General features: G+C 63.9%; 204 protein-coding genes, 1 tRNA gene and 2 riboswitches (2 of these 207 cut by a window edge). Of the genes, 105 read left to right on the top strand and 100 right to left on the bottom strand.

Translation table 11 applies throughout. The features are described from left to right. From ACSYDV_RS11885 to cobU, 17 genes are all read left to right on the top strand, one after another. A protein-coding gene (locus tag ACSYDV_RS11885) for a TonB-dependent receptor plug domain-containing protein (RefSeq protein ID WP_438324026.1) crosses the window boundary here: on the top strand, positions 1-2,629 show its 3' portion. Its footprint begins 122 nt before the window's first position; the window shows 2,629 of its 2,751 coding nt (coding positions 123-2,751); its start codon lies off the left edge, out of view; the stop codon is at positions 2,627-2,629. Positions 2,630-2,717: 88 nt separating this feature from the next. Continuing rightward, a riboswitch (cobalamin riboswitch) is annotated at positions 2,718-2,945 on the top strand. A gap of 181 nt (positions 2,946-3,126) precedes the next feature. Then, positions 3,127-5,061 (top strand): TonB-dependent receptor plug domain-containing protein, encoded by a 1,935-nt coding sequence (locus tag ACSYDV_RS11880; RefSeq protein WP_438324025.1) that lies wholly within the window; start codon positions 3,127-3,129, stop codon positions 5,059-5,061. 58 nt (positions 5,062-5,119) lie between these two features. Then, positions 5,120-5,728, top strand: a complete 609-nt coding sequence (gene cobO, locus ACSYDV_RS11875; RefSeq protein WP_438324024.1) for a cob(I)yrinic acid a,c-diamide adenosyltransferase — start codon at positions 5,120-5,122, stop codon at positions 5,726-5,728. A gap of 2 nt (positions 5,729-5,730) precedes the next feature. Further along, positions 5,731-6,582, top strand: a complete 852-nt coding sequence (locus ACSYDV_RS11870; protein ID WP_438324288.1) for an ABC transporter substrate-binding protein — start codon at positions 5,731-5,733, stop codon at positions 6,580-6,582. Continuing rightward, complete coding sequence (locus ACSYDV_RS11865) at positions 6,579-7,580, top strand: FecCD family ABC transporter permease (protein ID WP_438324023.1); 1,002 nt, start codon at positions 6,579-6,581, stop codon at positions 7,578-7,580. The genes ACSYDV_RS11870 and ACSYDV_RS11865 overlap by 4 nt, the downstream gene beginning before the upstream one ends. Continuing rightward, the gene (locus tag ACSYDV_RS11860; RefSeq protein ID WP_438324022.1) at positions 7,574-8,350 is read left to right on the top strand and encodes an ABC transporter ATP-binding protein; all 777 of its coding nucleotides are present in this window, start codon (positions 7,574-7,576) and stop codon (positions 8,348-8,350) included. The genes ACSYDV_RS11865 and ACSYDV_RS11860 overlap by 7 nt, the downstream gene beginning before the upstream one ends. Next, positions 8,347-9,039, top strand: coding sequence for a phytanoyl-CoA dioxygenase family protein (locus ACSYDV_RS11855; protein WP_438324021.1), 693 nt, complete (start codon positions 8,347-8,349; stop codon positions 9,037-9,039). The genes ACSYDV_RS11860 and ACSYDV_RS11855 overlap by 4 nt, the downstream gene beginning before the upstream one ends. Before the next feature lie 57 nt (positions 9,040-9,096). Further along, positions 9,097-9,286: riboswitch (cobalamin riboswitch) on the top strand. 144 nt (positions 9,287-9,430) lie between these two features. After that, on the top strand, positions 9,431-11,386 hold the full coding sequence (locus ACSYDV_RS11850) for a TonB-dependent receptor plug domain-containing protein (RefSeq protein WP_438324020.1): 1,956 nt from the start codon (positions 9,431-9,433) through the stop codon (positions 11,384-11,386). Further along, on the top strand, positions 11,386-11,934 hold the full coding sequence (locus tag ACSYDV_RS11845) for a hypothetical protein (protein ID WP_438324019.1): 549 nt from the start codon (positions 11,386-11,388) through the stop codon (positions 11,932-11,934). Before ACSYDV_RS11850 ends, ACSYDV_RS11845 begins: the two co-directional genes overlap by 1 nt. 1 nt (position 11,935) lies before the next feature. Continuing rightward, the gene (locus ACSYDV_RS11840) at positions 11,936-12,343 is read left to right on the top strand and encodes a DUF1636 domain-containing protein (RefSeq protein ID WP_438324018.1); all 408 of its coding nucleotides are present in this window, start codon (positions 11,936-11,938) and stop codon (positions 12,341-12,343) included. Next, complete coding sequence (gene cobT / locus ACSYDV_RS11835) at positions 12,340-13,356, top strand: nicotinate-nucleotide--dimethylbenzimidazole phosphoribosyltransferase (protein ID WP_438324017.1); 1,017 nt, start codon at positions 12,340-12,342, stop codon at positions 13,354-13,356. Before ACSYDV_RS11840 ends, cobT begins: the two co-directional genes overlap by 4 nt. Further along, entirely contained in the window at positions 13,353-13,922 is a 570-nt protein-coding gene (locus ACSYDV_RS11830) for a histidine phosphatase family protein (RefSeq protein ID WP_438324016.1), read from the top strand. Before cobT ends, ACSYDV_RS11830 begins: the two co-directional genes overlap by 4 nt. 10 nt (positions 13,923-13,932) lie before the next feature. After that, positions 13,933-14,652, top strand: a complete 720-nt coding sequence (locus ACSYDV_RS11825; protein WP_438324015.1) for an adenosylcobinamide-GDP ribazoletransferase — start codon at positions 13,933-13,935, stop codon at positions 14,650-14,652. Further along, positions 14,649-15,623 carry a threonine-phosphate decarboxylase gene (locus ACSYDV_RS11820; protein ID WP_438324014.1) on the top strand — a complete coding sequence of 325 codons (975 nt, stop codon included), beginning with the start codon at positions 14,649-14,651 and terminating at the stop codon, positions 15,621-15,623. The genes ACSYDV_RS11825 and ACSYDV_RS11820 overlap by 4 nt, the downstream gene beginning before the upstream one ends. Further along, the gene (gene cbiB, locus ACSYDV_RS11815) at positions 15,616-16,548 is read left to right on the top strand and encodes an adenosylcobinamide-phosphate synthase CbiB (RefSeq protein ID WP_438324013.1); all 933 of its coding nucleotides are present in this window, start codon (positions 15,616-15,618) and stop codon (positions 16,546-16,548) included. The genes ACSYDV_RS11820 and cbiB overlap by 8 nt, the downstream gene beginning before the upstream one ends. Further along, positions 16,536-17,993, top strand: coding sequence for a cobyric acid synthase (locus ACSYDV_RS11810; RefSeq protein ID WP_438324012.1), 1,458 nt, complete (start codon positions 16,536-16,538; stop codon positions 17,991-17,993). Before cbiB ends, ACSYDV_RS11810 begins: the two co-directional genes overlap by 13 nt. Beyond that, positions 17,990-18,496: a bifunctional adenosylcobinamide kinase/adenosylcobinamide-phosphate guanylyltransferase gene (cobU, locus tag ACSYDV_RS11805; protein ID WP_438324011.1), complete on the top strand. Its 507-nt coding sequence runs from the start codon at positions 17,990-17,992 to the stop codon at positions 18,494-18,496. Before ACSYDV_RS11810 ends, cobU begins: the two co-directional genes overlap by 4 nt. 4 nt (positions 18,497-18,500) lie before the next feature. Here the strand turns inward: cobU and ACSYDV_RS11800 are convergent, their stop codons facing one another. From ACSYDV_RS11800 to ACSYDV_RS11790, 3 genes are read right to left on the bottom strand one after another with little or no spacing between them, the layout of a single operon-like run. Beyond that, positions 18,501-19,916 (bottom strand): efflux transporter outer membrane subunit, encoded by a 1,416-nt coding sequence (locus ACSYDV_RS11800; protein WP_438324010.1) that lies wholly within the window; start codon positions 19,914-19,916, stop codon positions 18,501-18,503. After that, entirely contained in the window at positions 19,916-23,113 is a 3,198-nt protein-coding gene (locus ACSYDV_RS11795; RefSeq protein ID WP_438324009.1) for an efflux RND transporter permease subunit, read from the bottom strand. Before ACSYDV_RS11795 ends, ACSYDV_RS11800 begins: the two co-directional genes overlap by 1 nt. Further along, positions 23,110-24,282 (bottom strand): efflux RND transporter periplasmic adaptor subunit, encoded by a 1,173-nt coding sequence (locus ACSYDV_RS11790; protein ID WP_438324008.1) that lies wholly within the window; start codon positions 24,280-24,282, stop codon positions 23,110-23,112. Before ACSYDV_RS11790 ends, ACSYDV_RS11795 begins: the two co-directional genes overlap by 4 nt. Positions 24,283-24,432: 150 nt before the next feature. On the opposite strand from ACSYDV_RS11790, the gene ACSYDV_RS11785 reads away from it, so the two are divergent. The 12 genes from ACSYDV_RS11785 to ACSYDV_RS11730 all read left to right on the top strand — a co-directional run bounded on the left by ACSYDV_RS11785 (position 24,433) and on the right by ACSYDV_RS11730 (position 40,209). After that, positions 24,433-25,014 (top strand): TetR/AcrR family transcriptional regulator, encoded by a 582-nt coding sequence (locus tag ACSYDV_RS11785; RefSeq protein WP_438324007.1) that lies wholly within the window; start codon positions 24,433-24,435, stop codon positions 25,012-25,014. 203 nt (positions 25,015-25,217) lie between these two features. After that, the gene (locus tag ACSYDV_RS11780; RefSeq protein ID WP_438324006.1) at positions 25,218-27,440 is read left to right on the top strand and encodes a polysaccharide lyase 6 family protein; all 2,223 of its coding nucleotides are present in this window, start codon (positions 25,218-25,220) and stop codon (positions 27,438-27,440) included. Further along, complete coding sequence (locus tag ACSYDV_RS11775; RefSeq protein ID WP_438324005.1) at positions 27,437-29,602, top strand: heparinase II/III domain-containing protein; 2,166 nt, start codon at positions 27,437-27,439, stop codon at positions 29,600-29,602. Before ACSYDV_RS11780 ends, ACSYDV_RS11775 begins: the two co-directional genes overlap by 4 nt. Next, positions 29,599-30,882: an MFS transporter gene (locus ACSYDV_RS11770; protein ID WP_438324004.1), complete on the top strand. Its 1,284-nt coding sequence runs from the start codon at positions 29,599-29,601 to the stop codon at positions 30,880-30,882. The genes ACSYDV_RS11775 and ACSYDV_RS11770 overlap by 4 nt, the downstream gene beginning before the upstream one ends. 12 nt (positions 30,883-30,894) lie before the next feature. Further along, on the top strand, positions 30,895-31,647 hold the full coding sequence (locus tag ACSYDV_RS11765; RefSeq protein WP_438324003.1) for an SDR family NAD(P)-dependent oxidoreductase: 753 nt from the start codon (positions 30,895-30,897) through the stop codon (positions 31,645-31,647). 21 nt (positions 31,648-31,668) lie between these two features. Further along, positions 31,669-32,508: a rhamnogalacturonan acetylesterase gene (locus tag ACSYDV_RS11760; protein ID WP_438324002.1), complete on the top strand. Its 840-nt coding sequence runs from the start codon at positions 31,669-31,671 to the stop codon at positions 32,506-32,508. A 119-nt stretch (positions 32,509-32,627) separates the two neighbouring features. Continuing rightward, positions 32,628-35,486, top strand: a complete 2,859-nt coding sequence (locus ACSYDV_RS11755; protein ID WP_438324001.1) for a TonB-dependent receptor — start codon at positions 32,628-32,630, stop codon at positions 35,484-35,486. 7 nt (positions 35,487-35,493) lie between these two features. Continuing rightward, the gene (locus tag ACSYDV_RS11750; protein ID WP_438324000.1) at positions 35,494-36,402 is read left to right on the top strand and encodes an alpha/beta hydrolase fold domain-containing protein; all 909 of its coding nucleotides are present in this window, start codon (positions 35,494-35,496) and stop codon (positions 36,400-36,402) included. Positions 36,403-36,485: 83 nt separating this feature from the next. Then, on the top strand, positions 36,486-37,232 hold the full coding sequence (locus ACSYDV_RS11745; RefSeq protein WP_438323999.1) for a FadR/GntR family transcriptional regulator: 747 nt from the start codon (positions 36,486-36,488) through the stop codon (positions 37,230-37,232). Positions 37,233-37,251: 19 nt separating this feature from the next. Then, the gene (locus ACSYDV_RS11740; RefSeq protein WP_438323998.1) at positions 37,252-38,043 is read left to right on the top strand and encodes a 2-keto-4-pentenoate hydratase; all 792 of its coding nucleotides are present in this window, start codon (positions 37,252-37,254) and stop codon (positions 38,041-38,043) included. Continuing rightward, the gene (locus ACSYDV_RS11735; RefSeq protein ID WP_438323997.1) at positions 38,040-39,059 is read left to right on the top strand and encodes a sugar kinase; all 1,020 of its coding nucleotides are present in this window, start codon (positions 38,040-38,042) and stop codon (positions 39,057-39,059) included. The genes ACSYDV_RS11740 and ACSYDV_RS11735 overlap by 4 nt, the downstream gene beginning before the upstream one ends. Positions 39,060-39,225: 166 nt before the next feature. Beyond that, positions 39,226-40,209 carry a GGDEF domain-containing protein gene (locus ACSYDV_RS11730; protein WP_438323996.1) on the top strand — a complete coding sequence of 328 codons (984 nt, stop codon included), beginning with the start codon at positions 39,226-39,228 and terminating at the stop codon, positions 40,207-40,209. A gap of 87 nt (positions 40,210-40,296) precedes the next feature. On the opposite strand, the gene ACSYDV_RS11725 is transcribed toward ACSYDV_RS11730, so the two are convergent. Next, positions 40,297-41,715: a sugar MFS transporter gene (locus tag ACSYDV_RS11725; RefSeq protein ID WP_438323995.1), complete on the bottom strand. Its 1,419-nt coding sequence runs from the start codon at positions 41,713-41,715 to the stop codon at positions 40,297-40,299. A gap of 353 nt (positions 41,716-42,068) precedes the next feature. Between ACSYDV_RS11725 and ACSYDV_RS11720 the strand changes: the two genes are divergently transcribed. After that, positions 42,069-44,735 carry a TonB-dependent receptor gene (locus ACSYDV_RS11720; protein ID WP_438323994.1) on the top strand — a complete coding sequence of 889 codons (2,667 nt, stop codon included), beginning with the start codon at positions 42,069-42,071 and terminating at the stop codon, positions 44,733-44,735. A 64-nt stretch (positions 44,736-44,799) separates the two neighbouring features. On the opposite strand, the gene ACSYDV_RS11715 is transcribed toward ACSYDV_RS11720, so the two are convergent. The 10 genes from ACSYDV_RS11715 to coxB form a co-directional block, all read right to left on the bottom strand. Then, positions 44,800-45,690: a class I SAM-dependent methyltransferase gene (locus ACSYDV_RS11715; RefSeq protein WP_438323993.1), complete on the bottom strand. Its 891-nt coding sequence runs from the start codon at positions 45,688-45,690 to the stop codon at positions 44,800-44,802. Further along, positions 45,683-47,080, bottom strand: coding sequence for a threonine synthase (gene thrC, locus ACSYDV_RS11710; RefSeq protein WP_438323992.1), 1,398 nt, complete (start codon positions 47,078-47,080; stop codon positions 45,683-45,685). The genes ACSYDV_RS11715 and thrC overlap by 8 nt, the downstream gene beginning before the upstream one ends. Before the next feature lie 27 nt (positions 47,081-47,107). Next, positions 47,108-47,752, bottom strand: a complete 645-nt coding sequence (locus ACSYDV_RS11705) for an SURF1 family protein (RefSeq protein ID WP_438323991.1) — start codon at positions 47,750-47,752, stop codon at positions 47,108-47,110. Further along, the gene (locus tag ACSYDV_RS11700) at positions 47,745-48,140 is read right to left on the bottom strand and encodes a DUF983 domain-containing protein (protein ID WP_438323990.1); all 396 of its coding nucleotides are present in this window, start codon (positions 48,138-48,140) and stop codon (positions 47,745-47,747) included. Before ACSYDV_RS11700 ends, ACSYDV_RS11705 begins: the two co-directional genes overlap by 8 nt. 1 nt (position 48,141) lies before the next feature. Beyond that, positions 48,142-49,017 carry a cytochrome c oxidase subunit 3 gene (locus tag ACSYDV_RS11695; RefSeq protein WP_438323989.1) on the bottom strand — a complete coding sequence of 292 codons (876 nt, stop codon included), beginning with the start codon at positions 49,015-49,017 and terminating at the stop codon, positions 48,142-48,144. Positions 49,018-49,097: 80 nt separating this feature from the next. Further along, a complete protein-coding gene (locus ACSYDV_RS11690; RefSeq protein WP_438323988.1) occupies positions 49,098-49,658 on the bottom strand; it encodes a cytochrome c oxidase assembly protein in 561 nt (186 codons plus the stop codon). Further along, entirely contained in the window at positions 49,655-49,804 is a 150-nt protein-coding gene (locus ACSYDV_RS11685; RefSeq protein ID WP_438323987.1) for a cytochrome c oxidase system small membrane protein, read from the bottom strand. Before ACSYDV_RS11685 ends, ACSYDV_RS11690 begins: the two co-directional genes overlap by 4 nt. Then, positions 49,801-50,712, bottom strand: coding sequence for a heme o synthase (locus tag ACSYDV_RS11680; protein WP_438323986.1), 912 nt, complete (start codon positions 50,710-50,712; stop codon positions 49,801-49,803). The genes ACSYDV_RS11685 and ACSYDV_RS11680 overlap by 4 nt, the downstream gene beginning before the upstream one ends. A 60-nt stretch (positions 50,713-50,772) precedes the next feature. Next, positions 50,773-52,437 (bottom strand): cytochrome c oxidase subunit I, encoded by a 1,665-nt coding sequence (gene ctaD / locus ACSYDV_RS11675; protein WP_438323985.1) that lies wholly within the window; start codon positions 52,435-52,437, stop codon positions 50,773-50,775. A gap of 15 nt (positions 52,438-52,452) precedes the next feature. Further along, positions 52,453-53,544, bottom strand: a complete 1,092-nt coding sequence (gene coxB / locus ACSYDV_RS11670; RefSeq protein ID WP_438323984.1) for a cytochrome c oxidase subunit II — start codon at positions 53,542-53,544, stop codon at positions 52,453-52,455. Positions 53,545-53,776: 232 nt separating this feature from the next. Here coxB and pyrE point away from each other — a divergent pair, with 232 nt between their 5' ends. Genes pyrE through ACSYDV_RS11645 form a run of 5 tightly spaced genes read left to right on the top strand, consistent with a single transcriptional unit; the run spans position 53,777 to position 57,469 of the window. Continuing rightward, entirely contained in the window at positions 53,777-54,364 is a 588-nt protein-coding gene (gene pyrE, locus ACSYDV_RS11665; RefSeq protein WP_438323983.1) for an orotate phosphoribosyltransferase, read from the top strand. Next, the gene (locus ACSYDV_RS11660; protein WP_438323982.1) at positions 54,361-55,110 is read left to right on the top strand and encodes a pyridoxine 5'-phosphate synthase; all 750 of its coding nucleotides are present in this window, start codon (positions 54,361-54,363) and stop codon (positions 55,108-55,110) included. The genes pyrE and ACSYDV_RS11660 overlap by 4 nt, the downstream gene beginning before the upstream one ends. Further along, positions 55,107-55,508 (top strand): holo-ACP synthase, encoded by a 402-nt coding sequence (acpS, locus tag ACSYDV_RS11655; protein WP_438323981.1) that lies wholly within the window; start codon positions 55,107-55,109, stop codon positions 55,506-55,508. Before ACSYDV_RS11660 ends, acpS begins: the two co-directional genes overlap by 4 nt. Before the next feature lie 6 nt (positions 55,509-55,514). Then, complete coding sequence (lepB, locus tag ACSYDV_RS11650; protein WP_438323980.1) at positions 55,515-56,363, top strand: signal peptidase I; 849 nt, start codon at positions 55,515-55,517, stop codon at positions 56,361-56,363. Between the two features lie 11 nt (positions 56,364-56,374). Beyond that, positions 56,375-57,469: an AI-2E family transporter gene (locus tag ACSYDV_RS11645; RefSeq protein WP_438323979.1), complete on the top strand. Its 1,095-nt coding sequence runs from the start codon at positions 56,375-56,377 to the stop codon at positions 57,467-57,469. 41 nt (positions 57,470-57,510) lie between these two features. Here ACSYDV_RS11645 and ACSYDV_RS11640 read toward each other — a convergent pair whose 3' ends face one another. Continuing rightward, positions 57,511-58,035, bottom strand: coding sequence for an FKBP-type peptidyl-prolyl cis-trans isomerase (locus tag ACSYDV_RS11640; RefSeq protein ID WP_438323978.1), 525 nt, complete (start codon positions 58,033-58,035; stop codon positions 57,511-57,513). 181 nt (positions 58,036-58,216) lie between these two features. After that, positions 58,217-58,423 (bottom strand): 30S ribosomal protein S21, encoded by a 207-nt coding sequence (gene rpsU, locus ACSYDV_RS11635; protein ID WP_003047635.1) that lies wholly within the window; start codon positions 58,421-58,423, stop codon positions 58,217-58,219. Between the two features lie 295 nt (positions 58,424-58,718). Between rpsU and ACSYDV_RS11630 the strand changes: the two genes are divergently transcribed. The 4 genes from ACSYDV_RS11630 to ACSYDV_RS11615 all read left to right on the top strand — a co-directional run bounded on the left by ACSYDV_RS11630 (position 58,719) and on the right by ACSYDV_RS11615 (position 62,417). Then, the gene (locus tag ACSYDV_RS11630; protein ID WP_438323977.1) at positions 58,719-59,486 is read left to right on the top strand and encodes a class II aldolase/adducin family protein; all 768 of its coding nucleotides are present in this window, start codon (positions 58,719-58,721) and stop codon (positions 59,484-59,486) included. A 27-nt stretch (positions 59,487-59,513) separates the two neighbouring features. Continuing rightward, the gene (locus tag ACSYDV_RS11625) at positions 59,514-60,059 is read left to right on the top strand and encodes a (2Fe-2S)-binding protein (protein WP_438323976.1); all 546 of its coding nucleotides are present in this window, start codon (positions 59,514-59,516) and stop codon (positions 60,057-60,059) included. Positions 60,060-60,192: 133 nt separating this feature from the next. Further along, positions 60,193-61,236, top strand: coding sequence for an RcnB family protein (locus ACSYDV_RS11620; protein ID WP_438323975.1), 1,044 nt, complete (start codon positions 60,193-60,195; stop codon positions 61,234-61,236). Positions 61,237-61,385: 149 nt separating this feature from the next. Next, positions 61,386-62,417 carry a fatty acid desaturase family protein gene (locus tag ACSYDV_RS11615; protein WP_438323974.1) on the top strand — a complete coding sequence of 344 codons (1,032 nt, stop codon included), beginning with the start codon at positions 61,386-61,388 and terminating at the stop codon, positions 62,415-62,417. A gap of 3 nt (positions 62,418-62,420) precedes the next feature. Here ACSYDV_RS11615 and ACSYDV_RS11610 read toward each other — a convergent pair whose 3' ends face one another. The 4 genes from ACSYDV_RS11610 to ACSYDV_RS11595 form a co-directional block, all read right to left on the bottom strand. Continuing rightward, positions 62,421-62,900 (bottom strand): asparaginase domain-containing protein, encoded by a 480-nt coding sequence (locus ACSYDV_RS11610; protein WP_438324287.1) that lies wholly within the window; start codon positions 62,898-62,900, stop codon positions 62,421-62,423. A gap of 8 nt (positions 62,901-62,908) precedes the next feature. Continuing rightward, a complete protein-coding gene (locus ACSYDV_RS11605; RefSeq protein ID WP_438323973.1) occupies positions 62,909-63,394 on the bottom strand; it encodes a DUF3291 domain-containing protein in 486 nt (161 codons plus the stop codon). Between the two features lie 11 nt (positions 63,395-63,405). Continuing rightward, entirely contained in the window at positions 63,406-65,022 is a 1,617-nt protein-coding gene (locus ACSYDV_RS11600) for a lysine--tRNA ligase (RefSeq protein ID WP_438323972.1), read from the bottom strand. A 177-nt stretch (positions 65,023-65,199) separates the two neighbouring features. Further along, on the bottom strand, positions 65,200-66,315 hold the full coding sequence (locus tag ACSYDV_RS11595; RefSeq protein WP_438323971.1) for a hypothetical protein: 1,116 nt from the start codon (positions 66,313-66,315) through the stop codon (positions 65,200-65,202). A 155-nt stretch (positions 66,316-66,470) separates the two neighbouring features. Between ACSYDV_RS11595 and ACSYDV_RS11590 the strand changes: the two genes are divergently transcribed. The 3 genes from ACSYDV_RS11590 to ACSYDV_RS11580 all read left to right on the top strand — a co-directional run bounded on the left by ACSYDV_RS11590 (position 66,471) and on the right by ACSYDV_RS11580 (position 70,248). After that, a complete protein-coding gene (locus tag ACSYDV_RS11590; RefSeq protein ID WP_438323970.1) occupies positions 66,471-66,839 on the top strand; it encodes a PilZ domain-containing protein in 369 nt (122 codons plus the stop codon). Positions 66,840-66,915: 76 nt separating this feature from the next. Then, positions 66,916-69,645 carry an ATP-dependent DNA helicase gene (locus ACSYDV_RS11585; RefSeq protein WP_438324286.1) on the top strand — a complete coding sequence of 910 codons (2,730 nt, stop codon included), beginning with the start codon at positions 66,916-66,918 and terminating at the stop codon, positions 69,643-69,645. Positions 69,646-69,702: 57 nt separating this feature from the next. Next, a complete protein-coding gene (locus tag ACSYDV_RS11580; protein WP_438323969.1) occupies positions 69,703-70,248 on the top strand; it encodes a SixA phosphatase family protein in 546 nt (181 codons plus the stop codon). Between the two features lie 132 nt (positions 70,249-70,380). Here the strand turns inward: ACSYDV_RS11580 and ACSYDV_RS11575 are convergent, their stop codons facing one another. The 5 genes from ACSYDV_RS11575 to rpmF all read right to left on the bottom strand — a co-directional run bounded on the left by ACSYDV_RS11575 (position 70,381) and on the right by rpmF (position 73,498). Next, positions 70,381-70,809 carry a MerR family transcriptional regulator gene (locus tag ACSYDV_RS11575; RefSeq protein WP_438323968.1) on the bottom strand — a complete coding sequence of 143 codons (429 nt, stop codon included), beginning with the start codon at positions 70,807-70,809 and terminating at the stop codon, positions 70,381-70,383. Positions 70,810-70,823: 14 nt separating this feature from the next. Further along, a complete protein-coding gene (locus ACSYDV_RS11570) occupies positions 70,824-71,120 on the bottom strand; it encodes an integration host factor subunit alpha (protein ID WP_438323967.1) in 297 nt (98 codons plus the stop codon). Positions 71,121-71,299: 179 nt separating this feature from the next. Continuing rightward, entirely contained in the window at positions 71,300-72,265 is a 966-nt protein-coding gene (locus ACSYDV_RS11565) for a beta-ketoacyl-ACP synthase III (RefSeq protein ID WP_438323966.1), read from the bottom strand. After that, on the bottom strand, positions 72,262-73,296 hold the full coding sequence (gene plsX, locus ACSYDV_RS11560; RefSeq protein ID WP_438323965.1) for a phosphate acyltransferase PlsX: 1,035 nt from the start codon (positions 73,294-73,296) through the stop codon (positions 72,262-72,264). Before plsX ends, ACSYDV_RS11565 begins: the two co-directional genes overlap by 4 nt. Positions 73,297-73,318: 22 nt before the next feature. Continuing rightward, positions 73,319-73,498, bottom strand: coding sequence for a 50S ribosomal protein L32 (rpmF, locus tag ACSYDV_RS11555; protein ID WP_011541714.1), 180 nt, complete (start codon positions 73,496-73,498; stop codon positions 73,319-73,321). Positions 73,499-73,834: 336 nt separating this feature from the next. Here rpmF and ACSYDV_RS11550 point away from each other — a divergent pair, with 336 nt between their 5' ends. Beyond that, positions 73,835-74,275, top strand: coding sequence for an MAPEG family protein (locus ACSYDV_RS11550; protein WP_438323964.1), 441 nt, complete (start codon positions 73,835-73,837; stop codon positions 74,273-74,275). 32 nt (positions 74,276-74,307) lie between these two features. On the opposite strand, the gene ACSYDV_RS11545 is transcribed toward ACSYDV_RS11550, so the two are convergent. The 4 genes from ACSYDV_RS11545 to ygfZ form a co-directional block, all read right to left on the bottom strand. Beyond that, positions 74,308-74,979 (bottom strand): MBL fold metallo-hydrolase, encoded by a 672-nt coding sequence (locus ACSYDV_RS11545; protein WP_438323963.1) that lies wholly within the window; start codon positions 74,977-74,979, stop codon positions 74,308-74,310. Positions 74,980-75,026: 47 nt separating this feature from the next. Continuing rightward, positions 75,027-75,575, bottom strand: coding sequence for a retropepsin-like aspartic protease family protein (locus tag ACSYDV_RS11540; protein WP_438323962.1), 549 nt, complete (start codon positions 75,573-75,575; stop codon positions 75,027-75,029). 81 nt (positions 75,576-75,656) lie between these two features. Then, the gene (locus ACSYDV_RS11535) at positions 75,657-76,265 is read right to left on the bottom strand and encodes a hypothetical protein (RefSeq protein ID WP_438323961.1); all 609 of its coding nucleotides are present in this window, start codon (positions 76,263-76,265) and stop codon (positions 75,657-75,659) included. Between the two features lie 31 nt (positions 76,266-76,296). Next, positions 76,297-77,025: a CAF17-like 4Fe-4S cluster assembly/insertion protein YgfZ gene (gene ygfZ / locus ACSYDV_RS11530; RefSeq protein ID WP_438323960.1), complete on the bottom strand. Its 729-nt coding sequence runs from the start codon at positions 77,023-77,025 to the stop codon at positions 76,297-76,299. Positions 77,026-77,085: 60 nt separating this feature from the next. Here ygfZ and pyrC point away from each other — a divergent pair, with 60 nt between their 5' ends. Continuing rightward, a complete protein-coding gene (gene pyrC, locus ACSYDV_RS11525; RefSeq protein ID WP_438323959.1) occupies positions 77,086-78,114 on the top strand; it encodes a dihydroorotase in 1,029 nt (342 codons plus the stop codon). On the opposite strand, the gene rarD is transcribed toward pyrC, so the two are convergent. Beyond that, the gene (rarD, locus tag ACSYDV_RS11520) at positions 78,111-79,034 is read right to left on the bottom strand and encodes an EamA family transporter RarD (protein WP_438323958.1); all 924 of its coding nucleotides are present in this window, start codon (positions 79,032-79,034) and stop codon (positions 78,111-78,113) included. The genes pyrC and rarD overlap by 4 nt on opposite strands. A gap of 22 nt (positions 79,035-79,056) precedes the next feature. Further along, positions 79,057-79,278, bottom strand: a complete 222-nt coding sequence (locus ACSYDV_RS11515; RefSeq protein WP_438323957.1) for a hypothetical protein — start codon at positions 79,276-79,278, stop codon at positions 79,057-79,059. Between the two features lie 182 nt (positions 79,279-79,460). Here ACSYDV_RS11515 and ACSYDV_RS11510 point away from each other — a divergent pair, with 182 nt between their 5' ends. The 3 genes from ACSYDV_RS11510 to ACSYDV_RS11500 all read left to right on the top strand — a co-directional run bounded on the left by ACSYDV_RS11510 (position 79,461) and on the right by ACSYDV_RS11500 (position 81,493). Then, the gene (locus tag ACSYDV_RS11510) at positions 79,461-79,859 is read left to right on the top strand and encodes a glycine zipper 2TM domain-containing protein (protein ID WP_438323956.1); all 399 of its coding nucleotides are present in this window, start codon (positions 79,461-79,463) and stop codon (positions 79,857-79,859) included. A 185-nt stretch (positions 79,860-80,044) separates the two neighbouring features. After that, positions 80,045-80,596: a GNAT family N-acetyltransferase gene (locus ACSYDV_RS11505; protein ID WP_438323955.1), complete on the top strand. Its 552-nt coding sequence runs from the start codon at positions 80,045-80,047 to the stop codon at positions 80,594-80,596. Between the two features lie 147 nt (positions 80,597-80,743). Then, entirely contained in the window at positions 80,744-81,493 is a 750-nt protein-coding gene (locus ACSYDV_RS11500; RefSeq protein ID WP_438323954.1) for a hypothetical protein, read from the top strand. A gap of 72 nt (positions 81,494-81,565) precedes the next feature. Here the strand turns inward: ACSYDV_RS11500 and ACSYDV_RS11495 are convergent, their stop codons facing one another. Beyond that, entirely contained in the window at positions 81,566-81,748 is a 183-nt protein-coding gene (locus ACSYDV_RS11495; RefSeq protein WP_438323953.1) for a CsbD family protein, read from the bottom strand. 199 nt (positions 81,749-81,947) lie between these two features. Here ACSYDV_RS11495 and ACSYDV_RS11490 point away from each other — a divergent pair, with 199 nt between their 5' ends. Further along, complete coding sequence (locus ACSYDV_RS11490; protein WP_438323952.1) at positions 81,948-82,685, top strand: pentapeptide repeat-containing protein; 738 nt, start codon at positions 81,948-81,950, stop codon at positions 82,683-82,685. A 705-nt stretch (positions 82,686-83,390) separates the two neighbouring features. Here ACSYDV_RS11490 and ACSYDV_RS11485 read toward each other — a convergent pair. From ACSYDV_RS11485 to thiS, 3 genes are read right to left on the bottom strand one after another with little or no spacing between them, the layout of a single operon-like run. Continuing rightward, complete coding sequence (locus ACSYDV_RS11485; RefSeq protein WP_438323951.1) at positions 83,391-84,242, bottom strand: amidohydrolase family protein; 852 nt, start codon at positions 84,240-84,242, stop codon at positions 83,391-83,393. A 10-nt stretch (positions 84,243-84,252) separates the two neighbouring features. Then, positions 84,253-85,023 (bottom strand): thiazole synthase, encoded by a 771-nt coding sequence (locus ACSYDV_RS11480; protein ID WP_438323950.1) that lies wholly within the window; start codon positions 85,021-85,023, stop codon positions 84,253-84,255. Further along, positions 85,020-85,412, bottom strand: coding sequence for a sulfur carrier protein ThiS (gene thiS, locus ACSYDV_RS11475; RefSeq protein ID WP_438323949.1), 393 nt, complete (start codon positions 85,410-85,412; stop codon positions 85,020-85,022). Before thiS ends, ACSYDV_RS11480 begins: the two co-directional genes overlap by 4 nt. 156 nt (positions 85,413-85,568) lie before the next feature. On the opposite strand from thiS, the gene ACSYDV_RS11470 reads away from it, so the two are divergent. The 4 genes from ACSYDV_RS11470 to ACSYDV_RS11455 all read left to right on the top strand — a co-directional run bounded on the left by ACSYDV_RS11470 (position 85,569) and on the right by ACSYDV_RS11455 (position 89,375). Then, positions 85,569-86,009 carry a type II 3-dehydroquinate dehydratase gene (locus ACSYDV_RS11470; protein WP_438323948.1) on the top strand — a complete coding sequence of 147 codons (441 nt, stop codon included), beginning with the start codon at positions 85,569-85,571 and terminating at the stop codon, positions 86,007-86,009. Positions 86,010-86,078: 69 nt separating this feature from the next. Continuing rightward, complete coding sequence (gene accB / locus ACSYDV_RS11465) at positions 86,079-86,555, top strand: acetyl-CoA carboxylase biotin carboxyl carrier protein (RefSeq protein ID WP_438323947.1); 477 nt, start codon at positions 86,079-86,081, stop codon at positions 86,553-86,555. Between the two features lie 7 nt (positions 86,556-86,562). After that, positions 86,563-87,924 (top strand): acetyl-CoA carboxylase biotin carboxylase subunit, encoded by a 1,362-nt coding sequence (accC, locus tag ACSYDV_RS11460; RefSeq protein ID WP_438323946.1) that lies wholly within the window; start codon positions 86,563-86,565, stop codon positions 87,922-87,924. An 86-nt stretch (positions 87,925-88,010) separates the two neighbouring features. After that, complete coding sequence (locus tag ACSYDV_RS11455) at positions 88,011-89,375, top strand: L,D-transpeptidase family protein (protein WP_438323945.1); 1,365 nt, start codon at positions 88,011-88,013, stop codon at positions 89,373-89,375. A 93-nt stretch (positions 89,376-89,468) separates the two neighbouring features. On the opposite strand, the gene ACSYDV_RS11450 is transcribed toward ACSYDV_RS11455, so the two are convergent. Further along, positions 89,469-90,170, bottom strand: coding sequence for a murein L,D-transpeptidase catalytic domain family protein (locus tag ACSYDV_RS11450; RefSeq protein WP_438323944.1), 702 nt, complete (start codon positions 90,168-90,170; stop codon positions 89,469-89,471). 196 nt (positions 90,171-90,366) lie between these two features. On the opposite strand from ACSYDV_RS11450, the gene arsC reads away from it, so the two are divergent. Beyond that, positions 90,367-90,711: an arsenate reductase (glutaredoxin) gene (arsC, locus tag ACSYDV_RS11445; RefSeq protein WP_438323943.1), complete on the top strand. Its 345-nt coding sequence runs from the start codon at positions 90,367-90,369 to the stop codon at positions 90,709-90,711. A 69-nt stretch (positions 90,712-90,780) separates the two neighbouring features. Here the strand turns inward: arsC and ACSYDV_RS11440 are convergent, their stop codons facing one another. From ACSYDV_RS11440 to ACSYDV_RS11430, 3 genes are read right to left on the bottom strand one after another with little or no spacing between them, the layout of a single operon-like run. Continuing rightward, a complete protein-coding gene (locus ACSYDV_RS11440; protein WP_438323942.1) occupies positions 90,781-92,184 on the bottom strand; it encodes an SPOR domain-containing protein in 1,404 nt (467 codons plus the stop codon). A gap of 20 nt (positions 92,185-92,204) precedes the next feature. Continuing rightward, positions 92,205-92,879, bottom strand: coding sequence for a hypothetical protein (locus tag ACSYDV_RS11435; RefSeq protein WP_438323941.1), 675 nt, complete (start codon positions 92,877-92,879; stop codon positions 92,205-92,207). A 17-nt stretch (positions 92,880-92,896) separates the two neighbouring features. Then, complete coding sequence (locus tag ACSYDV_RS11430) at positions 92,897-93,619, bottom strand: AAA family ATPase (protein ID WP_438323940.1); 723 nt, start codon at positions 93,617-93,619, stop codon at positions 92,897-92,899. 254 nt (positions 93,620-93,873) lie between these two features. Between ACSYDV_RS11430 and ACSYDV_RS11425 the strand changes: the two genes are divergently transcribed. Then, positions 93,874-95,070 (top strand): SPOR domain-containing protein, encoded by a 1,197-nt coding sequence (locus ACSYDV_RS11425; protein WP_438323939.1) that lies wholly within the window; start codon positions 93,874-93,876, stop codon positions 95,068-95,070. Positions 95,071-95,073: 3 nt separating this feature from the next. On the opposite strand, the gene ACSYDV_RS11420 is transcribed toward ACSYDV_RS11425, so the two are convergent. The 3 genes from ACSYDV_RS11420 to recF all read right to left on the bottom strand — a co-directional run bounded on the left by ACSYDV_RS11420 (position 95,074) and on the right by recF (position 99,201). Further along, positions 95,074-97,350, bottom strand: a complete 2,277-nt coding sequence (locus tag ACSYDV_RS11420; protein WP_438323938.1) for a penicillin acylase family protein — start codon at positions 97,348-97,350, stop codon at positions 95,074-95,076. Between the two features lie 109 nt (positions 97,351-97,459). Next, positions 97,460-98,029, bottom strand: a complete 570-nt coding sequence (locus ACSYDV_RS11415; RefSeq protein ID WP_438323937.1) for a septal ring lytic transglycosylase RlpA family protein — start codon at positions 98,027-98,029, stop codon at positions 97,460-97,462. 62 nt (positions 98,030-98,091) lie between these two features. Continuing rightward, entirely contained in the window at positions 98,092-99,201 is a 1,110-nt protein-coding gene (gene recF / locus ACSYDV_RS11410; RefSeq protein ID WP_438323936.1) for a DNA replication/repair protein RecF, read from the bottom strand. A gap of 266 nt (positions 99,202-99,467) precedes the next feature. On the opposite strand from recF, the gene ACSYDV_RS11405 reads away from it, so the two are divergent. Next, complete coding sequence (locus ACSYDV_RS11405; RefSeq protein ID WP_438323935.1) at positions 99,468-99,596, top strand: hypothetical protein; 129 nt, start codon at positions 99,468-99,470, stop codon at positions 99,594-99,596. Positions 99,597-99,654: 58 nt separating this feature from the next. Then, on the top strand, positions 99,655-99,834 hold the full coding sequence (locus ACSYDV_RS11400; RefSeq protein WP_438323934.1) for a PspC domain-containing protein: 180 nt from the start codon (positions 99,655-99,657) through the stop codon (positions 99,832-99,834). Between the two features lie 136 nt (positions 99,835-99,970). Here the strand turns inward: ACSYDV_RS11400 and ACSYDV_RS11395 are convergent, their stop codons facing one another. The 6 genes from ACSYDV_RS11395 to ACSYDV_RS11370 all read right to left on the bottom strand — a co-directional run bounded on the left by ACSYDV_RS11395 (position 99,971) and on the right by ACSYDV_RS11370 (position 112,863). After that, the gene (locus ACSYDV_RS11395) at positions 99,971-100,600 is read right to left on the bottom strand and encodes a LysE family translocator (protein WP_438323933.1); all 630 of its coding nucleotides are present in this window, start codon (positions 100,598-100,600) and stop codon (positions 99,971-99,973) included. A gap of 158 nt (positions 100,601-100,758) precedes the next feature. After that, on the bottom strand, positions 100,759-105,042 hold the full coding sequence (gene rpoC / locus ACSYDV_RS11390) for a DNA-directed RNA polymerase subunit beta' (RefSeq protein ID WP_438323932.1): 4,284 nt from the start codon (positions 105,040-105,042) through the stop codon (positions 100,759-100,761). Between the two features lie 52 nt (positions 105,043-105,094). Then, positions 105,095-109,273, bottom strand: coding sequence for a DNA-directed RNA polymerase subunit beta (gene rpoB, locus ACSYDV_RS11385; protein ID WP_438323931.1), 4,179 nt, complete (start codon positions 109,271-109,273; stop codon positions 105,095-105,097). A gap of 289 nt (positions 109,274-109,562) precedes the next feature. After that, on the bottom strand, positions 109,563-110,231 hold the full coding sequence (locus ACSYDV_RS11380) for a DUF4197 domain-containing protein (RefSeq protein WP_438323930.1): 669 nt from the start codon (positions 110,229-110,231) through the stop codon (positions 109,563-109,565). 160 nt (positions 110,232-110,391) lie between these two features. After that, on the bottom strand, positions 110,392-112,176 hold the full coding sequence (locus ACSYDV_RS11375) for a sensor domain-containing diguanylate cyclase (protein ID WP_438323928.1): 1,785 nt from the start codon (positions 112,174-112,176) through the stop codon (positions 110,392-110,394). Positions 112,177-112,251: 75 nt separating this feature from the next. Continuing rightward, on the bottom strand, positions 112,252-112,863 hold the full coding sequence (locus ACSYDV_RS11370) for a TetR/AcrR family transcriptional regulator (RefSeq protein WP_438323927.1): 612 nt from the start codon (positions 112,861-112,863) through the stop codon (positions 112,252-112,254). A gap of 81 nt (positions 112,864-112,944) precedes the next feature. On the opposite strand from ACSYDV_RS11370, the gene ACSYDV_RS11365 reads away from it, so the two are divergent. Beyond that, positions 112,945-114,384, top strand: coding sequence for an 8'-apo-carotenoid 13,14-cleaving dioxygenase (locus tag ACSYDV_RS11365; protein WP_438323926.1), 1,440 nt, complete (start codon positions 112,945-112,947; stop codon positions 114,382-114,384). Between the two features lie 193 nt (positions 114,385-114,577). Beyond that, a complete protein-coding gene (locus ACSYDV_RS11360) occupies positions 114,578-115,600 on the top strand; it encodes a hypothetical protein (protein WP_438323925.1) in 1,023 nt (340 codons plus the stop codon). 106 nt (positions 115,601-115,706) lie between these two features. Here the strand turns inward: ACSYDV_RS11360 and rplL are convergent, their stop codons facing one another. After that, positions 115,707-116,078, bottom strand: coding sequence for a 50S ribosomal protein L7/L12 (gene rplL / locus ACSYDV_RS11355; RefSeq protein WP_438323924.1), 372 nt, complete (start codon positions 116,076-116,078; stop codon positions 115,707-115,709). Positions 116,079-116,137: 59 nt separating this feature from the next. Beyond that, the gene (rplJ, locus tag ACSYDV_RS11350) at positions 116,138-116,653 is read right to left on the bottom strand and encodes a 50S ribosomal protein L10 (RefSeq protein WP_438323923.1); all 516 of its coding nucleotides are present in this window, start codon (positions 116,651-116,653) and stop codon (positions 116,138-116,140) included. 347 nt (positions 116,654-117,000) lie between these two features. Here rplJ and ACSYDV_RS11345 point away from each other — a divergent pair, with 347 nt between their 5' ends. The 3 genes from ACSYDV_RS11345 (at position 117,001) to ACSYDV_RS11335 (ending at position 118,497) form a co-directional block, all read left to right on the top strand. Further along, the gene (locus ACSYDV_RS11345) at positions 117,001-117,444 is read left to right on the top strand and encodes an acetyltransferase (RefSeq protein WP_438323922.1); all 444 of its coding nucleotides are present in this window, start codon (positions 117,001-117,003) and stop codon (positions 117,442-117,444) included. A 112-nt stretch (positions 117,445-117,556) separates the two neighbouring features. After that, positions 117,557-118,159, top strand: coding sequence for a PadR family transcriptional regulator (locus tag ACSYDV_RS11340; protein WP_438323921.1), 603 nt, complete (start codon positions 117,557-117,559; stop codon positions 118,157-118,159). Between the two features lie 11 nt (positions 118,160-118,170). After that, positions 118,171-118,497, top strand: a complete 327-nt coding sequence (locus tag ACSYDV_RS11335) for a DUF2218 domain-containing protein (RefSeq protein ID WP_438323920.1) — start codon at positions 118,171-118,173, stop codon at positions 118,495-118,497. A gap of 46 nt (positions 118,498-118,543) precedes the next feature. On the opposite strand, the gene ACSYDV_RS11330 is transcribed toward ACSYDV_RS11335, so the two are convergent. Then, the gene (locus ACSYDV_RS11330; protein ID WP_438323919.1) at positions 118,544-119,941 is read right to left on the bottom strand and encodes an amino acid permease; all 1,398 of its coding nucleotides are present in this window, start codon (positions 119,939-119,941) and stop codon (positions 118,544-118,546) included. 247 nt (positions 119,942-120,188) lie between these two features. Between ACSYDV_RS11330 and ACSYDV_RS11325 the strand changes: the two genes are divergently transcribed. Beyond that, the gene (locus ACSYDV_RS11325) at positions 120,189-120,560 is read left to right on the top strand and encodes a hypothetical protein (RefSeq protein WP_438323918.1); all 372 of its coding nucleotides are present in this window, start codon (positions 120,189-120,191) and stop codon (positions 120,558-120,560) included. Between the two features lie 209 nt (positions 120,561-120,769). Here ACSYDV_RS11325 and ACSYDV_RS11320 read toward each other — a convergent pair whose 3' ends face one another. Next, positions 120,770-121,057, bottom strand: a complete 288-nt coding sequence (locus ACSYDV_RS11320) for a 4a-hydroxytetrahydrobiopterin dehydratase (protein ID WP_438323917.1) — start codon at positions 121,055-121,057, stop codon at positions 120,770-120,772. A gap of 52 nt (positions 121,058-121,109) precedes the next feature. Here ACSYDV_RS11320 and ACSYDV_RS11315 point away from each other — a divergent pair, with 52 nt between their 5' ends. From ACSYDV_RS11315 to ACSYDV_RS11300, 4 genes are read left to right on the top strand one after another with little or no spacing between them, the layout of a single operon-like run. Then, on the top strand, positions 121,110-121,550 hold the full coding sequence (locus tag ACSYDV_RS11315) for a metallopeptidase family protein (RefSeq protein ID WP_438323916.1): 441 nt from the start codon (positions 121,110-121,112) through the stop codon (positions 121,548-121,550). 23 nt (positions 121,551-121,573) lie between these two features. Then, positions 121,574-122,158: a heme ABC exporter ATP-binding protein CcmA gene (gene ccmA, locus ACSYDV_RS11310; protein WP_438324285.1), complete on the top strand. Its 585-nt coding sequence runs from the start codon at positions 121,574-121,576 to the stop codon at positions 122,156-122,158. Continuing rightward, positions 122,155-122,802, top strand: coding sequence for a heme exporter protein CcmB (locus ACSYDV_RS11305; protein WP_438323915.1), 648 nt, complete (start codon positions 122,155-122,157; stop codon positions 122,800-122,802). The genes ccmA and ACSYDV_RS11305 overlap by 4 nt, the downstream gene beginning before the upstream one ends. Then, on the top strand, positions 122,799-123,215 hold the full coding sequence (locus ACSYDV_RS11300) for a VOC family protein (protein ID WP_438323914.1): 417 nt from the start codon (positions 122,799-122,801) through the stop codon (positions 123,213-123,215). Before ACSYDV_RS11305 ends, ACSYDV_RS11300 begins: the two co-directional genes overlap by 4 nt. Before the next feature lie 89 nt (positions 123,216-123,304). Here the strand turns inward: ACSYDV_RS11300 and ACSYDV_RS11295 are convergent, their stop codons facing one another. From ACSYDV_RS11295 to carA, 6 genes are all read right to left on the bottom strand, one after another. Then, on the bottom strand, positions 123,305-123,940 hold the full coding sequence (locus ACSYDV_RS11295; RefSeq protein ID WP_438323913.1) for a rhomboid family intramembrane serine protease: 636 nt from the start codon (positions 123,938-123,940) through the stop codon (positions 123,305-123,307). 19 nt (positions 123,941-123,959) lie between these two features. Then, the gene (gene greA, locus ACSYDV_RS11290) at positions 123,960-124,436 is read right to left on the bottom strand and encodes a transcription elongation factor GreA (RefSeq protein WP_438323912.1); all 477 of its coding nucleotides are present in this window, start codon (positions 124,434-124,436) and stop codon (positions 123,960-123,962) included. Positions 124,437-124,533: 97 nt separating this feature from the next. Next, on the bottom strand, positions 124,534-127,869 hold the full coding sequence (gene carB / locus ACSYDV_RS11285; RefSeq protein WP_438323911.1) for a carbamoyl-phosphate synthase large subunit: 3,336 nt from the start codon (positions 127,867-127,869) through the stop codon (positions 124,534-124,536). Further along, on the bottom strand, positions 127,869-128,183 hold the full coding sequence (locus tag ACSYDV_RS11280) for a hypothetical protein (RefSeq protein ID WP_438323910.1): 315 nt from the start codon (positions 128,181-128,183) through the stop codon (positions 127,869-127,871). The genes carB and ACSYDV_RS11280 overlap by 1 nt, the downstream gene beginning before the upstream one ends. 39 nt (positions 128,184-128,222) lie before the next feature. Next, a complete protein-coding gene (locus ACSYDV_RS11275) occupies positions 128,223-128,675 on the bottom strand; it encodes a hypothetical protein (RefSeq protein WP_438323909.1) in 453 nt (150 codons plus the stop codon). 2 nt (positions 128,676-128,677) lie between these two features. Next, positions 128,678-129,847 (bottom strand): glutamine-hydrolyzing carbamoyl-phosphate synthase small subunit, encoded by a 1,170-nt coding sequence (gene carA, locus ACSYDV_RS11270; RefSeq protein WP_438323908.1) that lies wholly within the window; start codon positions 129,845-129,847, stop codon positions 128,678-128,680. 132 nt (positions 129,848-129,979) lie between these two features. Between carA and ACSYDV_RS11265 the strand changes: the two genes are divergently transcribed. The 7 genes from ACSYDV_RS11265 (at position 129,980) to ACSYDV_RS11235 (ending at position 137,429) form a co-directional block, all read left to right on the top strand. After that, complete coding sequence (locus ACSYDV_RS11265; protein WP_438323907.1) at positions 129,980-130,432, top strand: GatB/YqeY domain-containing protein; 453 nt, start codon at positions 129,980-129,982, stop codon at positions 130,430-130,432. A 65-nt stretch (positions 130,433-130,497) separates the two neighbouring features. After that, positions 130,498-130,890, top strand: coding sequence for an endonuclease domain-containing protein (locus tag ACSYDV_RS11260; RefSeq protein WP_438323906.1), 393 nt, complete (start codon positions 130,498-130,500; stop codon positions 130,888-130,890). 64 nt (positions 130,891-130,954) lie between these two features. Beyond that, on the top strand, positions 130,955-132,844 hold the full coding sequence (dnaG, locus tag ACSYDV_RS11255) for a DNA primase (RefSeq protein WP_438323905.1): 1,890 nt from the start codon (positions 130,955-130,957) through the stop codon (positions 132,842-132,844). Between the two features lie 33 nt (positions 132,845-132,877). Next, positions 132,878-134,902: an RNA polymerase sigma factor RpoD gene (gene rpoD / locus ACSYDV_RS11250; protein WP_438323904.1), complete on the top strand. Its 2,025-nt coding sequence runs from the start codon at positions 132,878-132,880 to the stop codon at positions 134,900-134,902. 375 nt (positions 134,903-135,277) lie between these two features. Next, positions 135,278-135,559, top strand: coding sequence for a PspC domain-containing protein (locus ACSYDV_RS11245; RefSeq protein WP_438323903.1), 282 nt, complete (start codon positions 135,278-135,280; stop codon positions 135,557-135,559). Positions 135,560-135,805: 246 nt separating this feature from the next. Then, positions 135,806-136,477 carry a DUF6975 family protein gene (locus ACSYDV_RS11240; RefSeq protein ID WP_438323902.1) on the top strand — a complete coding sequence of 224 codons (672 nt, stop codon included), beginning with the start codon at positions 135,806-135,808 and terminating at the stop codon, positions 136,475-136,477. Positions 136,478-136,583: 106 nt separating this feature from the next. Then, complete coding sequence (locus ACSYDV_RS11235) at positions 136,584-137,429, top strand: AAA family ATPase (RefSeq protein ID WP_438323901.1); 846 nt, start codon at positions 136,584-136,586, stop codon at positions 137,427-137,429. 89 nt (positions 137,430-137,518) lie between these two features. Here ACSYDV_RS11235 and ACSYDV_RS11230 read toward each other — a convergent pair whose 3' ends face one another. After that, on the bottom strand, positions 137,519-138,916 hold the full coding sequence (locus ACSYDV_RS11230; RefSeq protein ID WP_438323900.1) for a methyl-accepting chemotaxis protein: 1,398 nt from the start codon (positions 138,914-138,916) through the stop codon (positions 137,519-137,521). Positions 138,917-139,046: 130 nt separating this feature from the next. Here ACSYDV_RS11230 and ACSYDV_RS11225 point away from each other — a divergent pair, with 130 nt between their 5' ends. The 3 genes from ACSYDV_RS11225 (at position 139,047) to ACSYDV_RS11215 (ending at position 142,055) form a co-directional block, all read left to right on the top strand. Beyond that, the gene (locus ACSYDV_RS11225; protein WP_438323899.1) at positions 139,047-140,225 is read left to right on the top strand and encodes a vWA domain-containing protein; all 1,179 of its coding nucleotides are present in this window, start codon (positions 139,047-139,049) and stop codon (positions 140,223-140,225) included. A gap of 164 nt (positions 140,226-140,389) precedes the next feature. Beyond that, positions 140,390-141,196, top strand: a complete 807-nt coding sequence (locus ACSYDV_RS11220; RefSeq protein ID WP_438323898.1) for a lipid II flippase Amj family protein — start codon at positions 140,390-140,392, stop codon at positions 141,194-141,196. Further along, complete coding sequence (locus ACSYDV_RS11215) at positions 141,189-142,055, top strand: DUF817 domain-containing protein (protein WP_438323897.1); 867 nt, start codon at positions 141,189-141,191, stop codon at positions 142,053-142,055. Before ACSYDV_RS11220 ends, ACSYDV_RS11215 begins: the two co-directional genes overlap by 8 nt. A gap of 3 nt (positions 142,056-142,058) precedes the next feature. Here the strand turns inward: ACSYDV_RS11215 and ACSYDV_RS11210 are convergent, their stop codons facing one another. The 5 genes from ACSYDV_RS11210 to ACSYDV_RS11190 form a co-directional block, all read right to left on the bottom strand. Beyond that, complete coding sequence (locus ACSYDV_RS11210; RefSeq protein ID WP_438323896.1) at positions 142,059-142,391, bottom strand: hypothetical protein; 333 nt, start codon at positions 142,389-142,391, stop codon at positions 142,059-142,061. A gap of 69 nt (positions 142,392-142,460) precedes the next feature. Further along, the gene (locus ACSYDV_RS11205; RefSeq protein ID WP_438323895.1) at positions 142,461-143,039 is read right to left on the bottom strand and encodes a hypothetical protein; all 579 of its coding nucleotides are present in this window, start codon (positions 143,037-143,039) and stop codon (positions 142,461-142,463) included. Next, entirely contained in the window at positions 143,036-144,331 is a 1,296-nt protein-coding gene (locus ACSYDV_RS11200; protein ID WP_438323894.1) for a M24 family metallopeptidase, read from the bottom strand. The genes ACSYDV_RS11205 and ACSYDV_RS11200 overlap by 4 nt, the downstream gene beginning before the upstream one ends. Continuing rightward, positions 144,295-145,503: an exo-beta-N-acetylmuramidase NamZ family protein gene (locus ACSYDV_RS11195; protein ID WP_438323893.1), complete on the bottom strand. Its 1,209-nt coding sequence runs from the start codon at positions 145,501-145,503 to the stop codon at positions 144,295-144,297. The genes ACSYDV_RS11200 and ACSYDV_RS11195 overlap by 37 nt, the downstream gene beginning before the upstream one ends. Further along, complete coding sequence (locus ACSYDV_RS11190; protein ID WP_438324284.1) at positions 145,500-146,048, bottom strand: DOMON-like domain-containing protein; 549 nt, start codon at positions 146,046-146,048, stop codon at positions 145,500-145,502. The genes ACSYDV_RS11195 and ACSYDV_RS11190 overlap by 4 nt, the downstream gene beginning before the upstream one ends. Before the next feature lie 41 nt (positions 146,049-146,089). Between ACSYDV_RS11190 and tyrS the strand changes: the two genes are divergently transcribed. Together tyrS and ACSYDV_RS11180 are read left to right on the top strand one after the other, a co-directional pair. Next, complete coding sequence (gene tyrS / locus ACSYDV_RS11185) at positions 146,090-147,316, top strand: tyrosine--tRNA ligase (protein WP_438323892.1); 1,227 nt, start codon at positions 146,090-146,092, stop codon at positions 147,314-147,316. Positions 147,317-147,390: 74 nt separating this feature from the next. After that, the gene (locus ACSYDV_RS11180; RefSeq protein ID WP_438323891.1) at positions 147,391-147,732 is read left to right on the top strand and encodes a PilZ domain-containing protein; all 342 of its coding nucleotides are present in this window, start codon (positions 147,391-147,393) and stop codon (positions 147,730-147,732) included. 93 nt (positions 147,733-147,825) lie between these two features. Here the strand turns inward: ACSYDV_RS11180 and recG are convergent, their stop codons facing one another. Continuing rightward, positions 147,826-149,892, bottom strand: a complete 2,067-nt coding sequence (gene recG / locus ACSYDV_RS11175; RefSeq protein WP_438323890.1) for an ATP-dependent DNA helicase RecG — start codon at positions 149,890-149,892, stop codon at positions 147,826-147,828. A gap of 244 nt (positions 149,893-150,136) precedes the next feature. Between recG and ACSYDV_RS11170 the strand changes: the two genes are divergently transcribed. Beyond that, a complete protein-coding gene (locus tag ACSYDV_RS11170) occupies positions 150,137-150,397 on the top strand; it encodes a succinate dehydrogenase assembly factor 2 (protein WP_438323889.1) in 261 nt (86 codons plus the stop codon). Then, positions 150,394-153,888: a transcription-repair coupling factor gene (gene mfd, locus ACSYDV_RS11165; protein WP_438323888.1), complete on the top strand. Its 3,495-nt coding sequence runs from the start codon at positions 150,394-150,396 to the stop codon at positions 153,886-153,888. Before ACSYDV_RS11170 ends, mfd begins: the two co-directional genes overlap by 4 nt. Before the next feature lie 12 nt (positions 153,889-153,900). On the opposite strand, the gene ACSYDV_RS11160 is transcribed toward mfd, so the two are convergent. From ACSYDV_RS11160 to ACSYDV_RS11150, 3 genes are all read right to left on the bottom strand, one after another. Next, positions 153,901-155,058: a GNAT family N-acetyltransferase gene (locus ACSYDV_RS11160; protein ID WP_438323887.1), complete on the bottom strand. Its 1,158-nt coding sequence runs from the start codon at positions 155,056-155,058 to the stop codon at positions 153,901-153,903. After that, positions 155,058-155,891 (bottom strand): cupin-like domain-containing protein, encoded by an 834-nt coding sequence (locus ACSYDV_RS11155; protein ID WP_438323886.1) that lies wholly within the window; start codon positions 155,889-155,891, stop codon positions 155,058-155,060. The genes ACSYDV_RS11160 and ACSYDV_RS11155 overlap by 1 nt, the downstream gene beginning before the upstream one ends. A 131-nt stretch (positions 155,892-156,022) precedes the next feature. Then, positions 156,023-157,222 carry a GGDEF domain-containing phosphodiesterase gene (locus ACSYDV_RS11150; RefSeq protein WP_438323885.1) on the bottom strand — a complete coding sequence of 400 codons (1,200 nt, stop codon included), beginning with the start codon at positions 157,220-157,222 and terminating at the stop codon, positions 156,023-156,025. Between the two features lie 60 nt (positions 157,223-157,282). On the opposite strand from ACSYDV_RS11150, the gene moaA reads away from it, so the two are divergent. From moaA to ACSYDV_RS11130, 5 genes are all read left to right on the top strand, one after another. Further along, on the top strand, positions 157,283-158,305 hold the full coding sequence (gene moaA / locus ACSYDV_RS11145; protein ID WP_438323884.1) for a GTP 3',8-cyclase MoaA: 1,023 nt from the start codon (positions 157,283-157,285) through the stop codon (positions 158,303-158,305). A gap of 25 nt (positions 158,306-158,330) precedes the next feature. Then, the gene (locus ACSYDV_RS11140) at positions 158,331-159,101 is read left to right on the top strand and encodes an NAD kinase (protein WP_438323883.1); all 771 of its coding nucleotides are present in this window, start codon (positions 158,331-158,333) and stop codon (positions 159,099-159,101) included. A 61-nt stretch (positions 159,102-159,162) separates the two neighbouring features. Continuing rightward, positions 159,163-159,237 (top strand) — tRNA-Asn (locus tag ACSYDV_RS11135). 391 nt (positions 159,238-159,628) lie between these two features. Continuing rightward, the gene (locus ACSYDV_RS22390; RefSeq protein ID WP_497198771.1) at positions 159,629-160,147 is read left to right on the top strand and encodes a PraA/PraB family alkane oxidation protein activator; all 519 of its coding nucleotides are present in this window, start codon (positions 159,629-159,631) and stop codon (positions 160,145-160,147) included. 408 nt (positions 160,148-160,555) lie between these two features. Continuing rightward, complete coding sequence (locus tag ACSYDV_RS11130; protein ID WP_438323882.1) at positions 160,556-161,041, top strand: PraA/PraB family alkane oxidation protein activator; 486 nt, start codon at positions 160,556-160,558, stop codon at positions 161,039-161,041. A 218-nt stretch (positions 161,042-161,259) separates the two neighbouring features. On the opposite strand, the gene ACSYDV_RS11125 is transcribed toward ACSYDV_RS11130, so the two are convergent. The 15 genes from ACSYDV_RS11125 to ACSYDV_RS11055 all read right to left on the bottom strand — a co-directional run bounded on the left by ACSYDV_RS11125 (position 161,260) and on the right by ACSYDV_RS11055 (position 183,554). Then, a complete protein-coding gene (locus ACSYDV_RS11125; protein WP_438323881.1) occupies positions 161,260-162,039 on the bottom strand; it encodes an energy transducer TonB in 780 nt (259 codons plus the stop codon). Between the two features lie 17 nt (positions 162,040-162,056). Then, positions 162,057-162,479, bottom strand: coding sequence for a YbaN family protein (locus ACSYDV_RS11120; protein ID WP_438323880.1), 423 nt, complete (start codon positions 162,477-162,479; stop codon positions 162,057-162,059). Next, positions 162,463-163,068: a biliverdin-producing heme oxygenase gene (locus tag ACSYDV_RS11115; protein ID WP_438323879.1), complete on the bottom strand. Its 606-nt coding sequence runs from the start codon at positions 163,066-163,068 to the stop codon at positions 162,463-162,465. The genes ACSYDV_RS11120 and ACSYDV_RS11115 overlap by 17 nt, the downstream gene beginning before the upstream one ends. Positions 163,069-163,129: 61 nt before the next feature. Beyond that, the gene (locus tag ACSYDV_RS11110; RefSeq protein ID WP_438323878.1) at positions 163,130-166,423 is read right to left on the bottom strand and encodes a TonB-dependent receptor domain-containing protein; all 3,294 of its coding nucleotides are present in this window, start codon (positions 166,421-166,423) and stop codon (positions 163,130-163,132) included. Between the two features lie 113 nt (positions 166,424-166,536). After that, positions 166,537-167,457: a FecR family protein gene (locus ACSYDV_RS11105; RefSeq protein WP_438323877.1), complete on the bottom strand. Its 921-nt coding sequence runs from the start codon at positions 167,455-167,457 to the stop codon at positions 166,537-166,539. A 68-nt stretch (positions 167,458-167,525) separates the two neighbouring features. Further along, positions 167,526-168,050, bottom strand: a complete 525-nt coding sequence (locus tag ACSYDV_RS11100; RefSeq protein ID WP_438323876.1) for an RNA polymerase sigma factor — start codon at positions 168,048-168,050, stop codon at positions 167,526-167,528. 160 nt (positions 168,051-168,210) lie between these two features. After that, complete coding sequence (locus ACSYDV_RS11095) at positions 168,211-171,402, bottom strand: amidohydrolase family protein (protein ID WP_438323875.1); 3,192 nt, start codon at positions 171,400-171,402, stop codon at positions 168,211-168,213. 86 nt (positions 171,403-171,488) lie between these two features. Further along, positions 171,489-174,797 (bottom strand): TonB-dependent receptor domain-containing protein, encoded by a 3,309-nt coding sequence (locus tag ACSYDV_RS11090; RefSeq protein WP_438323874.1) that lies wholly within the window; start codon positions 174,795-174,797, stop codon positions 171,489-171,491. Positions 174,798-174,908: 111 nt separating this feature from the next. Beyond that, a complete protein-coding gene (locus ACSYDV_RS11085) occupies positions 174,909-175,901 on the bottom strand; it encodes a FecR family protein (RefSeq protein ID WP_438323873.1) in 993 nt (330 codons plus the stop codon). Next, on the bottom strand, positions 175,888-176,451 hold the full coding sequence (locus ACSYDV_RS11080) for an RNA polymerase sigma factor (RefSeq protein WP_438323872.1): 564 nt from the start codon (positions 176,449-176,451) through the stop codon (positions 175,888-175,890). Before ACSYDV_RS11080 ends, ACSYDV_RS11085 begins: the two co-directional genes overlap by 14 nt. Before the next feature lie 267 nt (positions 176,452-176,718). Continuing rightward, positions 176,719-177,633 carry an NAD(P)H-dependent flavin oxidoreductase gene (locus tag ACSYDV_RS11075; RefSeq protein WP_438323871.1) on the bottom strand — a complete coding sequence of 305 codons (915 nt, stop codon included), beginning with the start codon at positions 177,631-177,633 and terminating at the stop codon, positions 176,719-176,721. Then, a complete protein-coding gene (locus tag ACSYDV_RS11070; protein WP_438323870.1) occupies positions 177,630-178,784 on the bottom strand; it encodes a thiolase family protein in 1,155 nt (384 codons plus the stop codon). Before ACSYDV_RS11070 ends, ACSYDV_RS11075 begins: the two co-directional genes overlap by 4 nt. Further along, on the bottom strand, positions 178,781-179,839 hold the full coding sequence (locus ACSYDV_RS11065) for an NAD(P)H-dependent amine dehydrogenase family protein (RefSeq protein ID WP_438323869.1): 1,059 nt from the start codon (positions 179,837-179,839) through the stop codon (positions 178,781-178,783). Before ACSYDV_RS11065 ends, ACSYDV_RS11070 begins: the two co-directional genes overlap by 4 nt. Beyond that, on the bottom strand, positions 179,839-181,320 hold the full coding sequence (locus ACSYDV_RS11060) for a carotenoid oxygenase family protein (RefSeq protein ID WP_438323868.1): 1,482 nt from the start codon (positions 181,318-181,320) through the stop codon (positions 179,839-179,841). The genes ACSYDV_RS11065 and ACSYDV_RS11060 overlap by 1 nt, the downstream gene beginning before the upstream one ends. Before the next feature lie 35 nt (positions 181,321-181,355). Beyond that, positions 181,356-183,554 carry a TonB-dependent receptor gene (locus ACSYDV_RS11055; RefSeq protein WP_438323867.1) on the bottom strand — a complete coding sequence of 733 codons (2,199 nt, stop codon included), beginning with the start codon at positions 183,552-183,554 and terminating at the stop codon, positions 181,356-181,358. 215 nt (positions 183,555-183,769) lie between these two features. On the opposite strand from ACSYDV_RS11055, the gene ACSYDV_RS11050 reads away from it, so the two are divergent. The 10 genes from ACSYDV_RS11050 to ACSYDV_RS11005 are packed head-to-tail and all read left to right on the top strand — an operon-like array spanning position 183,770 to position 193,357. Further along, positions 183,770-184,180, top strand: a complete 411-nt coding sequence (locus ACSYDV_RS11050; protein WP_438323866.1) for a limonene-1,2-epoxide hydrolase family protein — start codon at positions 183,770-183,772, stop codon at positions 184,178-184,180. Between the two features lie 11 nt (positions 184,181-184,191). After that, positions 184,192-185,568 carry an MFS transporter gene (locus tag ACSYDV_RS11045; RefSeq protein WP_438323865.1) on the top strand — a complete coding sequence of 459 codons (1,377 nt, stop codon included), beginning with the start codon at positions 184,192-184,194 and terminating at the stop codon, positions 185,566-185,568. After that, on the top strand, positions 185,565-186,785 hold the full coding sequence (locus ACSYDV_RS11040) for an acetyl-CoA acetyltransferase (RefSeq protein ID WP_438323864.1): 1,221 nt from the start codon (positions 185,565-185,567) through the stop codon (positions 186,783-186,785). Before ACSYDV_RS11045 ends, ACSYDV_RS11040 begins: the two co-directional genes overlap by 4 nt. A gap of 35 nt (positions 186,786-186,820) precedes the next feature. Beyond that, complete coding sequence (locus ACSYDV_RS11035) at positions 186,821-187,297, top strand: nuclear transport factor 2 family protein (RefSeq protein WP_438323863.1); 477 nt, start codon at positions 186,821-186,823, stop codon at positions 187,295-187,297. A 2-nt stretch (positions 187,298-187,299) separates the two neighbouring features. After that, complete coding sequence (locus ACSYDV_RS11030) at positions 187,300-189,111, top strand: AMP-binding protein (RefSeq protein WP_438323862.1); 1,812 nt, start codon at positions 187,300-187,302, stop codon at positions 189,109-189,111. Next, positions 189,108-189,638, top strand: coding sequence for a nuclear transport factor 2 family protein (locus tag ACSYDV_RS11025; protein ID WP_438323861.1), 531 nt, complete (start codon positions 189,108-189,110; stop codon positions 189,636-189,638). The genes ACSYDV_RS11030 and ACSYDV_RS11025 overlap by 4 nt, the downstream gene beginning before the upstream one ends. After that, positions 189,638-190,402, top strand: coding sequence for an SDR family oxidoreductase (locus ACSYDV_RS11020; RefSeq protein WP_438323860.1), 765 nt, complete (start codon positions 189,638-189,640; stop codon positions 190,400-190,402). Before ACSYDV_RS11025 ends, ACSYDV_RS11020 begins: the two co-directional genes overlap by 1 nt. Before the next feature lie 24 nt (positions 190,403-190,426). After that, positions 190,427-191,227 (top strand): DUF1295 domain-containing protein, encoded by an 801-nt coding sequence (locus ACSYDV_RS11015; protein WP_438323859.1) that lies wholly within the window; start codon positions 190,427-190,429, stop codon positions 191,225-191,227. A 16-nt stretch (positions 191,228-191,243) separates the two neighbouring features. Next, positions 191,244-192,947 carry a class I adenylate-forming enzyme family protein gene (locus tag ACSYDV_RS11010; RefSeq protein WP_438323858.1) on the top strand — a complete coding sequence of 568 codons (1,704 nt, stop codon included), beginning with the start codon at positions 191,244-191,246 and terminating at the stop codon, positions 192,945-192,947. Next, complete coding sequence (locus ACSYDV_RS11005; RefSeq protein ID WP_438323857.1) at positions 192,944-193,357, top strand: nuclear transport factor 2 family protein; 414 nt, start codon at positions 192,944-192,946, stop codon at positions 193,355-193,357. Before ACSYDV_RS11010 ends, ACSYDV_RS11005 begins: the two co-directional genes overlap by 4 nt. Here ACSYDV_RS11005 and ACSYDV_RS11000 read toward each other — a convergent pair. Beyond that, entirely contained in the window at positions 193,333-194,283 is a 951-nt protein-coding gene (locus ACSYDV_RS11000; RefSeq protein WP_438323856.1) for a winged helix-turn-helix transcriptional regulator, read from the bottom strand. The two genes, ACSYDV_RS11005 and ACSYDV_RS11000, sit on opposite strands and share 25 nt — an antisense overlap. 132 nt (positions 194,284-194,415) lie before the next feature. After that, complete coding sequence (locus ACSYDV_RS10995; protein WP_438323855.1) at positions 194,416-195,549, bottom strand: helix-turn-helix transcriptional regulator; 1,134 nt, start codon at positions 195,547-195,549, stop codon at positions 194,416-194,418. Positions 195,550-195,687: 138 nt separating this feature from the next. On the opposite strand from ACSYDV_RS10995, the gene ACSYDV_RS10990 reads away from it, so the two are divergent. Both ACSYDV_RS10990 and ACSYDV_RS10985 read left to right on the top strand, forming a co-directional pair. Then, positions 195,688-197,436: a hypothetical protein gene (locus ACSYDV_RS10990; RefSeq protein WP_438323854.1), complete on the top strand. Its 1,749-nt coding sequence runs from the start codon at positions 195,688-195,690 to the stop codon at positions 197,434-197,436. A 186-nt stretch (positions 197,437-197,622) separates the two neighbouring features. Then, positions 197,623-200,940 carry a CHAT domain-containing tetratricopeptide repeat protein gene (locus ACSYDV_RS10985; RefSeq protein WP_438323853.1) on the top strand — a complete coding sequence of 1,106 codons (3,318 nt, stop codon included), beginning with the start codon at positions 197,623-197,625 and terminating at the stop codon, positions 200,938-200,940. A 24-nt stretch (positions 200,941-200,964) separates the two neighbouring features. On the opposite strand, the gene ACSYDV_RS10980 is transcribed toward ACSYDV_RS10985, so the two are convergent. Continuing rightward, positions 200,965-203,037, bottom strand: coding sequence for an amidohydrolase family protein (locus tag ACSYDV_RS10980; RefSeq protein ID WP_438323852.1), 2,073 nt, complete (start codon positions 203,035-203,037; stop codon positions 200,965-200,967). Between the two features lie 179 nt (positions 203,038-203,216). Here ACSYDV_RS10980 and ACSYDV_RS10975 point away from each other — a divergent pair, with 179 nt between their 5' ends. The 3 genes from ACSYDV_RS10975 to ACSYDV_RS10965 all read left to right on the top strand — a co-directional run bounded on the left by ACSYDV_RS10975 (position 203,217) and on the right by ACSYDV_RS10965 (position 205,884). Then, a complete protein-coding gene (locus tag ACSYDV_RS10975) occupies positions 203,217-203,645 on the top strand; it encodes a hypothetical protein (RefSeq protein WP_438323851.1) in 429 nt (142 codons plus the stop codon). Between the two features lie 80 nt (positions 203,646-203,725). Further along, entirely contained in the window at positions 203,726-205,339 is a 1,614-nt protein-coding gene (locus ACSYDV_RS10970) for an NAD(P)/FAD-dependent oxidoreductase (RefSeq protein WP_438323850.1), read from the top strand. Next, a complete protein-coding gene (locus ACSYDV_RS10965) occupies positions 205,336-205,884 on the top strand; it encodes a pseudouridine synthase (RefSeq protein WP_438323849.1) in 549 nt (182 codons plus the stop codon). The genes ACSYDV_RS10970 and ACSYDV_RS10965 overlap by 4 nt, the downstream gene beginning before the upstream one ends. Before the next feature lie 2 nt (positions 205,885-205,886). Here the strand turns inward: ACSYDV_RS10965 and ACSYDV_RS10960 are convergent, their stop codons facing one another. The 10 genes from ACSYDV_RS10960 to ACSYDV_RS10915 all read right to left on the bottom strand — a co-directional run bounded on the left by ACSYDV_RS10960 (position 205,887) and on the right by ACSYDV_RS10915 (position 218,288). Then, positions 205,887-206,867, bottom strand: a complete 981-nt coding sequence (locus tag ACSYDV_RS10960) for a flavin reductase (protein ID WP_438323848.1) — start codon at positions 206,865-206,867, stop codon at positions 205,887-205,889. 131 nt (positions 206,868-206,998) lie between these two features. Further along, positions 206,999-207,322 (bottom strand): hypothetical protein, encoded by a 324-nt coding sequence (locus ACSYDV_RS10955; protein ID WP_438323847.1) that lies wholly within the window; start codon positions 207,320-207,322, stop codon positions 206,999-207,001. Between the two features lie 119 nt (positions 207,323-207,441). Then, on the bottom strand, positions 207,442-208,128 hold the full coding sequence (locus ACSYDV_RS10950; RefSeq protein ID WP_438323846.1) for a response regulator transcription factor: 687 nt from the start codon (positions 208,126-208,128) through the stop codon (positions 207,442-207,444). Further along, positions 208,128-210,725 (bottom strand): DUF4118 domain-containing protein, encoded by a 2,598-nt coding sequence (locus tag ACSYDV_RS10945; RefSeq protein ID WP_438323845.1) that lies wholly within the window; start codon positions 210,723-210,725, stop codon positions 208,128-208,130. Before ACSYDV_RS10945 ends, ACSYDV_RS10950 begins: the two co-directional genes overlap by 1 nt. Before the next feature lie 71 nt (positions 210,726-210,796). After that, positions 210,797-211,390, bottom strand: a complete 594-nt coding sequence (kdpC, locus tag ACSYDV_RS10940) for a potassium-transporting ATPase subunit KdpC (RefSeq protein WP_438323844.1) — start codon at positions 211,388-211,390, stop codon at positions 210,797-210,799. 12 nt (positions 211,391-211,402) lie between these two features. After that, on the bottom strand, positions 211,403-213,442 hold the full coding sequence (gene kdpB / locus ACSYDV_RS10935; RefSeq protein ID WP_438323843.1) for a potassium-transporting ATPase subunit KdpB: 2,040 nt from the start codon (positions 213,440-213,442) through the stop codon (positions 211,403-211,405). A 13-nt stretch (positions 213,443-213,455) separates the two neighbouring features. After that, positions 213,456-215,159, bottom strand: coding sequence for a potassium-transporting ATPase subunit KdpA (kdpA, locus tag ACSYDV_RS10930; RefSeq protein ID WP_438323842.1), 1,704 nt, complete (start codon positions 215,157-215,159; stop codon positions 213,456-213,458). A 14-nt stretch (positions 215,160-215,173) separates the two neighbouring features. Continuing rightward, positions 215,174-215,263: a K(+)-transporting ATPase subunit F gene (gene kdpF / locus ACSYDV_RS10925; protein WP_438323841.1), complete on the bottom strand. Its 90-nt coding sequence runs from the start codon at positions 215,261-215,263 to the stop codon at positions 215,174-215,176. 105 nt (positions 215,264-215,368) lie between these two features. Continuing rightward, a complete protein-coding gene (locus ACSYDV_RS10920; protein ID WP_438323840.1) occupies positions 215,369-216,217 on the bottom strand; it encodes a TorF family putative porin in 849 nt (282 codons plus the stop codon). A gap of 424 nt (positions 216,218-216,641) precedes the next feature. Beyond that, positions 216,642-218,288, bottom strand: coding sequence for a sulfatase-like hydrolase/transferase (locus ACSYDV_RS10915; RefSeq protein ID WP_438323839.1), 1,647 nt, complete (start codon positions 218,286-218,288; stop codon positions 216,642-216,644). A gap of 122 nt (positions 218,289-218,410) precedes the next feature. Between ACSYDV_RS10915 and ACSYDV_RS10910 the strand changes: the two genes are divergently transcribed. Both ACSYDV_RS10910 and ACSYDV_RS10905 read left to right on the top strand, forming a co-directional pair. Further along, on the top strand, positions 218,411-219,037 hold the full coding sequence (locus ACSYDV_RS10910) for a TetR/AcrR family transcriptional regulator (protein ID WP_438323838.1): 627 nt from the start codon (positions 218,411-218,413) through the stop codon (positions 219,035-219,037). 80 nt (positions 219,038-219,117) lie between these two features. After that, positions 219,118-219,738, top strand: a complete 621-nt coding sequence (locus ACSYDV_RS10905) for a DUF3885 domain-containing protein (RefSeq protein WP_438323837.1) — start codon at positions 219,118-219,120, stop codon at positions 219,736-219,738. A gap of 51 nt (positions 219,739-219,789) precedes the next feature. Here the strand turns inward: ACSYDV_RS10905 and ACSYDV_RS10900 are convergent, their stop codons facing one another. The 3 genes from ACSYDV_RS10900 to ACSYDV_RS10890 all read right to left on the bottom strand — a co-directional run bounded on the left by ACSYDV_RS10900 (position 219,790) and on the right by ACSYDV_RS10890 (position 223,264). Then, positions 219,790-221,631, bottom strand: a complete 1,842-nt coding sequence (locus ACSYDV_RS10900; protein ID WP_438323836.1) for an arylsulfatase — start codon at positions 221,629-221,631, stop codon at positions 219,790-219,792. Between the two features lie 68 nt (positions 221,632-221,699). Then, entirely contained in the window at positions 221,700-222,491 is a 792-nt protein-coding gene (locus ACSYDV_RS10895) for an enoyl-CoA hydratase/isomerase family protein (protein WP_438323835.1), read from the bottom strand. After that, positions 222,488-223,264, bottom strand: coding sequence for an SDR family NAD(P)-dependent oxidoreductase (locus tag ACSYDV_RS10890; RefSeq protein ID WP_438323834.1), 777 nt, complete (start codon positions 223,262-223,264; stop codon positions 222,488-222,490). The genes ACSYDV_RS10895 and ACSYDV_RS10890 overlap by 4 nt, the downstream gene beginning before the upstream one ends. 331 nt (positions 223,265-223,595) lie before the next feature. Between ACSYDV_RS10890 and ACSYDV_RS10885 the strand changes: the two genes are divergently transcribed. From ACSYDV_RS10885 to ACSYDV_RS10875, 3 genes are all read left to right on the top strand, one after another. Next, positions 223,596-225,179: a Na+/H+ antiporter gene (locus ACSYDV_RS10885; RefSeq protein ID WP_438323833.1), complete on the top strand. Its 1,584-nt coding sequence runs from the start codon at positions 223,596-223,598 to the stop codon at positions 225,177-225,179. 411 nt (positions 225,180-225,590) lie between these two features. Further along, positions 225,591-228,290 (top strand): TonB-dependent receptor plug domain-containing protein, encoded by a 2,700-nt coding sequence (locus ACSYDV_RS10880; RefSeq protein ID WP_438323832.1) that lies wholly within the window; start codon positions 225,591-225,593, stop codon positions 228,288-228,290. 439 nt (positions 228,291-228,729) lie between these two features. Next, positions 228,730-229,698, top strand: a complete 969-nt coding sequence (locus ACSYDV_RS10875) for a hypothetical protein (RefSeq protein WP_438323831.1) — start codon at positions 228,730-228,732, stop codon at positions 229,696-229,698. A gap of 141 nt (positions 229,699-229,839) precedes the next feature. Here ACSYDV_RS10875 and ACSYDV_RS10870 read toward each other — a convergent pair whose 3' ends face one another. Beyond that, positions 229,840-230,686: the 3' portion of a peptide MFS transporter gene (locus tag ACSYDV_RS10870; RefSeq protein WP_438323830.1), read on the bottom strand. 440 nt of this gene lie beyond the right edge of the window; the window shows 847 of its 1,287 coding nt (coding positions 441-1,287); the start codon falls outside the window, past its right edge; its stop codon occupies positions 229,840-229,842.

The following is a 230,686-nucleotide window of genomic DNA, read 5'->3' as shown; positions in this document are numbered from 1 at the left end:
CATCGTCACAGGGTCGCGCATCCCCACGATTCGCGACCAGGGCCCTTCGCCCGTCACCACGATCGACGCCGACACGATCCGCGCCAATGGCTATACCAGCGTTCCCGAACTGCTGGCGGCGATGACCCAGAACAGCGGCGAAACGCAAAGCCCGCAATCGGGCAGCAGTTCCGACTTCACCCCCGGCGCCCAGCAAGTCGATCTGCGCGGCCTTGGCCCCAATCACACGCTGGTGCTGATCAACGGCCGCCGCATCGCCGATTTCCCGCTGCCCTATATCGGCCGCAGCAACTTCACCGACATTTCCAACATCCCGGTCAGCCTGATCGAGAAGGTTGAAATCCTGAGCGGCGCCGCATCGGCCATCTATGGTTCCGACGCGATCGCAGGCGTCGTCAATTTCAAGATGAAGGAAAAGCTCGACGGCATCACGCTCGACTATCGTCACGGCCGTACCGAGCATGGCGGCGGCATGTCGCACCGCGTCACCGCGACCGGCGGGTGGTCGTCGGGTCGCTTCAACATCATCGGCGGCGTCGAATATCTCGATCAGCGGCCACTGTGGGGCTTTCAGCGCAACATTCAGGACAGCACCGATGACAGCCCGGTAGCATCGAGCAGGGCCGCACGACGGACATTTTATCGCGCCGACTTTTATGATGACTATATCACCCCCGAAGACGGGACGTGCGAAGCGCTGTCGAACCTCAACAACGGGTCGGTCAGGCTGTTCAACCGGCCGGGCTATGGCGATTACTGCGGTAGCAAGGAATCGGTAGCTTACGGGACGATCATTTCGGGCCGCAAGGGCTTCAACAGCTTCGCCACCGCCTCGTTCGAGCTGTCGGACAATGCCAAGCTGTTCGTCGATGGCCAGTTGGGAATCAGCAAGGTTCGTCTGATGTACGACGTCACAAGCTGGGCCTTCGAACAATCGTCGAGCAGCGCCGACAATTATTTCTTCAACCGATTCACCGACCAGATCGAGGATTGGGGACGCCAGTTCACGCCGGAAGAAACCGGCGGGTTCGAGATGCAGCGCAGCAAGCAGACGACATACAGCATCACGCCCGGCATCCGCGGCAATTTCGGCAATGCCTGGAATTACGAAGCGTCGTTCAACTACAGCCGTTACCAGTCGGTCGTGCGCTGGCCGCAGATCATCAACAGCAAGGCGAAGGCCTTTTTCCTCGGCGAACAGGACGGCACCGGCGATCGGGGTTATCCGGCCTTCAACGCCAATCCGGAGAATCTCTATCGGCAGCTGACGCGCGCCGAATATGAAAGCATCTCGGCCGATACCGTTTATCGCCCTTATAGTTGGACCAGCAACGCACAGGCGACGCTGACCAACGGCGAATTGTTCACCCTGCCCGCCGGTCCGGTCGGGATCGCGCTGGTCGCCGAATATGGCAAGCAGGGCTATGATCTCCGCCCCGATCCGCTCGCGCTCACGGACTATTATTACAGCTGGAAAGACAGCGACGGCTCGGGCAAACGCAGCCACGGCGCGATTGGCGGCGAGGTGCGCGTTCCCGTTCTCGATTTCGTGACCGTGACCGGCGCCGGTCGTTACGACCGTTTCGGCTATGCCGGACGCAAAGTCGGGAAATTCACCTATAATGGAGGCCTCGAAGTACGGCCTGCCGACAGCCTCTTGTTCCGCGCTGCCTATGGCACCGCATTCCGCGCACCCGACCTCCACTACCTGTTCACGGGTCCGGGCAATGTCGAAAGCAGCGTCATCGATTATTATGCCTGTCGTCAGGACGACCCCGCCGCAGGCCTCAGCGACTGCGACGCCTATGACGTCGATATCGTCGCGCAGCGCAGCGGCAACCGCGACCTGAAGGCGGAAACCGGCAAGACGTTGACCGCAGGCTTTGTCTTTTCGCCGACCAACCGGATCAGCCTGTCGGTCGATTATTTCCGCGTGTCGCTCGACAATCAGGTCAACGACCTGCGCGCGGGCGACCTCGTCCGCGACGAGGCCGATTGCCGACCCGACCGCGATGGAAATATAACGCTCGACCCGACCTCCCCGACTTGTGTGGCGGCGCTCGCCCGCGTTAAGCGTTTCGCCAGCGGGGCGCTGGTGAATCAGATCGACTCGATCGCGATCAACCCGATCAACGTCGCGCGCGAAAAGACCAGCGGCATCGACGTCGCTTTCCGCGGCACGCTGCCCACCGGCATCGGCGATTTCACCCTGTCACTCGCGCACAGCCACGTACTCAAGCACAGCTATCTGCAATATACGGGCGATCCGGTCGAGAATAAGCTGGCGGCCGACAGCGGCTTCTATCTCCCGCGCGATAAGTCGAACGCCAGCATCAGCTGGGCGGCCGACGGCCTGCAACTGACCGTATCGGGCACCCGCCTTGGCAAGCTGCCCAATTATGACGAGGATGCCTTTATCAAGGCGAGCACCTTGTTCAACGCTTCGCTGCAATATGATTTCACCGATCATATGCGCGGGTCGCTCACGATCCGGAATCTGTTCGATACCAATCCGGTGAAGGATCCGACCTGGTCGGGCTATCCCTACTACAACACCAGCTGGTTCGACAGCATCGGCCGCAGCGTCTTCATGCAGCTGACGTACAAGCTGGGCGGTTCGGCGCTCTGATCGCCCCCGCCTCCCCCCGGCCCTATAACGGCCGGGGGCTTGCGCAAATGCGCCGCTGCGCTATGGGCGGCGGCGTGAGGGTTTCGGCCCCCACATGATCGCGCCGGTGCCCGGAAGGGCTTAATATGGGAACGCGGTGAGAAGGCTATCCAATGGAGAGCCCTCGATTCCGCGGCTGTCCCTGCAACTGTAAGCGGTGAGCGCGATGCACCGTCCCGGCCTTTACGGTCAGGGACAGCCACTGGGGCAACCTGGGAAGGCGTGCATCAAGCCCTGACCCGCGAGCCAGGAGACCTGCCGGCGTGGGTCGCTCAATGCCTGGGCCCAGGGAAAGGCCACGGCACGGAGTATTCCGTCGAGCGACGACCAAGCGGCTGGAGCCGCTTCGGTGCAGGGGACGTGGGCGCATTGCGCCCGCCCGCAGCCCGTGCACTGGTCGATCGCCCCCGGTGCATCGACAGGCTCCCGCCCTCGTTGCCGGCGTGTGGGGGACTCCCATGTTGAAATTGACGACCACCATTTCCTTGCTCGCACTGACTGCGGCGACACCCGCCTTTGCCCAGTCGGCCGACAGCACGAACGCGGCCAGGCCCGGCGACGAGATCATCGTCACCGCCTCGCGATCGGGCGAAGGCGTGCGCGCAAGCGAACTCGGCGCCTCGGCGACGGTGATCGACACCAACGCGCTGTTGCAACGCCAGACGCGTATCATTTCGGACGTCCTGCGCGACGTCCCCGGCGTCGCGATCACCCGCATCGGCGCGATCGGCGGCCAGACGCAGGTTCGCATACGCGGCAGCGAGAGCAACCATGTCCTCGTCCTGACCGACGGCATTGAAGCCGCCGATCCCTATCAGGGCGAATTTGATTTCGCGACGATGGCCGCCGACCCCGCCGCGCGCATCGAAGTGCTGCGCGGTCAGCAATCGTCGCTTTATGGTTCGGACGCGATCGGCGGGGTGATCAATTATATCACCCTGTCGGGCCGCGAGGCCCCCGGATATAGCGCGCGGATCGAAGGCGGATCCTTCGGCACGATCAGCGGCGCCGCACGCGCCGCCGGAGCGAGCGGGAATTTCGATTATGCCGTCACCGGTACCTATTATGGCACCGACGGCTATGCCACCGCACGCGGCGGCAGCCGCGATGTCGGATCCGACAGCATCGGCGCCAGCGCCAAGCTGAACTGGTCGCCGAGCGAGGCCTTCAAGCTCTCTGCCGTCCTGCGCTATAATCATATCAACGCCGACACGAACAACAGCGAATTTAATACCGCCAGCCCGCTGTTCGGCTACACCGTCGACAGCCCCGGGGTCTATTATACCAGCGAGGGTTTCTACGGCCTGCTCTCGGCGCAATTTAGCGCGCTCGACGGGCGCTGGATCAACACGCTGTCGGGACAATTCGCCGACACGACGCGCAAGGGCTACAGCCCTTTCGGCTTCGATTATGGCAATAAGGGACGGCGCTACAAGGGCAGCTTCACCTCGAGCTTCAGCTTCGGCACCGATGCGATCGCGCACCGACTGACCGGTGCGGTCGATGTTGAGCGCGAGACGTTCCGGACGCTGACCCCCGGTGCTTTTCAGGGTGAAAAGCAGGCCGACAATCTGGGCCTCGTCGGCCAATATGAGCTGACCGCGGGCGATCTGTCGTTCGGCGCGTCGATCCGCCACGACGACAATAACCGTTTCGACGATGCGACGACCTGGCGCGTTCAGGGCAGCTATCGCCTGCCGACCGGCACCCGCGTCCGTGCCGCCTATGGCACCGGGGTTAAGAACCCGGGCTTTTTCGAACTCTATGGCTATATGGACGGCAAATATATCGGCAATCCGAACCTGAACCCGGAACAGTCGAAGGGCTGGGAAGCCGGAATCGAGCAAAGCGTTGGCGCCAATGACTGGGCGACGATCGGCGCGACCTATTTCGATGCGAAGCTGACCGACGAGATTTTCACCGACTATCCGGCGCCCAATTATGTCGCGACCCCGGCGAACCGCACCACCGACAGCAAGCAGCACGGGATCGAGGCGTTCGCCAGCGCCCAGCCCATCCCCCAGCTCCGCTTCGACCTCGCCTATACCTGGCTCAAGTCCAAAGAAAATGGCGTCGCTGAAGTGCGTCGTCCCAAGCATATCGCCAGCCTCAACACGACGGTGTCGAGCGCCGACCAGCGCTTCGCGGGCACGCTGACCATCCGTTACAACGGCCGGACGACCGACACCGCCTATACCGATCCGACCTATGCGCCGGTGACGGTAGCGATGAGGGACTATGTCCTCGTCAACCTGGGTGCCGAATATAAGATCTCGGACAATTTCTCGCTCTTTGGCCGGGTCGAGAATCTGCTGGCCGAAGATTATGAGGAAGTCTTCAGCTTCGTCGCAGCCGGCCGCGCCGCTTATGGCGGCGTCCGCCTGAACTTCTGATGCATCGCGGCGTCCCGGCCTTTGCGCCGGGCCGCCCCGCACGGACGGGAGACATCGCATGAAGACGCGTACCGACGCCGAACATAATGCGAAGATGAAAAAAATTCAGGCCGCACAGGCCAAGAAGGTCGCGACCAAGACGATCGAAAAAGGTCTGATCATCGTCCACACGGGCCCCGGCAAGGGCAAGACCTCGGCCGCGCTCGGCATGGCGGTGCGCGGGATCGGTCACGGGATGAAGGTCGGCGTCGTGCAATTTGTGAAAGGCGCGATGGAGACCGGCGAAAAGGCCGTGTTCGACCGCTTCCCCGAGCTGATCGAGTTCAAGCCGATGGGCGAAGGCTTTACCTGGGACACGCAGGACCGCGCGCGCGATATTGCCGTCGCGCGTACCGCATGGGACGAGGTCAAGCGGATGATCGCCGATCCGTCATACCAGATGGTCATCGCCGACGAGCTGAACATCGTGCTGCGTTACGACTATCTGCCGACCGAAGAGGTGCTGGAAGCGCTCGCCGTCAAACCCGAAATGACGCATGTCATCATCACCGGCCGCAATGCACCGCAGTCGCTGATCGACGCCGCTGACCTCGTCACCGAAATGACGCAGGTCAAGCATCCGTTCCGCGAGCAAAATGTCAAAGCGCAGGCGGGGATAGAATTTTGACGATGCGCGCCGGCCTGCTGGCGGCGACGCTGCTGCTGGGCGGCGCGGGGGCATTATGGGCCGCCACCTCGCAACCGTCGGCCAAGGCACCGGCGGTTCCGGAACGCATCGTGTCGATCAACCTGTGCGCTGACCAGCTCGTGCTCGCCCTCGCCGATCGGCGGCAGATCTCCGGGCTGACGCACAATGCCGCCGACCCGCAGATGTCAGGCGAAGCGGCAGCGGCGCGCGGGCTGTTGTTGATGAGCGATTCCGCCGAACAGATATTGGCGATCGAGCCCGACCTCATCGTCGGCATGCCCGCGAGCCGTAGCGCCGCGCTCGCCGCCCTGCCGCGCAAAACTTATCCCTTGCTCGACCTCGAAACCGCCGACCGGCTCGACCAGATTTATGCCTCGATCCGCCGAACGGCGCACGCGGTCGGCCACCCCGCGCGCGGCGAAGCGCTCGTCGCGCGGATGGAGCGCGAACTTGCCGGACTTCCCGTCCCCGGGCGCGGCCGGATCGCAGCCTATTATCAGCGGCGCGGCTATATGACCGGAACGGGCACGCTAATCGACGAACTGATGACGCGGGCCGGCCTCGTCAATCTGGCGGGCAAACTCGGTAAACCGCCGCTGTCGCAGCTCAGCCTCGAGGAAATGGTCGCGGCGCGGCCCGATTTCCTGATTGTTGAAAGCGCGACCGACGACGTCACCGACCAGGGGAGCGAAATGCTGCACCATCCCGCACTCAAGGACATCCCGCGTATCAGCGTGCCGCAGGCGTGGACCGTTTGCGGCAGCCCCGCCTACACGCAGGCCGCGCGGAGCATCGCGGCCCAGATCGCCCGTATCGACAGGACTGCATCATGACGCGCTTTGCCCCACCCCGCTGGACGCTGATCGCGCTGCTCGCGGCGCTGACGCTGATCGCCGCGATCGCATCGCTGCTGTTCGGCGCCGTCGACCTGTCGGTCGCGCGGTTGATCGCCGCCGCGACGGGCAGCGGCGATGAGGTCGCGACGATCATCCTTTTCGACCTGCGCCTGCCGCGTACCCTGCTCGCGCTTGTCGTCGGCGCGATGCTCGGTCTTGCTGGCGCGGGCCTGCAGGGCTACCTCCGCAACCCGCTCGCCGAACCGTCGGTGCTCGGCACGTCGAACGCGGCGGCGCTCGGCGCTGTCGGCGCGATTTATTTCGGGGTCGCCGAATTGCATCCGGCGATGTTGCCGGTGCTTGCGATCGGCGGCGCGCTGTTGTCGCTCGCCTTGCTCTTCGCACTCTCGGGACGGTCCGAAAGCCCGCTAACCCTGATCCTCGCCGGGATCGCGGTCGGCACGCTCGCGGTCGCGGGAACCAGCCTCGCGCTCAACATGTCGCCCAACCCCTTTGCGGCGATGGAGATTATGACCTGGCTGCTCGGCAGCCTCGAAAACCGGTCCTTCCAGCATTTCTGGATCGCGCTGCCCTGCATCGCCTTCGGAAGTGCGCTGTTGCTGTGGAATGCCCGCGCGCTCGATGCGCTGACCTTGGGGGAAGATGCCGCGCAGGCGATGGGGGTCAACCTTCGCGCCACGCGTCTGCGCCTGCTGATCGGCACCGCGATCGGGGTCGGCGGCGCGGTCGCGGTGTCGGGGTCGATCGGCTTCATCGGGCTGATCGTCCCGCACCTCATCCGCCCGCTCACCGACCGCAGTCCCTCTGCGATCCTCCTGCCCTCGGCGATCGGCGGTGCAGCACTGCTCACAATCGCCGATCTGGGCGTGCGGATCATCCCGACGACGAACGAGCTGAAACTCGGCGTCGTCACCGCCTTCCTCGGGGTTCCCGTCTTCCTGATCCATCTGATGCGGGAGAAAAGGCTGTGGTAATGCTGACCCTCGAAAATGTCGGCGTCCAGCTCGGCCGTCGCAGCGTCGTGCAGGGCGTCGATGCCGCCTTCACGCCCGGCACGCTAACCGGCATCGTCGGCCCCAATGGCGCGGGCAAGTCGACACTGGCGCGCGCGATGCTCGCGCTCGTCCCCGCGACCGGTCGCATATCGATCGACGGCGACGCGGTCGCCGCGATGCCGCGCGCCGATCTTGCGCGGCGCATCGCCTATCTGCCGCAGGGGCAGACTTTGCACTGGCCGCTGACCGTAGAGCGCCTCGTCGGGCTCGGCCGCCTGCCGCATCTTGCGCCGATGTCGAAGATTTCGGACGCCGACGCTGCGGCGATCGAGCGCGCAATGATCCGCGCCGATGTCCAAGGGCTGCGCACGCGCATCGCGACCGAATTGTCAGGGGGCGAGCGCGCCCGTGTGCTGTTTGCGCGCGCGCTGGCGGTCGAAGCCCCCGGGCTGATCGCCGACGAACCGCTCGCCAGCCTCGACCCCGGCCACCAGATCGACGTGATGGACTTGATGCGCGCCGAGGCCGATGCGGGGGCGCTGGTGATCGCGGTGCTCCACGACCTGACGATGGCGGCGCGCTATTGCGACCGATTGCTGCTGATCGACGACGGACGGATCGTCGCCGACGGCACCCCGCACGAGGTGCTGACCCCCGAATTGCTCCGCACCGTTTATGGCATCGATGCACGCGTCGAAAGCGGCGGCGACTGGCCCACCGTCACCACTTTCGGGCGCGCACGGCCTTGAGCCCCGAAGCGCTTTACGCCGAACAGGGCTATGCCGCCCTGCCCCTGTTCGATCCCGAACTGATCTTGGCAGCGCAGGCCGATATTGCCGAGCATATCAACCGGCTGTCGTGCGCGATGTATCTGCCCTTCGAGCGCAGCTGCCCCGAGGCGCCGCTTGCGACCCGGCTCGACCGCATTTTCGAAACCGATCGCAGCCAGGCCAATCTGCTGCGCGTCGGCATCTGTACCGACGCGCATCGCGGCCCGCGCTTGCAGGACATCGCCAATGATCCGCGATTGATCGAGGCCGCCACCCGCCTCGGCGGCCGCAGCCTGTCGGGAACGGTGGTCCGCGTTCGCGCGAGCATCGCGAGCTTTCCCGAGCATCGCCACGCCTGGCACTCGGACGTCGCGCGCGACGACGGGACCGCATGCGGCAAAGTGTGGGTCACGGCGTGGATTCCGCTGAGCGACGCGGGACCCGAGCGCGGCGGGCTGGAAATCATCCCCGGGCGCCGCGCCATGCCGATGGCCGAACAAACCGACCATGGCTATGAAATCCCCGAAGAGCGGATCGCCGGTCTGCCGCGCATCCAGCCTGAATGCCCGGCGGGAAGCGCCTTGTTCCTCGATCGCTTTACCCCGCATCGCACCCTTGCGACGACCGACGCGCGCTTTGCCTTGGTCGTCTGGATGAAGGCCGCCTGATCGGACGCCAAAATCTTATTGCAATGCAGCAATTGACCGATGCCGATCATTCGATGTAACGCGCCGCCAGCGACAGGTTCCCCGAAAGGGGATTGAAAGGGAACGGGGACAAAACCCCGGCTGCCCCTGCAACTGTGAGCGGTGAGTCATCGGGCCATATGCCATTGGAACCAACAGGTTCTGAGAAGGCGGTCCGAACCGGCGTCGACCCGCAAGCCAGGAGACCTGCCCGTCGCCGTCGTCTTTCGCGCGGACAGGGTGTGCCGGGCGGACGGGGGTAAACCCGAGCGACGACAAGTCTGGCCGCGTGTTCACGCGGGCCGATGTCGTGCGCCCTTTCGGCACCCGCATCGCCCCCGCGCGTGCACAACGCCCTGTCGATGGGGTTGTTATGTTCAAGTCAATTTGCCTTCTTTCCGTCTCCTTTGCCGCCGTTGCGGCATCGTCCACGTCCTTCGCCCAGCAAGTGCCGACGGCCCATGCCGTCGCGGCTGACGGCGACAGCATCATCGTCACCGCCACCCGTGCGCCGCTGACGCTCGACGAAATTCCCGCGTCGATCACCGCGCTCGACAAGGCCGCGATCGACCGGTCGCAGGATATTGGCGTCACCGAATTGCTGCTGCGCACGCCGGGGATCAGCTTTGCCCGCAATGGCGGTTATGGCACCTCGACTTCGCTGCGAATCCGCGGCGCCGAGTCCGACCACACCGTTGTGGTGATCGACGGAGTGAAGCTCAACGATCCGTCGTCGACCAGCGGCGGTTTCAATTTCACCAACTTGCTCGTCGGCGACATTGACCGGATCGAAGTGCTGCGCGGACCGCAGTCGATCCTGTGGGGCAGCCAGGCGATCGGCGGCGTCGTCAATATCGTGACGGCGACGCCACAAAAGTCGATCGAAGGCAGTTTCGACATTGAAGCCGGATCGCGCGACACGGTCAGCGCGCGCGCCGCGGTCGGCGGCCGCACCGGTCCCTTGAGCTGGCGCCTCGGCGGCCAGACCTTCACCACCGACGGCATTTCGTCGCATGCGGCGTCGTTCGGCGGCAAGGAACGCGACGGCTATCGCAACCGCAACGTATCGGGCCGCGTCGAACTGGAACTCGCACAAAATATCAGCGCCGAGGTGCGCGGCTATTATGCGAGCGGACGGGTCGAATTTGACGGATTCAACGCCGACAGCGCCGATTATGGACTAAACAAGGAATTCGTCGGCTATGCGGGGCTCAATATCGCCCTCGCCGACGGACGTTTCCGCAATCGCTTCGCTTACGCCTATACCGACACCAACCGCGACAATTTCAACCCGACCCGCGCGCGGCCGCAAAGCTTTGACGCCGAAGGGCGCAACAAGCGCTGGGAATATCAGGGCAGCTTCGCGGTTAGCGACAGCATCTCGGCGACCTTCGGGGCCGAGAATGAACGATCGGACTTCAAGAGCCGCTCGCCTGCGGCCTCGCTCGCGACCCCCTTGCCGTCCTTCGCGGTCGGCAAGGCCGAAATCACTAGCGTCTATGGCCAGCTCAGCGTCGAGCCGATCGACGGGATGACGCTTAATGGCGGCGTGCGCTATGATGACCATGACCGTTTTGGCGGCCAGACTTTGTTCGCGGCGGGCGGGGTTTGGAAGCTGGCGACGGGAACGGTACTGCGCGCGAGCTATGGCGAGGGGTTCAAGGCTCCTTCGCTGTTTCAGCAGTTTAGCGAATATGGGAATGTCGCACTTGACCCCGAAGAGGCGCACGGCTGGGAAGCGGGCATCGAGCAGCATCTTTTCGATCGCAAACTGGTCGTCGGAGCAACCTGGTTCGATCGTAAGACGACGAACCAGATCATCTATAACAATTGCGCATCGGGCACGACCAATCCGATGTGCTTCGTCCCCGGCGACCCGACGACCCGTCGCGGCGGATATTATTCGAACGTCGCGCGCAGCGCTGCGCACGGGATCGAGGCCGCCGCCGCGCTCACCCTCGGCGGTTTCAAGCTCGACGGCAATTATAGCTGGGTCGTGTCCGAGGATCGCTCGCCCGGCGCCAACTTCGGCAAATGGCTGCCGCGCCGGCCGCGCGACACCGCCAATGCTTCGGCCAGCTATGATTTCGACTTCGGCCTCGGCCTCGGCGCAGCGGTGCGCTGGTCAGGGAAGAGCTTCGACAATGCGACCAATGCGATCCGGCTCGACGATTATACGCTGGTCGACCTCCGCGCCGAATATGCGCTGTCCGACAGCGTCAAATTCTTCGCCCGCGCCGAAAATATCTTCGACGAGGAATATATGACGACATATCGCTATGGCTCGCTCGGCCGCAGCATCTATGCCGGCATTCGGGGCCGCTTCTGATGGCCGCGCTGTCGAACCGGGGTGCGTCAGCGCTGTGGGTATCGCTGCTGACCGCGGCGAGCACCGTGACGACGCTGGCGCTCGCCTGCGCGACCCCCTTCCCCGCGCTTGCGGCGCTCGCGGCGGTGCATATGCGCCGCCGCGACGGCATCGCGCTGATTCTGCTCGCATGGGCGGCAAGTCAGGCGGTGGGGTTTCTCCTGCTCGGCTACCCGCGCGACGGCAGCACGCTTGGCTGGGGCGCGGGGCTTGGCACCGCAGCGGTCGGATCGGCGCTCGCGGGCTATGCAGTGCTTCGCGCGCTCGACTATAAGTCGGTGGCGGCGCGAATGGCGACCGCATATGCGGCGGGCTTCACCGCGTTCAAGGGGATCATCCTGCTGTGGGCGCTCGTCCTTGGCGGGCTCCATACCGCGATGGCACCCGATCTGCTGGTCGAGCAATTCCTGCGCAACGGTGCGATCCTGATCGGGCTTTACGCCCTCTATCGCGCGCTGGTCGCGGTCGGCGTTCCCACGCCGCCGCGCCCGGCGACGGCCGCCGCATGACATGCTGACCCCGGTCGATCCCGGTCCGGCGGTGGTGGCGTGCAACACCTGCCGCTATAGCAAAGAGGCACGCGATGATGCGAACGGCGTTCGCGGCGGCGCGCGCCTCGCCGCCGCCCTGCGGCGCGTCAAGGCGAGCGACCCGCGCTACGCCGGGGTCGCGGTGCAGGAAATGGCCTGCCTGTTCGCATGTCAGGATTTTTGCACCATCCATCTGCGCGCGCCCGACAAGGTCGGCTATGTTTTGGGGCGTTTCGACGGCAATGACGACGACGCGCGCGCCATTCTCGACTATGCGGTCCATTATGCGGCGAGCGAGCATGGCCGCGTGCCCTTTTCGCAATGGCCCGAAGCTGTCAAAGGCCATTTCATCACCCGCACACCACCTCCGGGATTTGTCGCCGAATGACGATTTTTGCTTCCGCCGCCGCATTTGAAGCCGCCCTCGCCGATTTGCGCGCGCGCGATCGTCAGGCCGAGGACGCCGCGCGTGAGCGGCAAGCGATGTTGACCAAGCCCGCCGGATCGCTGGGACGGCTGGAGGATATCGCGATCTTCTTTGCAGGCTGGCAGGGCAAGGCGCGGCCGCGCATCGCAAGCGCGCGCGCCGCCATTTTTGCGGGCAATCATGGCGTGACCATCCACGGCGTCAGCGCCTTTCCCGCCAGCGTTACCGCGCAGATGGTCGGCAATTTCGAAGCCGGCGGCGCGGCGATCAACGCGCTGGCGGGCGCCGCCGGCATGGAGCTGAAGATCGTCGCGCTCGACCTCGATCGCCCGACCGCCGATTTTACGGTCGCACCGGCGATGAGCGAAAGCGAATGCCTTGATGCGCTCAACGCCGGAGCCGACGCGGTCGTCGATAATCTTGACCTGCTGGCCGTGGGCGAAATGGGGATCGGCAATTCGACCGCCGCCGCCGCGCTCTGCGCGCGCAGCTTCGGCGGCGGCGCGGCGCCATGGGTTGGACCCGGCACCGGAGTCGACCGCGACGGGATTGCGCGCAAGACCGAGGTCGTCGCGCGCGCGATCGCCTTCCACGCCGATGCACCATATTCTGCATTCGAAACGCTCCGACGCGTCGGGGGGCGTGAGATTGCCGCGATCGCGGGTGCGGTGGTCCGCGCCCGGCAGCTGGGCGTGCCAGTGGTCCTCGACGGCTTCATCAGCTGCTCTGCCGTCGCGCCGCTCGCCGCCGACAATGTCGCGATCACCGATCATTGCATCGCGGGTCATTGCTCGGCCGAACCCGGCCACGCCGGACTGCTGGAAAAGCTGGGCCTGTCGCCGCTTCTCGCGCTGGGCATGCGGCTCGGCGAAGGCAGCGGCGCGGCGGTGGCGACCGGCGTCATCCGGGCCGCACTCGCCGCGCACGACCAGATGGCGACCTTTGCCGAAGCCCAGGTTTCGGCGTCGCTGTGAGCGGCTTTGCGCTCCACCTGCTGCGCCACGGGGCGCTCGAACAGCCAGGGTTGATGATGGGCCGCACCGATGGCGCACCGACCCCCGCCGGGATCGCGGCCTGCGTCGCGCAGACGAGCGACCTTCGCATCGAACGGCTCATCACCTCCGACCTCCAGCGCGCGCAGAGGGCAGGCGCGGCGATCGGCGATGCGCTTGGCCGGCCGCTGACCATCGATCCGCGCTGGCGCGAGCTTGATTTCGGCGAATGGGACGGCAAGGCCAGCGCCGAGATCGATCCTGATACGCTCGGCGCCTTTTGGGACGATCCCGACGCCAACCCCCCGCCCGGCGGCGAACGCTGGTCGGCGCTCGTCGGCCGCGTGTCGGCGGCGATCACCGAGCTGGCGCCGCAAACCACGCTGGTCGTCACCCACGGTGGCGCCATGCGCGCGGCGCTGCACGCGTTCTGCGGCTTCGACCAACGCCAGATATGGGCGTTCGACCTGCCCTATGCCGCGCGGCTGACGCTTCAGGTCTGGCCCAGTGAAAAGCCCAGCGCGCAAATTATCGGCCTCGCCGGATGAAAGGGCTGCAATGAAAGGCCTGGTCGTCGCGATCCAGTTCCTGACCCGGCTGCCGACGCCGCGCCTGGCCGTTTCGGGTGCCGAATTCGCGGCGTCGATGCGCTGGTTCCCCGCCGTCGGCCTGATCGTCGGCGCCATCGTCGCGGCGGGCGGCTGGGCGGGGGCGCATCTCGACGCGTGGACCGGCGCTCTCATGGCACTGCTGCTGTGGGTGGCGGTCACCGGCGCGCTGCACCTCGACGGATTGGGCGACATCGCCGATGCGAGCGGCGCGGCGCACAAGGATCGCGAACGCATGCTGGCGGCGATGTCCGACCCGCATGTCGGCAGCTTTGCGGTCGTCACGATCGCGCTGCAATTGATCGCCAAGCTGATACTCCTCCATGCACTCATTGCGGCGCAGGCCTTTGCCGCGATCGCGCTGATTCCCTTTGCCGCGCGGATCGGGCCGCTGCTCTGGTCGCGCTGGCTTCCCGACCTGCATTCGGGGCTGGGGTCGCGTTTTCGCGGGATCGTGCGTCCGATCGACTTTGGGATCTGGACCGCCGCGCTGATCGCCGCGGCCTTTGCATCGCCTTCGCTGCTCGCGGCCCCGCTCATTCTGGCCGGCTGGGGTGGGTGGCTGAAGCGCAAGATCGGCGGCATTTCGGGCGACGGCCATGGCGCGGGGATTGAAGTCAGCGAAAGCATGCTGCTGGCAGCCGCACTGATCGCGATCCATCTGGCATGACCGGATCATGGACCTGGCACGGCGGCGGGCTCGACGCCGCAAAGCGCCATTTCGGCGGCACCGACTGGATCGACCTGTCGACAGGGATCAACCCCGATCCCTGGCCTGTGACCGACGATACCGCGATCGACTGGCAGCGCCTGCCCGACACGGACGCGCTTCGCCATTTGGAAGAAATTGCAGCCCTGTTCTTTGGCGTCGCTCCGGAATATGTCTGCGCGGTTCCGGGCACCGAGATCGGCCTGCGCCTGACGGGTTCGCTGGTCGGCGGCGAGGCACGCTATATCGCCCCCAGCTATCGCACCCATGGCGAGATGATCGCCGATGCGGCCGCGATCGACCCGGTGGCCACCGAACATCATGACGGCACGCTGATCCTTGCCAATCCCAACAACCCCGACGGCCGCCTGATCGAGCCCGAGCTGCTGCACGACCTGCTCGACCGGCGCTCGTCCGAAAGCTGGCTGCTTGTCGACGAAGCCTTTGCCGACCCCGATCCGACGATCAGCCTCGCGGGACTGGTCAGCGACGCGCGCAATCTGGTCATTTTTCGCTCGTTCGGGAAATTCTTCGGCCTCGCCGGGGTTCGGCTCGGCTTCGTCCTTGGCCCGCCCTCGATCCTCGATCCGCTGCGCCACCTGCTCGGCGCCTGGCCGCTGTCGGCCGCCGCGGTGGCGATCGGGACCGCGGCTTATCAGGATGCGGCGTGGATCGCCGGGGCTCGCCGCCGCCTGCCCGAGCAAGCCGCTGCGCTCGACGCGATCCTGACGGGCGCGGGCCATCGCTCCATCGGCGAATGCCCTCTGTTTCGCCTGATCGAGGTCGACGACGCCGGGTCGCTGTTCGATCATCTGGCGAAGGCCGCGATCCTCACCCGCCCCTTTGCCGACCAGCCGCAATGGCTGCGTATCGGCCTGCCCTCGGACGAGGATGCAGCGGCGCGTCTCGCGACAGCACTCGCCCATGGCTGAACCCATCGCGCTGGCCGCGCTGGCCATCGACGCGGCGTTCGGCTGGCCGCAGTCGATCTATCGCCGAATCGGCCATCCGGTCGGGCTGTTCGCCCGCATCATCGATGGATGCGAAGCGCGATGGAACCGGCCCCAAGCCAGCTTTGCGGCCCGCCGCGCGCGGGGTATTTTGACGATAGCCCTGCTCATCCTGCTGGTCGCGGGCGGTGGCTGGGCGATCCAGTCGTGGCTCGTCACCCTTCCCTATGGCTGGCTGTTCGTCGCGATGCTCGCCTGGCCAGCCCTCGCCCAGCGCAGCCTCTATGACCATGTACGCGTCGTCGGTCAGGCACTCGATAGCGGCGACCTTGCCGCTGCGCGCACCGCCGTCGGCGCGATCGTCGGGCGCGATACCGCCGCATTGGACGAAGCCGGGGTCGCGCGTGCCGCGATCGAAAGCCTTGCCGAAAGCTTTTGCGACGGGATTGCCGCACCCTTGTTCTGGCTGCTCCTGCTCGGGCTTCCCGGCGTGTGGGCGTATAAGGCGATCAACACCGCCGACAGCCTGATCGGACACCGCGAGGAACGCTGGCGCGCCTTCGGCTGGGCAGCGGCACGGATCGACGATGCTGCGAACCTGCTTCCCGCGCGGCTGTCGGGCCTGCTGATCTGCCTCGCGGGGCGCGGCGGATGGCGGACGCTGTGGCGTGACGCGCGCAAACATGCATCGCCCAACGCCGGCTGGCCCGAAGCCGCGATGGCCGGCGCTTTGGGCGTTCGCCTCGCAGGCCCGATCGCCTATGACGGCGCGATGCACGACAAGCCATGGATCGGCGATGGCCGCGCGCAGGCCGATGCCGACGATATCGACCGCGCGCTGCGCATCTATCTGGGCGCCTGCCTGTTGCTGTGGCTGATCGCAGGAGGCGTGATATGGCTGCGCTGATGCTGCAGGGCACCGGGTCCGACGTCGGTAAGTCGGTGCTCGTCGCCGGGCTGTGCCGCGCGCTCGCCAATCGCGACCTGACCGTGCGCCCTTTCAAGCCGCAGAATATGTCGAACAACGCCGCAGTCACCAGCGACGGGGGCGAAATCGGGCGCGCGCAGGCGTTGCAAGCGATCGCGTGCCGCGTCGAGGCGCATAGCGACATGAACCCCGTGCTGCTGAAACCGCAGGCCGACCGCACATCGCAGCTGATCGTCCATGGCAAGGTGCGCGGCACGCTGGGTTCGGGCAATTTCCGCGAAGCGCGCGGTACGCTGATCGCCGAGGTGATGCAAAGCTATGACCGCCTGCGCGCAGCATGCGACATTGTCGTCGTCGAGGGCGCGGGGTCGCCCGCCGAAATCAACCTGCGCGCGGGCGATATCGCCAATATGGGCTTTGCGCGAGCCGCGAATGTCCCCGTCATCCTGATCGGCGATATCGACCGCGGCGGGGTGATCGCTTCGGTCGTCGGCACCCGCGCGGTGATCGACGCCGATGATGCGGCGATGATCCGCGGATTCCTGATCAACAAATTCCGCGGCGATCCGGCCCTGTTCGAGGATGGCTATCGCGAGATCGAACGGCGCGCTGGGTGGGAGGGTTTCGGCGTCATCCCGTGGCTGACCGCCGCGAAGCATCTGCCGAGCGAGGATGCGGTGATCCTCGAGCACCATGCCAAGGCCGAAGACGGGCGGGTAACCATTGCCTGCCCGATCCTGCCGCGCATTTCGAACTTTGACGACCTCGATCCGCTGAAGCTGGAGCCTGCGGTCCGGCTGGTGATGGTGCCGCCGGGTCAGCCGCTTCCGGCCGATGCCGCGCTGATTATCCTGCCCGGATCAAAGGCGACGATCGCCGATCTGGCGGCCCTGCGCCGCGAAGGATGGGACATCGATATCCGTGCGCATCATCGGCGCGGCGGGTTGGTCCTCGGGCTGTGCGGCGGATATCAGATGCTGGGGCGCAGCGTCGCCGACCCGGATGGAATCGAAGGAGCGACAACGATGGCCGACGGGCTCGGGCTGCTCGACGTGGCTACAAGCCTGTCGCCGGCGAAGACGCTGCGCCATGTACGGGGCACGGCGCTTGACGCGGCGGTGGAGGGGTATGAGATGCATATGGGCGAAACTTCGGGGCCCGACACCACGCGACCGTTCGCGGCGATTGGCGGGCGCGGCGAAGGCGCGATCAGCGGCGACGGGCGGGTGATGGGCAGCTATTTGCACGGGCTGTTCGCGAGCGCCGATATGCGGCGTGCGCTGCTCGAACGTTTCGGGCAGACGGCCAGCGGGGCGGATTATGGCGCGGCGGTCGATGCCGCGCTCGACGACATTGCGGACGAGCTGGAACGGCATGCGAATATCGACCGGATGCTCGATATTGCGCAGGGGGCGGGCCAGTGACGACGCATCTGATCCTTGGCGGCGCTCGTTCGGGCAAGAGCCGTCATGCGCAGTCGCTCGCCGAAGCCTTTGACGGCGATCTGATCTTTATCGCCACGGGCGAGGCGTATGACGAAGAGATGGCCGAGCGGATCGACCGCCACCGCGCCGATCGCGGGCCGCGCTGGGATACGATCGAGGCGCCGCTCGCGCTGGGCGATGCGATCCGCGCGCATGCGGCGCCGGACAGGCTGCTGCTGATCGACTGCCTGACTTTGTGGGTATCGAATTTGATGCACGCCGGGCGAGATATAGGGGGCGCGACCGACGATCTGATTGCCGCGATGCGCGATGCGCAGGGGCCGGTGATCCTCGTCAGCAACGAGGTCGGGCTGGGCATCGTCCCCGACAATGCCCTCGCCCGCCGCTTTCGCGACGAGGCGGGGCGCGTCAATCAGGCGGTGGCGGCCGCGGCGAGTGAAGTCAGCTTCGTCGCTGCGGGCCTGCCGCTACGTCTGAAATAACCGCTCAGCCCGCGGCGGGCGCTTCCTGCCAGCCGCCGCCAAGGGCGAGGAACAGCGACACCAGATAGGTTCCGCGCTGCTGCTCCGACTGGGCGATGCTTGCCTGGATGCCCGCGAGGGTGCGTTCGGCGTCGAGTACGACCTGGAAATTCTCGCGCCCCGCTTCATAGCGCAGGCGGGCGATGCGCGCCGCCTCGCCTGCTTCGTCCGCCGCGCGGCGCAGCGCCGCCAGCCGGTCGAGTTCGCCCGCATAGCGCGCGAGCGCGCTTTCGGTTTCCTCTAGCGCCCCCAGCCATGTGCCGTCGAAGGTCGCGAGTGCCGCGTCGGCGCCTGCCTCTGCCTGACCCAGCCGCGCGCGGGCGACCGCCATATTGGGGAAGTTCCACGAAATCAGCGGCCCGATCGAGAAACGGAAGCCGTCCGACTTGCCGAGCCCTGAGATCGAGTCGGCTGCCGATCCGATCGACCCGCCAAAGCTGATGCTGGGGTAGAGGTCGGCAGTCGCGACATTGACCCGCGCCGCAGCGGCAGCGAGCTGGCGTTCGGCGCGGCGAATATCGGGACGCCGCGCGAGCAACGATCCGCCGTCGCCGACGGGGACCGGACGGTCCAGTTCGGGCGCCGTCTGGCATTGCAGCACCACTTGCGGCGCTTCTGCCGGGGGTTTCCCGGTGAGCACCGCGAGGCGGTAGAGCGCCGCCGCGCGCTGGGCGGTGAGCGTCGGGATCGTCGCGCGTGTCTGTTCGAGCAGCGCCCCCGCCTGCCCCGTTTCGAGCCGGGTCGCACGGCCGCCCTCATAGAGACGGCGCGTCAGGTCGAAGGTGCGCTCCTGAATCCGCAGCGTCTCTTCGGCCACCGTAATCTGGCGGTTGAACGAACAGACATCGGCATAGGCGCGCGTCGTTTCGGCCGCGACGGTGATGCGCGTCAGGTCGAACGCCGCCTGCACCGCGTCGGCATCGGCACGGGCCGCGCGGATCGCGCTGCCGACCCGGCCGAACAGGTCGACCTGATAACCCACGTCGAGCCCGACATTGTAGCTTTCGCCCTCGACCGAACCCGTTCCGAGCGGGCTTGGCTGGCGCGCATAGGTGCCGCCGGCGGTGATGCCCGTCGACGGCAAGCGCCCGGCCCGCGATTCATTCAGCACCGCTCGCGCTTGCGCAAGATTCGCCGCCGCGACACGCAGGTCGGTATTGGCGACCAGCGCCTGTTCGACCAGCGCGTCGAGCGTCGGATCGGCGAACAGGCTCCACCATTCGCCCGGCGGCTGCTCGCCGGTGAAGGCGGGCGACTGGCCGGTTTCGAGGAACGGAGCCTGTGACGGCGCCGCAGGGGTCGGCGACACATAGGCCGGGCCGACCGTACAGCCGGTCAGCGCGAGCGCGCCAACGGCGGTGAGCAACAATGTGCGGGTCATTATGGAGCCTCCAGCGGCGTTTCGTCCGCATTCTTTGTTTTTTTCCCGCCCTTGCGCGCGATCCGGTCGCCCAGACCTCGGCACACGACATAGAAGACGGGCGTGAAGATCAGGCCGAAGACGGTCACGCCGAGCATCCCGAACGTCACCGATGTTCCCAGCGCCTGCCGCATTTCCTGTCCCGGCCCGCTCGCGATCGCGAGCGGGAGAACGCCGAAGATGAAGGCGAAGCTGGTCATCAGGATCGGACGAAGGCGCGACCGGGCGGCATGGACCGCCGCGTCGAGCACGTTCATCCCGTCCTGCTCCTCGGCCTGCTTGGCGAATTCGACGATCAGGATTGCATTCTTCGCCGCCAGCGCGATGAGCACCACCAGACCGACCTGCACCAGGATATTATTGTCCATCCCGCGCAAGTTGACCCCGATCATCGCCGCCAAAATACACATTGGCACGATCAGGATCACCGCGAGCGGCAGCGGCAGCGATTCATATTGCGCCGCGAGCACGAGGAAGACGAACACCACCGCGAGGAGGAAGATCAGCACCGCTCCGCTGCCCGCCGCCTTTTCCTGATACGCAAGACCGGTCCACTCATAGGTGAAGCCCGACGGCAGCGTATTGGCGGCCAGTTCTTCCATCGCGACCAGTGCCGCACCCGAGGAGACGCCCGACGCCGCGGCCCCCTGCAGTTCGACTGCGGGGAACATGTTGTAACGCACAACGCGCGTCGGTCCGCTATCGTCGCGGAAGGTTGCGACCGAACCCAAAGGCACCATCTCGCCCGAGGTCGAGCGGACCTGCAACCGTGCGACGTCCTCGATCTTGCTGCGCGCCGTCGGCTCCGCCTGCGCGGTCACACGGAAGGTGCGGCCGAGGAAGTTGAAGTCGTTGACATAGGTCGACGCCAGATAGGTGCCGAGTGCGGCATAGACCTGGCTGGGATCGACTCCCAGCATCAGCGCCTTGTCACGATCGACGTCGGCGAAAATGCGCGGGCTCCCGGTGTTGAACAACGAGAAGACCTGCGTCACGTCGGGTTCCTGCTGGGCAGCGCCCATCATCGCACCGGTGACCTGTTCCAGTTCGCGATAGCTGCCGCCACCCGTTGCCTGGAGCATCATCGTAAAGCCGTTACCCGTGCCAAGCCCCGGCACCGCAGGCGGTGCAATGACGAAGGCATTGGCTTCGGGCAGCGCGCCCGCCATGGCACCCGACAGTTGCTGCGACAGCGCCACGGCGCTCCGTTCCTTCCCGCGCTCACCCCAGTCGGTCAGACGGATGAACATCGTGCCGGCATTCGATGCGGTCGAGAAACTCGATCCATCAAGGCCCGCAAAGGTCGAAATGCTGTCGACGCCTTCGATGCCGGCCACCACCTGCTGCGCGCGTTTCAGCACTTCGCTGGTCCGGTCGAGCGAGGCGCCCGGCGGCAACTGGACGACCCCGATCAGCACGCCCTGATCCTGATCGGGAATAAAGCCCGTCGGCGTGTCGGTCAGACGCCAGCCGGTGAAGGCGAGCAGCACCGCATAGATGATCAGCATCATGCCCGTCTTGCGCACCAGCGTTGCCGTGGTGCGGCCATAACGGTCGGCCAGATTGTCGAAGCCGGTGTTGAACTTGTCCGCCGCACGGCGGCCAAAGCGCATAATCGGATTTTTCGGTTCCTCGCGATGGCCGGTTTCGTGCGGTTTCAGGAACAGCGCCGCCATGGCCGGGGACAAGGTCAACGACGTCAGCAACGAGAAGAGCGTCGCCGCCGCGATGGTCACCGCAAACTGCTGATAGAAGATGCCGGGGATACCGGGGACGAAAGCGGTCGGCACGAACACCGCGACGAGCACGAGGCTGATCGCGATCAACGCGCCCGACACTTCGCCCATCGTCCGGTGCGCGGCTTCGCGCGGGCTGAGCCCCTCGCGCATATGCTTTTCGACTGCCTCGACGACGACGATCGCGTCATCGACGACGATCCCGACCGCGAGCACCAGCGCGAACAGCGACAGCGAATTGATCGAATAACCGAGCGCAAGCTGCACGAAGAAGGTGCCGACAAGCGCGACGGGAATCGCCACGATCGGAATGATCGCCGCGCGCCATGTCTGAAGGAAGACGAGGACGACGAGAACGACGAGGAAGATGGCCTCGACCAGCGTTTCCTGCACCGCAGTGACCGACGCCTGAACATATTCGGTCGGGTTGAACGGGATCGAATATTCAAGCCCCGGAGGGAAGTCTTCCGATGCCTTCTCGATTTCCTGAAGCACCAGATTCGCGGCGTTCAGCGAGTTCGCGCCGGGCTGCTGGATCACAGCCATGCCGACGCCCTCTTTGCCGTCGAACACGCCGCGCACACCATAGTCCTGGCTGCCGAGCTCGACCCGCGCGACATCCTTCAAACGGGTGATCGCGCCATTTTGGGTGTCGGTCTTGATGACGACATTCGAAAATTGTTCGGGCGTGACGAGGCGGCCGGGAACTTCGACGGGAAGTTCAAAGGCCGGATTGCCCTTGCCATAAGGCGGCGCGCCCACCGAACCACCGGCGACCTGAACATTCTGGCTTTGCAACGCCGCGACGATTTCGGGCGCCGTCATGTTGCGCGCCGCGGCCTTGTCGGGGTCGATCCACACGCGCATCGAATAATTGCCGCCGCCGAAAATCTGCACGCCGCCCACGCCTTCGAGGCGCAGCAGCCGGTCACGCAGCGTCGAATTGGCGTAATTGCCGACATAGTCGGTATCGACCGCAGGGTCGCTCGACGTCAGCGCGACGATCATCAGGAAGCCGCTCTCCTGCTTGTTCACCTGCACGCCGATCTGGCGCACCTGTTCGGGCAAGCGGGGTTCGGCCAGCGCGACGCGATTCTGCACGAGAACCTGCGCGGCATCGAGGTCGGTTCCCGGCTGGAAAGTAACGGTTATCTGCGCCGCGCCCTGCGTCGACGACGACTGCAGATACAGCATATTCTCGACGCCGTTGATCTCCTGCTCCAGCGTCGAGGCGACCGTTTCGGCGATCGTTTCGGACGAGGCGCCGGGATAGGCGGCCGTGATGCTGATCGTCGGCGGCGCAATGTCCGGATATTGGGCGAGCGGAAGCTGCGGATAGGCAAAGGCGCCGATCAGCGTGATGAAGATCGCGATGACGGCCGCGAAAATCGGCCGATCGACAAAAAAGCGACTGAAATTCACTTCGCGTCACCCTTGGGCTTGGCAGCGGGGGCGGCACCCTTTGGCGTCAGCACCTTGCCGTCGGCGGCAATCGTGCCGGCCTCGACCTTTGCAGGCTTGCCGGGCATCGCGCGCTGGAGACCGTTCACGATGATGCGGTCCTGTGCGGTGATTCCCGAACGGATGACGCGAAGACCGCCGACAACGGGGCCGAGCTGAACCGGCCGAACCTGCACGACGTCCTTCTTGCCGATCACATAGACGACGCGGCGCGCGCCATCGGTGACGATCGCGGTGTCGGGCAACATCATCGCAGGACGCGCGGCCGATGCCGCAAGCTGGAGCTGGCCGAACAGGCCCGGGCGAAGTTTGCCGTCCGGATTCTGCACGACCGCGCGCACCGCGATCGTTCCCGACCCGCTGCTCAGCGCATTGTCGACGAAATCGATCCGGCCCGTGCGCGTATAGTCGGTTTCGCCCTGCAGGCGGATGCGGACCGGCGAACCCTCCAGCTCGTCGCCCTGACGTTCATAGTCGAGCAGACTCGATTCCGAGCCCTGGAAGGTGAAATGCAGCGGATTGGTCGAAACGATCGTCGTCAGCACCGTCTGGTCGGCGGTCACCGAGTTGCCCGGATCGACCAGCCGCTGCGATACACGGCCGGAAATCGGCGCGGTGACACGGGTAAAGCCGACATTGAGTTCGGATCCGCGGATTGCAGCGCGGGCGGCGGCGACATCGGCCTCCCCCGTGCGAACGGCGGCGCGGCGCGACTCAACCTCTTCCAGGCTTGCGGCCTGCGACTTGGCGAGCGTTTCGGAACGCGCAAGTTCGGTGCGCGCATTGGCGAGCGTCGCCTGCGAACGCGCGAGCTGGGCGCGAGCCTGATCGAGCGCGGCCTGCGACGGGCGCGCATCGATGGTGAACAGCAATTGTCCGGCGCGGACATATTGGCCGTCGGTGAAATGCGAGCGCTGAAGGTAACCTGACGCGCGCGGCCGCACCTCGACGCTGTCGACCGCTTCGAACCGGCCGACATAATCATCCCATTCGGTGACTTCGCGCACCAACGGCTTGGCAACCGTCACCGGCAGCGCCGGAGGGCCGCCTTGCGCGTCATCACCGCCGGAGCAACCGGCGAGTACGAGCGAAAGGAACAGGAGGGGCGCAAGAGCTTGGCGCTTCATCATGGTTTTGGATCTTTTCTTTCTGGGCGGTCCGACACCGGGCAGCTGGGAGGGGGGGGATGCTGCCCGATGCCGGGTTGCGGCGATTAGTCCCGGTTCCTTCGCAAGTCAACAGATGTTGATTTATTTCCACAGGCGTCTAAAGGCAAGACCATGGAGAGTAGCACAACTATAAAAAAACGCGACGCCGTCGCAACCCGCGCAGCCATTTTGACGGCGGCGCATCAACGCTTTCTACGCGAAAGTTATGACAGTGTCGGGTTACGGGACATTGCGGGCGATGCCCGAGTCGATGTCGCGCTGATCAGCCGTTACTTCGGGGGCAAGGAAGGCTTGTTCCGCGAGGTGGTCGCCGACGAAGGGCGGCCGAATCCGTTCCTTGAACCAAAGACGATATCCGCCCTCCCCGCCTTCCTCGCCCAGATGGTCGCCGAAGACGGAGGCGACGACCGTGATCGCCGCATGGAAATGTTCATTATCATGCTGCGATCGGCTTCCTCTCCAAAGGCCGGACAGATTATCCGCGATCTCGTCCATCTCGACGTACTCGGCCCGCTGACTGACCTGATCGGCGGCGAGCACGGCGCGCTCCGCGCCAATATGCTCCTCGCCATATTAATGGGTATCGGCGTTCTGCGATCGATCATGCTGATTGACGACATCAACGACGTTGCCAACCCTGACGAGTGCATGGCCCGGTTCCAGGGTCTGTTCGAAGCCGCGCTAAGCTGCTGATCTGACAGCCGAACGGGCACCCGCCGGTCGGCCCCAATCCATTTTTGGTCACGACATCCGCGCCGGGGGCTTGCCCGCGGTTTGCCCCGGCGCTTGACCTTCATCCGAATTGGTTCGGCTTATCGCCTGTCAAAGATGCTTGAAATCGTCATACCACTTGTATAGTCCAATACCGCATAAGATATTCCTCGGGAAGGGACGGCATGCTGCTGCGGACTGGTTTTACATTGGCGATCATGGCTTCGGCAGCCCACCCGGCGCTGGCCCGCGACATATTGGTTGCCGACCAGACCCAGTTCAAAGCAGCGGTCAAAGCCGCGAAGGCCGGCGACTCGATCCTTCTTGCCGATGGCGAATGGCGCGACTTCCAGATCGTCTTCACCGGCGAAGGCCGCGCCGACAAGCCGATCACCCTCACCGCGCAGACCAGGGGCAAAGTCGTCCTGACCGGCCAGTCGAACCTCCGCATTGGCGGACGCCATCTGGTCGTATCGGGCCTGGTTTTCCGCAACGGCTTCAGCCCGACGAGCGAAGTGATTTCCTTTCGCCGCGATTCCAAGATGCTCGCGCAGGATGTGCGCGTCACCGAAGTCGTGATCGACGGTTACAGCAAGACCGACCGCCGCGCCGAAGATATGTGGGTCGCGCTTTATGGCACCGGCAACCGCGTCGACCATTCGCATTTCGAGGGCAAGACCAACGCGGGCGTCACGCTGGCGGTGATCCGCCGTGCCGGCCAGCCGCTCGATAACCGCCACCGCATCGACCGTAATTATTTCGGCCCGCGCCCGCCGCTCGGATCGAACGGCGGCGAAACGATCCGTATCGGGACCAGCGAGGAGTCGCTCTCGGTATCGAACACGATCGTCGAGCGCAATATTTTCGACCGCACCAGCGGCGAGGTCGAGATTGTGTCGGTCAAATCGGGCGGCAATATCTTGCGCGAGAATCTGGTGCTGGCGTCGCAGGGCGCCTTCGTGCTCCGCCACGGCAACGGCAATCGCGTCGAGCGCAATATCTTCTTCGGAAACAATGTTCCCGACAGCGGCGGCGTCCGCATCATCAACCGCGACCAGATCGTCCGCGACAATTATTTCGAAGGCCTCGCAGGTAAGGATTTAAAAAGCGCAATCAGTGTGATGAACGGCGTTCCTGACTCAGTGATCAACCGCTATCATCAGGTCGCCAACGCGGTGATCGAGCGCAATTCGATCGTCGACAGCGCGCGCATCACCTTTGCCGCGGGCGCCGACGCCGAACGATCGGCGCCGCCGGTCGACAGCCGGTTCGAGCGCAATCTGATCGCAGGTGCGAACGGCAGCGACCCGTTTCGCGCCGACGGCGACATCGCCGGTATCGCGCTGGCGGGCAATATCGAGGCGAAAGTCGCGAGGCCGCTGCTAACCAGCGGCGTCGAACAGCGCGACATCACGCTCGCCCGCGCGCCCAACGGCCTGCTCTATCCGATCGACGCAGCCCTCGCGAATGTCGGTGCCCCGCGCGATCTGGTTCCGGTCAAGCGCGAGGAGGTCGGCGCATCCTGGTATCGCCCGGCCGCCGGTGAAGCCGCTTTTGGCGCCGGCCGTACCATCCCCCTCACCCCGGCCGCGTCGCTGGCGGAGGCGGTCGGGTCCTCACGGCCCGGCGATACGCTGTCGCTGGCGTCTGGCGCCTATGACGTCATGGCAGCGATTGCGGTCCGCCACCGCCTGACGATCACGGGGCAAAAGGGCGCCAATGCCGTTCTGCGCCTCGCCACCGGCGGGCTCGCGCGGGTCGAGGCGGGCGGAGGCTTGCGCCTCCAGCATGTCGAACTCGATGCCAGTGCGGCGCAAGCCGATGCGTTACTGGTGGCAGTCACCGCCGGCGTCGCGCCCAATTACAGCGTCGCGATGCAAGGCGTCACGGTACGCGGCCCCGGCGCGAAAGCACGGCTCGATGGCGTCGCGATGGCGCCCGGCACCTTTGCCAACGCGATCGACATAAGCGGCAGCAGCTTTACCGACATGGCGGGCACAGTCGTCCTCGGCACCGGCGAACAGGCGCCCAAGGGCTGGTATCCGGTCGAACGGCTGACGATTACCGACAGCCATTTCGCGCGCGTCGGGCTGGTCGCCGACCTGCTGCGCAAGGGCAGCGACGAAAGCACCTTTGGCCCATGGTTCGCGATGACGGGCTCGCAGGTCACCGACAGCGGCGCCAATGGCGCATCGCTGCGCCTCTCGGGCGTCCAGCATAGCGCGATCACCGGCAATGACTTCATCCGCTCGGCGCCGATCATGGTCATCCATTCGGTTGGCGCCCCCGACACACGCATCGCCAAAAATCGCTTCATCGCGACCCCCGAGCCGCGGATCGAGGAACTCGCCTATAAGGGGCCGATCCGCGCGAAACTGTCCGACAATATTGTGGAGGCCCGCCCGTGACCCGCACCCTCGCCCTTTTGCTCATGGCCGGCGCCGCGGCGCTGCCTTTGCCCGTCGCCGCGCAGACCGCCGCCGCCACGCCGCAGGCGGCCTATGCCCCACTGTTTACGGCCGAGATCGGACGAGCGAAGACGGGAGTCGAAGCCTCGATCCGCGCCGGGGTGCATGTTCCGGTTCCCAAGGATCCGGGCGGCGGCGTTACCCACGAACAACATAAGCGCAATTACCGCACGATCTTCGAAGGCGGTCAGCTTTATCGCCTGACCGGCGACGTGCGTTACCGCGACCATGTCCGCGATCTGCTGCTCGCCTATGCCGACCTTTACCCGAAGCTCGGGCCCCACCCTGCCGCCGCCAATCAGATACCCGGCCGCCTGTTCTGGCAAAGCCTGAACGACAGCGTATTTCTGGTGAATGCGGCGCAAGGCTATGGCGCGATCCGCGACGCCCTGTCGCCCGCCGACCGCGCACGCATCGACGATAATGTGATCCGCCCGATGGCGCGCTTCCTGTCCGATGGCTCGCCGGAGGTCATCAACCGCATCCACAATCACGCGACCTGGGCTGCGGCCGGGGTCGGCCTTTCAGGCTATCTCCTCGGCGACCGCGACCTTGTCGACAAAGCACTGCTCGGGCTCGACAAAAGCGGCAAGGCGGGTTTCCTGCGCCAGCTGGACCTGCTCTTTTCGCCCGACGGATATTATGCCGAAGGCCCCTATTATCAACGCTATGCGTTGCAACCTTTTGTCGTGTTCGCAGCCGCGATCGCCGCCAATGATCCCGATCGCAAGATCTTCGAATATCGCGACGGCATCGTCCTGAAGGCGATACGCACCGCGATCGACGTAACGCACGACGGCACTTTCCTGCCGCTCAACGATGCCATGCCCGACAAGAGCCTGCGCACCGAGGAACTCTATCACGCGGCCGCCATCGCCTATGGTGCGACCAAAGACCCCGCCTTTCTGTCGATCGCCGACTGGCAGGGCCGCACAGTACTCACACCCGCGGGAGAAGCGCTCGCGACCGATCTCGCGGCCGGCAAGCAAAAGCCCTGGGCCTTCGCATCGCGCCTGCTGGGCGACGGCCCCGACGGCAAGCAGGGTGCGCTCGTCCTGCTCCGCACCAAATCCGATCCCACCGGACCGCTGCTCGTCGCCAAGAACAGCGTTCAGGGCATGGGCCACGGCCATTTCGACCGGCTCGGGTGGCTCTATTATGACGAGACGGGTGCGGTCGTGACCGATTATGGCGCCGCACGCTTCCTGAATGTCGAGGCGAAGCGCGGCGGACGCTATCTGCCCGAGAATGACAGCTGGGCCAGCGCAACGATCGCGCACAATACGCTTGTCGTCGATGAACAAAGCCACTTCGCAGGCGATTGGAAAGCAGGCGAAAAAAATCCGACGCAGCAACTCGCTACCGCGCTTGACGGTCCGACGCGTTACTCGATCGCCGAAATCGGCAGCGCCTACAAGGATGTGCGTTTCCGCCGCGCGCTGCTGTTGCTCGACGTCCTCGGCCTCTCCAATCCTCTGACGCTCGATATCCTCCACGGAACTGGCAGCGGCAGGCATCGCTATGACCTGCCGCTGCATTTTTCCGGGCATATCATCGACAGCGACATCGCGTTCAACCGCAATCTTGCCGAACGGCCGGTGCTGGGAAAAGCCAATGGCTATCAGCATCTGTGGGTCGATGGCGAAGGAAGCAAAGCCGGCAAAGCGCGGCTGACGTGGATGCTGGGCAGCCGTTTCTATTCCTATCACATGCTGCCGCCTGCAGGCACGCGCTTCCTTCTCGTCGAAAGCGGCGCGAACGATCCCGAGTTCAACCTGCGCCGCGAACCGGCGCTGATCCAGCGCGTCGATGGCGCTTCGGATGCCACTTTCGTCAGCCTGCTCGAACCGCATGGCGAATATGACGCATCGGCCGAAACGACCGTCGCAAGCAGCGCGCGCGTCAGTGCGCTCGAGCATCGCCGCGAAGCCGGCGCCAGCCTGATCCTCGTCACATTGATCGACGGACGGCGCCTCGCGGTCGCAGTCGCCGACGATGTCGCGGCGGGCACAAAGCACAGCGTCACGGTCGACGGCCGCGCATTTGCATGGACCGGCCCCGTGGGCCGCTTCGACCTCGCCAAAATCGGAGCGAAGAAATGAGCAATATCAAAGGGCGCTTCCGCTGGTGCGTCATCGGGCTGATCGGCCTGGCGACCGTTATCAACTATATCGACCGCAACGCGCTCGCCGTGATGTGGCCCGAAGTGTCGAAGGACATCGGCGCCACGAAGGAAGATTATGCGCTGTTGGTGACGATCTTCATGATCTTCTACGCCTTCGGCCAGTCGCTTTTCGGGCGAATTTTCGACGCGATCGGCACACGAATGGGCTTTGCCCTTTCGATCATCTTCTGGTCGCTGTCGATCGCGGCGCACGCGCTTGTCCGCTCGCTCCCGCTGCTCGGCGTCCTGCGCGCCACGCTTGGCGTCAGCGAGGCGGGCAACTGGCCGGGTGCAGCCAAAGCCAACGCGCTGTGGTTCCCGTCGCGCGAGCGCGCACTGGCGCAGGGGATCTTCAACGCCGGCGCGTCGCTGGGCGGCATCGTATCGGCCCCGCTCGTCGCCTTGCTCTTCGTCTATTTCGGCTGGCGCGGGACGTTTCTGGTGATCGGCGTCCTTGGCTTTCTGTGGCTGCTGCCGTGGCTGTGGTTCTATAAGGCCGACCCCGAAAATCATCCCGGACTGAGCGAGGAAGAGCGCGAATATATTCTGACCGGCCGCACCGAAGCGGGGCAGGATGACGGCCGCCGCATCCCGCTGGGCGAGCTGCTGCGCTATCGCCAGAGCTGGGGCGTCATCCTCTCGCGCTTTTTCCTCGATCCCGTCTGGTGGCTGTTCGTGTCGTGGCTGCCGATCTATCTCGCCGAAACCTTTGGCTTCGACGTCAAGCAGATCGGCATGTTCGCCTGGGTTCCCTTTGTCGGCGCGATGCTGGGCAGCCTGTTCGGAGGCTGGTTGTCGGGGCGGATCATCACGGCGGGCGGCGGCGTCCACAAGGCACGCACACTGACCATCGCGATCGGCAGCGCGATCATGCTGCCGTCGCTGCTGTTCACCATCGGCGCCAGTGATCCACTGGCTGCGGTGCTGCTGATCGCGTGCATCCTGTTCGGTTTCCAGATGGCGATCGGCAATATTCAGACGCTGCCGAGCGACTATTTCGGCGGCGGCGCGGTCGGCAGTCTTGCGGGGATCAGCGGCACCGCCGCGGTCGCCGGGACGCTGATCACCACGTGGCTCGTCCCCGTCCTCACCAAGACGAGCTACGCCCCGATCTTTGCGCTGAGCGCGGCGATCGTACCCATCTCGTTCCTTTGTTTCTGGCTGGTCGGCGGTCGCGTCGAACCGGTCACCACCAAACCCTCCAACACCCAAGAATAAGGAAAAAACAGAATGACTCTCCAGGGCAAAACTGCACTCGTCACCGGCGGCGGACGCGATATCGGCCGTTCGGTCTCGATCGCCCTCGCCCGCGCCGGCGCGCGCGTCGCGATCAACTATAACAGCGGCCGCGAAGCCGCCGAAGAAACGCTGGCGACGATCAAGGCCGCCGGCGGTGACGCTTTTCTGATCCAGGCAGACGTCACCGACAGCGCCGCAGTCAAGACGATGCTGGAAGAAGTCGGCGTCGCGTTTAGCGGCCGGCTCGACATTCTGGTCAACCTTGCCGGCGGCATGGTCGCGCGCAAGACGCTCAGCGAAATGGACGAAGCATTCTTCGACCATGTCATGACGCTGAACCTGAAATCGGTCTTCCTCGTCCTTCAGGCTGCGCAGCCTTTCCTTGGCGAGGGATCGTCGGTGGTCAACGTGTCGTCGCAGGCCGGCCGTGACGGCGGCGGCCCCGGTGCGTCGGTCTATGCAACCGCCAAGGGCGCGCTGATGACCTATACCCGTTCGCTGGCGAAGGAACTCGGACCGCAGGGCATCCGCGTCAACGCTGTCTGCCCGGGCCTGATCGGCACCAGCTTCCACGACATCTTCTCGAAGCCCGAAGGCCGCGCCGCAACCGCGGGCAACACCCCGCTGCGCCGCGAAGGTCACCCCGACGAGGTAGCTGAGACCATCGCCTATCTTGCGTCGCCAGCCGCCAGCTTCCTCGCCGGGGTCTGCCTCGACGTGAATGGCGGACTGTATTTTTCCTGATCGCATATAAGGGAGAGGATTATGCGCAGGCTTCTTATCGGAGTCATGGCCGCTGCACTCGCAAGCGGCGCGCAGGCACAGGAGGGCGAGCGCAGCGATGCGCCGCCCCTTCTGCCCTACAAAGTCATTCTGGTCGGCGATTCGACGATGGCGCCGCACAGCGGCTGGGGCGGCGCCTTTTGCGCAAACCATGTCAAATCGTCGGTCGCGTGCCTGAACACAGGACGTGGCGGACGCAGTACCCGTAGCTATCGCCAGGAAGGCGGATGGGACATCGTCTTGGCGGAGGCAGCCGTCCCCGGCTACCGCGAAACCTATGTCCTGATCCAGTTCGGGCATAATGACCAGTCGACCAAGCCCGAACGCAGGACCGACGAGACAACCGAATTTCCCGCCAATTTGCGCCGCTTCGTCGAAGAAGTGCGTGCCAAGGGCGCGATCCCGGTCCTTCTCACCCCGCTGACGCGGCGCGAGTTCAAGGACGGCAAGCTCAAGAACAGTCTCGCCAGCTGGTCCGATCAGGTGCGAGGCGTTGCGAAGGCTCTCGACGTGCCGCTTGTTGACCTCAACGCACTCAGCGCGGCGCAAGTGCAGGAGATGGGCGCCGAAATGGCAACCAAGCTCGCGCAGGAAGCGCCGACCGCCGAGGAACTGGCCGCCGCGCGCGCCGGAACCACGCTGACCGCTCGCCCTGCACCGCCCTCTCCGCCGCCGATCGAGGGCGATGGCCCGCGCGGTCAGGTCACCCGCAAATTCGATTACACCCATGTCGGGGACATCGGCGCGGAAGTGACCGCACGACTGGTGACGCAGGGCCTTGCGCGCGTCGCCCCGGGACTCCGGAGCCAGTTGGTTCGCTAGTCGAGAAATTGGACTGCAAACTGGCTAGTCCAATTTGATAGACACAATTGTTGACAATTATGTTACGATGCTCAAGTGAATTGGTTAGAACGGATTCGTTTGACCAGGGAGAGACCGAAGTGAATTCTCAAAACCAGATCCGCGTCCGCGCACTGCGCGCCGCCTTCCTGACCGGCGCGGGATCGACCCTGCTGCTCGTCGCCATGCCCGCCATCGCGCAAGACAGCGCCGCCGCCGACGTGGCCGCCCCGAGTGATGAGGGTGACGAAATCGTCGTCAGCGGCATCCGCGCGACGATTCAGGACTCGATCAACGTCAAGCGTCAGGAAACGGCGATCGTCGATGCGCTGTCGGCCGACGATATCGGCGACCTTCCTGCCCTTTCGGTCGGTCAGGCGATCCAGACGATCGCCGGTGCGACGACCCACCGTGAAAAGGGCGACGCGTCCGAAATCGCACTGCGCGGCCTTGGGCCCTTCCTTTCGAACGCGACCTTCAACGGCCGCGATGCGTCGAACGGCAGCGGCGATCGCTCGGTCAATTTCAACCAGTTCCCGTCGGAGCTCGTGAACAACATCAAAATCTATAAGACGCAGCAGGCGAGCCTCGTCGAAGGCGGGGTCGCCGGCACGATCGAAATCGGCACACTGCGCCCGCTCGACTTCGGCAAGCGCCGTCTGCAGGGCGAGATCAAGGCGCAGTACAACCCCTATGGCGACCGTATCGTCGGCCGCGACGGCGGCGTGGGCTGGCGCGGGACGCTGAGCTATGTCGACCAGTTCGCGAACGACACGATCGGTATCGCGATCGGCGTCCAGCGCAACGATAGCAACAATCCCGAAGAAACCTATGCGGCGAGCAGCACGTGGACCGCGTGCCGCGCCGACAATGTTGCGGCGGGCAACTGCACCGAACTTAACCGCAATGACTACGGGCAGGACGATTTCTTCCTCGTCCCTAACGCCTATACCTTTCGCCAGATCAGCGAGAGCGACAAGCGCGACGCGGTCTTCGGGTCGATCCAGTGGCGCCCGTCGGACCAGTTCAACATCAACCTCGACGTCCAATATTCGGACCGCACATTCGTCGAGAGCCGCCGCGACCTTAACCTGTCGGAAGCGCGCAATGGCTTGACCAACGTCGAATTTGATGAAAATGGCATCGTCCAGCGTCTGAACGGCTTGAGCGCGCTCGAATCGAACGGCTCCGAACTGTCGCGCTCGGAAGAATATCTGGGCGGCGGCCTGTCGATCGAATGGAAGCCTAACGATCGCCTGACGCTGACGGCCGATGGCAGCTATTCACGCACGATCCGTAAGGAAATCGAGCGCAATGTTCGGTTGCGGACCGACCCGATGGACGTCAACGGCGTGCGAACCGTGTTCAACAACATGCGCATTCCCTACACCTATGAGATCCAGCCGGGCAGCTTCGTACCGACGATCACGATCGACCCGCGCTTCGATCTCAACAATCACGACCTCTTCTGGGACGACGCACGCTTGCGCCGCGACGAAGCGAAGCGACATAACGAAATCTTTGCGGGCCGGTTCGACGCCGCCTATGAACTGGATGGTTTCTTCAGCAAGATTTCGGCCGGCGGCCGCTGGTCGCAGCTGACCTACCGGGACTATGACATCCGCAACGGCGACTATAACTACAACCCGGCGATCGCCGAGGACCGGCGGATCAACAACCTGTGCCGTCAGGCTTTCCCGCAGACCAATTTCCTGTCGGCGGCGAAGGGCAACAGCATCAACAGCTGGGCGACCTTCGACGTCGACTGCCTGTTCCGCGAATATATGGGCAGCGAAGACCCCGGCAACCTCGCCGACACGCGCGCAACCGCCAACCGCGACGTCACAGAACGCACGCTGGCGGGCTATGTGATGGCCGATTATGACGCCGATCTAGGCAGCATGCCGGTACGAGGCAATTTCGGCGTCCGCGTCGTCAACACGCGCGTCATCTCCGACGGTCTGCGCAGCGATCTCCAGATCGTCGATAACGGCGACGGCACCTTCCAGATCAAGACCATCAATGGCGAGTTCGAAACCGTCACCTCCAAGAGCAGCAGCACGCGCATCCTGCCCAGCATCAACGCGATCTTTGAAGTCGCCCCCGACACGCAGCTGCGCCTTGCCGGCTATCGCGCCATGTCGCGTCCTAACCCGAGCGCGCTCGGGGCGGGCCGCACGATCACGATCGACGGCAATTTCTCCTCGGTCGCCGAGGCGGTCCGCAACATTCAGTCCAACGGCAGTCCGCGGCTGAAGCCGCTGATGTCGTGGAACGCCGACGCCGCAATCGAATGGTATCCGAACAAGGACAGCCTGCTATCGGCGACGGTTTATTACAAGCAGTTCACCGGCGGCTTCGAACCGGTCGTCTATGACGAGACCTTCACGATAAACGGGGAAAACATCACCGTACCCGTGACGCAGACGCGCAACAGTTCTGACAAGTCGCGTATCTATGGCCTCGAACTGACCGCGGCGACGCGCTTCAGCTTCCTGCCTAAGCCCCTTGATGGCCTCGGCGCGAAGGTCAGCTACAACTACGCGGACTCCAATTTCAAGACGGAGGACTCGCGCCTTGGAGACCAATATAATCCGGTGAACGACACGGTGTCGGAAGGGATCATCCCGCCCGCCAACATCTCCGGCTATTCAAAGCATGTTCTCTCGGCGCAGGCCTATTATGACATCGGCCCGGTCTCGCTGCAGGCGATCTACAATTACCGCTCGAAATATTTTCAGGACTTCGTCGGCGGTGGCGGCTTGCTGCGCTATGTCGGGCCCAGCGAAACCGTCGATTTCCGCGCTTCGCTCAACCTGATGAAAGGCGTGTCGCTCCGTTTCGAGGCGCTCAATATCTTCAACGAGCCCAAGTCGACCTACATGCCGGTCTACGGAAGCAGCCGCCAATATCATTATTATGGCGCAAAATATTTCATTGGCATCCGGGCCCGGATCTAGGCCCGCGATGCGAGGGTCCGTCCTTTGTCTGATCGCGGCGACGGCTTTGCTGGCAACAGCATCGCCAGCCGCTGCCTCGGACGAGGGGGCGCCGGCGCGGGTCGCCAAGGATATTCCCTATCTGACGACGGGCGGCAAAGCGCTGCACCTCGACGTCTATACCCATGCCGATGCCGCAAAAGCTCCCGCCCCCGTCCTGATCCATTTTCACGGCGGCGGCTGGGCGCGCGGCGCGCGGCCCGAAAGCTGGACGGGCTTTCGCCCCTATCTCGCCGCCGGAATGTCGGTGGTGACCGTCCAATACCGCCTGGCAGGTGAAGCCAGCGCCCCCGCAGCGGTTCAGGACGCACGCTGCGCGCTCCATTGGATCGGCGCCAATGCCGCAGAATATGGCTTCGATACCAGCCGCATCATCGTCTCGGGCACCTCGGCGGGCGGGCATCTGGCACTGATGGCCGGGCTTCTCCCTGCCGATAATGACATCGACCTCGACCCGTGCCGGGGCGCGGCCAAGGCGGCGGCGATCCTCGACTTTTTCGGCCCCACCGACCTGACCATGCGCGCCGGCGCCAACGACAAGCGCCACCCGACGATCGCCAACTGGATCGGTGCCGCATCCGACGCGAGAGCGATGGAGCGCAAAATGTCACCGGTCAGCTGGCTCACGCCCACCAGTCCGCCAATCTTCATCGCCCATGGCGACGCCGACCCGGTCGTGCCGGTTACGCAGTCGATCGATCTCAAGCAGCGGCTCGATACGCTGTCGGTACCGTCCGACCTGTTCATCGCGGCAGGCGGCGGCCACGGCAAATTTGCGCCCGAACAGCGGTTCGCAATGATGAAAAGAGCCATCGGCTTTCTGTGCGGCCGAAAACTGCTTTCCTCCAGCACATGCCCGGCGCCAGAGGGAATATGAATTTCCCCCTCGTCACGGGCTTCAAACTTGTCATACCTGATTGTATGGACTCCCAAGTACAGATGTGGGGAGACGATTAAACTATGGCCGAACGCCGCCTTTTTGAGGATGTCGCCGACACGATCCGGCGCCTGATTCTCGACGGAACCTATCCGCCGGGAACGCGGTTGCCCGGCGAGCGCGAGTTGTCGGAACGGTTCGAAGTCAGCCGCGTGACGATCCGCGAGGCCGAAATCGCGTTGCAAGCGACGGGCTGGATCCATATCCGCACCGGCGCGGGCGCCTATGTCCAGGCCCATCTTCCCGGCGACAACGCCCTCCTCCCCTCGGTCAGCGCATTCGAACTCACCGAGGCACGCTCGCTGTTCGAGGCCGAAGCCGCCGCGCTCGCCGCGCCGACCATCTCGGCCGAAACCCTCGAAAAGCTGGAAGCGCTGCTGGAAGCGATGGCGGACACCAATGCCAGCGAGGAAGAGATCAACGTCATCGACCGCGAGTTTCATATGACCATCGCCGCCGCGTCGAACAACAAGGCGATCATCCATGTGATCGAAAGCCTGTGGCGGATGCGGCTGGAATTGCCCGAGGTACAACACAGCCATGCCATGGTGTGCCAGAAGGATGGCAGCGTGCGCCAGGCCGAACATGCCGATGTCGTCGAAGCGCTGCGCAATCGTGACGCTTCGGGCGCACGGCTGGCGATGCGCAAACATTTCAACCGGTTGATCGAATCGATGCTCGACGAAACCGAAGAACGCGCGCTCGTCGACCTGCGCCGCCGCGCCGCCGAAAGCCGCGAACGCTATCTGCTCAGCGCCAAGCTCGCCTGATGCCCGGAGATTTTTTCGCATGAGCGCGTCACCCAGCGCGCAGGACATCGTCACTGCGCTCCTCGATGCACGACTGTCCGGCCGGGCGCTGGCGGCCTTCCCCGCCCCCGTCCCCGCCACCCTTGCCGACGCCTATGCCATCCAGCACGCGCTTAGCACCGCAATCGGCCTGTCGGTGCTGGGATGGAAGCTCGGCCGCGTCCCGCCGCCCCTCGTCGCCCCGCTCGGCGCCACGCGGCTCGCGGGCCCCGTGTTGCACTGCACCGACCTCGACGGCGAAACGCCGGGCGATGCGCACATCTTTGTCGGCGGTGCGAGCGCAATCGAGATCGAGGTGATGCTTCGCATGCGCAGCGTCCCCGATCACCGCATCGACAGCCACGACGAAGCGCGAACATATATTGACATGGTTCGCGCCGGGTTCGAAGTCGCCAGTTCGCCCGCTCCCGACGTCTTCGACCATAGCCCCTTTGGCATCATCGCCGACATCGGCATCAACAACGGCCTGCTCCTCGGCCCGCAGATCGACCTTGCGGACTTCGACGAGATCGAGGTCTCGACCGAGATCGACGGCATTCCTGTCGGAACCGGGCGCCCTTCCGGCGTGCTCGATGGCCCGCTGGGATCGCTGCGCTTCCTCGTCGACCTCCATCACGACGGCGTGATAACGCTCGAGCCGGGTCAGTGGATTTCGGCCGGCGCGATCACCGGGGTTCACCCGATCGCACCCGGACAAACGGCGACAGCACAGTTCGGCGCCGACGTCCGTATCGCCTGCACCGCCATTCCCGACCCTGGATATCCACGATGACCTCGCTCACCAAAACCATCGCCTGCTTCGGCGAAACTGTCTTGCGCCTGGCCGTTCCCGTCGGCGAATTTCCGCTGCAGTCGCCGCGCCTCGACGCCTATGTCGGGGGCGCCGAGACAAATGTCGCGGTCGCACTTTCGGCGCTCGGTCATCCGGTGCGGATGCTCGGCGCGGTTCCAGAGGGGCCGGTCGGCGACGCGGCGGCCAGCGAGTTGCGTCGTCATGGTGTCGATGCCGCGCATATGCTGCGCCCAGCCGGACGCATGGGCCTTTATTATCATCTGCCCGGCGGCGCGATGCGCCCGGCCGAAGTCGTTTACGATCGCGCCGATTCAGCCTTTGCTGCAGCGAAAACCGACGACTGGCGCTGGGACGAGCTGCTCGCCGGGGTCGATTGGCTGCATGTCTCGGGCGTGACCCCCGCGCTCGGGCAGCAAAGCGCCGAAGCGACGCTTGCAGCAGTGCGCGCCGCGCGCGCCGCGGGCATTCGCATTTCGTTCGACGGCAATTGGCGCGGCCGCCTGTGGAGCCGCTGGAACAGCGACCCGGCAACGACCCTCCGCCCGATCGTCGCCGAAGCCGATGTCCTGTTCGGAAATCACCGCGACGCGACGCTGCTGCTCGGCCGCGATTTTTCGGGCGACGGCCCGGATCGGCGGCGCGACGCCGCACTGGCGCTCCTTGACGCCTTTCCCACGCTCGAAACGGTCGCGTCAACCGCGCGGCACATCGTCGAACCGACAAAGCATCAGATTGTCGCGCGCATCGACCGCCGCGACGATCACGCCCAGACCGAAACCGCCGACATTACGCCCATCACCGACCGCATCGGCACCGGCGACGCCTTTGCCGCGGGCGTGATTGACGGTCTTTTGACTACCGAAACACTGGGTGCAGCGGCGCGGCGCGGGCTGGCGCTGGCGGCGCTCAAGCATGGACTGCAAGGCGATTTCGCGCCCTTCACACGCCATATAGTCGAAAGCGTTTCATTCACCGCGGCCGACGTCGCACGTTAGGACCGCTTAAACCTGCGTCCCGGCGTCCGTTAATGGGCGCATGACCACAAATGCAACATCTCGCGAGCCGGTAGGGCGGCTCCTGGATTGGCTGGGGCTTCGAAACCCACGAAGCGACGCCCCGACAGACGGACCGCCACCCGACCCGCGCCAGGCCAGGCACGCGTTGGCGCAGGCGATTGCGTCATTTCTGATCGAGCATGATCTGGAGGTATCTCCGTCCAATCTGTCGCTTGCGCACGCGGCCTTTTCGGGTACCAACCCCCAGCTCGCGCGGAAGATCGCAGCGCGCGCGCTATCGGGAGAGGCCATCACCCAGACCTGGCTGAACGACCTTGCCGCCAGTGACGGAAACATGCCCGATCAGGCCGATCTCGATCGGCTGATCGCACGCCTTGAAAGCAACCTCGAAACATTTTCCACCCAGACCAAGGCAGCCCGCACGGTTGCCCACGATTACGGATCCGAACTCGAACAGCATGTCGTCGACCTCGAACAGGTCGAAAAAACCGGCGAGCTTGTCACCAACCTCGCCGGCCTCGCCCGCGCGATGCTCGAACGCACGCGCAAGGCGGAAAATGACATGCGCAAGAGCGAGGACGAGGCAAGGGCGCTGCGCCGCAGCCTCGCCCGTGCCAAGCGCGACGCCGAGATCGACTATCTGACCGGCCTGCCCAATCGCCGTGCCTTCGAAGTGCTGCTAGAGCATCATTATGCAGAAGCGCGAGCGGAGTGCGAAGCACTGAGCGTCGCCTTTTGCGACATCGACGAGTTCAAGAAGATCAACGACCTCCACGGTCACGAAGCCGGCGACCGGGTGATCAAGCTGATCGCCGACACGCTGGCGAAAATATCCGATGATCATTGCCATGTCGCACGGCACGGCGGCGAGGAATTCGTCATGCTGTTCCGCGGCCTGCCACCGGCGGACGCTGCTAAACGGCTCGATGAGGCGCGCGACAGCCTCGCCGAGCGAAGGCTGATCAACCGCAAGACTGACGCGCCCTTTGGCCAGATAACCTTTTCCGGCGGAGTCGCCGACGTCTTTGGCTATGGCGAGGTGCGCGCCGCACTGAAGGCCGCCGACGATGCGCTCTATCGCGCAAAAGAAGGCGGACGGAACCGTATCGAGCTGGCGACCCCGGCCTAGATTATCATATTTCCCGTGAGGGGGCGGGCGGCCGCAGGCGATGGCTCGACATCAGAGCGATCGCCTGCGGCTATCCCCTTTGCGCGTTCAGACCGCCGGACGCCGCGCGTAAATGCCGAAACAGGCGATCACCGCATAGCAGAGCGCGGGCAGTAACAACGCCGTCCCGAGGCTTCCGGTGAAATCGGCGATCACTCCGGTCGCCAACGGCACCACCGCGCCGCCGAAGATGGCGACATTGATGATGCCCGATCCATCGGCCGCGCGGGTGCCGAGCTTTTCCGAAGCGAGGCTGAAGATCGTCGGAAACATGATCGAGTTCATCAATCCAATCGCCAGCAGGCTATAGCCCGCAATGGCACCTGCCGTATTGGTCGAGAGGAAAATCAGCGCAATCGCGCCGGCGGCGACGAAAGCGAGCAGCTTGCCTGGGCTGATCACGCGCATCAGGCCCGAACCGATGAAACGCCCGATCATGGCGCCGCCCCAATAGAAACCGATCAACTTGCCCGCCGCCTGTTCGGGAAGCGCCATCACGCCGGGCTGCATCAGATAGCTGACGACCAGCGAACCGATGGAGACCTCCGCGCCGACATAGAGGAAGATACAGAGCGCGCCGAAGCTGAAGCGCGGGCGGGTCAACAGGTCATTGTCATAAAGCCAGATCACTGGCGCAAGCAGGATGAGCAGCAGGCCGATGATCGCATGCCCCTGCGTCGCGACAATTGCACCCGCGATGATCAGCGCCAGCCCCACGGCATAGCGCGGAAGCCGAACCAGATCCTTTCCCGCCATGCTCGCCGGATCGTGCGGCAGCTTCTTGCGGAACTTCCAGACGATCGCCGCGACCACGGCCAGCGCGACGGCGATGCCGAGATAGCCGTGCATGATCGCCTGGCTTTCGGCGGTGCGATAGGCATCGAGTTCGGCGCCCGAAAGCTGGTCGGCGCTGAGCGTCGCAAGGCTGCCGAGGATCAGGACCGAGCCGACGATCGGGAAAATGGTGGTGCCGAGCGAGTTGAACGCCTGCGCAAAGGTCAGGCGGCTGTGCGCCGTCTCAGGCTTTCCGAGCAGCGAGATCAGCGGATTGGAAACCACCTGAACCACCACCACGCCGCTGGCCAATACAAACAGCGCGAACAGGAACAGGCCATAAACCGCATATTGCGAGGCCGGAATGAAGAGCAGGCAGCCGACCATCATGGTCAGCAATCCCGCAACCGCCCCGCGCATATAACCGATTTTCTTGACCAGCTTCGCGCCCGGAATGCCGATCACCAGATAGGCGGTGAAAAAGCAGAATTGCACCAGCATCGCTTGGGTATAGTTGAGCGTGAACAGCTCCTTCAGCTTGGGGATAATCACATCGTTGAGCGAAGTGATGCCACCGAAGATGAAGAACAGCCCCATGACGAACAGGCGCAGTTCGGGCGCGTCGACATGCCCTCCACCGCCCTCTCCAACGGTCGCATCGCCGCTCGGCGCAATCTCCGGCGCAAGTGCCATGTTTCCCTCCCCAACTATCGGCTTAATGCCATCCCTTCATGGGGTCTGGTCACTTTCCCGCAGACGGGCAAGACAGATTATCGCCGACGGCTTCGACATTCGTATGCAGCAAGGCGGGGGATCGCCAAGCTCCCGCATGATCGCATAGCGGGTCGCAAGGCAAAACCGGTCTTCGCCCCTTCTGAAAACAAAACCAATTAAATACCAATTTTCTACTTATCCGCTGCCCGAGGCCAAACATCCGGCGCCGATATGCCAAAACGCCTCATTTTTGACTTGCATCGCAATATTGTTATGACTTATGCATAACCAATAAAGACCAACACACATAAATCGATCTTTGGGAGGGTCATATGCTAAAATCAAAAGGACTTTTTGCGACCGCAAGCCTCGTCGCTTACGCGACCTGCCTGTCGCCCGCGATGGCGCAGGATAGCGCAGCCGCTGCCAGCGACGAAATCGTCGTCACCGGCTTTCGCGCTTCGGTAGCCCAGTCGATCGACGCCAAGCGCGACCTCGCCGTCATCGCCGATGTGGTGACCGCCGAAGATATCGGGAAATTCCCTGACAAGAACGTCGCCGAAGCGCTTCAGCGCGTCCCCGGCATCGTCGTCAACCGCGAGTTTGGCGAGGGCGAGCGAGTCTCGCTGCGCGGCACCGCGCCCAATCTGACCAAGACGCTGCTCAACGGCCATTCGGTCGCCACGGCTGACTGGTTCATCCTCGATCAGGTCGCCTCGACCCGCAGCTTCAACTATCTGACGCTGCCCGCCGAAATCGTCGGGCGGCTGGAAGTGTATAAGAGCCCGCAGGCCGATGTGGAGGAAGGCGGCGTCGGCGGGACGATCAACGTCATCACCCGCAACCCGCTCGACCTCGACCCGCTCACCGTGTCGGCATCGGTGCAGGCCGCCTATTCCGATCTGTCCGGTAAACTCGATCCCCAGATTTCGGGGCTGGTCAGCTGGAAAAATGCCGACGAGACATTCGGCGTCCTGATCGGGGGCATTTATCAAAAGCGCCGCACGCGCCGCGACGGCCTCGAAATCTTCGGCTATCGCTCCTTCGCCGTCGGTGGCGGCCAGAATGCGCTGGTCCCGACGCTGATCGGCTCGACGATGTTCGAACAGGACCGCGAGCGTTACGGCGCCAATATCGGAATCCAGTTCCGTCCGTCGGATGAGCTGGAGATCAACATCACCGGCCTTTACTCGCGCTTCAACGCCGATAACTTCAACCAGAATTATATCGCCTGGGGCGAACAGGCGCTGGGCGGCGGTGGCACGATCACCAATGCGGTGATCCAGGATGGCGTCGCGGTCGCGGGCGACATCGCTTCGGCAACTGGCGGCACGACGGGTTTCGGGGTCGTCTATGACGCGATCGATCGTCAGGCGGTTGCCAAGACCGTCTCGGCCGATTTCGACCTGACTTACCGCCCCACCGACAGCCTGTCGGTCCATTTCAAGGCAGGCTGGACCAAGGCGAACGGCGACACGAGCAACGAGAATTTCATGGAGTTCGCGGGCCCGGGCCGGTTCAGCTACGACCTGCGCAGCGGCCGTCCCGAAGTCAGCTTTGGCAACCCCGACCCGCTCAATCCCGCCGGGGGCATTCGCCCCGACTTCGCGCGCATCCAGTCGGTCACCAACGACGATGAAGAGAAATATTTCTATCTCGATGTCGAAAAGCAGGTCGAATGGGGCCCGCTGACCGCGCTGAAATTCGGTGTCAAATACACCGACCATGATCGGGTTGCCGAGCGCTTCGCGACCAACGGCGGCGTGTTTACCCCCAGCATCCGCTGCGGCGCCGTCGCCTGCACCGCCGCCGACTACGCAACGGGTGGCGGGATGCCCGGCGACTTCCTCGACAATATCGCAGCGCCCGGCACTCTGACCGACTATTGGCGTGTCGATCCTGCGAAACTGCGTGCGATCTTTGGCGCGCAGAGCGGGCCCGCGACCGACCGCTTCCTCGTCCCCGGCAACAGCTATTCGATCAACGAGAAAGCCTATGGTGGCTATGGCCTTGCCAAGTTCGGCGGCGATGGCTGGCGCGGCAATGTCGGCGTGCGTGTCATCCGCACCGACCAGACCTCCGAAGGCTTTATCATCGGCGGCGCCAACCCCGAATTCACCAATCCCTTTGGCGGCTTCACCCCGAGCACAGCGAAAAGGTCCTATACCGATATCCTCCCGAGCGCGAACCTGTCGGTCGATCTGTCGGACAAGATCGTGCTGCGCTTTGCCGCGGGCAAGACGATGACGCGTCCCGACTTTGTCGACATCACGCCGGGCGTCGATCTCAACGGCACCTTGCTGACCGGACGCGGCGGCGATCCAGGTCTCGATCCCTATCGCGCCAATCAATATGACCTGTCGCTGGAATGGTATCCCGATCGCGAGACGATCGTCGCGCTCGCGCTATTCTATAAGGATATCCAGTCGTATATCGTCAACACGACCTCGACCGAAATCCTGCCGGGCGTGTTCGTGCCGGGATCGCAGCCCACGGGCTGCGTCGCGGCGGGCGGCGGCAATCCGAACCTGTTCAACTGCCCCTATCAGATCAATCGCCGCAGCAATGGCGACGGCGGCCGCAACCAAGGCTTTGAATTCCAGGTTTCGCGCCCGATCTGGGGCGGCTTCGGCGCGGTGGTCAACTACACCTACTCGGATGCACAGGCGAACAACGGCGACCCAATCCCGGGCAATTCGAAGCACTCGCTCAACCTGACGGGCTATTATGAAAATGATCTGGTCAGCGCGCGGCTGTCATATAACTACCGGTCGAAATTCTTCATCGACATCGACCGGTCGGCACCGCTCAATCAGGCGTCGCTCGCATCGCTCGATGCCTCGATCAGCGTCAATGTGACCGACAATATCGCGCTCACCGCCGATGCGGTGAACCTGACCAATGAATCGATCGAACAATATTCGGGAACGACGGCGCGCCCGCGCGCCATCTATGACAACGGCCGCCAATTCTACTTCGGCGTTCGCGCAAAATTTTAACTCTGGGCGCAGAGCCCGTATCAGTCCCTTCGGGGGCTGATACGGTGCCTCCTCGAATCGCCGTTCAGCGGCTCCAGCGCGCAAAGATCGCGGTTGGCAGCAACAGCCCCCTCGCCTCTTCGCGCACCGCCAGTTCGCCGCATTCGATCGTGCCCGGCAGGTCGGCGAACAACTGGTTCAACAGCTCCCCGATCGCCAGCGCCGACATGCGTACCGCATAGACGGTCAGGAACAGGGCGCGGCTGTCGGCATCGAGCAATTTGCGGCAATCGGCGAGCAAGGGCGCAAGCCCCTCCTCCAACTGCCAGCGCTCACCATCGGGACCGCGACCGAATTTGGGCGGGTCGAGCAGGATGGCATCATAGCGTTTTTCGCGCCGCAACTCGCGCGCGGTGAACTTGCCGGCATCATCGACGATCCAGCGGACCGGCTTCTCGGCCATCCCCGCCAGCGCAGCATTCTCGCGCGCCTGCGAAACCGACTTTTTCGACGCATCGACATGGGTCACCGACGCCCCGGCTGCGGCGAGCGCCTGACTGCCGACGCCGGTATAGCCGAACAGGTTCAGGAACGCTGGATCGGGCTTGTCGGCGATGCGTTCGCGCAGCCAGTCCCACACCGGCGCCATATCGGGAAAAAAGCCCAGATGGCGAAAGGGCGTGCAACTTGCAGTGAAGCGCGTCTCACGCCAGCCGAGCGGCCAGCCCTCGCTCGGCACCGGCTTGTTATAATACCAGCGGCCGCCGCCATCATCGTCGGAGGCGGGAATGAATTCGGCGTCGGCGGCCTCCCAATCGGCGGCGGCCAGCGCGGGCGCCCACATCGCCTGCGGCTCGGGGCGAATGAAACGAAAACGGCCGTAGCGTTCCAGCTTGCGCCCGCCGCCGCTGTCGATCAGCCCGTAATCGTCCCACGCTTCACCGATCAGCGTCTGGATGGGCTGAAGCTCAGCCACGGGCGACGGTCGCCAATATATGCGCCTTTACCGCGTCATAGTCGCCCGGCAGTCGCTCGTAGCGCTCTTCGCGCTCGAACAAATTGCCAAGCCGCGCAGGAAGCGGTGGGCGCACGCCGGTCGCGCGTTCGACCGCTTCGCGGAACTTCGCCGGATGCGCGGTCGCCAGCGTGACGATCGGCACATCGGCATCGATGTCGAGGGCGCGCGCTGCAGCCAAGCCGACCGCGCTGTGCGGGTCGATGATCTGGCCGCCATGTTCCTGCGCCCAGCGGAGCGCGAGCGCCATCGCGTCGCCGTCGATGCTCGCGCTGGAAAACAGCCCGCGCGAACCTGCGAGCATGTCGCCGGGGATCGTCATCGCGCGATTCGCGTCGAAATCGCCCATCATCGCGGTGATCGCCGCGCCGTCACGGCCGGCGAGATCGAACAACAGCCGTTCGAAATTGCTGCTGACCTGAATATCCATGCTCGGCGTCGCGGTCGCGGTGACCGTACCTGCGCTGTAATCGCCGCTGGTCAGCGCGCGGTGGAGGATGTCGTTGACGTTGGTCGCGACGACCAGCCGCGCGATCGGCAGCCCCATTTGCGCCGCGACATAGCCCGCGAACACATCGCCGAAATTGCCCGTGGGAACGCTAAAGGCTACCTTGCGGTCGGGTCCGCCGAGCCGCACCGCGGCGTAGAAATAATAGACGACCTGCGCCATCAGTCGCGCCCAGTTTATGCTGTTTACGGCAGATAGGGTGAGCTGGTCGCGCGCTTCCTGGTCGCCGAACAGGCGCTTCACCATCGCCTGTGCATCGTCGAAGCTGCCGTCGATCGCGATATTATAGACATTGGGGGCGAGCACAGTCGTCATCTGACGGCGCTGGACGTCGCTGACCCGGCCTTCGGGATGAAGCATGAAGATGCGGATATGCTCGCGGCCTGCAACCGCCTCGATCGCCGCCGATCCGGTGTCGCCCGAGGTTGCGCCGACGATCGTGATGTCAGTCTCACCACCGCTCAGGAATTTCTCGAACAACTGGCCGAGCAATTGCAGCGCGACATCCTTGAACGCCAGCGTCGGGCCGTGGAACAGTTCGAGCAGCCAGTGGCGATGGTCGAGCTGGACCAGCGGGGTCACCGCGTCGTGGCCGAAGCGCCCATAGGCCGCCTTGCAGAGATCGCGCAGTTCGTCTTCGTTCAGCACGCCCGCGACGAAGGGCGCCATCACGCGTACCGCGGTTTCGACATAGTCGAGTCCCGCCAGTGCGCGGATATCGTCCTGCGTCATTTGCGGCCAGCGCGCCGGCACATAGAGGCCGCCGTCGTTCGCCAATCCGGCAAGCGTTGCGGCACGAAAGTCGAGGGTCGGCGCGGAGCCGCGGGTGCTGATATAATCCATGACGCAAAAGCGCCTAGCGGCGACAGGTCATCGCTGCAAGCGGCGGCGGACAGCGAGCGTGTAGATAACCAGCGCCGCAATCGCGAACAGGAACCATTGTCCGGCATAAGCGAGGTGGTTGTTCGGCGTGTCGGCTGCCGACGGGACCGCGCTGGCGCGCAGTCCGGGAAGCGGATTTTCGGCGATCAGCATCGCGCGGGCTGGCGAGGCCTTCCCCATCATCCGTTCGATCAGCGTGGGCTGTTCGGGGCCCGGAGCGATCGTCCCCGCCACCATTCCGCCGCCCCATTTGGGCGGCGTGAAATCATCGGTGATACCGACATCGACCAGTACGCCCGGCCCTTCGGCGCCGGTCCGGCAATCGGCGATCATGCGAAAGCCCGCCCGCCCCTTGCTGTCACTGCCGCTGCGCGGATCCCAGCGCACCGGCTCGAGGCAGACGACGCTGCTCTTGCGATAGAGCAGCGCATCGGGAACCGGCGGCAGGTCTGGATAGGCAACGGTCGCCGACATCGCCATATTGCGCTGATAGAGCGCGATCAGCCCCTCTTTCTCGGCCTTGCGCTGCAATTGCCAGACGCCCAGCGCGATCATGATCGCGACCGCTGCAAGCACGAGAATCGTCGGGACCAATGGCCAGCGGCGCAAGACGGTGGTGGCGGTTTCAGTCATGCTCATCCTCCACGCGGCGCCCTTCGGCGGCCTGTCGTTGATGTTCGCTGGCGAGCAGCGCAGCCTTGGCGATCCGCAGCCCATAGATCACCGCGGCGGCGGTCAACGGCACCCACAACAGGATATGCACCCACAGGGGCGGCGCCAAGATCGAATCGAGCGTCAGCGCAAGCGCGATAAGCAGCGCACCGATGATCAGCGTCAGAAAGGCCGCGGGGCCGTCCCCGACATTGTAACGACCATAATCGAGCCCGCACGCTTCGCAGCGGTCGCGAAATTGCACGGGTCCCGAAAACAGCGGTCCATCCCCGCATTCGGGACACAGACCAAAAAGGGCGGCACGCCAGACCGGCGGCCGCCCCTTTGGAGTCGGATCGACTTGCGCCAACTTAGTGCGCGGCGACAGGTGCGCCCCAGCCGCCCCAGATGTAGATAATGATGAAGAGGAACAGCCACACCACGTCGACAAAGTGCCAGTACCAGGCAGCCGCTTCGAAACCGAAATGCTGCTTGGGCGTGAAGTGACCCTTATAGGTACGCACGAGGCAGACGATCAGGAAGACCGTCCCGACGAGCACGTGGAAACCATGGAAACCCGTCGCCATGTAGAAGGCCGAGCTATAATTGCTCTGACCGAACGGGAACGGCGCGTGCATATATTCATATGCCTGGATCATCGAGAAGACGACGCCGAGGATGATCGTCAGCCACAGGCCCTTCTTCAGGCCTTCGCGATCACCGTGGATCAGCGAATGATGCGCCCAGGTGATCGTGGTGCCCGAGCAGAGCAAGATCAGCGTGTTGAGCAGCGGCAGGGTGAAGCCGTCGATGACTTCGATGCCCTTCGGCGGCCATTGCGTGATCGCGGCGGCGCCATCCTGACCGAACAGCGACGTTACTGCGCCGTCAACGACTTCGATCGGCACCGGGAACAGCGAGAAATCGAACCAGGCCCAGAACCAGCCTACGAAGAACATGACTTCAGAGGCAATGAACAGGATCATGCCGTAACGCATGTGCAACTGAACGACCGGGGTATGGTCGCCCGCATGCGCTTCGTTGATGACGTCCGACCACCAGCTGAAGAAGGTCCCGATCACGGCCATGAAGCCGAGGCCGAGCACCCATTTGCCGGCGCTGCCGAAATAATCCGCGTGCATCGTCATCACGAGCCCGAAGAACATCACCAGCGCAGCGACCGATCCGAACAACGGCCAGACGCTGGGATTTACCAGGTGATAATCATGATGTTTGGCACCAGCCATGTCACTATTCCCGTTTTGCAGCCCCAGCATCGCGATTCCCCATCGCCCGCCGGTCCTTGATTAGACTCTTGATCGCGGCCTTAGCTCGCCTTTTTACCCTCGTCTACAGGGTGGAAGGTGTAGCTGAGGGTGATTTCCTGAACGTCGCGCGCATCGGGGTCGTCCATGATCTTGGGATCGACGAAGAACAGCACCGGCATACGCATTTGCTGCCCCGGCTCCAACCGCTGTTCGGTGAAGCAGAAGCATTGGATCTTGGTAAAATATTTGCCCGCCTGAGTCGGCGTGACATTGAAGCTGGCGGTCCCGACCACCGGATGCGCCGAATTATTTTCGGCGATGAAGATCGCCATGTCGCGCGCGCCGATGCTGACCGTGTCGCGCGGATGCTCGGGATAGAATTTCCACGGCAGCTTCGGCGAGACATTTGCGTCGAACCGCACCGACATCGTCTGATTCAAAATCTCGGGCTCTGCAGCAGCCGCGACGGGGTCATAACGCTGCGTCGTGCCGCCGAAGCCCGTCACACGGCAGAAGAGATCGTAAAGCGGCACCGCAGCAAAGCCGACCCCGACCATCGCCAGCGCCATCGCCGAAGCGAGGCTCGCCGTCTTTGCATTAGGGGAGAGTTCAAGCTTCATTGGAAAATCTGCATCTTTGCGATGGTGATCAGAAAGAAAAGGATCGCGAGCGCGCCGAGCATCCACGCCATCATATTGGCTCGACTGCGCTGGCGACGGCGATATTCCGCCTCATCAAACGGTTCTTGATTCGATTCCTGGGTCATAGCGGCCACCAATGGTCGGCGACGACAGCGCCGAACAAAATGAAAAGATAAGCGATTGAATAAGCGAAAAGCCGTTTTTCAGGGCGCATCAGATCGCCCTCACCCGTTGTTCGCGTACCGACCTGGATCGAGAGCAGGACGAACAGCGCCGACAATATGATCGCAGTCCAGCCATAGAGCGCCCCGGTGTAACCGAGCGGCCAGGGCGCGATCGCCGACGCGGCCATGATCACCGCGTAAAAAAGAATCTGGCGGCGGGTCGACTTCTCTCCCGCGACAACCGGCATCATCGGGATGCCCGCGGCGGCATAGTCCGACTTCACGAACAGCGCGAGCGCCCAGAAATGCGGCGGCGTCCACAGAAAGATCAGAAGGAACAGCAGCACCGGCAGCGGCGCGAGGCTGCCCGTCGCGGCGACCCAGCCGATCAGCGGCGGGAATGCGCCGGCGGCGCCGCCGATGACAATATTCTGCGGCGTCCGCGGCTTTAGCCACATCGTATAGATGAAGACATAGAAAAGGATCGAAGCGGCCAGGAGCAGCGCGGCCTGCCAGTTCGATGCAAAGAGCATCAGGAAGACCGAAAAAGCGGCCAGCCCGACGCCGAATTGCAGCGCCGTCTGCGGATCGAGTCGCCCGGCGGGCAGCGGCCGGCCCGCCGTCCGCTTCATCTTGGAATCGATCCCGGCCTCATACCATTGATTGAGCGCGCCGGATGCCCCTGCCCCCAACGCGATCGCGAGGATCGACGAGAAAGCGAGAATCGGATGGACGTCGCCCGGCGCCGCAAGCAGGCCGCACAAGGCGGTAAATACCACCAGCGACATCACGCGCGGCTTGGTCAGCGCGAACAGGTCGCGCCAGTCGGCGGGAAGCGCCGGTTCGGCATGGGTCAGGCTCTGCGCCATGATAACTCCAGCCCGGTAGGAAACGCCCCCTGCCCAGGATTGGGCAGGGGGCGAAACCAGTCAGGCGATACGCGGCAGTTCGTTGAACTGGTGGAACGGCGGCGGGCTCGACAGCGTCCATTCGAGCGTCGTCGCGCCTTCGCCCCAGGGATTGTCGGCTGCCTTCTTACCCGCGACGAGCGAGTAGAGAATGTTCACGAAGAAGATCAGCACGCCAACCGCCATGATCACATAGCCGTAGGACGAGATCAGGTGCCAGAAGGCATAGGCTTCCGGATAATCGGGGTAACGGCGCGGCATGCCCTGCTGACCCAGGAAGTGCTGGGGGAAGAACAGGATGTTCACGCCGATGAAGAAGATCCAGAAGTGCAGCTGTCCCAGGAACTCGCTGTACATCCGGCCCGACATCTTGGGGAACCAGTAATAGAAGCCGGCGAAGAGCGAGAAAACCGCGCCCAGCGACAGCACATAGTGGAAGTGCGCGACGACATAATAGGTGTCGTGCAGCGCGGTATCGACGCCGCCATTGGCGAGCACCACGCCGGTCACGCCGCCGACGGTGAACATGAAGATGAAGCCGAGCGACCAGACCATCGGGGTCTTGAAGCTCATCGAACCGCCCCACATGGTGGCGATCCAGCTGAAGATCTTGATGCCCGTCGGGACCGCGATGACCATCGTCGCAGCGGTGAAGTACATCTTGAGGTTCACGCTCATGCCGACCGTGAACATGTGGTGTGCCCACACGATGAAGCCAACGGCGCCGATCGCGACCATGGCGTAGGCCATGCCGAGATAGCCGAACACCGGCTTGCGGCTGAAGGTCGAGATGATCTGGCTGACGATGCCAAATCCGGGCAGAATCATGATGTACACTTCGGGGTGACCGAAGAACCAGAAGAGATGCTGGTAAAGCACCGGATCGCCGCCGCCCGTGGCATCATAGAAGGTGGTGCCGAAGTTACGGTCGGTCAGCAGCATGGTGATGGCTGCGGCAAGAACCGGCAGCGCGAGCAGCAGAAGGAAGGCGGTGACCAGCACCGACCACACGAACAGCGGCATTTTATGCAGGGTCATGCCCGGCGCGCGCATGTTGAAGATGGTGGTGATGAAGTTGATCGCACCGAGGATCGACGCCGCGCCCGCAAGGTGAAGCGCAAAGATCGCCATATCGACGGCCGGCCCGACCGAGCCGCTGGTCGACAACGGAGCATAGACCGTCCAGCCGGTGCCGGCGCCAAGACCGCTGCCGCCCGGAACGAACATCGATCCGACGAGCATCACGAACGCAACCGCGGTGAGCCAGAAAGACACGTTGTTCATGCGCGGGAAGGCCATGTCGGGCGCGCCGATCATCAGCGGCACGAACCAGTTGCCGAAGCCACCGATCATCGCGGGCATGACCATGAAGAAGACCATGATCAGGCCGTGGGCTGTGATCATGACGTTCCAGAAATGCTTGCCCTGGACTTCGCCCGCGCCCGCATCAAAGAACTGGGCCCAGCCGGTCAGATACTGAACGCCGGGATGCGCCAGTTCGAGGCGCATCATCCCCGAAATCACACCGCCGACGATACCGGCGATGATCGCGAAGATCAGATAGAGGGTGCCGATGTCCTTATGGTTCGTGGACATGAACCAACGGACGAAAAAGCTCGGCGTATCATGGTCGTCATGCGCATGGTCGTGACCATGTGCGGGTGCAGTCGCTGCAATATCGGTCATCTGTCGGACCCCTTATTAATTCTTGGCGGCCGGGGCGGCGGCGGGAGCCGCAGCCGGGGCTGCTTCGGTCGTGGCGGCAGCGGGCGTCGCAGCCGGCGCCGCAACGGCGGGCGCCGGAGCGGCAGCGGCGGGTGCCGGAGCGGTTTCACCCGAAGGGTTGCCGCCCTTCGAACGGACCCAGGCTTCCCACTTGTCGACAGGCAGCACTTCGACCGCGATCGGCATATAGCCATGATCGACGCCGCACAGTTCCGAACACTGGCCATAATAGACGCCGACCTTGGTCGCGGTGAACGTCGTTTCGTTGGCACGGCCGGGAACGGCGTCCATCTTGGTCCAGAATGCGGGAACCGCAAAGCTGTGGATTACGTCGGCACCGGTGATGATCAGTTTCACCTGGCGCCCGACGGGAACGACCATGCGATTGTCGACGGCCAGATGATAAGGCTCGCCAGCGGCCTTGGCCTTATCCTCGGGCAGGATCTTCGAGACGAATTCGCCGATACCCTGGTCGGGATAGGCATAACCCCAATACCACTGATAACCCGTAACCTTGATCGTCAGCGCGTCCTTCGACGGCGGCTCATATTGCGCGGCGAGCAAGCGGATCGAGGGAACCGCAACCACCGCGAGGATCAGAACCGGAATGGCGGTCCAGATGATCTCGATAAAGGTGTTGTGGGTCGTCTTCGACGGCACCGGATTCGCCTTGGCGCGGAAACGGAACACCACCCAGAGCAGAAGCCCGAGAACGAGCAGCGTGATGAAGGTGATCACGGGAAGCAGGATCACATGGTTGAACCAGTAAGCCTGCTCACCGATCGGGCTGACCTGCGGCTGGAAATCAATTCCCGCGTCGATCGGCTGACCGACGCCCGGAGTGGGCTTCATCGGGACGTAAGTTGCGTCGCCGACGGGCGCCGTCGCATCGGCCTGAGCCGGAGTCGCAGCGGTCGCGACCGCTGCGGGCGCGACTGGCGCCGGATTCGCGGTTGCCGTTGCGGCAGGTGCTTCGGCCGGAGCCGTAGCCGGTGCCTGTGCATGGCCCGCCCCGGCGACGCCAAGCGACAAAGCTGCCGCAATTACAAGGGTTTTCAAGCTCTTCATAAGGATAGTGCCGCCCGTTGCCTGTTGTTCTTTCGTTGGCTCAGCCCGTCCGCGCCGACCACCGACACAGGTCGGGGCAGCCGGCAGAGGGGCTGAAACTCGCGGGCGCTATAGACCCGCTTGCCGCTTGCCTCAAGCATCTCTAACACTATTTTGCGGTCAGCAAATCTGCGCCGCCAAAACCCCGTCGCCCAACAAGAGCGACGCTCTATATATAAAGAACGCACTCCCGATGACCGACGATGAAATCCTGGCCGAATTCCGCGCCGCCGACGCCCTGCTGCAGGGCCACTTTCTGCTCTCCTCCGGACGCCACAGCGAATATTATCTGCAATGCGCGCGTGTCCTGATGGACACGGAGCGTGCGGGACGCCTTGCCGTCGCGCTCGCCGCCAAACTTCCGCGCGATCTGAAGCAGGCGATCGACGTGGTTGTCTCACCCGCAATGGGCGGCGTCATCATCGGCCATGAAATGGGCCGCGCGCTCGGCAAGCCCGCGATTTTCGTCGAACGCCCAACCGGCACCTTCGAACTGCGCCGCGGCTTTGCGATCACCCCTGGCACGAAGGTCCTGATGGTCGAGGACGTCGTCACCACCGGCCTGTCGTCGCGCGAAGCAATGGAAGCCGTGCGCGCAGCAGGCGGCGAAGTGCTTGCCGAAGCGTCGCTGGTCGATCGTTCGGCGGGCGGCGTCGATCTGGGCGTTCCCTTCTACCCGCTCGTCGCGATTAATTTCCCGACCTATGCCGAGGATGAGTTGCCCGAGGCACTCGCCGCGACCCCGGCGATCAAACCCGGCAGCCGGAGCCCCGCCGCGTGAACCCGCCCCGCCCCTCCCGCCTGCGGCTTGGCGTCAACATCGACCATGTGGCGACGATCCGCAACGCGCGCGGCGGCGAGCATCCCGATCCGGTGCGTGCGGCCGAAATCGTCGCGGCGGTCGGCGGCGACGGTATTACCGCGCATCTGCGTGAAGACCGGCGCCATATCCGCGATGACGATCTTGCGCGCATCCAGGCCGCGACCGACCTGCCGCTCAACCTCGAAATGGCGGCGACCGACGAGATGGTCGAGATCGCACTGCGCCACAATCCGCACGCGGCGTGCATCGTCCCGGAAAAGCGCGAAGAGCGCACGACCGAGGGCGGACTCGACGCTGCAGGACAACATAATCACCTCGCCCCCATCGTCGCGCGCCTGAATGACGCCGGCATCCGCGTCAGCCTGTTCATCGAACCCGATGCACGGCAGATCGAAGCCGCGATGCGGCTGCGCGCGCCCGTCGTCGAATTCCACACCGGCCGTTATGCGCATGTCGACGGCGAAGAGCGCGCGGTGGAACTGCGCCGCCTGGCCGATGCCGCCGCGCTCGCGTGGAAAAACGGTATCGAACCGCACGCGGGACACGGCCTGACCTATGAGAATGTCGTCCCGGTAGCCGCGATCCCGCAGCTCGCCGAACTCAACATCGGCCATTATCTGATCGGCGAGGCCATCTTTACCGGGCTGGATCCTGCGGTGCGGCGGATGCGCGCGCTGATGGATGAGGCACGGGGCGCGCTGTGATCATCGGGCTCGGCTCCGACCTTTGTAATATAGAGCGCATTCAGGCATCGCTCGACCGCTTCGGCGAGCGGTTTGAAAATCGCGTGTTCACCGATGTCGAGCGCGCAAAGGCGGCCCGCCGCCCCTTCACCCGCGCCGGAACCTACGCCAAGCGCTTTGCCGCGAAGGAAGCATTCTCGAAAGCCGTCGGCACCGGGTTCAAGCGCGGCGTATTCATGAAAGACATCGGCGTCGTCAATGCGCCCTCAGGTGCGCCGACGCTGGCGCTGACGGGCGGAGCCGCTGCCCGGCTCGAAGCCATGATCCCGCCCGGCCACACCGCCCATATCCATCTGACACTGACCGACGACCATCCCTGGGCGCAGGCTTTCGTCATCATCGAAGCAATCAAGGACTGAATGAGCATGGCGAAAAAGGCGGCGAAAGATAAGACCGGGGACGAAAGCTGGGGCAAGACGATCCGCGATATCGCAGTCATCCTCCTGCTGGTGCTGGGCATCCACAGCTTCATTGCCAAGCCCTTCTATATCCCGTCCGATTCGATGATGCCTGTACTGCTGTCGGGCGACCGGCTGATCGTCAGCAAATATCCCTATGGCTGGTCCTATGCCTCGGTCAGCTTTCACCTCGCTCCCAAAATGGAAGGTCGGCTGTTCGGAACGCTACCCGAACGCGGCGATATCGTCGTGCTGGAGCATCCGGTCACCCGCGAGGACTATATCAAGCGCGTCATCGGCCTGCCCGGCGATATGATTGAAGTGAAAGCCGGGGCTTTGTCGATCAACGGCAAGCCGGTGAAACGCGAAGTGCAGCCGATGCTGTCGATCCCGGTCGATGCCAACACACCGTCGAGTGGCGGCAGCCTCTCCAGCAACATCGCACCCGGCCCCGGCGGCCGACCGGTGCTGGAAGTGCCGATTGTCCGCGAAACCCTCCCCGGCGGCGCAACCTTCGACACCATCGATCTCGGCGCGAGCGCACTCGACGATTATGGGCCGTATAAAGTTCCGGCAAATCATCTCTTCCTGATGGGGGACAATCGCGACGGCAGCGCCGACAGCCGCGCCCCTACCGAAATGAAGGGCCTTGGCGGCGCCGTCCCTTTCGACGCGATCGCGGGCCGGGCCGAGATCATCACCTTTTCGACCGACGGCACCGCCCAATGGTACAATCCGCTGAGCTGGTTTCAGGCGCTCCGTTCGGGTCGCGCGGGAACCGACCTGCGTCCCGAACGTGACAGTGCTGAAAAATAGGGAAGAACAGCATGGCGCAGCCGAGCAAGAAGACAGCCGATATCCGCGCCGAAGGCCCCGGCCCCACTGAAATCCAGAGTCATCTGGTCCGTACAGAACTTCTCAAGGCCGGCGTCTGGCTGGGCCTTGCGCTGCTGATCGGCATCTGCATCATCCTCGTCCAGCCAATCCTGCTGATCTTTGCAGGCATCGTCATGGCGTCGATGCTCGACGGCGGAACCCGTCTGCTCGGCCGCATCCTTCCCATCGGGCGCGGCTGGCGGCTGGCGATCGTCTGTTTGTCGCTTGTCGCCTTCTTGGTCTGGACGGTCATGTTCGCGGGGTCGCAAATCGCCGATCAGGCCGCGACGCTGCAGCAGGTCATCATGGCCCAGGTCGAACGTATCGCCGCCTGGGCCAGCGAGCATGGCATGGGCAATTTCCAGTTCGATACGAAGACCATCACCGAAAATCTCGCCGGGACGGTCGGGCGGGTAACCGCAGCGGTCGGATCGGTCCTAGGCGGGCTGACCAGCCTCGTCATGGTCGTCGTGCTGGGCATGTTCATCGCGATCGAACCGCGGCTCTATGAACGCGGCTTCGCGTGGATGCTGCCGATGAAGAGCCGCGAAAATTTCTACATCACCACCGCGCGGATGGGTTTCACGCTGCGCCGGCTGATGGCGGGGCGTCTTCTCGGCATGCTCGTCGAAGGCATCGGGACATGGCTCGCCTGCCTCGCCGTCGGGATTCCGATGGCGGCCCTGATGGGGCTGTTGACCGGCCTGCTCGCCTTCATTCCCAATATCGGCGCGATCGTGTCGGGCGTTCTGCTCGTCCTCGTCGGCTTTTCAGCAGGGATGGATACAGGCCTGTACGCCATCGCCATCTATTTTATCGTCCAGACGGTCGACGGTTATCTGATCGTTCCGATGGTTGCCAAGCAGACCGTCGATCTGGCGCCCGCACTGGTTCTGGCCGCGCAGATATTATTCGGTTCGCTGTTGGGACTCATGGGGCTGTTCCTGGCCGACCCGATCGTTGCGATGATCAAGGTCGCGCTGGAGCGCGAGGCCGAGCGCAACGCGGAAACCCGGCCCGGACAAAAGAAAACGGCGGCGGGCTGATCCGCCCGCCGCCGTTTTTGGCATATTGCTGATCGCGCCGATTACGGCTGCGGCGCGCCCGGCGGCGGCCCTGCGGGAGCGCCCGGTGCGCCGCCCTGCATCATCTGCTGCTGCTGCATCATCTGCTGCATCTGACGAACTTCGGCTTCCGAACGGAAATCGAGCAATTCGACGTCGAAATGCAGTGTGCTGCCCGCAGGGATCGGGCCCGCTTCGCGGTTGCCATAACCAAGCTGCGGCGGAATGCTGATCTTGTACTTGCCGCCCTTTTGCATCCGGGTCAGCGCCTCGGAAAAGCCGGGGACGACCTGCGCGACCTGCATCGGCGCCTGTTCATTGGCGTCGAAAACGGTGCCGTCATCGAGCTTGCCTTCATATTTGACCAGCACCACGTCGGCGATCGTCGGGCTGGGGCCGGTGCCGGCCTTCACAACCTCGAACCCGATGCGCGGGGTGCTGTACCAGGCAAAGGCCGCGCCCGCAGCGAGCAGCGCCACAAGGCCGATCCACAGCAGCCACAAACCGCCCTTGCCCACCGGGCGCAATGGAACCGTCGTCACACTCATCGTCGCTGATCCTTCCCCTGCCCCCCAAAAATTTTCTGGCGGGGCGAAAACACGGCAAGCCTATAGGCGGAGCGGCGCAGAACGGTCCAGAGGCAATTGTCGGCGCGCGCACAACGAAAAAGGGCGCCGCGTTGCCGCAGCGCCCTTTTCACGAACTGGATCCCGAACGGATCGACGGGTTCTACTTGATCCCGTCGCGTTCCATCCGCTTGCGCTCCATCTTGCGGGCGCGGCGGACAGCAGCGGCACGCTCGCGCGCGCGCTTTTCGCTGGGCTTCTCGTAATGACGGCGCAGCTTCATTTCGCGATACACACCCTCACGCTGCAGCTTCTTCTTGAGCGCGCGAAGGGCCTGGTCGACATTATTGTCGCGAACGATGATCTGCATACGCCGTGTCGTCTCCTGTTCGTCGGACGCTCCATGGTTCCGGGAAAACCGGTGCATCATGAATCGCCTATATTCGGGCAATAAAAAGAGCGCCGCGATCCAGCGACGTTCCGATGGAGCGCCAACTAGAGAGATTCGCGCTCAAATGCAAGCCCCCGCGCGGTAAGCCGCGCCCGGGCCGCCGCAAAGCCCGGTTCTCCGCTATGGGCCCGCTTCCCCGCTACGGGATTGTGCCGCCCCCGTCCTCTATGGCATAGGTAGCAGGACAAAACCGAAATATGGGAAGAGGACTGCCATGGCGACTCAATTGCAGCGCAACAGCAAATATAGCGAAGCCGAATGGACCGCGCGGCAGGAGCTTGCCGCCTGTTATCGCATTTTTGCGATGATGGGCTGGGACGAGATGATCTTCAACCATATCACGGTGAAGCTGGAGGATCAGGAAGGCGCCTTTCTGATCAATCCCTATGGCATGCATTTCAGCGAAGTTACCGCCTCCAGCCTGATCAAGATCGACATCGACGGCAACAAGCTGGACGAGGACAATCCCTGGCACGTCAACAAGGCGGGCTTCGTCCAGCACAGCCTGTTTCACCGCGTCCTGCCCGATGCGCATGCGATCATCCACACCCATACCACCGCGACGATGGCGGTGTGCGGGCTTGAGGGCGGATTGCAGCCGACGAACTTCTACGCCTGCAACTTCATGGGTCAGCTCGCCTATCATGACTTCGAGGGCATTACGGTGCGCGAGGAAGAAGGCGTGCGGCTGGTCGAGCATCTGGGCGACAAGCGCATCCTGATGCTGCGCAATCATGGCCCCGTGGTGATGGGCAAGTCGCTGTCCGACGCCTTCATCAAATATTGGGCGCTGCAGCGCGCGTGCGAAATCCAGCTCGCGACGATGAGCATGGGCAAGCCGATCCTGATCGGCGACGATGTCGTCAAGGTTCACCAGCGCGACCTTTACATGGCGCAAATCCCCGGGCGCCAGTCGGGCAAGGCCGAATTCGACGCGATGGTGCGCAAGGTCGACAAGATCGACACAAGCTGGCGTGACTAATCCGGTCAGACGGCTAAACCGGCCCGCATGACGCGATTCTCTGTCAACGACCGCCCGGTCGAATATCGCATGGAACCCGAAACGCCCCTGCTGTGGGCGCTGCGCGATGCGTCGAACCTGACCGGAACCAAATATGGCTGCGGCACGGGGGAATGCGGCGCCTGCACCGTCGACATCGACGGTGAGGCGATCCGCAGCTGCATGGTGACGATCGCCGAGTGCGAGGGGCGTTTCGTCACGACGATCGAGGGACTGGCGCGCGACCGCAGCCATCCGGTGCAGCAGGCATGGGTCGCCGAACAGGTCCCGCAATGCGGCTTTTGCCAGTCCGGGATGATCATGGCTGCGGCGGCATTGCTGCGAACGAACAGCAATCCGACCGACGCGGAAGTCGATGCCGCGATGACCAACATCTGCCGCTGCGGAACCTATCCGCGCATTCGCACCGCAATCCAGCTCGCCGGGCGCGTGATGCGCGGCGAGGAGCGGATCGCCGCCGCGCCGCCGCCGGGCATCCGGCCGGCCGACGCCGCACGCGCAGTGCCCGCGCTACGCCCTGCGCCCGAAAACTGACCATCGCCGTTCATCTAGCTGAACCGCAGGCAACGGCACGGTCAGCCATCAATCATCTTGCGAGGCGTAAGAATCACTTCATCATCCCGGCTGGTGCCTTCAGCAATCGGGACATGGGTTGGAGAATGGCAAGATGAAGAAGATGTTCGGAGGGTTGCTGATCGCTGCAACGATCCTGACCCCCATTGCCCCGGCGGCCGCACAGGCATCGGGCGAACGGGTCCAGATTGCGCAGCGCGGCGACCGCGGAGATCGCAGCGACCGTGGACCGCGCGGTCCCGAAGTGCGTAGCGGCGGCAATTGGGGCGGTCAGGCCCGGCCCGATCGCCCGCAAGTCCAGCAGCCGCAAGGCGAACGCCGGCAACGCAGCGAAGTGCGCCAGCAGCAACGGCAACAGCGCGGCAATGACCAGCAACGGCAGGTCCAGCGACAGCAATGGCAACAGCAGCGCGGTAACGATCAGCAACGGCAGGCCCAGCGCCAGCAGTGGCAACAGCAGCGGGGTAACGATCAGCAACGGCAGGCCCAGCGCCAGCAGTGGCAACAGCAGCGGGGTAACGATCAGCAACGGCAGGCCCAGCGCCAGCAGTGGCAGCAACGTCAGGCGGAACAGCGCCAGCGCGGCACCTATGATCGCAACCGCGACGGCCGGACGGATCGCCAATGGGACCGCAACCGCGACGGTCGGGTCGATCGCCAGTGGGACCGGAATCGCAATGGTCAGGTCGATCGCCGGTACGACCGCAACCGGAACGGCGACCTCGACCGCCGCTGGGACCGCAACAACGACAACCGTGTAGACCGGCGCTATGACCGCAATCGCGACCGCTATGTCGATCGGCGCTATCGCGACAACGACCGGGGAAGCCGCTGGAACCGTTCGTGGCGCGACGATCGCCGCTATGACTGGCGCAGCTATCGCGACCGGAACCGCAGCTATTACCGCATGCCGCGCTATTATAACCCGTATCGCGGCTATAATTACACGCGGTTTAGCATCGGCTTCACGCTCGGCTCGCTCTTTTACAGCCAGCGCTATTGGATCAACGATCCGGGCTATTACCGCCTGCCGCCCGCTTATGGGGGCTATCGCTGGGTCCGCTATTATGACGACGCGCTTTTGGTCGATACCTATTCGGGCGAGGTGGTCGACGTCATCCACGACTTCTTCTGGTAATATCCTTTCGGTTACCCGAAGACAAACTGAGGGGTCGGTTCGCCGGCCCCTCTTTTTATTTGCCGGAACGATGAGCGACAATTGAAATGCGGCTGTAGGGACAAAACGGATATCATTCCGTTTCGCCTGGCAACTTGTTATGATGCCCCATGCCTGCCGTCCGCCTTTTGCCGCCAACCCGGTTTTTCGACCGCGCCCAATGGTCCGCGATCACCACCGCATCGCGCTGGCGCGGCATCTGGCTGGTCGCGCATGCGTGGATCGTCAGCATCGCGCTGGTCGGCCTTGCCGCCTGGTCGCAGAACCCCGTCGCGTGGCTGCTCGCGGTGATTTTCGTCGGCGGGCGCCAGCTTGGCCTCGCCATATTGATGCATGACGCGGCGCATGGCGCGCTGCATCCGAACCGGAAAATCAACAATTTCCTGGGTCAATGGCTGACGGGCGCGGCGGTGGGATCCGACCTCATCGCCTATCGCACCTATCATCTGCAGCATCACAAATTCACCCAGCAGCCCGAAGACCCCGATCTGTCGCTGTCAAAGCCTTTCCCCACCTCGCGCGCCAGCCTGTGGCGCAAGCTGCTTCGCGACATGACGGGTCAAACCTTCTTCAAACAGCGCGCGGCGCAGTTCGGATATGCGCTGGTCGGCCTGAAAGCGATGCTGCGCGGCGAACAGCCGGAAAAAGGCGGCGCGAGTACCAAGGCGGGTACGCCGTTCAACAAGCGGTCCGACGACACCACGGCCGCCCCGACGGTCGATGTGGCGGGCGCTATGGCGGGCGCCCGCGCGGTCGGCCGTTTCCTTGTCGTTCAGGCGATCTTGCTCGCGGCCTCGCTCGCGCTTTATGGCTGGACGCCTTGGTTGCTATGGATGGCCGGGTTGGCGACGAGCTTTCAGCTTTACCTGCGCGTCCGCAATATCGCCGAACATGCGTGCACGACGACGGGGAGCGACGATCCCTTCACCCATGCGCGCACCACCCGCGCAGGCTGGCTGGCGCGGGCGACGGTCGCGCCCTATTGGGTCAATTATCACTCCGAACACCATCTGTTCATGGGCGTCCCCTGCTATCGACTGCCAGAAGTCCATGCCGCGCTCGGCCGCGCAGGGCGGCACGAGGCGATGACGATCGCACCAAACTATGCTGCGGTGCTGCGGCAGGTGACCGCCAAGGGGTGAGCCCTATTGCTGAACGAAGCGCTGTCCGGCACGGTCCTTGACCGTCTTTACAGGGTCAAAGATCAACCCGTTCATCGCGATATAGACCCCGGGCGGCAGCGTCTGCACCGCCGCGAGCGCGAAACCGACGTTGAATTCAGCATCGCTCGCGCGGACCGATGCGGGCTGCATTGCCCCCGTCATCACGATAGTTTTGCCCGAAATGTCCGCCAGCACGCGGCCGGTGACCGGCATCGTGTCGGTGCCGTGCGTCACGAGGATGCGCGTCGCTTCGCTCGCGGCGACGGCGCTGCGGATCGCCTCACGGTCGGCGTCGTCGAGCTCAAGGCTGTCCTTGCGCATCAACTGGGTGACGCGGTGCGGCACATGGACATTATTTTCGCGCAGCATGTCCGGGATCGCCGCAGGACCGATCTGGAATTCGGAAAGCGCGTCGAAATAGACTTTGTCGATCGTCCCGCCGGTGGTGAAGATTTCGATCATATCGGTCATCAGGCGCACTCGTCCTGGATCGGCAGCGCCGGCGTGCCGTCGGGCGCGTCGAAGGGCCGTTTGAAAGTGAAAGCATCGGCCGTCGGGCCGTTCGCCGCGAGCAGCGCAATCCGTGCCATGCCCTCGGCGACCGTCGGGCGATGGCCCGCGGGCACCCACCACAGCGCCTGATACACGGCCATATGGTCGAACCACTCCTTGCGCCGCTTCATGATCGTCAGATGATCGGGCGTGCGATAAACATAGGCAGCGAGCGCATCGATATCGCGCCAGACCGACATATTGGCGATCATGTGCGGATCGTCGGTCACCGGCACATCGGTCGCATTATTGCCGTCGCCCGTGAGCCGCCAGATGAACCCGTCGGCGGCTTCGGCGGCGGCGTTCACATGGTCGAGCGCATCCATGAAATCGCGGTTGGCGACATGATCCGGCGGCAGGCGAAAGCGTCCGATGTTGATTTGCACCAGTTCATATGTCGCCATATCTCGTTCCCTCAGGCCAAAGCCTCGGCAATCAGCCGCCGCGTGTTGTCGATCCCGAACAAGGCGATGAAGCTGCCCATACGCGGCCCCGCGCTCGATCCGAGCAGGGTTTCGTACAGCGCCTTGAACCAGTCGCGCAGATTTTCGAACCCATAGGCCTCGTTCTTGCCAATCTCGTACACGATGTTCTGGATATCGTCGGCACCCGCATCGGCGGGAAGCGCCGCGAGCTTGTTGTCGAGTTCCTTGAGCGCGGCGCCCTCGCCGCCCTGCGGCTTGCGGCGTTGCAAGGTCGGCGCGACATAGTCGCGGTTATACGCCATCGCATTGTCGATCAGGCCATCGAGTTCGGGATAGGTCGCCGCATCGGCGCCCTCAACATATTGGCCGAGGTAGCGCCAGATCTGATCCTTCGACGCATCGGCGCCCATCACCCCGACGAGGTTCAGCAGCAGGCCGAAGGTCACCGGCAGTTCCTTCGTCGGAACCGGCTCTCCACGCGCGACATGGACATGATGCACCGGGTTGCCGAGCTTTTTGTCGCCGTCCTGCGCGGCATAATTACCGCGCATCTGAAGATATTCGTCGACCGCCTTCGGGATCACGCCGATGTGAAGCTGCTTCGCCGCTTTGGGCTCACGATAGGCGAAGAAGGCGAGACTTTCCTCGCTGCCATAGTCGAGCCACTGTTCGAGGCTGAGGCCATTGCCCTTTGACTTCGAAATCTTCTCGCCCTTTTCGTCGAGGAACATTTCGTAGATCAGCCCCTCGGGCTTACGGCCGCCGAGCGCCTTGGCGATCTTGCCCGACTGGACGCCGCTGTCGGTCAAATCCTTGCCATACATTTCATAGTCGACGCCCAATGCGACCCAGCGCATCGCCCAGTCGACTTTCCACTGCAGCTTCGCACCGCCGCCGAGGATCGAATGGGTGATCGTTTCGCCCTCATCCTCGAACGACACGAGGCCCGCGTCGGCGTCGACGACGGTGATCGGCACCTGCAGCACGATCCCCGACGTGGGGCTGACTGGCAGGATCGGCGAATAGGTCGCGGCGCGCTCGGCGCGCAGCGTGGGCAGCATGATGTCGAGGATATCCTGATTGTGGCGCAGGACGTTCCTCAGCGCATCGTCGAACGCGCCCGACCTGTAGCGTTCGGTCGAGCTGACAAATTCATAGTCGAAGCCAAAACGGTCGAGAAACTCGCGCAGCATCGCATTGTTATGGTGCGCGAAACTTTCAAACTTGCCGAACGGATCGGGAATGGCGGTCAGCGGCTTGCCGAGATGTTCGCGCAGCATGTCGCCGTTCGGGACATTGTCGGGAACCTTGCGCAGCCCGTCCATATCGTCGCTGAACGCGACGAGGCGCGTCGGCGCAGCCACTCCAGATTCATTGGCCGTGATCGCCTCATAGGCGCGGCGGACCATCGTCGTGCGCAGCACTTCGTTGAAAGTACCGATATGTGGCAGCCCCGACGGGCCATAACCGGTTTCGAAAATCACGGCCTCGCCGCCGGCCTTGCCGTCGGGATAGCGTTTCAGCACCTTGCGCGCTTCCTCGAACGGCCAGGCCTTGGAGGTTTGCGCGGCAGCGCGCAGGGCGGGATCAAGATGCATATCAGTCATGAAAGCGCCCATAGCGGCAAGAAAGCAGGATGGAAAGAAGGGCGGAAATCTGCGCAACTTCATTCGCAATTCGCCTCGCGACGCCGAAAGGCATCGGTCGGCAACGGGAGCAGAATGAAACATAAAGCGGCAATGTAGGAAAGGCCGCATTCTTCCAGCAATTGGGGCCCGAGGCGCTTAGGGTTTCAGTGCATTGCCTTTCAGGAGGCGGCCGGGAATGGCGGGGCGATCCGGCGCCGCCAATGTCACCGTGTCGCCGTCGATCGACAGGCTGGCACAATCCTGATCGCGAAATTCCAGCCGCTGCTCGGCAACGCAAAGCTTGCCGTCGGTCTGCACCACCCATTTGATCGCCGTCGGCGCCCCGTCGCGCCATTTGGCCGAGCCGGAACCATCGTTCAGAAAATAGACGACGCTGTCGGTTTCGGCATCCCGGTCGGCGGCCTTCAGCAACAGGCTGTTGCCGATCAATTCATCGGCCGTCTTTCGGGTCGCAGCCTCCGCCGTGGGCGAGAGGTGGCGTGCATCCCCTTTCAGGAACCGGGCATGGAGGGGGCCGATCCTGTCGTCGCGCAAGGTCACAAGATCGCCGGCGATCGAAATGGCGGCGCAGAAACTTCCCTTCCACTGACCTTCGCTCAGGCACAGTTGATCATCCTTTCCACGGATCGACCATTTTTCATCGGCCTGAAGCACCCAATGATCGAAATCGGGCTGTTCATTATGCGCCCGCCGGGCTTTTCCGGCGGGCATGAAATAATGCGCCCGATATTCCCGGCCGCCGCCCTCTGGAATGAAGACGATCGTATTCCCCACCAGCGCGTCGATTGCCGCTCTCCCGGAAAGCCTTTCCCCCGAAAGCCCCGCCGGGGCGAGCGTCCACGCATCGCCTTCCAGTACCCTGCCGGTCCAGACCGGCCCGCTCGCTGGGGCCAGCGTCGCGCGGGCGCCGTCGACCGAGAGAATTCCGCAATCTCCATCCGATAACGGGCGCCCGGCATCCGTAATACAGAATGTCCCGTCCGAAACATTGGCCCATCGAACAGGGCGCGGCTCACTCGCACCATCCGGCCCGCGCGTCGCCATCAGGCCGGTGCCGTCGAGCCGGAGAAAGGCGGCCGCCTCTTCGCCGGGCCGGGAGGGTTTGGCGTAGACGAGCGTATTGCCAACCAGCGCGCGCGCCGCCTGATGGGGGACATTCGGACGCGGTGCCTCTTCGGCATGCGCAGCCACACTTCCGGTGTGCGCAAGGCCCAGCATCGTCGCCGCGATCGCCCATGTCCTGATTTGCATAGTCTCTATCCACTGATTTAAATACGGGATTTCCCCATATAATGACTTCATCCGTCGGAAATATAGTCCGAATCCGTCCAGGCATCGATCGACGTGACGACGAGAAGAGCATCATGGTTACCCGAAATTTACCATGCTGTGCCTAAGATCACCGCATGATGACCAACCGCACCCCGCAGCCCCGTGGCCACAAGCGCACCGCCGTCTCGATCGACATCACCGTCAACGGCGTGCTCAACCATGTCGATGGCCGGATCACCGACCTGTCGGAGGGCGGCGCGCGGGTCGACGGCGTCAGCCTGCCCGCACGATCGCGCTGCGAAATCCATTATGGCGGCGCGGTCGTTTACGCCGTCGTCATGTGGTCCGAGTTCGACCGCATGGGGGTGCGTTTTCCCTATGAACTGACGCACGGCCCGCTGTTCAATGCCCTCGAACGCGCGCGCGGCGCGGCGATGATCGACCCGGCGCGGATTTTCCTGAGCAATCGGCCGGCGAGCTTTGGACGTCGCGGGTTGAACTGACCCCCACCGACGAATTATGGGACGAGCGCGGGTTGCCGCGTTCGCGCTTTGTCCCTAGTTTGGCGCGGTGCCCCCCATCGCTCTCCCTCCCCTGCCCGCGATCCATGCGAGTCACGTCGGCATCTGGATCGCCAGCGCCGATGGCCGTGTGCAGCGCGTCGGGCGCGGCGAGGCGATCGCCGCGGTCGCGGCGACCCCGCATCTGCTGCTCGGCGCGACGCTGGCCGGCGACCGGCTGGGCTATCCCGAATTGTCGGGACTCGACCTGCTCGAGTTGTTCGCTTTCCTTTACCCGGCGCGCTTCGCCGTGCCGACCCCGGCGGGAATCGCCGCAGCAATCGGCCTGGAGCCACCCAAAGCCGAGGAGGATATCGCCGCCTTTCTGCCGCAGGCCGCCGCTGCGATGCTCGCGAGCCTGGCCGACCCCGACTGGCCCGAGCGCGAGGGCGCCTGGCACGGGCTTCAAGCGCTCGGTCGCCAGCGCTGGCCATGGGCATCACTGGTCCAGCCGCGCCTCGCCCCGCCCGATCAGGCCGACCGCTGGTTGTTCGCGCGCCTGCCCGAATGGGAGGAAGGCGCGCCGCGCCTGCCGCCTCGTCAAGTGACGGTCAACGTCGACGACGTCACCGCGCGGCTCGACCGGCTGACCGGCGAAGGCGCCGAACGGCGGCCGGGACAGCAGGATTATGCCCGCGTCGTCACCGCCATCTTCGAACCGCGCGAGCGCAAGGACGCGCCGCAGATGCTGGTCGCCGAGGCGGGAACCGGGATCGGCAAGACCTTGGGCTATCTCGCCCCCGCGAAACAATGGATCGACCAGTCGGCGGGCAGCATCTGCATTTCGACCTTCACCAAGGCGCTGCAACGCCAGCTGTCGCGCGAAACCGAGAAGCTCTATCCCGACGCTGCGACCCACCGCGAGAAGGTGGTGGTGCGCAAGGGCCGCGAAAATTACCTCTGCCTGCTCAACCTCGAGGATGCATTGCAGGGCGGCTTTTCGGGCCGCGCCGCGATCCTTGCGCAACTGGTCGCGCGCTGGGCAACCTATAGCCGCGACGGCGACATGATCGGCGGCGACCTGCCCGGCTGGCTCCCCGCGCTCTTCCGCCGCAACGGCACCACCGCGCTGACCGACCGGCGCGGCGAGTGCATCTATGCCGGCTGCCCGCATTTTCGGAAATGCTTCATCGAACGCTCGGCGCGTGCCGCGACGCAGGCCGAGATCGTCATCGCCAACCATGCGCTGACCATGGTGCAAGCGGCGCGCCCGCGCGACGGTGGCGCCCCCGCGACGCGGCTGATCTTCGACGAAGGCCATCATCTGTGGGACGCCGCCGATTCGATGTTCGCCGCCGCGCTGACGGGGCAGGAAGCGGTCGAAATCCGCCGCTGGGTGTTGGGCCCCGAGGGCAAGTCGCGCGGGCGACGGCGCGGGCTCGCGGCACGCCTCGCCGACCTCGCAAGCTATGATGAGGCGGGCGACCGCGCGATTCAGGCGGCCATCGCTGCCGCCGCCGAACTGCCCGGCGACGGCTGGCTCGGCCGGCTGACCGAAAATGATCCGTGGGGTGCGGTCGAGCGACTGCTCGCCGCCGTGCGCGCGATGACCTTCGCCCGCGCGGTCGAAACGAAAACCGCCGACAGCGGCTATGGCCTTGAAACCGAACTCGCAGACCCTGATGCCGGACTGGTGGATGCCGCTGCGAAGGCAAGCGACGCGCTCGACGCGCTGCTTCGCCCGCTGCTGGCGCTTGGCAAGCGGCTCGAGGCGCTGATCGACGATCCGCCCGACTGGCTCGACGGACAGGCCCGCGCGCGCATCGACGGCGCACGCCACAGCCTGAATACCCGTATCGACACGCTGGGCGGCTGGCTGTCGCTGCTCGGGCGTGTCGGCGGCCCCGCCAACCCCGATTTCGTCGACTGGCTAGCGGTCGATCGATACGACGGGCGCGAGTTCGACTGTGGGCTCCACCGCCACTGGCTCGACCCCGCGCGCCCGATCGCCGAGGCGGTCTATCGCCCCGCGCAAGGCGTGCTTGTTACCTCCGCAACGCTTCGCAACGGTGGCCACGGCCATGGCGGCTGGGCCGACGCCGATATCCGCACCGGGGCGCGCCACCTCGACGGCAGCGTCCGGCATTTCGCGGTCCCGAGCCCATTCGACTATGCCCGCCAGTCGGAGGTGCTGATCGTCACCGATATTGCGCGCGGCGACCTGCCAGCGCTCGCGGGCGCGTACAGCCGGTTGATCGAGGCGTCGGGCGGCGGCGCGCTGGGATTGTTCAGCGCGATCCGGCGGCTGCGCATCGTCCACGCGCGCGTCGCCGACCGGCTCGCGCGCGCCGGGCTGCCGCTTTATGCCCAGCATGTCGATCCGCTCGACACCGGGACGCTCGTCGATATTTTCCGTGCCGATCCGCATGCCTCGCTACTCGGCACCGATGCGCTGCGCGACGGGGTCGATGTGCCGGGCGAATCGCTACGGCTGGTGGTGATGGAGGGCGTGCCCTGGCCGCGCCCGACGATCCTCCACGCGGCGCGACGCGCGGCACAGGGCGGCAGCGCCTATGACGATATGGTCATTCGCGGCCGCATCGGTCAGGCGTTCGGCCGCCTGATCCGCCGCGCCGACGATTTCGGGCAGTTCGTGATGCTGTCATCCTCTTTCCCGTCGCGATTGCTCAGCGCCTTTCCCGAAGGCACACCGATCCGGCGCCTGCCACTCGACGAAGTCGTGAACCATGTCGCGGCGGCCAATGTCGAGCGGAGAAAAAGCGCCTTTGCTGCCTTTTCACCGTCATGAGTTTGCGGCACAAGGCAGCCCAACCAAGGGAATGGCGCCGCGGCGCGGGGAGAGATTTTGAAGAGTTTGACGATATTGCGCCACGCCAAATCGGGCTGGGACGCCGCCGTAGAGCGCGATTTCGACCGCCCGATCAATGCACGCGGCCAACGCGGCGCCGAACTGATCGGCCAATGGCTGAAACGACAGAAATTGCCGGTCGATCAGATTCTTGCCTCACCTGCGGTGCGCGTGACCCAGACGCTCGACATCTTCCAGCCCGCCGCCGGCCTCGACCATCTCGAACCGCATTGGGACCGGCGCATCTATCTCGCGTCGGCGGCGACATTGATCGACGTCATTCGCGAAGGCGGCCGCGATGCGACCCACCTGCTGATCTCGGGGCATAATCCGGGGCTTGAGGATCTGATCCTGATGCTCGTCCCCGAATCGCCAGACGACGAACTGCGCGCCAAGGTGGATCAGAAGCTGCCGACATCGGCGCTGGCACGGCTCGAGTTCGATATCGACGACTGGCATGCACTCGACGCCGGAATGGCGCGCTTCACCCAGTTCATCCGGCCGCGCGACCTCGACCCGGCCCTGTCGCCGGCAATCGACTGAACGTGATCGCATTGCTTTAAATCGTCATTGCGAGCGAAGCGAAGCAATCTCCAACCATCAGCCTTGTGCAAAATCGACAGCGGGAGATTGCCGCCTCGCTACCCTGCTCGCAATGACGATGAGAATAGCTGACTAAGCGCTCAGCGCGGCCGCGAGGCGACGGCGGAGCGCGATCAGCGCCTCGACCGGAACCCCCGAAACACTTTGCACCGGGGCGGCGCTCTCCGCCGGCGGCGAGCGCGTGGCGGCAGCGTCAGGCGCCGCAGCGGGCTCGACGGCGCCCGTATCCGACAACGCCTTGCGCGCGCCTTCGACGGTGAAACCCTGTACATGAAGCAAATGATAGATGCGTTCGGCGAGCGCGACATCTTCCGCACGGTAATAGCGGCGGCGCCCCGAGCGCTGGAGGGGCTTCAACTGCGGAAAACGGGTTTCCCAATAGCGGAGCACATGCGTCGGCACGCCGATGCGCGTCGCAAGTTCGCCGATCGCCAACATCGCGCCGACGGCCTTGCCGCTGTCACTGGGGCCGCCATTGCCCGAATCGTCGACGTCAGACATGGCGGCATCCCATATTAATTACCCGCGACGCGGGCGCGCATCGTCTGGCTGGCGCGAAAGGTCATGACCCGTCGCGGCAGGATCGGCACTTCGATGCCCGTCTTGGGATTGCGGCCGACGCGCTCCGCCTTGTCGCGCAGGACGAAGGTGCCAAAGCCCGAAATCTTCACATTCTGCCCGTCGGCAAGCGCGTCGGACATATGGTTCAAAATCGATTCGACGATATGCGCCGACTCGTTGCGCGACAGACCAATTTGCTGGTTGATGCGCGCCGCGATATCGGCCCGGGTGAGTGTCCCTGCTGCCATCATCTTCCCTTCCCCCTACTGAAGCGAATGCATATTCGGGATCAGGAAGGCCCCCACCTTCGCGAGTCCCGAAGCACCTTGTAACAAAAGCGAATAAATCCGCCAAACTGAAATGGATGGACGGAAGAGTTGATGCGACAAGATCATCCAGCGGCGCAAAGCCGCTGGCGCCGGCTGCTGGCCTAGACCCGCAGAACCGCAGCGCCCCAGGTAAAGCCGCCGCCCATTGCCTCCAGCACCACCAGATCGCCGCGCTTGATGCGCCCGTCGCGCACCGCAAGGTCGAGCGCCAGCGGCACCGACGCCGCGGACGTATTGGCATGCTGATCGACGGTCATCACGACGCGCGCGGGGTCGAGCCCCAGCTTTTTTGCGGTCGCGTCGATGATTCGGCGGTTCGCCTGATGCGGCACGACCCAGTCGACATCGCTCGGCGAAAGGTCGGTGTCTTCGAGCACTTCGCCCAGCACCGAGGCAAGATTGGTGACGGCGTGACGGAAGACTTCGCGCCCGTGCATGCGGACATGGCCGACGGTGCCGGTGGTCGACGGTCCGCCATCGACATAGAGCATGCCCGAATGCCGGCCATCGGCGTGCAGCCGCGTCGCAAGAATGCCCTGATCGTCGTCGACATCCTTGGCCGACAGCACTACGGCGCCCGCGCCGTCGCCAAAGAGAACGCAGGTCGTGCGATCTTCCCAATCGAGGATGCGGCTGAAGGTTTCCGAACCGATCACCAGCGCATGGTTCGCGGCGCCCGTGCGCAGCATCGAATCGGCGACCGACACGGCATAGAGAAAGCCCGAACAGACCGCCGCGACGTCGAACGCGATGCAATCGGGCGCGCCGATCAGCGCCTGCACCTTGGTCGCGCTGGCGGGAAATGTGTTGTCGGGGGTCGCGGTCGCGACGATGATCAGGCCGATATCCGACGGTTGAAGGCCGGCAGCGGCCAGCGCCTGCTGCGCGGCTGCGGCGCCGAGCGTCGCGGTCGTCTCATCGGGTTCGGCAATATAGCGGAAACGGATGCCGGTGCGTTCGACGATCCATTCGTCGCTGGTGTCGACGCGTGTCGCTAGTTCGGCGTTCGATACGCGGGTGCGGGGCAATGCCGACCCGGTCCCGGCCAATATGGCGCGGCGGGTCATGCTGCGTCGCCGCTGCGGAAATTAGCCAGATCCTGCGTCACCTGCCGCGTAATGTCCTTTTCGATCAGCTCGGCGCACAGGTGGACGCAATTGGCGACCCCCTTGGCATCCGCGCTGCCATGGCTTTTCAATACGACGCCGTTCAGTCCGAGGAAGACGGCGCCATTGTGATTGTTGGGATCGAGATGGTGGCGCAGCAACTCGGTCGCCGGGCGCGAGATCAGGAAACCGATCTTCGAACGGGTCGAGCTGGTGAAAGCGCGGCGCAACAGGTCGGTCACGAAGCGCGCGGTTCCCTCGATCGTCTTCAGCGCGATATTGCCCGAGAAACCGTCGTGAACGATCACGTCGACATCGCCGCGCGACAATTTGTCGCCCTCGATAAAGCCGGTGAACTCCATCGGCAGACCCTTTGCAGCGCGCAGCATCGCCGCGGCGTCGCGAATCTCGTCGGTGCCCTTAAGCTCCTCCGTACCGATGTTGAGCAGCGCCACGCGCGGGCGCTCGAGGCCCATGGCGGTGCGCGCATAAGCCGCGCCCATGACCGCGAATTGCGTGAGGTTGTTGGCGTCGCAGTCGGTGTTGGCGCCAAGATCGAGCATCACGACGTCATTGTCGCCCAGCGAGGGCAGCAGCGCCGCGAGCGCCGGGCGGTCGATCCCCGGCATGGTACGCAGCGCGAGCTTGGCCATCGCCATCAACGCGCCGGTATTTCCCGCAGACACAGCTCCGCCGGCATCGCCGCGTTTTACCGCGTCGATCGCCAGCCCCATCGAGGTGCTCTTCGCCTTGCGAAGCGCCTGACTGGGCTTGTCTTCGCCGGTGACGACACCATCGGTGTGGATGATGTCGGTCGCCGCGCGGAGATTCGGGTGATTTTCGAGAGCCGCCTTGATCCGCACCTCGTCGCCGACGAGGAGGAAGCGGAGGCCGTCATGCTTGTGGCGTGCCATCGCCGCGCCTGCGCACATCACGCGCACGCCGACGTCACCGCCCATCGCATCGATTGCGATTCGCGGTGTCAGGCTCATGATGACGCCCTCCGGCTAATGGTTACGCGCCGACCGACACCACTTCGCGGCCATTATAATGGCCACAGGCATTGCACAGATTGTGCGGGCGCTTCAGCTCACCGCAATTCGGGCATTCCTGAAAGGCTTCAACCTTCAGGCTGTCGTGGCTACGACGCATGCCACGCTTCGAGGGCGAGGTTTTTCGCTTGGGGACGGCCATGATATTTCCTGCATTCTTAAATGTTTACACGAATCGGCAAACCCGGATTTGTCATTCTCGTTACCGGGAATAACTGGCCCGCCCGCCGTGCCGAAGCCCGTTCCTGTCTGGATATGACAAGAAAAATCTTCCGCCGGAGGGTGCCTCAACGCCTGATGGTGTCGGGTGCCGGATCGGGCGGGGCTATAGCGTTTTTGCCCGCAAAGGCAAGCCCCGGATCGCGTTTGGAGCGATGATGTTGCGGACGGACGCGCTTGCCCTTCCCTTATGGGAATGCCACATCTCTCGCCTCGCCGGACTGCAGGGGCGCACCGGCCGATCCATTGGGGGATAACTATGATCTTGTTGCCTGTCAGCCTGACGATCGCCGCCGGAGCGGCGCTGCTCAACCTTTGGCTCTCGGTCCGCGTCGGACGGGTGCGGACGAAGGAAAAGATTTTCGTCGGCGACGGCGGCAATGAACTGGTGACGCGGCGCATGCGCGCGCACAGCAATTATGTCGAAAACACCGCTTTCGTGCTGATCCTGCTCGCACTTGTCGAGTTGGGTCTGGGGTCCTCGACCTGGCTGTGGGGCGCCGGCGCGCTCTATCTGATCGGCCGCATCCTGCATGCGATGGGCATGGACGGCATGATGTGGGCCCGGCTGGTCGGCACGATCATCACCATGCTGACCCAGATCGGCCTTGCCGCCACGGCGCTGATTACAGTGTATCAAAGCCCGGCGAGCATCACCGGCGCCAGCGTCACCGAGACGGTCGTTCTGGAACAGAAGTAAACGCATCCCCCCTCCCGGCGGCGGGAGGGGAATTAACCCGCCGTCCCCAGCACCATATCGCCGACAAAGGGATTGCTGCGCCGTTCGTGCGCGAAACTGCTGTGCGCGCCATGCCCGGGCAGAAAGGTCGTGTCGCCGCCGAGCGGCCATAATTTCTGCGTGATCGAATCGAGCAATTGCTGATGATTGCCGCGCGGAAAGTCGGTGCGGCCGATCGATCCCTGAAAAATGACATCGCCGACGATCGCGAGCTTCGACGGCGCGTGATGGAACACGACGTGCCCCGGCGTATGCCCCGGGCAATGGATGACGTCGATGGTGAGATTGCCGACGGTCACCGTGTCGCCATCGACCAGCCAGCGGTCGGGCTCGAACGATTCGCCCACCATCCCGAAGCGGTCGCCATCCTCGGCAAATTGCTCGATCCAGAAACGGTCGTCCTCGTGCGGCCCTTCGATCGGCACGCCGAGCTCTTTCGCGAGCATCCCTGCCTGTCCGCAATGATCCATATGGCCATGAGTGACGAGGATTTTCTCGACCTCCACCCCGGTCTGCCTGACCGCCTCCTTCAGCTTGTCGAGGTCGCCGCCGGGATCGACGAAAGCTGCCTTGTTGGTTTCGGTACACCACAGGAGGGTGCAATTCTGTTGAAAGGCGGTGACGGGCACGATCGCGGCGCGCAGCGGAGGATTGGGAGCGTTCATGCCGGATGATGTGGGCAAAGCCACGGGATTTGGCAAGCCCGGGCGCCTCAGCGCAGCGTCATCATGTCACCGGCAACATTCACCGCGTCGAGTTTCGAGAGAAAGCTCTGCCCCAGCAGCGAGACGCCCATGTCGGCGTCGATCACCGCCGCCTGCACCCCGCGCACCTCGAGCCCGTCGATCGCGACGCTGTCCAGCATGACGACCCGCATCGGCACTTCACCGCCCGCGGTGCGCGCGGTTCCGGCGACCGGCAGAGCGTCGACGTCGATCCCGATTGCCTCCGCATCGCGGCGGGTCAGCGCGACGATCGACGCCCCGGTATCGACCATCATCTTGACGCTCGCGCCATCGACGCGCGTATCGACATAGAAATGCGAATCGCCCGAGCGGCCCAGACGCACTTCGCCTGCCCCGGTTTTTCGGGCCGACGTGGATGACCAGCCGTTTCCGCCGCGCTGGCTCCAGCCGCCGTCGTCGACGGATTTCACGGCCGATTGTGCGATGTCGCCACTGGTCGTCCGGCTGGCACAGCGCGCCATGCCGACCGATACCGCCGCGATCATCGCGGCCATAACAAGGATACGCCCCAACATGGGACTTGTTATCCCGGATTATCGTTGGAGATTGGTAAAGATATCCGGCCGTCCACCCACCACCGCAAGGTCGCCCTCGCCTTAGTCGATGAACGCCCGCCAGGTCGGCGTGTCGCCGCGAATGCTATAGGCAATCCGGGCGCAGGCATAGGGACGCCCCGGCCGATTGTCGGCCTCCCGCGCGGTCGTCGGCCATAATGAGTCGCCCTTTCCGCCCGCCGACCAGCACACCAGAGACTCGGCCTCTTTCCCGTCCTCGATCGCCGCGCGTTCATCGGCGCTCAGCGATGCCGGTGCATGCCAACCCAAAACGGCACGATGCGTAAAACCTTTTGAAAACAAAGCGGGAAGAAAAGGACTGGCCCGGTCGCGCAACAAGGCGCCAACCCGCTCACGCCCGGCAGCGGTCAGCCACTGCCCGCCGAGCAACGGCGCCCACTGCGCCTCGTCGCGCGAACGGAGGGCGTCCGCCAGCTCGTCGGCCGCGGCTTCGAAACGCGGCACCCATGCGGAATCAGCGGCAAGCGGCGCAAGGATGGACGGCGGCGATGCGGCTTCAGGCTCGACCGGCAACAGCGACGCCGGTGTCCCGGCCTCTGCCCCGGCCGTCGGCTCGACAGGTTCGAGGGCCGCAGCTGGCGGTATCACGAGGGCGGCGGCTAGCGCCGACGATATCAGGAAAGCGCGCATGACGGTTTATTATCAGCAATGGCTGCACCTGTCATGAACCGGTGGCAGCAAGCCCTTCGCGCATCCATCCCGGCGCGCGCGCCGCATCGATATTTTCGACCCGGCGATGCTCGACCGACCAGCCGAGTTCGGGATAGGCAACGACCTGTCGCTTTTCGTCGGCTTCGGCGAGCGGCACGACGACCAGCCGCCGGTTGACCTTTTGCCGCCAGTTCATCCGCGCGGTATTTTCCTGACCGACATAACAGCCCTTGGAAAAGCTGACGCCGTTCAATTCCACCGCATTGCATTCGAGCCACAAGGTTGTCCCGTCGCCAAGTTCCGCGCGGCCTTCGGTGACGCCGAGCGCGAGCCGGTGCGCGCGCCATGCGGCATCGGCGCCCTCGCCTTCATCGGCCGGTGCCAGCCAGCGCTGGCCGAGGCCGGGCAGGCGCGGATCGACGACGCCGAGATCGCCCCCCGGCGCCCAATGGACGGCCAGATCGGGCTCGCGTTCGATGGAGATAGCGCGGCGCAGGCGATAGAGTTTCAGCCGCTTGGCGAGGTCGTCCGCCGCGTCCTTCTCACAGTCGATCAAGATATCGTCGCCGTCGCCCCAGATCAGGAAATCGAACAGCGCCTTGCCCTGCGCGCTGAGCAATGCCGCCCAGACGGGCAGATTGCCCGATACGTCATTGGTCACCAGCCCCTGCAGGAAACCGCGGGCATCCTCGCCCGACAGACGAATGAGCGCGCGATCGTTGAGGGTGGTATTGGTCATGGCGATAATCTAGGGACGCGGCAGCCAAAACCAAGCGCCCATTTTACCCGCGAGAGCCATATGACCGACCGCATCACCATCCGCCGCCCCGACGACTGGCACGTCCACCTGCGCGACGGGGCGATGCTCGATCATGTCGTGCCCTATACCGCGCACCAGTTCGCGCGGGCGATCGTGATGCCGAACCTGTCGCCGCCGGTGACGACGGCCGCCGAGGGGATCGCCTATCGCGACCGCATTCGCGCCGCGGTTCCGGCCGGGGTCGACTTCACCCCGCTGATCGTCGCCTATCTGACCGACAACAGCGATCCCGGCACGATGGCACGCGGCCATGCCGAAGGGGTGTTCACCGCCGCCAAGCTTTATCCCGCCAACGCCACCACGGGCAGCGCGCATGGCGTGACCGATATCGCGAAGATCATGCCCGTGCTCGAACGCATGGCCGAAATCGGAATGCCTTTGCTGATCCACGGCGAAGTCACCGACCATGACGTCGATATCTTTGACCGCGAAGCCGTATTCATCGACCGCACGCTGGCGCCGCTGGTGAAGCAGCTTCCCACGCTGAAGATCGTCTTCGAACATATCACGACGGCCGAAGCGGCGCAGTTCGTCGCCGATGCCCCCGCCAATGTCGCCGCGACGATCACCCCGCAGCATCTGCACATCAACCGCAACGCGATGCTCGTCGGCGGCATCCGCCCGCACGCCTATTGCCTGCCCGTCGCCAAGCGCGAAGCGCATCGCGTCGCGGTCCGCGCCGCAGCGACTTCGGGCTCACCCAAATTCTTCCTCGGCACCGACAGCGCGCCGCACGCGGTGCACACCAAGGAAGCCGCATGCGGTTGCGCGGGCATTTTCAACGCGCCTTTCGCGCTGGAATCCTACATCACCGCCTTCGACCAGGACGGCGCTCTCGACAAGTTCGAGGGTTTCGCCAGCGAGCATGGCCCGAATTTCTATGGCCTGCCGCTGAACAGCGGCACGATCACGCTGGAACGCGGCGAGACGGTCGTTCCGGATCGCTGCGGCGAGGTCGTGCCTTTCCATGCGGGCGAAACGCTGGGCTGGCGGCTGGTTGCTGCCTAAGCCACCGCCACCATCTTCTCGGCGCGCATCTTGCGCCACATGTCGAAACTGAAGATCGCGATGCTGACCCAGATCAGCAGGAAACAGAGAAGCTGCACCGGCTTCAGCGGCTCATCAAAAACGAACAGGCCGAGCAGGAAGACGATACTCGGCGCGAGATATTGCACAAAGCCGAGCGCGGCAAAGCTCATCCGCCGCGCCGCCGTCGCGAACAGGAGCAGCGGCACCGCGGTGACAACGCCCCCGGCCGCGAGCAACAGGCTGATCCCCGTACCCGTTCCAAAGCCGCGACCATCGCCGATCCAGAGATAATATCCCGCCGCAGCGATCGCCACCGGCATCAGCAATGTCGTCTCGATCGCGAGGCCGGGCAGCGCGCCGACGGGTATGACCTTCCGGATCAGGCCATAGAAAGCAAAGGTGAAGGCCAGCGTCAGGCTGATCCACAGCGTATCGAGCGCCCCTCCGAGCAGGATGGCGACGCCGACCGCCGCGAACGCCACCGCAAGCGCCTGCAGACGGCTGAGCCTTTCTCCCAGAAAGATCATCCCCAACATCACATTGACCAGCGGATTGAGATAATAGCCAAGGCTGGCAGCCAGCACATGGTCGGTAAAAATGGCGTTGATATAGACCAGCCAGTTCAATGCGATCAGCGCCGAGCTGGCGATCAGCATCCGCAGCACGCGCCAATCCCTGAACGCCGCCAGATAATCGCCGATCTGTCGGCGGCATATCATGATCAGGAAGCACAAGGGCAGCGACCAGATGATCCGCTGCGCCAGCACTTCGATCGGCGGCACGCTGGTCAGCAATTTGAAGAACAGCGGAACAATGCCCCAGATCGCATAGGCGGCGAGGGCATAGGGCAAACCGCCCTGATGGCTTCCCGGGGGGACGGGCGCCGATGGCTGGGTCATGATGCGGCTCGTTTCCGGCGGATCAGATAAGACCGCCGCCCAGCATCAGGCGGACAACGCCAATGACGACCACGACGATGTTCAAATTGCGCCCGCTCGTCTTGTCCGACATCGCGCCGAGCGCAAGCCCGACCACGGCAAAGGGGATGATCACCCAATTTGCCGCGCCGAGAAAGGGGATGAAAGCGAACACCGCGAGAATAAGCGCGATAACGCCAATGGCGAGCGAGGCGATATTAAGCATGTGCAGACGTGTCGCATGCCCGCCGCGACGCGGCAAGGCCCTTTCGGTTCGTCGTCCATACTACTCGGTTCGTCTTGTTGCCTAGGGTTAATGCAACGTCGGACAGATTCCACTCGTTCTCCCCCCGAAGCACCCGCTCCCCCTTTGCGGGATCGAGGCGCAAGACCAGGAAAGGATTTGAAATGCTTAACTTCACCAAAGGCCTGATGGGCGCTTTTGTTGCCGTCGGCGTCATCGCAACGGCCCCCGCCTATGCCGGCATCGTCGCCCCCGCCAAGGCGACGGGCTATCATAATCTTGAACAGGCGAGCGACTTTCACAAGCGCAAGCATCGCGATCGCCGATATGCGCGCGACGAGCGCTTGGGTGCGAACAGCCGCGTCTGGCGCGGCAATGACGGCCGTTATCATTGCAAAAAGGATAATGGCACGACCGGCCTGCTTATCGGCGGCGCTGTCGGCGGTCTTGCCGGCAATGAAATCGCCGGCCGCGGCGACAAGCTGCTCGGCACCGTGATCGGTGCGGGCGCTGGCGCTCTGCTCGGCCGCGAGATCGACCGCGACAAATATCGCTGCCGCTAAGCCAAGCGACAGAGTTCCCATTGCAGGCGCGGGTCCGAGACCCCTCCGCCCGCACCCGTGATGGAGAGGGCGCCAACTTGGTTGGCGCCCTCTACGCGTTTGAAAATGGCCCTTTCGCCTTGCCCCGCCGGGGTTCTTGCCGCAGAAGCCGTGCTTTATTGCGCCCCTTCGAAAAAGGACCGACGATGTTGAACGGCCCCCTGCTCGTCACCGAACGGCTGATTCTGCGACCGCCCGCAACCGAGGATTTCGACGGCTTCGCCGACATGTGCGCCGAAGAAGATACGATGCGCTTCATCGGCGGCGCCTGCCCCCGGTCGCAGGCCTGGCGCATGTGGTGCACGCTCGCGGGAGCCTGGCATATCCGCGGCTTTTCGATGTTCTCGGTGATCGAACGCGAAACCGGTGAATGGGTCGGACGGCTCGGTCCATGGGAACCCGAAGGCTGGCCAGCACCCGAAATCGGCTATGGCGTTCGCGCCAAATTCGCGGGCAAGGGCTATGCATTGGAAGGCAGTGTCGCGGCCTGCGATTTCGCGGTCGAATTTCTGAAATGGCCCGAGCTGATGCACAGCATCGACCCCGCCAATATACGCTCTCAGGCCCTCGCCAAACGGCTGGGCGCAACGAACAGCGGCCCGACCCGCCTGCCCCCGCCTTTCGAAGACGCGCCCGTCGATGCATGGACGCAAAGTGCCGACGCATGGCGTGTGAAGCGCAAGGAATTCCTTCCCTGAGCCGCTAGCGTCATTGCCCTGCTGGCACAAAGCGTCTCACCACGGCACAGTTTTTGACTGACAAACCCCTGCCCTTTCGCGGGATTTGCTCATATTTGCCTCATCTTATACTGGCGATCGGAGCCTGGGATTGAGGGAGTTCTAGCTATGATGTCGCGCGGAAAATGGCTGGTCACCGGCTTGCTGATCCTCGCCGCGCCGCTCGCGGGCTGCCGGGACAATCCCGACGCGAAGGCGGAACTCCAGCCGATCGACGACGGGCTGACCGATGCCGACCCCGCAATCAAGGGCGCACTGGAAGACCGGATCATGGTCGATCCCAAGCTGACGGGTCAGGCGAACCGGAACGCCGCAGGACCGGGCAACCGCCCCATCGACGGCGGGGTCCCCGGTATCGCGGGCGGCAAGGCCGCAACCGCTGCCGAAGCCGCCGCCGCGCTGAAGGTCGGCAAATTGCTTCCCACTCCCAAGGCCCTGCCATTCGAGGCGGGCTGCGATGGCTGTGAGGCAAAGGAACGCCCCGTCACCATCGGTGCTCTCGCTCGCGAACAGTCTAAGGGCGGTTGTGACGCCAAGCTGACCTATGGAAACGCCTGGGCCGAACGCCTGCCCGCCGCGTTCAAAGTCTATCCGCGTGCGACACTGCGCGAGGCCGCCGGGATCGACGGCGGCCAGTGCAATATCCGCGTCGTCAATTTCCAGACCGCCGCACCGATGCAAATCGTGCTCGATTATTACCACACCCTCGCCGTTCACAATGGCTACACGAGCGACCACCGGGTCAATGGCAACGAACATATGCTCGGCGGGACCAAGGGCGATCTTGCCTATGTCCTGTTCATGCGCCGCGACGGCGGGATGACCGACGTCGATCTGGTCGCCTCCGGCGGGAAATAGCCTGCCCCGCAGGCAGAAAAAAAGGCCCCGAGGGGAACGGGGCCTTTTCTTGCGCGACGGTCGTAAAGATCGTCAGATTTTGTCGCCCAGCGCGCCCTGAACCTTGCCCTTCAGATTCTGGGCCTCGCCCTTGCGTTCCTGCGCTTCGCCTTCGGCGCGCAGGCGTTCATTGTCGGTCGCCTTGCCAATCGCCTGCTTGGTGTTGCCGGCAGCTTCGTTGGCGATGCCTTTCGCCTTTTCGGTGAATTCACCCATGGGGGTTCTCCTTGGCTCATTCCGAGGCAGCATAGCCTCTTGCCTGATCAACGGGGCGCCGGGGCGGATGTTCCGGCGCGCGGGACAAAGCGTTGCTGGCGAAGGATGATCGACCATATTGCTCATATTCTTCATTGTTCTTGATACGTTCCACCCCCGCGCTTATCGGTAACGAAATTCCGAGAAGATGGAGACGATGGTGAAGCTCGAACCCAATTGCATCGCCAAGGACGCGGATTTGTCCGACCATGATTTCGTCGATGCCGACCTCGCCGGTGCGGTACTGACCGACTGCGTAATGCGCGACGTACAGTTTACGGGAACATGCCTGCAGGATGCGCGGTTGACGCGATGCCGCCTCATTCGCTGCCGCTTTGCCAACGCCGACCTGCGCGATGCGACCTTCGACAATTGCTCCTTCATCGACGACGAAGGCCATGTCGGGGTGCAATTCGCTTTCTCCCGCATCGAACAGACGCGGTTTAACCGCTGCGATCTGTCATTTGCGAAATTCGATCGTTCGACGCTGTTCGGGGTAGAGATCGAAGCGTGTAACTTGCGCGGCGCCGCGTTCGACAAGGCCGATTTCAGCCGCACCTTCGGGCGCACGCTCGTCAAGACGGCGGCGACGTTGCGTAGCTGCAACCTCGAGTTTGCCGACCTCAACGGATTGCGGGTGCCCGATTGCGACCTCTCCGGCTCCAGCTTTCGCGAAGCTGTGCTTTTCGACGCCAATCTGGAAGGCGCAGACCTGCGCGGCTCCGATCTCGTCCTTGCGCTGACCGCCGGCGCCAGGCTTGCGCGCGCAGACGTTCGCGGCGCGGAACTGGCGGGCTTGAACCTCAGGGAACTGGCAAGCCTCGAAGGAATGATCGTATCGGCCGATCAGCAGCCGCATTTGCTGGCCGCGATGGGGCTGGATGTCTCGATGGGGTGAGATGTCTAGAGGGCGTCAGTTTTGGGGTGGGAAGCGGACGTGGGAGTTATACTCGTGGCGAGCGCAACCTTCGGGCGAGTATGAGAACGTAGCGTTTCGTGAGGTAAAGATACCAGATCACGCCGGGCAGTAAAAAGGGCACAACCCAAAATGTATTATGGACAGCGAGCCCGGTTGCATATTCAAATGCAAACATGAGGCCTCCGCCCAAAAAAATCAGCCAAAGACATTCCAGTTTGCCGTAGCCGCTCCAAGGCGGGTCGCGCTCCATCTCAGTTATGAGACGATCGTGGTATCGTATAAGCCAATGCAATCTTGGAAACCCCAAAGTTTTGTTCTCCAAAACTTATGGCAATTGAAACGTGTCTGCAAACGGTCGCTAGCGGACGCTCGCTAATGTTTGTGGCTTGTTTGGCGCCCATTTGTAGAGCGCAACGATTATCCGCCAACCGGCCAAAGCTAAGATGACAAAGCCCACTGGAAGCAGCAAATTCAACAACACGTTCGGCGAGAACGAGGTGAGGACTACCTCAATAAGGACCACCCATGCAAAGGCTCCGAGCAGTATGGCGATTATGAACGAAACGGCGAAACGGCGAATCCATATCCTCATTCGCGAATTATGAGCTTTAGTCGGCATGTCTGCAATCGGTCGCTTCCTGCCATTCGTCATCGCTCTTGATCACGGCGTAGAAAACAGGCGCTCTAGCGTTTCAGCCCGAACAACACGCGCGCATTCGCGGACCGGATCTTCGCCTTTTCGGCCGCAGTGAGATCGAGCTTTTCGAACGCCGCGAGCGTCTGCTCCAGCGAGAATTGCGGATAGTCGGACCCGATCAGGACATGATCGACCCCGACGTTGCGGATCGTCCAGATAAACTCTTCCTCGATCGGTGCATCGGCGGCGAGCGTGACCATCGCCGAAATGTCGAAATAGATATTGTCGCCGAACAATCCCTCGGCGGTGCGCGCCATTTTGAGGATATTCCAGAAGCGGAAGTTCAGCCCGCCCATATGCGCGAAGATGAATTTCGTCTTCGGCGCCGCGAGCGCAAGGTTGAATAATTTCTCACTATCGCCGCCCGGAACGATATTGGCATTGTCCATCACGACGGTGACGCCCAGTTCGCCCGCCCGCCGGACCAGCGCCAGGACCCGCGCGTCGGCGGGATCGAATTTTTGCGTATGCGGATGGATTTTGAGCAGCTTCACGCCCAGCCCGGCGACGCGTTGCAATTCGGCCAGCGCGGCCGCCCCGTCATAGGGATGGACCGTCGCGATCGGCGCCATCGCCGGATGCTTCGCCGCCAGCGCGAGCAGCGCATCATTGCGCGCGCGAATATCGTCGGGATTGCCCGCAAGCGCCTGGTTCGGGCCGCCGAACCACATCCCGCCGAAACCGGCGAGATCGAGTCCCGCGCCCTTCACCTGCGCCTCATATTCGCCGATCGACTTTTCGCCGTCCCACAGATGGACGTGGCTGTCGAAGGACGGTTGCGCGCCCGCGACTTCGGGCACGAACAGGAATGCGGCGGCGAGGAGCGGCAGGACTTTCATGACGTCGGCGTCAGATCAATCCTGCCAGCGGGCTCGACGGATCGGCATAGCGCCGCACGCCCATCCGTCCCGCAAGCCAGGAATCGCGCCCAGCCTCGACCGCGAGCTTCATCGCCCGCGCCATGCGGATGGGGTCTTTCGCCTCGGCGATCGCGGTGTTCATCAGCACGCCGTCGCAGCCAAGCTCCATCGCCACTGCGGCGTCGCTTGCCGTGCCCACGCCTGCATCGACCAGCACCGGCACCGAAGCGCCCTCGACGATCAGGCGGATCGTGACGCGGTTCTGAATGCCCAGCCCCGACCCGATCGGCGCACCGAGAGGCATCACCGCGACCGCGCCCGCATCCTCAAGCTGCTTCGCGGCGATCGGATCGTCGACGCAATAGACCATCGGCAGGAAGCCCTCTTTCGCGAGGACTTCGGTCGCCTCAAGCGTCTCGCGCATATTGGGATACAGCGTCTTCGCCTCGCCCAGCACCTCAAGCTTCACCAGATCCCAGCCGCCCGCCTCGCGCGCCAGCCGCAAGGTGCGGATTGCGTCGTCGGCGTTGAAGCAGCCCGCGGTGTTCGGCAGGTAAGTGATCTTCTTGGGGTCAATATAGTCGGTGAGCATCGGCGCGGTGGGATCGGACACATTGACGCGGCGCACCGCGACGGTGACGATTTCTGCCCCCGACGCCGCGACCGCGGCCGCATTCTGCTCAAAATCCTTATATTTGCCGGTGCCGACAATCAGCCGCGACGTGAATGTCCGTCCGGCCACACTCCATTGATCGGTCAACAACCGCCTCCCACAAAATGCACGATTTCCAGTTCGTCGCCCTCGGCGAGCGCGACGTCGGCCAGGGTCGAGCGCGGTACGATTTCGCGGTTGCGTTCGACCGCGACCTTTTTGACATCAAGCCCCAGCGATGCGACGAGATCGGCAATGCTGCCCTCGCGCGCCTGCCTTTGCTCGCCATTGAGCATGATCGAAATCACCGCAACCCTACCTTCTTTGCCTTTTACGATGCAGCCCATATAGGGGGAGCATCCATCGCCGCAACCGAAAGCCCTTGCAGGGGTCAGAACCCTCCAATTGCGTGATCGAGGTTTGAAGCGATTTTGTTCAGGGCAAGGAAGCGGAACGCAGGCATATAAAAATATTCCAAGGCGCGCTGACGCAGCCATGGACAAAATCGATCAAATCCCCAAGGGACACCGAAATGGCTTCGATCTCGCCTCCGCGCGGCCTTGCTGATGGAACCACCATCCGCGGCGGCCGAGCGAAGCCGATATCTTCGCCATTTCGGTGCCTCGAACACGCAATTGGAGGGTTCTGACCCCATGACCGATACGCCAACCGTCTATGTGCTGAGTGGCCCCAATCTCAACCTGCTCGGTACGCGCGAGCCCGAAATCTATGGCCATGACACGCTGAACGACATTCACGCGCGGCTCGAGGCGCAAGCCGCCGAACTGGGGCTGCGCGTCGAATGCCGCCAGACGAACCATGAAGGCGTGCTGATCGACTGGCTCCACGAAGCCTATGTCGCGGGCGCGAAAGCGGTGTTGCTCAACGCCGGGGGCTATACGCATACCTCCGTCGCGCTTCACGACGCGATCAAATCGATCAAGGTGCCGGTGATCGAGGTTCATTTGTCGGACCCGATGAAACGCGAATCCTTTCGCCATATCAGCTACATCGGTATGGCAGCGGTCGCGCATTTCGCCGGACATGGCGCGCAAAGCTATACGCTGGCGCTGGACGCCGCCGCCCGTCTCTGACAAGAGGGCGCCATCATAATCGGGGTCGAGCGTCGCACCAACGACGCCGCAACAACAGGAATTATTCTCATGGGTGACCATAAAGACAATGGCATCAACATCGATCCGGCATATGTCCGCGCCCTCGCGGAACTGCTTGACGACACGCAGCTTTCGGAAATCGAGGTCGAGGACGGCGATCGCAAGGTCCGCGTCGCGCGCGCGCTGACCGCGGCGCCCGTCGCCTATGCACCCGCCCCCTTGGCGGCGCCCGCCGCCGCTCCGGCCGCTGCCGCAGCACCGGCCGCAGCAGCGCCCGCTGCCGACAATTTCGCCGACGCCGTGAAATCGCCGATGGTCGGCACGGTCTATCTCGCGGCCGAACCCGGCGCGCCCAATTTCGCGGCCGTCGGCTCGGCGGTGAAGGCCGGCGATACCGTCCTGATCATCGAGGCGATGAAGGTCATGAACCCGATCGTCGCGCCGGCGTCGGGAACGCTGAAGGCGGTGCATGTCGAGAACAGCCAGCCGGTCGAATTCGACCAGCCGCTGTTCACCATCGGCTGAGCTTCGCATGGCTATTGAAAAGCTTCTGATCGCCAACCGCGGCGAGATCGCGCTGCGCATCCACCGCGCATGCCACGAAATGGGCATCAAGACGGTCGCGGTCCATTCGACCGCCGATACCGATGCGATGCACGTTCGCCTCGCCGACGAAGCCGTGTGCATTGGCCCGCCGGCGGCGAAGGACAGCTATCTCAACATTCCGGCGATCATCTCGGCAGCCGAAATCACCGGCGCCGACGCGATCCATCCCGGCTATGGTTTTCTGTCGGAGAACGAGCGCTTCGCCGAGATCATCGAAGCGCATGACATGGTCTTCGTCGGGCCGAAACCCGAACATATCCGCACCATGGGCGACAAGGTCGAGGCGAAGCGCACCGCTGTCGCACTCGGCCTGCCGGTCGTTCCGGGCTCACCCGGCGCGGTCACTTATGGCGACGAGGCGCGCAAGATCGCCGAAGGTATCGGCTATCCGGTGCTGATCAAGGCCGCATCGGGCGGCGGTGGACGCGGGATGAAGGTCGTCCCCGACGCCGACAGCCTCGAAAGCCTGATGGGTCAGGCCTCATCGGAAGCGGCGGCCGCCTTCGGCGATCCGACCGTTTACATGGAAAAATATCTGGGCAACCCGCGCCACATCGAATTTCAGGTGTTCGGTGACGGCAAGGGCAATGCCATCCATCTCGGCGAACGCGACTGCTCGCTCCAGCGCCGCCACCAGAAGGTGCTCGAAGAAGCGCCCTCGCCGATCATCTCGGCCGAAGAGCGCGCGCGCATGGGCAAGGTGTGCGCCGACGCGATGGCGGCCATGCATTATCGCGGCGCCGGCACGATCGAGTTCCTGTGGGAAAATGGCGAATTCTTCTTCATCGAGATGAACACGCGCATTCAGGTCGAACATCCGGTGACCGAAATGATCACCGGTTTCGACCTCGTCCGCGAACAGATCCGCGTCGCGGGCGGCGCGGGCCTGTCGGTGAAGCAGGACGATCTGGAGTTCCGCGGCCATGCCATGGAATGCCGCATCAACGCCGAAGATCCGCGAACCTTCATGCCCTCGCCGGGCAAGGTCACCAGCTATCACGCCGCAGGCGGGATGCATGTGCGCGTCGATAGCGGGCTTTACGCCGGCTATTCGATCCCGCCCTATTATGACAGCATGATCGGCAAGCTGATCGTTTACGGTCGCACCCGCGAAAGCTGCATGATGCGGATGCGCCGCGCGCTCGAAGAAATGGTGATCGGCGGGGTCAAGACGAACATTCCGCTCCATCAGGCGTTGCTGGCCGACCCCGATGTCATCCACGGCGACTATACCATCAAATGGCTGGAAGAATGGCTGGCCCGCGAGGCCGACGCCGGCGCCGCCTGAACTTCATCGTCATCCCGGCGCAAACCGGGATGACGATGTGCGGTCCCTCACTTTAACTGTCGGATTTTTTTGGCTATGGCATCGCCATGGTCAAAACCTCCCCCCCCTTCGCGCGCCCGGCCGTGGCATTTCTCCTCCCGCTGACCCTGCTCGCGTCCCCCGCGCTCGCGCAGACCGAGGTCAAGGAGGATTCCGTTATCCTCCAGCCCGACAAGGTCGCCGATGACGCCCCTGTCGTGGCCGCCGAGGCCGAACTGCTGGGCTGGTCCAGGGCCAATGCCCAGGCGCTGCTGACTTTCATCAAAAATGTCGGCGAAGAGGGCCTGTTCGCCAAGGATTATAACCCCGACGGACTGCAGGCGGCGATCGACAGCGGCAATAATATCCAGCTCGACAAAGTCGCAACCGACAGTTTTCTGCTGCTCGCGACGCACCTGCGCGACGGCCGCACGCCCAATGCCGCACGCAAGCAATGGTTCATGGTCGACAGCGATGCCGAGAATGAGCCGCTGCTGCCGCTGCTGACCACCGCGCTGCTCGGAAACTCCGTCCCCGAAAGCCTCGCCGGGCTCGACCCCGTGCATCCCGATTTTATCGCGCTCAAGGCGTCGCTCAAATCGACGAAGGCCGCCGCCGACGCCAATGCCATCCGCGTCAACATGGAACGCTGGCGCTGGATGCCGCGCGACCTTGGCGAACGCTATGTCGTCAGCAACGTCCCCGAATATGTGACCCGCGTGGTCCATGGCGGTACGATCATCGCGACCCACAAGGCCGTGGTCGGCAAGGCGTCGACCCCGACCCCGCAGCTCAATCCGATGGCGACGGGCGTCATCGTCAACCCGACCTGGACGCTGCCGCGCAGCATCATCAACGAGGGGATTGGCGCAACGATCGCCAACAACCCCGCCCGCGCCCGCGCGCAGGGCTACACCTGGACCGGCAGCGGCAAAAATCTGTCGGTCGTGCAAAAGGCCGGCCCCGGCAATGCGCTCGGCGTGATGAAGCTCGAAATGCTCAACGAGCATGCGATCTATCTGCACGATACCCCGTCGAAGGGCGCGTTCGCCGCCGCCGCGCGTGCGTTCAGCCACGGCTGCATCCGTACCGAACGCGCGCTGCACTTCTCCGGCCTGATGGCGGTGATGTTCGCGGGCCGCAGTCCCGAGGAATTCGGCGAAGTGGTCGCGAGCGGCAAGACGACGCGCTTCGGCTTCGATGATCCCTTCCCCGTCTATGTCGCCTATTGGACCGTCGTTCCCAACGGCAAAAGCGGCGTGAAGAAGCTGGCGGACCTTTACGGCCGCGATGCTCCTGTGATCGCCAGCTTCGCCAAGCCCGGCCGCCCGACTGCGACGATCGTCGCGCCCAAGGCGCCGGCGGTCGTGCCGACGGTCCCCGTTGCGACGACCGCACGCGCGACGACGCCGGGAACTTCGGGAATTTATTGAGAAAAATGAACGTCGCCCCCGCGAAGGCGGGGGCCGCTATCCGCTTGGCGTAAGGCTGCCAGCGGCCCCCGCCTTCGCGGGGGCGACGGCTAATTAATCCGCGGTGGTCGGGAACGTCCCGCTGACCGAACCCGCTTGCCGGATATTATCGACGACGGGCGGCAGTTCGAACGGCTTGGGCGCCGGCGGCGCGATGCTCAGCTTGTCGGCGAACAGCAGCCGCCCGGGGCCAAGTTTATAGAGGATCAGCGGCAGCAGTTCCTCGCCAAAGACGAAACAACCCTCGCTGCGGCCCAGCTTGCCCTGCGTCGCAATCAGCGACGGTTCGGCATACCAGGCGCCGTGCACGACGATCGCGCGCACATCGGCATTGTTGTTATCGGGCTCCAGCCCCGCGAGACGCATCGACGACCCGTTGCCGCCCATATAATAATCGCTGGTGCGGTAAGCGCCGCGCGAGGTCGCAAGACTGCCGACACGGTTCGAAAAGCTCTTGAGCCAGCCGTCGTGCTGAGGGTCCGACCCGCGGCCGTGCGTGACCGGATACATGTCGATCTTTCCCGCCACCATATCGACCAGCGCGAAGCGCGGCCGTGACGATGGCAGGCCGAAATCGACGATCCCGACGCGGTCGGTCTGCATGATGTTGCGCCCCTGGCGCGCCAGCTGCGTCCGCGCGACGGCCAGATAATCGACCGGCGGTGCGGCCGGGGCCGGCTGCTGAATCCAGCCCGGCATTTGCGCGCGCGCGGAGGTCGCGACCAGCGCGCCTGCGCTCGCCAGCCCGGTCAACATCGCCCTGCGATCCATTAATTCATTCACGTGCAACCCATACCCCGCAATGGCCGCCTTTACGGTCCCTCGATTTTTCACAAATCATGGGTCCGGCCTTCAAAGGCAAGCAGGTGATGCCTCTTCATGCGGGCAGATGTGCCATATATGCCATGAACAGCGGGTTTACGCTGCGGTAAGCCCACGTTAGGACGTGCCCATGAAAGCAACCATCTGGCACAACCCCGCCTGCGGCACCTCGCGCAAGACCCTTGCGATTCTTCAGGAGATGCCCGGCGTCGACGTCACCATCGTCGAATATCTGAAAAATCCCTATACGGCGGACAAGCTGCGGCAGCTCTTCGCCGACGCCGGCCTAGCCGCGCGCGATGCCCTGCGCCTGCGCGGCACCGATGCCGACGAACGCGGCCTCAAGGATGCCGATGAAGAGAGCATCATCGCGGCAATGGCTGCCAATCCCGCCTATGTCGAACGTCCGATCGTCGAAACCGACAAGGGCGTGCGGCTGTGCCGTCCGCAGGATGTGGTGCGCGAAATTCTCTGACAAAAGCGAAGGGGCGCAGCCTCGCGGCCACGCCCCTTCCCGTTTCACTCCCCCCGGAGTGTCGAAAACTTACCGCGAAGCCATCCGCAGCGGACTGGCTTTCGCCGCCCACTGGATGCTTTCGCCGCCGCCCATCTGGCGGATGAAGCAGGTCTGGCCCTGTGCCTTCAACTCGTTGCAAAGGCTGGTCGCATCGGCGCGGGTTGCAAGGCCGTTGACCGTCAGGCGATAGAAGGTGCGACCCTTCACCGTCGCGGAGTGGCTCGATGCCGGGAAATTCGCCAGCATGGCGCTCCGCCTTTTCAGGCCGCTCCATTTTTCCTTGGCGATACCCAGGCTGTCATAGGCGCCGAGTTGCACGGCCCAGCCCGACGGCTTTTTCGAATCAAAGCCCATCGCCGCGGGGACAACGCGCGTCACCAGTTCCAGCGCCTGTTCCTGATAGGGACGCAGGCGTTCGCCCGTTTCACCGGCAATGCGCGGCGCGGTGCGATAGAGTGCGGCGTCGGCCAGAATCACTTCGCCCGCCGGCGTCGGCTGCGGCAATTCGGTCACCGGCACCACGCCATCGGCGGTACGCTGCGGCATCGGCAGCTCGACCGTGCGGATCGCGCTCGATGCATCGGCCATCACCGGCGGCGGCGGTGCAAAAGTGGCGACCGGCGCCGGGTCGATGCTGGCCAGTTCGACCGCAGCGGGTGCCGCGGCCATTTGGGTATCGGCAAAATTGCTCAGCGCCAGGCGTACCGGCATGCCGACATCGCCCTGCTGCACCTTGGCGCCAATCAGGCTTGCGACCCGGACCTGCGCGTTCGGCTGTTCGGCCAGCTTCGACCATTCGGCCATTCGGCCCTCGAGCTTTGCAGGCGACAGGTCCTGCGACGCGAGGATGCGGGCCTGCGCCCAGCGCCCCGACATAGCGAAGGCCAGCGCCAGATTCTGCCGCGTGCGGGCATTTGCCCCGGGAGCCCGGGCCGCTTCGCTCAGCATATAGATCGCCGATTCACTGTCGCCAGCAAGCGCCAGCGCCAGACCGGTGTCCGATGCCGGCACCTTGTCCTGATGCGCACCCAGCAACGCGGCCGCATCGACCGCCTTGCCCTGTGCAATCTGCGCCAGCGCCAGCGCGATGATCGTATTGGCGTCGTCCGCACCCAGCTCCATCGCCTCGGTCAAGGCGGCGGTGGCGGAGACGAACCGGCCATCGTTGAGATAGGCTTGGCCCAGCAGCGCACGATAGCTGGCGTCGCGCGGGCTCGCGGCGACTGCGGCTTCAGCGAAGCCGACGGCCTTGTCGGCCTTGTCCTGCTCGATCGCCACGCGCGCCTTGTCCGCCGATTTGGCGGCGGCGTCGGGCTTGATCGCGGCGCCCGCCGGGGCAGACGCCATCTGTCCCATGCCGCTGCAACCCGAGGTCGTAACGCCCAGAACAAGGCCCGATATGGCCAGCTTCATCAGCATGTTGCGGTTCATGATAAGTCCCCCTTGCCGGCCTAACCCTGCGCCGTCCGGCGCGGCGGTCGCGCCGCCGGAAGGCGGCTCGCCATCGCGTCGATTTCGGGCAGCGAGGCCAGATATTCGTCGAGCAAATCGGTCAGGATCAGCTGCGAAGAGCGGTTCGTCACCGCGCTCGCCAGCCGCAACCGAAGATGACGTTCGGCGTCGAGCCGCAGCGTGAAGGCCGCCTTTTCGCGGGCAAGCGGCGCGCGCGGCGCTTTGGCTTTCGGCGCTTTCGGTGCGGGCCGCGCCTCGACCTTGCGCGCCACGGCAGCGACGCGGTCGATCAACGATTCCTGCTGACGAACAATTTCCGGAACTTCGGGTGCTTCGGCGGAATAATCCGCATCGACGCCCATGATTCCCGTTGGCTCGGTCAGTTGGGTCAGCTCGCCGCCGACGCCTTCCTCGACCGCCTGCTCGGCCTCGAGATTGTGCGCCAACACCGATCCGGTCAGCAGCGGCTTCAGATCAAACATCTGCTCAGGTTCGCCCGACTGGTCGGGGTCGACGTCATAGCCCATGTCGTTCCAGCCCAGGTCGTCATAACCGGTGCTGCTCATCGGCGCGGGGCCGCTGCCCAGCGGCTGGCGGCGCATGGCCGGCCGTGCCCCGCCCTTGCGAGCAAGCAATCCGGCGCTCAGCGATGCGAGGGGTTTGGGTTCGCCCATGATATCCACTCCCTCTCTCACTGGCCCGCGATGCGGCGGCCGAAGCCACCACCCATCGGGCGGACTGCGCCATATCCAGCCTGCGCCGGGATCGGCGAGCTGAACACGGTGCGGCGGAAATTCTTTTCGAGGCGGTCGTTCATATAGGTCCAGAGCTGGCGGACCTCCTCGGCCGAGCGGCTGTTCGGATCGACCTCCATAACCGTGCGGCCGTCGATCATCGAGGCGGCATAGTCGGTGCGATGATGCAGGGTGATCGGGGCGACGGTGCCGTGCTGCGACAGTGCGACGGCGGCCTCACTCGTAATCTTGGCTTTCGGGGTTGCGCCATTGACGACGAACACCAGCGGCTTGCCGGCGCGTTCGCACAGATCGACGGTAGCCCCGACGGCGCGCAGATCATGCGGGCTCGGCCGGGTCGGCACGACGATCAGTTCGGCGACCGAAATCACGCTCTGGATCGCCATGGTGATCGCGGGCGGCGTGTCGATGACCGCCAGCTTGAAGCCTTGCTGGCGCAGGATTTCGAGGTCGGATGCCAGCCGCGCTACGGTGGTCTGAGCAAAGGCCGGAAGGTCGGTCTCGCGCTCGTTCCACCAGTCGGCGAGCGAGCCCTGCGGATCGATGTCGATCAGGACGACCGGCCCCGCGCCCGCGATCTGCGCCTGTACCGCGAGATGCCCCGACAGAGTGGTTTTACCCGACCCGCCCTTTTGTGAAGCCAATGCCAAAACGCGCACAGCCGTCCCCCTGATAAATCCACGAATTGGCGGTGGAATGCCATGAGGGGAGCTAAAATTGGGTTAACGATGATAAAATGATGGTGAACGATCCGTTGGCGGTGATGGTAAACAGAGGCGAAACGCCGCACTGTCCCATAACGGAGCAAAATTGGCGCTTTTAGGTTTCGCTAACATGATGTTAGCCATTTCCTTCTAAACGGCATGTCGGGACTGCCGCCGCCGCCGGGCGGCGCATGCCATTGGAGACTATAATGCGCATTTTCCGCACCGGCGTTTCGCTGGCCCTTTCCTTAGCTGCAGTCGCTGGATTTGCCGCGCCCGCACATGCCGACGTCAAGGCCGGTGTCGATGCGTGGCAGAGCGGTGATTACGAGGCGGCCGTCTCAGAATGGCGTCCGCTCGCGATCGCAGGCGACGCCGACGCGCAATTCAACCTGGGGCAAGCCTATAAGCTTGGCCGCGGCGTCCCGGCCGACCTGGTTCAGGCCGAAGGCTGGTATCGCCGCGCGGCCAAGCAGGGGCATTTGCAGGCCGAGGATAATCTGGGCCTCATCCTCTTCACCGCCAATCGCCGCGACGAGGCGATGCCTTTCATTCTGCGCTCGGCCGAGCGCGGCGAACCCCGCGCGCAATATGTTCTGGGCACCGCACATTTCAACGGCGACCTCGCCAGGGAAGATTGGCCACGCGCCTATGCACTGACCAAGCGCGCGAGCGATGCCGGCCTGACCCTCGCCTCGGCACGCCTCGTCCAGCTCGACCAGCTCATCCCACTCGAGCAACGCCAGCGCGGTCTCGCAATGCTGCCCGAGATCGAAAAGGCCGAACAGCGCGCACGTCTGGCCGCAGTCGGCGCAGCCGCACCGCCGCCAACCAAGGCTGCCGCCCCCTCGCCGATCAAGGTTGCGAGCGTCCCCCCCTCGGTCCCCGGCACCAGCTACACCCCGCCGCCGGTTGTCGCCGCGACGGCGCCCAAACCCGCGCCCACCCCGGCCGCCATCCGCGCTACCGAAGCGGCGACCGAAGCAACCGCGGCCGCAACGGCCGCCAAGACCGTGGAACCGCCATCAACTGCGCCCGGCACCAGCTATGCTGCGCCCCCCGAAAGCGGCACGACGCCGCCCGCGCAGGCGAAACCCGCGCCCGCGAAACCCGTGGTGCCGCCACAGCCCAAAGCGGTCATCGCAAAACCCGCTCCAGCACCGAACGCGGCCGCCAGTCCTTGGCGCGCGCAGCTCGGAGCCTTCGGGGTCGAGGGGAACGCCCGGAACCTGTGGGCGTCGCTCGAAAAGAAGAATCCGGCCTTCGCCGGGCGTCAGCCCTATCTGGTCAAAAGCGGCAAGATCACGCGACTGCAGGCCGGTGGTTTCGCGAACAAGGGCGAAGCCGAGAGTTTCTGCGTCACGGTCCGCAAAGGTGGTCAGGATTGCCTGGTCGTCGACAGATAGGCCTCACTCCCTGATACGAACCGGCTTGCTGCCGCCATCTGCCGCAATCTCTTTGGCGCTGAACGGCAGACGATGCCACTTTTTCGCCGAATAGAGGCGGGTCTGGTCGGCATAATGCGGCGATGCCGGATCGGTCGACTGCGAATAGGACAGCACCGCATCGGCCACCGGTCCCGCCGCGTCGAATCCGACGATCTGGATATAGCTCGACCCGTGGAACGGAATGACCCCGCCGGGCGCGGCCGCAGCGTTCTGAAGGTTCAGAACACCTGCAATTCCCTCGCCGCCATGCACCGGAATCCGTTCATTGCCGCGCGGCGCATATTGGACGTCGCCCCAGCGCGCGTCGAGTGCGATCCCTTCCTTGTCGAGTTGCGCCGTTGCCGCCGCGAGCGCCGCGAGCAGCTTCGTTCCGACCTCTCCCGTCGTCACCATGTCGCGCGGGGTGTGAACGGGGTCGGCGACGTCGAACTTCACCGCCCACAGGCCGGGCATCTTGTGGACGCTCTTCCAGAAGACCGTGAACAAATACGCCCCCCGGCTGTCGAGGTTGAAACGGCGATCCCAACCCTCCAGCGCCGCGCACCCACGCGCAACCTCGGCCTTGCCGCGGCACAGTTCGAGCAGCCGGTCGACCGTCAGGTCGGCGGCGAGGCTCTTGTTCGCCTGCGTCAGTTCCCTGGCGGCCGCATGGTCGATCTTGACCCCCGGCTTGCCGCCCTCGCCATTCAGCAAATGACCAACCTCGATGAAATTCGAGCGGCTACGCAGTGACAAGGTGCTCTCAGCCGCGCCCAATATCGGCGACAGCGGCTTGTGCGGCGCGCTGGCATTGCTCATCCAATAGCTGTCGTTGCTGTTGGTCACATAGTCGCGCCGCGCATAGACCGCCTGCGAAGCCGCGGGCAGCAGCCCCGGAATCGGCGTGCCCGCAGCGACGTCCCAATCGCATTCGGCACGCGATCCGTCGAGCAGGGTCGCGAGACTGGCGGCGAGCGCCGAAAAGGGCGTCGCGCAGACCTCGATCTTGTCGCCGGACAAATTGGGAACGGCCGTCACGTCGGCGTGCAGCACATCGCCGTTGCGATCGGCAACGATCGTGTTGACCCATGGGATACCCAATGTTTCTTCGACCGCGGCGCGCACTTCGCCGACGCTCTTCGCCCGTGCGATACGAACCCACGTCCCCAGTGCACGCTGGTTGCCGCTATTGACGTCGCGCATCGCAAAGGCGGTCGTTCCGTTCCACGTCAGCCCGGAGGACGGCAGTGCGACGAGCGCCCCGAAACGCGTCGTATAGAGCGTGCGGACGACCGGCGCAGCGCCCTCGCCCACCGGCACGCTGATCGTTCGCGTGCCCATTTTTTCGGGCTTGCCGTCGACCAGATAGGCGGTGGGATCGGCGGGATCGAGCTTCAGCTGAAACAGCGTGAAATGGCGCGCCGCGGTCACGGTATGCGTCCATGCAATGTCGCGATTGAAACCGAGTATCGGCAGCGGCGTCCCCGCCAGACCGACCCCCATCGTATCGACCTGCCCCGGGATCGTCACATGCATCTGCCAGAAACGGTTGGGGCCGTTCCAAGGGAAATGGGGATTGCCGATCAGCAATCCGCGGCCGTCCGCCGTCGTATCGGCACCGAACGCCCAGCCGTTGCTGCCGAAGCGCGCATCATCGGGGCCAGGCAACCTGTCCGGCAGGCTCGCAACCGCCTTGCCCGGCGGTGCGGCGTTGGCAATTCCGTTCGCCAGCGCCAGCGACCCTGCCAGCAGCATCGTCTTTTCATTGAGCCGCAGCAGATCGTCGCTGCTGATCGGTCGCACCCACGCCTTGCCGCGGCACCCTTCGGGAACGCCGTTGGGGCCAATCTCGCGCAGCCAGCGATTATATCCGGCGACATAGCCGTCGACCATCGACGCCATCTCGGGCCCCTGCGCCACCGCGCCCGCGCGCAGGCGCGGCAGGTCGATCGTCGCGCGGAAAAACACGTCGGACGACAGATTGTCGATTTCACTGAACCCCAGCACCGCCTTGTTCGCTGCACCGAAATACAGCGACCGCTCGCCCGCCACCGTCGCAAATTCCTCTGCAATCATGCACAGATTATCCTGCGCATAGGCATAGCCGACGCCATAGCCCAGTCCGCGCCAATCCCTGGCTTTGATATGCGGAATGCCATAGGTTGTCCGCACGATCGTTGCGTCGAAGCCATCCTTCGCCGCTGCCGGGGCGATCGTCGCTGCACCGGCCAGAGCCGTCGCTACTACCCATTTCATCATACGGAAATTCCTCGATAATTGACGTCGTCCGCAAGCGGACCAGTTAGTTTGCAAGTGGCATGCGGTGCGCGGAAACGTCAAGCTCCCTTATTGACATTCATGTCCATATCTACCGCTCGCCAGTCGAAGCCTGCCCTCGCAGCCGCTCGAGCTCGCGGCTCTCAACAGGCGCCAGCGCAGCGGCGGACTTGCCCTCGCGCAGCCGCTTGCGATCCTTTTCCGACGGTTCGACGCGGCGCACGCGGACCATCGCATGGCCCTGCGCCTTGATGCCCAATTCTTCCGCCGCGCCGCGCGACAGATCGATGATCCGCCCCGCCGCGAACGGTCCGCGATCATTGACCCGCACGATGATCCGCCGCCCGGTATCGAGCGCTGTCACCTCCACATAGGTCGGCAAGGGCAAGGTCGTGTGCGCGGCGGTGATCCAGGCGGGACGGAATTTCTCGCCATTGGCGGTGCGGTTGCCCGACTCATTCCCGTACCAGCTCGCATAGCCCGTCCGGTCATAGGCCGGCGCCGCTGCAGGTACAAAAGTTGCACCGCGAACCGTATAAGCCGGCCCGATCCGAACCGGCGTATCGCTCACCGCTCTAAAACCGCCACTCCCTGCGCAGGCCGAGAGCATCAGGGAGAGCCCTGCGGCGCACACCAATCGGATCGTTGAATATATGGGCATTCGTAACGCCCTAGAGATAGCCGGCGTCGGGATAAAGTCCTTTGGCGGCTTCCAGTCGCGCCCTATCCGGCTGCGATCCGTCCGCCGGTAATGCGAAACCGCGTCACCGGCCCCGGCATGTTGGCGAAAAGCGCCGCCTCGGTTCCGGTGAGCCACGCCTGCCCACCCTGCCCCGCCAGTCGCTCGTAAAGAGCGCCCCGCCGCAGCGGGTCGAGATGCGCCGCAACTTCGTCGAGCAGCAACAGCGGGCGCCTGTCCCGCGCCCGCGCGACGCAATCGCTGTGCGCGAGGATGAGCGATAACAGCATCGCCTTTTGCTCGCCCGTTGAGCAGCGGGCGGCGCCGCGGCCCGTCGACGCGTGGACGGCAGACAAGTCGTCGCGGTGCGGCCCAGCAGTTGCGCGTCCCGCCGCCGCATCGATCCGCCGTCGGCTGGCGAATAATGCCTTCAATGCCTCAATCTCATGCGGCGCTTCCCGCGCGGCGCCTTCGCTGTCCATCAGCGTCAACAGCGGGCGCGCGAAGGGCGCGTCGGGCTGCCCCGCCAGTTCAGCCGACAGCGCGCCCAGCATCGACTGCCGCGCCGCATCCATCGCCGCGCCATGTTCGGCGAGTTGCGCCTCGAGGCTGGCCAGCCATTGCGAGTCGGCGGACGACGCATCGGCGAGTAATTTTCCGCGCGCGCGCAAGGCTGCTTCATAACGATTGCTGTGCTGCGCATGTTTGGGATCGAGTGCGAGCACCAGCCGGTCGAGAAAGCGTCGCCGGTTCCCCGCAGTCTCGACGAACAGACGGTCCATGGCGGGCGTCAGCCACAGCACCGCGACCCACTCCCCGAGCGACGCGGCAGCGGCCGACGCACCATTGATCCGCACGATCCGGCGTCCGGGATGCGCGGGCTCGATTCCCGTCCCAAGCGCGACCGGCGACAGGTCGGCGCCCGCCTGCACTTCGGCAAAGATCGCAAAGCCGCCGCTCGCGCCGTCGCGCACCATGTCCGACAACGCAGCACGGCGCAGTCCGCGCCCCTGCGTCAGCAGCGAGATCGCCTCCAATATATTGGTCTTGCCCGCGCCATTGTCTCCGTGAAGCGCAACCAGCCCGGCATCCGCCGCCAGGTCCGCGCCGGCATGATTGCGAAAATCGGTCAGCGAAAGGCGGATGAGCGTCATGTCGCCGTCGTCCTAGGGGATTTCGCGGCTTGAAGGAAAGAACAGTTTCCCCCTCCCGCTTGGGGTTGGCGCGCCGCTCACGATCATCTGATAAATTTCCCGTAATTGGGAAATTACACCATGATGAAGTAATTTTCACGCAGAACAGAAATGCCTGTGGCAGAAAAATCGCGCTTAACCGCCAATGAATGAAACTGGCACGCCTCCTGCATTACCTTTGGCATCCCCGGATGCTCCGGCGGAAAGGATACAGGAAGGATAATATCATGCCATATTTCAACATCGACTCGCTCCGCAGCTACGCCGTCGCCGCCATTGCTTCGGTCTATTGCTCGGTCATGCTTCTTGCCGTTGCCGGTCAGAATGGCGCGCAGGTTGGTTCGCTGGTCATCTGACCAGCAACCTTCCCACCCCCAAAAAACGCCGGCACCCGCCGGGACAGAAAGGAAAGAAATGAAACAGGGTTTTCGCAAGAATCGTCGCGATGGCGTAATCTTCGGCGTATGCGCCGGGATGGCAGACCAGTTCGGCTTCGACGTCTTGTGGACGCGCGTCGCCTTCGTGGCTTTGACGCTCCTGGGCTTCGGCCTGCCGCTGCTGCTGTACCTCGCCGTCGCGATCCTCGCCCCCTAGGACAGCCCGGGCCGGACGCAAGCCAGCGGTCGCACCGGCCCGCATATCCCCAGAAACAAGGGCTCACCGGCCACCCCGGTGGGCCCTTTTCCATTTGCCCCGCTTCTCAGGCTTCGGGGCTCCCTGAGAATTCCGCTCAGCGAGCCGAGGACGTCGCCAGCTTCAGGCCGAATGCGACAAAAACGCCGCCGGTCATTCGATCCAGCGCCTTGATCGCCTTCGGCTTTCGCAGAAACCTCCCAAGCGGCACCGTCGCAGCGATCAGAACCGCGAACCAGATGAGGGTCAGCAATATGTGCACCCCCGCAAGGAAGAAGGAATATCCGGCCACGTCCGCCCCTGCCGGTACGAACTGAGGCAGGAAGGTTATGTAGAACACGCCGATTTTCGGGTTCAGCATGTTCGTCAGGAAACCCTTTCCGAAAGCATCGCGACGACTGTTGGCGCCGGGCACTTCCGCTACCGAGTTCAATGCCTCCCGCGGGGAAAGCAGAAGTTTCGCGCCCAGCCAGACAAGATAGGCAGCTCCCGCGAATATGAGAACCGCGTAGGCCAGCTCCGATGCGCGCAGCACGACGCCAAGACCCAGAGACACGGCAGCGCCCCAGATAAGGCAACCGAGAACAATGCCGGCGGAGGCGGCAGCACCCGCGCGGCGGCCATCGACAGTCGCGGCCCGGAGCACCATCGCCGTGTCGACACCGGGCGTCACCGTCAGGATGGTGGCAGCAGCCAGAAAGGCGAGGAACAGCGGGAGGTCGATCATGCGCCCACATTACCATTACCGTCACCCGTCATCCAACCGAAACCGACGGAAACGAGCGCGCCGCTCCCTGGGCCGAAGCAACCGCAGCATCATAAAGAAAAAGCCCCGCCGGATCGCTCCGGCGGGGCTTATTTCTGTCAGCCATCAGGCCGAGGAGCTTATTCCTCGCCGTCGGCTTCCGGACGATCTTCCACCATCACATCGTCGGTGGTGAAGTCTTCGCCCTGGACCTTGCCCAGCGGATCGTCGCCAATCGCGGCTTCGGGGCCCTGCGCCAGTTCGGCGGCATGCTCTTCGGCAGCGGTCTTCGGTGCGATCAGATGCTCCTGGTTCGCGGCGCGCATGGCGGCACGAAGAGCAGCATCCTTCGACGAGGCGGTAACGCGAACGCGGTTCATCGCAGCGCCGGTACCCGCCGGAATGAGGCGGCCGACGATGACGTTTTCCTTGAGGCCCTGCAGCGAGTCGATCTTGCCCTGCACCGAAGCCTCGGTGAGCACACGGGTCGTCTCCTGGAAGGACGCCGCCGAAACGAAGCTGCGCGTCTGCAGGCTCGCCTTGGTGATGCCGAGAAGGACCGGACGCCCGACAGCGGGACGGCCATTCTTCGGCAGCTTGGCGTTATATTCCATCATCTCCAGATAATCGAGCTGTTCGGCCGGCAGCAACGTGGTGTCGCCGCCGTCGGTGATCTCGACCTTCTGCAGCATCTGGCGAACGATCACCTCGATGTGCTTGTCGTTGATCTTCACGCCCTGCAGTCGGTAAACTTCCTGGATTTCCGCGACCAGATACTCGGCCAGTGCTTCCACGCCCATGACGTCGAGGATGTCGTGCGGGTTCGGCGAACCGCTGATCAGCGCGTCGCCACGCTTGACCTGATCGCCTTCCTGCACTTCGAGGACCTTCGACTTGGGAATGAGATACTCGATCGAATCGCCTTCTTCGGGAACGATCGCGATCTTGCGCTTCGCCTTGTAATCCTTGACGAATTCGATGCGGCCGCTGATCTTAGCGATCACCGCATTGTCCTTCGGGATGCGCGCTTCGAACAGCTCGGCAACACGCGGCAGACCGCCGGTGATGTCGCGCGTCTTCGACGCTTCGCGGCTGACACGCGCCAGAACGTCGCCTGCCTGCACTTCCTGACCGTCCTCGACCGACAACATCGTGCCGACTGCGAGCAGATAGCGTGCCGCTTCACCCGACTGATCGTCGAGCAGGGTGAGGCGCGGCTGAAGATCTTCCTTCTTGCTGCGCCCCGCGGAGCGATATTCGATCACGACGCGCTGGGCGATACCCGTTGCTTCATCGACCTGTTCGATCAGGGTCTTGGTATCTTCCAGATCCTGATACTTCACAACGCCCTGCTTTTCGGTGATCAGCGGCATGGTGAACGGATCCCATTCGGCAATCCGGTCACCCTTCTTCACCTTGTCGCCATCCTTGTGGATGATGTGCGCACCATAGGGCAGCTTGTGCGACGCGCGTTCGCGGCCTTCGCTGTCGATGATCGCAATTTCACCCGAACGCGCCAGCGCCAGACGGCGACCACGCTGATCGACGATCGTCGGCATGTCACGATATTCGATCGTGCCGTCCGAAATGGCTTCGGCGTTCGACTGTTCGTTGACCTGCGCCGCACCACCGATGTGGAAGGTACGCATCGTCAGCTGCGTGCCGGGTTCACCGATCGACTGTGCAGCGATAACGCCGACAGCTTCACCGATGTTGACCGGCGTACCGCGCGCAAGGTCACGGCCATAGCATTTGCCGCAGACACCCAGCACCGCTTCGCAAACCAGCGGCGAACGGATCTTGACCGCCTGAACCTCGGCGTCTTCGATCAGTTGCGTCGTCGGTTCGTCGAGCAGCGTGCCGACGGGGGCGATGACATTGCCGTCCTTGTCGACGACGTCCTCGAGCGTCGTGCGGCCCAGGATACGCTCACCCAGCGAAGCGATCGTCGAACCGCCCTGGATGATCGCGCGCATTTCCATGCCGCGGGTCGTGCCGCAATCTTCCTCGATCACGACGCAATCCTGCGACACGTCGACCAGACGGCGGGTCAGGTAACCCGAGTTTGCCGTCTTGAGCGCCGTATCGGCAAGACCCTTACGCGCACCGTGGGTCGAGTTGAAATACTCGAGAACGGTGAGGCCTTCCTTGAAGTTCGAGATGATCGGCGTTTCGATGATCTCGCCCGACGGCTTGGCCATCAGGCCGCGCATACCCGCGAGCTGCTTCATCTGCGCCTGCGAACCACGAGCACCCGAGTGCGCCATCATATAGATGGAGTTGATCGGGGCCATGCGGCCATCGGGCAGCTTCGGCGTTGCACGAATTTCGTCCATCATCGCGTTCGCAACCTTGTCGCCGCACTGCGACCAGGCGTCGATGGCCTTGTTGTACTTTTCCTGCTGCGTGATCAGGCCGTCCTGATACTGCTGCTCGAAATCCTTCACCAGCGCGCGGGTTTCGTCGACCATCCCTTCCTTCGACGCCGGAATGATCATGTCATCCTTGCCGAACGAGATGCCCGCCTTGAACGCGTGACGGAAGCCCAACGCCATGATGGCGTCGGCGAACAGCACGGTCTCTTTCTGGCCGGTGTGACGATAGACCTGATCGATCACGTCGCCGATTTCCTTCTTCGTCAACACGCGGTTGACGACGTCGAAGGGTACGGTGTGCGATTTGGGCAGGCATTCGGCGATCAGCATGCGTCCCGGGGTCGTTTCGAAGCGCTTGAAATATTCATTGCCCTTCTCGTCGGTCTGCGGAACGCGGCTGATCACCTTGGTGTGCAGCGTGACCGCGCCGATGTGGAGCGCCTGATGCACTTCGGCCATGTCGGCGAGCAACATGCCCTCGCCCGGTTCGCCGTCGCGCTCCAGCGAGAGATAATAGAGACCAAGCACCATGTCCTGCGACGGAACGATGATCGGCTTGCCGTTCGCGGGGCTGAGGATGTTGTTGGTCGACATCATAAGAACGCGGCATTCCAGCTGCGCCTCGAGGCTCAGCGGAACGTGAACGGCCATCTGGTCACCGTCGAAGTCGGCGTTGAAGGCCGAGCAGACCAGCGGGTGAAGCTGGATCGCCTTGCCCTCGATCAGCACCGGCTCGAACGCCTGGATGCCCAGACGGTGGAGCGTCGGCGCGCGGTTCAGCATGACCGGGTGCTCGCGAATGACTTCGTCGAGGATGTCCCAGACTTCCTTGCGTTCCTTTTCGACCCACTTCTTCGCCTGCTTCAGGGTCATCGACAGACCCTTGGCATCGAGACGGGCGTAGATGAACGGCTTGAACAGTTCGAGCGCCATCTTCTTCGGCAGGCCGCACTGGTGCAGCTTGAGTTCGGGACCGGTCACGATGACCGAACGGCCCGAATAGTCGACGCGCTTGCCGAGCAGGTTCTGACGGAAGCGGCCCTGCTTGCCCTTGAGCATGTCGGACAGCGACTTCAGCGGACGCTTGTTTGCGCCCGTGATCGTGCGGCCGCGGCGGCCGTTGTCGAACAAGGCGTCAACGGCTTCCTGCAGCATGCGCTTTTCGTTGCGGACGATGATGTCCGGCGCGCGCAGTTCCATCAATCGCTTGAGGCGGTTGTTGCGGTTGATCACGCGGCGGTAAAGATCGTTAAGATCGCTTGTAGCGAAGCGACCACCGTCGAGCGGCACCAGCGGGCGCAGTTCGGGCGGGATCACGGGGACGACTTCGAGGATCATCCATTCGGGACGGTTGCCCGATTCGATGAAGCTCTCGACGACCTTCAGGCGCTTGATGATCTTCTTCGGCTTCAGTTCCGACTTGGTCGTCGCCAGATCTTCGAGAAGATCGACGCGTTCCTGTTCGAGATCGAGATTTTCGAGCAGCACGCGGATCGCTTCTGCACCGATGCCGGCGCTGAAGGCGTCTTCGCCATGCTCATCCTGCGCGTCGAGCAGCTCGTCTTCGGTCAGCAGCTGGAACTTCTCGAGCGGCGTCAGGCCGGGTTCGAGAACGATATAGGCTTCGAAATAGAGGACGCGCTCGAGCTGCTTCAGCTGCATGTCGAGCAGCAGGCCGATGCGCGAAGGCAGCGACTTCAGGAACCAGATGTGCGCGACGGGCGCGGCGAGCTCGATATGGCCCATGCGCTCGCGGCGGACCTTGGTCACCGTGACTTCGACACCGCACTTCTCGCAGACGATGCCCTTGTATTTCATACGCTTGTACTTGCCGCACAGGCATTCATAATCCTTGATCGGGCCAAAGATGCGCGCGCAGAACAAGCCATCACGCTCGGGCTTGAACGTGCGGTAGTTGATGGTTTCGGGCTTCTTGATCTCGCCGAACGACCACGAACGGATACGCTCGGGGCTCGCGATGCCGATCTTGATCATGTCGAAGGTTTCGGGCTTCGCGACCGGGTTCATGAAGTTGGTAAGCTGGTTCATAATCTAGCTCCACTGCCCCTCCCGCGCGGCGGGAGGGGTGAGGCAATATCTTTTACTCGGCGGCTTCGGGAAGAGCATCCGGGGCTTCGTCGGGATCCTGCTCCGCATAGGAGGAGAGTTCGACGTTGAGGCCCAGCGAGCGCATTTCCTTGACGAGCACGTTGAAGCTTTCGGGAATGCCGGCCTCGAAGGTGTCGTCGCCCTTGACGATCGCTTCGTAAACCTTGGTGCGGCCGATCACGTCATCGGACTTCACCGTCAGCATTTCCTGGAGCGTGTACGCCGCGCCATAGGCCTGGAGCGCCCAGACCTCCATTTCCCCGAAGCGCTGGCCACCGAACTGCGCCTTACCGCCCAGCGGCTGCTGGGTAACAAGCGAGTAGGGCCCGATCGAACGCGCGTGGATCTTGTCGTCGACAAGGTGATGGAGCTTCAACATATAGATGTAGCCCACGGTCACCTTGCGGTCGAACCGATCGCCGGTGCGGCCGTCGTAAAGGTCCGACTGACCCGATTCATGCAGCCCCGCAAGGGTCAGCATGTTGGTCACATCGGCTTCCTTGGCGCCGTCGAACACCGGGGTTGCGAACGGCACACCGACCTTCAGATTCTCCGCAAATTCGACGATGCTTTCGGCGCTGCGTGCCTGGATGTCGTCGACATATTCGGTGCCATAGACATGTTCCAGTGCTTCACGCACGGGCTCGGGCATCTGGCCGCCGGTCGCGTCGGGGTTGGCGTTGCGCCATTCCTCGAGTGCCACCGTCACCTTTTGACCCAGACCGCGCGAAGCCCAGCCAAGGTGGGTTTCAAGGATTTGCCCGACGTTCATGCGCGAAGGCACGCCCAGCGGGTTCAGCACGATATCGACATGCGTACCGTCTTCGAGGAACGGCATGTCCTCGACCGGCAGCATGCGCGAAATGACGCCCTTGTTGCCGTGACGGCCGGCCATCTTGTCGCCCGGCTGCAGCTTGCGCTTCACCGCGACGAAGACCTTGACCATCTTGAGCACGCCCGGCGCGAGTTCATCGCCGCGCTGCAGCTTTTCGACGCGATCTTCGTACTTCGCGTTGATGCGCTTGATCGCGTCGTCATACTGCGCCTTGATCGCTTCAAGCGCGGTCTGGCTATTGTCTTCGACGACAGCGAGCTTCCACCAGTCGGCGCGGTCGAGTTCGACCAGCATCTCTTCGGTGACAACATCGCCCTTCTTCAGGCCCTTCGGCACCGCGCTGGTCGTCTGACCGATCAGCAGGTCCTTGAGGCTGGAGAAGGTTGCACGGTTGAGGATTGCGCGCTCATCGTCGGCGTCCTGCTTCAGACGCTCGATTTCTTCGCGTTCGATCGCAATCGCGCGTTCGTCCTTGTCGATACCGTGACGGTTGAAGACGCGGACTTCGACGACCGTACCCGACACGCCCGGCGGCAGACGGAGCGAGGTGTCGCGCACATCGCTGGCCTTTTCGCCGAAGATCGCGCGCAGCAGCTTTTCTTCCGGCGTCATCGGCGATTCACCCTTGGGGGTGATCTTGCCGGCCAGAATGTCGCCCGGACCAACCTCGGCGCCGATGTAGACGATGCCCGCTTCGTCGAGGTTGCGCAGCGCTTCCTCGCCGACGTTCGGAATGTCGCGCGTGATGTCTTCCGGCCCGAGGCGCGTGTCGCGTGCAGTGACTTCGAATTCCTCGATGTGGATCGAGGTGAAGACGTCGTCCTTCACAATGCGTTCGCTGATGAGGATACTATCCTCATAGTTATAGCCGTTCCACGGCATGAACGCGACGAGGACGTTCTTACCCAGTGCCAGTTCGCCCAGTTCGGTCGACGGGCCGTCGGCGATGATGTCGCCGGTGCGGACGACTTCGCCCACCTTCACCAGCGGACGCTGGTTGATGCAGGTGTTCTGGTTGGAACGCTGGAACTTTTGCAGACGGTAGATGTCGACGCCCGACTTGCCGGGTTCGATCATGTCGGTTGCACGGATAACGATACGCGTCGCATCGACCTGATCGATGATGCCGCCGCGGCGCGCCGCGATGGCTGCGCCCGAGTCACGCGCAACGGTTTCTTCCATGCCGGTGCCGACCACGGGCGCTTCCGCACGCAGCAAAGGCACGGCCTGACGCTGCATGTTCGATCCCATGAGTGCGCGGTTGGCGTCATCGTTTTCGAGGAACGGAATGAGCGATGCCGCGACCGAAACCAGCTGCTTCGGCGACACGTCCATCAGGGTGATCTGGTCGCGCGGCGCCATCAGGAATTCGCCCGCTTCGCGTGCCGAGATCAGCTCGTCGATGAAGCTGCCGTCGTCGTTGAGATCGGCGTTCGCCTGCGCAACGGTGTGCTTCTGCTCTTCCATCGCCGACAGATAGACGACGTCGTTGGTCACCTTGCCGTCGATGATCTTGCGATACGGGGTTTCGATGAAGCCGTACTTGTTCACGCGCGCAAAGGTTGCGAGCGAGTTGATCAGACCGATGTTCGGGCCTTCCGGCGTTTCAATCGGGCAGATACGGCCATAGTGCGTCGGGTGAACGTCGCGGACTTCGAAGCCCGCACGCTCGCGCGTCAGACCGCCCGGCCCAAGCGCCGACACGCGGCGCTTGTGGGTGACTTCCGACAGCGGGTTGGTCTGATCCATGAACTGGCTGAGCTGCGACGAACCAAAGAATTCGCGCACCGCAGCAACCGCCGGCTTGGCGTTGATCAGGTCGTTCGGCATGACGGTCGACACGTCGACCGAGCTCATGCGCTCCTTCACGGCGCGCTCCATGCGGAGCAGACCGACGCGATACTGGTTTTCCAGAAGTTCGCCGACCGAACGGACACGACGGTTACCGAGGTTGTCGATATCGTCGATTTCGCCCTTGCCGTCCTTGAGGTTCACCAGTTCCTTGACCACGGCGAGAATATCCTCGCTGCGCAGGGTGGTGACCGTGTCCTCGGCGTCGAGGCCAAGGCGCATGTTGAGCTTGACGCGGCCGACAGCCGACAGGTCGTAACGCTCTGCGTCAAAGAACAGACCGCCGAACAAGGCTTCTGCGGTTTCGCGCGTCGGCGGCTCGCCGGGGCGCATGACGCGGTAGATGTCCGAAAGCGCCTGATCGCGATCCTCGGCCTTGTCGGCCTTCAGCGTGTTGCGGATCCACGGACCCGTGTTGTTGTGATCGATGTCGAGCAGCTCGAGCTTTTCGATGCCGGCGGCGTCGATCTTCTCGAGGTTTTCGGCCGACACTTCGTCACCGGCTTCGATGTAGATCTCGCCGGTCGACTCGTTGATCAGGTCATAGGCGCTGTAGCGGCCGAAGATTTCTTCGGTCGGGATCAGCAGCGTATCGAGACCATCCTTCGCGGCCTTGTTGGCAAGGCGCGGGCTGATCTTGTGGCCGGCAGCGAAGACGACTTCGCCGGTCTTGGCGTCGACGACGTCGAACGCGGGCTTCGCGCCGCGCCAGTTCTCGACCATGAACGGCACGCGCCAGCCGTTTTCGGCGCGCTCGAAGACCAGACGGTCATAGAAATGGTTGAGGATTTCCTCGCCCGACATGCCCAGCGCGTACAGCAGGCTGGTGACCGGCAGCTTGCGCTTGCGGTCGATACGGACGTTGACGATATCCTTGGCGTCGAATTCGAAATCAAGCCACGAACCGCGATACGGGATCACGCGCGCGGCGAACAGGAATTTGCCCGACGAGTGGGTCTTGCCGCGGTCATGGTCGAAGAGCACACCAGGCGAACGGTGCATCTGCGACACGATAACGCGCTCGGTACCATTGACAAAGAAGGTGCCGTTGCCGGTCATGAGCGGCATGTCGCCCATGTAAACGTCCTGCTCCTTGATATCGAGGACCGAGCGGGTGTCGGTTTCGCTGTCGACTTCAAAGACGATCAGACGCAGCGTGACCTTCATCGGTGCCGCATAGGTGATGCCGCGCTGGCGGCACTCGTCGACGTCATATTTCGGCGCTTCGAGTTCGTAGTGGACGAAGTCGAGCTCGGCGGTGCCGGCGAAATCGCGGATCGGAAAAACGCTGCGCAGCGTCTTTTCAAGGCCCGAGACATAGCCGATCGACGGATCGGACCGCAGGAACTGCTCATAGGATTCGCGCTGAACCTCGATGAGGTTGGGCATTTCCACGGCTTCGTGGATATTGCCGAACAGCTTGCGGATTCGCTTGGTCGCGGTTGCTTCGAGGGCCTTGCCCACCGACTTCGCCTTGGTCGCCATAAGTGATTGTCTCGCCTGTCAAAAATCAAAATCGCGAGCGCTCCGACGCGAAAAAAGCCGCAGGCAACCGTCGCCGGTTTACCGCAGCTTTCTAACGCCTGTCGAAATCCCAGCGACCTATCCGTACAGCCCGCTGCGCAAAGTCAGGCTCTATCTCGGACGATGGGGTGTGACGGCGATATAGGATTTGGGGCGCGCGCTGTCAACGGGAGCGCGGTGAAGTGATCGTGTAAGCGACAGCTTTGGGGTGGGAAGCGGACGTCGACCAAGGCGTCGCCCCCGGCAAACCCTAAAACACACCCTTCAGCAACGCCGCCGGGTTCCGGCGAAGCGCTGCCTCTTCGCCCGCCATATAATGGAAGATGCCCTTCAGCGCCTGTTCCGTCACAGATCGGGTCAACCCGTCGCGGGTCAGCCCCGCCGAGGCCATCAGCTGATTGCCCCTCGATAGCTGGTCGAGCTGGCGCCAGGCGCCGACATTTTCCAATGCCGAACCGATCAGCGGCGACACCTTGCCGAACAGCACGCTGCCCGCACTCGATTGAAGATAGCGCGTCGCCCCATCGTTCTTCGACACCAGCGCGGGCGCGTCAGTCCAGCGCAGATTGTCGATCGCGGCGCGAAACGCCGGCTTGGCTTCGCCCGCGGCGTGGCCGCCCGCATCGTTCAGGCTCCGGGTCAAATTGGTCGTGAGGCCCAGCCTGTCGCCCATGCCGAAAAGCTTCGAGGCCAGCTTACCGCCTGCACCCGGCAACAGGATGCGCACCGCAGTATCGCGATAAAAAGCGCCGGGCTCAGCCAATCTGTCGAGCGCGCTATCGGAAGCGCCCGCAATCAGACCCTTTACCCCGCTCTTCGGCAGCTTCGCCACGGCCCATGGCGCATGAGCGAGAGCCAGCATGCCGGCCGCGCCCGCGAATATCGCTCGCCGCCCGACCATTTCCTCGTCCCATTTCATAGCACGTCTTCCGCTGCCCTGCGTTCGAAGATCAGGCTAGCAGCAAAATTGCGGTCACCAAAGCCCGATACATGCATCGACATCGCCAAGCGCGCCGAAAACGGGCAACGCGCAGGCAGTTTCCTTACCCGTCTTGGCCCGCCAGATCGGGGCCGTCGGATCACGCCGCCATGCGGAGCCGGTTGCGGCCGGCCCGCTTGGCGTCATAGAGAGCCTTGTCGGCGCGCTGCAGCAGGTCTTCTACCGTCGCCTCACCCGCATAAATGGCGGCGCCGATGCTGACCGTCACCCTCGGCAACCCGCTGGTAGCGCCATCCTCCGTCTCGATCGTCTTGCGCACCCGCTCGGCAACCATTCCCGACGAGAGAGCGCTGTCGCCGCGCAGGATGCAGACAAATTCTTCGCCCCCGAAACGGCCGACCATATCCTCATCGCGAAGCGGCGCCTTGGCACGCTGCGCCACGCGGCGGATTACATTGTCGCCCACAGCATGGCCGTGGCTGTCGTTGATCCGCTTGAAATGATCGATATCGAAGATGGCGACCGCCAGCGGCGCGCCATTTTCGCGGGCGGCAGCGAGCGCCTCTTCGAGAAAGGCGAGCGTCTGGCGTCGATTGGGCAGACCGGTCAGCATGTCGGTGTTCGCAACCCGCTCGGCCGCGCTGCGCGCCGCTTCCAATATCCGGGCATTTTCGACCGTCTCGGTCACGTCCTGGATCGTTCCGAAAATACCGACAGCCACATCATTACGCCCCATTTCGATCGATCCGTGCGACTTGGCGTAGCGGACCTCGCCATCGGCGCGCATGATCCTTCCCTGAAATTCGAACGGCGCTCCGGTCGCGATAGACCGCTTCAGCACCGCACGCACGCGCACCCGGTCTTCTTCGATATAGCAGGCAAGGCTGCCCTCGACCGTCATTCCCGCGCCGGGCTCGAGCCCGTGGATGCGATAGGCCTGATCCGACCACTGGATCGTCCGGCGCAACAGATCGACGCGCCAGTGGCCAACCAACGCGACCGCTTCGGCCTGAAGCAGCCAGCGGTTGCTTTGCTCAAGCCGCTCGGCGAGCCGCTTGCGCACGACGATCAGCGCCGCGAGCGGCAGCGCGACGAACAGCATCGTCACCAGATAGAATTGCAGGAAGAAGATCCGGATCTTTGGCGCCGCGTCGATCGCGGCGATCGGACCGAGCCCCTGCCCGGTCAGGAACGAAGCGATGATCGCAACGATCAGCATCCCCGCCGCTGCGCCAAAGGGACCCAGCCGATAGGAGGCGAGGATCACCGCGACGCAGGGCAGAAAGGTCGCCGGAAAATTGGACTGCGAAAAGGACATCGCAGTGACCAGCGCCGCGCCGGTCAACATGGCTGCCGCTTCGCCCTGCATCGCAAGGGATAAGTTGTGCAGCGCGCCCGACGCGATCATTCGCGACAACATGACGATCGGCGGCGTGACGATCAGCAACCCCAGCGCGACCGTGGTCATCCACGAAAAGAAAAAGTCGCTGCCCCCGCCGGTCAGCAGCGTGACGATCGCTGCGCTGGCGAGACTCGCCACCAAAGCCGCAAAACAGAAATTCCCGACCGTGCGCGGCACCATGAAGGAAATCGCCCCCGGCTCGCGGCGGCGCAGCAGCCACAGCGCAATCATGGCTTCGGAACCATTGGCCAGCGTGAAAGCCGTCGCGGTCGGCAGCGACGCCCCGCTCAGCATATTGGCCGCGAGGCTGGCGGCAACCATTCCCGCAAAGGACGCGATGCGCATCCCCGTCGGCATCAGCAACAGCAACGCCAAAAAGAATCCGCTGGGCGGCCACATCGCAGCGATATTGTCGGCGCCCTTGGTCGCATAGAGCGACAGGCTGGCCAGCAAGAAATAGCCGAGCATCGTCAGCAAAAGCCAGAACACTGGTTCGACTCTGGGGGTGAGCGATCGTGCCATGCCGCCACGCTACGAAAAGCTGGTAAAGATACAATGCACATAACGCGCAGGCGCTTTTCGGCCCGCCGGCTATGATCAGTCGATACCGCCGAAGGTCAGGCCGACGACCTCTTCGACCATGGCTTCGTCCCACGCGATCCGCTTGTCGAGGATCAGCATCGCGAGACCGTGGACGAGCGCCCAGGCGTGGAGCGCCGCGGTGTCGGGGTTTGCGACCCCCGGCAGCGCCTCGCTCACGCCTGCGCGCAAAAGATTATACGCGACTTCGCCGCCATCACCTTCACCCTCGGTATAGCGTTGGGGCCTCTGCCGCGTGAAACTCAACCGGAACACCGCAGGCTCGTCATGCGCAAAGCGGACGTAGGTAACGCCGGTCGCCCGGAAACCATGGCGCCCGCCGCCCGCCTTCAGCCACGCCTGCGCCTGCAATGCGCCCAACCGCCGCAGCCCCTCGTCGGCGAGGGCGTCGAGCAGCGCCTCCTTGTCGGGGAAATGACGATAAAGAGCGGTCGCACTGACGCCGACATCGCGCGCGAGGGCGCGTAGCCCCAGTTCGCCGTCATCGCCGTCGTGCAACCGCTTCATTCCCGCGGCAATCACCGCCGCGCGCAGGTCGCCATGATGATAGGCACGCGCTATTTTCCCGTCAGCTTCAATTATGTTGACACTGTTATCTTCGTTCGTCATGTTGTCACCGTAAACATTTCGAGTCGCCAGCACAACCCGCGAAGCGGCCCGCCTGCAACCTTCCGCATAAGGAGCGTCCCCATGGCTAGCAATGTCGAAAACCTGATTCGCGGTGCGGTGACCAAAGGCATCGTCAAGGTCGCCGAGTTCAACCGCAAGCGGCTTCCCAGCCCGACCGACGCCCACCCCTTCCTCACCGGCATCCACGCGCCGATGATCGCAGAGTTAACACTGGAAACATTGCAGGTCGATGGCGAGATTCCGGCGGCGTTGACCGGGCGCTATTTGCGCAATGGCCCCAATCCTGCAGTCGCCCCCGACCCCGCCAGCTATCACTGGTTTACCGGCGCCGGCATGGTCCATGGCATCCGCATCGAGAATGGCAAGGCCGACTGGTATCGCAACCGCTGGGTGCGCGGCGCCGAAGCCTGTGCCGCGCTGGGCGAAGAATTGCCCCCTGGCCCCCGCGAAACCAGCGACGCGCCGAACACCAATGTCGTCGGCCTCGCAGGGCGCACCTTTGCCATCGTCGAAGCCGGCGGCAAGCCGGTCGAGCTTGGCTACCAGCTCGATACGATCGCGCATAATCCCTTCGACGGTACGCTCGCCGGTTCCTACACCGCGCACCCGCACCATGACCCCGTCACGGGCGAAACCCACGCCATCACCTATAAGGGCGATACGCCGAACAAGGTGTGGCACGTCGTCCTCGACAAACATGCCCATGTGATCCGCGAGGAAGCGGTGGCGGTCAGCGACGGCCCATCGATCCACGACTGCGCGATTACAGAGAATTACGCGCTGATATTCGACCTGCCCGTCACCTTCTCGATGAAGATGCTGATCAGCGGCTTTCGCTTCCCCTATGCGTGGAATGCGGCGCACGCCGCGCGCGTCGGCTTGCTTCCCCGGAACGGCAGCGGCAACAGCGTCATCTGGGTGCCGGTCGAACCCTGCTATGTCTTTCACCCCGCCAACGCCTATGAGACCGCCGACGGCAAGGTGATCGTCGATGTCGTCGCGCACGACACCATGTTCGCGCAATCGACGCGCGGGCCCGACAGCGAAAAATCGCGGATGGAGCGATGGACGATCGACCCGGTGGCGGGCACCACGCTCCGCACGATCATTCATGACCATGCACAGGAATTCCCACGCTACGACGAACGTCTGACCACGCGCCCCTATCGCTATATATATAGTGTCGCGATGCCCGACGGCGAAAGCATCGAGTGGGCCATGGCCGACACACGGCTGTTCCGCCACGACCTCGACGCGGGTACAACCGACATCCGTGATTTCGGCCCCGGCCGCCATCCCGGCGAATTCGTCTTCGTGCCGCGTAGCGCCGATGGCGCCGAAAATGACGGCTGGCTGATCGGGCTGGTCGTCGACATGAACGACCAGACGACCGATCTGGTCATTCTGAATGCCGACGATTTCACGGGCTCTCCTCAGGCAGTCATCCATCTGCCGCACCGGGTGCCGCCGGGCTTCCACGGCAATTGGATCGCCGACTGATCGCGGTCCCGGGATCGGCGCGGGGAGATATTCTCTCCCGCCGATCCCGGCACCTCGCCCGGGCGCAAAAGCGGTCGTTGTGCGCGACCAACCGGGACCGAATCTTCGCCCAGTCGCCGCACAGCCACGGCTCACCTTGAAAACAGACGCTTTTTGGCATCGCTTTGCAAGCGCGGCTCGTTTCCGTCTTACTATGACGAAAGCAATCCCCCTCTCCCGCCCCGCCACGAGCGCGATTGCCGCGTTCCTGGCCCTTTCCGCACCGCAGGCATTTGCACAGGCCACGCCCGCCGACGTTCCGACGATGGTATCGCCTGTTGCAGTGCCCGAGCCGAGTGCGCCCGCACCTGTTGCCGCGCCCCAAGCCGCACCTCAAGTCGCCGAGCCCCCGGCGCCCAAACCCGTCATTCGTGTCCCGATCGACCTGCCGGCCGAACCCGCCGAACCTGTAGCGAAGGCCGCCGAACGCCCGGCCGCGACCGCCAAGGCAGCACCGCCGCGCGCGGAACGTAGCGCAGCCAGCACGCGAAGCGCCGAGCCTGCTGCCGCTGCCGAACAGACAGTGGTTCCGGCCGCAGCCGCCTTGGCGAGCAACGGCGCGCTGCCCCTCGCCCCGACCGAAACGGCAGCACCGGTCGAACCCGCATCGACCACCGCCCCGCCTCCCGTTAGCGAGGCGCCCGCACAGGCAGCCGCACCGCGTGATGCCTTCCCTTGGGAACTTGCAGGCGGCGCGGCAGCCTTGTTATTGGTCGGCGGCGCAGGCCTCGCCTTCGCCCGCCGCCGCCGCGCAAACCATGACGCCGACGACGCCGCGATGAGCTTCGAAGAAATGGCAGCGGCCGAGGCGGTTCCCTATGATCGTCCGCGCACGGAAATCGCTCCGCAGCCCGCGATGCGCAGCACCCCGAGCTTTGCCGCCGCGCCGCACGGAAGCATGGGACGACATGAGGCGATGGCGCTTGCCGGGCCCACCCCCGAAAATCCGTTCGAAACGCTCAAGAAGCGACTGCAACGCGCGCGCTTCCTCGATCGCCAGGAACGTGTGCAATATGAAGCCACTCTTGGCGCGCAGAAGGATTTGCAGCGCAAGCCTGTCAGCGCGTGGGAAGTCGCCCAGCGCGAAATTTCGCCCCCGGCACAGCAGGAGGTGCGCCGTCCCGAACGCGGCAATGCGCGCCCCGGCACGCTGCGCCCGGGTCTCATCCGCCACTAAATCACCGCCCGTTCGCGGCACAAAAAAGGGCGGTGCCTCGCGGCACCGCCCTTTCTTTTTCGCTGGAACCCGGCCGGTTCGATCCGGCCGGAACCCGCAAACCGAATTACTTCAGTTCGACGGTCGCGCCGGCAGCGATCAGCTTTGCCTTCAGCTCTTCAGCTTCAGCCTTGCTGGCGCCTTCCTTGACGGCCTTCGGTGCGCCTTCGACCAGCGCCTTGGCTTCGCCCAGGCCCAGACCGGTGATCGCACGGACTTCCTTGATCACGTTGATCTTGTTGCCGCCGTCACCCGTCAGGATGACGTCAAATTCGGTCTGCTCTTCAGCAGCCGGGCCAGCAGCGGCAGCAGCCGGAGCAGCAGCAACAGCAGCAGCAGCCGAAACGCCCCACTTTTCTTCGAGCATCTTCGACAGGTCAGCTGCTTCGAGGACGGTCAGGGTCGACAGTTCTTCAACGATCTTTGCGAGATCAGCCATGATATTTCTCCATTAAAACCGGGACATGCCCGGTACCAGTTCAAGTTCGGTTCGAAAGTTTATGCAGCTTCTTTGGCGGCATATGCGCCAAAAACCCGCGCCAACTGACCAGCCGGGGCTGCGGCGATTTGCGCAACCTTGGTGGCCGGAGCCTGCACCAGACCAATGATCTTGGCGCGCAGCTCGTCGAGCGAGGGAAGCGAAGCCAGCGCCTTCACGCCATCCGCGTCGAGGACCACATCCCCCATGCCGCCACCAACGATTTCCAGTTTCGGGTTGGTCTTGGCAAATTCCACAGCGATCTTCGCAGCAGCCACCGGGTCGGCGGACGATGCAAGTGCGGTGGGACCGGTCAGCAGATCGCCGATACCGGTGTAGGACGTGCCGTCGAGCGCGATTTTGGCAAGACGGTTCTTCGTGACGCGAAAGTCGGCTCCTGCATCGCGCATCTGCTGACGCAGCACCGTCGACTGAGCGACGGTCATGCCAAGGTTGCGGACGACCACAACCGAAGCAGCTGACGACAGGGTAGCGTTCAGCGAGGATACGGCTTCGGCCTTTTCCGTACGATCCATGCCTATACTCCACTCTTCTGCCCGGAACCGCACACGCCGAAACGCACGCGCCGCCGGGCGGCTAAAAAACGCCGATACAGGCGCGAGCCAAGGCTCACCTGCATTTGCGTTGGCGATGTCCGAAGGGGTCGGTCAAGACGCGTCGCCTGATCAAACAGGCGGGCGACCGAAAAAGACTGTTCCCCGTCTCGGCTGGAAATTAAGAAGGGCATATTCCCTTCACCAACTGTCTCGGACGGAATTGCCACCGCCGGAGCGATGGCAACACGGCTGCGGCTAATAGCGGCGGCCGCAGCAGAGTCAAGTTGCGATGGCGCAGCGCAGCAACGTCGGTTAGCGTCGCGGCGATGATAGCAATCCGAACCTCCACCCCCGCCGACGGCGAGCGCGCGCTCCAGATCTGGCGTGACGCCGTCGACGCGACGCATGACTTTCTGACGCCCGAAGACCGGGTCGCGATCGAGCGCGAGGTCTCGGGCTTCCTCCCCGCCGCCCCGCTCTGGCTCGCGGTCGATGCGGACGACCGGCCGATCGGCTTCATGCTGCTCGATGGCGCGAGCATGGAGGCGCTGTTCATCGACCCGGCGCATCGTGGCGGAGGCGTCGGGCGCGCACTCGTCGCCCATGCGCTGGCGCTCCACCCTGCCCTCACGACCGAGGTCAACGAGCAGAACGCACAAGCAGTCGGCTTTTATGAGCGCATGGGCTTTGTCCCCACCGGGCGCTCGGAACGCGATGGTCAGGGACGCGCTTACCCGCTGATTCACTTGCGCTTCGACGCCCGGAACTGATCACACCCGAGGTCGCCCACATGGCAGGGATGCGAAATTTCGCATGAGACCCCTTGCACGTCCGCCATTAAGATATATCTTAGAGCTATCGAGAATCACTCTAAGGAACGATATGATGCATTTTTACGGAAAAATGAGCGGCCATGGCTGCAACAAGCGGCACGCGATGCACCGCGGCGGGCGCGGTCATGGCTTCGGCCACGGGCGCGGCTTTGGCGGGCGCCACCGCGATGACGACGAAGGACGCGGCCCGCGCCGCCGTATGTTCGACAGCGGCGAACTGCGGCTCGTGCTCCTGAAGCTGATCGCCGACGAACCGCGCCACGGCTATGATCTGATCCGCCAGATCGAGGAACTGACCGGCGGCGCCTATGCGCCGAGCCCCGGCGTCATCTATCCCACCCTCACCCTGCTGGATGACATGGGACAGATTGAGGCGCAGCAGAGCGATGGTGCGAAAAAGCTGTTCGCGATCACCGCCGATGGCCAGACCGAACTCGACGCCAGCAAGGGCATTGTCGACGCACTGATCGCCCGGCTCGCCGCGGTCGGTGCGGAACGGCAGCGGACCGATAGCGCATCGGTGCGCCGTGCGATGGGCAATTTGAAGCAGGTATTGCTTAACCGGCTCGGCCAGCGCGACCTCGACGACGCCACATTGCACGCCGTCGTCGCACTGATCGACGAGGCGGCGCAGAAGATCGAGCGACTGTAAGGAGGAACGGCATGACGATTTCAGCAACCGCAAGCGTGCCCACCGCGCACGCCAGCAAATATCTGCAGCAGCTGTGCAAACATTGGGAGCATAATCTGTCGGTGGAATTCACCGCGGCGCACGGCACCGTGACCTTCCCCAAGGACGCACGCGGCGCCGACTGGCCGGGCGACGCCCTCGTGACATTCGACGCCGGGGCCGATGCACTGGCTGTCCGCATCGACGCCAGCATCGAAGGGCAACTCGAAGCCTTGCAGGGCGCGGTGGCGCGTCACCTCGACCGCTTTGCTTTTCGCGAAGCGCCACTGCCATTCGGCTGGCGCGCGGTGGAGAAGTAGAAAAATAGCGGGGCGGCGCATGGCCGCCCCGCTATTCTGCGGTCAATCAGCCGACGATCGCCTTCTTCCTTGCATAAAGGAAATAGACCGCCAGCCCGCCGATATTCCACAGCAGGAACCAGAATTGCGTCTGCGCGGGCAGGCTGAAGAAGAGATAGATGCAGCCAAGCACCGCAATGGTGCCGATCACCCACGGCATTGGCGCGCGGAAGGTGCGCGGCGCGTCGGGCGCGCGGCGGCGCATGATCAACATGCAGATCGACACAGCGGTAAAGGCCGCGAGCGTCCCCGCATTGGCGAGCGCCGCCAACTCACCCAAGGGAATGAAACCCGCAAGCACGGCGACGACTAGCGCCGTAAAGATAGTGATGCGCACCGGTGTCCCGCGTGAAGACAGCTTGGCAAGGCTCGCGGGAAGCAACCCGTCACGCGCCATGGTGAAAAAGATGCGGCTCTGGCCATAGAAGAAAGCGAGGATGACCGTCGGCAGCGCGATGATCGCCGAAACGGCCAGATATTGCGCCGCGAGCGGGCTGCCCAACTCGCGCAGGATCAGCGCCAGCGGCTCGGGACTGTTGGCGAAACGGGTGTAGGCGATGGCGCCCACTGCGGCGACCGCGACGGCGATATAGATGAGCACGCAGGCTAGCATCGAACCGACGATCCCGATCTTCAAATCGCGGTCGGGATTTTTGGTTTCCTCGGCAGCAGTGGCAATCGCATCGAAACCATAGAAGGCGAAAAAGATGATCGCTGCCGCCGCCATAACGCCGCGCTCCACCCCGTCGGGTCCGACATGCTTGGAAAAGCCATAGGGGCTGAACGGTTCGAAATGGGCGGCGTCGAACGCCGGAAGCGCGACCGCGACGAACACGATGAGCGCGACAATTTTCACCAGCACGAGAACGGCATTGACCGTCGCGCTTTCGCGCGTGCCGACGAGCAACATACCCGCGACCACCGCAATAATGCCGATCGCAGGCAGATTGACGATACCGCCAAGCTCCGGCCCCTGCATCAGTGCCATCGGCACGCCCGCCCATGCCTGCAGCAAGGGCGCGGCATAGCCCGACCAGCCGACCGCAACCGCACTCACCACCAGCGAATATTCGAGGATCAGGCTCCACCCGACGACCCAGGCGATGATTTCCCCAATGACGACATAGCTGTACGTATAGGCGCTGCCCGAAGCCGGGATCATCGTCGCCATTTCGGCATAAGCCAGCGCCGCGCAGGCACAGATGAGACCCGCAATGCCGAAGGAGAGGATGACAGCAGGGCCCGCCTTGTCGGCGCCAACGCCGATCAGCGTCAGAATTCCGGTGCCGACGATTGCGCCGACTCCCAATGCGATAAGGTGCGGCCAACCCAGCGTCCGCGCCAGTCCGTGCCCGTCCTGCTGCTCCGGAACAATCGCTTTGCGGCGAAACAGGCTGGCATTCATATGGTAGGCTCCCCTTGTGCTTTGCGCCGCTTGTAAGGGGGTGGCCGCACAGCGCAAGCTGCGCGGCCGGATAAATGGAGCGGCAGCTTGGGGGTGGGGAAGCCGACAGTCTGTCCTCATGCTATGCAGACATGCCTGCAGACCAATAAAATCGAGCAGCTTCTTTGCTCCATTGCTTGCGCGCAGAACTTCTCGTTTACTATCCAATGCTATCTTTACTGAAAGCACAAACTTGAAGGGAAGTGATGTGGCGAACGAGCAGGAGTTTAGCGAGCGAGCCAAAGCTAGAATATTTGCAGACGATCCAAGCCGCCAGCCTGCTTTGGACGACGCGGCGGAATTCGCGAGGAATCTGAAGCAGCGCGGCGAAGCAGCAAGAGGTTTGAATAGAGACCTCCTGACTGACGTCCCATTGCTCTATGGATCGCCCGGTCCTTTGGAAGCCAATGGGGATCCCGGTATCGTTCTCGCACAAATCCACCGCGAAGAAATGGTTCGGAAAAACGGGGGTGGAATTTCAAGTTTCAGACCCGAAGTGCCTACCGCCCGGCTTCCCTTTGAACGCGCGACGACAGCGCTGGCGATGCTACTCGCGACAATCTATTTTTTGGCGCGTTAGACTAGGCATCGTCGTATTAGAGCTTTTGAATAATGCGCCGCTAGCAAGTGGCTGACCAATTACAATCCATGTCCGCAATTGGGTCGGTTTGCTGCCCTTGCCGTTCCCCGGCGAAAGCCACGGCCCAGTGAGCTTCAGCGCAGACGTCGGCTTCATGCCCGGCTTTCGCCGGGAAACGGCCAGCATCGGTCGCTAGCTGCCACTGACGGTCAGAGCAGCGCCTCGATCGCTTCGGCCAGCCTGGCATCGCGTTCCGACAATCCGTCCGCATCGTGGGTCGTCAACAGGATGTCGACGCGGTTGTAAACATTCGACCATTCGGGGTGATGGTCCATTTTTTCAGCGATAATCGCCACGCTCGCCATGAAGCCGAACGCCTGTGCGAAATCGGCGAATCTGAACTGCCGCGTGATCGCGTCGCGCACGGGTTCATGCGTCCAGTCGGGGAATCGGGCCAACAGCGCGGCGCGCGCCACATCGTCGAGTTTCTGGATCATATTCTCTTCTCCCGCTGGCCAATCCGGCCCGCCCGCCATAAGGGTGAGCGCGATGAGCGACAAGCCCACCCTGCCCCCGCTGACCCCCGACCTGCCCGGCGCCTGGACCGGCGGCCCGCCCGACGCCGACGCGCTGTTCGCGATGGCGGAGGCGGCGCTGGAAACTATGCCTGCGGAGTTTCTCCCGCATATTCAGGGCGTGGTGATCGCGGTCGAAGAATTCGCCGACGCCGAAACCCTCGCCTCGCTCGACATCGAACATCCTTACGATCTCACCGGCCTGTACGAAGGCCGCCCGCTGACCGAGCGCAGCATCGACCAGAGCGGCGGCATGCCCGACCGCGTCACCCTCTATCGCGTCCCCATCCTCGTCGAATGGATCGAGACCGGCGAGCCGCTCGGCGGGCTGGTGCGCCATGTCCTGATCCACGAGATCGGCCATCATTTCGGCTTTTCCGACGACGACATGCACGCGTTGGAAGATATGGCGTGAGCGCGCATCCGCGCGCAGGGGGCGTGACGACCCTGTTGCGGCTCGACCGGGTGGCCTGCATTCGCGGCGACCGGCTGCTGTTCGAAAATCTGTCGCTGACGCTGAGGCGCGGCGACGCACTGTGGCTGCGCGGCCCGAACGGCACCGGCAAGTCCAGCCTGATCCGCGTCGTCGCAGGGCTGCTTCGCGCGGCCGCCGGGACGGTCGAGCGCCACGAGCGCTGCGCGCTGATCGACGAAAATGCCGCGCTCGACACCGAATTGCCATTGCGCCGCGCACTCGATTTCTGGGCGCGGATCGACACTGTCGACGGTCATAGCGTCGATCGCGCCATCGCCGAAATGGCGCTGGCTCCACTCGCCGAGGTTCCCGTCGGGATGCTGTCAACCGGCCAGCGCAAGCGCGCCGCGATGGTACGCGTCATCGCATCGGCGGCGCCGATCTGGCTGCTCGACGAGCCGGCGAACGGCATGGACGATGCCGCGCAGGCGCGGCTGGTCGCCGCGATCGCAAAGCATCGCGCCAATGGCGGCGCGGTTTTGCTCGCATCGCATTTTCCGCTGGGGCTGGATGATCTGGACGAACTGGATCTGGGGGCGTTGGCATGACCGCACTGCTCGCCCTTTTCTGGCGCGACCTGCGCCGCGCATGGGGCAGCGGCGCGCTATGGCTGCCGGTGCTCTTTTTCCTGCTCGTCGCCACTGCCTTTCCCTTTGCTGTCGGCCCCGATGCGCCGTTGCTGGCACGAACCGGCGGCGGAATGATCTGGGTTGCAGCATTGCTCGCGGCGTTACTGCCCATCGACCGGCTGATACGACCCGACCGCGACACAGGGGTTCTCGACCAGCTCGCGGTACGCGGCATGCCCGACGAGGTGATCGCCGCAGTCAAAATCGCCGCGCACGCAATCGGCTTTGGTGTACCGCTACTGATCGCGCTACTTCCTGCGGCGGCATTGCTTGCGCAGGATATGGCTCGGGTGGAAACCCTCGCGGCCGGCCTCGCCATCTCTATCCCTGCCCTCGCCTCGCTCGCAATATTGAGTGCGGCACTGACCGCCAATCTCAAGGGCGGCAGCGCAATCGGCGGCCTGCTGATCCTGCCACTCGCGGTGCCAATGCTGATCTTCGGCGCCGGGATGCTCGACCCGTCGGGACGCGGGGCGATGAAACTGCTCGCCGCGACGAGCCTGTTGCTGACGGTGATCGGGCCATTTGCCGCGGGAGCGGCATTGCGGGGTTTGCGCGAGTGAGCGGCCCACGCCAGTCGCTCGCCCACATCGCGCTGGTCGTCCGCGATTATGACGAGGCGATCGACTTCTATGTCGGCACGCTCGGCTTCACCCTCGTCGCCGACGAATATCAGCCCGAACAGGAAAAACGCTGGGTGCTGGTCGCCTCGCCGGGCAACCCGACAGGTGGCGCCACCATCCTGCTCGCCCGCGCGAGCAGTGCCGAACAATCGAAGTTTATCGGCGATCAGGCGGGCGGCCGCGTCTTCCTCTTCCTGCAAACCGACGATTTCCAGCGCGACTATCAACGCCTGCTCGACAAGGGCGTGCGGATCGAGCGCGAACCGGTCGATGCCGATTATGGCACCGTCGCGGTGTTCCTTGATCTCTATGGCAACAAGTGGGATTTGATCGAGTTTCGCAAGTCAGGATGACGGTTAGCGGTCCTAAAAGCCCTTTCCCGACGGGAGAGAGGAATGACAGCTTCCCACCCCATGTCCGACATTGTCGCCGGATCCGGTAACTAGCGCGCTCCAAACCGCCAACGCAGCAACGGGCGCGCGAGCAACAGGCCAGCGACAAACCCGCCGACATGCGCCCAGATTGCGATCGCGCCGAAGCCACCGCCGCCGGCGAAACCGATCAACAGCTGGAGCCCGATCCACGCCGCCGCAAGCCACAGTGCACGGACCCAATGGCTTGGGATCGGCCCGATCGCGGGCGCCTGCGAACGGCTGAAGATCAAGGCGAACACCGCGATCAGCGCCGAAATCGCCCCGCTCGCGCCGACCATAACGATCGGCGATGCGGGATCGGCTGCCCATTGTGCAAATGCACCGGCATAGGCGCCGCCCACGAGCAACGCAGCCGTGGCGTTAGCGCCCAGCGGCGCTTCGAGCTGGCGCCCAATATAGAGCAGCACGACGAGGTTGAAGACGAGGTGCAGCACGCCGCCGTGCAAAAAGGCCGATGTCAGCGGGGTCAGGATGAACGGCACCATCGTTCCCGGCGGAGCGATCAGTTCGGCACCGAAGCGCGCGGGGATAAAGCCCGCGCGCACAAATGCCTCGCCTTGCAAGCCGGTGATCCACAGCAGCACGAAGACGACGACGCAGACCAGCGCGAAGCCCGTAACAATCGGTGCAGCGTTCCGGTTCATCGCGAGGCCCCCGCGATGCTCAGAGGAATTCGATTTTCGTCACCAGATAATATTTGTCGCCCGAGGGCACGGTGACTTCGATCTCGTCGTCGACGCGGCGGCCGATCAGCGCGCGGCCGAGCGGCGAATTATAGCTGATCTTGCCGTCCTTGGCATCGGCTTCGGCCTGACCGACGATCTGATAACGGATCGGCTTCTCGTCTTCGTCGGCGAGCGTGACCGTCGCGCCGAATACGATGCGGTCGCCCGACAGCGTCGTCGGGTCGATCACCTGGGCACGCGACAGCTTGTCTTCAATGTCGCCGATCGTCGCTTCGACCTGGCCCTGACGTTCTTTCGCCGCGTGATATTCGGCATTTTCCGAAAGGTCGCCATGCGCGCGCGCTTCCTCGATCGCATCGACGATCAGAGGGCGTTCGGCCTTGAGCGCGGAGAGCTGTGCACTCAGCTTCTCATAGCCTTCCGCCAGCATCGGCACCTTTTCAACGCTTGCCATTATCCTGTTGTCCTTCGTCAATAATTCGCCGCCAGCGAAGTTTCGCCGGGCGGCTATGCCGCTGTGTCCGTCAATGTCGGGGGGTGGAGCGGTATATTCAATAATAGTCCTGAAGCGGCTTCACTTCAAGAGAGCGTGCGCGCAACGCCCCGATCGCGTGGGTCGCGGCGTCGCTGCCCGCTGCGGTGGTATAATAGGCAATATCCGCCGCCAGCGCCGAAGCGCGGATCGATTGCGAGTCCTGCAGGCTCTGCCAACCCTCGGTGGTGTTGAAGATCAGCTGGACATCGCCATCCTTGATCCGGTCGACGATATGCGGCCGCCCTTCGGCTACCTTGTTCACCCGCTCGATCGCGATGCCCTGTTCGGTCAGATAGTCGGCGGTGCCTCCGGTCGCGACGACCTGCCACCCCCAGCCGGTCAGCTTGCGCACGGCATCGACGATGCGCGGCTTGTCGCTGTCCTTGACCGATACGAATACGCGGCCGTCGGTCGGCAGGCGATCGCCCGCGCCGAGCTGTGCCTTGGCAAAGGCCAGATTGAAATCGCTATCGATTCCCATGACTTCGCCGGTGGATTTCATTTCGGGGCTGAGGACCGGATCGGTTCCGGGGAAGCGCGCGAAGGGGAAGACCGCTTCCTTCACCGCGACATGCTGGATGTCGCGGTTGATCTTCGGCAGGTCGGCCAGCTTCTCGCCCGCCATCACTCGCGCTGCGATCTTGGCGATCGGCGAACCGACCGCTTTCGCGACGAAGGGCACGGTACGGCTGGCGCGCGGATTGACCTCGATCAGATAGACTTCGTCGCCCTTGACCGCGAACTGGATGTTCATCAGCCCCAGCACACCCAGCGCGCGAGCGAGGGCTTCGGTCTGACGCTCGATTTCGGCGATGATGTCGGCCGACAGGCTGTACGGCGGGATCGAGCAGGCGCTGTCGCCCGAATGGACCCCCGCTTCCTCGATATGCTGGAGGACGCCCGCGACGACCACATCGGTCCCGTCGCACAAAGCGTCGACATCGACCTCGATCGCATCGCGCAAATAGCGGTCGATCAGCACCGGCGAGTCTCCCGACACCTGCACTGCGGTCTCGATATAATTTTCGAGCTGCGCCTGATCGTCGACGATCTCCATCGCACGGCCGCCCAGTACATAGGAGGGACGCGTCAGCACCGGATAACCGATGCGTGTCGCAACCGCGATCGCTTCCTCGCGGCTACGCGCGATACCGTTTTCGGGCTGCTTGAGGCCAAGCTTGTTGACCAGCGCAGCGAAACGCTCCCGATCTTCGGCGAGGTCGATCGCGTCAGGCGAGGTGCCGAGGATCGGGATGCCCGCCTCTTCAAGAGCCTGCGCCAGCTTGAGCGGGGTCTGCCCGCCAAACTGGACGATCACACCGGCCAGCGTGCCCTTCGACTGCTCGACGTGCAGGATTTCCAGCACATCCTCGGCGGTCAGCGGCTCGAAATAGAGCCGGTCCGACGTATCATAGTCAGTCGACACCGTTTCGGGGTTGCAGTTGATCATGATCGTCTCGAACCCGGCTTCCTCGAGCGCGAAGCACGCGTGGCAGCAGCAATAGTCGAACTCGATCCCCTGCCCGATCCGGTTCGGACCGCCGCCCAGAATGACAACCTTCTTGCACTCCGACGGGTTCGCCTCGCACTCGGGTTCGCCGAAGGTCGGGGCTTCATAGGTCGAATAGAGATAGGGCGTCTTCGCCGCAAATTCAGCGGCGCAGGTGTCGATCGTCTTGAACACGGGACGCACGCCCAGCTTGTGGCGCAGCGCGCGCACCTCGGCCTCGGTCACGCCGCCGGTCATCGCCTTCACCGCTTCGTGGATCAGCCCGCTGCCGCGCGCGGCCGCCGACTTCGCCCCGGGGCGCAAATTCGCCGACTGCAGCGCCAGATAGGCAAGCCTTTTGTCCGAAAAGCCCATCGACTTGAGCTTGCGCAACCCTGCCGCATCGCGCGGCAAGCCATTTTCCATGACCTCGTTCTCGGCCGCGACAATCTCTGCGATCCGCTCGAGGAACCACATGTCGTAACCCGCAATGCGGTTGATCTCCGCCAGCGACACGCCTTCGCGGATCGCCTGCGCGGCGTTGAGCAACCGGTCAGGGGTGCGCTGCGCCAGTTCGCTCTTGATCTGATCATGGCTCGCGCCGACGAGGCGATCGACGAAGTTGAAGCCCGACAGCCCCGTCTCCAGCCCGCGCAGCGCCTTTTGCATCGATTCATGGATCGTGCGGCCGATCGCCATCACTTCGCCGACCGACTTCATCGCGGTCGACAGCGTCGCCTCGGCGCCCTTGAATTTTTCAAAGGCAAAGCGCGGGATTTTGGTGACGACGTAGTCAATCGTCGGTTCGAAGGACGCCGGGGTCACCCCGGTGATGTCGTTCATGATCTCGTCGAGCGTGTAACCCACCGCCAGCTTCGCCGCGACCTTGGCGATCGGGAAGCCCGTCGCCTTCGACGCAAGCGCCGACGAGCGCGACACGCGCGGGTTCATTTCGATCACGATCAGGCGGCCGTCGGCGGGATTGACCGCGAACTGGACGTTCGATCCGCCGGTTTCGACCCCGATCTCGCGCAGCACCGCGATGCTCGCGTTGCGCATGATCTGATATTCCTTGTCGGTCAGCGTCAGCGCGGGGGCGACGGTGATGCTGTCGCCGGTATGCACGCCCATCGGATCGACATTTTCGATCGAACAGATGATGATGCAATTGTCCTTGCGGTCGCGCACGACCTCCATCTCATATTCTTTCCAGCCGAGGAGCGATTCCTCGATCAGGACTTCGGTGGTCGGCGAGGCGATCAGGCCGCCGCGGACGATATGCTCGAACTCCTCGCGGTTATACGCGATGCCGCCGCCGGTGCCGCCCATGGTGAAGCTGGGACGGATGATCGAGGGAAGCCCGGTGCGTTCGAGCACCGCAAACGCCTCATCGAGCGTGTGCGCGATGCCGCTGCGCGCGCTTTCGAGGCCGATCTTGTCCATCGCGTCGCGGAACTTGATCCGGTCCTCGGCCTTGTCGATCGCTTCCGCATCGGCGCCGATCATCTCTACGCCATATCTGGTCAGCGTGCCGTCTTCCCACAGCGCGAGCGCGGTGTTGAGCGCGGTCTGCCCGCCCATCGTCGGCAGCACGGCCCAGCCGCCCGGGTGCGCGGCGGTTTCCTTCGCGATGATCTTCGCCACAATCTCGGGCGTGATCGGCTCGACATAGGTCGCGTCGGCCAGCTCGGGATCGGTCATGATCGTCGCGGGGTTGGAGTTGACAAGGACGATGCGATAGCCCTCCTCCTTCAACGCCTTGATCGCCTGCGTTCCCGAATAGTCGAACTCGCACGCCTGACCGATAACGATCGGGCCGGCGCCGATGACGAGGATGGATTTGATGTCAGTTCTTTTGGGCATTATTTCTGATCTTCTCTTGGGTGCATCTCGTTTACGACGAAGCCGAGTTTGATGTGATCCGCGAATTCAGGCATCTTCAGCTCTCGAAACACGCAGTCTAACGTTTCGTATTTTGCATCCGGTTCGGGAACCACGGCGACCAGATTATCGCCGTCGATTTTCAAAGTACCCAGCTTTGCTCCGCACTGTGTTTCCACACGCACTAGCCCCGCCTTCAGCTTTTCCGCTTCGGAATCTATCGGGCTTGCTACGCACCCCGCGAGCATCAGCGCAGGCAGGATTGCCGGACCGGCGCGGGCGATCACCTCAACCATGGCCAACTCATTACGTCAGACCGGCCGTTGCAGGACGGTCTAGCATTTGCCGCCCAGCTCGACGAAATCTTCCGGAGGAGAATCGTCCATCGCGTCAATCTGCTCATCAATCGTGGAGTATCGATTTTCCAGCGGGATATATCCGATCCGCATGCCGTTCGTATTCTTGAGTTGCTTGATGAACCGCAATAATCCCGACATGTCGCGTATATCGACCGCACGGAGATAAAAGGCATTGGTTTCACCATCGCCCTTCATCAACGCTCCCGGATAACCATAGGCCTCCGCGGCCGGCTTGGCCACTTGCAGCACATCGGGGTCGCTGTAGTTTCGGAACCAGACATTGGTCAGATAGACCTGCTTGCAGTTAAACGATGTCGTCAGGGCCGTGGCGTTATCGGGCACGAAGCTCTTGAGCCGTTCCTGCGCGGCCGCCGGCGAAGCAAAGGCGATCGCCGACGCCAATAAGCCGAATGCAATCTTCCTTTTCATAATCATTCCCTCCCCGAAATGCCCCCAACGAATTTTTCGAACAGGTAAAAACTATCCTGCGGCCCCGGGCTCGCCTCCGGGTGATATTGCACGCTGAACGCGTTCTTGCCGGTGATCGCGATGCCGCAGTTCGATCCGTCGAACAGGCTCTTGTGCGTTTCGACCACGCCAACGGGCAACGTCGAGGCGTCGACCGCGAAGCCGTGGTTCATACTGGTGATCTCGACGACGCCATCTTCGGCGCGCTGCACCGGATGGTTCGCGCCGCGGTGGCCCTGATGCATCTTCACCGTCTTGGCGCCCGCCGCGATGCCGAGCATCTGATGGCCAAGGCAGATGCCGAAGATCGGCACGTCGCGTTCCAGCAGCCCCTGGATCACCGGCACAGCATAAGCGCCCGTCGCCGCAGGATCGCCGGGGCCGTTCGACAGGAATACGCCCGCGGGCTGATGGCTCAGCACCTCATCGAGGGTCACGGTCGCCGGAACCACCGTCACGCGCGCGCCGGCTGCGACGAGGTTGCGGAAGATATTGTCCTTCGCGCCATAATCGATCGCGACGACATGCGGCCGCTCACCGTCCTCTTCGGTCGCATAGCCGTGCCCCAGCGTCCACGCGCCGCCGGTCCAGTCGCCGGTGTCGGTGCGGCTGACCGCTTTCGCAAGGTCCATACCCTCAAGGCCCGCCCAGCCACGCGCCATCGCGAGCAGTTCGTCCACGTCGAACTTGCCGTCGGGGCTGTGCGCGATGACGCCATTGGGCGCGCCCGCATCGCGGATACGGCGGGTCAGCGCGCGGGTGTCGATGCCGGCAAGCCCGATCACCCCCTGCTCGGCCATCCATTCGGGCAAGGTCTGGGTGCTGCGAAAATTGCTGGGCTGCGTCGGCAGCTCGCGCGTGATGGCACCCAGTGCGCCATGCACACCGCGCTCCATATCCTCGGGATTCGCACCGACATTGCCGATGTGCGGAAAGGTGAAGGTGACGATCTGCCCGGCATAGCTCGGGTCGGTCAGGATTTCCTGATAGCCGGTCATAGACGTGTTGAAACAAATCTCGCCGACGCGGGCGCCAGCGGCGCCATAGCCCTGCCCCCACAGGACAGTGCCGTCGGCAAGGACGAGGACGCCGGTCGCTCCAGCGGGCGCGGCAGAGGGGTTGGCTGGTGCCATTCAAAAATGCTCCGGTCGGGGGGCTAAACGGCCGACCAAGTAGGCGTCAAAAAAATGATTCACAAGCTATCGGATTGGGAAACTTGTCGCTAGAGAGGGCCTTTCCGAAATTTGCAGCATATGGGAACACGCATGATTCGTGACGACATCAAGGCTGCGCAGGTTGCCGCCATGAAAGCGGGCGACAAGGCGCGGCTCGGCACCATCCGGCTGATGCTGGCCAAGATCAAGGACAAGGACATCGAACTGCGCACCGGCACCGCGCCGGCCGACGACGATGTGCTGGTCACCGACGTGCTTCAGAAAATGGTGAAGCAGCGCCGCGAATCGATCGCCATGTACGAACAGGGCGGCCGCCAGGAACTCGCCGATATCGAGGCGGGCGAAGTCGCAGTGATCGAAGATTTCCTGCCCGCTCAGCTTAGCGACGACGAAGCGCAGACGGCGATCAAGGCGATCGCGACCGAACTCGGCGCGACGAGCCTCAAGGATATGGGCAAGGTCATGGCCGCCGTGAAGGACCGCCACGGGTCCGAGCTGGACATGAGCAAGGCGAGCGGCTGGGTGAAGGCGGCTTTGAGCTGAAACACGCCCTCCCCTAGCCCCTCCCGCTTGCGGGAGGGGTTGGGGGTGGGCATATCGGACACGCCATGCCCGGACAGTTTCAACCTCGTCACACGCAGCGCGCAAAAGAGTTGCGAAACGAGGCGACGCCGGCCGAACGCAATCTCTGGAAATATCTTAGCGGACGCAAGCTGGCCGGATGGAAATTCAGCCGCCAGATGCCGGTCGGCCGCTATTTCGCCGACTTCCTTTGCCGTGAAGCGCATCTGGTCGTCGAACTTGATGGATATTCGCACGATATGCGTCAGGCCCATGACAATCAACGCGATCATTGGCTTGCCCAAAACGGCTATCGCCACCTGCGCTTTACCAACAGCGATGCCATGGAGAATATCGAAGGCGTTGTGAGCGAGATCGCCAAGGCGCTTGCCCATCTGCCCACCCCTAGCCCCTCCCGCAAGCGGGAGGGGGACAAGTGACACCGCACGGATTTCTTCTCCCCTCCCGCTTGCGGGAGGGGGCGGGGGTGGGCATGGCACAAGCATGACCCTCACCCCGCAATGGCTGGACGAACTGCGCTCGCGCGTCACCCTATCGACCCTAATCGGCCGCACGGTGAAGGTCACCCGCGCCGGCCGCGAGTATAAGGCCTGCTGCCCCTTCCATAACGAAAAGACGCCCAGCTTCACGATCAACGACGAGAAGGGCTTCTACCACTGCTTCGGCTGCTCGGCGCATGGCGATGCGATCCGCTGGATGACCGACCAGCGCGGGCTGTCGTTCATGGATGCGGTGAAGGAGCTCGCCGGGGAAGCCGGGATGGAAGTTCCCGCCGCCGATCCGCGCGCCGCAAAAAAGGCCGAGGAGGCGGCGAGCCTCCGCGATGTCGTTCAGGGTGCGGCCGACTGGTTCACCCAGCAACTCGGCAGCAGCAACGGCGCCCCCGCACGCGAATATCTCACGAAGCGCGGAATTTCCGATACGACACGCAAGGCTTTCGGCTTCGGCCTCGCCCCCGACAGCCGCAGCGCGCTGAAGGAAGCGCTCAAGAAATTCCCGACCGCCATGCTCGTCGAGTCCGGCATGCTGATCGCGGTCGAGAACAAGGAACCCTACGACCGCTTTCGCGGCCGCCTGATGATCCCGATCCGCGACGCGCGCGGGCGCGTTATCGCGTTCGGGGGACGCATCCTCGGCGACGGTGAGCCCAAATATCTGAACTCGCCGGACACGCCTTTGTTCGACAAAGGCCGCGTTCTCTATAATCTCGACAAGGCTTCGCCCGCATCGCGGCAGACGAACCGGATCATCGTCGTCGAGGGCTATATGGACGTCATCGCGCTCGCCGAGGCGGGGATCGCCGACGCGGTCGCGCCGCTCGGCACCGCGCTGACCGAGGCGCAGCTCGGGCTGATCTGGCGGATGGTGCCGGTGCCCGTCCTCTGCTTCGACGGCGACGCGGCGGGACAGAAGGCGGCGATGCGCGCCGCGATGCGTGCACTGCCCCTGCTCCGCCCCGGTTTCAGCCTCGCCTTTGCCACCCTGCCCCCGGGACAGGACCCCGACGATATCGTCCGCACGCACGGCGCCGATGGCTTCACCATGCTGCTCGAAGAGTCGCAGCCGCTCGTCGAACGCCTGTGGGCGCATGAGGTCGCGGCAGGACCGCTTGCCACGCCCGAGGAACGCGCCGCACTCAAGACCCGGCTGCTCGGTCACGCCGACGCGATCGAGGATGCCGATGTGCGCCACCATTATCGCGAGGCATTTCGCGAACGAATCGACGCCTTGTTTGCGCGCAAACAGCCCGAGCGCACCCAGCGCCAGCCGTGGACACCGAACCCGCCGCGCGGGGGCGGCGGCAATCGCCGCTTTGGCCCCGACCCGCGCCTGCAACCTCCCGCCGACGAAACGCGTACCATCGGGCAAGAAGGAATTGCGGCGCCCTATGCGGCGGCCCTGCTCGGCGGATTGTTGCGCTTTCCCGAGGCGTTACGCCGCAATGAAGAGGTACTGACGCGATTGCCGGTGCCCGATTCCAGCGACGCCGAACTGCTGGGCATAATGCTTGACATCGCAATGCGTCAGGAAGGGCTTGATTGCGAGGGGTTGCTTGCCATATTGGAGCCAATGAAAGTGTATAATAGGGCGATGACATTGCTCAGAGCCGACGGAATGCACTTCTCGTTCAATCGCAGGCTGGAAAGCAGTGACGAGGTCGTGGCGGCGCGGGAAACGGCGCTTCGCGATCTGGATGAATATATCGGCGTGCTGGTCACCCAGCCCGAAATCCGCGCCCGGCTGGCCGAAGCCACCGCGGACTTTCAGCGCACGATGGATGACGAAGGCCTGGCGCGACAGCAAAAACTGCGCGCGATGGACGAGGATTTGACCCGCCGCCTGGCCGCGCTGTCCGACAGCAGCCAGAGCTGACCCACTCTACGCCCCGAGGCAGGAATTTTACGAATGGCAAGCAAGCAAGAAGCCGATACCGACGTCGATGTCGATGCCGACGCACCGCTGATCGACCTCAACGAAGCCGACGTCAAAAAGCTGATCGCGCGCGGCAAGAAGCGCGGCTACCTGACCTATGACGAGCTGAACGAAGCGCTGCCGCAGGACCAGATGTCGTCCGAGCAGATCGAAGACATCATGTCGGCGATCTCCGACATGGGCATCAACATCGTCGAAAGCGACGAGGATGTGCAGGAAGAGGCCGACGCCGAAACCGACGACGAAGTCGATGTCAGCGCCGGCACGGGTTCGGTGTCGAACCCCGCGATCGAAAAGAAAAAGGAAGTCGTCGACCGCACCGACGACCCCGTGCGCATGTACCTGCGCGAAATGGGCGCGGTCGAACTGCTCAGCCGCGAAGGCGAAATCGCGATCGCAAAGCGCATCGAGGCCGGCCGCGACACGATGATCCTTGGTCTGTGCGAAAGCCCCCTGACCTTCAACGCGATCATCGATTGGTCGAACGCGCTGAACAATGGCGAGATGCAGCTGCGCGAGATCGTCGATCTCGAAGCGATGCTCGTCAAGGATCCGGCGCCCGAAAGCCTCGAGGCCGCCGAAGAAGATAATGGCGAGATCAGCGAAAAGACCGCCGGCGTCTCGTTCAAGGACGAGGATGAAGTCGAGGACGAACCCGAAGCCGATAGCGACGACGAAGACGGCGAAGGCGCAAAGAAGCGCGAGAATTTCGAAGAGGAAGAAGAAGACAACACCCTGAGCCTCGCGGCGATGGAAGAGTTGCTCAAGCCCGACGCGCTCGAGAAATTCGCCGCCATCACCAAGAGCTTCAAGGCGTTTTCGAAACTTCAGGACACGCGCCTCGAAGCGCTGTCGTCGGGCGAGGAATTCCCCGCCGCGTCGGAAAAGAAGTATCACAAGCTGCGCGAGGAACTCACCGCGCAGGTCGAGAGCGTGCAGTTCCACGGCACCAAGATCGAATATCTGGTCGATCAGCTCTACAGCTACAACCGCCGCCTGACCGCGCTCGGCGGCCAGATGCTGCGCCTGGCTGAGCGCCACAAGGTGCCGCGCAAGTCGTTCCTCGACAATTATGTCGGGCGCGAGCTTGAAGAAAACTGGATCGACAGCGTCAAGACGATCGACAAGAAATGGGCCGCCTTCGCCGAGAATGAAGCCGCCGCCGTCGACCGCATCCGCGTCGAGATTTCGGAAATCGCGCAAGCTGCGGGCATGAGCCTGACCGAATTCCGCCGGGTCGTGAACATGGTCCAGAAGGGCGAGCGCGAAGCACGTATCGCCAAGAAGGAAATGGTCGAGGCGAACCTGCGTCTCGTGATCTCGATCGCCAAGAAATACACCAACCGCGGCCTGCAGTTCCTCGACCTCATTCAGGAAGGCAATATCGGCCTGATGAAGGCGGTCGATAAGTTCGAATATCGCCGTGGCTATAAATTCTCGACCTATGCGACCTGGTGGATCCGTCAGGCGATCACCCGCTCGATCGCCGATCAGGCGCGCACCATCCGTATTCCGGTGCACATGATCGAGACGATCAACAAGCTGGTCCGCTGCAGCCGGCAGTTCCTCCACGAAAGCGGCCGCGAGCCGACGCCGGAGGAAATGGCCGAGCGTCTGTCGATGCCGCTCGAAAAGGTCCGCAAGGTGATGAAGATCGCCAAGGAGCCGATCAGCCTCGAGACGCCGATCGGCGACGAGGAAGACAGCCACCTCGGCGATTTCATCGAGGACAAGAATGCGGTTATCCCGGTCGATGCCGCCGTGCAGTCGAACCTCAAGGAAACGGTCACCCGCGTCCTCGCGTCGCTGACCCCGCGCGAAGAGCGCGTGCTGCGCATGCGCTTCGGCATCGGGATGAACACCGACCACACCCTTGAAGAGGTGGGCCAGCAGTTCAGCGTGACCCGCGAACGTATTCGCCAGATCGAGGCGAAGGCGCTCCGCAAGCTGAAGCACCCGTCGCGCAGCCGCAAGATGCGCAGCTTCCTCGACCAGTAAGCTTTCGGACCTTTCCGGATATCAAACACCCTGCCCTCACCGGCGGGGTGTTTTGTTTTGCGCGCAACCGCAAACTGTTGCCGAAATGCTGCACTGCACAATATTTTGCACGGCCATCTTTAAATCTTCATATATTCTCACCAGATAGCGGCTCGTCAGACGAAGGCGGCGCTTCATCACCGGTTCAGGCGCCACCCATCAAATGGCAATCAATCCCACATGATGGGAAACGATCCACAGCCCGGGGCAGGCGGTGGCGATCGACTGACCCAAAAAAGCCCGGGAAATTGGGGACTGCAGAAATTGGCACGGCCTTTGCGATGCATGCCGCATCAGCACGGGCACATGTCCGCAGCCAAAGGGAAAGACGAGACAATGGATAATGACACCACCAACCTCTTCCGCCGCCGCGATACCTTCTTTGGCATTTGCGAGGCCGTGGGCCAGGATTTCGGTTTCAACCCGCTGTGGCTCCGCCTCGCGCTGATTGCACCGCTCTTCTTCTTTCCGGCGCAGACCTTCGCCGCCTATTTCGGCCTCGGCGCCATCGTGCTGGCATCGCGCCTGCTCTTCCCCGCCCCGGTGGCCGTCCCCTCCGTCCCGGCGGCGGCCGAACCTGCCGCGCAACCGGCCGAGGAGTTCGCACTCGCGGCTTGAACGGGAAAGGAGTGAGCCGGGCTCTCCCCCGGCCCACCCCTCTCCCCATAATGTCCGCTGATGCCATCAAACGGCCGGCAAGCTCACGGGCTTGCCGGCCGTTTTGCGTTATCGTCCCGCGCTGAAACAACGGTTCGTCGATTCCTCCGCCCCGTATAAACCCGTCGTTTACGACGTTGCTCTATGACCGATCGCTGAATTCACCGGCGCGGGCACATCTCCCGCACCGCAGGCGAGGATGAAGAATTGAGCCAGTCGATCCAGCCCCGACCGCAGACGCGCGCCGCAGCGGAAATGCTCGATGCGCTGGTCGCCAGCAACGGCACCGGCGCGCATCCCCACGTCCGTTCAGGCGCCCTGTCGAATGGCGCGGACGCGATGCGCAATCTCGCCGACGCCGTCCATTTCCTCTGCCTGCTCCACGGCCGCCATCCGGGTGTGATCGACAGTGCCGCGCGCAAGGCGGTCGATCCCGCCTCGCGACCGTGGCTCGAAGAAGCCGCAGAAGCTTTTGCCGAGGAACGCGCTTTTCTGTCCAAAATAGCCTCAGCAGTCGGCCCGGTGCCGAGCACCCAGGGTCAGGCGCAATGCGAGGCCGCCGTTGTGGCGCAGCGGCGCGCGCTTGACATGCTCGCCGAATCGGATCGCCACGGCTGCGCCATCGGCGCCGCAATCGCCCTGACGCTCGACTGGCGCACGATCCGCGTCCTTCTCGACATCAGCGCCCAGCGGCTCGACATGGCGGTGCCGACCTGCAAGCTCCCCGATCTACGCGATACTGCGCGCCTCGCGGGCACCATTGCCGACAGCGCGGCGGTCGAACGCGCGATGACATTCGGCGCGCAACAGCTGATCGCCCAGCATAGCGGCCTGTGGGACCTCATGGCCGCACGCGCCGCAAGCCGGGCGATTTCGTAAAATCCCCCTCCCCCGGGTAAGAGGGGGAGACTCGCTTGCACCCTCCTCCCGCCCTCGCTATGCAAATCCCAGTTGACGTTCACGTTAAGGGAAAGGCCGAGCCGCCATGCGTTTCGAGGGAACCAGCGCCTATATCGCAACCGACGATCTGAAGGTCGCGGTCAACGCCGCGACGATGCTGCGCCGCCCGCTGCTCGTGAAGGGTGAACCCGGCACCGGCAAGACCGTGCTGGCCGAGGAAATTTCCAAGGCGTTCGACGCGCCACTCATCACCTGGAACATCAAATCGACCACCAAGGCGCAGCAGGGTCTCTATGAATATGACGCGGTCGCGCGTCTGCGCGATGGCCAGCTCGGCGAAGAGCGCGTCCACGACATCCGCAACTATATCCGCAAGGGCAAGCTGTGGGAGGCGTTCACCGCGCCCAAGCTCCCCGTCCTGCTGATCGACGAGATCGACAAGGCCGACATCGAATTCCCGAACGATCTGCTTCAGGAACTCGATCGCATGGCCTTCCATGTTTACGAAACCGACGAAACGGTGAGCGCAAAGGAGCGCCCGATCGTCGTCATCACCTCGAACAACGAAAAGGAACTGCCCGACGCCTTCCTGCGCCGCTGCTTCTTCCATTACATCAAATTCCCCGACCGCGACACGATGGCCGACATCGTCGAGGTCCACTTCCCCGGCATCCAGAAGACGCTGGTCAGCCGCGCAATGGATATTTTCTATGAAGTTCGCGACGTCCCCGGGCTCAAGAAAAAGCCGTCAACCAGCGAACTGATCGATTGGCTCAAACTGCTGCTCAACGAGGACATGCCGCTCGAAGTTCTCCAGAACCGCGACGTCGGCAAGGCAATCCCGCCGCTCCACGGCGCGCTGCTCAAAAATGAGCAGGACGTGATGCTGTTCGAAAAGCTCGCTTTCATGGCGCGGCGTCAGGGCAGCTGAGCGCCCAGACTCAATCCGGAAATCCATTCACGCTGAGCTTGTCGAAGGGCGCTTCGACAAGCTCAGCGTGAATGCGGCTTTACGTTGCCCTATAGCTGATACGCGACCTCGACGTCGCCCCACCGCCGGCCATTGATCACCGCCGGCGTGTAGACGTTGCGCACCGTCACATAATGGATGCCATCGCCTTCCTGACGATAGACCGTCATGAAAAAAGGCGCCGTGCTGCGCTTCGCCGCTGCATCGGTCTCGTCATAGAGAATGCGGCCATTGCGGCAGTGCGCAGTGTCATGCTCGATCTCGCCGGTCGGGACACGCGAACATTCCGAGATATGCGTCGGCAGGAACCCGTTCATATCGCCCGCCGAGGACATTTTAATTTCAGGATGTTCGGCGACGATGCGATCGAACAACGGCCGCCAGTTCGCATCTGCCCAGTCGCAGAGCGTAGTACGGAAACGTTCGGGGTTCGATCCCGGAACGCGGACATAATCGGTATCGAACAGCTGCTCCATCGTCAGCTGCCCCCTGTCGAGCGCGCGCTCGGCCAGCGCGACAAACTCGTCGCGCACGCGCGCCGCCAGATCGACGATCGCCGAATCCTGCGGACTGACTCCCGCCGAGATCACCGCATTGAACATGCGGTTCGACACATGCTCCATCGAGAGGATCGAATCGCGCGTACCCTCCAGCGTCGCGCCATTGTCGCGCACCGAATCAACCACCCGGTCGAGAGCTTCGCGCACCTTCGCGCCATTGGCATGCACCATCGCGCTCGACTGCGCGATGCGGTCGCTCTGATCGTCAAGCAGTGCGACGAGATGCGTCGCATCGTGCAACGCGTCGGTGATCGTTTCGAACTGCGCCTCCGCGCGGCTCGACTGTTCGACCCCCGACTGGATTTCGGTGACCAGCCCGCTCGCTTCGGCGGCGAGGCTGCCGATGCTGCGGCGGATCTCGTCGGTTGCGCCGCGGGTATTCTGCGCAAGCTTCTTCACCTCGGCCGCAACGACCGCAAAGGTGCGGCCGGCATCACCGGCGCGCTCGGCCTCGATCGCGGCATTTAGTGCGAGCATGTTCGTGGTCTTGGCGATCTGTTCGATCGACTGGCTGACCTGCTGAACCTGCTCCATCACCGACGCGAAGTTGGTGACATGCTTACCCAGCCGCGCGACGAGATCGATGACGGAACGGAATTCAGCGACCGCAGCATTGACGCGATCGGCGCCGGCATCGAGCTGTTCGCATGCCCGCGCCGACAGCAATTTTGCTTCGTCGGTCGAATCGGCGATCTGGCGCTGATCGGCCTCAAGGCCCATCACATAGTCCTCGAGCCGGCCAAGCTCGCCGAGCTGGCGACCCATCTGGTCGGTCGCAAGCTTGATCCGCCCAGCCGCGTCGCTGCAGCCCACCGCCAGTTCGCCGCAATCGCTTGCAACCGACTGATCGAGGATCGGCGCCACCGGATTGATCGGATCATATTTCATTGCGCCACCCACGTCTGAATTGATCGCGATGCTATGCCTGACATTGGTTAACGTGGCGTCAATCCGGGGCCATGCTTTCCGTTTACGTAAAGCAGTTGCGCCCGTGGCCGCGAAAGGATAATCCTGATCCATGCTTCTTGGTTTTCTCGACGAACTGCGCGCCGCGGGGATTCCCGCCAGCCTGAAAGAGCATCTGATGCTCCTCGAAGCGCTCGACCGCGAGGTGATCGATCGCAGCCCCGAGCAATTCTACTATCTCAGCCGCGCGATTTACGTGAAGGACGAAGGCCTGCTCGACCGCTTCGATCAGGTGTTCAACAAGGTCTTCAAGGGCCTGCTCACAGATTATGGCCAGAACCCCGTCGACATTCCCGAAGAATGGCTGAAGGCCGTCGCCGAAAAATATCTGTCGGCCGAGGAGATGGAGGCGATCAAGTCGCTCGGCGACTGGGACAAGATTATGGAGACGCTGAAAGAGCGGCTCGAAGAACAGCAGAAACGCCATCAGGGCGGTAACAAGTGGATCGGCACCGGCGGCACCAGCCCCTTCGGCAATTCGGGCTATAATCCCGAAGGCGTGCGGATCGGCGGCGAGAGCAAGCACAAGCGCGCACTCAAGGTATGGGAAAAGCGCGAGTTCCAGAACCTCGACAACACCAAGGAACTCGGCACCCGCAACATCAAGATCGCGCTCCGCCGTCTGCGCAAATTCGCGCGTGAGGGCGCGGCGGACGAACTCGACATTCCGGGCACGATCGACGGCACCGCGCGGCAGGGCTGGCTCGATATCAAGATGCGCCCCGAACGGCGCAATGCGGTCAAGCTGCTCTTGTTCCTGGACGTTGGCGGATCGATGGACCCGTTCATCAAGCTCTGCGAAGAATTGTTCAGCGCGGCGACGACCGAATTCAAGAATCTCGAATTCTTCTACTTCCACAACTGCCCCTATGAAGGCGTGTGGAAGGACAACAAGCGCCGCTGGTCCGAGCGACATCAGATGTGGGACATCCTCCACAAATATGGCCATGATTATAAGGTGATCTTAGTCGGCGACGCATCGATGTCGGCCTATGAAATCACCCATCCTGGCGGCAGCGTCGAACATTTCAACGAGGAATCGGGTGCGGTCTGGCTCGGGCGGATCACCCATGTCTACCCCGCCGCGGTGTGGCTCAATCCGGTGCCCGAGGCGCATTGGGGCTACACCCAGTCGGTGAAGCTGATCAAACAGCTGATGAACGACCGCATGTACCCGCTCAGCCTTGCCGGACTGGACGACGCGATGCGCGAGCTGACGCGAAAGCATTGACGCGGCGCGCACGCGCATTAAGCCATGACGACCTCAAGCTGATCCAGATATTCCGTTCGCATCGAGCGAAGTCGAGATGCCTATCTTGAGCGCCCTCGTTCAGGGTGTCTCGACTTCGCTCGACACGAACGGATCATTCAGGATTCCGTCGCGTTAGGCGTCCTATGATCGACCTCCCCCTTATCATCATCCTGCTGCTCACGGGCTTCATCAACCTCATCGGCGCGCTTGCCTATGCCGCGCGGATCGCCGGAGTGCGGACGCGGCGGATCGCGATGTCGTTCGCGCTGTTCAACATTCTCGTACTCTTTTCGCGCACCTCGAACAGCTTTCTGGGCCCCTTTCTCGCCAAACGGATCGAAACGCGCATCCATGACGGCAGCGGCGCCTCGCTGTTTATCGACATGCAGTTCGTACTCGCCGCGGCGAGCGTCGCGACGCTGATCGGCATCCTGCTCGTCCCCACGGGACAGCGCATGTTCGCCGCGGCGATCGGCTGGTATCAAACCAACCGTTCGACAACGAAACTCGCGCTCAAGGCGGCGAGCCCCAGCGGACTGCGGACGCTCCGCCAGTCGCTCCGCTTTCCCAGCTTCGCCCATCTGCGCGGCTGGCGCATGCCGAAAGGGATCGGGTGGGGCGTCCTCATCGCCAATTGCCTCGCGCAATCGCTGCTCGCCGTCGGGGTGGTCGCGTCGCTCTACGCCGGCTATCTCGCCCCCGAGTTTCGCGTCACCGCGTCGCAGCTTTCGGCGCTGATCAACGGCTTCGCCACCATCCTGCTCTTCGCCTTCATCGACCCGCAGCTGTCGGTGATGACCGACGACGCGGTCGAGGGCAAAGTCGATGAGGCCGACTTCCGCCGCGCGATCACGCTCATCTCGCTGAGCCGCCTTGCGGGCACTATCCTCGCGCAACTCCTGCTGCTGCCAGCCGCACTGCTGATCGCCTATGTCGCCGTCTATGTCTGATCCGACGCGCGGCCACAGCCGCTTCCATGCCGTCCGATCGCGACTGGAGACGATGGCCGTCACGCCGGGGCCGCGTGGCTGGTTCCTCGAATTTCTCGTCTTCGGCTTCAAGCAAGGCTGGGCGTGCCTGTTCGGTGGGCTGATGCTCGCTCTATTGCTCGGCACGCATCTTTTCTGGCCCGACGATGCGCCGATCCACCGCTATGACGCGATCACCATCGGGGCGGTCCTGATACAGCTCGGCATGCTTGCCTTCCGGCTCGAGACGCCGAAGGAAGCGCTCGTCATCCTGATTTTCCACATCGTCGGCACGGTGATGGAATTGTTCAAGACGGCCGCGGGATCGTGGCAATATCCCGAAGCCAGCCTGCTCCACATCGGCGCCGTCCCGCTCTTCTCGGGCTTCATGTATGCCGCGGTCGGCAGCTATATCGCCCGCGTCTGGCGCATCTTCGACTTCCGTTACACCGCATATCCGCCAGCATGGGCAAGCTACGGCCTCGCCGCAGCCATCTATGTCAATTTCTTCGCGCACCACTGGCTTCCCGATATCCGCTGGATTTTGTTCGCCGTGACGGCCCTGCTCTTCTGGCGCTGTCAGGTGTGGTTCCGCCCCTTGCACGTCCACCGCCGCATGCCTTTGCTTGTGGGTTGGGGCCTCGTCGCGCTGTTCATCTGGTTCGCCGAAAATATCGGCACCTTTGCCCGCGCCTGGACTTACCCCAGCCAGAACGACGGCTGGCACATGGTCGGGCTCGAAAAACTAGGTAGCTGGTATCTGCTGATGATCATTTCGTTCGTGCTCGTCAGCCTCGTTCAACGACCGCGAGGCCCGTCGCCCGACTCCGCCGCGCAGTGACGATCACCGCGCGGCGAGCGCCAGCAGCTCTTCGGCAAGCGCCGGCTTGGGTGCGAACGCCCGCGCGCGCCAGTCGGGAACCAGCCGGTCGACGACCAGCATCAGCCCCAGCCCCTGATCCTGCGACCACTGCGTCTTGCGCCTCCGCACCGCGCGTTCCGCCACGTCGGGGGCATAGGTGCGGCGCGGCCCGTCGACATACCATTTATAGATGAGCCACTGGCCAAGCCCTTCCATCTGAAGGAAGACATCATCCAGCGGCGCCCATTTGGCATTCGCGCCGGTGAACCATCGCGCATGCCGCGCACGCATCGCCGCCAGCGCCTCGCGCGCCAAGCGCCGCGCCTCGGCATCGTCGGGGGCAGCGGCGGCGGCATAGAGCAGTTCGGTCTCGGCGCGAAAAGCCTAGACATAATCGGCATCGCCCTCGAACGCGCGCTGCAATGAGTCATCGTTGATATCGTCGGGCAGGCCATATTTGCGGCTCAGCGCGGCAAGGTGGGGATTGAGCGAGGCAAATTGCCGCGTGTGCATCATCTCGTGAAGCAGAACCCCGTCCATAAGCGTTTCGAGCCCGAGCTCACTCGCCACCCCGGCCTCGCGCCATATCGAGGGCATGCTCATCACGAAAAAGCCGTCGCGCGGCCCCCTGCCATCGGGACCGGCAAAAGCGACCACGCCCACCGGTGCTTTCCCACCATCGGGGAGCTGCATTTCCCCGGCGTGGAGCCGACCATTCCAGACGATCGGCTGGCCGGAAACGGGCAGCGCATTGACCTGACAATGCGCATCGACCGCAACAATCTGCGGCAACTCTGCAGGCGGCAAGCGCAGCAACGTCGCAGTCGCATAGTCCCAATTCGCCAGCGCCCCGTCGATCCACGCCTGATCATCGGCGCCAAGCCGACATGTCTCGGGTGCCGCCGAAACCGTCGTGGCGGACAGGCAAGCCGCGAGCAGGAAAGCAAGGCGGAACACCTTCATCCGAACGGCCGGTCGATCGAAGGCGGCGGCTCGCTGAACCACCGTGCCCCGCTGTCGGTCATATGGAAACAATCCTCGAGCCTGATGCCGAACTCGCCGGGGATATAGATGCCCGGCTCGTTCGAGAAGCACATGCCCGCCGCAAGCTTCGTCGCCTCGCCGCGCACCAGATTGACCGGCTCATGCCCGTCGAGCCCGATGCCGTGGCCGGTGCGGTGCGAGGTGCCGGGAAGTTTATAGCCCGGCCCCCACCCCAGACTTTCATAAAAGCCGCGCAGTGCATCATCGACCTTGCCCGCCGGCGTACCCAGCTTCGCGGCCGCAAAGGCGACATCCTGCCCCTTGCGCATCTGATCCCACACCTGCCGCTGGCGCGCCGAGGCTTTACCGTAAACGAAGGTCCGCGAGATGTCGGATTGATAGCCGTGCACCGTCGCGCCGCAGTCCATCAGCACGACCTCGCCGCTGTTCACCACCTGCGGTTTGCCCGACCCGTGCGGATAAGCGCTCGCCTCGCCGAGCAGGATCAGCTCGAACTCGCTCTTGCCGCCGAGCGCCGTCGTCGCGGCCTTCATGATCGCGCCGATATCCGCCGGGCTCATCCCGGCCTCGATCCGCGGCCCAGTGTGGCGATAGGCGGCGAGCGTGATATCGGCGGCGATCTGCATGAGCGCGATTTCGGCGGGCGACTTGTGCATCCGGCACCCGCGCACGACCGGGGCGCCGTTGATGACCGTCGCGTCCGGCATCGCCTTTTCGAGGCCATCGACCGCGAAATAGCGGACGGTTTCCTCAACCCCGATACGGCCATTCGCCAGCCCCCGCTTGCCGAGCCATGCCGCAACCGCCGCCAGCGGATTTTCATCCTCGTTCCACGTCAGCACCTCGGCCGGAACACCCAGGCTCTCGCGTACCGACGGTTCCTCAAAAAAGGGTGTGACGATCGCCACCTCGCCCTCGCGGGTCAGCACCGCGGCGGTCAAACGCTCGCTACGCCACCATTCGACCCCGGTGAAATAAATGAGGCTCGATCCGGGCTCAATCAGCAGCGCGCCGATGTCGTTCGCGCGCATCAGCTCTTTCGCCTTGGCGATCCGCGCCATGCGCTCCGCCTTGCCGATCGGGACCGCCTTGGCGGCGAGATTGGGAAGGTCCGCGGTATCGGCCGCGAATAAAGGGGAGGACCTAGTCGCGGCGAAGCCGGCCAAGGCGGCCGTCCCGATAAATTGCCTCCGCTGCACCACTGTCCCCTTCGTCAATAAATGAGCAAGTCCGCAATCTCGTCCTGCCATGCTGCCTCGTCGGGCAGCGCTAGCGCATCGAGGTCGCCCGGCGTCGCGCCCGCATCGTCGACCCATTCGCGCAGGATCGGCCCGCCGTTGATCACGTCGATCGCCAGCACATCATCGGTATATTCATATTTGAAGTCGGTGCCGCGCCAGATCGGATAGTCGGAATAAAGCGAGCGGATCGCCTTGAACCCCAGCGCCTGCACGCGCCACGGCCGGAATGCCGCATCGTCGTACCACGGCCCGTCGGCATGGATATGGACGCCGCTGTTGAGCTTGCCGGCATGCTTGTGGAAGGTCGGCTCGAACCAGATGTCGCGCAGCTTGCACCCCGCCAGCCATTCGGGCGCCAGCCGTTGCATTTCGGCGATCACGGCCCGCGCGTCGATGTCAGGGGCGCCGAACAGTTCAAGCGGTCGGGTCGTGCCACGCCCTTCGCTCAGGGTCGCACCCTCGACCATCACCGTCCCGGCGTAGGCGCGCGCCATATTGACGTTGGCGGCGTTCGGGCTGGGGTTCACCCATGCACGGTCGGTTGGCCAGCCGTAACCGGGCGCGGCACCGGGGTTCCATCCCGCCATCCCGATCACGCGATAATCGACGTTCAGGTTGAAATGGCGAATGAACCACGCGCCCATCTCGCCCATCGTCAGCCCGTGGCGCATGACCATCGGACCCGCGCCGACGAAGCTTTCCCAGCCTGCGCGCAGCAATGTGCCTTCTACCGGGCGCCCCGCCGGGTTTGGTCGGTCAAGAACCCACACCGCCTTGCCATGCTGCGCCGCCGCCTCGAGCATATAGAGCAAGGTCGTGACATAGGTGTAGATGCGGCAACCCAGATCCTGAAGGTCGATCAGGATCACATCGAACGTGTGCATCGACTGGCCGGTCGGGCGACGCACTTCGCCATAGAGGCTGAACACCGGCATGTCATAGGTCGGGTCGGTGAAGTCGGGCGACTCCATCATATTGTCCTGAAGATCGCCGCGCACGCCGTGCTGCGGCCCGAAAACCGCGGTGACATTCACCCCCGCCGCAACCAGCGCATCGAGACTGTGGGTCAGGTCGGCGGTGACCGAGGCCGGATGCGCGAGCAGCGCGACGCGCTGCCCCTCCAGCGGCTTCAGAAGCGCGGGGTCAGCGAGCAGGCGGTCGATGCCGAATTGGACAGTCATGCGGCGTCGGGTGCCCCAAGCGAGAGTGTAAAGCAATCGGGATGATGGAAGTCGGGTTTTCCCGGCGGGTGACAGAGCGCCCAATAGCTTTTGGTGCCATCAAGCTCCTCGATCACCACCGACAGCGCCATTCGGGTGCCGGTATCGGGAAAGATGCCGGGTTCGACCTGCAGGATGAATTGCGACGGACTGCGATCGACCGTCATGCTCCATGGCATCAGATCGTCGGACCGCAACAACGAGCGATAATCATCGAACTGGTAACAGGCCCAGCGGCCGTCGGGGGCATAGTTGAATTCGGTATAATCGGGCTCCTCCCCATCGGTCAGGAAGGCCTCGAAACAACTGCTCTGCCACAGTCCCTCGGTCGGACTGTCGGCGATGACCAGCTGCCCGTCGCCGGGCGGCAGCACCAGCTGATCGATCGCGCCATCGACGATGAAGCGCAGGATGAAACCATCGTCGAACGACCATTCGACCTCCGCCCACAGCGCCGCGACCGCCCGTGCCGGAGTGTCGGGGTGGCAGATCAGCTGTTCCCGCATGCTATTCAAATCGCAAACCCCATGCTAAGCGCCCGCCCGTTATGACCAGTTACAAATCCGACCTGCTGCGCACCCTCGACACCCGGGGCTATATCCACCAGATGACCGACGCGGAAGGGCTCGATGCCCTTGCCGCGACGCAGGTCATCCCGGCCTATATCGGTTTCGACGCAACCGCGCCCAGCCTGCACGTCGGCAGCCTCGTCCAGATCATGATGTTGCGCCGCCTGCAACAGGCGGGGCACAAGCCGGTCGTGCTGATGGGCGGCGGGACGACGCGGATCGGCGATCCGACGGGGCGCGACGAAAGCCGCAAGATGCTGACCGACGAAGTGATCGGGCAGAATATCGAGTCCATCTTCAGCATCTTCAAACAGTTCCTGACCTTTGGCGACGGCCCGACCGACGCGATCATGGTCAACAATGCCGACTGGCTCGGCGAGCTCGGCTATATCCAGTTGCTTCAGGAAGTCGGCACCCATTTCACGATCAACCGCATGATGACCTTTGATTCGGTCAAGCTGCGGCTTGAGCGCGAACAGCCGATGACCTTCCTCGAATTCAACTACATGATCCTGCAAGGCTATGATTTCCGCCATATGGCACAGACGATGGGCGTCCGCCTGCAAATGGGCGGATCGGACCAGTGGGGCAATATCGTCAACGGGATGGAACTTGGCCGCCGCATGGACGGGACCGCCCTGTTCGGCCTGACGACTCCGCTGCTCACTACCGCTGCGGGCACGAAAATGGGCAAGACCGCCGCGGGTGCTGTCTGGCTTAATCCCGAACAACTGTCCCATTTTGATTATTGGCAGTTCTGGCGCAATTGCGACGACCGCGACGTCGGCCGTTTCCTGAAATTGTTCACCGACCTGCCGCTGGACGAGATCGCGCGGCTGGAAGCGCTTGAGGGCGCCGAGATCAATACGGCCAAGAAGATCCTCGCCGACGCGGCGACCGCCATGTGCCGCGGCGAAGAGGCGGCGCGGACCGCTTCGGAGACCGCCGCACAAACCTTTGAAAAGGGCCAGATCGGCGGCGACCTGCCGCAAGTCGCGGCCCCGGCAGAGGGCATCGGCATCCTGAACGCGCTGCGCGAGCTTGGCTTTGCGGCGTCGAACAAGGAAGCGCGGCGCAAGCTGGACGAGGGCGCGGTGAAGGTCGATGGCGAGGTGATCCGTGATCCGCATCACCTGATCCTGCCCGCCGAAACGGCGGTTCCGGTCAGCCTGGGCGCGAAGAAACATGGGCTGGTGACTCGCTAAATCGCCCGAAGGCGTTTACCGATTCTTCAGCAATGAAACCGATCCTTTCGCCAAATCATCAAAGGTCCGGACCTATGCGTAAAATCGACACCAGCAAGGCCCATTATGTCGGGCTAGACCAGCGGATTGCTCCGCGCAGCGATGTCTATGCGCGCCTGCCCTTTGCCTTGCCCGACGGGCGCCAGGAAATGTGCACCTGCGTCAACATCAGCGCCGACGGCCTGTTGATGCGCTTCGAGCCCGGGCTTGAGGTCGGCGACCTTGTCGTCTTTCGCATGCCGATCATCGGCCGTACCGCAGCGAAGGTCGTCTGGTCGCTCGCCGGCAAGACCGGTGTGCAGTTCGAAACGTCGATCTCCGCCGAAGATTATCTGCCGATGATCCGTGCCATGGGCGGACGCGGGGATGTGAACTAACAATTCCAATATCGTCGCCCCCGCGAAGGCGGGGGCCGCTGGCAACCTTGTGCAAGGCCGATTGCGGCCCCCGCCTTCGCGGGGGCGACGTGTTTACCCACTCCGCAACAACGGCACCGCCGCATCGCGTTCGAACAGATAAAGACATAATCGCACCGGCTCGGCCCGCGCGCCGTCCATCCCGTTGTCGCGCTCGACGAACAGCCGGGCGTCGTCATGTGCGACCGGCAGCAGGCGAACGAGCTGCTCCGGGGTCGCCAGCCGGTAATCGGCGTCGCCCGACTGCTTGAGTCCCAACAGTTCGCCGCCGCCGCGCAATTCCAGATCCTTCTCGGCAATCACGAAGCCGTCATTGGTGTCGCGCATCAGCGCCAGCCGCTGGCGCGCGGTTTCGGACAGATTTTGCGACCGCAGCAGCAGACACACCGATTTCGCCGTCCCGCGCCCGACGCGCCCGCGCAGCTGGTGGAGCTGGGCCAGCCCGAAATTCTCGGCATGTTCGATGATCATCAGGCTGGCGGCGGGAACATCGACCCCGACCTCGATCACCGTCGTCGCGACAAGGACGCCGATCTCGCCCGCCTGAAAGCGCGCCATGACCGCGTCCTTGTCGGGCCCCTTCATGCGGCCATGGACCAGCCCGACGCGATCGGGGCCCAATCGCTCGCTGAGCAGCGCCGCGCGTTCTTCGGCCGCCGCCAGTTCGCTCGCCTCGCTTTCGGCGACGAGCGGGCAAACCCAATAGGCCTGCGCCCCGCCGTCCAGATGGCGCTCCAGCCCGCCGACCACCTCGTCGAGCCGGTCGATCGACACGACGCGCGTATCGACGGGGGTGCGCCCCGGCGGCATTTCGTCGAGCCGCGACACGTCCATCTCGCCATGATTGGCGAGCAGCAGCGTGCGCGGGATCGGGGTCGCGGTCATCACCAGCAGATGCGGCGGCCGCGCTGCCTTTTGGGTCAGCATCAACCGCTGCGCGACGCCGAAGCGATGCTGTTCGTCGACCACGACCAGCGACAGGTCGCGGTAGGTCACCGCATCCTGAAAAATCGCGTGGGTGCCGACGAGAATGTCGATGCTACCGTCGGCGAGCCCCATCAATGTCGATTCGCGCGCCTTGCCTTTATCGCGGCCGGTCAGGATCGCGATATTGACCGGCAATCCGCCCAGCATTTTTTGCAGCGTCGCGAAATGCTGACGCGCCAGTATCTCGGTCGGCGCGAGCATCGCCGTCTGCGTTCCCGCCTCGACCGCCGCGAGCATCGCGCGCAGCGCCACCAGCGTCTTGCCCGACCCGACATCGCCCTGGAGCATACGCAGCATCGGCGTCTCGCCGCCCATATCGGCGGCAATTTCACGCCCCACCCGTTCCTGCGCGCCGGTCAGTCCGAACGGCAGGCGCAGCGCATCGATCAACCGCCCGTCGCCGACCACCGCGCGCCCCTTGCGGTTGCGCAGGCCTTGCCGGATCAGCATCAGCGCGACCTGGCTCGCGAAAATCTCGTCATAGGCCAGCCGGTCGCGCGCGGGGGCGTCGTGCGGGCTCGCATGCGCGCGCTCGATCGCCTCGCGCCACGCAGGCCAGTTCCGGGTCGCCAGCAAGGGCGCGTCGACCCATTCGGCCAGTTCAGGCCGCCGCTCGATCGCCACCGCCGCGAGCTGCGACAGCCGCGCATTGGTCAGCCCTTCGGTCAGCGGATAGACGGGTTCGTGGATCGCGATCCCCGCCTCGTCGCCCGGCTCGGCGACATGGTCCGGGTGCACGATCTGGCGCATATCGCCGTACATATCGAGCCGCCCCGACACGCGCCGCGTCTCGCCGAGTGGAAACAGTTTGCGCGCCAGTCCCGACGCCCGCCCGAAATAAACGAGCCGCACATGATCGCCCGCGCTGTCGAACGCCTCGACGCCAAACGGCGCGCGCGGGCTGCGGCCCGAACGATAATCCTGCGCGGTCACATCGACGATGATCGCCTGCCCCACCTGTGCCTGATCGAGCCGGTCGACCGGAAAGCGCGAGATCAGCCCGGTCGGCAGATGAAACAGCACATCGATGACGCGCTCCAGCCCCAGCCGCGTCAGCGGCTTGGCAAGCTGCGGCCCCACCCCCTTGAGGTCGGTCAGCGCGGCGAAGAGCGGATTGAGAATTTCGGGTCGCATGGCGTTCGATCAGAGCCCCCGCGACCCGCGCAATTTTATTCCAAAGTATAGGAAGTACAGTCTACGTCCCCCCTCTGTCTGCTCATCTTGGCGGGCCGTGGACGGAGTGGGGCGGCACGCGACTGGCAAGCAGAGAATCCGGATCATCGGATGACGCTAGAGCGGCGCGCGCATGTAGGACAGCGAAAAAATCAGTGATGCCGTCCCCGTTGCCAGATCGGTTGAGACGGTTAAAAGGCCCGCCATGAACGACCGCCTGAAACGCCTGAAATTTCGCGCCTGGCACCGCGGCACGCGCGAGGCCGACTATATGATCGGCGGCTTTTTCGATCGCTATGCAGCGACATGGAGCGAGGAAGAGATCGCCTGGTACGAAATCGTGGTCGAGGAAGATGACGTCGACATCATGGCGTGGGCGCTCGGCACCGGCGAGCCGCCGGAGCATCTCGCACACCCCAAGCTGATTCCCGCGATGCGCCGGCTGGACTATATCCCGCTGCCATGACCAAACCCGCCGCCGACATTTTCGCCGCCATCGGGTCGGCATCGGCGCCGCTGACGCTGGCGCGCGCCGCCGACGGTTTTCTGCCGCTGTTGCTCGCCGATCTGGCCCGCGCCAGCGACAAGCGCCTTGTCTATGTCGCGACCGACGACAGCGCAATGCAGGCGATCGCCGACGCCGCGCCCTTCTTTGCCCCCGACCTGATCGTCCACCGCTTTCCCGCATGGGACTGCCTGCCCTATGATCGCGCCGGCCCGTCGATGCGCGCCAGCGCGGACCGCCTCGCGACGCTGTCGGCATTGCAGAACCCACCGAAGCGCGGCGAGCTGATCCTCACCACCGTCGCCGCGATCACCCAGCGCACGCTCACCCCGTTCCGCATCCGCCAGCTCGCGACGACGCTTGCCGCCGGGCAGCGGATCGACCGCGATTCGCTGGCCGAGCTGCTCGTCTCCAATGGCTTCAGCCGCGTCGACACCGTCGCCGATCAGGGCGAGTTCGCGATCCGCGGCGGCATCGTCGATCTGTTTCCGGCGGGCGAGGAAACCGGGCTGCGCGTCGATTTCTTTGGCGACGAGATCGAAAGCATCCGCCGTTTCGACCCCGCCGACCAGCGCAGCCTTGGCCCCGCCAAGGCGCTGAGCCTGCTTCCCGCCGCCGAAACCCTGCTCGACGAAGCGACGATCAAGCGCTTCCGATCCGCCTATCGCGACCTGTTCGGCGCGCAGGCGACCGGCGACCCGCTGTATCAGGCGGTCAGCGAAGGCCGGCGTCAGGCGGGGATGGACCATTGGCTGCCGCTGTTCGAGGAACGGCTGGCGACGCTGTTCGACCATATCGACCCGGCGACCCCGGTGCTGCGCGGCCATCGTACCGAGGCGACCGCCGAAACGCGCTTCGCCGCCATCACCGATTATCACGCAAACCGCGTCGCCGCCGCCGAAGAGAGCGCGGGCAGCTATCGCCCGCTCGCCCCCGATACGCTGTACCTGACCGAAGCCGAGTGGTCCGGGGCATCGGCAAGCCGCCCGATCCACATCGTCACCCCCTTTGACATTCCCCCCGCCGCGCAGGTGATCGACCTGGAGACCTTCGCCGCGCGCGATTTCACCCCCGAACGCGCCGCCGACGCCAATGTTTACGAGAAGGTCGCCGACCATCTCTCCGACGAGCGCCGCAAGTCGCGCCGCACGATCATCGCCAGCTATTCGGGCGGCGCGCGCGATCGCCTGTCGGGCCTGCTGCGCGAGCATGGCGTGACCTCGCTCGCGCCGGTCGACAGCTGGCAGGAAGCGCTTGGCACGGCATCGGCCGAAAGCGGCGGGGCGACCGCAATGGTCGTGCTGCCGCTCGACCATGGTTTCGCGAGCGACGCGATCAGCCTGCTCACCGAACAGGATATATTGGGCGAACGCCTCGTCCGCCGGCAAAAGCGCCGCAAGAGCGCCGACGCTTTCCTCGCCGAACTCGCGACGCTCAGCGTCGGCGATCTTGTCGTCCACCTCGACCATGGCATCGGCCGCTATGAGGGGCTGACCTCGATCCCCGTGGGCAACAGCCCGCATGATTGCGTCGCGCTGACTTACGCCGGCGGCGACAAGCTCTACGTCCCCGTTGAAAACCTCGACGTCCTTTCGCGCTACGGCGGCGAAAGCGACGGCGTCGGGCTCGACAAATTGGGCGGCGAAGCCTGGCAGCGCCGCAAGGCGCGGATGAAGGACCGCATTCGCGAAATTGCGGGCGAACTGCTCGCGACCGCGGCGCAGCGTGCGCTGCGTTCGGGCGAACCGCTCGCGCAGGACGCCGCCTACCCTGCCTTTGCCGACCGCTTCCCCTATCAGGAAACCGACGATCAGGACCGCGCGATCGGCGATGTCCTCGCCGACATGGCGTCGGGCCGCCCGATGGACCGTCTCGTCTGCGGCGACGTCGGTTTCGGCAAGACCGAGGTCGCGCTGCGCGCCGCGTTCGTCGCCGCGATGGCGGGGGTGCAGGTCGCGCTCGTCTGCCCCACCACGCTCTTGGCCCGCCAGCATTTCACCAATTTCGTCGAGCGGTTCAAAGGTTTCCCGATCAACATCGGCCGCCTGTCGCGCCTCGTCCCCGCCGCCGAGGCGCAGAAGACGCGCGACGGCCTGTCAAACGGACAGATCGACATTGTCGTCGGCACCCATGCGGTGATCGCGAAATCGGTCGAGTTCAAGAATCTCGGCCTCGTCATCGTCGATGAGGAACAGCGTTTCGGGGTGGTCCACAAGGAGCGGCTGAAACAGCTCAAGACCGACGTTCATGTTCTGACGCTGACCGCAACGCCGATCCCGCGCACGCTGCAAATGGCGATGTCGGGGCTGCGCGAGCTCAGCGTCATCCAGACGCCTCCCGTGGATCGCCTCGCGGTCCGCACCTATGTCGCGCCGTGGGATCCCGTCGTCATCCGCGAGGCGTTGCTGCGCGAACATGATCGCGGCGGCCAGAGCTTCTTCGTCACCCCGCGCATCAAGGATCTTCCCGATATCGAGGAATTCCTGCGCAACCGGGTGCCCGAGATCAAATATGTCGTCGCCCATGGCCAGATGGCGCCGGGCGAGGTCGAGGAGCGGATGAGCGCTTTCTACGACCGCAAATATGATGTGCTGGTGTCGACCACCATCGTCGAAAGCGGGCTCGATATCCCCAGCGCCAACACGCTGATCGTCCACCGCGCCGACCGCTTCGGCCTCGCCCAGCTGTACCAGCTGCGCGGCCGCGTCGGGCGGTCGAAGACGCGCGCCTACGCCTATCTGACCACGCCCGAGACGGGCAGCATCACCGATACGGCGGAAAAGCGCCTCAAGCTGCTCGGCGATCTCGACACATTGGGTGCGGGCTTCCAGCTCGCCAGCCACGACCTCGACATTCGCGGCGCGGGCAATCTCGTCGGCGACGAACAATCGGGCCATATCCGCGAGGTCGGCTTCGAATTGTACCAGTCGATGCTGGAGGATGCGATCCTCGTCGCCAAGGCCGAAGGCGCCGGCAAGCTGCCGCCGCGCGAAGCGCTGTCGCCGGTCATCACCGTCGATGCGCCGATCCTGATCCCCGAGGATTATGTCCCCGACCTGCCGCTGCGCATGGCGCTCTATCGCCGCCTCAACGATGCCGAGGATCGCCCGGCCCTCGACGCTTTCGCCGCCGAGATGATCGACCGCTTTGGCCCGCTGCCGCCCGAAACCGCGAACCTTGTCCAGCTGATGGAGATCAAGGCCAATGCGAAACTGGCCGGCATCGCCAAGCTCGACGTCGGGACCAAGGGCGCGCTGGTGTCGTTCCACGACAATCAGTTCGCCAATGTCCCCGGCCTGATCGCCTATGTCGAGCGGCTGAAGGGCCGCGCGCGGCTTCGCCCCGACAACAAGCTGTCGGTCAGCGGCGACTGGATGAGCACGGGTGCGCGATTGAACGGCGCGCTGCAATTGTCGAAGGGTTTGGGGAAACTCGCGCGGCAGGTCGGCTAGCGCCGGCTTCGGTCAGGCTGGCGACGCCGTCCGCCACATCGCCGACCGGATGGCCGCATAGGCGGCACGCGCGCGCATCAGGCCGCCGAAGAGCCAGCGGCGGCGCGGCGGCCCGATGGCGACCGCGCAATCGAAGATCGTCCGGCGGCCATTCCACAGCGGCTGACCGCACCCTCCGGCGGTCGGCGCACAGGTGTCGAAAAGCATCGCCGGATTCCGGCCGGCGCGTTCGGCGACGTCGCGCATCAAAAGCAGGCCGGGCGCATAGCTGCGCAGCCCCTCGTCATACGCCATCTTGAACCCGGCGCCATGGTCGCCGTGGACGAACCAGCTCGACATGGCGACCGCTCTGCCCCCCACCTTCAGCGTCGCCAAACGGGCCTGCCCGTGCTGCAGCCCCCTGATGATGACGTCGCGGAACAGGCCTTCGGTTTCCGGGGCACAGGCCAGCGCGCTGCCCTCCCGTCCCTTCCATCCCGATTTTTCGAGCGCGAGAAACCCGTCGATCCAGTCCGCCGGGTCGCCGTCCATCTCCAGCATCTCCACCGACGCAGGCCCATGATCGCGCTCCAGCTTCCGGCGCAGGGCGCGGAGCCGCGCCTGCTTCTTCCCGTCCGGGGCGGCGTCACCATCCGGCACATGCGCAGGCCGGTCGAAGCGGCCGAACATGCGCAGCCCCCGCCCGCTGGTCCTGCAATATGCGATCAGCGCCGCGCAGGCCGGATCGTCGCGCGCAAACTCCTGGCAATGGAGCAGCATCTCGCAGCCCGGACGATCATCGAGATGGCACAGCAGCGCGTGCCAGAAGCGCGGAGCGGCGCCCGGTCGGACCAGCGGCGCCCCCAGAAACTGGTTGGTCGCCGACCATGACTGCCAATTGGCCACCGGCCAGCGTCCGAAAAGAGTCTCCTGCGCCAGCGGCAGGACGCCTTGCCACGCCCCATCCTCACCCGACACGATGGCCAGCCGGACGTCGTGCGCCGCCCCCGAATGGCGCAGGGCCGCGTCCATGAACCAGTGCTGCGCAAAGATATTCGCGGCGCCGGCGGCGATCGACAGATCGGCCCAGCGCGCATGATCGGCGGTGGTCAGATCGGCGTGACGCCGCCACTGCACCGCCAGCCTGCCCGAACCGCGGACATCGTCGTCGCGAACAATGCGCTGATGCATCACAGCAACCGGACCCGGCGCGCGGCACGGCAGCCAAGCGCCCGCCAAACCGGCTTTTTCGGCCAGACCGGAATGTCGGCACGCAGGCCAAAACGGCGCAGCACCGGATTGACCGTCAGGGCATCGCCGGCCGCGAGGCTCCAGTCATTCTGCCAGGTCATCGACAGCGAGATCGACGGCGCCGCCCCCGCGCGCACCCAATGCGGCGAGGCATGGGGAACATAAAGCGCGTCGCCGGGCGCCAGCGGATGCACCGTGCCCAGCGCCTCGAAATCATCCTGCCAGGGCAGCATATTCTCGCCCGCGCGGTGATAGGCTTCGCGCCGGCCCTGCGACAAGAAGGGCGGTTCGGGGGGATAGGTGACGAAATCCTTGTCCCCGGCAATCTGGAGCAGGATATTATATTCGGCGTCGAAATGAAAAGGCGTCAGCGTCCCCGGCGCCGAGATGAAGATGAACCCCTTCAGCGACCGCGAAGCCCCGGTCAGCGGGGCGATCGCCGGATCGAGTTCGGCCATCAGGCCTTCCAGCAAGTGCCGGTAGCGCGGCAATTGCTCGACAAAACGCAGCATGATCCAGTTGCCGCTGGTCTCGATCGACGGGATGACGTCGGCGACATCGCCGCCGTCCGGCGCATCCATGGCGAAATCGCCGCCATTGACCGCATCCGCAACACGCCGTTCGACATGCTGCACGGGCAGTTCGCGTGCCGCCTCCGCCAGCGCGGCCAGCGACAGGAGCGGATGATGCGCAAGTTCGTGCCGCAATATCGCAGGCGACAAGGGATAGGCCGTGGAAAAGCTTCCCAAACTGGATGGTGCCAGAAAAGTCATAACCGGTTCTGAAAAAACTCCGCCCCTTCCGCTCAGGCTATGCGTGAAGGCTGAAAAACCGGTTAATTCTTTCTATTTCCATGCCCTTATCGTCCCGTCACGGGACATTCTCAAGCAGAAGCAGGATGGGCTCAAGCCGAAAGCAGCGCGGGAAGCTGCTCACCTGGCACCGGGCCCGACCGCAGAAATCCCTGCCAGCTCGCGACCCCGAGTTCCTTCAGTCGCGCGAGCTGTTGCTCATTCTCGACCCCCTCGGCCACCACCAGCAACCCCAGCGCGCGCGCGAGGTCGACGATCGCACGGACGACGATGCGGTCGCGGTCGCTGCCATCGATCGTGCGGGTGAAGCCGCTATCGATCTTCAGATAGTCGATGGGCAGCCGCGCGAGCAGCGACAGGCTGGAATAGCCGGTTCCGAAATCGTCGATCGCCACCGCGCAGCCGAAGGAGCGTATCTGCGCGAGCTGATCCCCCGCGCTCGCCGGATCGCTCAGCATCGCCTGTTCGGTCAGCTCCAGCGTCAGCCGCTCGGGATCGACCCCCGCGACCTTTGTCATCGCCGCAAAACGTCCGGCGAATTCGGGATCGCCAAGGTCTGCGGCAGTGATGTTGAGCGACACGCGCAGGCCGCCCAGCGATTTCGGCCAGTTCGCGATTTCGGCAAGCGCAACGCGGTGCGCATGTTCGGTCAGTTCGCGTTCGAGTCGCGCCGCGCGCGCCGCCGTGACGAGCGCCCCGGCGCCGAGCAGCCCCAGTTCGGGGTGCTGCCAGCGCAGCAACGCCTCGACCCCCGTCATCTCGCCGGTGCCGACATCATATTGCGGCTGATAATAGATGATGACTTCGTCGTTCGACAGGGCGGAATGGACCATCGCGCCGTCGCGCGCCGACGCCGGACGGCCCAGCTGGTCGCTCGCGCTGCGCAATTGTTCGCCGACCGGTTCGTCGCGCGTGATCATCGCCGCTGCGATGCGGATCGCCAGACGTCCATTGGGGTCGCCGACCATCGGTTCGGCGAGGGCAACATGCAACGCGCGCTCCTGCGCGCGGAGCGCACCGAGCGACAGCGGCACCGCTGGAATGATCAGGAAGCGCGGCCCGTCGAGCCGCTCGACACACGAGCCCCGGCCAAACTCATCGCCGGCGAAACTTTCAAGGCGGCGTCCGATCTCGTCGAGAACGGCGTCGCCCGCGGCGGTCCCCGCGCTGTTGTTGATACGCGCCATCTGGTCGACCTGAACCAGAATGACGCCGACGTCGGCGTCGTGCTTCACCTGCAGCAGTTCAAGGGTGCGGATGCAGGCGGCAAAAGATTCGGAAACGCGATTCATCGGCGCTTCCTAACAGGCTTTGCTTGCCAAGCGCTTGCCTTTTGCATCACAATATCGCCGATGGCGGATATTTCCTCCTCCCCGCGCCCGGCCGCGGCAAATCTGATCGACGGTCATGGCCGGCGGATCGACTATCTGCGGCTGTCGGTCACCGATCGCTGCGACCTGCGCTGCCGCTATTGCATGGCCGAGGACATGGTCTTCCTTCCCAAGGCACAGGTGCTGAGTATCGAGGAAATGGCCGAACTCGCCGAGCGTTTCGTCGCGCGCGGCATTCGCCGCATTCGCCTGACCGGCGGCGAGCCGCTGGTGCGGCGCGGGATCGACACGCTGGCCATGCGGCTCGGCGCACTGATCGGCCATGGCCTCGACGAACTGACGCTGACCACCAACGCGATGCGGCTGGCCGAACATGCCCCGATGCTGGCGGCTGCGGGGGTGCGGCGCATCAACGTCAGCATCGACACGCTCGACCCCGCCGCCTTTCGCCATATCACGCGCGTCGGCGACCTCGACATCGCGCTCCGCGGCATCGCGGCGGCGCGGGAGGCGGGGCTGCGCGTCAAGATCAACATGGTCGCCCTCGCCGGCCTCAACGAAGACCAGCTCCTGCCGATGCTCGCCTGGTGCGCCGCGAACGGCTGCGACCTCACACTCATCGAAACCATGCCGCTCGGCGAAGTCACCGACGACCGCAGCGACCATTATATCCCGCTCCATCATTTCATTGCGCCGCTCCGCGCCGAACGTCCGATCTATCCGGTCGATCAGCGCACCGGCGGCCCGGCGCGTTATTTCGCGATCGAGGAAAGCCCCGTGGTGCTGGGCCTCATCACGCCCTTGAGCGACAATTTCTGTTCGACCTGCAACCGCATCCGCCTGACCGTCGAGGGCCGGATCTATATGTGTCTGGGGCAGGACGACCATGTCGATCTGCGCGCGGCGCTGCGCGAAGGCGGTGCCACAGCCGCAGATAGCTTGATCGACGCCGCACTCGCTGGCAAACCCCGCGCGCATGACTTTCATATCGAACGAAAGTCAGAACCGGCGGTTGCGCGTCATATGAGTGCAACGGGAGGCTAGAATAGCCGCCCCAGGGGGAATCAAAATGCATCGCAAGATTGCGCTCGTCGCGTCGAACGCGCCAGCGGCCATGGAGGCGGAGGCCGAACTGCGCCCCCTCTATGACTTCGTCGATCTGCGCGAGGCCGATTTGCTGATCGCGCTCGGCGGCGACGGCTTTCTGCTCCAGATGCTGCACCAGTTGCTCGACGACCGGCGCTCGTTGCCCGTATTCGGGATGAACCGCGGCACGATCGGCTTTTTGATGAATGAATTTCGCGTCGAGGGGTTGCTCGACCGAATCACCAAGGCGCGCCCCTTTTTGATCCACCCGCTGTCGGGCGATATCACGACGATCAACGGCGAACGCCATATCCTGCCCGCGATCAACGAAATTTCCTTGCTCCGCGAAACGCGTCAGGCGGCCAAGCTCGAGGTATTGATCAACGAGCGTATGATGCTGGAAGAACTGGCGTGTGACGGGGTGCTGGTGTCGACCCCCGCAGGTTCGACCGCCTATAATCTGTCCGCCAATGGCCCGATTCTGCCGCTGACGTCCGAAATGCTTGCGCTGACGCCGATCAGCCCGTTTCGGCCGCGCCGCTGGCGCGGTGCGCTGGTCCCCGAATCGACGAGCATCCGCTTCAACGTCCGCGAGGCCGCAAAACGGCCGGTCAGCGCGGTCGCCGACCAGCGCGAAATCCGCGATGTGAAGACGGTTTTGGTCACCACCGACCGCAGCCGCCCCCTGACTTTGCTGTTCGATCCCGACCAAGGCCTCGACGAACGCATCGCGATGGAACAATTTATCGTTTGAGGCCTTGCCAAATGCTTCAAGCATCGGCAAAGGGACCGCCTTGTCTGCTTCGGCAGACCGCTCCTCGGTAGCTCAGCGGTAGAGCAATCGACTGTTAATCGATCGGTCGTAGGTTCGAATCCTACCCGGGGAGCCATTTTCTTACCTTGCTGGCTTGGTATTGCGGCATTTCTTGCCGCCAGCCCGTTTCCTTTCCCACACTATTCCCACACTGTCCTGAAAGGGGCGGCCCCTTCGGCATGAGCGAAATCATCGATCGCCACCCGATCAAAAAAGTTGGCACCGGTACCCAATCTTCACCGGGCTACGTTAAACGCCCCCGCCCTCCTGCGACCCGAGGGCAAACCGGCCCCGTCGTGCGTCACAGTGCGGCGGGTTTTTTGTGCGCGTCGCGCTTCCCAACCAACGCTACACGCCACCTTTCAAAACGATAGCCTTCGCTATCAAACAGAGTGAATTTAGTGTATCGTATCAATTGTGGGGCAGCGTCCCGCAATATTTTTTCAATTCACGGAGGGGAGAAATCAATGAAATTTGACATCATTAGAAGCATATTTGCTTTCTCGATATTGAGCGTGGCGGCGATGCCCGCTCAGGCGCAGACATGGACTAATGGCCTCGGCGTCGCTCTACCCACGGGTACACCAATAACAGCAACTGGAGAGCTTGTTTTTACCGTGGAAGGGTTTTCGGAAATAGAAACGTGTGGAATCTCGGTCCAAGGCTACGTCACAAATTCCAATGTGATAACCTTCTACAGCCAGAACCCAGGCTACAGTTGCAATGACCGATTTGATCCACATTTCCCCTTCAGCTTGCAAGCCCACGTTTCAGGGCCTTTGGCCCCGGTTAAGAGCGCCATGGCAATCAACTTCACAATCGATACCCCTCTCGCCACTTGCCCTCCGTTGACCGTCCCATTTAGGTGGTACGACTACCCGCAATCTCAGGCGAAGCTTCTATCCACGGCCTCGAATTGGTGCAAGTTGCTGCCCGGCACTTGGCTGAAGTTGAGCGGCCCAATGTACGGAGTCTCCATGAACTAGCCTGCGTAAGATCGCGGCAAGGGACAGGGGCAGGGTTTCTCGTGCCCGTCACCCACTTGTAACATTCCACCTGCTTAGGGGCGCCATCCTGTCTCGCAGTCCCCTGCGGGTGGGGCCTTTTTTCTGACACCTCCCCTCCTTGCCCCGCCCTAATCCGGCGGGGTTTCTTTTACCCCATCTTCACCGGGCTACGTTAAACGCCCCCGCCCTCCTGCGACCCGAGGGCAAACCGGCCCCGTCGTGCTTCACAGTGCGGCGGGGTTTTTCTTGTAGCAGTTCCCCATTTCAAATCCGCGCTTATCGCTGTCCAAAAAATGATAGCTTAGACTATCTATATTTTCTATCTGATGTAATTAATCAGTTGCGGGGAGAGCCCGCGCAATTCTTTTTCTGAGAAAGGATGCGTGAATGTTGAGGAAATTACACACGAGCTTGTTGGCTTTGTCAGCGTTGGCCATGGTGACATCACCGGTCAATGCTGCCACCATCACGTCGCCAGCCGATGGGACGCCCATAACGGCAACCGGCATTGTAGTAGTAAACTATTTTGGATTTCTCAACTTCAATTGCACCATAAATATGTCCGGACATGTTGAGTCTGCATCGGCCAATCGACTTGCCTTTACCTCTGGCACTTCATCCTGCGGCAGTGATTTGGCAGTTCCGATGAATTTCGATGTCGTATCTTCGACGCTTGTATCCACTACGATTATTATGAATGTGCCGCCGAATTTGCCGCCATGTCTGCCGACCAATGTGTTACTTAATTTCGCGATTGACACGATGAGTACTCCGGCAACCTCAACGATCAAATTGGGATCTCCTCAAAGTTTTAGCCCTTGCACGTTGAGAGCTGTCAATCTGACGGTCACGCCAGCAGTTACGATCATCTGACGGCGTGTCTCGGCATGGCTGGGGACAGCCATGCGGCCCCTGATCAAGGTGGCGCGGCCCCGTCGTGCTTCATAGCGCGGCGGGGCTTTTCGACCTAACGATCGCGATTGCGGCGATGAACGCGTTCAACCGGCTGGGCGCGCCCATCCGGCTTGCGGTTCCATGACGCGCGCAGCAGGAGCCGGCCTCCGCCGACCTGCACGTTCGATCTGGATGACCTAGCGGGTGAAGAATTCGACCGCTACGGTGAGGTCGAGTTCGTCCGGCATATCGTTCGGAATGGCCGGCAGAGGCTGGGCGCGTTTGACGGTGTCGATCGCAGCGCGGTCGAGCGCGCCGGAACCCGATGTGCGGGTTACGCGGACTGTCAGCACCTGACCCCGGCGGTTCATCCGGAATGTAACCTGCGCCACGCCCTGCTGGCCCCGCGCCCGTGCGGCAGCAGGATAGCGGCGGTGCTTTTCGAGATGCGCCATGACGATAGCTTGCCAGGTGGCGGCAACATTGGTCGCCGCGCGCTTGGCCGGGGGCGCCGGGATCGATTTGGGTGCGCTGGTTTCGGGCACAGCCTCGGCCGCGGCGGTCTTCTCGACAGGTTGCGCGGCGGGCGGGCCGGGCAGCGGCAGACGCAGCGGGGGCACATCGACGGGTCGCTCATCCGCTTTGGCCCGGCTTGCATCCTGTCGAACCTGCTCGGGACCTTCCGGAACTTCGCGAACCGGATCGGCAGGTGCCTCCAGCCGTTCGAGGTTGACGACCGCCAAAGTCCGAGGGGCAGTGACAAGGGGCGGAGCGACCTGCAGGCGAACGAACGCAGCGACGGCAAGGAACAGCAACACGGCCGCGGTACTACCTGCGCCCGCCAGTCGCGCACGCCAGCCCACGGGCTGGTAGCTGTACCGAATGCCCGGCTGCGGGACGTTCGCCACGTCCGGACTATGAAGCGCCCGCCGGCTATCGACAGCCGACACGGCGCGGGTGCATGATGCCTCGTCCATGATCAACGCCCGGCGGCTCACACGACATCCTTCGGCTCAGCCCGGCGGATGATCCAGACCGCCCAAAAGGCCAAAAATGCGCCGATCAGCAGGGATATCGTCCAGCCCGGTCGCACATGCAGCCAGAAGATCGCATAGCCGGCCGCCATGCCAAGGCACGCCATGATCTTTGCCTGACGCGGCACCGCGCGATGCTCACGCCATGCGCGCATCCCCGGGCCGAAGCGCGGGTGGTTGAGCAGCCACGCCTCCAGCCGCGGCGACGAGCGGGCGAAACATGGCAATGCCAGCAACATGAAATCGGTCGTAGGCAGCAAGGGCACGACGATTCCGACCAACCCGACGGCAACCAGCAACAGTCCGATCGACAGCCAGAACAGCCGGGCGAGGCGCCCGCGCTGCAGCATGTCGGCGGGATTGGAGTTAGCCGAGGCGGGCATCGGCAAGCGCCTGTACGCGCGCGAACGCTGCATTGGCGCCGGCCACCGCGCGTGCATCCTCGTCGGCCGTCAGGTTCGCAGCATCGAGACCCGCGGTGAACGCTCGCCAGTGCGCTGCCGGCCCTTCGGGCGCGGGCGCGAGGTGACGGGCGCCATATCGATCGGACAAGCCCATCTTGGCGACCTCCTTGCGCAGCAGCGCCGCGCCCATATTCGATCCCTCGGCTACATAGAGCCAGCCGAGCGCCGAGGGGGTATCGATGGCGGCAGGCTCGAAGACCGGCGCATCGCCATCGATCGGTATCGCGTATCCCAAATCGGAGAGGTCGGCCGCGATCAGCGCGAGACGGCGGCGCGCCGTCAGTCCGGGCACAAGCGCCTGCAAGGCCGCGTCATCGTACAGCGCCTCGATATCGCGGTGGAACAGATATTGGACCTCGACGAAGCGGGCATAGCCCGCAAGGCTGGTGAAGGACGCGGCCGACATGATCGAGCGGTCGAGCCGGTCATGGGTTTGGTGCGTCAGGGTTTTCAGACGTTTGGAACGCGGCAGAGACGCGGTTTCGTCCAGGGTAGCGGTTGCGGTCATTGCGGCAGCCTCGTGGTAAAATGGAAGGGGTCGGCCTTCGCAGCCTGCGAAGGCCGACAACTCAGAAGCGATAGGCGATCCCGAAACGGACCGATTGACTGACGGCGTCGCGGCTCGCCCGGCGTCCATCGACGGTGAAAGCCGAGCCCGTGGTCGGCGTCGTCCGGATGACGCCGGCGCGCGCGTCGTCGAAGCGATAGGTTTGGCGGCCGAAGTCGCTGCGCAGATATTCGGCGCGGACCATCCAGCGGTCGCTGAGCGCCAGTTCGCCGCCCAGCCCGGCGACCCAGCCAAGCTGTGTATGGCGATCCTCTTCGGCAAAGCTGGTGACGGTCTGCCGAGGAGTGGCTCCGACAGTGCTGGCGATAAATTGCTGGCGCTCGACGGCATCGCGGCGCACGGCAAGTCCCGCCGTGCCGTAGAGCATGAACCGCCCCACTGCCTGCCCAAGCCGGCCGCGCAGACTGCCGTGCCATTTGTTGCTGGCCTGATAGACCGCTTCGACGCTGGAATAGTTGGAAAGGCTGGCGGTTTCGGCAGCGAGATAATTATAGCTGCCTTTCGACGTGCTACGGCCGAAATCACTCTCCAGACCGAGCACGAGGCCGCTGGGGAGTTGCCAGTTGTAACCGGCGATACCGCCGAAAGTCAGGCCGCCATCGTCGAAATTTCCGCTCTCGGGCGATGCCGACCCGTTCCCTCGCACAACGACCGAGTCCGCATCGACGTCGGCATAGCCTGCGACCGCACCGACATAGGGGCCCGACCAGTCGCCGTCGAAGGCCTGAAGCCGCGACTGATGCGGCAGGGCTTCGCGTTCACCCGACCGATCCGGCCCGCCGAAACGGCCCGTAACGCTCAGGCGGACAAGGCGGCCCGGCGAAGGCGTCCGCGCGCGGCTGAGCGCATCGAGATAATAGCGATTGCCGATATTCTCGACGCTGGCGCCGAGCGTGAGATGCTCGCCGATATCGAAACTGCCGAACAGGTCGAACACCGTATAGGGCGACCATTCCGACGTCACGCTGCTGCCGTTGTAAATCGCACGGCGGCCAACCGCGCGTTTGCCCGCGAATACAGCGCGCCCGCCCATCGTCAGGCGATCCTGGAGGAAACGGCCGCCGAGGGTAACGGCGCCCGAATATTTCGCGGGCACGGCCTGGGACTGATAATCCTCTCCGCTGGTGAAATGTCCGCACGGAAGATAGCTGTTTTCGCCCGTCGGATTGCAGAACTGGACATCGGTGTAATAGTTGAACTGCCCCTGGAGGAACAGCCCGCGCCAGTCATAATCGACCGACGCCTCGATCCCCCGGAACTTCACCTCGGGAATATTGGTGTAGGTGCGGTAATTGGTCGGCAACCCGAAGCTGGTCCCATATTCACGCATGATGAAGTCGGTGTAGCGATTGTCGAAATAGACGAGCTTGGTCTTCAGCCGGTCCTCGCCGAACACGCCTTCACGCAGGACATTGACGCCGAATTCGATGTTGCGCGACTTTTCAGGCCGGAGCAGCGGGTTGGGACGGATCAGCGAGTCCATGTCGAGCAAGGTCTCGCGCAAGGTCGCCGGGCGCCAGCCCCGCGCATAAGTGGCAAACAACTGGATCCCGTCCGCCGGGGTCACGGTGAAGGCGGCGCGCGGATTCAGCTGGTCGCCCTTCAGTCCAAGACGGTCGTCGCTGCGCCAGTTGATACCGTTCGTGCGGAACCATTCATAGCTGAGGCCACCCGAAAGCCGGGCCCAGTCGGTGATGTCGAGATCGGCATTGGCATGGATACGGCCGAGTTTGCGCGTCCCGTCAAAGAAGAGATTGTCGCCCCAAATTGGCGTTGGATCCAGACGGGTCTTGCTGTCTTCTACCGAATATTGGCCGCCATATTTCAGCGCCAGTTCGCCGATCGGCGTTCCGACCAAGGACAGGTTCCAGACATCGACCCCCTTCATGACGCTTTCCGAGCGCAGGCTATATCCGCCCCAATAATCGTTCACGTCGCTGATCCACGCTTCGGCACGCAGGTCGATCAGTTCGTTGTCGGCGGGCTTCCAGCGATATTTGGCGGTGTAGACGTTCGACAGCACGTCGCTGAGCGGCGCCTGATCGATCCACGACCATTGGCTGAAGGGATTGTTCGCGTCGGGATATTCCTCGCCATGCACGCTGTCGTAGCGCACGTAACCGAGTTCGATCGCATGACCGTCTCCGAAGCGAGCGGTTGCCTTGAGCAACGCCGCCTGCGTGTCGCGCGACGTGTTGAACACCTCCCCGCCCTTTTTGTAGAGCGAGATCGGATGCTCGGTAACGACGCCGGTGCGGCTGGTCAGCGTGGTGCGATCATTGCCCTTCGTGCCCGCCGTGTAATTTCCATTGCGCCGTTCGACGAAGGCGCCGACCAGTTCGAAATTGTCGTCGCGATAGGCAGCGGCAATGCTGAGGTTGCGCGCATCGGTCGTCAGGCCGCCGCGATCGAAGCGCTGCGTCCGGGTCAGTGTCGCGGGCGGCTCGAGGCTGTTGTCGGCGATGCCAGCCTTGACGCGGATCCCGAATTTGCTGTCTTCGCCGACCAGATCATGCGCGATCAGGGTCCGCATGTTGACCACGCCGCCCATCGCGCCCGCGCCATAAGCACCGTCCGATGGGCCCTTGCTGATGTCGATGCCGCCGATCAGGTCGGGATCGATGAAGGTGCGGCTGCTCGTCCCGCCATAGCCGCGATAGGTGCTGGTCTGCTGCATGGCGCCGTCGATCAGGGTCGCCACGCGCCCCATTCCCTGCAGCCCACGGATATTGAGATCGAGCGACTGACCGTTACGGTTTCCGGCCGACGCGATCCCTGGCGTGCTGAGGAAAATATCGCCGGTCGAACTCGGAGGCACGCGGTCGATCTGCTCGCGGCTGACATGCGCGGCGCTGCCCGCCGTCCGGTAAGGCTGGTTCGCCGCAGCTTCGCGCGAGTCCGCACCATTCCCCCCTCCTGCGGAACCGGAGTCAGCGCCTTCGACCCGCAATGTGCCAAGCTGGATCGACCCTTCACTTGGCTGCGGCGCGGGTTCGAGCGTAAAGCTGTTGCCGCCGGTCTGACGATAGGTCAGGCCGGTTCCTGCGAGGAGGCGCGACAATGCGCCGACGGCGGATGTTTCCGCCGACACGGCAGACGACCGCTTGCCTGCGGACAGGCTGGCCGGATAGCTGATCAGCACCCCGGTCTGCGCCATCAGCTGCTGAATGGCCGTGTCGAGCGGCTGGGCGGCGACGGCGATGCTCCGCTGCGACTGGGCGGCGGCCGCCGGCACCGCGAGCGGCGCGACACCTGCCAGTAATGCTGCGGCCAGACGGACATGCGACGCGATCATGATCTTCCCCTTGACCGACCGCATCAACCCACGTCAATGCTATTGCAAGTCAGTCTCATAAGGAAGACGGATCGCAGATCGCGATCCTGCAAAATTAATTTCAAAAAGATCGTCTAGCGCAGGATCAGCAGACGATCGGTCACGCGCGACAGCCGCGCGCCCGACAGACGCGCCAGTTCCTCCATCCCGGCCGCGGGATCGTGAAGGTCCAGTCCACCGCTGACACGCAAGGTGGCCGCACGGTCGTTCGAAACGACGATCCATCCGCGATGATAACGCCGAAGTTCGTCCACCACTTCGCCCAGCGGCCGGTTGGAAAAATAGAGCCGGCCGTCGCGCCAGCCAAAGCTTTCGAGCTCGTTGAGACGGTGCGCGGCTCCGACCCTTCCGTTCACGAGCGAACCGCCCTCCCCAGCTCGCAGAAGCACAGCCCGGCTTTCGCCGCTGGCCCGCAATTCGACCAGCCCATCCGCCACCGCCACATGCTCGCCACCCTCCCGGCGCGCCACATCGAAGCGCGTGCCGATGTCGCGGATGACGGCGTCGCCGCTCAGCACGCGCAAGGGGCGCGCATCATCCGCAACGGCGATGGAGAAGCGCCCACGGACCAGTCTGATTTCGCGGTGTCCCCTGTCCATCGAAACGTCGATCGCCGAGCCGCTGTCCAGAACGACACGGCTGCCGTCATCGAGCGTCAGCGCGGCCATATCTCCGACGGCCGACGAATGATCGGCCGGCCATGCGATGATCGCGCCCGACAGCCGGAGGCCGCCCGCCGTCACGATCGCGAGACAGAGAGCCATTCCGGTCGCCCGAATGGCCGCACGCGTCGGGCGCGGGCGCGCCGCGCGGGCGGCACCGGCAAAAGCCGCCGATCCCCACAAGGCCTCGACCCGCAGATAGGCCTTGTCGTGGAGCGGATCCGCCGCGCGCCAAGCGGAGAGAGCGGCCGCGTCTCCTGTTTTGTCGCCGCGACCGGCGACGAACCAGGCGAGTGCTTCCCGATCAATATCCGACAAGTTCGTCGGTGCCACCATCTCATCCTCGCGCGCTTGTTTCTCTCTTTTAAGACGCATCGGCACCGCCAATCCTGCAACGCCGCTCATGGTTCGCGCTCGGCAAGCAGCGACAGACATTGCGCCAACGCAAGTTCGAGATCGTTCGAGACCGTGCGGAGCGAGATACCGAGCTTTGCCGCGATCCTGAGATAGGTCCAGCCGTCGACGCGGCTCAACAGCAGCACGCGCCGCGCCCGCGCCGGCAGGCGGCGTAGCGCCGTTTCGAACATTTTTTGCCGCTCCGCATCGATCAGCAGCTCATCCGCCAACGGCGCGTCGGACGCGACCTGCAACGCGGCTTCGTCGATCGATGCGACTTCGAGATGCGCACGGACCTTGCGGCGGCGCAGATGGTCGATCGACAAATTGGCGGCGATGCGGTGCAGATACGCCTTCAGGCTCCGGATCGGCGCTTGCGCTTCCTCGTCGGCGATCTGCGCCAGCGCGCGGATCCATGCCTCCTGGACAATATCCTCGGCATCACTGCGCGAGCGAACCCGCGCCTCGACACTCGCGACGAGCGCCTGCTGATGTTCGCGCACGGCGGCCGGTATGCCTCTGCGGGTCAAAAAAGGCTCGCGAAAAGCGGGGAAGCACGCATGGCGCCGCGCTACCCTTTTTGAGAACCAATCGCAATAACGAATCCCTGCATCGACATTCAGCGATCACCATCGCCCCGTCGCGCGGCCGGAACGCAGTAAAGAGGTGGATTGACGCCCGCGTGCAGCGTCAATTTTCCCAGTGGTAGGGCCGACGGCGCCACGCTCCCGTCGACACTTCGTTCATGGTCATGGGATCATACATCCGCCCGTTCTGCATGATGCGGTAAATGTCGCCGCTGTTCCGGATATCTGTGAGCGGATCGGCATTGAGGATCACGAGATCGGCGAGCTTCCCCGTCTCGAGCGTGCCCACGTCCCGGAGACCAAAGGCCTTGGCCGGATTGCGGGTCGCGGTCGCCAGCGCCTCGAGCGGTTCCATGCCCCCGCGCACGAAGGACCATATCTCCCAATGCAGCGCGATACCTTGCTGAACGCCGTGCCCGCCCGCCGAGACAAGGACGCCGCGACGGCCCAGCTTTGCCGCTTCGCGGGCGATGTCGCCGTCCGTATATTCGTGCTTCTCGGCATGAACGGTCCGCGACATCTCGGCGCGCAGCACCGGGTCGGGCACATTGGCGGTAAGGATCGGGGTTTGCATCGGATCGGAATGGTCGATCCAATATGTCTCCGAGCCGAGGCCGACATAGTCGTTGACGTTGGTCGGCGTGTAGCTGGTGCCGGTCTGGCTCATGAAGCTCAGCACATCCTCGTAAAGGACGTCCATTCCGATCCCGTGCTCCACATTCATATTGCCGTCGGTGACCAGCGCAACGAAGGTCGGGAACAACGGCGGAAGGCAATATTGGACCGCCAGATTCTCGCGCATCGCAGCGACGACGAGCTGCTGCCGCTGTTCCCGGCGTGGCTGCGCATCGCTCTTGATCGTGAGAGCGCCTTCCGCTTTCGCGCGGCGCACATGCATCAGCGCGTCATCGAGATTGTTGATCAGCGCCTGCGTCATGGTGCGGCGGCCATCCATGGTTTCGCCCGTCGTAAAGGTCCGCGGCGTCAGGATTTTTCCCGTCCGCTGGAGATCCGCAGCCGCGTAGGTCAGGCTCGACGGCGAGTTGGGATTCTGGATCGTCGTCACCCCGAAGGCAAGGTGCGCGATCGCGTCCCAGTTCTGCTGCGGTATCAGTTCGTCGGTGCCCTCCGCACCGTGCGCGTGCGCGTCGATGAGGCCCGGGATCACCACTTTGCCGGCAAGATCCACCTGCGGCGTCCCCGCCGGAATCGCGACCTCGCCCCGGCGACCGATCGCCGCGATGCGATTGTCTTCGAGCAGAATGACGCCGTCCTCGACGATACCGCCGTCCGCGCGTGCCATGGTGATGATCTTCGCACCCACCAGTGCGATCGTCTGCTTCGGCTTCGCTGCGGGCGCGGTGAGCGAAAGCGACGCCATGCGCGCATCGCCCCGGGTGCCCGCCATCATATCGGCAACCGACCGCACGTGAAACTCGGGCCCGATGGTCCAGCCAAGCTTCAGCCCGTCTCCCGACCAGTTGAGATAGCGGCCCGAAGCATCGCTCGCCGCAGCGGTTGGGACGGTCGCCGACGCGGTATCCAGTCTGATCAGGCGCGCTCCGCCCGGAAAGGGTGCAACGCGAACACGGTGATTTTCGCGGAATGCGATATGGCGTCCAGTCGGCGAAAGCTGGAAATCATAGAGGAGATGCCCCTCGGCGTGCATCTTTGCATCATGTCCGGCAAGATCGACGCTCTGGAGGCTGCCGGTCATTCCCTTGGCCGCCGAGAAATAGACCCGGTCTGCCGTGCTTCCGAAGTGGGGGGCGCGGCCATTCGCCGCGATCCGCGTCATCGCTCCGCCGCGCGCCGGAACGAGGAAGATGCCGCTCGCCGTCCCGGCATCGCGCGAAAAGAGAAAATTGTCGCGCGAACGCGCATCATAATCCGATCCCCTGCCCTGCTCGAACACGATCGTCGTGCCATCGGGAGAGAAGCGCGGGCGGCGGTAGAAACCGCGCTCCGCGGTCACGACCCTCAGGTCGCGACCGTTTGCGGACACGGTCCGCAGCTGTCCCAGTTCCTTGTCGTTCCACGAAACAAAGGCAATCCGCTGACCGTCGCGCGACCAGCTTGGGAAAAACTGGAAGTCGCCGTCGGGCGCCGTGAGCAGCCGCGGCTCGCCGCCGGTCATATCGCGAACGTAAAGACGGCCGAGGCTTTCAAAGACGACACGCGCGCCATCGGGGGAGACGTGCGCGTTGCGCGGGAAATGCGTCGTGACCGTGTCATTCCAGACGTCGCGCTCGGGCCGGACGATTTTCACCACCCGGCGCGTGTCGACGATATGAAATGGAATGTCGGCGACGTTCATGTCGGCAAGCGACAAGCGGCGCAGCTTGCCACCCGCCCAGAAGACGATCTGTTTGCTGTCGGGCGTCCAGCTCATGCCGGGATAGGTGCCGTAATAGGACCAGCTCCCCTGCATATCGCGGTCGAGCTTGTCATAGACGCGGCGCTCATGCCCGGTCGCAAGATCCCGGACAAAAAGCCGCGTCGCCCCTTCCTCCCGCCGGATGAAGGCGAGATGGGCGCCATCGGGTGACGGCGTCGGCCGCGCCGCGCCGCCCGGGCCGCCCGTCACGCGCGTCTGTTCACCGGTCGCCACGTCATAGCGGTCGATCACGAACACCTCGCGATTGGCGTTCTGCGCATATTCGAAAGCTGGTCCTGGCGTGATGTCGCGACTGAAGAAAATCGATTTTCCGTCGGGAGCGAAGGCAATCTCGCCGACTTCCTTCTGGTGAAGCGCGTCGGGTGCCTCGACGAGGGGAGTGCCAGCCCCTCCATCGATGTGATATTGCCACAATTCCCCGGTTCCGAGGCCGCGCTGGACGGGTTTATGCTTGCGCGCGACCACCGAATTGCCGTCGCGGCTCCAGCTCGCGCCGCTGACCAGAAAGAAATTTTCGAAGGTAATTTGCCGCGGGTTCGATCCGTCGGCATTCATGATCCAGATATTCTCTGCCCCGCTTCGGTCCGAGGTGAAGACGATGCGCTTGCCGTCGGGCGAGAAACGGGCCTGATGATCGAGTGCCATACCCGCCGCGATCCGGGTCGGCGTCCCGCCAGCGACCGGCATGACATAAAGATCGCCGAGCAGGTCGAAAACAAGGGTCTTTCCATCGGGGCTGACATCGACGTTCATCCACGTCCCCTCGGTCACATCGATTTTTGTCTCGATGGTATCGACGGGCGGAGCGTTGACGTCCCAGCCAGAATTATCGGCAGCAAGCACGGGATGCGCGGCCGAAAGCAGGAGTGCCGAAAAAATGGAAAGGCGCAGCGTCATGGGCGAGTTCCCCGCAAGGTCTGGTCGTTCGAAGAAAAGAGTGCGCAGGCGGCCGCGCGTCAGCGCCGCGGCCGCCCGCAACTTCGCTAGAATTTGAAGCGAATGCCGACCGAATAGATCCGGCCCACCATGTCATAGACGTTCGGGAAGGTGTTGCCGTCGTTGAAGGCAAACCCGCTCACGCCATTGCCTACGAGCGGCGGCTTCCGGTCCAGGAGATTCTCGACCAGCAGATTGATCTGCGCATCCTCCGAAATATCGTAGGAAAGCGACAGATCGAACCAGTCATAGGCACCGATCTTCCGGAAAGCGGGAAGGATCGAGTTATAGGCCGAGTTTCCGGTCTGCGGTGTATCGACCGGCGCCGCAGTCGCTGGCGGCGCGCCCTCGAGCTTCGTCGCGCTGATGTGGGTCCAGAGCAACGACGCCGTCAGATTGTCGAGGCTGTAGGTCCCGCGGACGTTCCACTTCCAGGTCGGGCGCGGGTTGCCGCAGGCGGTGCTGTAATGGCCCGTGCAGATCCGGTTGATCGAATTCGGCGTGGCCTGCGTGCGATAATGGTGCAGCCAGGTACCGCCCGCCGCGATCTTGAACGAGCCCGGAAGCGATCCGAAATGCGCTTCGAGGTCGAACTTGTAGGCCAACGACCAGTCAATACCCGCAGTCGACATGTTGCCGAGGTTGGAACTCGTCAGAATCACACCCGGCGTCTCGCCCGAGCCGCTGAGCCCGCCGGTCAGCGGGTTGCGCTTGATCAGGCTGCAGAAGATGTTCGGGGTCTGCGAGGGGTTGAGGATCTTCGAGTAGCATCCATCGAGGATGTCAGTCTGGCTCGGAGCGCTGATCTGGTCCTTGATGCGGATGTTGAAATAATCGACCGTTGCGCTGAAACCGCGCCAGGCCGGCGGGTTCAGGACGAGACCGACCGTGTAGGTACTCGCCTGCTCGACGTCGAGATTGCGATTCCCCGCCACGGTTACGTTGATCTGGCGCGACGAGGGCTGCGGGATCGTGCCATAGGTGCCGACGGGCGCGCCGGTCGCCGAGCAGAGCAGATCGGACGCCGTCGGATTCGCCCCGGCGCAGGGGTCAACCGTGAGGTTGCCGAGCGACTGGCCGGGCGACTGGAAGAGCTCCACAATATTGGGTGAACGAACCGCGCTCTGGTACATGGCGCGCAGCTTTACGCCTTGCACGAACTCGACGCCGGCGCCGATCTTCCACGTCGCGCTGCTTCCCGTCGTCGAATAGTCCGAATAGCGGAGCCCTGCCTCGATCGTCGCATTATGGACGATGCCATCCTCGATAACCGGGACGATGACCTCGCCGAAAACCTCGCGCACATCATAGGAACCAAAGTCGGCAAGCTGCGCCGAGCCCAGGCCGAGCAGCGCGCCCTGCACGCTTGCAACCGCATCGGGAACCACCCGGGCGCTGAGCTTGCGATATTCGGCGCCGAGCGAGAAGGCGACCGGGCTGGCCGCCCAGGGCAGCGTCAGATTGCCGACGTCGCCCGAGATCGAGCCCGTGACGATCGCTTGCGACACCTTGCGGCGGATCTGCGAGTCGAGCGCGATGAAACCAAGCTGGTCCGGGGTGATGCTCCCGAGCGCGCCGAACAGATTCAGCGGGACGCAGCCGCCGGTGACGTCGGTGCAGACCGCATCGCCATTGGCATCGCGATAGGCGCGCAGCGCCTGCTGGACCTTTGCCGACGAACCCCAGCGCGTGCGCAACTGATTCTGTATCGTCTGACCATATTGGCCCGAGACATCATAACGGATGTTACTCGTCACATCGCCGCGAACGCCTGCCTGAAGCTGATAGACAGTCGACTCGATCGAGTTGCCACGCGCGCCCCATTCGAGGAAACGCCGCGAAGGAATGACCGGGATTTCCATATAGCCCGGCGTTCCCGGACCCCCGACCGCGGCGCCCGCGGCAGCGCAGTCGGCGGCACTGATCGGCTGGATGCCGGTGATATTCGGATTGGTATCGAACGCCGCACAGAGCTGGCCGCGCGCCGCGTCGGGCAGATAGGCGTTATTGAGCGGCAGGCGATAGCTGTTGCTGAAAGTCCCGCTCGGGGCCTGTGCAATATGGGCCCGGTTCTGGACGAACATGCCGGTGGCGTAGACTTCCGAGCCGCCACCGATCTCATAACGTCCGGCCGAATAGAGGCTGAATTTCTCAAGCGGCGTCTGGAGATAGGAACCGATGAAGGTGTTGAACGTGTCGGCCTGCGTCGCCGGGCGGAAGGCGCCCGTCGCGGGGTCGATCACCGAGCCGTCGCTGATGTTCGGCAAACCGGTCGGCGATTGGAAGATCGCGGGAACGGCACCGGTCGAACCCTGGAAGCCGCCGTTTACAGAACTGATCGGGAACTGCGAAATGCTGCGTGCGCGCAGCGGCAGCGCATCGCGGTTCAGATAGCCCAGGCTGATGACGACATTGCCCCGGCCGTCCTCGAGATCGGCGCCGAGCGTGAGATCCGCCTTATATTGCTGCGCATCGCCGCGCTCGGATATGCGGTAGGTGCTCTGCAGTTCGACCCCGGTAAAATTCTTGCGGGTGATGAAGTTCACCACACCGGCGACGGCATCGGCACCATAGACCGAAGAGGCACCGCCGGTGACGAGATCGACGCGCTCGACCAGCGCCATCGGGACGGTGTTGAGATCGACGACGCCATCGAGGCCGAAGGGCACCATCCGGCGCCCGTCGACGAGGACGAGCGTCCGGTTGGAACCGAGGCCGCGAAGATCGACGGTGGCGGCACCATTCCCGCCCTGATTCGAGGCCGAGCCGATCGAAGGCGTGACCGCCGGGAGCGCGCTCAGCAGATCCTCGGCGGCCGTCACCTGACGCTGGCTGAGCTCTTCGTTGCTCACGACGCCGACGGGGCTCGCGGTATTCAGATCGGGACGCTGGATGCGCGAGCCCGTCACGATGATATCCTGAACCGGCGCCTCTTCGCTGGCGAGGGGTTCAGGCGCCGCCGAGGGGACCGGCGGCGCCTGAACCGCCACGGCGCGCGGCGGGGTGCTGGCGCGAACGGGACGCGGCGCGAGCGATGCCTGGCGCGGAGCCTTGCGAACGACATAGGCGCCCGACGCCGAGCGCGTGACCGTGAGCGGCGTGCCGGCCAACATCTGCTGCAGCGCCTGATAGGAAGAAAGCGACCCGCGCACGGCTTTGCCCTGAAGTCCGCGGACATCCTCGATGCGGTAGATGATCTGCTGGTCCGACTGGCGCGCATAGGTGTGAAGCGCCGCGCTGAGTTCGGCCGACGGAATATTGAATGCCGTCACCGATTGCGCCATCGCCCCGTCGCAAATCGCCAGAGCGCAAACGCTCGCCACCAGAGCCGCACGCGCCCCCCCCAGTCTCATCATGTCCTCATCCCTTCTCGTAAGTCCGAAATTCCCCAGCCCCCTGTTTTGATCGGGCTGCGAAAAGGGAAGACGAAGCAATTCCGAATACCCTGTACCCTCGCCGAAAAAAAATCAGCGCGAGACGATGATCTCGTCTCCCTGTTGCCGGACACGCAGATCGTAAGACTCGCGAAGGAGCGCCGCGAAGGCTGCGGCGTCGGACGAGGCGAAGGCACCCCCGACGCGCATCTCGGCCACCTCGGGATCGGCGATGTGCAGCTTCAGCCGGTTGTAGCGGTTGAACTCCGCCGCGACCGTGCCAAGATTCGCATCGCGGAAAATCAGCCGGCCGGACCGCCAGGCCATCTCATCCTCGAGCGTCTCGACACCGCGCGACATCTTCGTCAGCGTCCCGGCAATGACGTTGACCTGATCCCCCGGGAGGGCCCGCACCTTCTCGCCGTCCTCGGCAGCGACATCCACCGCCCCCTCGATGACACGCACCGTAACGCCATCGTCACGCCGCACGACCGAGAAGCGCGTCCCGACCACGGCGATGCGCGGGCCACCCGCCTCGATCACAAAGGGAAGTGCCTTGTCGGCCGCGACGTCGAAATAGGCCTCGCCGCGATCGAGCCACACATGGCGGCGCATCATGTTGACCGATACGCGAATCCTGCTGTCGGTGTTGAGTTCGATGCGCGATCCGTCGCCAAGCGGTTCGACCATACGGCCACCCAGCGCAGTTTCGAACGGCTCGCCCCAGACTTGCAGCAGTGCGGCATGGCCGACGAAGGCCAGGAGAAGGGCCGCAGCAAGCGCCGCGAAGCGGGTGCGGATCGCGGTCGCCTTCCAGCGCGCGTAAAGGCCCGGCCCCGGATCGCGATCCATATCTTCGGCCGCCTCTTGCCCGGCCAGGCTGTCAGGATCGATCCCCGCGAGCCGTCCGGCAGCATCCCATGCGGCGTTTAGCCGGAGCCAGGCCAACCGGTTCCTGACATCCTCTGCAATCCACGCATCGAGCGCCAGCTCCTCATCCCGGTTCAACCCGGCGTCGCGCCGGACGAGCCAGGCCGAAGCGGCCTCTTCAATCGCGCGCGCGCTCTGCGGTTCAGGCAGCGTCATCGTCTACTGCCTTTCTGTCGGTTGAAACTGAAGCCGCCGTCCCGAACAGACGGTCAGCCAGCAGGCGCACGCCCTTCCGCAGATGCTGCTCGACGGTATTCTCCGCAATGCCCATTTTTTTCGCGACCTGCTTCTGCGGGATATCCTCCATCCGGCGCATGACGAGGGCTTCCCGGCACCGGACCGGAAGCGTCTCGATCGCCGCATGCACCCGGCCAAGCTCGAGCCGGGCATGAACCTCCCGGTCGGGAGCGGGCATGAAATCGTCGATGACCACCGCCTCGATGTCGGCCACATATTCGATCCCGACCACGCGCTGGCGGCGCGCCCTGTCGATGAGCATATTGCGCGCCACAGTGAGGACGAAGGCTTGCAGATTGAGCGGCTTGGCCCCTCCCCGCGCGGCTTCGTAGAGGCGGGCATAGACTTCTTGCCTCAGATCCACCAGCTCGTCGCCGCGCTGCATCTTGCGCGCAAGAAAACGGGTGAGCGCTCCCTCCAAGGGGAGAACCTCGTCGACAAACCATCGATCTGTATCGCCGTTTTTCATCCGTTTCCGTGCTGCATGCCGAGCGCCGAGGGAGTCGCCCGATTACCCAGACGAACGAGCGGGCAAAATCCGGTAGCGGCTTGCCGCAAAAACAGCAATCTGACGGAATTACATATAGAATGGGGTGCGCCCGGCCGACGGCAAAACAACGCAAATGGCAAAATGCCAAGCGATGACAGCCGATGAGTTACGCCCTGTTCCGGCTCGCAAGATGGCCCTCTTCGTGCTGAAATAACCGAACGAAGATTTCATTTCCGAACGCGGCCGTCACGCCCCGACGAGAAGCCGTCGCCTTGCCGCATCGAAATCGCGGTCCAGAGCCGCCACGATATCGGCCAGCCGCTCGCTCGCCTTCACCGCCCCCACCGCTTGCCCGGCCGACCAGATATCCCGCCAGCGACGATGCGCGTCGGCCACGGCGCCATAGTCGCGCTGCGGCGTCGCCTGCCCCTGATCGAGCAGGCCCGCCTGCCCCAGACTGCCGCGCAGCCACGATGCGAGCGTGCCGGTGACACGGTCGCTCAGGACGATATCGTCGATCGTCGCCGCGATGACGGCCTGTTTGTAATCGTCGCCAGCCATGCTTTCCCGGCAACTGATAAAGCGCGTCCCCATGCAGGCCATGTCGGCGCCCGCTGCAATCGCGGCGGCGACCCCCGCGCCGTCGGATATGCCCCCGCCAATCGTCAGCGGACCGCGGTGAAAATCGCGAATGGCGGACAGAAAGGAAAAGGGCGACAAATGACCCGTGTGGCCGCCCGCTCCCGTTGCCAGACAGGCCAGCCCGGTGGCGCCCGCCGCCAGTGCCTTTTTGGCGAGGCCGACCGTCGGCACGTCGGCCAGCACGATGCCGCCATAGGCCTGGGCGGTTGCAACAACCGGAGCGGGGCTGCCGAGCGCCGTCAGGATGACCGACGGGCGGTATTTGGCGATCAGCAAGAGTTCGTCGTCAAGGCGCGCATTCGTCGAGTGCGTGATCATGTTGAGCGCCCACGGCCGGCCTTCGACACGCGCCGAAATCTGCTCCATCCAGCTGTCGAGATCGGACACGGTCCGGCAATTCGGTGCGGGAAAGGCACCGAGAACGCCGGACAATGCCGCCTCGACCACCATCTCGACCCCGGAAATCAGAAACATCGGAGCGACGAGAACGGGAACGCGCAGTCCGGGCACCACGGTCATGCGGCGATCCTTTCGACGACCATCGCCGCGCCGATTCCGGCGGCGCCGGTGACGACGACCAATCCATAGCGTCCGTCCCGCGCATCGAGACAGTCGAGCAAGGTCGACAGAAGGATCGCGCCCGTCGCGCCCATCGGATGGCCCTTTGCCAAATGCCCGCCCGCCATATTCACCCGCGCCGGGTCGACGGCATAATCGCGCATGAATTTGGCTATGACCACGGCGAACGCTTCCATAAATTCGATCGCGTCCATCTGATTCAGTGTCAGGCCCGCGCGATCCAGCGCCTGCTCCATCGCCGCAAAGCCGGCGAGGACGGAATCGTCGACCGATCCGCCCGCCTGAGCATAGGACAGAATGCGCGCCCGCGCGCCCTGCGGGCTCGAGGACAGCATCGCCAATCCGGCGCCATCGCACATCGGTGGCGCATGAGCGATGCTATGCTGCAGATCAAACGGTTCATCCCCTAACGCTTCGGCATAGGCGCTGCGAAGCGGCTCGAACGCCGGAGGCAGGGCTTGCAGCCGACCGAGGTCCAGATCGGGGCGAATGCATTCGTCCCGCGACAGGCCGCCCGCATCGATCCGCGAGCGGATCAATCGTGGGTCCTCCTCTGCGGCCGCGCTCGCCGCCTGTGACCGCAGGGCCACCTCGTCCAACGCCGCCCGGCCGATCGTCTGCCGGGTAGCCAGACGGTCGGCCGCGAGGGCGACCGGAATATAACGTGCCGGAGGAGCAAAGCTGGTGTCGGTGTAATAGGTTGCATCGTCGGCCATGAAGGGAACGCGCGACATCATTTCCACGCCGCCCGCGAGGGCACCCGTCAGGGCGCCGGTTTCAATCATTGCCGCGGCCTGCCCCACGGCGATCAGGCCCGACGCGCAATAGGCGTTGAGGCTTTGCGCGGCGACCTTGTCGGGCAGCCCGGCCGCCAGTTTGGCAACCTGGGCAATATTACCGCCCTGAGCGCCGGTCTGTCCGACGCACCCCAGCAAAAGCGCCCCGCTTTCGCCGGGGTTTGCGGCGCGCTCCGCCAGCGCGCCGACAAGCGCCGCGACGAGCCCGTGCGGCGTTTCTGCCGCCAACCCGCCGTCGGGCCGCGCCTTGCCGCGCGCGGTTCGTAAGGCTTCCCGGATAAAGACCGGCATCATTCCGCCTCCTTCAGTCTCGCGCGCCATGACGGCGGATGCGGGTAGGCGAAAAAGCCCGGATCAGCGGCCACGACATGCGGGATAGCCGACAGCGCCACGCTGACCGTCGCATCGGTCAGCGCGCGTGCGCGCGGCATCGCGGGGTCGGCCTCATCGATCGACAGTGTCATGTGGATGTTGGGACGCCCTTCCACGCGGATCGTCCAATGCCCCGGCCCCACTTCGGGGTGCAGCAAAGGGTCGGACGTCCACAATATGGCCAGTTCGATCGCCCGGCCGCCGGCGAGCTGCGCGATCCAGCACCACCGGGTTGCCGCGACGGTCCCTTGCGGAATGACGCCTGCCGCAACGGTGATGTCATGCGGCGCGAGGGTCAGTTGGTGCGCGGATTCGATACCAACGATGCGGTCCCCCAATCCCTGGGCCGCCAGATGCAGGGTTTCGGAAAAAAGCTGAGTGTAGAGCTCCGCCAGCGGGCCTTTCCGGATATCGACCTTCGCCGGATCGCTGCCGAACCCCATCAGCCCAAAGACAAACCCCGGCGCAGCCATGCCCGAGGCATCGACCGTTTCGTGGACGATAACCCGATCCACAGTCTGGCACAGCCCCGTCGCCGCCAGCGCGATGCGTTCGACGATGGTTCCGGGATTGACGCCCAACCCCGCCAGCGTGGCATTGCCTGCGGCACAGGCAGCGCGCAACGGATCGGCGTAAGCCGCCTCATGCGCCCAGGGCGCATGGAAACCCGCGATCGAAATCAGATTCTTGCCCGACGCCAGCAGCCGCTCGACGTCGCCATTCATCTTTTCATACGGAAGGGTGATGCGCGGCATGTGGAGGACCACATCGGCGTCGAGCGCCAATATCTGTTCGATATCACTGGTGGCAAGCACCCCGGTTTCCGGGCGCCCGACCAGTGTCCCCGCGTCGACGCCAGCCTTGTCCGCCGAATAGACGTAACAGCCGGCAAGTTCGAGGTCGGGATGGTCGATAATGCGCCGCAATGATGTGCGGCCCATCGCACCGGTGGCCCACTGCACCACGCGATACGGCATTATGCGCGACTTTCCCGCCCGGAATCGACGAAGCCGCGATCCGCCCAGACCGCGTGGGTTCCGCTGCTGATCTTATGCGGCAGCGCAATCCGGCACACCGGCCCGGCGCTCAAATTCCGGGCATCGATCAGAATGCATTCCGACGTGCCGCGATTTTCATCGATGATGAAGCTGACCAGATAGCCGTCATCCTCGTCCACGCTGCCGATGCGCGGTGCGAAAGGTGCTTCGCTGGCATAGCGGCCTTCTTCCAGCATCAGTTCCTGCACCTCGCCCGTGTGAAGATCATGCTTCACAAAGCCGTTGAACAGGAACCACCCCGGCTTGGTCGTGGTCGAATAGACATAACGATAGGGCTTTCCGGCAAAGCGGGCATTCATCATCCCGAATTCGACCGTGCCGTCGTACAGGCGCTCTTCGCGCGTCGATCCGTCTTTCAGATTGAAGCGCCAGCGATGCAGCCGCGAGCGAAAGCTGTGCTCGTCGAGATACGCCATCATATGTTCAAAACCGCCGGGCGCATCCGCCAAGGGTGACGGCGTCGGATCCTCTTGAAAATAGCCGTCGAGAACCAGCTCATCGCCGTCTTCATAGGCGTTGATGAAGTGAAGCGCGTAACAGGGCGCCGCTTCGAACCAGCGAATGTCTTCCGCATTGCCGTGACGCGGCAGAACCGCAAAGCGCGACGGCAGATGCTTGTGGAAGCGCACGGCATGAATATTCCGCTCCAGCAAGCTTTCGTCCCAGAATGCGGGCAGATCGTTGAGGATGGAATAGTTGTCGGTGAACGCCATATCATGCGGCAACCGGGGCCCCGGCAGCTCGATCGGAACATAGGATTTCAGACGTCCGTCGGCGCCGACGACGCCGTAATGCATATAGGGTGGATGCTTCGAATAGTTGAAGAACAGCAATTCTCCAGTCGTCTCGTCCACTTTGCAATGCGCCGAAACGCCATCGATCGGCGCCCAGGGGGCGACGCCCAGATCATCGAGCGTGTCGGGATCGACCTGATAGGCTTCGCCGCATTGATAAAAGGTCGCCAGAATCTTGCCGGCGTGAACGACCACGTCGGTCGACGCGCTGTCCTTCAACGCCCCATGCGCCCCGAACCCCGGCCTTTTTGCCGTTTCCACCGGGTCGGCCAACCCGCCCCACAGCGACTCCCCCGCCTCTTGCTCGGCGGCGAAACACCGGGTGCGGACGAAGCGATTTCCATAGCGGGCACGACCGTTTGAAAATTCGATCCGGTGGATCATGGCGTCACCATCGAATGGATGATGACGCCCCAGCGGCTGATGGATCTGGTTTTCGGTATTGCGGACATAAATGCCCGCAATATCGGTCGGAATCTGGCCTTCGATCACCTCCAGATCGTCCACATCAACCTCTTCATGAAGCGGCGTCCACGCTCCGTTGAGATACGGATGATTGCTGGGCTTCAGACTGGTAACGATCGGGGGGTGTCGCGTGATTTTCATAACTACCTTCATTGTTGACCGGCGATGCGGCCCGATCAGAATTTCCCGGAGAGCCGGATGCCATAGGTACGCGGGGCACCATAAAGCGACGCCTCATCGCCCAGGAACGGAATGACGCTGACGCGGTACAATTTGTTGGTCAGATTCTTGCCCCACAGCGAGATGCTCCAGCCATCGTCGGTCGCGCCGATGCCGAGGCGTGCGTTAAGCTGGCCATAGCCCGGCTCGCGGTTGGCGTTGTCCGGGCCATAGAAAATGCTGTCCTGATACACATAGTCGACATGCGCCTTCAGCGTCAGCTTGGCGCTGACCGGGGTTTCATAATCCGCAGCGACCGAGAATTGATAATCGGCGGCGCGCGGCAATTTGTTGCCGGTGAAATCCAGCCCGCGGCCAACATCGACATAATCCAGATATTTGGCATCGATCACCGATCCCGAGCCGGACAGCGTCAGACCGTCGGTGACCGCCAGCGTCACCTCGCCCTCGAGCCCCCGGATCTTGGCATTGGCGGCGTTGGCGACCACCGTCGTCAGCAGGACGTCGTCCAGCTGTTCGACCTGAAGATCCTTGAAATCGAGCTGGAAGGCCGCGAGGTTCAGACGAACGCGGCGGTCGAACAAATCGCTCTTGAAGCCGATTTCATAGCTCCAAGCGGTTTCCGGATTGAAGGCCCGGATTGCCGTCTCCAGATCCGGCGCCGCAGATTGCCAGCCACCGCCCTTGAAACCGCGTGCCGCCGATGCGTACAGCAGAATATTCTGGTTGATCTTATACTCGATGGCGATGCGGGGCGTGAACTCGCGCCAGGTCTTTTCGACGTCCAGCGTGTAAGGCGCCCGAAGCGGCGCGGGTGACAGAAGGTCGCCGGGCTGTCCCAGGCTCAGGACGCGCGCGCCCCCGACCATGCTCTTCTTGTCGATCGTGTAACGCGCGCCTGCAGACACGGTGAGCTGCGAGGTGATGTCGAACGAAAGCTCGCCAAATGCGGCGTAGTTTTTGGAAATGCCGACCTGTTCGAAGATATTGTCGCCGTCCAGGCTGTCGCGCGTGCCGCCCGGACCGCCCGGCAGGAAACTCGTCGCGGTGTTGCGCGAACTGCGATCCGTCTTTTCCCGCAGATAATAGACGCCGGTGATCCAGTTCACGGGACCGCTACCGTCGGAGGCAAGCCGCAATTCCTGCGTCAGGCCGCGATAATTCTCTCGCTGCGTCAGCACCGAGTCCGTGATCGACGGCGGCGAACCGGCGCCCGCCTGACTATAACGCTGCGCCGACTTGCCGATACGCAGCGCCGAAAGATAGGTCAGCGTCCCGAATCCCATATCATAATCGATCCGCCCGCTGATGCCGCCCGTGTTGCGCCGGCTATATTGATCATAGGGGGTTTCGGTCGTGCGCGGGTCCGACGAAATCTGCCCCGTCGTGATGGGACCGATTCCCGGCCGTGTCGGATCGTCCACCGCGTGCCGGGCCTGACCGCCACTGCGGTCGCGGCTGATATCGGCCACGATGCTGATTTTGAGCGCATCGGTCGGCTCCGCCAGCAGCGAAACGCGTCCCCCGGCACTCTTCATGTCGTCCAGTTCCTGGCCGGTCACGATGTTGCGGCTGAAGCCCGAGTGGCGATTCACATAACCGGACGCCCGGATGGCAATTTTCTCGGATACCGGGCCGGTCACATAGGCTTCCGATTGCACCGTATCATGGTTGCCGATGGCCAGATAACCGCCCGCACCGGGCGTGAACTGCGGCGCCGCCGTAACAAGGCTCACCGCGCCGCCGACGACATTCTTGCCGAAAATCGTACCCTGCGGTCCGCGCAGAACCTCGACGCGTTCCAGATCGAAGATCGGCGGCGTCGCGGTGCCGCGCCGTCCGATATACACTTCGTTGAGGAACAGGCCGATCGACGGATCGGCGGTCGCGCTGTTCAGGCGAAGCGTGCCGACGCCGCGGATAAACGCTTCCTGTTCCAGCGAGCTTTGCTGCTGGAAAGTAAAGCCCGGCGTGCGACCGGCAAATTCCGACAGGCTGGAAATCTGGGCATCGCGAATCGCATCGCCCGAATAGGCGGTAATGGCGATCGGCACATTCTGAAGGCTTTCTTCGCGCTTGCGCGCGGTCACGACGATGTCGTCGACCTGCGGCCCGGAAGCATCGGTCGCGGCGGGCGCCTGCCCCCCGGAAGCCTGCGCCAAGGCCGGATTCGCCGTGGCGATAGCGGCTGCCATGGCCACGCCTGAAAAAAGCTGAATCGCATAAAATTTCCGTGCCGTCGTCGTCATCTTATCCCTCCCATTCGCCTCCGGCTTCGAGGCCGGACCGCATCAAGTCTTGTTATGCAAGTAGATTTCATGGGAGACACTTGCTTGTCAAGACTTACTTGTTGACACGCATGGCGGCGCGCGTCAGACTTGCTTGCATAAACAGACTATGGGAGATGATTATGTCCGTATCAGATGACACAAAAATCGCCGTTGGCCGCGCGATGATCGACGCGTGGAACGACAAGGACTGGGATCTGGCAGCGTCGATGCTGACCGATGATTCGGTCCTGCATTCGATGATGATCGACCCGATCGTCGGACGCGAGGCGATTCATCAGCGTATCTCGGGCATCGGCGCGCTGGCAGACAGCATCGACCTGAAACTGCTCAACATCGGCGTGATCAACGGCACGCTTTACATGGAGCGCATGGATACCTTCGTCTGCAAGGGAAAGCCGGGGGCGACGCCGGTATGCGGTGCGCTGGAATTCGAAGGCGACAAGATCAAGGTGTGGCGCGAATATTATGATCGCCACCATCTCCTCAGCGAGATGGGGCTGACCGAGGATTTCGGCGCGACCGCACAATAGGGCAAGTCGACATGGCAAGCGCCGCGCCGGCCCCTTCCCAAGCCGCCATATCGCAGGTCGAGACGCCCTGGCCGAATCCAACGCGCAGCTGGTTTGCGGTGGCGGTGCTGACGCTTGGCTATGTCGTTTCCTTTGTCGACCGGACGTTGCTCAGCTTGCTGATCGACCCGATCAAAGCGGACCTTGGCCTCAGCGATACGGAAATCGCCTTGTTGCAGGGTTTGGCATTCGGCCTTTTTTATACGGTGATGGGGCTGCCGATCGGCTGGCTCGTCGACCGGATTCCCCGCAAGCGCGTGATCGGCGCGGGCGTCACCTTCTGGTGCCTCGCCACCGCCGCTTGCGGCCTGTCGAGCAGTTTCTGGCAGCTCTTCATTGCCCGCATGGGTGTCGGGGCCGGCGAAGCGACGCTGTCGCCGGCCGCCATCTCGATGATCGGCGACAATTTCCCGCCGGAAAAGCGCGCCTTTCCGATCAGCGTCTATTCGATGGCGAGCTCGATCGGCGCGGGTCTCGCGCTGATGGTCGGCGGGACGGTGATCGGAAGCGTAGCCGCCAGTCCTGAAATCACGCTTCCCCTTATCGGTGCCGTGGCGCCCTGGCAGGCGACCTTCATCATCGTCGGGCTGGCCGGTCTGGTCGTCGTCGTCCTGCTCGCTTTTGTAACGGAACCGCAACGGCGCGAACTGGCAAGCGAGACCGACGCCACCTATGGCCTGCTCGCACATCTGCGCCGCCACCCGGCGTTCCATCTGCGGCATCTGGGCGGCATGGCGCTGTATTGCATCGTCATTTACGGTGTCCTGTCGTGGATGCCCGCCTATTTCATGCGCAGCTTCGGCTGGACCGCCACCGAAGTCGGCCTCCGCTATGGCTTTGTCGTCTTGCTGTGCGGCGGCTTTGGCCTGTCCGGTGCGGGCTGGCTGGCCTCGCGCCTCGCGCAGCGCGGGGTGGAAGCTGCCGCAGCCAAGGTCACGGGATGGTCGATCTGGCTGGTCACGCCCTTCATGATGGCCGCATGCCTCGCCCCTTCGGCCTGGATCGCGCTCGCCATTCTGGTTCCTGGCATGATCTTTTTCACCGCGTCCGGCGGCATCGCGGTCGCCGCGCTCTGCGAAGCAGCGCCCGGCAGCCTGCGCGGCCGCGTTGCCGCGCTCTATTTCTTCACCCTCGGGATCGTCGGCCTGACGATCGGGCCGGTCAGCGTTGCCCTGATTACCGAGCATATATTGGGTGATACGCAGCAATTGGGCCGCGCGATCGCGATCAACGTCGCGGTGCTGTGTCCGATTGCCGGCGCCCTCGTTCTGTCCGCGATCGCGCCGTTTCGGCGGGCGGCCGCATCGGCGAAAATGGCCTCACCTTCCGAAAAGGGTCCCCTATCATGACGTATATACTTGGCGGCTGGCAAAGCGACTTTGCAGAAAATTGGGCGCGGTCGGGGACCGAACTGGCCGACGGCTTTGCGCGGGCGCTCGCCGCGGGTCTGGAGGCGACGCAACTCGACGCCAGCGAAATCGAGGTCGGCCATGTTGGAAATTTCGTCGCCGACCTGTTCGCCGGCCAGGGTCTGCTTGGCGGTTTCTTCGCCCAGGTTCACCCGGATCTGGACGGCCTGCCCACCTCGCGTCACGAGGCGGCCTGCGCATCCGGATCGGTCGCGATCATGGCCGCAATGTCCGATATCGAAGCGGGCCGATACGATCTCGCCTGTGTGATGGGGCTGGAATTGATGCGAAATGTGCCCGGCCGCACGGCGGCGGAACATTTGGGCGCCGCGGCCTGGGCCGGACATGAATATGGCGATGCGACCTATGTCTGGCCGCGCGCCTTTTCCGATCTGACCGAGGAATATGACCGGCGCTATGGCATCGATCACCGGCATCTGGGCCGGATCGCCGAAATCAATTTCGCAAATGCACGCCGCAATCCCAATGCCCAGACGCGCGCGTGGCAATTCGGCGCCGACAGCTTCGGTCCCGACGATGAGGCAAATCCGGTGGTCGAAGGCCGTATTCGCAAAAGCGATTGCGGACAGGTGACCGATGGTGCGAGCGTGATATTTCTCGCCTCGCCCCGGCGCGCCGCCGACTATGCCGCAAAGCGCGGACTGTCATTGGACCAGCTATCGCGCATCAGCGGGTGGGGACATCGATCGGCGCCCATATCCTATGCCAGCAAGGTCGCGGCGTCGCGTGGCGGCGGCTATGTCTTTCCGCAAGTGCACCGCGCCGCCGAAGAAGCCCGCGCACGCGCCGGCATCGCGTTGGAGGCAGTGAGCGCCTTCGAGGTCCATGACTGCTTCACCACCACCGAATATATGGCGATCGAGCATCTGGGGCTGACGGCGCCCGGCGAGGCCTGGAAAGCCATCGAAGCGGGCGCCATCGAGATCGGGTCCAGGCACCCGATCAATCCATCGGGCGGCCTGATCGGGTGCGGCCATCCCGTCGGCGCCACGGGCATCCGCATGGCGCTCGACGGCCACAAGCAGGTGACGGGTTCGGCCGGAGACTATCAGGTGGAGGGCGCGACCGCCTTGCAGACCCTGAACATCGGCGGCTCCACGACAACCACCGTCAGCCTGATTATCCAACAGGGATGACGCCGCGCCGCACCATCATGATCGGCGGCGCCGCGATGCTGATCGCGGGCAGCATGCCAGCTTTTGCAAAGGAGAGAGACACGATGACGGATCATATTGCCACGCTGCGCCGCGTAATCGAAAGCTGGCATCGGGCGGACGTCGAGGGCGTCATGGCTTGCCTGCATCCCGACATCATCTGGAACAACTCCGGCGGCATTCGCGCGCCACTGCGCGGCGCCGACGCGATGCGTAAAACGCTGGAAGGGATGAAGGGCCGGATCACCAACAATCGCTGGCGGCTGTTCGACGTCGCGCAGGACGGCGACAAGGTGTGGATGGAAGGCGTGGACGAATTCGACACCGTCGACGGCGTTCGCGTGGCCATTCCCTATTGCGGGATCCTCGATTTCAAGGACGGGCTGATCCATCATTGGCGCGAATATTTCGACGGCCGTCTTCAGGAAAACCAGCTCTCAGGCCAGGGCGTCAGCGAACATGTCGAAGCCATGCTGGCGCGTCCGGCCGTCTGACGATGATCGACGCCCACCCCATCATCGATAAAAATCCGCCACCGTTTCGCGAGGCTCGGCTGATGCCGGTCGATCTGGCCGTGGAGCGGCTCGACGATGGGGTGGTCCTTCTGGAATCGCGCATAAAGCTGGAGGATTTCGACGCCAATCTGCCGGCCGCCTTCGCGCGTGCGGCCGCGCGGCAGCCCGACAAGATCGCCCTCGCCTGGCGCGTGCCGGGACAGGATGGGTGGCGCAGCATCTCCTATGCCGATCTGAAACAGCATATCGACGCGGCGGCGCAATGGCTGGTCGATCATGCGCCCGCGGGGCGGCCGCTGTTGCTGATCGCCGACAACAGTCTGGCATTTGCCGTGATGAGCTTTGCCGGATGGTCTGCCCGCTTGCCCGTCGTCCCCGTCAGCAGCGCCTATGCCGCGCTGGGCGGCGATTATGGGCGATTGGCGCATGTGATCCGCAAATCCTCGCCCGGCGTCATTGTCGCGGCCTCGGCCAGCCGGATGGCCAATGCGATCGCCACCCTCGACCTTGGCGATGCGCTGATCGTGACCGACGATCCCGCGCGGATCGAGCGCGCGGCGACCAGCCTTGACGCGCTGTATGCCAGCAAGGTGACGGGCGCGGTGCAGGCATCGCTCGACGCCATCCGGCGCGATGACATCGCGGCCTATATGTTGACATCGGGGTCGACCGGCCTGCCCAAGCTGGTCGAAATCAGCTTCGACAATCTGGGCGCAAACTCGACCCAGTGCCGCCAGATCGTCGGAGAAACCGCCGGGTGGCATGATGTCATGCTCGACTGGCTGCCGTGGCACCACGCGGCGGGCGCATCGGTGCTGCGGACGACGCTGACCGAAGGCGGAACCCTTTATATCGACGACGGCAAACCCGTTCCGGCGCTGTTTGGGGAATCGATCCGTAACCTGCGCGAAATCGGCGTCGGCTTCTACAACAATGTCCCGCTCGGTTATGGTTTGCTGGTCGAGGAATTGGAGAAAGACGCGCTGCTGCGCCGTACCTTTTTCTCGAAACTGCGGGTCATGCTCTATGGCGGAGCGGGGCTGAGCCAGCCGGTGTACGACCGGCTACAGGCCTGTGCCATTGCGGAGACCGGCCACCGCATCACCCTGACCTCCGGCTATGGGGCGACCGAGACCGTATCGGCATTCATGGCGATCCACTTTGAAACCGATCGCGTGGGCGTCGGTCTTCCCGCACCGGGCGCCACCGTCAAACTGGTGCCGCAGGGGGAGCGATATGAGGTGCGGGTCAAGGGACGGATGGTGACGCGCGGGTATCTGGACGAACCCGACAAGACCGCCGCCGCGTTCGACGACGAGGGATATTATCGCACCGGCGATCTCGCGGTCTTCAACGACCCGCACCGTCCCGAAGCGGGTCTGGCTTTCGCAGGCCGGCTGGCGGAGGAGTTCAAATTGTCGAGCGGCGCGTGGGTCTATGGCGGCGCGCTGCGCGATGCCTTGATCAAGGCGCTGTCGCCGCTGGTGACCGATGTCGTGCTCTGCGACGAAAACCGTCCCTATCTGGCGCTGCTTGTCTGGCCGTCAAAGGATGGAACGCGCGAAACCATCGCCGATGCGCTGGCGGCATTCAATGCCACGCAGCAGGGCGGCTCCTCGACCATTTGCCGCGCGCTGCTGCTGGACGAACCACCCAGCGCCAACGCGCATGAGATATCGGACAAGGGAACGATCAACCGCCGAGCGGTGATCGACCGGCGCGGCGATGCCGTGGCGCGTCTTTATGCCGAAAACCCCGACGCCAGCATCATCATATTGGGAGATACACATTGACCGGCCCCGCGATTCAGGCGCTGCTCGACAAGCAGGCCATCACCGACGTCATCAACCTGTATCTGCGCGGCGCCGACCGCGCCGATATCGACCTGATCGCCGACGCCTATCATCCCGATGCGATCGAAGATCATGGCGGCGTCTTCAAGGGACCGGCATCCGACTATGTCGCGTTGATGGCCAGGATGCTTCCCAAGGCGGGCATCATGAATCATCTCGCCACCAACATCGTCATCGAACTCGACGGCGACACCGCCAACGCCGAACATTATATTCTGGCGTTCGCGCGCATGCAAAAAAGCGGAGAGACGTTCGAGACGCTGACGCTGGCGCGCGCCATCGACCGTTTCGAACGGCGCGATGGAAACTGGAAGATTGCCCATCGCCAGCTGGCGTGGGAATGGAACCATGAGATGCCGCACAGCGAAAGCTGGGGTCGCGGCCTGATGTTCCCGCCCGGCACCGAGCTGGTGCGCGGTGCCAAGAAGCCCGACGACCTGCTCTATGCGGCACGGGGCGCAAACTGATGGCATTCGACGTGCAAGGCGCCACCGCGCTGGTGACCGGCGGCAATCGCGGTATCGGTGAAGCCTTTGTCCGCGCGTTCCTTTCGGCGGGCGCGGCGAAAGTCTATGTCGGAACCCGCGATCCCGCCAATGCGAAGCATCTGGCAGATGAAGGCGGCAATCGTGTCGCCATCCTGTCCCTCGATGTCGCCGACCCGGCGCAGATCGAACAGGCGGCGTCAGCGGCGCGCGACGTATCCGTGCTGGTGAACAATGCGGGCGCCTTCCTCAATCAGCGCCTGATCGAAAGCGCGACCATCGATGCCGCGCGGGCGGAGATGGAGGTCAATTATTTCGGCCTGCTCGGTATGTGCCGCGCCTTTGCACCGATATTGAAGGCGAACGGCGGCGGCGCGATCGTCAACGTCCTGTCTTCCGGAGGGTTGGTCGCCGTCCCTGCCATGGGCGGATACAGCCCGTCCAAATTTGCCGCACGCGCCGCCACGACCTCCATTCGCGCCGAACTCGCGAAACAGGGCACGTCGGTCAGCGCCCTGATCGTCGGATCGGTCGACACCCGCATGGCCGCCCATGTTGCGGGAGCGAAGGAACGGCCAGAGGACATCGCGCGCATCGGCCTGTCCGCCATCAAGCGCGGAGCCGACGAGATCGACACCGATCGCATGGCCATGGAAGTCCGCGCCGCGCAGGCGCGCGACCCGAAGGCGCAGGAACGCGCGCTGGCAAGAATGCTCGACATGGAAGAGATTTCGACCGGGCGTTGATCCGGCGACAGGAGAGGAAATAGAATGGAAGTGTTCCAGATACTGGCGATCAACGCCCTGACGGTTGTGGTCGCCTTCACCTTGTTATGGGCGATCTGCGCGTCGATCCGCGACGTCACCATGGTTGACGCCTGGTGGTCGCTGGGCATGGCGTTGATGGCGTTGGCGACCTTTCTGCAATTGGGCGGCGGCACCGACCGCCGCCTTCTTCTGCTGGGATTATGTTCGCTGTGGGCGATCCGGCTCGGCGGCTATCTTTTCTGGCGCTGGCGCGATCACGGTCCCGACCGCCGCTATGTACGGATGATGGAAAAGGCAAAGGAATCGCGCGGCTGGTCCTATGGCCGTGCGTCCTTCTGGCTGGTCTTCGCAACGCAGGCACCGTTGCAATTCATCGTCGCCCTGCCCGCGATGCTGGGTCAAATCCCGGCCGAACCGGTGGAGCTTGGCACGCTGGCCTATATCGGCGCCGCGCTGGCACTGTTCGGCATTCTCTTTGAATCCATCGCGGACTGGCAGCTCACCCGGTTCCGCAAGAACCCCGCCAATCAGGGCAAGGTGCTGTCGACCGGCCTTTGGCATTACACGCGGCATCCCAATTATTTCGGTGACGCCTGCCTGTGGTGGGGCCTGTTCCTGATCGGCGCGGAAACGTCCCTCGGCTGGCTGGCGTTGCCCGGCCCCCTGCTCCTGACCTGGACGCTGATGAAATGGTCGGGCGCCCCGACGCTGGAGTTTCGTATGCGCAAGACCAAACCGGACTATGTCGACTATATCGAGCGGACCTCCGGCTTTTTCCCCTGGCCGCCCAAGCGCGCGCGCTGAATCTACGGAGGACAGGATGCAACTGACACCGCAACACCGGATAGACGATTTCACCGCAAAGGGCTGGTGGGGCGATCTGACGCTCGACGATTGGCTGCAACGGGCAAGGCAGGCCGTGCCCGATCGCCTTGCGCTGGTCGACCCCGCCAACCGCCCCGATCTCGATGGCAAACACCCTCGCCGTCTGACGTGGCGCGAGCTGGGCAATGAAGTCGACCGGATGGCCGCCGCGCTGCTCGATTGCGGATTGGTGAAAGACGATGTCATCACCTACCAGTTGCCGAATATCTCCGACACAGTGATCCTGGCGCTGGCGGCCTCGCGCATCGGCCTGATCATCTCGCCGGTGGTCATGCCGTATCGACGGCATGAACTGGACCATGTCGTGCAGTCGGTCGATCCGCGCGCGATCGTGACCATCGCCGCATTCGCAGGTTTCGATCATGCGGATCTGGCGCAGCAGGTGACCGCTGGAAGCGCCTGCCAACTGTTGATCCTGGGCGGCAAGGCCCCCGAAGGCGCCGTCGATCTGGATGCCCGCATTGCCGCCGCCGATCCGTCCAAAGCTGCCGCCTATCGTAACGAAAACCCGACCGGACCCGGCGAGTTGTTCACCATATTCTGGACTTCGGGGACCGAGGCCCGGCCCAAAGGCGTTCCGCGTGACCAGAACCACTGGATCGTCAACGGGATCATGGTGTCGGAGGCGGCGGACATCCGCGAAGGCGAAGTGCTGCTCAATCCCTTCCCCCTCGTCAACATCGGTTCGTTCGGGCTGGTGACGCCCTGGTTGATGCAACAGGGAACGCTCGTCCTGCACCACCCGTTCGACCTGCAACTCTTCCTGCGTCAGATCGTCGAGGAACGGGTCAATTATACCATTGCGGCCCCGGCCATTCTGACGGCCCTGCTCAAAACGCCGGGCCTGCTCGACAGCATGGACCTGTCGTCGCTGCGGGCCATCGGGTCGGGCTCCGCCCCCCTGTCGCCGTTCATGATCGAAGGCTTTGCCAACGGCTATGGCATCGAGGTCTGCAACATCTATGGCTCCAACGAGGGCGCATCGCTGTTCAGCGACGCCCGATCGATGCCCGATCATGTCGATCGCGCACGTTATTTTCCGCGCATGGGCGTGGACGGGATCGATTGGCCGGGAAGCATCAGCGACCAGATGATCTCGACCCGTCTCGTCGATCTCGAGACGGAGGAAGACATTACGGAAAAGGGCAAGTCCGGCGAATTGCGCTTTCAGGGCGCGGCGACCTTTGGCGGCTATTGGAACAATCCGGAGGCGACGGCGAACGCGTTCGACGACCGGGGCTATTACCGCACCGGCGACCTGTTCGAGCTCGCCGGGGATGATCCGACACCGCGTTTTTATCGCTTCGTCGGACGGTGCAAGGAAATCATCGTTCGCGGCGGCGTCAATATCTCACCGGCGGAAATTGACGATATGCTGGCGGCGCACCCCGCGCTGAAAGAGGCCGCCGTGGTCGGCATTCCCGACGACAGGCTGGGCGAGCGCATGTGCGCCGCCGTCGTGCCTGCAGGCGATGAAACGGTCGACCTCGACGCCATCGCCGGCTGGCTCAGCGACCGGGGCCTCGCCCGGTTCAAACTGCCCGAACGCATGGTGATCGTCGACAGCCTGCCGCGCAATGCCATGAACAAGGTATCGCGGCGCGCCTTGCGGGATCAGGTTCTGGACATGATCGGTTGAGCCGGCACGAGATTTTCCTTGCGCTGGTCGAGGCGTGGAACGGCGGCGATGTCGATGCGGTCCTGTCGCTGATGACGGACACGGTCGTCTGGCACATCGCCGCAGCGGCGATTCCTCCCGTGTCGGGCAAAGCGGCGGTGCGGGCGGTGCTGGAAAAACTTCGGTCCGACATGGCAGAAACACGTTGGCGGATCTTGCGCCATGCGGAATCGGCGGACCTCCTGTTCGTCGAAGGCGTCGATGCCTATCGCCGCACCAATGGCGTGGAGGTTGCCATGCCCTATGCCGCGGTGGTCGAATTCGAAGGCAATCTGATCGCGTCCTGGCGCGACTATATCGACACACGGCGCATGGAAAGTCTGCGCGCTGGCGACGCTCCGCCGGATTATCTCTGCGCGCTGACCAACTGATCCTCGGTCAAGCGGGTCGACGTTACCGTCACCACCTCGTGGCAATGGTCGCATGTGATCATGGGGACGAGGCGATGTCCGCAACTGCTGTGCGTCAATATCTGCGGCGGTCCTTTGCCGCCATCCAACCAGCGATCGCCCCATGAAATCAGCTCGACGATCAGGGGGAACAGGTCGATCCCTTTCGCCGTCAGGCGATATTCAAAGCGTTCGGGCTTTTCCTGATAGAGCCGCCGGTCGAATATGCCCAGATCGACAAGGCGATTGAGCCGTTCCGAGAGGATGTTGGGGGCGACGCCCAACTCGCATTCAAACTCGCCGAATTTGCGGACGCCGGTGAAAGCCGATGCGATCACATGCGCCGTCCATCGGTCGCCCAGCACCTCCATCGCCCGTTCCAGCATCTGCCGGTCGGGATCGATGGCGTCGCGCAGCACGGTGGAGCGCCGCTGAACACGCGGCGGCTGCGGCGGCTCCAGCCCCGCCCCCGGCCCGTCGGCTACCTGGATCGTGCGCGCGGTCACAATCTCCCCGCACGCCTCGCACCGCAATTCCGGGGTGATGATATGGCCGCATTTGTGATGCAGCCGGTGCGCCGCCGTCTCGACATCCGGAAACCAGATTTTTTCCCAGCGGATGATCATCAGCGAGGCACCGAACAGATCGGTCCCCATCGCCGTCAACCGATATTCATAACGCGGCGGACGTCCCTGATATTGCTCGCGCTGAAGCACGCCTGCGTCCACCAGTCGCGAAAGCCGCCCGGTTAAAAGACTTCGCGCCATTCCGGTCTGGGATTGAAAGGTTTCAAAGCGCCGCCGTCCCCGGAAGGCGTGGAACAGGATCATCAGGGTCCAGCGATCCCCCAGAATGTCCAGAGCCCTGCGCGCGGAATTGGATGGAAGCTGATGACCGATCTTTTGCATGATCAGTGCCGGCCATCGCCATTCGGCGCGGTTCTATCAAGGGTGGCGGTCAACTCTTTGGCCATTGGAACCCGGTGCCTAACAGGCCGTCCGGATGAGAACAATCGGCAATCGGTACGCGGCATCATGGTTTCAGTCGGCAAGCCCGGCCTTTCGATCTCCGTCCGGAATCTGCGCCAGCAACTGGGAGAGGTCCGCCAGACGCGACACACCCGTCTTGGCAAGAATGGACCGGACCTGCGTGCGCAGCGTCGGCATGGAAACCGGACGCGACACGGTGATATCGCGCAAGGTCATTCCGGTTGCCATTTCCCCCGCCAGGCGCGCTTCGGCAGGGCTGAGATCGAACAGCCCGTGGAGAAGTTCGGGCATCGGGGCCGATTTGCGTTCCAGAAGCGAGACCACCATCAAAGCCTGTCCGCCGGCAAAGATGTCCTGCGCCAGCCCCCGCACCGGCAGCAGGTGGATAATCAGCGGCGGACGCGACCCGCAGGCCGAGGGGGGAACCGGGATCGACATTCCGCCGGGTTTTGCGTCCCCGCTCCCAATCTGTTCCAGACCAGCCCGAAACAGGGTGTTTCCGACCCTGTCGTTGACCGAGATGCGGCCGAACGCGACCGACGGCAGAATGTCATGCAAGGCATCGAGCAGCGAATTCGACCCGATCACGCGCCCTGCCGGGTCGATCACCGCCGCGGCCAGACCCAGACGCGAGAGGGTTTCGGCCATTGCGTTGGCGCGTTCCAGACCCAATCGCGCCGCAATGAGCGTCGCCCGGTTGAGATGCGGGCGCAGGCTGTCGAGGGAAGCGATGTCTTTCGCCGTATAACGGCCCTTGTCGCGCATGCGAGCAAGCACGAATGTGACGCGATCGCCGCTGGACAAGGGAATGACCGTCGCCAGGCGCTGCCCGAAACCGCGCGCCGCCAGCGGGGCCCATACCGCGTCGGCTTCGGCCTCTTCCTTGCTCAGAAAATCGTCGACGGAACGGAAAGCGCCCGGCCGGGTGTCGAGTGTCCAGCGAACGCTGGGGCTGTCGCGCCATGTGTCCGACTGGAGGAACGCTTCGAGCAGATCGCTGGTCATGTCGGTCGAAATGCCCCGCGGGCTGAACCGGTCGCTGAACACAAACAGCGAGTTCGAGTGCGATTTCGAAATGCGGTTCATCCGCTCCAGCGTGTCGGTCCACTTCTCGGGAATCAGCGCTGCTTCATAAATATGGCCGATCAGCTCTTCGGACACGGTGGCGCCAATCTCCTGCTTCATCGCTGAAGTTACGTGCAAAGCTGTAAAACGATCCGCCGCGATCATCCATAGTGATGATGCCGGCCGTCAGCGGCACCGTTAATTTTCCCGCTTCTGCAAACCCGCCGCGCGAATGCGGCGTCGAATTGGGAATCGTTTATGACCATGAAATCCAGACTCCTCCTGGCGGCCGCACCTTTCGCACTGTCCGTATCGATCGTCGCACCGGCGAAGGCCGACGGCACGGTCGAGTGCAACAGCAATCCTTCACCCAATACCACCGAATGCGGCGTCGGCTCGACCGCCAGCGGGTCCCGCGCGACCGCTGTCGGGAATGAAGCGCTGGCTGCGGGGGACAGCAGCACCGCAACCGGACAGGATGCCGAGGCAACGGGCAATTCCAGCACCGCAACCGGACAAGGCAGCCGGGCAAGCGGCGCCAGCAGCATTGCGACCGGCGTGAACAGCCAGGCGACCGGATCGGCGAGCACCGCGACGGGATTTTCGAGTCTGGCGACGGCGGACGCAAGTACGGCCGACGGTTATCTGGCGACGGCGACGGGCAATTTCAGCAGCGCGCTCGGAAGCTACGCACAGGCATCCGGCCTCGGCGCGACGGCAACGGGTTCCGACAGCAAGGCCACGCAGTTGAGTTCCACCGCCAATGGCTGGTTCAGCCTTGCCACCGGGGTCGAAAGCACGGCGCTGGGCGCCTCCAGCTCGGCAACAAACACCGGCAGCACCGCGGTCGGCTTTGGCAGTTCGGCGAGCGGAATTGCCAGCACGGCGCTTGGCGGCCTGTTCAATAATGGCGTTGTCGAACGCAGCGCGCTGGCAAACAGCCTCTACAGCACCGCATTGGGCGCAGGCGCGCAAGCGACGGACACCCGCGCTACGGCCGTGGGCGTCGATGCGCAGGCGGGCGTATTATCGACCGCCACGGGTTTCGGATCACGTGCGACGGGCGATTTCAGCACCGCAATTGGCGATTCAGCCGTTGCGACCGGGTCCAATACGACGGCAGCTGGACGGGGAAGTGAAGCGAGCGGCTTTCGAAGCTCCGCCTTTGGCGCCTCAAGCTCGGCCCAAACGACGCACAGCATCGCCGTGGGATCCGGGAGTCAGGTATCGGGCGACGGCGGCACCGCGCTGGGCACCGATTCGATCGTGTCGGGAACGAACAGCGTCGCGCTGGGCGCAGGATCCGTGGCCGATCGCAACAACAGCGTCTCGATCGGCGGCCGACCGGTTGTCGGCGGAACCGTCGAGACGCGGCAGCTCACCAATCTTGCCGCCGGGACCGAAGCCACCGACGGCGTCAATGTCGCTCAGCTCAATGCCGCCGTGGCGGGCGTGGCCGGTAACTCGGCGGCTGCTCAGGTGACAGCCGATCAGGCCGTCGCGGAAAATGCGCAACAGGACGTCCGCATCACCGCCGCTCAAACGACGGCCGACGCAGCCGTCGTTCAGGTTGACGCGCTTGGCGCGAGCAGCGCGAACGCCCTTGGCGGCGGGTCGACCTACAACCCCGCCACGGGCGCTGTTTCCGCGCCAAGCTACATGATCGGCGGGCAGAATTATGCGAGCGTCGGATCGGCGTTCGATGCGGTCGACGACCGGCTGGACAGCCTCGACGCGCGTCTCGATGTGATCGGTGCCGCCAACGACCGCCGTTTCAGGCACGCCAATGGTGGCATTGCGGCCGCGATGGCAATGGGCGGAACGATGATCGTTCCCGACAGCACGGTTTCGATGAACTTCAACCTTGCGACCTTCCGCGGCGAGCAAGGCTTTTCGGGCGCGGTCGTCGTGCGGGCGACACCCCGGGTCTATATCTCGGGCGGCTTTGCGGGCTCGACCGTCAAGGGATCGTCCGGCGGCCGCGTGGGCGTTGCCTTCGGCTTCTGAGACATAATGGCATTGGTCGCCGGGCGGCAGCAACGGCCGGCGACCAGTCCCAAGCCCGATCGGATGAACGACCAAAGCCGGTGAACGGCGAAATGAAGTCAGGCGAGTTTTGGGAAACTTTGCTAAGCAGCCGGGGTGATAATGCGTCTGCCTCGGGGATCTGTCTGGTTCAAACCGGGAATTTCGTTGAGCGCGATCGTCGCGCTCGCCTTATCTCTTTCGGGATATTTCGACCCGTTGAGGGCCGAACCCGCTGCCCGGGCGAAATCTCCCGAAGCCGAGCAGGCATTTGCCGAGGGTCGCTATGCCGATGCATATACCCTCATCGACAAGGCGATCACGGATTGTGCGGTTCCGGCCGGCCAGCCCGATTATTGCCTTCACCTCCTTATGCTGGCGCCGACTTATGCCAGCGTGGCGGGCGATGCCGCGGCCAGCGAACGCCTTGCGCGTCAGGCCATTGCGATCGCGCAATCGCTTCCCGATGGTGGCGGAAAAGAGGATGAAGTCATCGGGCTTCTCTCGCTCGGCAATGCGGTGTTCGGGCAGGCCCGCATCGCTGAAGCCGAAACGATCGGCCGCAAAGCGCTGGCGCGGGCGGGTGATGTTTTCGGCGCAAAGCATATTATCACCGCCGGCGCACAGAACAGCCTGGCGCTGGTTCTGGATGCGCAGACCAAACATGGCGAGGCTGAACCGCTGCATCGCGCATCGATCGCCGGCATGGAGGCGGGGCTCGGCGCCAACGCCGCCAATTTGCCCACGCTGTACAACGGACTGGGGGCCAATCTGATCGAGCAGGCCCGGTATAAAGAGGCCGAGACGGTGTTGAGCGATGCCCTGCGTCTCGCGCAAAAGATAAATGGCGCGGATCATCCGATAACGTCGCTCAATCTCGGCAGCCTCGGGCGCATCAAGGAAATTCTCGGCAAATTCGACGAGGCCGAAAAACTCTATCAAAAGGCGTTCGACAATGATGTGGCCGCGCTCGGCCCGGCACATGCTCTGGTCGGCCGGGACCTGAGCAGTCTGGGCGCACTTTATTTGAGCCAGGGGCGCCTGTCCGAAGCCGAAGACCGGTTTCGCAAGGCGCTGGCGATCAGCGAGGAAAGCAGCGGTGCGTCCAGCCCGGCGGTCTCCAGCGATTTGGGCAATCTCGCCAGCACGCTCCTCTTTGCCGGGCGTGCTGCAGAGGGCGAGCCGCTGATCCGCCGCGCGATCGAAATCGACCGGGCGACCTTCGGCGACGAAAGCGCACGGGTCGCTGCCGACTACGCCGTCCTTGCCGGCAATCTGGAGGCACAGAAGCGCCTGACCGAAGCCGAACCCTTGCGGAAGCGGATCCTCGACATGAACCGCGCCCTTTATGGCGCGAACCACCCTGCGACGGCGGCGGCTCTCGCAAATCTGGCCGGCAATTTGTCCGCTCGCGGCCGCTATGATAGCGGCGAACCGTTGCTGCGGGAGGCGCTGGCCATCGAGGAACAGGTCATCGGGCGCGACAGCATTGCCGTCGCGCAGACATTGAACGTGCTGGGCGTGCTCGAAGCGCGAGCAGGACTGACGGATGAGGCCGAGGCGCTGTTCCGGCGAAGCCTCGCGATCCGCAAAGCCAGGCTGGGCGAGCGCCACCCCGACACGGCCACATCCTATAATAATCTGGCCGCCGTCCTCGACTTGCGGGACAAGCCGCGCGAGGCAGAAAGCCCGGCGCGGCGCGCGCTGGAAATCCGGAATGCGGTGCTCCCCGCGCTGCACCCCGATGTCGCAAGGAGCAAGATGACCCTCGCCCGGATCGTCGCGCGCAAGGCGGCTGGGCGGAGCGAGGCGATGGCGCTGGCGCGGGATGCGATGCATGTCGCGCGCGCCCGCCGCGGCCCCCTTCAGGGAAGCGAAGCGGGCAGCGATTTCGCCGAGCGAAGCGCACGCGCCCAAGGCGCCCGGGACCCCTTGAGCACGGCATTCTCCACCTTCCTCGGGCTCGCTGCATCCGCTGCCGAGGCGAGCCCGGCCGACGCCGCCGCCCTTCGCGACGAAGCCTTCCTCGCGGCGCAGGATCTGGAGGTGTCGCAGGCGGGTCTTGCCATGACCTTGACGGCCGCACGGAAAGCCGCCGGCGTTGGCCCGCTGGCCGAACTGGCCAGAAAGCAGCAGGATCTCGCCGCCCGGATACGCCTGCTCGATGCCAATGCGGTCGAGGCGATCGGCAAAGGCCTGGCGGACAAGGCACAGGCGCTCAGACAGGAAATCGCGGTTGCGTCGGCGCAGCTCGCGACAGCCGACGAACAACTGCGCCGCGATTATCCCGCCTACGCCTCATTGATCGCAACGCGCGCCATCCCGGCGGCCGAAGTGCAAAAGCTGTTGGCGGAGGACGAGGCATTGTTGATGATCGTCCCGGTTGACGACGACATCCACCTCTTTGCCCTTTCGGCCCAAGGTGCCGACTGGAAGCGTCTCGCCAAGAGCCGCGAAGGCGTGCGCGATCAGGTCGGAAAGCTGCGATGCGAGGTCGACCCGCAAACCTGCGGCTCGCATTCCGACGTCAGCGAAGACTATGATGCGGCGACCGCGCATGCGCTGTTCGCTTTGCTGATCGAACCAATGGACCATATCATCGGAGGGAAGAAGCGGCTCTTCGTGACCGCGTCGGGTCCGATTGCCGATCTGCCGCTCGATATGCTGATCACCAAGGCACCTTCGGGGAATCGCAAAGGTCCGGATGATCTGGCCAGCCTCCCATGGCTGGGCGACCGGCACGCCCTTGTCACCCTCCCGTCGATTTCGGCGTTCCGTGCCGGAGACAGGATAGCGCCGCCTGCGGATGGAAAAGCATTTGTGGGCTATGGCGATCCGATACTCGACGGCGCCTTCGGCAATTTTCCGCCGCTTGCGGGGACAAAGCGCGAGCTTCTGTCCTTGGCGGACGCCTTGGGGGCCGATCCGGCGACGGTTGTGATGGGGGCCGCCGCGACCGAAAAAGCGGTCCGCGCGGATCGACGGATCGGGACGGCAGCCGTTGTCGCTTTCGCCACCCATGGCCTGCTGCCGGGCGAGCTCGACGGACGCAACGAGCCGGGGCTCGTCCTGTCCTCTCCCGCCAAGGCAACCGCAGAGGATGACGGCCTGCTCAGCGCGTCGGAAGCCGCCGATCTCAACATGAATGCCGAATGGGTCATCCTGTCCGCCTGCAACACCGCCTCGGGCGAGCGGGGTTCCGACAGCCTGTCGGCACTGGCGCGTGCTTTCCTTTATGCAGGGGCGCAATCGCTGCTTGCGAGCCACTGGCGCGTCGCCGACGACGCGACGGCCGCCCTCACGCTGGAAATCATGGCGATCGCGAAAACGCACCCGGGCTGGAGCAGGGCAGAAGCCCGCCAGGCCGCCATCAAGGCGATCCGCACCGGAAAGCGCCCCGACGGCAGCATCGTCATCAACTGGAACCCGCACTGGGCGCATCCTTCCGCATGGGCGCCCTTCAGCCTGATCGCGGGGGACGATTAATCCACCACGCGCTGATTCCGGCCCCTATTTGGGCGCGCCGCTGTAACCGGCGGCTTTGCGCAGCTCCGCAGCATCCATCACATAGCCGTCGCTCACCACGGTCGCGACGCGGCGCAGCGCCCCCAGGTCGGTCGACGGATCGCCGTCCACCAAGACCATGTCGGCTTCCTTGCCGACCGCGATCGAACCGGTGCGCTTGTCGGCGCCGACCACCCGCGCGGGGATGATCGTTGCACTCTGCAAAGCCTCGGCGTTGCTGAATCCGGCCTGTCGATAGATTTCCAGTTCGCGGATCAGCTCGATCCCCCATCCGTCGGTGCCCGCGACGATCGGGACGCCGGCCTTGTGGAGCCTGCCCACCAGTTCGACCATCTTCGCATAGCTTTTGCGATAATCGTCGCGCGTCAGCCCTTCGACCAGCGGATAGCCGCCGCTGGTGAACACCGATCGTTCGATGACGGGGGAGATGATGCCCATATAGGGTGCGTAAGCCGGATGGGGCTTTCCGCCGTCCTGCGTGAGCATGCCTTCGAAGATGACGATCGTCGGATCGACGAGCGTTTTCTTTCGGGCGAGGTCTGCCACGAAACCGGACATCAGCGGCCCGTCGAGATCGACGTCCTTGAAGTAGCGCGCCGGCCCTTCCATCCGCTGCCGGGTATTCGCCTTGTCGATCACCTCTTTGGGCATCGCTTCCATCACCACGAAATTGAGGTGGGTGAGCTCGTCATAGCCCGCGGCCACGGCTTCGCTCGGCTTCATCGTCGCGGGCACATGGCCATGGACATGAAGGCCCAGCCGGTGCGCCTCGGCCGCAGCGGGAGCGATCCACGCCGGGTTCATCGAGGTATAGAATTTGACGCCCCACAAGCCGGCCGCCTTGACCCGGCGTACCGCGGCCACGGCTTCCTCGGCGCTGCTGACCACCTCGGCCCCCTGCGCGGCGAGCGGGTCCTTCTTGTCGATGATGACGGAGATGAAGGGCTCGCCCATCAGCAATTCGCCGGAAGCCCGGCGCTTCGTCGCCTCGACCGCGCGGTCAAAGGTCGTTCCGGGACTGCGAAAGCTGGTGATGCCGTTGGCGACGTTCGACAGCACGTCCCAATCGTCCCCGATATGAAGATGGCTGTCCCAGATGCCCGGGACCAGCGTCTTGCCGCTGCCATCGATCACCCGCGTCCCGGCAGGCGCTTTCAACGATCCGGCCGCACCGATGGCGGCGATCTTGCCATCGCGCGCCAGCACCGCCCTGCTCGCAAGAAACGCGCCCGTGTCGGCATCGAACAGCCGGACATTGTCGAACAGCACCGGCGCTCTCGCGGCGGGCGACAGGAAATGCTTCGCGATTCCGGCGACGGCATCGGCGGTGGCGGCGTCCTGCGCATCGCGAAGCTGTTTGAGCGCGCCCTCATATCCGGCCGGAATCACCGAGATAAAGCTGATGTCGGCGAAATAGCGCTTGTTCTCGTCCAGCCAGACGGGGCGCGGCGAAGGCAATATGCCGCTGATAAAGGCGAGCTGGACCTTTTTCGGACCACGCGGCCCCTGAATGGTCTGCGTCCCGCCAAAGGTCATCCGCCCCTTCCCGCTCGGCAGGAAATCGACCCCCGCCTCGCCCGCCGCAGCCAGCGCGTCGATCAGCGGGGCGCTCGCTATTCCGACGCCGCCCGCCGGAATATACCAGCCTCCCGCCGGCGCCTCGCCCGCATCGCTGGCCGTTTTCCACGTCGCGCGGCCGTTTGCGACCCGGAACTCCTCGGCCGCATCGCCCGACATGGTCACGCCGCGGATCGTCGTGGCGGTGATCGCGCCGCCCTCGCCAAAGCTGGTCACCTGATCCATCTCGGTGATCCAGCCGCGCAGTTCCTGCGACCATCGATAGGCGGTCCGGCCGTCGGCAAGCTGCCAGCGCCACTGGCTGCCATGATTGCCGGCTTCGGACACCACCACATAATGCACCGCATCGGCGGGCGGCTTCAGCAGTTCCTCTTTGGGAACCGGCATGGACTGGGCGACGGCGGCCGGCTCCTCATGGGCGCGGACGGGAACCGAAGCGGCGGAGGCCAACAGGGCGGCGATCAGAACCAGACGCATCATCTATCTCCCCAAGGGGCCAACGGCCGCAATCTGGTCGGTGGTAACGGGAATTGCCCGTTCGAAGCAAGCGCCCGCCATCGATTCCATTTTTCGCAATCAATCGGGCCCCGCCGCATTTCGCTTCGAATGACGAAGGCGAGGCGCTACGGGCGCAGGACCTTATCGAAACGGGATCTCGCATGTCGGCAAAACTCCTCGTCACCTTCCTGAAGCGCTATTTTCTGGAAAGTCCGGAAGATGCCCGGCCCGACAAGGCGCACCCCGGCGAAATCGCCGAACTCCTCCGCCCGCTGCTGACCCCGTATCAGGGCAAGAAGGGTGAGCGCATCTTCGCCCTCCCCTATGATCCGGCCAGCGAGATCCTCGTCGACGCGGCATTGGAAAAATGGGCGCAGTCGGCCGCACCCCGGCCGCCTGCAATGCCGCCCCTTGCCCAGCGCATATTCGTCGAGCGGCTGCGGCAATCCCTTATCGTCATTCAGGCCAAGGCGGACGCAGGCGAACAATTGCTCGTGCCGCCACGCGCCTTGCCGCCCCATCATCGCCGCGTGGCGGCCGCGCTGTTATGGCTCCACGAGATGGAGTTGCCCTATCCGGTCGAGGCCTGACCGGACCTCCCGAATCCCTTTTTCGGGCGCGGCGGGTCTGTTTCATTGGCGCGCCGCCGAATGCCCGCTACAGGCGGGCCATGCTTCGCCTGACCGAACTCGCATTGCCGCTGCACCATGCCGAGGAGGCACTGCCCGCCGCGATCTGCAAACGGCTGCGCATCAGTCCCCGCGAACTGCTGCGCCACGTCGTGGCACGGCGCGCGCATGATGCGCGCGACAAGACCAACATCAAACTCGTCTATTCGGTCGATGTGAATGTGAAGGACGAAGGCGCGGTGCTCGCGCGCTTTCGCAAGGACCGCAACGTCCAGCAAACCCCGAACACCAGCTATAAATTCATCATGCAGGCCCCGGCGGGGGTGAAGCGGCCCGTGGTCGTCGGCGCGGGGCCGTGCGGCCTGTTCGTGGGGCTGATCCTCGCGCAGATGGGATTTCGCCCGATCATCCTCGACCGGGGCAAGGTCGTTCGCGAACGCACGAAAGATACGTGGGACCTGTGGCGGCGCGGCGTGCTGCATCCGGAATCGAATGTCCAGTTCGGCGAGGGCGGCGCGGGCACTTTCTCCGACGGCAAGCTTTACAGCCGGATCAAGGACCCCCGGCACCTCGACCGCAAGGTGCTCACCGAATTCGTCAAGGCCGGCGCCCCGCCCGAAATCCTCACCGAGGCGCATCCGCATATCGGCACCTTCCGGCTGGTGACGATGGTCGAAAGCCTGCGCGAGACGATCGAGGGGCTGGGCGGCGAATATCGCTGGCAGCACAAGGTCGACGGGCTGGATATCGCCACCGACGGCGCGGGCGAACGCCGCGTGCAGGGCATTCACCTGAGCAATGGCGAATATCTGGAGGCAGACCGCGTCATCCTCGCCGTCGGCCACAGCGCGCGCGACACCTTCGCGATGCTCCATGCCGCGGGCGTCCATGTCGAGCCAAAGCCCTTTTCGATCGGCGTCCGCATCGAACATCCGCAATCATGGATCGACGCCTCGCGCTTCGGCGCCGACGCGGGCAATCCGATCCTCGGCGCCGCCGAATATCATATCTCGCACCACTGCAAGAACGGCCGCACCGTCTACAGCTTCTGCATGTGTCCCGGCGGCACCGTCGTCGCCGCAACCTCCGAGGAGGGCCGCGTCGCGACCAACGGCATGAGCCAATATTCGCGCAACGAACGCAACGCCAATTCGGGCTTCGTCGTCGCGATCGACCCCGCGCGCGACTATCCCGGCGACCCGCTCGCGGGCCTCGCCTTCCAGCGGCACTGGGAATCGCTCGCCTATGTCGCGGGCGGGTCGAACTATCGCGCGCCCGCGCAGCGCGTCGGCGATTTTCTGAAGGGGCGTCCGTCCACCTCGCTCGGCAGCGTCGTCCCCTCCTACCGCCCCGGCGTGACGCCGACCGACCTCGCGACATGCCTGCCCGATTTCGCGGTCGAGGCGATGCGCGAGGCGATCCCGGTCTTCGGACGCCAGATCCAAGGTTACGACCATCCCGACGTGGTGATGACCGGGGTCGAAACGCGCACCTCGTCGCCGGTGCGCTTCACCCGCGGCGACGATTTTCAAAGCCTGAACACCCGCGGGCTCTTCCCTGCCGGAGAGGGCGCGGGCTATGCCGGGGGCATATTGTCGGCGGCGGTCGATGGCATCAAGGTCGCCGAGGCAGTCGCGCAAAGCCTGAAGCCATGACGCTGATCCTGTTCAACAAACCCTTTGACGTGCTCTGCCAGTTCACCGATCGCGGCACGGCGGGATCGACGCGGCAAACCTTGTCCGACTTCATCGACGTGCCCGGCGTCTATCCGGCGGGACGGCTCGACCTCGACAGCGAAGGCCTGCTGCTGCTGACCGACGACGGCCGGCTGCAGGCGCGGATATCCGATCCCAAATACAAAATGCCCAAAACCTATCTGGCGCAGGTCGAGGGCGATGTGGACGATGCCGCGCTGGCGATGCTGCGAAGCGGCGTCCAACTCAAGGACGGGCCGACGCGCCCTGCCGAGGCAGAACGCATCGACGACCCCCGGCTATGGCCGCGCGACCCGCCGATCCGCGTCCGCAAGAGCGTGCCCGATTGCTGGATCAGGCTGACGATCACGGAGGGCCGCAACCGTCAGGTGCGCCGCATGACCGCCGCCGTCGGCCATCCGACATTGCGGCTGGTCCGCTGGGGCATCGGCCCCTGGACGCTCGATGGCGTGCCGCCCGGGCAATGGCTGCCCGGTTCGGCGTAAATCTATTGGGCGCGGGGCCGGAGCGGCGAAATCTCCTCGCCGCTCAATTCGATGATCTTCTTGAGGATCCGCTTGCCTTCGGCAATTTCGCTTGCCGAAAAATGTTCCAGTAAATCATCCTCATAGGCCTTGGCGACCGACAGGATTTCCAGGAAATCCTCCCGTGCCTGCTCGCTCGGCCCATAGCTGCCATCCTGTTCGACGAGCAAATTCTTGCCAACCATCGCGTCGAGCCGGGCCTGATCGGGATCATGGCCGGTATGCCGCAGCGCGGCCTGCAAATAATCGAGCGTCACCGGACCGTTGATCGCGGCCGCCGATATGGTGAAATATTCCACCTGATCGAGCCCGAGTTCGGCAAGCTTCTCCCATGTCGGACGCGACGTCTGGAAATGCGAGCGCGACAAAAGATAGAGGAAGAAATCCTCTGTAAATCGCCCCTGCTCCAGTTCGACCCCCGATGTGCTTTCGGCGGCGACCTTCGGCCGCGATTCCGCATATTTTCCGGCGTGAAACAACAAGGGGGCATGATCGCGATGATCGAACGCCACCACTTCGCCGACGAAAATAATATGGTCGCCGCCTTCATATTGATGGACGGTCTTGCATTCGAACTTGGCGGAATATTCCTGCAGAACCGGCGACCCCAAAGTCCCCGCCTCCCACAGCACATCCTGAAACTTGTCTTCGCCGGGCCGCGCAAAACGGTTGGACAAAAGCTCCTGATCGCAACTCAGAACATGGATCGCAAAATGTCCGCTATCGCGAAACGCCGTCAGCGATTGCGAGGTTTTGGCCAGCGACCACAGGACCAGCGGCGGATTGAGCGAAACCGAATTGAAACTGCTGGCGGTGACGCCGACAGGGCTATCCGAGTCCAATGCCGTCGTAACGACGGTGACCCCGGTTGCAAAACTGCCCAATGCGTTCCGGAATTCGAGCGTGCTAAAACCATCCTGATTCATCACGGAAAACGTTAGCATATCCGGAAAATCAACGGAACAGGTTTCGGCGGGGCGGATGACCATTTACAGCGGAAAGCCGCCAATCCATTCGAGGATCGCGCACCCCGGAAAGCAGCTCCCAGAACGGAATCCCTCCTTCCTTAACGGTTCTAACGCAAATTCTCACGAACCATAACGGGAATTTCTGCGGTCGATCCAGCATCCCTTCCAGACGAAGGAATGACCCGCCAGCGTTCGGATATCTCGACCCGGTCGAAAATATGGCCCCCCTGCGTGACCAGCACTGCGCCGATGCTCGCGCAAAGAAAGGCAGCGGCAGCGAGCGCGACTGCCCACACCCCGGGATCGGTATGGCTTTGCGTCAGATGGAGCGCCGCGAGCTGCCGGGCCGCAAGCCAGGCGAGGCCCCAAAGCGCCGCGCCGATAAGGCGCAATCCGATGTCGGTTCGTCTGTCTTGATGGTGCTGCCACATGCTACATTCCTCGATGTAGCCAACCAGCTATGCCCCCACGCGTAGCAATTCGAGAGCGATTTCAGGCGTCGGCATAGTCTTTGCGTAAAGCCCGGCCACTCGTTCGGGCGCGCGCCCGGTCAGTGGTCCCCGAGCAACCGGTAACCGACGCCCAGCTCATTGGCGATCACGCTGCCCACCGCGCCGGGCGCCTCGATCTTCTGCCGCAGATTGCGGATGACGATGCGCAGATATTCGACCGGAGCCTCTTCGGGGCCAGTCCACGCCGCCGCAAGGATGCGCTGATGCGTCACGACGCGCCCGACATTGGCGGCGAGCAGCGCCAGCACGTCATGCTCCTTGCGCGTCAGATGCGCCTCGACCCCGCCGCGCCGCGCGATACGCTGGTCGAGGTCGACCTCCAGATCGCCCTTGCGAAAGATTTTGGGCGCGGTTTCGGACACCCCGCGATGGCGCAGCGCGACGCGCAGCCGCGCGAGCAATTCCTCGCCGTCGAACGGCTTGGTGACATAATCGGCGGCGCCAAGGTCGAGCGCCGCGACCTTCTGATCGGTCGCATCGCGCGCCGACACGACGAGGATGACGGTATCGCCCTCCTTCTTGAGCAGGGGTACAAGCTCCAGCCCGTCGCGGTCGGGCAGACCAAGGTCGAGCAGCACCGCATTGGGCCGTTCGGCCGCCGCCATCGCAAGCGCGCTGCGCCCGTCCATCGCCTCGATCACCTGATGCCCCGCGCGTTCGAGCGTGTTGCGCAGCAGGCGCCGGATCGACTGTTCGTCGTCGACGACAAGGATTTTGGCGGACATCAGATTTCACTTTCCGGGGAGCTGTTGCGCAGGATGAGCGCGGAAGGGAAACACAGGCTGAAGCGCGCGCCGGCGCCGTCGGTGCGGTTGGCGGCCTCGACCGTCATCCCCATCGCTTCCGAAAAAGCCTTCACAATCGCGAGCCCCAGCCCGGTGCCCCCGACCGCGCGATCGGACCCTTCGAAGCGGCGAAATGTCTCGAACACCTCGGCCTCGCGCCCCGGCGGCAGGCCCGGCCCCTGATCGATCACCGACAGCTTGAGCATACCAAAGCTGTGCGTCGCCTCGATCAGGATCGGCGTCCCCGGATCGGCATAGCGCCCCGCATTGTCGAGCAGGTTGAGCAGGCAGTGATGGAGCAGCTGTTGATCGACCTTGACCAGCGGCATCGCGGGCGGAACCGCCAGCTCGATCGCATGCCCCTCGAGCGAGCGCCGTGCGTCGTGCGCCGCCCCCGCGACGGCATCGGTCAGGTCGACTGCCTCGACCTTGAGGTTGAGCGCCCCCGCCTCGACCCGCGCCATGTCGAGCAGATTGGCGACGAAGCGGTTGAGCCGCGCCGCCTCGCTCTCGATCGTCGCGATCAGTTCGGGGGTCGTCCCGTGGTGGAGTTCGGCCGCCGCCGCCATCACCGCGGTCAGCGGCGTGCGCAGGTCGTGGCTGACCGACGAGAGCAGGGCCGCGCGCAGCCGGTCGCGGGTCCGAACCGCCTCGACATCGCGCATATCCTCCTCGAGCCGCAATCGTTCGAGCGCGAGCGCCGCCTGATCGACCAGGCTGGTGAGCAACGGCAGCTGATCGGGACGCAGCGGATCGCCGCCGTCGTCTTTCGACAGACCGAGGACGCCCTGCACCTTGTCGCCCGCACGCAGCGGCTGGAAATACCAGTCCGACGCCGCCAGCGTCCCCGACCCCTTGCCGGTCGGCGCGCTATTGTCATACGCCCATTGCGCCGCCGCCATTTCCATCGTTTCGAGCCGGAAATCCATGCCGCTGGCCGCCTGAACGACCAGCCCCGACCCGTTCGGCACCAGCACGACAGTCCGCGTATCGAACAGCCGCGCAATATCCTCGCAGATCGTGCGCGCCAGTTCGACCGGGTCGCCGATCGGGGTCAGCCGACGCAGAAAGCCCGCGAGCGCGGCGTTGGTCCGCGCGCTCGCCGCCGCCATGTCGGCCTGCGCCCGCACCCGCGAGGTAAGCTGGCTGGTCAGCGCCGCGACGCCGAGCAGGACGAGGATCGAGATGATATTCTCGGGATTGTTGACCGTCAGCGTGCCCGTCGGCGGCAAGAAAAAGAAATTATAGGCAAGGCTGGAGGCGAGCCCCGCGAACAACCCGGTGCGCAGCCCGAACAATGTCGCCGCCGCCATCACCGGCAACAGATAGAGCAGCGCGACATTGCCGAGATCGAGAATATGGAACAGCGCGCTCGCCGCCGCGGTGACCCCCGCGACCATGAGCGCGGTCCACATATAGCCGCGCCGCGACCCCCACGGCCCGCGCGCGATGCCCAAGCGCGCGGGTGGGTCGGCGGCGACATCGAGCGGCAGGACATGCACCGCCACCCCCGGCGTCTCGCGCACAAGGCGGTCGACGACCGACCCATGGCGCAGCTCGAACAGACGCGATCGGTGGGTCTTGCCGACGATCAGCTGGGTCGCGCGGGCATCGGCGAGAAACGCCTTCAGCCCGTCGACGATCGATGTCGCGGGCACCGTCGCGACGGTGCCGCCCAGCCGCGTTACGAGGTTCATGACGGCGGCGAGGCTGCGATGCTCGGCCTCGCCGAACGACTGGGCGCGCTGCGTCTCGATATAGACCGCGGTCCACGGCGCATGGAGCGCGTCGGCGCTTCGTTTGGCGGCGCGGACCAGCCCGTCGGCACCCGGAAGCTCGTTGATCGCGACGACGATCCGCTCGCCGCCAGCCCATGTCCCGCCGACGCCGAGCGCGCGGACATGATCGAGCATCTGGGCATCGACCGCCTGCGCCGCACGCCGCAGCGCCAGTTCGCGGAGCGCCGAGAGGTTGGATTTGGAGAAGAAATGCGACAGCGCGCGCGTCGCTTCCTGCGGCAGATAGACTTTGCCCGCCTTCAGTCGCTCGATCAGCTCGTCGGGCGGAATATCGACGACCTCGATCTCGGCCTGCTCGAGAATGCTATCGGGCACGGTTTCGCGGACACGGACGCGGGTGAAGGACGCGACGACGTCGTTCAGGCTTTCGATATGCTGGATATTGAGGGTCGAATAGACGTCGATCCCCGCATCGAGCAATTCCTCGACATCCTGATAGCGTTTGGGGTGACGGCTGCCCGGCGCATTGGTGTGGGCGAGTTCATCGACGAGAACGAGGCGGGGCGCGCGTTCGAGCACCGCATCGATATCCATTTCGTGGAGCGTACGGCCCTCATAGGACACCGCGCGGCGCGCGACGATCTCATGCCCGCGAACCAGCGCCTCGGTCTCGGCGCGGCCGTGGGTTTCGACGACGCCGATCACGACATCGACGCCGTCGCGGGCCCGCGCGGCGCCATCGGTCAGCATCTCGTAAGTCTTGCCGACCCCGGGGGCGGCGCCCAGAAAAATCTTCAAGCGCCCCCGGCCCTCCTGCGACGCCTGCCGCAGGAGGGCTTCGGGATCGGGGCGATCTGTCTCGCCCGCCCTCACTGACCCCGGCCGGCCCCGAAGCGGTCGAGCGCTTGATTGAGCGCAAGGACGTTGACGCGATCCTCACCGAGGAAACCGAGCATCGGGCCTTTCGTCTCCGCCGCGACGAGCGCACGGATACGGCTCTCGGGCAGTCCACGCACCTTCGCGATGCGCGGCGCCTGCGCCAGCGCCGCGGCGGGCGACAGGTCGGGGTCGAGCCCCGAACCGCTGGCTGTGACGAGATCGGCCGGAACATCGCCGGTCACGCCTTCGGCCTGCCGCTTTTCGACGTCGGCCTTGACCCGCTCGCTCAGCGCCGCGGCCGTCGGGCCGAGGTTCGAGCCCGACGATGCGAGCCCGTCATAACCGTCGCCCGCCGCCGAAGGCCGGGTCTGGAAATATCGGTCGGAGGTGAAGGCCTGCCCGACGACGGTCGAGCCAATGACCTTGCCGCCGGAATCGCGGATCAGGCTGCCATTGGCCTGGGCGGGGAACAGGGCCTGTCCGATACCGGTCATCGCAAGAGGATAGCCGATGCCGAGCAGGATGGCGAACAGGATCGTCATGACGATCGCGGGTCGCAGTGCGGATGTGAATTCGTTGCCCATGGCTATGCTCCCTCAGGCGAGACCAAGGCCGCCAACGGCCAGGTCGATCAGTTTGATGCCGATAAACGGCGCGACAAGCCCGCCCAGCCCATAGACGGCAAGGTTGCGGGTGAGCAGCGGCCCGGCCCCCATCGGCTTGTAGGTGACGCCGCGCAGCGCAAGCGGGACGAGCAGCGGGATGATGAGGGCGTTGAAGATGATCGCCGACAGGATCGCGCTTTCGGGGCTCCCCAGTCCCATGACGTTGAGCACACCCAGCCCCGGATAGAGGACGACGAACATCGCGGGGATGATCGCGAAATATTTGGCGACGTCGTTCGCGACCGAAAAGGTGGTAAGCGCGCCGCGGGTCATCAGCAATTGCTTGCCCAGCCCGACCACCTCGATCAGCTTGGTCGGGTCGCTGTCGAGGTCGACCATATTGCCCGCCTCGCGCGCCGCCTGCGTCCCGGTGTTCATCGCGACCCCGACGTCGGCCTGCGCCAGCGCGGGCGCGTCGTTGGTGCCGTCGCCGCACATCGCGACGAGCCGCCCGCCCTGCTGTTCCTTGCGGATCAGCTCCAGCTTGTCCTCGGGTGTTGCCTGCGCGAGGAAATCGTCGACCCCGGCTTCGGCGGCAATCGCGGCGGCGGTCAGCGGGTTGTCGCCGGTGATCATCACCGTGCGAATGCCCATCTGGCGCAGTTCGCCGAACCGTTCGCGGATCCCCGCCTTGACGATATCCTTCAGGAAGATCGCGCCCAGCAGCTTGCCGTCGACCGCCACCGCGAGCGGGGTGCCGCCCCCACGCGCAATCTCGTCGGTAATCCGGCGGAGTTCGGTCGCGGCGGCGGTTTCCTCGACCCCCGGATTGGCCTTGAACACCGAATCGACGGCGCCCTTCTGGATGGTCGACGGGCCGATTTTGACCCCCGAGATGCGCGTCTGCGCGGTAAAGGGGATGACTTCGGCGCCCGATGGCAGCGCCTCGGTCGCGACGTGGAAGCGTTCGCGCGCCAGAACGACGATCGAGCGGCCCTCGGGCGTTTCGTCGGCAAGGCTCGCGAGCAACGCCGCTTCGGCGAGTTCGCCGGGCTGGACGCCGCCGACCGGACGGAACTCGCTCGCCTGCCGGTCGCCGATCGTGATCGTTCCGGTCTTGTCGAGCAGCAGCACGTCGATATCGCCCGCCGCCTCGACCGCACGGCCCGATTTGGCGAGGACATTGAAACGCACGAGCCGGTCCATCCCCGCGATCCCGATCGCCGACAGCAAAGCCGCGATCGTCGTCGGGATCAGCGTGATGAGCAGCGCGGCGAGGATGCTGACGGGGATGGCCCCGCCGGCATAGGAGGCGAAACCGGGGATGGTGCCGACCGCAATCAGGAAGATGATCGTCAGGCCGACGAGCAACAGGGTCAGCGCAATCTCGTTCGGCGTCTTCTGCCGTTCGGCGCCCTCGACCAGCGCGATCATCCGGTCGAGAAAGCCTTGCCCCGGATTGACCGTCACCCGCACCCGGATCTCGTCCGAAATGACGCGCGTGCCCGCGGTGACCGCCGAGCGATCGCCGCCCGCCTCGCGGATCACCGGCGCGCTTTCGCCGGTGATCGCCGCCTCGTTGACCGACGCCACGCCCAGCACGACTTCGCCGTCCGACGGAATAAGGTCGCCGGTTTCGACGAGGACGATGTCGCCGATCTTCAGCGCGCTCGCGGGGACATTTTCGACCTGCCGGGCGTCGCCGCCCTTAAACCGCTTGGCGGTCAGCTCGGCCTTGGCGGCGCGCAGCGAGGCGGCTTGCGCCTTGCCGCGCCCCTCGGCCAGCGCCTCGGCAAAGGTGCCGAACAACACCGTCAGCCAGAGCCAGACGACGAGTTGCAGCTTGAAGCCGGTCGCAAGGCCGTCCTGCCCGACAACGAGCAATATGGTCAGCAGCACCGCGACGACGGCGGTCGTGAACATCACCGGATTGCGGATCAGCTCTTTGGGGTTGAGTTTGCGGAATGCGTCACCGATCGCCGGAACGATCAGATCGGCGGTGAACAGCGATTTTGTGTCTGCGCGTGCCATGTCGGCTCCCCGCTTAGAAGGTTTGGCCGCTGATCATCGCGAGATGATCGGCGATGGGACCGAGCGCGAGGCTCGGCAGGAAGGTCAGGCCGCCCAGAATCAGGATGATCCCGACCAGCAGGCCGACCCAGAGGCCGCCCGTGGTCGGGAAGGACCCGGCGCTTTCGGGCGTATATTTCTTCGCCGCGAGGCTGCCGGCGATCGCCAGCATCGGCACGATGATGAAGAAACGGCCCAGCCACATCGCCACCCCGAGCAAGCCGTTGTACCAGGGCGTGTTCGCGGTCAGACCGGCAAAGGCCGACCCGTTGTTCGCGACCGCCGAGGTGAAGGCGTAAAGTATCTCGGAAAAGCCATGCGGCCCCTTATTGAGCGGCCCGGCCAGCCCCGCCTCGGCCACCGACGACAATGCGGTGAGGCCAAGGATGGTGAGCGGCAGGATGGCGATCGCCAGCACCGCGAGCTTCACTTCGCGCGCCTCGATCTTCTTGCCGACATATTCCGGCGTCCGGCCGACCATCAGCCCCGCGATGAACACTGCAAGGATGGCGAAGAGCAGGAAGCCATAGATGCCCGCGCCGACGCCGCCGATGACGACCTCGCCCAGCTGCATGTTGAACAGCGGGATCATGCCGCCAAGCGCGGTGAAGCTGTCGTGCATCGCATTGACCGCGCCGCACGACGCGGCGGTGGTGACGACCGCGTAGAGCGCCGATGCGGCAATGCCGAAACGGACCTCCTTGCCCTCCATATTGCCGCCCGCGACACCCAGTTGATGCAGGATCGGGTTGCCCGCGGCTTCCTGCCAATAGGTGACCGTGACCCCGGCGACGAACAGGATGAGCATCGCCGACAGGATCGCCCAGCCCTGCCGCGTGTTGCCGACGGCCTTGCCGAAGGTCCATGTCAGGCCGAAACCGATGACGAAGATCGACAGCATTTGCACAAGGTTGGTCAGCGCATTGGGGTTTTCGAACGGATGCGCGCTGTTGGCGTTGAAGAAACCGCCGCCGTTGGTGCCGAGCAGCTTGATCGCTTCCTGACTTGCGACCGGACCAAGCAGAAGCGTCTGTCTGGCGCCCTCGAGCGTCGAGACATCGACCACCCCCGCCAGCGTCTGCGGCACGCCGCTCGCGATATAGAAAAGCGTCAGCAGCACGCAGATCGGCAACAGCAGATAGAGCGTCACGCGCGTCGCATCGGCCCAGAAATTGCCGATTGTCGCCGCCGACCGCCGCGCAAAGCCCCGGAACAGCGCAAAGGCGAGCGCGATGCCGGTCGCCGCCGACAGGAAGTTGTGGATCGTCAGCCCCAGCATCTGGCTGAGGTTCGACATCGTCGCCTCGCCGCCATAGCTTTGCCAGTTGGTGTTGGCGGCGAAGCTGATCGCGGTGTTGAACGACAGATGCTCGCCGACCCCGGGCAATCCCTGAGGATTGCCGGGAAGCACGCCCTGAAGCCGCAGCACGGCATAGGTGAACATCAGCAGCACGAAGTTGAAGATCAGCATGTGCACCGCATAGCGGCGCCAGCTCTGCTCGGCGTCGGGATCGATCCCCGCGAGCTTGTAAAAGCCGCGCTCGACGGGGCCGAGTAGCGCATGAAGCGGGGTGCGTCGCCCTTCATAGAGCGCGAACAGCCACATGCCGACCGGTTTGGTCAGCGCGAGCAATATGCCGATGAAGGCGAAGATGAGGATCCATCCCTGAAGGGTCATGGCGCCGCCCCTTTCTAGAAGCGTTCGGGGCGGATCAGCACCGCCACGAGATAGAGGAGAAGACCGGCCGCGGTGATCGCGGCGAGCCAGAGGTCGATGGTCATGACGTCACCTCACGCATGGTCGCACAGGCGGATGTAAGCGAGCGTCGCCGCCAGCAGTCCGGCCAGTATCGGAATCCAGAGCAGATCCTGCATCGTCGTTCCTTCCTAGAAAGCGGCGGTCAGCGACACGACGACCGCCGCGTCGGCGATCGATCCGGTGCCGTCCTGACCCTTGCTGAAGCCGGGCTGGAGCGTCGCGGCTTTGGCGGCTGAAATGTCGGTATCGACATAGCTGACGCCCAGCGTCAGATTGCGCCACGTCGCATCGGCGCCGATCGACCAGTCCCAATAATCGCCTGTCGGGGTCAGCGCGGTTCCGTTGGGACCAAGCCCGTCATGGCCCGAGCTATGCCCGATATGCGCCTTGGCCGTGAACGGGGTTCCCGCGATCGCCATCGCGGCATCGCCCCAGACATAAAGGTTATCCTCTTTGTCGCCGGGGCGATTATAAACGCCGGCCGCCGCGTCGGCGCCGCTATCATACCAGCGGCCCAGCGCCTGCTGCTTCGGGGCATAGGCCGCGCCCGCGGTCAGCGTCGCAGGCCCGGCGGTGCCGGTCAGTTTGACATAGGGTTCAGCGAAATCGCTTTTGTCGGCGCCGCCCGGATACATATACCAGGTCAGCCCGACATCGAGCGTGGCATTGTCCGACAGCTTCGCCTTGTACCCCCCGATCAGGTCGAGCTCCATATTGGCGCCGCCGAAAGTGCCCCAGCTCGACAGGTTCGACGCCCACGCCCCGGCGTAAAAGCCGCTTTCGTGGGTCAGCGTCACCCCGCCCTGAACCGCCATATTCTCGTCGGTCTGCGACACGCCGCGAAAGCGATAGTCGGAGGCAAGCGCCGCCGATCCGCTGACGACGACCGCAGGCGTATTTTCTTCGGATTGCGCACAGGCAGGCGCCGCAGCGAAGCCCGCGAGGCCGATCATCGGTACAAACAGAAATTTGTGCATAAGTCCCCCATTCGCCATTCCGGCGCCGCCAATCGGCGCGGAATGCGAATCTTGAGGGGGCTCAATTAGGTGGGGCGGGCATTTTTATTCGAGAGCGAATTCAGCCATCCGCATATGTTTTCCATATGCAGATGCGATTATTGTCGGCGTGCATCATGTCGCTAGCACCCGTCCGGCCAGAGACAGAAGATAACATCCTCCCCCTCGTCATTCCCGCGAACGCGGGAATCCAGCTTTCTTTCCCCTTCTTCGTGCCTTTGCGCCTTTGCGTGAGATTTCTTTTTTTTCACGCAAAGGCGCAAAGGCACGAAGAAAAAGCTATCCCGTCGCCCCCGCGAAGGCGGGGGCCGCTGGCAAGCTTGCGCACCACCGATAGCGGCCCCCGCCTTCGCGGGGGCGACGATATGGAACCGCCTATCCGCCGTCAGTTGGTCCAGTAAACATAATCCTGCCCATCCTTCCACGGCGTGTTGAGCGGCACGTCGATCCGCACCGGCGCCTCGATCAGCCCCGGCCAGATCGGCTTGGCCATATCCTTGTTCTGCGCCACCAGCATCGCGCGCAGCTGCGCGACGCGCTGCGGATCGCTCGCCGCCAGATCATGTTTCTCGGTCGGATCGACCGCCAGATTATAGAGGCGCGCCTGTTCGGGACGCTTTGTCACCTGCAATTTCCAGTCGCCCGCGCGCACCGCGCGATAATCGCCCGACCGCCAGTAAAGCGCCTCGCGCTTCGCCGGACCGGCCAGGATATTCTCGCTGTCTATCGTCCGGTCGCCCGGCACCGCCGCGCCTGCTGCCCCCGCGATCGTCGCGAACAGATCGATGTGCCCCGTCGTGTCGGCGCGGCTTGTCCCCGGCGCAATCTTCGCCGGCCAGCGCATGAAAAAGGGGGTGCGAATGCCGCCCTCGAAAAAGGTCGCCTTCCAGCCGCGATAGGGCGCGTTCAGATTTTCGATCCCATTGTACCAGGCGCCGCCATTGTCGCTGGTGAAGATGACGAGCGTATTGTCGTCGATCCCCAGCGCCTTCAGCTTCGCCATCACATCGCCGATCCGCCGGTCGAGCTGCGCGATCATCGCGCCATAGACGCGGGTCTTGTGATCCTTGATCTGCGGCAGGCGGTCATAATCTTCTCTGGTCGCCTGCAGCGGCGTGTGCGGTGCGTTGAAGGCCAGATACATGAAAAAAGGGCGGTTCCGGTTCGCCTCGATCGCCGCCATCGCCTGCTCGGCGAAATAGTCGGTCATATGCCCCTTCGGCTGAAACCGCTTGCTGCCGTTAAACGTCACCGCGTGGCGCAGATTGGCCCAGATAAAATGGTCGATGCGGTCCCACGGCAGCTTGGCATTGACGGCATCGGGATCGTCCTCCGCCATGAACATCGCCGCGCCGCCCAGCACCGCAAGGCTTTCGTCAAAGCCCTGCGCCTGCGGCTGCAGCGCCGGGGCCTCACCCAGATGCCATTTGCCGATATGCAGCGTGTGATAGCCCGCCGCCTTCACCGCCTCGGCGATCGTCACCTCGCTGGCGGGAACCCCCATCTCGGGATAATCGGGAATATCGGGCGTGATCAGGTCGCCGTGAAACACCGGCTTCAGCGGCCCCGTCCCCTCGCCATGCGCCATATTCTCCGCGAACTGAACCGGCACCGCGGTAAATTCAAACCCGAAGCGCGTCGGATAGCGTCCGGTCATCATCGCGGCGCGCGACGGCGAACAGGTGGCATTGGCGGCATAGGCGGTGGTGAAATTCAGCCCCTGCCGCGCCAGCGCGTCGATATTCGGGGTCTGGACGATCCCGCCCGCAACCCCGCCGCCGTTCAGGCTGATGTCGTTGAAGCCCAGATCGTCGGCGACGATCAGGATGATGTTCGGCGGGCGGGTGCTTCCGGGCGGCCCCGCGGGCGCCTGCGCCGGCCCCTGCTGCCATACGACCGGGCGATTGTCCTGCACCGGGTCGCGCCAGTCCTGAAGCAGCCCGGGCAGACGATATTTATTCGCCTCAAAGGCCCAATATCCGCCCGCTGCCAGCGCCGCGACCACGCCCAGCGCCACCCACCGCTTTTTCATACCCCACCCATTTCCTTATCGTCGATATTATGGCACTATGTGTGTCATTATATTCCGTCGCGCGCAACCGGCTTTGGCGTGGCCCATTGACCCCGGCGGCAAACAGGGCCAGCGGGGGACATATGACGACGGGAGAGCAAAAGACGATCAAGCCCAAGGCCGCATCGGCGCGGGTCGACGGCCGGCGCGAACGCAGCCGGTCGAGCCACCGCCGCATCGTCGAGGCAATGATGGAGCTGATCGCGGGCGGCGACCTGATGCCCAGCGCGGCGCGGGTGGCCGAAGAGGCCGGCATTGGCCTGCGCACCGTGTTTCGCCATTTCGACGATATGGATTCGCTCTATGGCGAGATATCCGCGACGATCGCCGAGCGCGTGCTGCCGATCGTCACCGCCCCCTATGAAGGCGACGACTGGCGCGCCAACATCCGCGAACTCGCCCGGCGGCGCGTCAGGGTGTTCGAAACCATGCTGCCCTTTCGCCTCGCCGCCAATATCAAACGCTATCAGTCGCCCTTTCTGATGGGCCAATATGGTCAGGTCGTGACGATCGAGCGCGAACTGGTGCTGCGCCTGCTCCCCGGCCACATCCTGACCCAGCGCATCACCGCCGAGGCGCTGTGCGCCGCGCTGTCGTTCCAGAACTGGCGCGCGCTGCGCCACGACCAGAGCCTGTCGTCGGAAGAGGCCGGCACCGTGACCGCGCATATGGTCGAAGCGCTGATCGCCTCCCTCCCCGCCGACGCGTGATCGCCCGGGCGGCGTGGGCATATTCGGATGGCGGGCAACGACCGGTTGCGGACGTTCATTTCGACCGATAAGTCTTCAAGATGACCTTGTCTCCAGGACCCAATTGGCAACGCGATTTGTGGATATCACCATACTGGCTGCGGTTTGAGCTTGATGATGGCGAGCATGCTGGGAGGTATGTGACCAAGTTCACAACGAGTTACGACCGAGCCCGTAAACTAGCACGCATGGCGCTACCTTCCGAGATCGTCGTCGGCATCATCGCGGCCTTTCCCGACCCAAGCATGGAATTGAACGCTGATTGGCTCGGTTGGACGACTGGGACCGGGTTTGAACACCTCGCTCAATTGGGCGTCTCGACAGATTCCGCCTTTGCCGAGTGGGGAGGCTTTTGGTGGCCTGACGACGAAGGTGATCCGGAAGCGGAGCCTTGGATCCAACGTGCTGTTTGCCTGACTTGGGAGCAAGTCGATGTTCTACTGTGGAATCAGATCGCGCAGGATTTAGGAATAGCGCCACGAGCGCCAGTGTTCGCGAAGTTCGTCGATCTGGCACAAGGAATATGCGTCAATGCCTATGACGACCGGGGAATGGACGTCACCTCTCTCACCAAGAAGCCGCTGGAAGAGCTATACTCGCAATGTAGCAGTTGGCTGCTCGACTATGACCGAGGCAGAATGGCGGCAGTGTTTGAGAGCTAGCGGGACGGCAGCCCCCCCCCGAAGCAGCCTATCTGACAAATATGTATTTGTTCACGCCGCTCGAGCCCGCCGCCGCCGCCGAAGCCCCCAAACAAGCCCCGACACCAGCACCAAAACCCCGCCAACCCACAGCCCGAGCTTGATCAGACGCTTCTTCCCCTGCTTCTCAAAGGCATAAGCGTTGATCTGTTCGTCGGCGGTATAACCCGCGGGCATGTCGAGCACGCCGTTCGCTTTCGCATAGGCCCGATAATCCGCCTGCATCGCCGCAAAACGATCGGGCATCGCTGCCGACAGGTCGCGCGTTTCGCCGGGATCGCGGCGGATATCGAACAGCCGCCACTTCCCGTCGCCCGTCGGCGCGAGGTTGCGGACCAGCTTGTAATCGCCGCGGAACAGCGCGGCATTGCCCGATAATTCATATCCGATCGGCGCGTCGCCATGGACGCTGCCCTCGGCGCCGCCCAGCATCGGCGCGAGGCTGCGTCCCGCGACCGGCTCGACCCGGCGCCCCTGCCATGTTCCGCCATGGCCGGGCACCCCGGCGAGTTCGATCAGCGTCGGCAACAGGTCGGTGACATGCGCAAAACCGGGGCTGATCGCGCCGGTGCGGATCTTCGCGCTGCCCGGCCATGCGATGATCAGCGGAACGCGCAGCCCGCCTTCGGTCGCGCTGAATTTATACCCCGACAACGGCGACACCGCGGCGCTCGCCCAGCCCGGACCGATCGCGCTGAAACTGCCGCGCCGGCCGATATTTGCGGTCGCAAGGTCATATTGCATGCCCAGGAACAGGCGATTGCGCAGGCTGTGAAACGGGTTGGTCGGCTCGGCGCCATTATCCGAAAGAAAGACGAAGATCGTATTTTCATAATCGCCGCTGGCTTTCAGCCGCGCGACGAGCCGCCCGATCTCGCGGTCCATTGCGGTCGCCATGCCGCCATAGGCCTGCATCACGCGCACCGCCGCCGCGCGCTCTTCGGCATCCAGCTTTTTCCAGTCGGGGGTCGTCGGCATCGTGACGATCGCCGTGCCCGCGGGCATGATGCCGAGCGCCGCCGCGCGTTTCGCCCGCGCTTCGCGCAGCGCTGTCCAGCCGTCCTTGTACATCGCCGAATAGCGCGCAATGTCGCTGTCGGGCGCCTGCACCGGGATATGGTTGGCGAGGAAGTTGATCGAGGCGAAGAAGGGTTTGCCGCTTTTCCGGTCAGCCTCGATATAATCGATCATCTTCTGCACGACGAAGCGCGACGAATAATAATCTTTGGGCAGCGTCGCGGGCTTGCCATTTTCGGTCCAGGCGGCGGTGTCGTACATCCCCTCGATCGGGCGTTGCTCGAAATTGTCGGCGCCCGCATCCGCCAGGCTGAAGGCGCGGTCGTAACCGCGCGCCTCGGGCAGCCGGGTCGGGTCGCTCCCCAAATGCCATTTCCCGGTCAGATAGGTGCGATAACCCGCCGCGCCGAGCAGTTCGGCGATCGTCACCACGCGGTGGTTCAACACCGTGTCGTAACCCGGCTTGCCGCGATGCGCGTCGGGGATGGTTTCGGGCATATTACCCAGCCCGGCGCGGTGATTCATCACCCCCGTCTGCAACATCGCGCGCGTCGGCGAGCAGGATCCCGAGACATGAAAGTTCGAAAAGCGCATCCCCGCATGCGCGAGCGCGTCGATATGCGGCGTCGCGATCTCGGACCCGAATGCGCCGACGTCGCTGAAGCCCCAATCATCGGCGAGCAGGATGACGATATTGGGGCGTGGCGGCGGCGCGGGCGTCCGCTGGGCCTGCACCGGCATCGCGGCGAGCAGCGCGCCGCTCATGATGATGGCAGCGCGCCCGGACCCGCCGACCAGCGGCCGGGCCATCCCCCGATTGAACAAGCGCACTGCCATCACTCCTCCCCCGAGGATATTGGCATTCCCTATGTCAATATATTCGCGAGGGCAAGAGGCTGACGCATCTATCGTTCGCGATAGTCAGGCGCGCGCTTCTCAAGGAAGGCGGTGAGCGCCTCCTTATAATCTTCGGTCGCCGACAAAATCACCTGCTGCCGGTCCTCGATCGCCATCGCCGCATCGAGGCTCTGCGCGTCGATGTTGAGGTTCAGCGCCTGCTTCGACAGGCGGAGGCCATAGGGGCTGGTCGCGAGCATTTCATCGGCGAGCGCAATCCCGCGGTCGAGCAGCGCATCCTCATCGACGATCTCGCTGATCAGCCCGGCACGCAGCGCGCGCTCGGCGTCGATGAAACGCCCGGTCAGTATCATCTCGGCGGCTAGGCTCGCGCCGACGAGGCGCGGCAGGAAATAACTCGACGCCATGTCGCATCCGCCCAGCCCGATGCGGATATAGGCGGCGTTGAGTTTCAGCGACGGCGCGCCATAGCGCACGTCGGACGCGAGCAGCAGCGACAGCCCGCCGCCGCACGCCGCGCCATGGCCCAGCGCGATGATCGGCTGCGGACAGGCGCGCATCTTGCGATAGATATTGCCGATGCGCGTCTGGGTACGCAGCGTGCGCAGCACCGGGGTTTCGTCGCTCGCCCGGTCCTCGCGAATGTCGAGCCCGGCGCAAAAGCCGCGGCCCGCGCCGCGCAGGATCACGACGCGAACCTCGGGACGGTCGGCCAGCCCGCCGAAATAGGCGTTAAGCTCGTCGACCAGCGCTTCGTTGAGCGCATTAAGACTGTCCGGCCGGTCGAGCGTCGCAATCTCGACCGCGCCGCGCGCTTCGATCCGCAGCGCCGCCGTCACAGCGACTGGCCGTCGTCGACGGTGATCACCGTGCCCGTCACCCCGCGCGCCGCGTCGGAACAGAGAAAGAGCAACGGCGCGTGAAGGTCGCTCGGCGGGCGCATCCGCTGGCGCGGGAAGGCAGCGATCATCTTGCGGCCCGCTTCGCTTTCGAACAGCGCGGCGGTCATTTCGGATTCGAAATAGCCCGGCTGGATCACATTGACGCTGATCCCGCGCCGCGCCCATTCGCGCGCCAGCGCCTTGCCGAGGTGGCGGACGGCCGCCTTGGTCGCGCCATAGACCGACGTCGCGGGGAAAATCTTCTCGGCGGTGATCGACCCGATGATGACGATGCGGCCATGTTCCTTTTCGCGGCTGCCCGCGGCGTCGAGCCGCTTCGCGCCCTCGGTCACGGTCAGGAACACCCCGCGCACATTGGCGGCGAGCAGGCTGTCGACCTCCTCGACCTCCAGCCCCAGCGCCATTTTCTCGGTCGCGACACCGGCGTTGGCGACGATCGTGTCGATCGTGCCGAATGCTGCCTCGGCGGCGTCATAGGCCGCTTTGGTCGAGGCGGCGTCGGTGACGTCCATGCTCACCGCGACGGCCTGTCCGCCGGCGGCTTCGATCTCGGCCACTTGCTCCGCCAGCTTGTCGGCACGGCGCGCGGCGAGCACCACCTTCGCCCCCGACGCGGCGAGGGCTTTCGCGAAACCCGCACCCAGCCCCGACGACGCGCCGGTCACGAGCGCAACGCGCCCCGTCAGATCGAATTTGGGTTGCTCGGCCATCTGTATCTCTCCTTCGCTGTTCGCCATGCCTTGGCGTCGATTGACGTTTACGTCAACCTGACATGCTGCGCCGGGGGACGGTACGGAAAGGGGTTGACGGCGGCACTTTGTTCTCTTAATGTTCTCATCGTGCACACACAACCTTTCCCCCGTTGCAGCTGCCAAGCGCAGCGGACGGGGGATAAAGGTTCCCGCCCCCCGGCATCGACTTGCGGAGCCCATTGATCGTCGCGGCAAACGGCGGCACAGATGGTCCGACCATAGGCGATGGGGAAAAGGGGCCTCCACATGACATCATCATACGGCGCCCCGATGGATCGGAGCTAAGCCCATGCACGGCGTCGAAGCATTTGAACTTGTTCTCGGGCTGCTGGTCCTTGTCATCGGCCTCCACTGGCTGGCGCTGAAGCTGCGCTGGCCGCCCGCGACGGCGCTGCTCGTCGGCGGCGGCGGGCTGGCCTTTGTTCCGGGATTGCCGGCGATCTCGCTCGATCCCGAACTCGCGCTCGTTCTCTTCCTGCCGCCCTTGCTGATGGACGGCGCCTATTACACCGCGCTCGGGCGCTTCCGCCGCCATCTGCCGGGCATCCTGTCGCTCGCCGTCGGCGCGGTGGTCTTCACCACGCTTGTCGTCGGGGTCGTCGTCCACTGGATCCTGCCCGAACTGCCCTGGGCGGCGTGCTTTGCGCTCGGCGCGATCGTCTCGCCGCCCGACGCCGTATCGGCCCGCGCGGTCCTGAAGGGCGTGCATCTGCCCCGCCGGCTCGAAGCCCTGCTCGAGGGCGAAAGTCTGCTCAACGACGCCACCGGGCTCATCCTGTTCCGCTTTGCCGTTGCGGCGACGCTCAGCGGGGTGTTCCATACGGGCGAAGCGGTGCAAAGCTTCGCCTTTGTCGCGGTCGGCGGCGTGATCGTCGGCGCCGCGGTCGCGGCCTTGTGGATCTTCCTCGCAAAGCGCTTTGGCGACCGGATGCTCGTCATGCTCAGCACGCTCCTGCTGTGCTGGGCCGCCTATCTCGCCGGTGAAGCCGTCCATGTTTCGGGCGTCATCGCGACTGTCACCGCCGGCCTCGCGATGGGCTGGTATCAGCATGTGATCCTTTCGGCCGACGTCCGCATCCGCGCCAATTCGGCGTGGCAGATCATGGTCTTCGTCCTCGAAGCGCTTGTTTTCATCCTGATCGGCTTTTCGCTGCGCGGCGCCCTCGAACGGATCGGGGGGATCGAGGCGATCCCAGCTTCGTGGGTCCAGGTCATCATCGCGGTCGTGCTCACCGTCACCGTCGCGCGCTTCGTCTGGATTTTCGCGTCGGAGGCCATCCTTGAACTCGCGCGCAAAGCGGGGCTGAAACGCGCCCGCCCGCTGGGATGGCGGCAGGCCACGGTCCTCGGCTGGGCCGGCATGCGCGGCGTCGTGACGCTGGCGGTTCCGCTGACCTTGCCCGTCGACATGCCCGGCCGCGACCTGATGCTGATCTGTGCCTTCGCGGTGATCTTCGCGACGGTGGTCGCGCAGGGGTCGAGCCTCGGCGCGCTCATCCGCAAAGTCCGGCCGGTCGACACCGACCCGCTCGCCAAAATGGCGATGCCCGCGGCAGAGGCAGCGATGGCGCGGGCGCGGATGGCGGTGATCGAGGAGCTGGCCTACGCCCCCGACGGGACGCTCATCCACCCGCAGATGCTCGAAGAACAGCGCAAGCGGATGCGTTTCATGGAGCGTTATGAAGAGGATGCCGCTGCCGCGATGGACAATCTGCGTCCGCATTTCGACATCCTGCTTCAGGCCATGGCGGCCGGCCGCGCAGAGCTGATCCGCATTCACCGCGCGGGATTGATCGAAGACGAAGTCCTCCACGAACTGGAACGCGACCTCGACGTCGAGGAATTGTCGATCACCTTTCAGCGCGGCGATTAGCGCCGCTCCCTTGGCCCAGGCCACCGGAGCGCGAGAATCGGTCTATCCCGAGTCATAGCCTGCGCGCGCCAGCCACCGCGAGTCCGCTCGGCCTGAAAGATCGCGATCGCGGGAAAACCTGCCCCCTTGCCGGCAAAATTGATGGCGATCGCGACATCTTTTGAAAATCCATGTTGAAACATGAATTTTGCTGAAAAACGCTTTGATTCACAGAGTTGTCACCTTCATCTGCCCTATGCGACGATGCAAAAATTTTCTATTGTTGAAAATTATCTCGCCATTTAGGTTGATTTTTCCAAAAAATCCGACTTTATGGAAATTGGCAAACGCGAGAAGGCATATGCCTCGCGGCTGAAAATATAAGCGAGCATGGGCCGCAAGGTTTGCCGTCCATTGGCAAAGGGGATAATTATGAGGATCAACCAATCCTGCTGGTACGCCGGCACTGCACTTTCCATGCTGGTCGGGATGAGCCCCGCCTATGCCCAGTCCGCGGACGCTGCCGCCGAGGTCGCCTCGAACGACGAAATCATCGTCACCGGCTCGCGCATTCAGCGCTCGGGCTTCGACGCCCCGACCCCGACGACGGTCATCGGCGAAGCCGAAATCGCGCTGGGCAACCGCCCCAGCATCGCACAGGTCCTCAACGATACCCCCCAGTTCCGCCCCACCTCATCCCCGACGACCAACGCCGGCGGCACCAACAGCGGCATTTCGACCGCCGACATGCGCGGGCTCGGCGCAGCACGCACCCTCACCCTGCTGAACGGACACCGCTTCTCGGGCTCCCAGGATCTCAACACGGTGCCGCAGAGCCTCGTCAAGCGCATCGACGTCGTCACCGGCGGCGCCTCCGCTGCGTGGGGCTCGGGCGCCGTTGCCGGCGTCGTCAACATCATCCTCGACGATGATTTCACCGGCTGGCGCATGGGCGTCCAGACCGGCATCTCGTCGCGCGGCGACGGCGCACGCTATGGCGCCGATATCGCATGGGGCACCGATTTTGCCGGCGGCCGCGGCCACTTCATGGTTGCGGGCGACTATATGGACGAACGCGGCATCCTCAGCCGCAAGGGGCGCCCCAACCTCGAAGCCGGCCTGTTCGCGCACCCGACCGAGGGCCTGAAGATCGTCAACGATCCCAATATGACGCAGGTCTATAATGGCGGAGCGATTCTCAACGGCAGCCTCGCCCCTTCCGGACTCGCATTCAATCCCGACGGGACCATCAGCCGCTTCCCCTTCGGCAGCGTCACCAGCGGCGGCACGACCGTCGGCGGCGGCGGCCAGCACACTTATGATTATGTCGCTGTCAGCGCTCCCTACAAGCGCATCAACGGCTTCGCGCGCGCCAGCTACGACCTGACCGACTCGCTCAAGGTCTGGGCCCAGTTCAGCTTCCACCGCATGACCGGAAACTACGGCCTCTTCCCCGAGACGGCGGCCGATCTCAGCACCGTCATCATGCCCGACAATGCGTTCCTTACCCAGCAGAACCGCGACCAGCTCGCCGCGGCGGGAATCAACGGCGCATTCATTCTCGGTCGTTTTCTCGACGATGTCGGCCCCGACAGGATGCTGTCGCTCAAATATAACCGGCGCAATCTGGAAGGCGCGATCGGCCTTGAAGGCACCTTCGGCGACGGCTGGAAATATAATGCCTATTATGATCACGGCGAAATCCGGATCAGCCAGCGGGTCAAGAACCAGCGGATCAAGGCGAACTTCGCCAAGGGCGTCGATTCGGTGCTGGTCGGCAATACCCCGACCTGCCGCGTCAATGCCGATGCCGACACGACCAACGACGACCCCAATTGCGTGCCGATCAACCTCCTTGGCAATGGCAATATCTCGGATGACGCAGCAGCCTGGGCCTTTGGCGGCGCACACCTGATCGCCACCATCAAGCTCGATGCGGCGGGCGCCAGCGTATCGGGTCAGCCCTTCGCAACATGGGCGGGACCTGTCGACATCGCGGTCGGCACCGACGTGCGCTGGGAAAAGCAGGTCACCAACTATGTCGATCCGCTGTCCAAGGCCAATGCACTCAGTGTTCTCAACTCATCCGCGACCAATGGCGGCTTCAACGTCAAGGAAGTCTTCGCCGAAGTAAACGTACCGCTTATCGATGCCGAAGACGTGGCGCGTCTCGAAATCAACGGCGCCGCCCGCTATTCGGATTACAGCACCAGCGGCGGCATCTGGTCGTGGAAAACCGGCGGCACCCTGCGCCTCGTCAACGACCTGCTGCTGCGTGCCGTCTATTCGCGCGACATTCGCTCGCCCAGCATCGCCGAATATTTCACCACCCGCTCGGTCGGCATCGGCACCGTTGTCGATCTCTACCGGGGCAATGATGTTGTTCAGAGCGGCGTGACGGTCTTTGGCGGCGGCAACAAGAATCTGACCCCCGAAATCTCCCACACACTGACGCTGGGGGGATCCTATTCGCCGCACTACATCCCGGGCTTCCGCCTGTCGGTCGATTATTATGATATCGATATCGACAATGTCATCACGTCGGTCTCTGCGCAGGCGCTGATTGCGCAATGCGTTGCCAGCAAGCCGAGCGATCGGACGTGCGGCGGCGTCATCGTTCGCAAGCCCAACGGCGAAATCGAATCGATGACCAATCCCGTCCGTAACCTTGCCAATTACAACACGCAGGGCCTCGACATCGAAGCATCGTACCGGATGGCGCTGGGCGACGGAAATCTCAGCTTCCGCGCGCTGGCGAACCACGTCTTCCACCTGAAGGTCGATGGCATCGATGTTGCGGGTGTGGTCGGCGGCGAAACCGCCTTCTCGACCCCGAAATGGCGCGGCAGTGCGACGGTGGCATTCGACAACGCCGACTTCGGTGCCAATGTGCGCGTTCGGTACGTCGACGGCGGCCTCTACAATACCCGGCCATCGCCCGCACCGGTGAACAACCGCAACGGCAGCCGCACCTACGTCGATCTGGGGCTGCAGTTCAAGGCGGGTGCCTTCACCCTGTTCGGCAACGTCAACAATCTGTTCGACGTCGATCCGCCGCTGACGCCCTTCGTCACCCCGAACTACGACGTCATCGGGCGCTATGTTTCGGGCGGCGTGAAGCTCAACTTCTAAACCTCACACAGAGGTAGTCCCGGGGGCGGCGGTATCGACGATACCGCCGCCCCTTTTCGTATCAGGCCTTCCGACCAAAGGCCGCATTGAAGGCGGGAAGCGGACCTTAAATCCCCCCATGGCGTCGCCACAGGGAGGATCATAGCATTCCACCCGGTCGATCCAGCCCCTCGTCATCCCGGGCTTGACCCGGGACCCGCCTTCCTCCCGCTCGACCTGCAAAGACAAGGCAGGCCCCGGGTCAAGCCCGGGGTGACGGAAATTGGACGACAGCAACCGGCCGTCACCAAACACCCCCCGCCCCGTTCGTGTCGAGCGAAGTCGAGACACCCGTCGGCACAACACCAAACCCCAAGGCTCAAAACCAAAAAACCGCTTTCCTACAATTTCACCCATATGGTTCATTATGAAAGTTTTGGACAACCAAAAGGATGAGATCATGGAAAGCGACACCCTCCACCCCACCGACATCCCCGCCCCCGGTAGCTACCGCTGGACGCCCGCGCTCCAGCGCGAATTCCTCACCCATCTTGCGATCAACGGCTCGGTCAAGATCGCCGCCGCCATGGTCTGCATGTCGCCCAGCGCCGCCTATCAGCTCCAGCAGCGTCCCGAAGGCGCCGCCTTCCGCCTCGGCTGGGCGGCGGCGATCCTGATCGCGCGCGGGCGGCTTGCCGACGAACTGCTCGACCGCGCGATCTGGGGCGTCGAGGAGACGAGCGAACGCGACGCCAATGATCATCATCATTACACCAAGCGCCGCCGCCATATCCCCAGCCTCGGCCTCGCAATGCTCGCGCGCCTCGACAAGATGGTCGAGACCCGCGCCCGCGCGGGCGAAGCGATGCTGGCGCAGATTATCGCCGGCGACTGGCCGGGCTTCCTCTCGCTGTTCGACATCGATGCCGACAATCCCGACGCTGAGGGGCATGGCGCCGCCCTCGCCTGCTGGCTTGCGGCACGCGACAGCCGCGCCAATCCGCTCGCCACCCTCTGGAAAGACACCCCGATCGCGAATGAAGTTGCGCAGTTTTCGGGCGATCCGGACGCGGAGCCCGAGGCCGATCCGACCCCGAAGGAAGAAGCCGCGGCGATGACGATGTGGCGCGATTATGAAAGCCGCCAGTGGCGCACCAATTTCCCGCCGCCGGAGGATTATGTCGGCCTCGAGGAAGGCGAATTCGGCGACGCCCATTACTCACGCACCCTCGACGTCGACGAGGAAGTCGCCTTCGAAGCCCGCCGCACCGCCGCCTTCGCGCCGCTGCGTCAGGCCGGCGAAGCCGCGCGCCGTGCCTTTTTCGGCCTTCATGTGGCAGCGAATGATCGCAACGACTGTGAAGGAGAGGGTTCGCGCGGAGACGCGGAGACGCGGAGCGAGGAAAAGGAGCGCCGTCAGGCGCCCTAGCCCCGATCCCGAAAGCCGCTCTTAAAGCTGCACATGAGAACCCATGGCGGGGCGCCCCTCGGCGTTAACCCTCCGCGCCTCCGCGTCTCCGCGTCTCCGCGTCTCCGCGCGAATTATATTGGGCCTGTCGTCCGCCGACCGTCAGTCGCCCTTCGCACCCCAGGTCGGATCGACCCGCCGCACCGCTCCGTCGAGCGAGCGAAGCAGCCCCGCTGCCGCCAGCGCGATCAGGCCGAGCATCGCAAAGAAGGACGCTTGATCCATATGACTCCATAGCATCCCGACGAGGCCCGCCGACAGGCTGCCGGTAAAGATCGCCAGATACCATGCCGCAACCGTCGTCGCGCCAAGCCGCGGCGGCGCGAGCCGGGCGAAGAGGCCCAGCCCCGTCGGCAGAACCAACAGCTCGCCAAAGGTGAAAATGGCAAAGAACATCGCGAACCACAGCCACGGCGTCTTGGCGTCGCCGCTGCCCCATTCGACGGCGGCGAGCAGCATATAGGCGCAGGCGACGACGACGGCGCCCAGCGCCATGCGGCGTGCCGGCGCGGTGTCTTTCCCCGCGTCGGCGCGGCGGTGCCAGTAAGCGAGCAACGGCGGGGTCATCAGCATGACGAGCAGCGGGTTGAGCGACTGGAACCAGGTCATCGGGATGGTGAAGGCACCGATGGTGCGATCGATCCCGGTATCGGCCCACAGCGCGACCGTATTGCCGACCTGCTCATAAGCGCCGCGGAACACGGTGACCGACAGCGCGACCGCCAGCAGCACCATGAACGTGCCCTTGTGATCGGCCCAGCGCATCGGCGGCATGTCCGCCGTCGGCTCGCGTGGCGGTTCGGGCGGCAGGTAACGCTGTCCCCAGACATAGATGATCAGTCCGGCGAACATGCCGATCCCGGCGGCGCCGAAACCATAATGCCATCCGTACAGCTCACCCAAAGTGCCGCAAATCAGCGGCGCCAGGAAACCGCCGATGTTGATGCCG

The organism is Sphingopyxis selenitireducens, assembly GCF_051550705.1.
Classification (GTDB): Bacteria; Pseudomonadota; Alphaproteobacteria; order Sphingomonadales; family Sphingomonadaceae; genus Sphingopyxis.
This window is presented reverse-complemented; position numbering and strand designations above follow the sequence as displayed.

Bases quoted from the DNA above. Each gene is read 5' to 3' on its own strand.
- ACSYDV_RS11535 (WP_438323961.1), bottom strand. From the start codon at position 76,265: ATGCGCGCTTTCCTGATATCGTCGGCGCTAGCCGCCGCCCTCGTGATA.
- ACSYDV_RS11080 (WP_438323872.1), bottom strand. From the start codon at position 176,451: ATGAAAAACGGCGATACAGATCGATGGTTTGTCGACGAGGTTCTCCCC.
- ACSYDV_RS11550 (WP_438323964.1), top strand. From the start codon at position 73,835: ATGATCTTGTTGCCTGTCAGCCTGACGATCGCCGCCGGAGCGGCGCTG.
- ACSYDV_RS11625 (WP_438323976.1), top strand. From the start codon at position 59,514: ATGACGCGATTCTCTGTCAACGACCGCCCGGTCGAATATCGCATGGAA.
- ACSYDV_RS11220 (WP_438323898.1), top strand. From the start codon at position 140,390: ATGATCGACCTCCCCCTTATCATCATCCTGCTGCTCACGGGCTTCATC.
- ACSYDV_RS11140 (WP_438323883.1), top strand. From the start codon at position 158,331: ATGCATCGCAAGATTGCGCTCGTCGCGTCGAACGCGCCAGCGGCCATG.
- ACSYDV_RS11540 (WP_438323962.1), bottom strand. From the start codon at position 75,575: ATGTTGGGGCGTATCCTTGTTATGGCCGCGATGATCGCGGCGGTATCG.
- ACSYDV_RS11040 (WP_438323864.1), top strand. From the start codon at position 185,565: ATGACGTATATACTTGGCGGCTGGCAAAGCGACTTTGCAGAAAATTGG.
- ACSYDV_RS11440 (WP_438323942.1), bottom strand. From the start codon at position 92,184: ATGAACCGCAACATGCTGATGAAGCTGGCCATATCGGGCCTTGTTCTG.
- ACSYDV_RS10970 (WP_438323850.1), top strand. From the start codon at position 203,726: ATGCTTCGCCTGACCGAACTCGCATTGCCGCTGCACCATGCCGAGGAG.
- ACSYDV_RS11320 (WP_438323917.1), bottom strand. From the start codon at position 121,057: ATGATCCAGAAACTCGACGATGTGGCGCGCGCCGCGCTGTTGGCCCGA.
- ACSYDV_RS11405 (WP_438323935.1), top strand. From the start codon at position 99,468: ATGCCATATTTCAACATCGACTCGCTCCGCAGCTACGCCGTCGCCGCC.
- ACSYDV_RS11375 (WP_438323928.1), bottom strand. From the start codon at position 112,176: ATGGCACGATCGCTCACCCCCAGAGTCGAACCAGTGTTCTGGCTTTTG.
- ACSYDV_RS11420 (WP_438323938.1), bottom strand. From the start codon at position 97,350: ATGATGAAATGGGTAGTAGCGACGGCTCTGGCCGGTGCAGCGACGATC.
- ACSYDV_RS11150 (WP_438323885.1), bottom strand. From the start codon at position 157,222: ATGAATCGCGTTTCCGAATCTTTTGCCGCCTGCATCCGCACCCTTGAA.
- ACSYDV_RS10960 (WP_438323848.1), bottom strand. From the start codon at position 206,867: ATGCTAACGTTTTCCGTGATGAATCAGGATGGTTTTAGCACGCTCGAA.
- ACSYDV_RS11615 (WP_438323974.1), top strand. From the start codon at position 61,386: ATGCCTGCCGTCCGCCTTTTGCCGCCAACCCGGTTTTTCGACCGCGCC.
- rpoC (WP_438323932.1), bottom strand. From the start codon at position 105,042: ATGAACCAGCTTACCAACTTCATGAACCCGGTCGCGAAGCCCGAAACC.
- ACSYDV_RS11245 (WP_438323903.1), top strand. From the start codon at position 135,278: ATGGATAATGACACCACCAACCTCTTCCGCCGCCGCGATACCTTCTTT.
- ACSYDV_RS11345 (WP_438323922.1), top strand. From the start codon at position 117,001: ATGATAGCAATCCGAACCTCCACCCCCGCCGACGGCGAGCGCGCGCTC.
- ACSYDV_RS11030 (WP_438323862.1), top strand. From the start codon at position 187,300: ATGATCGACGCCCACCCCATCATCGATAAAAATCCGCCACCGTTTCGC.
- ACSYDV_RS11705 (WP_438323991.1), bottom strand. From the start codon at position 47,752: ATGACTGAAACCGCCACCACCGTCTTGCGCCGCTGGCCATTGGTCCCG.
- ACSYDV_RS11545 (WP_438323963.1), bottom strand. From the start codon at position 74,979: ATGAACGCTCCCAATCCTCCGCTGCGCGCCGCGATCGTGCCCGTCACC.
- ACSYDV_RS11425 (WP_438323939.1), top strand. From the start codon at position 93,874: ATGCGCATTTTCCGCACCGGCGTTTCGCTGGCCCTTTCCTTAGCTGCA.
- cbiB (WP_438324013.1), top strand. From the start codon at position 15,616: ATGGCTGAACCCATCGCGCTGGCCGCGCTGGCCATCGACGCGGCGTTC.
- ACSYDV_RS11065 (WP_438323869.1), bottom strand. From the start codon at position 179,839: ATGCCGTATCGCGTGGTGCAGTGGGCCACCGGTGCGATGGGCCGCACA.
- ACSYDV_RS11060 (WP_438323868.1), bottom strand. From the start codon at position 181,320: ATGAAAATCACGCGACACCCCCCGATCGTTACCAGTCTGAAGCCCAGC.
- ACSYDV_RS11695 (WP_438323989.1), bottom strand. From the start codon at position 49,017: ATGGCTGGTGCCAAACATCATGATTATCACCTGGTAAATCCCAGCGTC.
- ACSYDV_RS11395 (WP_438323933.1), bottom strand. From the start codon at position 100,600: ATGATCGACCTCCCGCTGTTCCTCGCCTTTCTGGCTGCTGCCACCATC.
- ACSYDV_RS11205 (WP_438323895.1), bottom strand. From the start codon at position 143,039: ATGAAGGTGTTCCGCCTTGCTTTCCTGCTCGCGGCTTGCCTGTCCGCC.
- cobT (WP_438324017.1), top strand. From the start codon at position 12,340: ATGACGATTTTTGCTTCCGCCGCCGCATTTGAAGCCGCCCTCGCCGAT.
- ACSYDV_RS10990 (WP_438323854.1), top strand. From the start codon at position 195,688: ATGACCATGAAATCCAGACTCCTCCTGGCGGCCGCACCTTTCGCACTG.
- ACSYDV_RS11045 (WP_438323865.1), top strand. From the start codon at position 184,192: ATGGCAAGCGCCGCGCCGGCCCCTTCCCAAGCCGCCATATCGCAGGTC.
- ACSYDV_RS11760 (WP_438324002.1), top strand. From the start codon at position 31,669: ATGCGCAGGCTTCTTATCGGAGTCATGGCCGCTGCACTCGCAAGCGGC.
- ACSYDV_RS11340 (WP_438323921.1), top strand. From the start codon at position 117,557: ATGATGCATTTTTACGGAAAAATGAGCGGCCATGGCTGCAACAAGCGG.
- ACSYDV_RS11725 (WP_438323995.1), bottom strand. From the start codon at position 41,715: ATGGCACTTGCGCCGGAGATTGCGCCGAGCGGCGATGCGACCGTTGGA.
- ACSYDV_RS11605 (WP_438323973.1), bottom strand. From the start codon at position 63,394: ATGGCGACATATGAACTGGTGCAAATCAACATCGGACGCTTTCGCCTG.
- ACSYDV_RS22390 (WP_497198771.1), top strand. From the start codon at position 159,629: ATGAAATTTGACATCATTAGAAGCATATTTGCTTTCTCGATATTGAGC.
- ACSYDV_RS11035 (WP_438323863.1), top strand. From the start codon at position 186,821: ATGCTGATCGCGGGCAGCATGCCAGCTTTTGCAAAGGAGAGAGACACG.
- ACSYDV_RS11680 (WP_438323986.1), bottom strand. From the start codon at position 50,712: ATGGCGCAGAGCCTGACCCATGCCGAACCGGCGCTTCCCGCCGACTGG.
- ACSYDV_RS11870 (WP_438324288.1), top strand. From the start codon at position 5,731: ATGCGCGCCGGCCTGCTGGCGGCGACGCTGCTGCTGGGCGGCGCGGGG.
- carB (WP_438323911.1), bottom strand. From the start codon at position 127,869: ATGCCCAAAAGAACTGACATCAAATCCATCCTCGTCATCGGCGCCGGC.
- ACSYDV_RS11055 (WP_438323867.1), bottom strand. From the start codon at position 183,554: ATGGCAGCCGCTATCGCCACGGCGAATCCGGCCTTGGCGCAGGCTTCC.
- ACSYDV_RS10900 (WP_438323836.1), bottom strand. From the start codon at position 221,631: ATGGCAGTGCGCTTGTTCAATCGGGGGATGGCCCGGCCGCTGGTCGGC.
- ACSYDV_RS11505 (WP_438323955.1), top strand. From the start codon at position 80,045: ATGTTGAACGGCCCCCTGCTCGTCACCGAACGGCTGATTCTGCGACCG.
- ACSYDV_RS11160 (WP_438323887.1), bottom strand. From the start codon at position 155,058: ATGCATCAGCGCATTGTTCGCGACGACGATGTCCGCGGTTCGGGCAGG.
- cobO (WP_438324024.1), top strand. From the start codon at position 5,120: ATGAAGACGCGTACCGACGCCGAACATAATGCGAAGATGAAAAAAATT.
- ACSYDV_RS10980 (WP_438323852.1), bottom strand. From the start codon at position 203,037: ATGATGCGTCTGGTTCTGATCGCCGCCCTGTTGGCCTCCGCCGCTTCG.
- ACSYDV_RS11400 (WP_438323934.1), top strand. From the start codon at position 99,655: ATGAAACAGGGTTTTCGCAAGAATCGTCGCGATGGCGTAATCTTCGGC.
- ACSYDV_RS11640 (WP_438323978.1), bottom strand. From the start codon at position 58,035: ATGAGTGTGACGACGGTTCCATTGCGCCCGGTGGGCAAGGGCGGTTTG.
- greA (WP_438323912.1), bottom strand. From the start codon at position 124,436: ATGGCAAGCGTTGAAAAGGTGCCGATGCTGGCGGAAGGCTATGAGAAG.
- kdpF (WP_438323841.1), bottom strand. From the start codon at position 215,263: ATGACCATCGACCTCTGGCTCGCCGCGATCACCGCGGCCGGTCTTCTC.
- ACSYDV_RS11620 (WP_438323975.1), top strand. From the start codon at position 60,193: ATGAAGAAGATGTTCGGAGGGTTGCTGATCGCTGCAACGATCCTGACC.
- ACSYDV_RS11280 (WP_438323910.1), bottom strand. From the start codon at position 128,183: ATGGTTGAGGTGATCGCCCGCGCCGGTCCGGCAATCCTGCCTGCGCTG.
- rpmF (WP_011541714.1), bottom strand. From the start codon at position 73,498: ATGGCCGTCCCCAAGCGAAAAACCTCGCCCTCGAAGCGTGGCATGCGT.
- rpsU (WP_003047635.1), bottom strand. From the start codon at position 58,423: ATGCAGATCATCGTTCGCGACAATAATGTCGACCAGGCCCTTCGCGCG.
- ACSYDV_RS11365 (WP_438323926.1), top strand. From the start codon at position 112,945: ATGGCTAGCAATGTCGAAAACCTGATTCGCGGTGCGGTGACCAAAGGC.
- lepB (WP_438323980.1), top strand. From the start codon at position 55,515: ATGGCGAAAAAGGCGGCGAAAGATAAGACCGGGGACGAAAGCTGGGGC.
- thiS (WP_438323949.1), bottom strand. From the start codon at position 85,412: ATGGCTGCGTCAGCGCGCCTTGGAATATTTTTATATGCCTGCGTTCCG.
- ACSYDV_RS11295 (WP_438323913.1), bottom strand. From the start codon at position 123,940: ATGAACCGGAACGCTGCACCGATTGTTACGGGCTTCGCGCTGGTCTGC.
- ACSYDV_RS11450 (WP_438323944.1), bottom strand. From the start codon at position 90,170: ATGTTGACCGGGCTGGCGAGCGCAGGCGCGCTGGTCGCGACCTCCGCG.
- ACSYDV_RS11865 (WP_438324023.1), top strand. From the start codon at position 6,579: ATGACGCGCTTTGCCCCACCCCGCTGGACGCTGATCGCGCTGCTCGCG.
- arsC (WP_438323943.1), top strand. From the start codon at position 90,367: ATGAAAGCAACCATCTGGCACAACCCCGCCTGCGGCACCTCGCGCAAG.
- ACSYDV_RS11840 (WP_438324018.1), top strand. From the start codon at position 11,936: ATGCTGACCCCGGTCGATCCCGGTCCGGCGGTGGTGGCGTGCAACACC.
- ACSYDV_RS11610 (WP_438324287.1), bottom strand. From the start codon at position 62,900: ATGATCGAAATCTTCACCACCGGCGGGACGATCGACAAAGTCTATTTC.
- rplJ (WP_438323923.1), bottom strand. From the start codon at position 116,653: ATGGATCGTACGGAAAAGGCCGAAGCCGTATCCTCGCTGAACGCTACC.
- ACSYDV_RS11190 (WP_438324284.1), bottom strand. From the start codon at position 146,048: ATGCGGGAACAGCTGATCTGCCACCCCGACACTCCGGCACGGGCGGTC.
- ACSYDV_RS11720 (WP_438323994.1), top strand. From the start codon at position 42,069: ATGCTAAAATCAAAAGGACTTTTTGCGACCGCAAGCCTCGTCGCTTAC.
- kdpB (WP_438323843.1), bottom strand. From the start codon at position 213,442: ATGGCACGCGCAGACACAAAATCGCTGTTCACCGCCGATCTGATCGTT.
- ACSYDV_RS11075 (WP_438323871.1), bottom strand. From the start codon at position 177,633: ATGACCGTGGTGCCCGGACTGCGCGTTCCCGTTCTCGTCGCTCCGATG.
- carA (WP_438323908.1), bottom strand. From the start codon at position 129,847: ATGGCACCAGCCAACCCCTCTGCCGCGCCCGCTGGAGCGACCGGCGTC.
- kdpC (WP_438323844.1), bottom strand. From the start codon at position 211,390: ATGGGCAACGAATTCACATCCGCACTGCGACCCGCGATCGTCATGACG.
- ACSYDV_RS11090 (WP_438323874.1), bottom strand. From the start codon at position 174,797: ATGATGAGACTGGGGGGGGCGCGTGCGGCTCTGGTGGCGAGCGTTTGC.
- ACSYDV_RS11685 (WP_438323987.1), bottom strand. From the start codon at position 49,804: ATGACCCAGGAATCGAATCAAGAACCGTTTGATGAGGCGGAATATCGC.
- rpoB (WP_438323931.1), bottom strand. From the start codon at position 109,273: ATGGCGACCAAGGCGAAGTCGGTGGGCAAGGCCCTCGAAGCAACCGCG.
- rarD (WP_438323958.1), bottom strand. From the start codon at position 79,034: ATGACCCAGCCATCGGCGCCCGTCCCCCCGGGAAGCCATCAGGGCGGT.
- recF (WP_438323936.1), bottom strand. From the start codon at position 99,201: ATGACGCTCATCCGCCTTTCGCTGACCGATTTTCGCAATCATGCCGGC.
- ACSYDV_RS11435 (WP_438323941.1), bottom strand. From the start codon at position 92,879: ATGGGCGAACCCAAACCCCTCGCATCGCTGAGCGCCGGATTGCTTGCT.
- ACSYDV_RS10920 (WP_438323840.1), bottom strand. From the start codon at position 216,217: ATGCACAAATTTCTGTTTGTACCGATGATCGGCCTCGCGGGCTTCGCT.
- ACSYDV_RS10915 (WP_438323839.1), bottom strand. From the start codon at position 218,288: ATGAAAAAGCGGTGGGTGGCGCTGGGCGTGGTCGCGGCGCTGGCAGCG.
- kdpA (WP_438323842.1), bottom strand. From the start codon at position 215,159: ATGACCCTTCAGGGATGGATCCTCATCTTCGCCTTCATCGGCATATTG.
- ACSYDV_RS11750 (WP_438324000.1), top strand. From the start codon at position 35,494: ATGCGAGGGTCCGTCCTTTGTCTGATCGCGGCGACGGCTTTGCTGGCA.
- ACSYDV_RS11000 (WP_438323856.1), bottom strand. From the start codon at position 194,283: ATGCAAAAGATCGGTCATCAGCTTCCATCCAATTCCGCGCGCAGGGCT.
- ACSYDV_RS10885 (WP_438323833.1), top strand. From the start codon at position 223,596: ATGCACGGCGTCGAAGCATTTGAACTTGTTCTCGGGCTGCTGGTCCTT.
- ACSYDV_RS11570 (WP_438323967.1), bottom strand. From the start codon at position 71,120: ATGATGGCAGCAGGGACACTCACCCGGGCCGATATCGCGGCGCGCATC.
- ACSYDV_RS11360 (WP_438323925.1), top strand. From the start codon at position 114,578: ATGACGAAAGCAATCCCCCTCTCCCGCCCCGCCACGAGCGCGATTGCC.
- ACSYDV_RS10975 (WP_438323851.1), top strand. From the start codon at position 203,217: ATGTCGGCAAAACTCCTCGTCACCTTCCTGAAGCGCTATTTTCTGGAA.
- ACSYDV_RS10995 (WP_438323855.1), bottom strand. From the start codon at position 195,549: ATGAAGCAGGAGATTGGCGCCACCGTGTCCGAAGAGCTGATCGGCCAT.
- ACSYDV_RS11225 (WP_438323899.1), top strand. From the start codon at position 139,047: ATGCTTCTTGGTTTTCTCGACGAACTGCGCGCCGCGGGGATTCCCGCC.
- ACSYDV_RS11845 (WP_438324019.1), top strand. From the start codon at position 11,386: ATGGCCGCGCTGTCGAACCGGGGTGCGTCAGCGCTGTGGGTATCGCTG.
- ctaD (WP_438323985.1), bottom strand. From the start codon at position 52,437: ATGACCGATATTGCAGCGACTGCACCCGCACATGGTCACGACCATGCG.
- ACSYDV_RS11235 (WP_438323901.1), top strand. From the start codon at position 136,584: ATGCGTTTCGAGGGAACCAGCGCCTATATCGCAACCGACGATCTGAAG.
- accB (WP_438323947.1), top strand. From the start codon at position 86,079: ATGGGTGACCATAAAGACAATGGCATCAACATCGATCCGGCATATGTC.
- ACSYDV_RS11500 (WP_438323954.1), top strand. From the start codon at position 80,744: ATGATGTCGCGCGGAAAATGGCTGGTCACCGGCTTGCTGATCCTCGCC.
- ACSYDV_RS11050 (WP_438323866.1), top strand. From the start codon at position 183,770: ATGTCCGTATCAGATGACACAAAAATCGCCGTTGGCCGCGCGATGATC.
- ACSYDV_RS11690 (WP_438323988.1), bottom strand. From the start codon at position 49,658: ATGAAGCTTGAACTCTCCCCTAATGCAAAGACGGCGAGCCTCGCTTCG.
- ACSYDV_RS11880 (WP_438324025.1), top strand. From the start codon at position 3,127: ATGTTGAAATTGACGACCACCATTTCCTTGCTCGCACTGACTGCGGCG.
- ACSYDV_RS11765 (WP_438324003.1), top strand. From the start codon at position 30,895: ATGACTCTCCAGGGCAAAACTGCACTCGTCACCGGCGGCGGACGCGAT.
- ACSYDV_RS11370 (WP_438323927.1), bottom strand. From the start codon at position 112,863: ATGACGAACGAAGATAACAGTGTCAACATAATTGAAGCTGACGGGAAA.
- ACSYDV_RS11265 (WP_438323907.1), top strand. From the start codon at position 129,980: ATGATTCGTGACGACATCAAGGCTGCGCAGGTTGCCGCCATGAAAGCG.
- tyrS (WP_438323892.1), top strand. From the start codon at position 146,090: ATGACCAGTTACAAATCCGACCTGCTGCGCACCCTCGACACCCGGGGC.
- ACSYDV_RS11575 (WP_438323968.1), bottom strand. From the start codon at position 70,809: ATGTCTGACGTCGACGATTCGGGCAATGGCGGCCCCAGTGACAGCGGC.
- ACSYDV_RS11230 (WP_438323900.1), bottom strand. From the start codon at position 138,916: ATGAAATATGATCCGATCAATCCGGTGGCGCCGATCCTCGATCAGTCG.
- ACSYDV_RS11130 (WP_438323882.1), top strand. From the start codon at position 160,556: ATGTTGAGGAAATTACACACGAGCTTGTTGGCTTTGTCAGCGTTGGCC.
- ACSYDV_RS10890 (WP_438323834.1), bottom strand. From the start codon at position 223,264: ATGGCCGAGCAACCCAAATTCGATCTGACGGGGCGCGTTGCGCTCGTG.
- ACSYDV_RS11195 (WP_438323893.1), bottom strand. From the start codon at position 145,503: ATGACTGTCCAATTCGGCATCGACCGCCTGCTCGCTGACCCCGCGCTT.
- ACSYDV_RS11120 (WP_438323880.1), bottom strand. From the start codon at position 162,479: ATGCCCGCCTCGGCTAACTCCAATCCCGCCGACATGCTGCAGCGCGGG.
- ACSYDV_RS11115 (WP_438323879.1), bottom strand. From the start codon at position 163,068: ATGACCGCAACCGCTACCCTGGACGAAACCGCGTCTCTGCCGCGTTCC.
- ACSYDV_RS11495 (WP_438323953.1), bottom strand. From the start codon at position 81,748: ATGGGTGAATTCACCGAAAAGGCGAAAGGCATCGCCAACGAAGCTGCC.
- ACSYDV_RS11485 (WP_438323951.1), bottom strand. From the start codon at position 84,242: ATGAAAGTCCTGCCGCTCCTCGCCGCCGCATTCCTGTTCGTGCCCGAA.
- ACSYDV_RS11020 (WP_438323860.1), top strand. From the start codon at position 189,638: ATGGCATTCGACGTGCAAGGCGCCACCGCGCTGGTGACCGGCGGCAAT.
- ACSYDV_RS11125 (WP_438323881.1), bottom strand. From the start codon at position 162,039: ATGGACGAGGCATCATGCACCCGCGCCGTGTCGGCTGTCGATAGCCGG.
- ACSYDV_RS11785 (WP_438324007.1), top strand. From the start codon at position 24,433: ATGGAGAGTAGCACAACTATAAAAAAACGCGACGCCGTCGCAACCCGC.
- ACSYDV_RS11780 (WP_438324006.1), top strand. From the start codon at position 25,218: ATGCTGCTGCGGACTGGTTTTACATTGGCGATCATGGCTTCGGCAGCC.
- ACSYDV_RS11330 (WP_438323919.1), bottom strand. From the start codon at position 119,941: ATGAATGCCAGCCTGTTTCGCCGCAAAGCGATTGTTCCGGAGCAGCAG.
- ACSYDV_RS11630 (WP_438323977.1), top strand. From the start codon at position 58,719: ATGGCGACTCAATTGCAGCGCAACAGCAAATATAGCGAAGCCGAATGG.
- ACSYDV_RS11515 (WP_438323957.1), bottom strand. From the start codon at position 79,278: ATGCTTAATATCGCCTCGCTCGCCATTGGCGTTATCGCGCTTATTCTC.
- ACSYDV_RS11590 (WP_438323970.1), top strand. From the start codon at position 66,471: ATGATGACCAACCGCACCCCGCAGCCCCGTGGCCACAAGCGCACCGCC.
- pyrC (WP_438323959.1), top strand. From the start codon at position 77,086: ATGACCGACCGCATCACCATCCGCCGCCCCGACGACTGGCACGTCCAC.
- ACSYDV_RS11810 (WP_438324012.1), top strand. From the start codon at position 16,536: ATGGCTGCGCTGATGCTGCAGGGCACCGGGTCCGACGTCGGTAAGTCG.
- ACSYDV_RS10910 (WP_438323838.1), top strand. From the start codon at position 218,411: ATGACGACGGGAGAGCAAAAGACGATCAAGCCCAAGGCCGCATCGGCG.
- ACSYDV_RS11155 (WP_438323886.1), bottom strand. From the start codon at position 155,891: ATGACTTTTCTGGCACCATCCAGTTTGGGAAGCTTTTCCACGGCCTAT.
- ACSYDV_RS11565 (WP_438323966.1), bottom strand. From the start codon at position 72,265: ATGACCCGCCGCGCCATATTGGCCGGGACCGGGTCGGCATTGCCCCGC.
- thrC (WP_438323992.1), bottom strand. From the start codon at position 47,080: ATGGATTATATCAGCACCCGCGGCTCCGCGCCGACCCTCGACTTTCGT.
- dnaG (WP_438323905.1), top strand. From the start codon at position 130,955: ATGACCCTCACCCCGCAATGGCTGGACGAACTGCGCTCGCGCGTCACC.
- ACSYDV_RS10880 (WP_438323832.1), top strand. From the start codon at position 225,591: ATGAGGATCAACCAATCCTGCTGGTACGCCGGCACTGCACTTTCCATG.
- rpoD (WP_438323904.1), top strand. From the start codon at position 132,878: ATGGCAAGCAAGCAAGAAGCCGATACCGACGTCGATGTCGATGCCGAC.
- ACSYDV_RS11850 (WP_438324020.1), top strand. From the start codon at position 9,431: ATGTTCAAGTCAATTTGCCTTCTTTCCGTCTCCTTTGCCGCCGTTGCG.
- ACSYDV_RS11085 (WP_438323873.1), bottom strand. From the start codon at position 175,901: ATGACGCTGCCTGAACCGCAGAGCGCGCGCGCGATTGAAGAGGCCGCT.
- ACSYDV_RS11180 (WP_438323891.1), top strand. From the start codon at position 147,391: ATGCGTAAAATCGACACCAGCAAGGCCCATTATGTCGGGCTAGACCAG.
- mfd (WP_438323888.1), top strand. From the start codon at position 150,394: ATGACCAAACCCGCCGCCGACATTTTCGCCGCCATCGGGTCGGCATCG.
- ACSYDV_RS11825 (WP_438324015.1), top strand. From the start codon at position 13,933: ATGAAAGGCCTGGTCGTCGCGATCCAGTTCCTGACCCGGCTGCCGACG.
- ACSYDV_RS11770 (WP_438324004.1), top strand. From the start codon at position 29,599: ATGAGCAATATCAAAGGGCGCTTCCGCTGGTGCGTCATCGGGCTGATC.
- ACSYDV_RS11015 (WP_438323859.1), top strand. From the start codon at position 190,427: ATGGAAGTGTTCCAGATACTGGCGATCAACGCCCTGACGGTTGTGGTC.
- accC (WP_438323946.1), top strand. From the start codon at position 86,563: ATGGCTATTGAAAAGCTTCTGATCGCCAACCGCGGCGAGATCGCGCTG.
- ACSYDV_RS11305 (WP_438323915.1), top strand. From the start codon at position 122,155: ATGACCGCACTGCTCGCCCTTTTCTGGCGCGACCTGCGCCGCGCATGG.
- ACSYDV_RS10950 (WP_438323846.1), bottom strand. From the start codon at position 208,128: ATGTCCGCCAAAATCCTTGTCGTCGACGACGAACAGTCGATCCGGCGC.
- ACSYDV_RS11745 (WP_438323999.1), top strand. From the start codon at position 36,486: ATGGCCGAACGCCGCCTTTTTGAGGATGTCGCCGACACGATCCGGCGC.
- ACSYDV_RS11455 (WP_438323945.1), top strand. From the start codon at position 88,011: ATGGTCAAAACCTCCCCCCCCTTCGCGCGCCCGGCCGTGGCATTTCTC.
- ACSYDV_RS10905 (WP_438323837.1), top strand. From the start codon at position 219,118: ATGACCTTGTCTCCAGGACCCAATTGGCAACGCGATTTGTGGATATCA.
- ACSYDV_RS11645 (WP_438323979.1), top strand. From the start codon at position 56,375: ATGGCGCAGCCGAGCAAGAAGACAGCCGATATCCGCGCCGAAGGCCCC.
- ACSYDV_RS11215 (WP_438323897.1), top strand. From the start codon at position 141,189: ATGTCTGATCCGACGCGCGGCCACAGCCGCTTCCATGCCGTCCGATCG.
- ACSYDV_RS11820 (WP_438324014.1), top strand. From the start codon at position 14,649: ATGACCGGATCATGGACCTGGCACGGCGGCGGGCTCGACGCCGCAAAG.
- ACSYDV_RS11170 (WP_438323889.1), top strand. From the start codon at position 150,137: ATGAACGACCGCCTGAAACGCCTGAAATTTCGCGCCTGGCACCGCGGC.
- ACSYDV_RS11380 (WP_438323930.1), bottom strand. From the start codon at position 110,231: ATGAAATGGGACGAGGAAATGGTCGGGCGGCGAGCGATATTCGCGGGC.
- pyrE (WP_438323983.1), top strand. From the start codon at position 53,777: ATGACCGACGATGAAATCCTGGCCGAATTCCGCGCCGCCGACGCCCTG.
- ACSYDV_RS11275 (WP_438323909.1), bottom strand. From the start codon at position 128,675: ATGAAAAGGAAGATTGCATTCGGCTTATTGGCGTCGGCGATCGCCTTT.
- ACSYDV_RS11110 (WP_438323878.1), bottom strand. From the start codon at position 166,423: ATGATCGCGTCGCATGTCCGTCTGGCCGCAGCATTACTGGCAGGTGTC.
- ACSYDV_RS11415 (WP_438323937.1), bottom strand. From the start codon at position 98,029: ATGCCCATATATTCAACGATCCGATTGGTGTGCGCCGCAGGGCTCTCC.
- ACSYDV_RS11595 (WP_438323971.1), bottom strand. From the start codon at position 66,315: ATGCAAATCAGGACATGGGCGATCGCGGCGACGATGCTGGGCCTTGCG.
- ACSYDV_RS11010 (WP_438323858.1), top strand. From the start codon at position 191,244: ATGCAACTGACACCGCAACACCGGATAGACGATTTCACCGCAAAGGGC.
- ACSYDV_RS10875 (WP_438323831.1), top strand. From the start codon at position 228,730: ATGGAAAGCGACACCCTCCACCCCACCGACATCCCCGCCCCCGGTAGC.
- ACSYDV_RS10965 (WP_438323849.1), top strand. From the start codon at position 205,336: ATGACGCTGATCCTGTTCAACAAACCCTTTGACGTGCTCTGCCAGTTC.
- ACSYDV_RS11735 (WP_438323997.1), top strand. From the start codon at position 38,040: ATGACCTCGCTCACCAAAACCATCGCCTGCTTCGGCGAAACTGTCTTG.
- ACSYDV_RS11790 (WP_438324008.1), bottom strand. From the start codon at position 24,282: ATGATGAAGCGCCAAGCTCTTGCGCCCCTCCTGTTCCTTTCGCTCGTA.
- ACSYDV_RS11315 (WP_438323916.1), top strand. From the start codon at position 121,110: ATGAGCGACAAGCCCACCCTGCCCCCGCTGACCCCCGACCTGCCCGGC.
- coxB (WP_438323984.1), bottom strand. From the start codon at position 53,544: ATGAAGAGCTTGAAAACCCTTGTAATTGCGGCAGCTTTGTCGCTTGGC.
- moaA (WP_438323884.1), top strand. From the start codon at position 157,283: ATGGCGGATATTTCCTCCTCCCCGCGCCCGGCCGCGGCAAATCTGATC.
- ACSYDV_RS11070 (WP_438323870.1), bottom strand. From the start codon at position 178,784: ATGATGCCGGTCTTTATCCGGGAAGCCTTACGAACCGCGCGCGGCAAG.
- ACSYDV_RS11470 (WP_438323948.1), top strand. From the start codon at position 85,569: ATGACCGATACGCCAACCGTCTATGTGCTGAGTGGCCCCAATCTCAAC.
- ygfZ (WP_438323960.1), bottom strand. From the start codon at position 77,025: ATGACCAATACCACCCTCAACGATCGCGCGCTCATTCGTCTGTCGGGC.
- recG (WP_438323890.1), bottom strand. From the start codon at position 149,892: ATGCGACCCGAAATTCTCAATCCGCTCTTCGCCGCGCTGACCGACCTC.
- ACSYDV_RS11335 (WP_438323920.1), top strand. From the start codon at position 118,171: ATGACGATTTCAGCAACCGCAAGCGTGCCCACCGCGCACGCCAGCAAA.
- ACSYDV_RS11800 (WP_438324010.1), bottom strand. From the start codon at position 19,916: ATGACCCGCACATTGTTGCTCACCGCCGTTGGCGCGCTCGCGCTGACC.
- rplL (WP_438323924.1), bottom strand. From the start codon at position 116,078: ATGGCTGATCTCGCAAAGATCGTTGAAGAACTGTCGACCCTGACCGTC.
- ACSYDV_RS11740 (WP_438323998.1), top strand. From the start codon at position 37,252: ATGAGCGCGTCACCCAGCGCGCAGGACATCGTCACTGCGCTCCTCGAT.
- ACSYDV_RS11510 (WP_438323956.1), top strand. From the start codon at position 79,461: ATGCTTAACTTCACCAAAGGCCTGATGGGCGCTTTTGTTGCCGTCGGC.
- ACSYDV_RS11260 (WP_438323906.1), top strand. From the start codon at position 130,498: ATGCCCGGACAGTTTCAACCTCGTCACACGCAGCGCGCAAAAGAGTTG.
- ACSYDV_RS11095 (WP_438323875.1), bottom strand. From the start codon at position 171,402: ATGACGCTGCGCCTTTCCATTTTTTCGGCACTCCTGCTTTCGGCCGCG.
- plsX (WP_438323965.1), bottom strand. From the start codon at position 73,296: ATGAGCCTGACACCGCGAATCGCAATCGATGCGATGGGCGGTGACGTC.
- ACSYDV_RS11200 (WP_438323894.1), bottom strand. From the start codon at position 144,331: ATGGCAGGACGAGATTGCGGACTTGCTCATTTATTGACGAAGGGGACA.
- ACSYDV_RS11600 (WP_438323972.1), bottom strand. From the start codon at position 65,022: ATGACTGATATGCATCTTGATCCCGCCCTGCGCGCTGCCGCGCAAACC.
- ACSYDV_RS10955 (WP_438323847.1), bottom strand. From the start codon at position 207,322: ATGTGGCAGCACCATCAAGACAGACGAACCGACATCGGATTGCGCCTT.